Here is a 225,113-nt window from a genome sequence, read left to right on the forward strand (position 1 = left end):
GGCGCTCGCCGCGTCCCAGGCGTTCGGCAGGATCAGGGGACGGTGTTCGTCGTGCAGGGCGCGCAGCAGCGCCTTCTTGGCAGACAGGTCCATGCCGCCGACCGTACGGCCTCGGCGGGGCCGCCGGAATGGCCACTCGGTGGCGGTGGCGAGGAACCACTGCCCGCCCGCACGCCGGTCAGCACTCCCAGGTGACGTAGCCGACCGCGCCCGGGCTGATCCGCACCGAGCCGCCGGTCTTGTCCTCCCAGCATGCCTCCCGGGAGCGGCTGACGTTCAGGAGCACCGGGTGGCCCGGCCAGGCGGTGCCGGAGCCGCCCGTGCTGACGTCGTCGGTGGTGCCTGTGACGGCCCACTGCACCGGCCCGTCCACGGCGAACAGCGCCAGCTGGCACTCGTAGTCAAAGCGCTCCATGTGGCACGCCTTGGTCACGAGCCTGCCCGGCCCCTCGTGGGAGGGTGCCGACGAGTGCGGCTGATGTTGGCCGGGCCGCGTGGGGTGCGTGGGCGGCGCCGTCGGGCTCGTCGTGGACGGCGTCGGGGTCAGGGACGGCGTCGGCGTGATGGTCGGCGTCGGCGTCGGAGAGCTGCTCTTGGCGGTCGGCGAGACGTCGGCGGAACGGGAGGACGTGTCGCCGTCGTCGGACGGAGAGTCGCCGGGGGCGGGCGCGGCGGCGTGGCCGTCGGCGGGCCGCTTGTCGCCCGACCCGCCCGACCCGGGTGACACGAGGAGGAATCCGCACAGGACGACGACCGCGCAGGCTGCCGCTCCGGCGACGAGCCACACAGGCGACGCCTTCCGCGACCGCTCCCCGGGCTCCGAGAGCGCGGGCGGCGGGGGCGGTGGGGGATCGAGGCGCATCGCGATCGTCGCCCTGGCCGGGGCCTGCTCCGGCGAGAACGCCGTGGCCAGGATGCGGCCGCGAAGGTTCTCCGGGACGGCGGCGGCCGGCATGGCGCGCAGGAGTCGCGCCGTGGGGACGTCGCGGTTGACCCGCAGGGCGCAGATGGGGCAGCCGCTGATGTGCCGCGCCAGCGTCACGCAGCGCACCGCGTCCAGTGGCTGTCCGGGCGGGCCCGCCAGGGCCGGGACGCTGGGGCAGTCGTCGCGCCCGGTCGCCGCGACGACCACGGCCGCGAACGCGTCGTCCAGGTCGTTGCGGGCCTGCTCGACCAGCACCGACGCCTCGTGCGGCGTCTTCGAGAGGACCAGGCCGAGCTCCTCGGCGTCCAGGTCGTGCCGTACGGCCAGGTCGAGCGCCTCGCGCTGCTGTCCGCTGAGCGCCAGCAGGGCGGCGTGCACGAGCGCGCGGGTCGCCTCGTCGATGCCGTCGTCGGCGCCCTCTGGCGCCCGCCGGCGCTCGGCCGGGAGCTCCGCCCGCCGGCGCATGCACTCGGCGCGGGTCGTGGCGTACAGCCATCCCCGGAACAGCCGGTGGTCGGGGAGCGCGGAGATGCGCTCCCGCACCATGATCAGCGAGTCGTGTACGGCCTGCGCCGCCGTCTCCTGGTCGCGCAGCAGGACGTGGCAGTAGTCGAACAACGGCGCGACGTACGCGGCGCACAGCTGAGCGAGGGCGTTGGTGTCGCCGGCGTCGAGTGCCCGTGCCAGCCGCTGGTCATCGGCCCTGTCGATACCCGGCCAACCGGCCACGTTGATCCTCCCCGCTGATCGGTTCGTGTCCCCCAGTGCACGGTGGCCCCAAGCGCACCGTACGGTTCACGAATCCTGCCACCAACGGACCGGATATTCGCCGTCTTCCGCGATGAATGTGTTCATGGTGACAGCGCGGCACGGCGCGTTCCGGCCTTGGAGGTGTCCCGGACAAGCGGGACCGAAATCTCGCGCGGCCAGGTCGCCCGTGCCCGATCAGCGGGATCGGCTCTATTCCGTCAGTGGTCTCCCAACCGGCGAGGCCCGGTCGGCCCGGGACCCCTCAGCAGTTCCACTTCACGCCGGCCGACGCGCCGGAGGTGAAGGACACCGAGCCGCTGCCGCCGCCGATGCAGATGCCCTGGTACGTGCGGGAAACGGTGACGTGGGCCGACTCGCCGGCGCTGAGGCTGCCGCTGCCACCGGCTTTGACGGGCCCGCTGGTCCCGCTGACGGCCCAGCTCACGGACCCGCCCTGCGCGGTCACCGTCACGCTGCAGTGGCTCGACCATCCCATGTCGCATCCGGAGACGGACAGCGTGCCCGTGGTCGTCGGCGGCTGCGCGGGCGTCGTCTCGGGCGGAGTGGTGGTCCCGGGCGAGTGGGTGCTGTGCTTCGGCTTCGGGGTCTTGCTCTTCGACGGCGTCGGCGTCGGCGTGGGGGTCTTCGACTTCTTGGTCTTGGACGGCGACGCGCTCCCCGGCGAATCGGACGGGTCACCACTCGGCGAGTCGCTGGGCGGAGCGGCGACGGCCTGGTTGCCGGAGTTCTCCTTGCCACCCGAGCCGGGCAGTACGAGGAAGATCCCCGCGAGGACCAGGATGCCGAAGGCGGCCGCGCCGACGGCGACCCACACGCCCGCCCTGCGGCGTGGTTCGTCCTCGGGCTCGTAGTCGGGCTCGGGCCGCGGCGCGTCGGACCGCATCGCGACCGTCGCCCGCATGTCGGCGTACTGGGGCGTCGCCATGCCGAGCACGCGTGGCCGCAGGTCCTCCGGCACGGCGGCGATCGGCATCGCGTGGAGCAGCCGGGCGGTCGCCACCTTCCGGTTCGCGCGCAGCCCGCAGATCGGGCAGTTCCCGATGTGGCGCGCGAGCCTGCCGCAGGTGTCGGCGTCCAGTGGCCGGCCCTCCGGGCCGGCCAGCGCCGGGACGCTGGGGCAGTCGTCGCGCCCGGTCGCCGCGACGACCACGGCCGCGAACGCGTCGTCCAGGTCGTTGCGGGCCTGTTCGAGCAGCACCGACGCGTTCTGCGGCGTCATGTTGAGGATCTCGGCGAGCTCGTGCGGGTCGAGCTCGTGCCGCAGCGCGAGGTCGAGGATCTCGCGCTGCTGGCCGCCGAGCACCATCAGGGCGGCGTGGACGAGCCGCCGCGTCGACTCGTCCGTCTCCACGAGACCTTCGGCCTCGCGTGCCTTCTGCCGGTTGTCCGGGATCCCGGACTCGGCGCGGCGGCGCAGGCACTCGGCCCGCGTCACGGCGTACAGCCATCCCCGGAACAGCCGGGCGTCCGGCAGACTCCCGATCCGCTCCTGGATGATGATCAGAGAGTCCTGCAGACCCTGCGCGGCCAGCTCCTGATCGCGGAGCAGCACGTGGCAGTAGTCGTACAGCCGCGCCGCGTAGGCGTCGTAGAGCTCCGTCATGGCGGTGGTGTGACCCGCTCGCAGAGCCTGTGCCAGCCGCTGGTCATCGGCCCTGTCGATCGTCGGCCACCCGGCCACTGGTCCTCCCGTTGTGCTCGCCAAAACGGACGCAGACGCCTCATAGGCATCACTGGTTTACGCATCCTGCCACCAATCGCGGGCCGATAGGCCAGTTTTGGTAGCAAATGTGGCATAGTCGACAACGGGCAGTGATCGATTTCTGCGTCGTGCGAGTAACCCTGACGCTGAGTGACCGAAATCCATCAAGTCGTCAGGTCGGGGAAGTCCTCCTCGCGGTACTCGCCGGCCCGGCGTTCCTCCCCCTCCAGGCCCCGCAGCTCGACCCGCCGGATCTTCCCGGAGATGGTCTTCGGCAACTCGCCGAACTCCAGGCGGCGCACCCGCTTGTACGGGGCCAGCCGTTCCCGGCAGTGGGCGAGGATCGAGCGCGCGGTCTCGGCCGTCGCCTCGTGCCCGGCCGCGAGGGAGACGTACGCCTTCGGCACGGCCAGGCGCACCGGATCGGCGGCCGGCACGACGGCGGCCTCGGCCACCGCGTCATGCTCGAGCAGCACGCTCTCCAGCTCGAACGGTGAGATCTTGTAGTCCGATGCTTTGAAGACGTCGTCGGTGCGGCCCACGAACGTGACGTAGCCGTCGGCGTCCTTCGAGGCGACGTCACCCGTGTGGTAGTAGCCGCCGGACATCGCCTCGTCGGTGCGCCCGGCGTCGTCGCGGTAGCCGGCCATCAGCGCGAGCGGGCGCTCCGCCAGCTCGATGCACACCTCCCCCTCGTCGGCGGGCTCCCCGGTGACCGGATCGACGAGCGCGATCCGGTAGCCCGGCAGCGGACGGCCCATCGACCCCGGCTTCAGCGGCTGCCCCGGAGGGTTGCCGATCTGCGCCGTCGTCTCGGTCTGGCCGTAACCGTCGCGCACCGTCAGGCCCCACTGCTCGCGGACCTGCTCGATGATCTCCGGGTTCAGGGGCTCGCCCGCCGCGACCGCCGTACGCAGGCTCAGCCGCCACGCCGTCAGGTCCTCCTGGATCAGCATGCGCCACACCGTCGGCGGCGCGCAGAACGTCGTCACCTCGCACCGCCGCATGACCTCCAGCAGCGCGGGCGCGCCGAACCGCGCGTAGTTCAGGACCAGCACGCAGGCCCCGGCGTTCCACGGCGCGAAGACGTTGCTCCACGCGTGCTTGGCCCAGCCCGGCGAGGAGACGTTGAGGTGGACGTCGCCGGGGCGCAGGCCGATCCAGTACATCGTCGACAGGTGCCCCACCGGGTACGAGGCGTAGGTGTGCTCGACCAGCTTCGGGCGGGCGGTCGTCCCGGAGGTGAAGTAGAGCAGCAGCGTGTCGCCGGCGTGCGTCGTCTCGCCGACCGCGTCGTACGGCTCGTGCCCGTACGCGTCGGCGAACGTCAGCCAGCCCTCCGCCGGACCCACGGAGATCCGCGTCCAGTCCCCCTCGAGACCGGCGAACTTCGCGGTGTCGGCGGCGCCGGTCACGACGTGGGAGACGCCGCCGCGCTCGATCCGGTCGCGCAGGTCGTCCGTGGTCAGCAGGGTGGTCGCCGGGACCACGACGGCGCCGAGCTTCATCGCCGCGAGCATCGTCTCCCACAGCTCGACCTGGTTGCCGAGCATGAGCAGGATCCGGTCGCCGCGGCGTACGCCCCACTCGTGCAGCGCCGGCGACCCGGCTCGACCGGTCGGCCAGTTCGGCGAAGGTCAGTTTCAGCTCGGAGCCGTCCTCCTCGACGATCCAGAGGGCAGGCCGGTCGGGGGTCTCGGCGGCCAGCACGCCGTCGAACCAGTCCAGCGCCCAGTTGAACCCGATGACGTCCGGCCAGCGGAAGCCCCGGTAGGCGGTCTCGTAGTCTTCGGCGTTCGCCAGCAGGAAGTCGCGGGCGGCTCGGAATGTCGCGACGTCAGGAGTCATGTCGCGAATCTTGGCACCCCACCCGCGCGTTCCGTAAGGACCCCGTCACCAACGACGGGGATTCTTCGCCGTCGGGACGGTCCGGGGCCGAGCCGGTAGCCCGGTCGCCGCGCGCCTGCCCGAGCCGTTGGCGAGCCGCGTCAGCAGGTCCAGGACAGCGTGACCGCTCCGTTCGGGGAGAAGGAGACGCCGGACTTCTCCACGGGCGGGGACGCGGCGCACGCGGAGGCCGTGTCGGCCGTGACCGACAGGACGGCCGACTGCCCGGCCGCGAGTCTGCCGCCCGTCGGGCCGGCGACGGTGACGTACTGTCCCCGGCTCGCCGACCAGCGCACGGTGCCGCCGCGCGCGGTGAGCGTCACCGTACGGGAGTCGCCGACTCCGGTGGACGCGACGACGAGCGTGCCCGGGGTGGGTGTCGTGGTCGGCGGCCGGCTCCGGGTGGGCCGCGGCGTCGCCCTCGGCCTGGTCCTCGACGGCGCCGGCGTCGGCGTCCTGGACGTACGCGTAGGGGTCGGCGTGGGCGTCGTCGACGTCGAGGTCGGGTCGGGGGAGTCCGGGCTGCCATCGGCCGACGGGCTGTCGGACGGGCCGGCGGTCCCGGCCGCGGCGGGGCGCCGAGGGTCGCCGGACGAGTGCCGGGAGGACGATCCGCCGGTGACCAGGAAGATCGCGCCGGCCACCAGGAGGACGCACGCCGCGGCACCTACGGCCGGCCACAGCGGGGGCACGCCCCTCCGCTCGTCCTCGTGGGCCGGCCGGACGCGTTCCGCGTTCGCCGGCCAGCCCCAGGCGTCGAACGGCTCGGCGCGCTGCGCGAGGTGCGTCCGGGTCTCGTGCCGGTCCGGGGCGGCGGCCAGGGACAGGACGGCGTCGCGCAGGCCGGAGGGGAGCGCCGCGACCGGCAGCACTTGCAGGAACCGGTTCGTCGACACCTTGCGCGTGCGGCGCTCCCGGCAGGTTGGGCAGGAGGCGGTGTGCCGGACGAGCTTCCGGGAGACCTCCGGCGGCAGCGGCCACTCGTGCTCGTCGGCCAGCGCGGCGACGCTCGGGCAGTCGCCCCGGCCGGTGCGCGCGATGACGGCGGCGGCGAGGGCGTCCTCGAGCTCGTCGCGGGACTCGGCGACCAGCTCGATCGCCTGCTGCGCCGAGACGCCGAGAACGCCGGTCAGCTCCTCGGCGGACAGCTCGTGGCGGACGGCCAGGTCCACCGCCTCGCGGTGCCGGCCCGGCAGCCCGGCAAGAGCGCTCTGCACGAGCCGGCGGGTCTCCAGGCGTCGCCGGCGCTCATCGGCGTCGAGGAACGTGTCGTCGGCCTCCTCGGCTGCCGCGTGCCGCTCCGGCGGCGTTTCCGGGTCGCGGAGGAGCCGCAGGCATTCATTGCGTACGAGCGCGTAGAGCCAGCTGCGGAAGCGCTCCGGCTCGCGCAGCTTGTCGATGTGCACCAGTGCGGCGATCAGGGAATCGTGGAGCGCGTACGCCGCCAGGTTCTCGTCGCGCAGCAGCGCGTGGCAGTAGTCGAACAGGCGTGGCGCGTAGACGTCGTATATTTGCGCGAGCGCGGTGGCGTCGCCGGCGCGCAGCTCCTGCGCCAACCGGCGGTCATCGACGCGACCGAGACTGGGCCAACCGGCCACAGCGACCTCCCGGAGGTGTGGTGTCGGACGCGCCCCCGGAAAAGAGAAGGAGGCCCGACGCCCCGCTCCCGTCGGGCCTCCACAAGAAAGACGCCCCTTCGGAGACCTTGGTTGACACGATCTCCAGATTTTTTTCAGCCGGCTCGGCGGGCGGGTCGCCGAGCCGGGTTTCCACAGGTCAGTGCGCGATCCGCCGGGCGATCGTGTTCAGGAAGATCCGCTGGATCTCCTGGGGTTTCATCGCCTGGTACGCCGCGCCGTCGGTCTCCGCGGCGATCCGCTGCATGGCCGCCATGTCGACGTCCGGGCCGAACCCGATGAACAGGACCATGACCGGCTCGGTCGGGTCCTGCTCCTTCCGCAACGTCCGGAGCAGACTGCTCAGCGAGATGCCGCTGGTTTTGTCGTTCTTGCCGTCGGTCAGCACGAGGACGGAGTTGTAGTAGCCCGTCTTGTACGTCTTCTTCATCGACCGGAACGCCGCCAGCACCGAGTCGTACAGCCCGGTGTTGCCGTCGGGCTTCGGCCGTACGCGGCCGAGTGCGGACAGGATCGCCTGGCGGCGCGTCCCCGACCCCAGGCGGGTGGACAGCGGGCCGATCGGCACCTCGGTGCGGTAGTCCTGGGCGCCCTGCAGGTTCGTGGAGAACGTCCACAGCCCCAGGTCGGTGTCGTCGGGCAGCATCGCCAGACCGCCCTGGGCCACCTGGGCGGTCGCCTCCATCCGCGTGACGCCCTTGCCGACCGGCTGCGCCATGGACCCGGACACGTCGAGGAGCGTCAGCATCCGGGTGCGCAGCGACAGCTTCGTCCAGGCCTGCATGACGTCGGTGACGTCGTTCGACGCCGGTGTCGGGAGGGCCCGCGGGATCCGCGGGCTCAGGCCGCTCGCGCTGCCGAACCCGGTGCCCGCCCGGCCGTCGGGCGTACGGAAGCCGAGGGCGCGCACCGCGGCATGAGCCTGGTCGGTGCTCATCGCCTTCTCGAGCAGCGCCGCCGCGCGGACCTTCGTGTCGTCGTCGGTGGTCAGCGCGAAGGGGTGGTCGAGGCTGAGCATGCCCTCGTTGGGATAGATCGCGCTGGCCGGCGCGGAAGGCTTGCCCTGGTTGTACTTCCACACCGCCTGCTCGGGCGCGATCACGACGGGCGCCCGGCCGTGCAGGTTCCGGCGGAAGCTGGCGAACAGCGCCTGGGTGTTCGGCGAGATGCTGTTCTGCACCTTGCGGGCGATCTGGGTGAAGATCGCGTCGGCGTTCGGGTCGCCCTGCAGGAGCATCCGCGTCATGACGACCGCGCCCAGCCCGCCCGCGTTGCGCCCCGGGTCGAGGATCTGCAGGTGCACGGAGTCGGCGGGCAGCATGTCGTTCTTGCTGACCGCGCCCGCGGCGAGGGCGTCGGTGGCCTTGAGCAGCATGTCCCAGGTCGGCCGGATGCCCTGGCCGTGGATCTTGTTGGCGAAGGCCCGGGTGGTCGCGACGACGAGCGGGGTCTCGGCCACGCTCGTCGGCGTGCTGCGGACGGCGGCGGCGCCCTTGGGGGAGCTGCGCATCAGCGTGATCCACAGTGACGAGTCCGGGATCCACACGTCCGGGGACACGTCGCCCGGCACCGCGCCCTGGCCGGACAGGATCGTGGAGGTGCTCGCGGGGTCGGCGGCCTTCACCGTCGCCTTGACGCACTTGCCGTCGACGGAGTGCCTCTCCTTGGTGAACGACGTGGCGATGTCGCTGACCGCCGGGGCGATGTCGGGCGCCGCGGCGACCTTGAGGTCGATCGGCGTGCCGCCGCACTTGGTGCTGTCGGCGAGCGCGTACACGCCCGCGCCGAGCAGGATGGCCAGCCCGACCGCACCCGCCAGCGGGCCGACCAGGGCGCTGATGGAACGCCGCCGCTGAATCCGGCGCCGGCCCCCGCCGGGAGGCCCCGACCGGCCCTCGTCGGAGCCGCCCTCTCCAGGCCCGCCGGAACCCGGACGGCCGGGACCGCCGTCTCCCGGGCCGCGACCCTGTCCGCCCGGACCGGAACCCGGGCCTCCGCCCGGCTGCCCCGGCCCGCCGCCGTAACCGGGACCGCCGCCGTAGCCGGAGCCGCCGCCGGGCCCGGCCAGGCCGCCGCCCTGCCGGCCGAAGAACCCGCCGTTCGGCACGTACGAGGAGGAGTCATGGGAGCCGTCGCGTTCGCCCGGCTGATTGCCACCGGCTCCGTAGGAACCGTTGCCGTAGGGGTCACGCTCACCCGGGCGACCGCCGCCGGGCCCGTAGGAGCCGTAGCCGTCACGCTCGCCCGGCTGATTGCCGCCCGCTCCGTTGCCATAGGGGTCGCGTCCGCCCGGCCCGTACGCGCCGCCGCCGTAGGGGTCGCGCTCGTTCGGCCCGCCGCTGGACCCGTAGGAGCCGTAGCCGTCGCGCTCGCTCGGGCCGGGGTTGCCGGTGCCGTAGGGAACGTTGCCGTAGCCGTTCCCCTCGTTCGGGGCCGGGCCGCCGGCGGCGCCGTAGGCGCCCCGCGCGTCATGGCCGGGACCGCTCCGCTCGGACGGGCGCGGCGCGAAGGGATCGGCGCCGGCGCCGTATGCCTGGGGTCCGGTCGTGCGACCGTCTCCCGACGGCGGATGGCCGTCGCCGGGCGTCTCACCCGGGGGCATGTCGTTGCGGCGACGTCGGCTCACGGCTGTCCCATCTCGCGGCGGTCAGGGCTGAGTGTAGAGCGGAACTGTAGCGGTCTTCGCAATTCGTAACAAAGATGATCAAATACGATGATGCCGCAGGTCAGTCCAGTAAAGATCCACTGCAAACCCCGCGGTGTCCCGTCCCGGAAGCTCTTTTCCGGTATCAGAAGCGCGCCATCACCACTCGAGACCCCACCGGACCGGGGCGTCGACGCGCTCACCGTGCGTTCACCGGCCGACCCCGAGAATGTGGTCACTCTGTCACCCGGAGTCGCACCGGCCTTTTCGCACTGACGACGCGGACCGGCTTGTCAAGCCTGCGTCAATCTGAAGGTGACTCGCGTTCTCGCTCCGGTCCGCGGCCGTTCCGGCCACCGCCGAGAGTCGCTATCGGCCCGGCGAGCGTCGGATGGCCGCCCACCGGTGCGGCGCCAGACAGGCCAGGTGCGGTCGCCGCCACGGCTGCGGCCTCGGTCCCGTCTCTGGCGGCGATCTGGGCTGGCATCTCTTCGCCGGCCGTGGTCACGATCGTGCTCACTCAGGTCTGGCGCGATACTGAAGGTCATGGCCCGCCTGATCCCCGTGACCGACCCCGCCGACCTGCGGCTCGCCGACTACGTGCGCCTTCGCGACGTCAACCTGCGCAAGAGCCTGGAGGCCGAGCACGGATTGTTCATGGCCGAGGGGGAGAAGGTCATCCGGCGGGCGGTCGCGACCGGATATCCGGTGCGGTCGGTGCTGACCGCGCGGCGGTGGGTCGAGCCGTTGTCCGACGTGTTCGGCGACGCTCCCGTGTACGTCGCGGACGACGACGTGGTCGAAGCGGTGACCGGGTTCGCCGTGCACCGTGGGGCGCTGGCCTCGATGGAGCGTCTGCCCTTGCCCTCGGTCGCCGCCGTACTGGCCGGTGACCTGCCCGCTCGCGGCGACGCCCCACGCCGGATCCTCGTGCTCGAGGACCTGGTGGACCACGGCAACGTCGGGGCCATCTTCCGGTGCGCGGCGGCACTGGGGATCGACGCCGTGATCCTCTCGCCCCGGTGCGCCGACCCGCTCTACCGGCGGTCGGTGAAGGTGTCGATGGGCGCGGTGTTCGCCATTCCGTACGCACGGATGGCCGACTGGCGCGACGGCCTGGCCGAGGTGCGCGCCGCCGGGTTCACGCTGCTCGCCCTGACACCGGACCAGTCGGCGGTGCCCCTGCACAAGGTGCCGCGGGGCGAGCGGGCCGCCCTCCTGCTCGGTACGGAGGGCGACGGGCTGTCCTCGCGCTGGCTGCGGGAGGCCGACCACCCGGTCTGCATCCCCATGAGCGCGGGCGCGATGGAACTGGGCGTCGACTCCCTCAACGTGGTCGCGGCCACGGCCATCGCCTGCCACGAACTGATGCGCGACTGAGCCCGCGCTCCCGTCGGATGTCATCCGGATGGGGACTCGCTCCAGTACGGGTCGGTGACGCCGCCCGGTGAGGCGAGCCCGGCGATGTCCCAGCCGGCGAGGCGGGCGCCGGCCTGATAGGCACTCTCGTAGAACGCCAGCACGGCGGCGCGGGGATCCGGCTCGGCCCGCGCGTCGTCGTACCGCAGGACGGCCAGGTGGCCGCCCCGCAGCGGCGTCCACTGCGCGGCCGCGGGAGCCAGGGGCTCTTCGGCCAGCCCGCCGGGCTCAGGTGCCGTGTAGGAGTAGAAGGCCGGCTCGGGGAACGCCTCGTCACCGAACCAGAAGCCGAAGCTGATCACCTCGCGGGAGTACGCCTCGCGGGTCACCGGATCGGTCTCGGGCGACTGGTCGACGACGCGGTCGGAGAACCGCGTGCACGCGATGTCGAACGTGTGCCAGAAGTGGTGGACCGGGCTGATCTTCCCCGAGTAGCCCGCGGCGAACTCCTCCAGCAGGAGGTTCACCTGGCTCAGCACCTGCCAGTACCGCGTGGCCAGGAAGGGGTCGTACGCCGCGTGCTCGGTGTCCTCGGCGAACGGCCGGCCGCCGTCAGGCAGGTCGAACGGACGCGGGATGGCCAGGTCGACCTCGACCCCCAGGTCGGCCAGCACGCGCAGGGTGTCCCGGTAGAACGCCGCGACCGACCGGCCGTACAGCGGGAACGACGCCGTCTCGCCGTCCAGCGTGGTGACGATCAGCCGATGGGCGACGAAGTCGAAGTCGACGGTGAAGATCGGGCCGCCGTCGGCCCGGCCCGTCGGCCGCGTCGTCAGCCCGCGTCCCGTCAGGTGGAAGGGCACGCCCCACCAGTGGTCGCGCCGGATCCCGGCGGCGAGCCTGACCTTCCCGATCACCTGGGCGAAGCGGTGAAGGGTCTCCTTGGTGTCCCGCCACTCGGCCAGCGGCATCGCGGGGAAAAGCTCCATGCGACCTCCCTTCCCTGGACGGCCCGAGCCCAGACCTGCGGTGGGTCCGGCGACCCAATCCGAAATGGGGCTCCAGGCCCTGTCTGTGGGGTCATGACTCCGAGGCGTTCTGAGACTTCCGGATCCGGTCGAGCTCCTGCTCGGCCCATTCGGCCCAGTCGCGCTGGGTGGCCGTGAACCGCAGGCCCCATTCGAGGGCGATCCGGCCGTACACCGACAGCGAGTCCTCGCCCTCGGAGACGACCGGGGCCAGCTTCCCGAGGTTCCGGTGGTTCTCGTCCGCCGCCTCGGCCCGGCGGCGGAGGTACGTGCGGGCCTCCTCGGGTTCGAGCAGGCCGAGGAAGAACACGCGCAGGAGCATGTCGCTGCGGCGGGCCACCGGGGTGGGCTCGACCTCGGTCAGCCAGTGGCGCAGCTCGGCCCGGCCGGCGTCGGTGATCGCGTACTCCTTGCGGCCGCGCGGCCCTTCGGCCACCACGGTGACGAACCCGGCGTCGGCGAGTTTGCCGAGCTCGCCGTACAGCTGGCTCTGGGTGGCGGGCCAGACGTTGGCGAGCGAGATCTCGAAGATCTTCAGCAGGTCATAGCCGCTGGCGGGCCCTTCGGACAGCAGGCCGAGCACGGCGTGTCGGAGGCTCATGAACCGAGCCTACCTTCCAATGTTGACATGTCGCTAGTGGAGGTTCTACTTTCGACCTGTCACAACTGGAACGTCATCAGGAGCGCCCCGTGCTCAGCTACCTCCGCACCTTTCTCCCCTGGATCGCCTTCGCGGTGATCAGCACCCCGCGCGACTCCCGGTACGGCGCGCTCGTCGGCGCCGTCCTGGCCCTCGTGCTCCTCGCGTCCGAACGCCGGAAGGGCCGCCCCTGGGACGCCCTGATCATCGAGGTGACCTCAATGGCGTTCTTCGGCGCGCTCGCCATCGCGGCGTTCGCCGTGGCCAAGGCGCCCCTCGGCGCGTACGGCTCCGCCGTCTCCGATGCCTGGCTCGCCCTGGTCGCCTGGGGATCCCTGGCCATCCGCCGGCCCTTCACCCTCGGCATCGCCCGGACGATGACCCCGCCGGAGATCCACGGCAGCCCGATCTTCTACCGGGTCAACGCCGTCATCACCGCCGTGTGGGCGCTCTCCTTCACCGCGATGGCGATCGTGCTGGCCGTGCTGGTCGACGTCGCCCCCCACTCCACCGGCCTGAGCATCGCCGTCAAGGTCGCCGGCTTCGTCCTCCCCGCGCTGTTCACCGCCCGCTACCCCGAGACCGTCCGGGCCCGCCAGAACGCCGCCGCCTGATGAACCTCCCCGGCTACCTCACCGGCCTGAAGGCCCCGGTCCCCGACGAGATCGACGCCGTCGACCTGCCCGTCACCGGCACCCTGCCCCCCGAGCTGACCGGCCGCTACTTCCGCAACGGCCCCAACCCCCTCCCCGGCCAGGACCCCGGCCACTGGTTCGGCGGAGCCGGCATGCTCCACGGCGTCCGGCTCCGCGACGGCCGCGCCGAGTGGTACCGCAACCGCTGGGTCCGGACCCGCGAGCTGGAAGGCGCGCCGTTCGCCGGCCCGGACGGAATCGACCTGACCGCGACACCGGCGAACACGAGCGTCATCCGGCACGCGGGCCGCGTCTTCGCCCTCGTCGAGACCGGCCTGCCGTACGAGGTGACGCCCGAGCTGGACACCGTCGGGCCGTACGACTTCGGCGGCCGGCTGACGACGGCCATGACCGCGCACCCGAAGGCCGACCCGGTCACCGGCGAGCTGCACTTCTTCGGCTATGGCTTCGTCCCCCCGTACCTCACCTACCACCGTCTCTCGGTGGCGGGCGAGCTGGTGGAGAGCCGGGTCGTGGACGTCCCGGGACCGACGATGATCCACGACTTCACGATCACCGAGCACCACGTGATCTGGCTGGACCTGCCGGTGGTGTTCGACAGGGCCCTCCTCGGATCCGGCATGCCGTACCGCTGGGACGACGCGTACGGCGCGCGGCTCGGGGTGATGCCGCGAGACGGCGGCGAGACCCGCTGGTACCCCATCGACCCCTGCTACGTCTTCCACGTCGGCAACGCCTTCGAGGACGCCCAGGGCCGCATCACGCTCGACGCCGTCCGCTACACCCGCGCCGGTTTCACCGGCTCCTGGGGGCGCATCGGCGGCGCACCCGACCCGGCCGCCGCCGCGGCCGCGAGCGGAGGCGCGTCCCTGTACCGGTGGACGCTGGACCCGGCGACCGGCGCGGTCAAGGAAGAGCCGCTCGACGACCGCGACGTCGAGTTCCCCACCCTCAACGACGACCGGCTCGGCAGGGCCGGCCGCTTCCTCTACACCGTCACCGACGACGCGATCGTCAAGTACGACACCCGCACGGGCGGCGCCCGCGTACGGGACCTGGGCGGGTCTCCCGGCGAGGCGGTGTTCGTCCCCGCGGTCGACTCCCGCGCCGAGGACGCCGGATGGCTGCTGTCGATCGTCACCGACCGCGCCGGCGACGGCTCGGAACTGCTCGTCCTCGACGCCGCCGAGCTGGAGTTCGTCGCCGCCGTACGCCTCCCGCGCCGCGTACCGGCGGGCTTCCACGGCAACTGGCTCGACGACTGAGCGGGGGCGCTTCCCCAGGTCACGGCCGAGTCCGTACGGTGGCCTCAGTGAATCCGCGAACGATGTGTCCGGGTCGCGCTCCCGGCTCCGACGTCCCGGGTGAGAGGCACCGGAACGGGTGCCGGCGGAGAGGAGAGATCGTGAAGTACATGATCTTGATCTACGGATCACAGCGGGACTACGACGCCATCGGCGGGACGTCGGGCGACCGGCCGGCCTGGTCGCCGGAGGACGCCGCGGCGCTGCACGCGTTCATGGGGAAGTGGAACAACGACCTCGTCGAGTCCGGAGAGTTCGTCGACGCCCAGGGCCTGACCGCCCCGGTGCACGCCCGGAGGGTCAGCCTCCGGGACGGCGTCCCCGTGGTCACCGACGGGCCGTACGCCGAGACCCAGGAGGTCCTCGCCGGGTACACGATCGTCGACTGCGCGAGCTTCGACCGGGCGACCGAGATCGCCGCCCGCCTGGCGGACACCCCCCATCCGAAGGACGCCGTCCTCGACAACGAGTGGCACGTGGACATCCGGCCGATCGCCGGCTCGGCGGCGGAGCTGGACCTGTGAGCCCATGACCGAGGGCACCGAGGACCTGATGCGCGGGCTGGCGCCGCAGGTCCTCGGCGCGGTCGTCCGCCGCTACGGCCATTTCGACGCGGCCGAGGACGCCGTGCAGGAGGCGCTCCTCGCCGCCTCCGCCCAGTGGGCGAAGGACGGTCTCCCCGACGACCCGCGGGCGTGGCTGATCACCGTCGCCTCGCGCCGGCTGACCGACCTCCTGCGCGGCGAACAGGCGCGACGCCGCCGCGAGGACCTCGTCGCCCGCTCCATCCCGCCCGATCGGTGGCTCGCGCCCGCCGCGGACCGGCCCGCCGACGCGGACGACACGCTCATCCTGCTGTTCCTGTGCTGCCACCCCGCGCTGTCGCCCGCCTCGCAGATCGCGCTCACGCTGCGGGCGGTCGGCGGCCTGAGCACCGTGGAGATCGCCCGCGCGTTCCTCGTACCGGAGGCGACCATGACCCGGCGCATCACCCGGGCCAAGCAGCGCATCAGGGACAGCGGCCTCCCGTTCGCGCCGCCGAGCGCCGCCGACCGCGCCGACCGGCTGGGCGCCGTCCTGCACGTCCTCTATCTCGTCTTCACCGAGGGCTACGCCGTCACCGCGGGCCCGGACCTGCAGCGGGCCGACCTGGCGGCCGAGGCGATCCGGCTCACCCGCCTCGTCCACCGGCTGCTGCCCGGCGACGGCGAGGTGACGGGCCTGCTCGCGCTCATGCTGCTCACCGACGCGCGCCGCGCCGCGCGTACCGGACCGGACGGCGCGTTGATCCCCATGGCCGAACAGGACCGCACGCTCTGGAACGCCGGCCTCATCGCCGAAGGCGTCGCGCTCATCACCCGGGCGCTCTCCGACGGACCGCCCGGCCCGTACCAGCTCCAGGCGGCGATCGCCGCGCTGCACGACGAGGCACCGGACGCCGAGACGACCGACTGGCCGCAGATCCTCGCGCTATACGAACTGCTGCTGCGGATCCGCGACAACCCGGTCGTGCGGCTGAACCACGTCGTCGCCGTCGCCATGGCCCGCGGCCCACGAGAGGCCCTCGACCTGCTCGCCCGGCTGGAACAGGAGGACCGGCTCCCGGCGGACCATCGCCCGACCGCGGTCCGCGCGCACCTGCTGGAGATGGCCGGACGGCCCGCGGAGGCCCGTACGGCCTACGCGGCGGCGGCCCGGCGCGCGACCAGCCTTCCCCAGCGGCGTTACCTGAACGCCCGCGCCGCCCGTCTCACCGACGACCGGTGACGCGTCCCCGGCCGTACGGTCGGCCGCGGCCGCGTCAGCGCGGTCGGCGGCGGGTCTTGCGGTGGATCGTCCCGCCAGGGGCGTACCAGCCCGCCTTCTTCCGTACGGCCGGAGACGCGTCTCCGTCGCGCGAACGCACCAGCGCCGCCTCCGCGTCGGCACTGCCATGCGCGAACCGAGGCTCGCGGAGCCGAGTCTCACCGGTTCACAGGGCCTCGCCAACCGATTTTCCCGGCCGCGCGGCGGCGCCCGGTGCCGGAGCGCCGCCGAGGTGCTCGGAGATGGACTTGGTCGTGGTCACGAGGAGCCCGCCGATCTCGGCGACGCGGTCGAGCGTGACGCGTGAGGCCGGGCCGGAGACACTGATCGCCGTAGTGACGGCGCCACGGTGGTCGAAGATCGGTGCGGCGACGCACCGGATCCCTTCTTCGTTCTCCACATCGTCGATGGCATAGCCGTGTCGCCGTACCGTCTCGAGTTCGGCGCGCAGCCGCTCGGGGCCGGTGATGGTGTTCGGGGTGCGCGCCGGCATGCCCTCCGCGACGACCTTGGCGAAGACCTCGTCGGTGGAGTGCGCGAGGAAGACCTTGCCGGTGGCGGTGCAGTAGGCGGGTTGCCGGCTGCCGATGCGCGAATGCATCCGTACGGGCTTCGGGCTCTCGACCTTGTCGATGTAGACGATCTCCGGCGGGTCGAAGGTGAGCAGGTGGACCGTCTCGCCGATCCGCTCGGCGAGCTCGTGAAGGAAAGGGGCGGCCGCCCTTCGGATGTCGAGCCGTTCCAGATAGAGCTGGCCGAGCAGGGCGTTCTGCGGCCCGAGATGGTAGCGGCCGCTCTCGGGGTCCTGATCCACCATGCGTACGTCCCGCAACGGCGCGATCAGCCGGAGGACGGTGCTCTTGCTCAGCCGGAGACCGGTCGCGAGCTCGGCCAGCGTGGTGCCAGGCGGATGCCCGTGGTCCTCCGCCAGGAACAGCAGGATGGCCAACGCCCGCCGGAGCGACGACGAGGAGTTGCGCCGAGAGCCGGTCGTGTCGCCACCGTCGGCCGGGGTGCCGGGATCGGGCACGCGCTACGTCCCTTCGTCGGGGGATGGGCCTTCGGAGGCTATCGCGCAGCAGCCTGCCATACGGCAATGCCGTATAGCAAGATCATGTTTTGCATAGCAAATCGTTACAACGGGTTAACGAGACCTCATTGACGTGGGAGCTGAGGGCTCGTTAGCTTGTCGGCACCAAAATACGAAATAGCGTTTTGCATTGCAGAACATACTCATCCTCGGTCATCGGCGCCGTGGCCTCTGCCGATCACGCCGCCTCCCTCCGCACCACACATCCGCATCACCCCCCGAAGGGATCCCGTCATGGGATGTCACTCCCGTATTCGCCGACTGGCCGCTCTGTCCGCGGGCAGCATCGCCATCGGCTCGCTGGCCGCCTGCTCCTCTGGCTCAGGAGCGGCCTCCGCTCAGCGTGACTCCACGCTGCAGAAGGTCATCCGCGCGGGCACGCTCAACGTCGCCAGCTGCCTGACCTTCCCCCCGTTCGGATCGAAGGACCAGTCCGGCCGGCCGCAGGGGTTCGACGTCGACGTGGCCGGTGCCATGGCCAAGGCGCTCGGCGTCAAGCTGAAGGTCATCGACACGACCTCCGCCAACCGCATCCCGAACCTGCAGACCAACAAGGTGGACGCGGTCGTCTGCAACTTCACCATCACCCCGGAGCGGGCCAAGCAGATCGCGTTCACCGACCCCTACGTCGTCGCCGGCGAGGTGCTGCTCGTCAAGAAGTCGAGCAACATCTCCGGGCTGAAGGACCTGTCCGGAAAGACCGTCGCCGTCACGAAGGGATCCACCGACGGCGACGCGGTGAAGAAGGGCAACCCTCAGGCGAAGATCCAGGAGTACGACACGTCGTCCGCCGGGGTGCTCGCAGTCAAGCAGGGGCAGGCGGACGCGATGGTCGAGGACTCGAACTTCCTCAACTACCAGGCGAAGCTCGACCCTTCGCTGAAAGTGACGCGTACGTCCGTCGTTCCGCTGGAGTACAACGGCATCGGCGTACGGGCCGGCGACCCCACGTGGCTGCAGTGGGTCAACACCTGGCTGCGCGACTTCAACACCTCCGGCGAGGGCGACGCCCTGTACAAGAAGTGGTTCGGCGTCGATCGCGTCTTCAAGCTCAACCCGTCCTACTGAGCCCTGGCGGCGGCGTCGGCCGCCGCCACTGGAGGAGATCGATGTTCGCCGACTGGACTTATGCCCTCCGGGACTGGCCCACGTATCTCACGGCGGCCTGGCTGTCGTTGAAGATCTCGCTGGCCGCCTTCGTCCTCGCCTTCCTCCTCGGCATGCTCGGTGCTTTCGCACGCAGGTCGCGGTACGCGCTGCCGCGCGTGATCGCAGCCGCGTACGTCGAGGTCATTCGTAACACGCCGGTTCTGCTGCAGATGTTCGTCGCGTACTTCGCGCTGCCGTCCGCGGGGCTGAAGATCAGCCCGGTGCAGGCGGGCATCGCCGCCCTCGGCATCAACGTCGGCGCCTACCTGACCGAGATCTTCCGCGCGGGCATCCAGGCCGTCCCGAGCGGCCAGCGCGAAGCGGCCCGGGTGCTGGCGCTGAGTCCGTTCCAGACCTTCACGCGTGTCGTCTTCCCCCAGGCGCTGCGCAACGTCTACCCGGCGGTCGTCAACCAGCTGATCCAGATCATCCTGGGGTCGTCGCTGCTTTCGGCGATCTCGGTTCCCGAGCTCACCGGAACGGCCACCGTCATCAACTCCCGCAATCTCCTCACCGTCCAGGTGTTCGCCATCGCGGCGGCCCTCTACCTGATCCTGACCAACCTGGTCTCCCTGCTGGCCGCGGTCGTCGGCCGAGTCGCGTTCAAACCGCCGCTGCGGTCGGTGACCACCGGCCGGGCGGCCCGACAGGGCCTCCTGCGCGCGATCCGCCGGGGCTCGCTCGCACGCAGGGAGGCGTGATGGGCTTGACGGTCATCTGGTCCAACCACACCCCCTTGGTCGAAGGGCTGTGGGCGACGGTCGTGCTGTCCGTGGCGGCCATCGTCACCGGCACAATCCTCGGCCTGCTCATCGCCGTCGTACGGACCGGTCGCATCCCGGTCCTGGCCCAGCTGGGCCGCTGCTACCTCGAGATCTTCCGCGGGACACCGCTGCTGGTCCAGATGCTGTTCATCTACTTCGGCGCGGCGTACCTCAACATCGCGGGCATCTCGATCTTCGGCGCGGCGTTGCTCGCCCTCACCCTCTTCGAGGGGGCGTACATCGCGGAGATATTCAGGGCCGGCATCGAGGCGATTCCCCGGGGCCAGTGGGAGGCGTCGCGGATCCTGGGGCTCTCACGCGCCCAGACGTTCCGTTCGGTGATCCTTCCGCAGACGAGGGCGATCGTGTTGCCCCCGCTGGTCGGCCAGTACCTCTCGTTGGTGAAGGACACGTCGATCGCCGTCGTCATCGGCTACGCGGAACTGCTCCGGGAGGGACAGTCGGTCATCGACCGAGTCGGTCACCCCGGCGAGGTGTACCTCACCCTCGCCGCCCTCTACTTCGTCATCTGTTATCCGCTGTCACTGGCCGTCCGGCGGATGGAAAGAAAGGCAGTGACCACCTGATGACCGATTCGGATCGTGGCCGGACCACCACCGCGCAGATCACCCTGACCGGCGTTCACAAGCGCTTCGGCTCGCTGGAGGTGCTCAAGGGCGTCGACATCGAGGTCGGCGCGGGAGAAGTGGTCGTCCTCATCGGCGCGAGCGGCTCCGGCAAGAGCACCCTGCTGCGGATCATGTGCGACCTTGAGCGTGCCGACGACGGCGAGGTCTGGGTCAACGGCGTGCCCCTCCATGTCCGGAAGCGCGCGCCCGAGATCCTCGGGCACGTCGGCATGGTGTTCCAGCAGTTCAACCTCTTTCCGCACCGGACCGCGCTCGGCAATGTGACCCTCGCTCTCACGAAGGTTCGCAAGATGCCCCGGGCCAAGGCCGAGGATCGCGCACGGGAGGTCCTGGCCCGGGTCGGGCTCGCCGACAAGACCGACGCCTATCCGATCCAGCTCTCCGGCGGCCAGCAGCAGCGCGTCGCCATCGCCAGGGCGCTCGCCATGGACCCGGCGATCATGTTCTTCGACGAGCCGACCTCCGCCCTCGATCCCGAACTCGTCGGCGAGGTCACCGGCGTCATGCGGTCACTCGCCGAAGACGGCATGACGATGGTGGTCGTCACCCACGAGATGCGGTTCGCCCGCGACACCGCCGACCGGGTGGTCTTCATGGACGGCGGCGTGGTCCTCGAACAGGGGACGCCCGACCGTGTCTTCGCCAATCCCGTCGAAGCCCGCACCCAGCAGTTCCTGAAACGTGTCTTGGACACGTAACGCCGCGCCATCGGCGAGGGCGACCGCCCCGGTCCCGCCTGCACACGAACGGCCCTCGGCTCCATCGGCGACCAGGACGGATGCGTGATCCGGCGGCGGTTCGTTACGCGAGTCCAGCGACGGCACTACAAGACCGCGCCGCAGGGCTGCACCTGCGCTGCCGGCGTCAAGGGCCGCTGGCGGGGCGTCTGTTGTGCCTGCTTATCTACACAACGCAAAGCCCTGCACCGTAGCCTGTCGTTTGCGGACTTCAGGAGGTGCAGGGCTTGTGTCTGACGCTAACACGACACCAGACCCCGACGAGGGCATCGGCCGTCGAATTGCCCGGAAACGTAGCTCCCGCGGTCTGACACAGCAGGGTCTCGCCGACCGCGCGTTCGTCAGCCGGAGTTTGATCCAACAGGTCGAGACCGGCCGGAAGCCGGCGACCCCCTCACTCGTCGCGGCGGTAGCCTCGGCGCTTCACATCGATCCGGTCACGCTGTACGGACAGCCGTACCGAGGGTCCACGATGCGGAAGGATCGCGTCCACGCGGCGATCCCCGACATCCGCAAGGCGCTGACGTACGTCGATCTGGCCCCGACCCTCGACACACCACCTCGACCGCTCGCTGAGCTGGCTAAGGCAGTCACCGAGGCCAAGCGGCTGCAGCAGCAGGCCCGTCACGTACAGCTCGGCGCGCGGCTGCCCGCGCTGATCGACGAGCTGACCGTGCACGCCCACGACACCGACTCGCTTCGTGCCTGGCGGCTGCTCAACCAGACACACAGCCTCGCCAACTCGCTCTCGCGCCGCCTCGGATACACCGACCTCGCGCAACTGGCGATGGAGCGTGCGGCGCGGTCCGCCGATCGGTCCGACGATCCGAACCTCCCGCAGCTCGTCACCCTGTCACGCGCTTTGCTGCTCCTGACGATCGGCGCGTGGGACCCTGCGCTCACACTGCTCGACCGCGCTGCCGGTCACGTCGAGCAGGATCGCCCGGAGTCGGTCACGGTGTTCGGCGCCCTGCATCTGCGCGCCGCGATCGTCGCCGCACGCGCCGGCCGGGAAACGGAGGCGTGGGAGCACCACGGCATTGCCGACGACGCGGCCCGGCGCATCGGCTCGCGCGTACGTGACGAATACGGGGTCCAGCTCACGGCCCCGAACGTGGACATTCACGGGGTGGCCGTCGCAGTCGAGCTCACGGACTTCGACGAGGCGATCCGGCGGGACTCCCGCCTATCGCTGCCATCCTCTCTGCCGGCGGAGCGGCGCGCTCACCATGAGATCGACGTGAGCCGTGCTCTCGTCTCGACCGGCCAGTACGACCGCGCACTCCGTCGTATCCAGTCCGCCGAGAAGACGGCGCCCCAGATGACCTGGTACCACCCCATGGCCCGCGAAACGGTCGGCCGCCTAGTCGACCACTATCGGGCGCTACCCGAACCACTACGCGCGATTCAGGAGCATATGTCGCTGTCCTGAGCAGCCCGTCAAGGACTCCGATGCGCACAACCCGTGCGCATTGTTGACCTCCCGCCTACCTAGCGTGACCTGTCGTTACCGGACCACGCGGACGCTAGGAGGCATCAGGTGCACGCACAGGACACGAATCCCTCACCACCGGTCGACACCGTCAGGGGCCTGGTGCTCAAGCTCGCGCCGCTGCTGCTGCGCGACGGCTTAAACGTCGCCGTCCGCCGAGACGGCGTCGTCGAGGTACGGAACCCCGGCGACACACGAATGACGCAACCGATCGTCGTACGCGAACACCAGGGCGTGCTCTGGTGGTGGTGGGTCTGGTCTGGGCCGACCCGTGACGCGCCGCCCGAGTACGAGCCGATGGTGGCCGTCGAGGACGTCGAGGACGTCGAGGAGGCGGCCCGGCGTCTGGCGAACGTCCTGCACGTCGCCGAGCCTGCCGGGGCCGAGCAGTGATCGCGGGCATCCGGCGTCTCGTCGGCATTGAACCGGCCGATCCGGTGCATCCTCCCTTTCGGCGCGTGGTCGTCGCCGACCCGAGCCCCCAGGATCTGGCCGCGGTTCAGGCGGCCTGCGGCGGCTGGGCGGTGATGTGGTCGCGCTGGCGGCGCGCGTACACCGCGTTCGCCACATTCACCACGGGCCCGCTCATCATCGACGAGCCGGACCCCGCGCGCCTGCTGCAACGGTGCCGGGAAGTCCGGAACGCCGTGGCACACGGTCAGGCGGTGATCGCATGAGCCTCGGTGATCAGATCGGCGACTTCCGGCGCCTGCTCGATGAGGTGTCCGTCGTTGGGCGGCCGAACCGTCAGGCGCAGCTCGCCGCCCTCGAGCGCCTCATCCACCTCTTCCCCGACGAGGCCCGGCCGATCCTCGCCCGACTCGACGCCGGGGCGTAAACGTGGGCGCGCTCTCGACGAAGCGGATCCGGCCCGACAACCGGATAGCTGAGCGCGCCCACCACACCCCGTACGGCCGTCGCAGCCCCCTGACGACGGCCGTACGGGCCAGACGGGCCGCCGGGTCGAGCGCGAGTCGACGACCGGGGAAGCTTGCGCTCACCGGCGGCCCACCCTGAGACGTCCAGGCACACCATCGCGACCGCTGGGCGTGCCGGGGCAGGAGACCGCCGGGCGCGGGGCCTGGGAATCCCGCCCGGCGGTCCCCAAGATCGCGGCATGGCGCACAACTGTGTCCAGGCCGCTGCTGTTCCGCGGAGCACCGCGGCAACGACGATGACGAGGCCGACCGGACGGTCCCGTCATCAGCAGAGCACGGCCGGGCGCCGTGCGAATCCGTCCGAAGGAGGGATCAGATGACCGTCACCGCACCCGAGATGAGCGCGACGTCTCTGTTGGAGGTGTTCCAGGCACCTGCCGACCCGACGCCGCAGACCGATCACCTGTTCACCGGCACGAGGCACCACATCGTCCAGACTCCACCGGTGCGCAACGACTACAAGAAGACTGCGGGCAGCTCCGACGGGGCCAAGACCTACGACACGACGGCCAAGTGACCTGCCGAATCCACCCATCGGACGGGACCCGGCCGCCGGCCGGGTCCCGTTCCGCCTACAGGGACGAAAGGGAACAAGCTGTGCTGACCTTGCAGATCAATCCCGAACGACTCGGGACGGGTCCTTCACCGGCATGGAGGTGGAACGGGGCCTCGTACGTCACCAGCGACGGCAGCCGGGTGACGCCGTTCGCGCACCAGATGGTCGAGCAGACCGCCGCCACCGACGGCACCCGCACCGTGATCATCGTCCGGGAACGCGTCCCCCGGCGGCCGGGCGCGGCCCCGGTGCCCGTGTCGGTCACGCCGGGGGAGCTGGACGTGATCATCGCCCAGGCCCGGCGCTGGCCGGTCGACCATCTGCTGATCGAGACCGCCGCGCATTGGCCGGTTCGGATCACCGCCGGGGGTGTGCGGTCCGCCCCGTTGTTCCTGGCTCACTCCGACGGGGTCCTGTACGGGTCCTGGGACCTCGCCGATCTCAAACGGTTCGCCGGCGACATCAACCCCAAAGAGGCAACCCGCCTGCTGATCTACCGGCCGCGCTACAGCACCGACACCGCCTTCGCCGGCATCCGGCGGTTGACCGAGCGTGCCACCGCGGTCTTCGGCGGAGACCTCGTCATCCGCTATCCCGACCCGGTTCTGCACGCCCAGCCCCGCGACCTGGTCGAGGGCGCCGATGTGTTAGCGGCCTTCACCGCCGGGATAGACACCGCGCTGGACGCCCGGCCGATCGACCCCGGCGCCACGCTCTGTCACCTGACCGGGGGCCTGGACTCCGGTTCGATCGCCACCCGTGCGGCTCGCCGGTGGCCTGGGCGGATCAACACCGCGACGCTGATCGTCATCGGTCCGGGCCGCCGGCAGCAGATCCGCCGCCGGGCCGAAATCCGCGACCGGCTTCCCTTCGGACCATACGACCTGCAACTGGACACCCGCGATCGGCTGATGTTCGGACCAGCCTGCCCACGGGTCCGCGGCGAGCTGGTCAGCCCCTACGACGAACCGCTGTATGAGCATTTCACCGAGCTCAACACCCTGATCGCCGCAGTGGACGCGCACACGGTGATCACCGGCCTGGGCGGGGATGAGATGGTCGCCGTCGGATCGGCGGAATCGGCCGAGGCCGCCGCCGACAAGGCCGACAACTTCGACCTGCCATGGCTCGGGCCGCGGGCACGCGCCGCGATCGAGTACGGAGACGACGGCATCGCGCCGCCCGCGATGGCCGGCGGGATCACGCTCCTCGCGGCCGAGTGCGTCGCGCCGCCACTGCTGCGCGCCGGGCTGTGGCCGGTGCATCCGTTCACTCACCGGGCGCTGATCGAACTCGGCGACCAGCTCCCGTTCTTCTGGCGCGACCTCAAGAAGCTCCAGCGCGATCACCTGGCAACCTTCGGGCTCAGCCACGACGCCTGCAACCCCAAGGAACGCGAGAGTTTCGCCGAACTCGTCGAAAAATCGCTCCGGGTGAACGGGCTGCCTCTGCTGCGGCGCATCCTGACGGAAGGGTCACCGCTGATTGAGGCCGGGCTCCTCGACCCCGACGGCCTTAAGGGCCTCGTCAGCGAGCTGGAAGACGATGGGATCTACCGCGAGGAGTACCACTCCAAGCTGGTCGAGGTCATCACCCTCGATCAGGCCATCAGAGCGTTCCTGACCTGACGCCGGTCTCGGCCCCGAACCAGGGCGACAGATCAAGCCGCTCGGCTCGTCGCGCCATCATGTACAGCCGGGCGTGTGTCCGCTGCTCGGTACGCACCAGCTCGAATCCCTGCGTCTCGTTGTAGCGGGCCACGCCCAGGAAGTGGCAGTGCCTTCGTACCCACGGCAGCCCGAGCCGGGCGGCGCGATCGACCGCCCACCAGGCCATCGCTGTGCCCGGCTTCCGGCCCCGGAACGCCGGGTCGGTGATCGAACCCGACAGGTACAGGGCCGTCTCGGCTCGCTCGGCAGCCGTCCACCCCCACGGCGGGCCCTGGTCCTGTATCACCATCTGACCGACGACGCCGTGTTCGTCGTCGACCAGCACCCACACGTCTCCGTCCGGGTTGTCGCACTGGGCGACCAGGTCATCCACCGCGTCCCACCAGCTCGGCAGGCCCTTCCGTTCCATCCAGGCACATCGGGCCTGCGCCATATCGAGGACCTGGGCCTTGTCGGCAGTGGTGGCAAGACGCATCTGCATCATCAGCCCATTGTGTTCCATCACCTCCGCCGTACGCGGCCTAATGGACTAGACCCTGGCGGCGGTTGATGGCCCGGCCCGACTCATACTTGCGGCACGTCATCGACGACGGCACCAGGCGCTGACCGGACACGACGAAGCGCGCTCTTTCAGGGAGGAAGCGCAGCTCAGGATCATTTTCGGGACATGCCGAAGATGGTCACCATCGGCTCGGCCGCTTGACCAAACGTCACTTCAGGACTCACCGAAGTGACGGAGGGGGAACCGCATCACGTAGGCGAGACGGCCCCCGGTCCCGACGTTGTCGTCGGGAGCGGGGGCCGTTCGTTACGTGAGGACCGTCAGCGCGCGCGGCGGGGGCCGCGAATCTTACGGTGGGCGCCCTTCGGCTTCTCGGCGGCCTTGACGCCCTTGATGATGTTCGCCTTGCCGAGCCGCAACTGCGTCAGCAGCAGCCCCAGCGCCACCAGCAGCGCGGCGAGCCAGGCCGCCTGCGTGCTGGCCAGCTTGTCGAACGTCAGCTCGTCCGGCCCGTCGGCGGCGTTCTGCAGCGACTGCGAGTTGCCGGCGTTCTGCGCCAGCGGCGCCGTCGCCGGATCCTGCGCCTGAGTGTTGTTCTGGCCCGGGATGTTCGGCAGCGTCGGGTTGTTCCCCGCGGCGACCGACGGCGAGGCGTTCGCGCCGTTCGTCGTCCCAGTGCCGGAGTTGAGGTTCCCAGTCGGCGTCGACGTCCCCGACCCGGTCCCGCTCCCAGACCCCGACCCGGACCCACTGCCCGACCCTGATCCGGACCCACTGGAGTGCGAGGGCTTCGGCGTCGACGACTTGGACGGCTTGGGCGTCGGCGTCGATGTCGGCGCCGTCACCGTCATGCGGGCACCATCAGACCCGTCGGTAGCGCCGTTGGCTGTGGCGGATGCGGTGATGTAGACCTTGCCGCTCTTGAGCTTCGGGGGAATGGTGATGTGGATTCCGGTCAGCTTGCCGGTACTCCCGATAGGTCCCGGAACGGTGCAGGAACTCCGTCCAGACCGATCGCACGTGACGCTGGCACCTAGCGTCGCACTGAGATCGAGCTCCGCGTTCGCTACCGTGCTCGCTGAGGTGGAGACCGAGACCTCCATGGCGTACTTGTTCCCAGGACGCCCCTCATCGGGAACGTCGACGAGCGAGACGTGCAGCACGATTGGGTCGGCTGACGGACTGTCCGACGGCGTTGACGACGTCTTTGTGCCGGATGGCGTCGCGGTGGGGGACTTACTGGGGTCGCCGGACGCGAGGGCTGGGGGAGAGTTGCCGACGATCAGGACGATCCCTGCGCCGAGAAATATGACCAGCGGGTTTCGTGCCGATCGTGCGAGCACTGCTCACAACCTCCCCATCGCACCGTAAAGACACCACCCCGGCTTACCCGGGGAGTCAGGTATGACTCATGCGACCACGTCAAAGCCGATCAATCAACCGTGCTAACGGAGTTATATCGCAGCAACCTTTAGATGAGCTCCTGGTGAAGCCCGCTGATCTCGTTCCGGGACACCCAGGCCTGATAGACGCCGATGTCCACGCGTTCGAGCTCGAGACCTGCGGCAACGGGCGCGCGACCGCCGCTGTACTCGACGCGTACCCAGCCGTCATGCTCGCCGATGACGACGAACGGCTCGCCGCGCCACGTACAACGGGTCCGGACGTAACGCAGGCCGTCGACCTCGTCCTCACGGACGACTAGCAGGAACCGGTCGGGCCGTATCTCGGTGAAGCCGTCCACCGGCACGGTGGAGTACAGCCGGACCTCACCGTCGACGCCGGGCACCGCGTCGTAGTCGGTGCCCTGCCAACGAGCGACGTAGCCGTCTCTGATCACTGGTCCTTCTCCCACACGAGCCGATCCGCGTCGTACCTGGCGACGAACCGTTCGGACCCGTCGCTGCTGATGACGTACATCTCCGAGCTGTGCGGAAGCCTGAAACTTTCAGCCTTGTACTCCGGGATGCTGCCCGCACTGCCGGGGGCAAAGCCGTCGCCCGTGAACGGAGGAGGCTCCACCACCCAGCCGTCCTCGCCCCACTCCTTGAGGGCGTCCTCGTTCGCGCCGCCGAACGGCGTGCGGTAGAGCCCGGCGCGGTACGCCGCCCAGCGGATGACGTACACCTTCGGGTCGTCGGCCGTGAAGGGTGACCCGTCGCGGATCAGGCCGAGGCATTCGTAGAGCCGCTGCGGCGTGTTGAGGTCAATGACGTCCTGGACCCGGTGCACGAAGCCGGCGACCCGGTCGTACGCCTTGTCGAGGTACCAGGGGACCTGGTCGTGGACCAGCACCTTCTGCATGATCGTGAACGCCCCGTCGGCGGGGGTGCGCGACTCAGCCTGATCGACGGCCTGGGGTTCAAGCTGGGCGGCGATCGGCGGCATCGTCTCGACCGGGACATGGACTCCGGTCGGCGCCTGTGCCGGCTCCGGCTCGGTGATCGACGGTGCGGTCGCCGTCGGGAGCGAGATGCTCGCCGGGATCTGTGCCGGTCCGGGTTGGGCGGTCGATGGTGCGGTGGTCGGCGGGACCGGGATGCTCGCCGGGATCTGTGCCGGTCCGGGTTGGGCGGTCGATGGTGCGGTGGTCGGCGGGACCGGGATGCTCGCCGGGATCTGTGCCGGTCCGGGTTGGGCGGTCGATGGTGCGGTGGTCGGCGGGACCGGGATGCTCGCCGGGATCTGTGCCGGTCCAGGTTGGGCGGTCAACGAGGCCGCCTCCGCCGGGACCGGGATACCGGCCGGGCCCTGCGTCGGCTCCGGCAGCGGCGTCCGAGGGGGGGCCGCGGGTGCCGCGAGCGACTCTGGGGCCGCCGCGACCGGCTCCGGAGGCGCCTGCCCAGGCACGGCGGAGCCGTCCTGGGTGAGGTCGCCGAGGGGCGCCACCGGCGCGGAGGGCGGTGCGGTCGGCGTGGCGGCGCGGTTCGCGAGCGAGGCGGCGATCGAATGGATCTGCTCGCCGGACAACGTGGTCTCGATCGGGGTGCCGGGATTCACCGAGACATCCCAGCTCGGCTCCTGCCAGGCGGAGAGGAGGTCGGCGAAGGTCGGCATGACGAACCCGGTGGTGCCGACCGCTTCCTTCATCCAGTCGAAGGAGGTGAACACGAGCATCGACGCCCGGCCCCGGACGGACACCGCCGCCCAGGGGAACGCCGGGTCGCTCGGCGGCGTCTGCACCGTCGGCGGCGTACGGCTCCAGACCGGCAGGAAGACCGACGCCTCGAGCAGCACCTGCAGGTGTGCGTCCGGATCGTCCCGGACCTCGAACAGGCGCCGTTCGGCGTCGTTCTGCGCGGGGAAGTCGCTCGCCAGGCGTTCGGCGGCCTCGTCGTCGACGCGGCGCGACAGCGCGGTGATGCGGTCCCCGGGGATCGTGACGCCGATCGCGGAACCGTCGTTCATGACGAGGTCCCACGCCGGGTCCGGCCAGAACCGCAGGATCTTCGTCAGGTCGGACAGGATGAACGGGTGGCCGCCCATCGCCTCGCGCATCCGGCTCGGCCCGGTGAACAGCGGGACGACGGTCCGTCCGCCGGACTCCTGGGTGTACCACTGGAAACCGGGACGGCCGGGGCCCAGCATGAGGTCGCCGCCCTCGACCATGGGCACCCAGATCTGGCTCGCGCCCAGGAGCGTCCGCAGGAGTCCCTCGCGGTCGTCGCGCGCGGCGGCGTCGTAGAGCAGGCGTTCTTCTTCGTCGAGGGGGATGAAGTCGGCGTCCGCCGTGAAGTGCGGCGCGAGGGGCGCGTCGGAGGAGACCGGCCGCGGCCCGCCCTGCGTGGGTGTGTCGGTGGGGGAGGACGTGGGGCCGGCGTCCGCCTGGCCGGGTCCCGGGGGCATCGGTTCGTCGGCGGAGACGATCGGCATGGGCGCGGTCTCGGCCACCGGCGGGGTGTCCTCCGCCGGGGCGGGCGGCACCGCGCCGGCGGTGGAGAACGAGGGGTACGGCGGTGCCTCCCCGGCCGGTGTCCGCCCGTCGGGCACACCCCCGGCCGACTCGGCAGGCGGCGCATTCCCGGTGCGTCTCTCGCGGCCGGCTCCGCGGCCGGCGTGCCCCACGTCGGCCTGTCGCCGGCGCTCCGCGGGCGGCGTGCCATCGGTCGGCTCCCCGGTCGGCCTCTCGCCGGCCGACTGCACCCTGGCCAACGCCTCTCGGGCGAACGCCTCCAGGGCCGGCGCGTCCGCGATCGTCGTCTCCCCGGACGACTCATCCCAGGCCGGCGGGGCCGGGTTCGAGCCGGGCGCGGGCGGGGGACCCGCCGGCGGCGGCGTGGGGAACGAGAGACCCGGGAAGGGCGCGGTGTCGGTGACGGGTGCCGGGGCCGGTTCGCCCGGGGCCGGAGGGCGCGCGTCTTCGAGCGGCGTCGGGGCCGGTTCGCCCGGGACCGTAGAGTGCGCGTCCCCGAAAGGAGCGGGGCCCGGTTCGCCCGGGACAGCAGGGTGTGCGTCCCCGAAAGGAGCGGGAGCCGGTCCGCCCGGGATCGGAGGCTGCGTGTCCCCGAGCGGCGTCGGGCCCGGTTCGCCCGGTGCCGCAGGGTGTGCGTCCCCGAAAGAAGTGGGAGCCGGTCCGCCCGGGACCGGAGGGCGCGTGTCCTCGAGCGGCGTCGGGGCGGGTTCGCCCGGGACCGGAGCGTATGCGTCGCCGAAAGGAGCGGGAGTGTGTTCGCCCGGAACCGGAGGCTGCGGGTCGCCGATAGGGGGCAGAGCCGGTTCGCCCGGGACCGGAGGGTGTGCGTCCCCGAAAGGCGCGGGGGCCGGTCCACTCACCGGCGGATGCGCGTGCGCGGGAGGCGCCGAGGCGTCTCCGGTCGGCGGTGGAACGGTGCCCGGCTCCAGAGTGGACGGCTCGGCCGGAGGTACGGACGGCAGCGAGGTCTCCGCCACCGGTGGAAACGACAGCGAACCGAGGTCCGCTGCCGCTTCGCCGGTGTACTGCCCGGTGGGCGTGGCCTGCCCGTGAGCCGTCTCCTGCTCGGCCCCCGCACCGTACGTCATCTCCTGGCCGGCCTGCGAGCCATAAGGCGTCTGCTCGGCTTGCGCGCCGTAGGGCGTTTCCTGCTCGGCCTGCGCGCCGTAAGGCGTTTGCTCGGCTTGCGCGCCGTAAGGCGCCTCCTGGTCGGCCTGCGAGCCGTGAGGAAGCTCCTGCCCGGCCGGCGCGGCGGACGAGTCGTGAAGGACCGCCTCATGCCCGGCGTGCGTCCCGGGGGTCGCCTCCTGCTCCGCCGGCGACTGACCGGCGGGGCCGGTCTCGGGAGCGGGCGGCGTCTCCTGGGCGGGCGGGAGGTTCGCGGTGAGCTGTCCGACGAACCAGGCGGGCAGGTAGCCCTCGATCGGCAGCCCGGAGTTGACCGCGAGCCACCAGTCGCTGTCCGGCCAGGTGTTCGCCATCTCCGCGAGCGGCATCCGGACGAAGTGCTCGTAGCCGGGGCCGAGGCAGGCACGCGCCGCCTCGACCGACGTGTAGGCGAGTATGTGGGTGCGACCCTCGTGCGTGCTGGTCGGCCACGTGAACGCCGGCTGTCCGGGGTCGGGCTCGACCTGTGGCAGCGGAAGGACGAGCTCCGCCACGCTCAGCAGCTTGAAGTAGGCGTTCTGGTCGCCGTCGCCTAGGGCGTCGCTCAGCTGCTGCTCGAGTTGGTTCGCGGGCTCCCATGTGCCGGTCATTCGCCACCCCCCGGAAGCTCTTTGCACAAGAGGACCACCGTACCGGGAGCAAACCGGCGGCGCGCACGAGTACCGGCAGCCGATTGGACTTACCCGGACGAACTGTCACTTTCGATAGCGCTGACCAGCAGCGGAGCGGATCGTCAGGCGGTGAGCCGTCGCAGCGCGGCCAGCAGACGGTCGATGTGCTCGTCCGTGGTGCCGATGCCGAAGCTGGCCCGCAGCGCGGTGCCGTCGCCGTCATCGCAGCCGCCCTGCCCGTCGCCGACCAGTCGCCGGACGAACGGGTGCGCGCAGAACTTCCCGTCCCGCACACCGATGCCGTACTGGTCGGACAGCGCGGTGGCGACGGCGCGGGACCCGCGCCCCTCGACGACGAACGACACGATGCCCACGCGCGGGTGCCCGTCGCCCCACAGCGACAGCTCCCGTACGCCGGGGATGGCCGCCAGGCCGGTCCGCAGCCGCCGCAGGAGACGCTCCTCCTCCGCGACGAGGGTCTCCCAGTCGGTCAGGGCCTCGCACGCGGCTGCGAGCGCGACGACGCCGAGGACGTTCGGCGTGCCCGGCCTCGTGCCGCTGCTGCGGGTCCGCCGACCACGTCACGTGCTCGCCGACGCTCGCGGTGGCGCCGCCGCCCAGGAGGTACGGCTCGGCGGCGCGCAGCCAGTCGGCGCGGCCGACGAGGCAGCCCGCTCCGAACGGCGCGTACAGCTTGTGGCCGGAGAACGCGACGTAGTCGACGTCGAGCGCGCCCATGTCGAACGGCCGGTGCGGGACGAGCTGCGCTGCGTCGACCGCGATGCGGGCGCCGTGCGCGCGGGCGACGGCGGCGAGTTCGGCGACGGGCCACAGCTCGCCGGTGACGTTGGAGGCGGCGGTGACGACGAGCAGGCGCGGCCCGGCCGGCGCCGCGGCGAGGGCCTCGCCGGCCGCCGCGAGGGCCGCCGCCGGGGATTCGGGGGCCGCGAGCCGTACGACGTGGTTGCCGCGCTGCCAGGGCAGGAGGCTCGCGTGGTGCTCGGACTCGAACACGACGACCGTGGTGCCGCGCGGCAGGGCGTGCGCGAGGAGGTTCATCGCGTCGGTGGTGTTGCGGGTGAACACCACGGCGTCGCGCCGCCACGCGCCGACGAACTCCCGGACGACCTCGCGGGCGCGCTCGTACCGGTCGGTCGTCACCTGCGAGGCGTATCCCGCGCCGCGGTGCACGCTGCTGTAGTAGGGGAGGGCGGCGTCGAGCGCGTCGCGCACCGCCTCCAGACAGGGCGCGCTCGCCGCGTAGTCGAGGTTCGCGTACGGAACGGTCCGGCCACCGGCGACGGGCACGGGGACGCCTTCACCCACGACGCGCAGGGTGGGACGGGTGATGGGGGGCAGATCGAGTACAGCGGACAACACACACCTCCAGCGGGGCCTTGGACCCCGCGAGGGGTCCGCGCTTGTCCGGCACGGTCGTGTCGGACCCGGTCATCACCCGGGGCACCCCGCCACGGACGGAGGGTTGCCGGCCAGCAAGCCGGGGCTTCGCGCTGGCACTCGTGACCTGACGGTGAGTATAGAGCACTCGCCCGAAGAACGCCGTTTCGGCGTCGTGTGACCGCTTCTCCGCGATTGAATACGGGGCACGGGAGTTCGACGAAGGGAGAACAGGGCGATGCGGGGTGGATGGCGGCGGCCGGCGGGGGTCGTCCTGGTCGCGGTGTGCGCGGCCGGATGCGGCGTCGGCACGAACAAGGGCAGGGTCTGCAAGGACGCGGTGAAGGCGGTCGGGTCCTACAACGCGACCCTGAACCGCATCTCGCCTGACGACATCACCCAGTGGAAGCAGGCGGCGGGGACACTCGCCACGCGCTTCGACGCGCTCGCCCGTGAGTCGGACGACAAGAAGCTGAGCCGGACGCTGAGCGGCATGGCGACCGAGTGGCGGGGCGTCAGCACCGGCATCACGCCGCGCGACATCTCCGGCCTGCAGAGCGCCGTCCAGCGCCAGCCCGCCGCCCTCGCCACGGCCTGCAAATGAACGCCTGAGCGCCCGCCGCCGTAGGGTCGCGGGCGCTCAGCCGCTCAGAACATCGAGTTGGGATCGCCGCCGTCGTACACGCGGCCCGTGGGCTGGCCGGTCGGGCCGCCGGTGGGCAGGTGGGTCGGCGGGCCTCCGGTCGGCGGGTGGTGAGTCGGCGAGGACGGGTGGGACGGCCTGGTCGTCCGGGGCCTGGAGAAGCTCGGGTGCGGCTGCGGCTGCGCGGGCGACGTCGGCGACGGGTACTGGCGCCCGCCGACGTACACCGACGGGTCCCCGAACGACTTCACCGGCATGTCCGCGTCGGCCTTGACGAGGAAGTTGTGCCAGATCGTGGCCGGCAGGTCACCGCCGTACGAGGAGTAGCCGGGGATGCTCAGCGCCTTGTTGTCGCTCCGGAAGATGCCGATCGAGGCCGCCAGCTGCGGGATGAACCCGTTGAACCAGATCTGCTTGCCACTCGAGGTCGTTCCGGTCTTGCCTGCGGCGTTCCGGTCCGGCAGCGCGGCATTGGTGCCGGTGCCCGCGTCGACGACCTTCTGCATCGCGTACGTCGCGTCCCGGGCGATCTGCGTGCTGAAGACCCGCTTGCCGGTGGTCGGGACGACGCGCTTCTTGCCGTCCCGGTTGGTCACCGCCCGGATCACGTGCGGCGCGTGGTAAACGCCCTCGGACGCGAACGCGGCGTACGCGGCGGCCTGCTGCTCCACGCTGACGTCGATGACGCCGAGCGGGAACGTGACGGCGGTGTTCGCGCCGTTCGCGGTCAGCTGCGACTCGGGGATGCCGAGCTTCTCCGCCATCTCCATCACCTTGTCGTTCCCGATCTTCTGGGCGATGTTGACGTACGCGGTGTTGATCGACTGTTGCGTCGCGGTGACGAGGTTGACCGGGCCGAAGTCCTCGTGGTTGTCGTTCTGGATCGGTTTGCTGCCGTCGAACGTCTGGTCGTCGCTGCCGTCGACCTCGTCGTCCAGGGACATCCCGTCGTTCAGCGCCGCGGCGAGGACGTACGGCTTGAAACCGGAGCCCGGCTGCACCTTGGCGTCGAACGCGCTGTTGAAGTTGTTGTCGAGGTACTGCTTGCCGCCGTAGAACGCGTTGACCTCACCGGTCGACGGGTCGACGGACACCAGGCCGGCCATGACCTTGCTGGAGACGCTCGAGGGCATGGCGTCCTCCACGGCCGCCTTCGCGTCGTCCATCAGGTCCTTGTCGAACGTCGTACGGATCTTCAACCCGCCGTTGTCGATCTGGTCCTGGGTGTAGCCCATGCGCAGCAACTCGGCCTTCGCCAGGTCGTACATGTAGCCCTTCTCACCCGCGTAGATATTCTTGATCTTCTCCTTCTTGGGCAAGGGGAACTGCATGGCCGCGGCCTGCTGCGAAGTGATGCTCCTCATCTGGACCATGCCGTCGACGACGTACTTCCAGCGGCTCTGCATGTACGCGCGGGCCTTCGGGTTGGACGTGTCCATTGCGGTCGTGGGCACCTGGATGGCCGCGGCGATGTAGGCGCCCTCGGCGGGGGTCAGGTCCTGGACGTCCTTGTTGTAGTACGCCTGGGCGGCCGCCTGGATGCCATAGGCGTCCCGGCCGAAGTAGATCGTGTTGAGGTAGGTCTGGAGGATCCAGCTCTTGTCCTTCTCGCGCCCGACCTTGAGCGCGACCATGATCTCCTTCAGCTTGCGGGACGCCGTGCGCTGCTGGCTGAGGCCGCTGTAGTAGTTGCGGACCATCTGCTGGGTGATCGTCGACCCGCCCTGCATGGATCCGCCGGTCGCCGTCGCCCAGACCGCACGGGCCGTGCCCTTGAACGACACCCCGGGGTCGCTGTAGAAGCTGCGGTTCTCCGCGGAGATCACGGCGTCCCGCACCGGCTTCGGCACCTGGGACAGGGGGACCGGCTGCCGGTTGGTGCCCTTCTTCAGGATGACGCTCTTGCCGTCGCTGAAGTAGAACGTCGAAGGCTGAGCGTTGGCCATGGGCTGCGAGGAGGTCGGTACCGGCGTCATCAGGTACGCGACGATGAAGCCGGCGACGGGCAGCAGGATGAGCAGGCCCAGCACGTACGCCGAGCGGCGCAGCCACTTGGCCCGCCGGCTCCGCTTCTTCTTCGGCTTCTTGGACTTCTCGTCCTTGGACTTCTTGCCCTCGGGAAGGGCGTGTACGGCGGTCATGGCCGACGGGCCTTCGTCGGCCAGGACCAGACTGCCCGCCGTGGGTTCCACGGGCGGGGCCATGTCGGGTCGAGTGGCGTCATCGAGATCAGTGGCTCCGGACTTCACGGCAGATGCCGATGCGGCGACGCCGCGCGGATCAGCCGCGTCCCCCGGTCCGTCCGCGGCCTCGAGCCCGACGGCGTCATCGTTATTGGACGCGCCGTACGACCCCGAAGTTGGCGAAGATCCGGTGCCGTTCGTCCCGCCCTGCGAAGATCCGATCTCGTTCGCGACGGCCGACGAGGTTCCGGGGCTCTTGAAGAGGTCCACCGATGTCTCGGCGCCGCTCGCCCCGGCCGACGGAGAGCCGGTGCCCTCCGTCGCGGTCGGCGAGGCGCCGGCGCCGTGTGCCGCGCCTTGCGCGGATCCGGCGCCGTTCGCGGTGGCCGGCGAGGAGCCGGAGCTCTTCGTGAGGTCCGGCGAGGTCTCGGTGCCGTCCGTCGCTCCCTGCGGGGACCCGGCGCCGTCCGCGACGGCCGGTGAGGTTCCGGCGCTCTTGGCCAGGTCCACCGATGTCTCGGCGCCGCTCGCCCCGGCCGACGGAGAGCCGGAGCCCTCCGTCGTGGACGGTGAGGCACCGGTGCCGTCCGTCGCGCCTCGCGCGGATCCGCTGCCGTTCGCGACGGACGACGAGGAGCCGGCGCTCCCCGCCAGGTCCGGCGATGTCTCGGCCCCGTCCGCCGCGGTCGGCGAAGAGCCGGTGCCGTCCGTCCCGGCCGGCGAGGCGCCGGTGCTGTCCGCCACCGCCGACGGAGAGCCGGTGCCGTCCGTCGCGGTCGGCTCAGGGCCGGAGTCGTCCGCCGCGCTTCCGGTCACCGTGCCGTCGGTGCCGTCCACGGGCGTCGTGGGATCGCCGTCGTTGGCAGAGGTGTCGGGCATTTGCGATTCACCGGCTCCGACGCCGGTGTCCTTGTCACTCACTCGTCCCCCGTGACCTGCGTGAACCCCCGAAGGTACCTGAGGGGCGCGGCTGCACCGATCGGCGTGCCGGGCGTCCGGGGGCTTGACGATCCTAAGCCACGAAGGATAAAAGGCACGTCAGCCCCTGGTGAGCACCGTACCGATCAACCGCGCCACCTCGCGCGCCACGGCGTCCCGCCCCGGTGCCAGATATTTTCGGGTGTCCACCACCGTCGGATGGTCGGCGAGGTATCCCCGGACCGCGTCGGTGAAAACCTTGTTCAGATGGGTGGCGATGTTGACCTTGACGATGCCGGCCTCGACGGCGCGCGTCAGGTCGGCGTCCGGCACCCCGGACGACCCGTGCAGGACGAGCGGCACCGGCACGGCCGCCCTCAGCCGTGCGATCAGGTCGAGGTCGACGGCCGCGGTCCGGTCCGTCATCGCGTGCGAGGTGCCCACCGCGACCGCGAGCGCGTCCACGCCCGTCGCGGCGACGAAGCGGGCGGCCTCCTCCGGCTCGGTGCGCGCGCCCGGGGCGTGTACGCCGTCCTTGCCCCCGACCTCGCCGAGCTCGGCCTCGACCCACACGTCCCGCTCGTGGCAGTACGCGGTCATCTCGGCGGTCGTGGCGACGTTGGCGTCGTAGTCCAGGGCGGACGCGTCGTACATCACCGAGCCCAGCCCCAGCTCCACCGCCTCCCGTACGAGCTCGGGGGAGGTGGCGTGGTCCAGGTGGACGGCGACCGGGACCTTCGACTGGCGGGCGGCCGCGAGGGTCGCCAGCGCGATGGGCTCCAGCGCGCCGTGGTAGCGCACGCAGTTCTCGCTGATCTGCAGGATGACCGGGCGACCCGCCGCCTCGGCCCCGTCGATCAGCGCTTCGGCGTGTTCGAGCTGGATGACGTTGAAGGCGCCGACACCGTGCCCGGCGACGACGATCTCTCCTGCGGAGACGAGAGGCATCTGCGGAATCCTTCGTAGGCGGCGGGATCGTACGCTCCCGCGACGGGTGCGAGCACGGCCGCGGCCGACAGCGCGGCGGCGTCCTTGAGCAGGTCCGGCCAGGGCGAGCCGATCCCGGCGGCGAGCGCGGCGACGACCGAGTCGCCCGCGCCGGTCGGGTTGCCGGTCACCACCTGGGGTGGGGCCACGCGGTACACGTCGTCGCCGACGACGGCCAGCAGGCCCTCGGCGCCGAGCGAGACGACGACCGCGGGCGCGCCGAGCGACCGGCCACCCGTGACGGGACGGTCCGTGCGGGTGAGCTCGGCGAGCAGTGACGGGTCGCCGGTGCCGGGACGGTCCGTACCGGTGAGCTCAGCGAGCAGCGACGGGTCGCCGGTGCCGGCGACCAGCGACCGGGCGCCCGCGACCGGGTCGGCCGTGCCGGTGAGCTCGGCGAGTTCGACGGCGTTCGGCTTGACGGCCCAGGCGTACGGCGCGGCGTGCCGCAGCGGCTCGCCGGACGTGTCGACGATGACCCGCGCGTCGCGCCGGGCGAGCCGGGCGACGGCGTCCGCGGGCACGCCCGGCGGCAGGCTGCCGGAGATGACGACGACGTCGGCGTCGGGGATCCGCGCCTCCAGCGCCGCCCACTCCTCCGGCGTGATCGTGGGGCCGGGCTCGTTGAGCAGGGTGGCGTCACCGCCGGCCACGACGGTGACGGTACGGCGGGTCTCCCCGGCGATGGGGACGAGGTCGTGCGCCAGCCCGGCGGCGTCCAGGTCGGCGCGCAGCGCCGCGCCCGTCGGCCCGCCGGCCGGGCCGACGACGAGGACGTCGTGGCCGAGCGCGTGCAGGACCCGGGCGACGTTCACGCCTTTGCCGCCCGCGCGGGCGTGGACGTTCTCGACGCGGTGGGTCTCTCCGGGCCGCAGCTCCGGCAGCTCGTACGTGACGTCGAGCGCGAGGTTGGGCGTGACCGTGACGATCACGCCGTCACCACCGACTCGACCCGAAGATCCGCGTCGAGGAGCACGAGGTCCGCGCGGAGCCCGGGTACGACGGCGCCCCGGTCGGTGAGGCCGAGCAGCGCGGCGGGCGTCGTCGCGGCGAGCCGTACGGCGTCCTCCAGCGCGACGCCGGACGTCAGCACCGTCTGGCGGAAGATCGCCGCGGCCGTCGCGGTGCTCCCGGCGATCGAGCCGCCCTCGGCCAGACGCGCCACGCCGTCGCGTACCTCCACGTCGAGGCCGCCGAGCCGGTAGTCGCCGTCGGACATGCCCGCCGCCGCGATGGAGTCGGTCACCAGCGCCGTCCGCGCGCTGCCCGCGGTCCGGGCGATGTGCGCCACGATCGACGGGTGCAGGTGCACGCCGTCGCCGACCAGCTCGACCGTCACGTCCGGCGCCTCCAGCAGCGCGAGGATCGGCCCCGGCTCGCGGTGGTTGAGCGGGCGCATCCCGTTGAACAGGTGCGTGGCGACCCGCGCGCCGCTCCGGACGGCCTCGAGCGCCACGTCGTACGTCGCGTCGGTGTGCCCCACGGCGGGGATCACGCCGGCGTCGCGGACGCGGCGCAGCGCGTCCAGGCCGCCGTCGAGCTCGGGCGCGAGCGTCATCATCCGTACGTTCGGGACCTTCAGCAGCCGCTCGACGATCTCCGGGTCCGGCGCGCGCAGCAGGGCGGGGTCGTGTGCGCCCTTGCGGGCGACCGACAGGAACGGGCCCTCGTAGTGGACGCCCGCCACGACGCCGTCGTCGGCGAGCTCCGCGAGGACGGACGCCCGGCGTTCGAGCTCGTCCGGTGTCGCCGTCACCAGGCTCGCGACCAGCGTCGTCGTGCCGTGCTCCAGGTGGAACGCCGCCGCCCGTACGCACTCCTCCGGGTCGGCGGAGTCGAACGACGCGCCGCCGCCCCCGTGGCAGTGAATGTCGACGAAGCCGGGGACGATCACGTGGACATGCCGGTCGGTCCGCTCCGGCAGGCCCCGCTCGACGCGCGCGATCCGGCCGCCCTCGACGCTCACCCATCCGGGTTCGAGGACGCCGCCGGGGGTGACGACCTTGTCCGCGCTGAGAATCGTCATCGTCGCTCCAATAGGTCGCGTGCCCAGAGTCCGGCGCCGACACACCCGGCCTCGTCCCCGAACCGCGCGATGGTCAGGCGCGGCCGGCGATGGAAGGTGAGCCGCCCGGCGAGGTCGTCGTCGAGCGGGTCCAGCAGGAGGTCGCCCGCCCGGGACAGGCCTCCGCCGATCACGATCACTTCGGGGGCGATCAACGCGGTCGCGGCGGCCAGGGCGGTGCCGAGGAAGCCGACCGTCTCCGCCCAGATCGCCGCGGCGTCGGCGTCGCCCTCGGTCACCAGCGCGGCGACCGCGTCGGCGGCAGCCTCCCGGCCCGTACGGCGGGCGTATCGGCGGCCGACCGCGGCGGCGGAGGCGACCGCCTCCAGGCAGCCGGTGCCGCCGCACACGCACGGCTCGTCGACCCCGACGGACATGTGCCCGATCTCGCCGGCGTAGCCGCCGGCGACGCACAGGTGCCCGTCGATCACCATCGCCGCCGCGATGCCGGTGCCGATGGCCACGACGAGCGAGTTGCGGGCGCCCTGCGCCGCACCCAGGCGGATCTCGGCGGTCCCGCCGGCGCGTACGTCGTGGCCGACCGCGACCGGCAGGCCAGTGCGCTCGGTGATCAGATCGCGGAAGGGGACATCCCGCCAGCCGATGTTCTCCGACCAGACCGCGACGCCGCGCTCGTCGTCGACGATGCCGGGCACGGCGAGGCCGATCGCCTGGGCGTCGCCCGCCTGCCCGACCAGCTCCGAGACGGTCTCCAGCACGGCGTCGACCGCGGCGTCGCCGTGCGGCGTGGGCCGGCGCAGGGAGGCGACGCGGTCGAGTTCGGGAGAGAGGACCGCGCCCTTCATCGATGTGCCGCCGACGTCGAGAGCGACGATCACTTGAGCACGACCGAGCGGGTCAGCGACCGCGGGCGGTCGGGGTCGAGGCCCTTCGCCTCACCATGTGCGACCGCCAGCCGCTGCGCGACGATGAGGTGCGCGAGCGGGTCGAGGCCGCTGGTCGCGAACGTCGCGCCGGTCGCGGCGACGTCGTCGGCGAGCCCGTCCGGGGGAGCGCCGAACATCCAGGTCAGCCGGCCCGGCTGGGCGATGCTGATCGGGCCGTGGCGATACTCCATGGCCGGGTAGGACTCCGTCCACAGCTGCGCCGCCTCGCGCGCCTTGAGCGCGGCCTCCTCGGCCAGGCCGACGGTCCAGCCCCGGCCGAGGAAGGTGATCTGCTCGGCGGCGAGCCACGCGGGGTCCAGGGGCTCGGTCAGGGCCCGCTCGGCGTCGTCGGCGGGTACCGCGTCGCCGAGAGATGCGCGCAACAGCGCGAGCGCGGTCGTGGCGAACCGGGTCTGCACCACCGACCGCTCGTCGGCGAAGTCCAGGACGATCGTGCGCGTCCCCGCCGCGAAGGGCGCGTCGGGGATCGCGGTGATCGCGGTGACCTCCGGAAGCCGTTCGACCGCCTCGAGCACCTCGGTCGTGGTGCCGGACCGGCTGATCGCGACGTAGCGGTCGTAGTCACGGCCGAAGGGCAGCTCCGAGGCGGGGAAGGCGTCGGTGAGGCCGAGGCCCCTGCTCTCGCGCAGCGCGGCGTACGCCCTGGCCATGTACAGCGAGGTGCCGCAGCCGAACACGGCGACGCGCTCACCGTCACGAGGCAGCGCCCCCCGCGCCTCGCCCAGCCGGTCGGCGGCCCGCCGCCAGCAGGAAGGCTGACTCTCGATCTCGGCCACGACGTGTCGTTGCGCCAACACCGCCTCCATATCTGCTCGTTCTTGAGCGATTCGTGCTCGTATCATGCACTAATGAGCACGGCCTCGCCAAGAGTCTGAGCGGACGCGGAATCGCTCAGGACGTACACCGTATGCAGATGACGAGTGATCGCCGGTGCTCCGGCGATCCGGTCGGACGACAGCGGCCTGTCGCCCGTCGCCGCGTGGATCTCGCTGATCCCGCACACGCCGTCGACCAGGATCGCGTCGGCGTCCGCGGTGGCCGGCGCCTCGGCGCGCCCTCCGCGGGTGGTGCCCGGTCTCATCTCGGCGCGCCGATCGTACGGAGCAGTCCGGATGCGATTCCACGTGTCTCCCTGATCGATCACCCGAGCTCAGGGCCCGGTGCACCGCCTTGACGATGATGTTCGGCACTCTGTCGTCGCTTGTCACTTTTGTGATGACCGTAGGCGGCGAGGTGTTGGATTGTTGCGTAGCTCACATTGATACTCGCCAGTAACGTTCCGCTGACCCAGGCGTCATGAGGAGGGTCAGATGGCGGAACAGGCCGTTGCCGTCGACGCGAACGCTCCCTGGGGAGAGCGGATGGGGACCGGCGACCGGGTGATCGTCGGAATCTTCGTGGGCATTCCCTTCGTCGCGGTGATCGTGTCCGTCGTCGTGTTCTGGGGCTGGGGCGTGACATGGCACGACCTGGTCATCGGCGCGGTGATGTACGTCATCGCCGGGCACGGGATCACGATCGGCTACCACCGGCTGTTCACCCACAAGGCGTTCAAGGCCGCGCGACCGCTGAAGATCGCGCTCGCGGTCGCCGGGACGATGGCGGTCGAGGGCGACGTGATCACCTGGGCCGCCGACCACCGACGCCATCACCAGTTCGCCGACAAGCCGGGCGACCCGCACTCGCCGTGGCGCTTCGGCAACTCCATCCCCGCGCTCGTCAAAGGCATGATCTGGGCGCACGTCGGATGGACCTTCAGCAACGAGAAGACCAACCAGCGCCGCTACGTCCCCGACCTGCTGGCCGACCGCGACCTTCGCAGGGTCGCGCTCTGGCAGCCGCTGATCGTGCTGTTCTCCTTCGCCGGCCCCGCGGTCGCGGGCGGCCTGTGGGGAAGCGGCGCCTGGGACGGGGGAGCCGCCTGGTCGGCGTTCTTCTGGGCCGGGCTTGTCCGTATCGGCCTGCTCCACCACGTCACCTGGTCGATCAACTCGATCTGTCACGTCGGCGGGGAGCGGCCGTTCCGGTCCCACGACCGCTCCGGCAACGTGTGGTGGCTCGCCCCCCTCTCCGGCGGAGAGTCCTGGCACAACCTCCACCACGCCGACCCGACCTCGGCGCGGCACGGCGTGCTGCGCGGCCAACTGGACTCCAGCGCCCGCCTCATCTGGCTCTTCGAACGACTCGGCTGGGCCCGCGACGTCCGCTGGCCGGACGAACACCGGCTCGCCGTACGGGCCCGCGACGAGTGATCCGTCGGGTCCATCGGATCCGGGGCTGGGCCCTCGGCCGGCCGCTGCCGTCGACGGCTCGTGGTCGCGGAGGAAGGACGCTTTCCGTTCTGCACGATCCGCCGGTGAAGGGGTGTGACCGTGGTGAGGAGACAAGACGCCGAGTCCCGGCCGTGGCTGGCCGTCCCGCGGGGTACCGCCGTCTGGCTGCGTCCGCTCATCGGGCCGCTGGTCGACGAGGTCGTCGTGGAGATCGGCAGCCACGTCCCCGAGTTCGACCGCCCGGAGGACGAGGTCTTCGGGCGGCAGCAGCGGCTCGCGGTCGAGGCCGCGCTCCAGCAGTTCGTCGACCTGCTGGAGAACCCGCGCGCCCCGTGGGAGAGCATCGCCTCGGTGTATCGGGCGATCGGCGCCTGGGAGGCCGACCAGGGCCGCGGCCTCGACGCCCTGCAGCGATCCCTGCGGGTGGGCGCCCGGCTGGCCTGGCGGCGCATCGCCGAGCAGTGCGACTCGCCGGACGTCCTCGGCCCGCTCGCCGAGGCCATCTTCGTCTTCCTCGACGAGATCGCCGCGGCCGCCTCGGAGGGGTACCTCAAGGCGATCGGCCGGGCCGCCGGCGAGATCGAACGCCGCAGGCGAAGACTTCTGGGCCTGCTGCTGTCCGATTCACCGGCGTCCTCGGAGGAGATCGCCGAGGTCGCCCGGATGGCCGGGTGGGCCCTGCCCCGTACGGTCGCCGGCGTCGCGCTCCTCGAACGGAAACCGGACGAGTTCACGCCCTTGACGCTCCCGCCGGACGTGCTGGTCGACACCGAATGCCCGCAGCCGTACCTGCTCCTCCCGGATCCGGACGGCCCGGGCCGCTCCCGCATCCTCGAGGCCATCGACGTCGACTGGATCACCGCCGTAGGACCGACCGTCCCCCTGCGGGGCGCGGCGAACTCGCTGCGGTGGGCCCGGGAGGCCCTCGCCCTGGCCCGTCGCGGGATCATCCCCCGCGACGGCCTGATCCGCTGCAACGACCATGAGTCGACGCTCGTCGTCTTCCGCGACGAGGGCTTCATCCAGAACGTCGCCGCCACCCGGCTCGCCCCCCTGGAGACCCTGCGGCCCGGACAGCGCGAACGCCTGGCGGAGACGCTCCTCGCCTGCCTGCAGCGCGGGTTCAACGCCAACGAGGCCGCCGAGCGCCTGCACATCCACCCGCAGACGGTGCGGTACCGGCTCCGGCAGCTCGAGGAACTGTTCGGAGAACGGCTCTACGACACCGACCAGCAACTCGCGCTGGAGATGGCACTGCACGCGTGGCTGGCACTGGCCCGCATTCGCGAGACCTGAGATTTCGTTTTCTTTACAAGAATGTCAACTCGATTGTCAGAAAATAGTATTACCTTCGTGTTTCCCACCCGTTAACGTCCTCCTCGATCGGCCCGCTCCACAGCGATGAGGCCGATGTCCTACTGGAAAGGGGTAGCGCGCGTCTCCCGCTCATTCGCGCGCTACCCCCACTGACGTCACGCGTCAGTGCGAGGAGGTGGCATTTCCGTGTTCTCCCCCCGCTCTCGGATGACCCACCGCACCGCGGCACACGCCGCCGTCGCAGTCGTCGCCCTCGCCGCGGGCGGCGTCGCCGCGACCGCCACCGCGACCACCGCACGCGCGGCCACCTGCGCCGACGTTGACGTGGTCGTCGCCCGCGGAACCTTCGAACCCGGCACCCTCGGTCTCATCGTGGGCGACCCGGTCTACTCCGCCGTCCAGCAGAAGGTGACCAGCAAGACCACCAGCAGCTATCCGGTCAACTATCCGGCCAACCTCGACGTCTACTCGAACCCGAATTCGGCGCAGAAGGGAAATGCCGACCTCGTCGACCACGTGACGAAACAGGCCGCCGCCTGCCCGAACCAGCGCTTCATCCTCGTCGGTTATTCGCAGGGCGCCAATGTCGTCGACAACTCGATCGGCATCAGCAGTGACGGCGCCGTCGTCGGCGGCGCCATCGTCGCGACGATCCCGGCGTCGATCGAGCCCCGCGTCGCCGCCGTCCTCCTGTTCGGCAACCCGATCCGAGCGATCGGCAAGAGCGTCACCGGCACGTACGCCTCGCGCACCGACGACTTCTGCGCGAACGGCGACCCCGTCTGCGGCGCCGGCACGGACGTCTCCGCCCACCTCAGCTACGGCAACGACGCGGGCACCGCCGCGACCTTCGCGGCGGCCCGGCTCTCCTGAGCCTGACGAGAACCTTTTCGGGGGCGTCGGTCCGCTGACCGGCGCCCTCCGCCGTTCCCGTCCGTGCGGGGTCCGACCGCTCGGATGTCCCGATACGGCCGGCGGATCCGCTGCGACGTGCTCCCTCGGTGCGAGTTCGCGCAGGCGCTACAAAATGAATACGTAGTGTGATAGTCATGTGACGGTACGCAGCAGGTCCGCGTATGCGCGTCTCATCAACGGCAAGCCATGGAGACGGTCATGCTCGTGTTCACCCTCGCTGTAGTCGCGGCCGTCGGGGCCGTGTTCGCAGCCGCGTTCCTCTTCCGCAAGTCACGCCACGGCGCCGACGACCGGGGCCCGGGCAGCACGACCGCAGGACACGCGGGCTCGATGCTGTCCTCCCTGTTCCTGCTCGCCTTCGCGATCGCCATCGTCCTCCCATGGACCGCGGCCGACTCCGCCCGGCAGAACACCCAGGCGGAGAGTCAGGCGATCATGGACGCCTACTGGGCGGCCGCCGCCCTCCCCGCACCCGCCGGCACCCAGGTCCAGGCATCGCTGCGCGACTACGTCCGCTTCATCGTCGACGACGAGTGGAAGGTCATGGCCAAGGGCGGTCAGCCAGGAGGGATGGGCGCGCCTGGACACCCTGCGGGCCCAGGTCACCGGCCTCCAGGTCTCGGGCAGCGCGGCGGAGACCGCCCGGAGCACCGTCCTCGACCGGATCCGGGACATGTCGGCCGCACGCGGTCAGCGGGCGGTGGACGCCAAGTCCCAGCCGCCTGCGGGCCTCATGATCCTTACGATCATCACCGCGATCCTCGTGTGCGCGTTCCCGTTCCTGGCCGGCGCCCGGCCCCGGGGCATGGCCCTCATCCCGGCGGCGGCGATGACGGCCATGCTCACCGTCGGCGTCTACCTCTCGTTCGACATCTCCCACGTGTTCCGCGGCGCCCTGCGCGTCAAGCCGGACGCCTTCACGTCGGCCCAGCAGGAGTTCCCCCGCATCCCCGAGAGCCGGTGACCCATGCGCACGCGCAGCATCAGCCTCCTCGCGACGGGTGCTCTCATCGGGCTGACGTCCGCCCCCGCACTGGCCGACGACGGCGCCAAGTCCACCCGCTCCCGCACCCCGACCCGATCCACCCCCGCAACCCGCCGCTCCGACCCGTCGAGCCGGGCGGCCTCCTCGGCCCGGTCCGATTCCTCAGCCCGGTCGGCCTCCTCGGCCCGGTCCACCTCGTCCGCCCGATCGGGCGGGACTTCCTCGTCGCGCCGATCGGCCTCATCTGACGGGCCAGCCGAGGCGGCCCCATCGGCCGGCTCTGGTGAATCGGCAGGGGCGAGTCTGTCGGCGGGGTCGGGTAAATCCGCTGGGTCGACCGAGCCGACCAGGTCGGGTTCATCCACGGAGTCGGCGTCGTCGACCGGATCGCACTCGGCCAGATCGGATTCATCCACGGGGGCGGCGGCGCCGGCGGGGTCGCGCCCGGCCGGGGGGCGCTCGACCGGGTCGGCGAAGTCGGGCTCATCGGCAAGGTCGGGTTCTTCGGCCGGGGCACGCACGTCGACGGAGTCGGGCGGATCGGCTCGCTCTGACAAGGCCGGCCCGAGCACTCGAGGGTGCCTCGCACGCTGGATGGCGCGTGGCCGTCCGGGTCCGATGCTTCGCGCCCGATGGCCGACGTACCCGATCCAACGTGGCCCATCTCCGCACTGCTGCCCTTCGAAGCCCCATCCGCCGGCGGTCTCGTACGGCCACCGGCCTCGTCGAACATGCCCGCCGCTCAGCAGGCGCCCGCAGATCCGGCCCGCTCACGTCATCCGGGCCAGGGCGGTCAGACGGGCTCGGCTCGCGCGGGCGGCGCGCGTCTCGGCGACCGCGCCCCAGACGACGATGCCGATGAGCCGAGCGATCGGCGTTCCGGGAGGCGTGACGACTCGGGAGTGCCGAGCGATCGGCGTTCTGGAGGGCCTGGCGACTCGAACGGGCTCAACGGTCGGGGCTCCGGGGGGTTTGGTGACTCCGACGGGCCGACGGGTCGGCGTTCCGGGGGAGGTACCGAGTCCGGCGGGCCGAGCGATCGGCCTCTCGCCGCTCCTGGTGAGGTCGGCCGTCGGCGTCTTTCCAGCGCGGAGTACGAGGGCCCGGCGCCGATCCTCTCCCTGGGCCTGTCGATCTGTGTCGACCTCGACCTGCTCCATGCCCTCGACGTCCGCCTCGCCGTCGGCGAGTGTGAGGCTCCCGCCAATCCGGCGCCGCCGACACCCCCGCCCACATCTCCTCCCACGTCTCCTCCGACCTCGCCGCCCGCCTCTCCGCCGACGACGCCTCCGCCCGTACGGCCACCGCACACCGCACCGTCTCCTGCCGTGCCCACCGCACCGGTCGCGCCGGTACGCCCGGTCGCCCTGCGGCCGGCGCCCGCACGTCCGGCGGCCACGCCGCCGCGCACCGCGCCGAGCCGACACCCGGCTCCGTCGTCGTTCGCGCCGGCGCCAACGCAGAAGCCTGAGGCCGTGCACCTGCCGCGGCGGAAGAAGCCGCTCGCCACGCTCACGGTCCTGGTCGTCCTCACGGTGATGATCGCTGTCGCCGCGGGGGTCGCCTTCGCAGCCATCTGACGCAGCGCCATGTGACGGAGAGCCGTACGGGCGCGCCCGTACGGCGATCGTCCGCCCACGGCGGCGTGCGTGATACCGGCCGAGTTGGCTCGACCGAGCCCTGCACGCGTGTCCGCCTCATCGGCCTCACGGAGTTCCCGGCCGTCCTCGCCTGCGCGGAGGTGTCCGACGGCGAGGTTCGGAGGAGCGCGATCAGTGAGGCTGTGGGCGTTACTCAGGGTTCGGAGAGCCGGCTGCGCATTCGTGCCGTCCCCGCCCTAGGGGACGCCCAACGTCCGGGCCGGCATGTCCTTCGGCGGTCACCGCTGCCGACCGCGGCGATGACGGCGCATGCCGTCCACCTTCGCCGCGAACTCGCGCGGCCGGAGGATCGGAGTACCGCGCCAGGGTGACATGCTCGTCAGGTCGGCGTCGTCGGAGACGATCAACAGGGCACCCGTCTCGGCCGCGAGATCCAGGATGGCGTTGTCTTCGAAATCGGCGCAGTCGGACACCGTTCGCGGCGGGTCGACTATTCCGCCGCTGCTATGCGAAGCAGCGCGGGCGAGGAGACCGAGGTAGGCATCGGCGTCGTTGGGCTCCCACTTGAGACCTTCCTGGAGGACTCGCGTCGTGTTCTCCAGGATGTGTGGTGAGAGCCAAAGCGAGAACTCCGCTGCATCGACAATGATGCCGATGCAGTCCGCATAGGCGTTGCCTGACGTCGGAGGCGGTGACGGCCATGATCGAAACGGGCTGTTACCTCCCGCGACCGCACCGACAAGGACATTGACGTCGAAGACGACGGGCACTGCGGTCACGGCGAATCCTTGCTCTTCAGGATCCTCTTGGTGAGTGCGGGGATGTCCTCCAGCGCGAGCCCCTGCTCGGCGAGCTTGCGCTGGCCGTACGCCTGGGCCTCACGAAGCTCTTCGGCGAGTTTCACCGATGCCATGACGCGGAGGGTCGCACGGAGGTATGCCGAACGATTGCCGTCGCCGAAGTAGTCGACGAGTTCGTTGAGGAGAGCGCGGTCCTCGTCGGCGACGGCAAAGCCAATGGTCTTGGTACTCATATCGACCTCCAAGGCCTCAGCGTAGCATTCAGATTGCATCTCAGATGCGGCCGATTGCATCTGTCCCTTCCGTGCCGCCGATGCCGTCGATGACGTGCGGGTCGACGGTGAACGCCGACAGGCGATCGTTCTCAACGGTCATCGAGCGGCAGCCTCGTGTTCGACGAGGTGGCGGAAGAGTTCGGTGCGCGGCTTGGGGAAGGCTTCGACGCCGTGGGTGGGCTCGCCGAGGACGAGCAGGCGGGTGGCTCGGGTGATGATGGATCTTCAAAACGTGGTCGCGGGGGTGCACATGGCCCACGAGGGGCCCGGCCTCGTCACGACCCGCGTAGCCGTCTCCACCCGACTGGCGGTCACGTCCCCGGACGTGCGGGATTTCGAGATCCACTGCGACCCGGCCGACCCCGCGAGCGCCGCCGTGGCCCGACGGCTCTCGTTGGCCACGGTCGCGGGGGTTACTCCGGCGAACGCCATGATGTCCCGATGCAGGTGGGACTGGTCGGTGTAGCCGCCGTCGGCCGCGACGCGGGCCGCGTCCTGCCCCGCGGCCAGGCAGTGTGCGGCGTGGTCGAAGCGGACCAGCTTCGCGGCGCGCTTGGGCGGCAGGCCGATCTGCGAGTGGAACCGGGACCACAGGCGCTTACGGCTCCATCCGAGTTCGGCCGCCAGCCGGTCGACTCGGACCTGGCCGCGGCCGGTGGCGATCCGGTCCCAGGCCCAGGCCACCTCTGGGTCTACTGACGATCGTGCCTCATGTCGCCGGGCGAGAAACGCGTCCGTCAACGCGAAGCGCTCCTCCCAGGAGGAGGCAGTGCTCAGTTGTTCACGGATCCGCGACGCCTCCCGGCCCCACAGATCGTCCAGGGCCACTACGGCGCCCTCCAGCTCGGCGGGGAGACACCCAGAACCGCGCGTACGACGGTTGGAGACATGCGCACGTGAACGCACTCGATGTTCGCGCCTCGTACCCGAACCGCGCCTCCGACCCCTAGCCCGGCGACGAGACTTCCCCGGTGCTGCCGCCCGCCGGCGTCGTCCACGATGGGCGGGCCGGCGCTGAAGTCCAGAGCCAGCATCACGAGCCCGTGTGGAACCAGCCGATGGTCGACCGGGGTCATGCCCCGACGGAACCCGCCCACGGTGACGCCGTCCACCCGGCTGGGCCGCGCTGGGCGTACGACGTCCCACACGGCCGCATCGCCGCGTTCGTGTGTTGTGGGCCGCATCGACCCATGCTAGGACGAGCCGGCCGCCGGGAACATTTGTCCAATAAACCGACGCGCACTGATGGCGACAGTGGGCTCATGAGTATTCCTGACCTGAACGGCGACGCCGCGGCCACCGAGATCCTGCCCCTGGACGACGGCGACATCTGCGTGTGCCAGGACGGCCCCCGCGACGCCCCCGCACTCCTTCTCATTCACGGGACCGCCTCCTCGACCCGCTCGTGGGACGCGCTGGTTCCGCTGCTGACCAAGTCCTATCGCGTCATCCGGATCGACCTGCTCGGGCACGGCCGGTCGGCCAAACCGGCCGGCGGGGGGTACGAGGTCCCCGAGCATGGACGGCGGGTCGGCGTGGTGCTGGACCGGCTCGGCGTCGAGCACGCCATCGTGGTCGGTCATTCCAGCGGCGGTATGGTCGCCACCGCCCTCGCCGAGCAGCGACCCGACCTGGTGACCGCGCTCGCGCTCATCAACACCGGACCCGGCATGGACGCCTTCATCGCCCAGGAGTCCGCCGCCATCGGACCCTCGCAGTGGCCGCCGACCGACGAGCAGATCCGCCGGCTTGCGAGCACCGGGTTCAGCCGCGAGGGCTATCAGATCCCACAAGAGTTCATCGACGACGTGCGCGGTATGACCCACCACACATTCACCACGATAATGCAGGCGGCCCGCGACTACCTGGTGCAGCAGACGCTCCCGGATCGGCTGACGGTCCTCGGCAAGCCATTGCAGGTGATCTTCGGTGCGGAAGACCGGAGATGGCGATCCTCGTCCGCCGCCGACTACCGCGCCGTTCCGGGCGCGAGAGTCGAGTGGCTGCCCGGTGTCGGACACTCGCCCATCGTGGAGGATCCGCCGCGAACCGCCGCACTTCTCCTGGCCTTCACGGCGATCCACGCCGCGCCCGCGGACTGAACCGGAGTATCTCCGAGTCCACCCGCCCGGCGGAGGAGAGGGTATGTCCGCACGTCAGGAGCCTGATCGTCCTGGTGGGGTGGCGCGCCCAGAGGGATTCGAACCCCCGACCGTCGGATTAGAAGTCCGATGCTCTGTCCAGCTGAGCTATGGGCGCTCGCTCGACCGGCTCCGAGTGTACGGAATCCACGGCATTCATGTGTCACCAGTAAGGCTCGTCCGGATCAAAAGCCTGGTCGTCGCGGGTGGCCTGATCCGGCCGCCCCCTCTGGAGCGTCGGATCGGAGTGGGTACCGTCGCGTACCGGCCGGGCGGGTCTTACGCCGGTACGGGGCTGGCTTCGGCGGCCACCGCAGCCGGGCTCGACTCGGCCGCGTGGCGGCCGAGGTGGGCCTCGAGCCGCCACAGCGTGTCGACGTACTGGCCGGCCCACAGCAGCGCCAGGGCGGCCGGGATCGCGCTCTCGTCGCCGCTCGCGACCACGGCGTGTACGCCCTCGAGCAGTCGCCGGCGGCCGTCGGTGTCGCGTACGTGCGGGGGCGGTACGGCCGTCTCGTGCAGGATGCAGTCGCCGAGTGCGATGTACCAGGTGCGCAGGGCGTGGACCTCCGCGTCGAGGTTCTCGGCGCAGCGTTCCAGCTCTTCGTGGCCGTCGGTGAACCGGCCCAGCCCGGCGAGGGAGCTCGCCACGCGCCGTACGCGTGCCGCCCCGGTCACCAGTGCGGCGATGCTGCCGGCGGCCATGGGCTGCGCGGAGCGTTCGGAGAGGAACTGCCGGTAGGAGTCGTCGAGGCGGTGCACCGCGGCGTCCGCGTCCTGTTCGGCCTGCTGTGACCAGGCCGGGTCGCCGTGGCCGACGAGCCGGCGGGTCGCGGCCAGGACGTAGTCCGCGCTGCGGGCGTAGGCGGAGGCGAGGTTCTCCCGGAGCAGGGTGGCCGCGCCGCGCGGCCAGAACAGCAGCCCGACGCCCAGGCTGATCGCGAAGCCGATGGCGACGTCCTCGATGCGGACGAGGCCGACCTGCCAGCCGCTCGGCTGGATCAGATTGAACAGGATGAACAGCACGACGTTGAAGGCAGCCTGACCGGCGGCGAAGGAGATCGCGCGCGGAGCGTACGCCGCGATGAGGATGACGACCGGCAGCACGCTCCACAGGACGGTCTCGTGGGTGCCGATCACGAGGATGAGGGGCGCGCCGACGAGGATGCCGATGGCGGTCCCGGCCAGCGCGCTCAGGACGGACCAGCCGGTGCCCAGCGCGTTGGACCGCAGGACCGAGAGGGTGCCGAGCACCACCCAGAACGAGTGCTGCAGGCCGGTGCGCTGGGCGATGTAGACGGCGATGGCCAGGCCCACGGCGCCCCGTACGCTGTTGCGGAACCACACCGACCGGGCGTGTGCGTCCTCGATGGCGAGCTCGGTCGCCCGGATCACCGAGTGCGCCTGGCGATCGACGGCGCCGCGCAGCGAGCCGGCGCTCGGACCGTCGGGCACGGTCTCGCCGACGGCCATGAGGGCGTAGCGGGCGGAGTGCTCCGCGGCGTACGACACGGCGCGGGTGCGGAACGTCGGTTCCAGCGCGGCCACCAGCGCATCATGGTCGGGAATGGCGGGCAGTTCGGGGAGTTGCCGCGCGAGGGCGCGGGTCATGTCGGCGCGGGCCTTCTGGAGCGGGCCGAGGTCCGGTCGCCCGGACCCGTCACCGTCGAGGCGGTCCGCGGAGTCCCGGAGCGCGGTCGCCGACGCCCGCATGGCCTCGGCGTTCTCCGCGCGGCACAGCGAGATCTGCGGTGATCCGGCGGGCGACCCGAGGAAGGACAGGAGGAAGTCGAGTTCGTCGACGAGCGAGGTGAGCGCGGCGGTGGGACCGGTGAGGCCGGTGGGCCGGTGCGGCGTGCCGACGAACCGGCGGCGCAGCTCATCGACCGCCTCGTTGGCGGTGCGCGTCCGGTCGACGACGGCCTCGGCGTCCCCGGCGACCTGGGCGTCCGCGAGATCGGCGAGCGCCCGGCAGGCGAGGGCCGCCTTGGTACGGAGAATCGCCCGGCTGCGGGCCGGCCACAGGAGCAGCTGGGCGGCGATGCCCGCCCCGGCGGCGAGCGCCCATCCCTCGAGCCGTGAGGGCACGGCCGACAGCGGCGCCGGGATCGTCACCGGAAGCACGAAGGCGAGGATCGCCGCCGTCGCGCCGGCGGCGGCGTAACCGTTGACCACCCCGGCGAACAGGATGATGAAGCCGACCACCGCCATCGCGGCCGCGGCCAGCGTGGGATTGCGGGAGCACAGCGTGCCCACGAAGATCAGGACGGCGCCGGCGGCCGCGAGGGTGGAGTAGGCGGCGAACCGGCGTGCCGGCGAGCCGGAGAAGTCGGCGAAGACCAGCATCGCGAACGAGCCGAACGAGGCGAAGAGCGCTGCCTGCGGGTCGCCGATCACCCGGGAGGCGACGGCGAAGACGATCGGCAGCACGATCGCCGCCCGCAGGGCGGTCCGCAACGCGACGAGCCCCGGATCGGAGAACCGCAGCCGCCGCCGCAGCCCGGCCATCAGCGGGGCTGCTCCGCGGTTCGGCTGCGCGGTCGGGCTTTTGGGCGGGACTTCGCCCGCCTTATCGGACATGTGCCCACGATACGGGCGAGGCCTCGATCGTCTCCAGGTCCGGCCGGTATCCGCGGATCGGCTCCGTCTCCGGACCTGGCCGGCCTGCAGTTCATCTGGCAGGTCCGGCCGGTCTCGTGGATTGGCCGGACCCGCGGATCGTCTCCTGGTGGGCCCGGTCCGCGGGTCAGCGCTCTTCGCGGAAGGCGACGTGCCGCCGGACGATCGGGTCGTACTTGCTGAGCGTCAGCCGGTCAGGGTCGTTGCGACGGTTCTTCCGGGTCACGTAGGTGTAGCCGGTGCCGGCGGTGGACCGGAGCTTCAGCACCGGTCGGAGCGTGTTCCTCGCCACGATGGGTTCTCCTCTCATCGGGTACGGTCCGTCCGCACCGTACGCGACAACGAAAACCGTTCTCGATTATTCCCTGGTCGGGGCACGGTCCGCCGACCACGGTCACGCAGGGGCGGCTTTGGGGGTGGTGGTGCCGCGCCGGTTCAGGCGGCTCTGGAGCTCGGCGGCGTCGCGGTGTCCTCTGCGCTCGTACGCGGCCGGGATTCGGCCAGGCGCAGCGCCAGCCGTGGGCACAGGGAGACCGCCCGGCGGGCGTTCGGCTGCCGGCCGGACCCGACCCGGGCGTTCTCGATGATCGGATACCCCCACTCGTCGAGAGTGACCAGCTCGGGGAGGATCTCCGCGCACAAGCCGGCGCCGTCACAGGCGATGCGGTCGATTCGCAGTTCCATGGTGCTCAACTCGCCCTCCGGTACGTCAGAGTCTCCACGCAGTGGCCGTGCAGGTGGGCCTCCACCTCGTCGGCGAAGACGCACAGCGCGCTGGCGGCCAGCCGGGCGACGCCGTCGGGATGGGCGCATCCGCCCCGCGCGGGCAGCAGCCCCGTCCGCGCGCGCAGCCGGTCCACGTCGGCGCGCGTCGCCCTGCCGTCCGCGAGGAGCGTCAGGTCCCCGGCGACCGCCGGCAGCCCGAACAGGCACGGCCCGCACTGCCGGGCGCCCTGCCCTGCCATCCAGCCCGCAACCGCCGCGGTGCGGCGCAGGCCACAGGCCCCGTACGGGAGCGCCGACACGATTCCCGCGCCGAGGGCAGCGCCCGCGGCTCGAAGCGGCTCGGGTGCCAGCGGGAGTTCCCGGGCACGGTCGCCCGGCAGCCATGCGCCGCCGTACCCGCCGAGCAGGACGGCCGCCGCCGTCCCGGTGACCGCGCCCACCGGCGTGCCGACCGGCACCTCGAGCACTCGGATTTCCGGGTCCGAGACGCTGACCAGCATGGTTCCGGGAGCATCGGCGGTACCCACGGACCGGAACCAGGCCGCCCCATGGCGGGCGATCAGCGCGAGGTGCGCGAACGTCTCGGCGTTGCTCACGAGGGTGGCCCGGCCTCCGACCCCCTGCTCGTAGGGCCGTTTCGTAGTGGGGATCGCCGGGCCGCCGCCGATCCAGCGCACCAGCGCGCTCTCCTGACCGGACAGGAAGCGGTCCGGCCCCTCGACCACCTCGATCGGCACCGGATCGATGCGCCGGCGGGCGCGTTCGGCCACGATGCCCCGTAGCGCCGACCCCAGGCCGCCCACCGCCACGGCGTCGGTGCCCTGGCGGGCATCTTCGGTCATGACGCCCCGCATCGCCGGTCCCGCGCCGCCTACCGGCATGCGGTCGATGCTGCGGTGGGCGTGTCCGGCCGTGCCGTTCCGCAGCGTCGGTCCCGGGCGTCCTACCGGGACGGTGCCGGTGCTCTGGCGGGCGTGTTCGGCCGTGCCGTTCCGCAGTACCGGGCCTCCGCCGCCCACTGGCACCGCCAGGACGATGCGGTCCGCGCCGATCGTCTCGGCGGCCAGGGTCGCCCCGTCCAGGACCAGGTGAGGCGCGACCGCCAGCAACCGTGCGTCCTTGGCGCTCAGCGGCTCGCCCTCCATGGCGTTCACCACCACCACGGGCGGCCGGGAACGGGCCGCTCCGGCCACCGCCGCCAGCTTCCGCGCGGTGGGGAACCAGCCGCCGCCACGCCCCCGGAGGCCGGCGGCGGCGATCTCTTCGGCGAGCGTTCCCAGAGAGCCCGGCCGTGCCCGGCCGCGCAGCGGCAGGTCGCCGTGCCGGGTGAGGTGCCGGCCCAGGTCCGGGCCGGTCACGGTCAGCAGTCGCTCCGTCATCGTGGTCCTCCGTAGGCGGGAGCGGTGGCCGACACGGGCCGCTGGGCAGGCGGCCGCTTGGCGGCGACGTCCGGCTCGATCCCGGCGGCGTGTTCGGCCACGGTGGTGTGTTCGGGCGCGGTGGTGTGTCCGGACGTGGTGGTGTGGTCGGCCATGGTGGTGTGTTCCGCGATGAACGCTGGTCCGGTCATGGCGGCGCGCTTGACGGTGGCGGCCTGCCGGGCCGCGGCGGCGCGGGTCAGCGCGGCCGCCGCGACGGCAGCGGCGCAGGTGACGGCGAGCGCGAGCACGAGCGTGTCGTCCGTGCCGATTCCCAGTCCGTGGACCAGCGCAACCGGCCAGGACGCGTACGCCAGCCAGTGCACGGTCCGCCAGGTGCGCAACCCGAGCCGGACCCGCAGCAGGCTCGTGATCACCAAGGCGATCAGCATGTCGAGTGCGACCGACCCGAGCCCGACCCAGAAGGGCCGGTACGCGGAGACGAAGGGGACGACCGCGTCGACCCAACGGATCGCGACGTACGAGTCGATCACGCTCGTCGCCACGTGCAGCGCGATGAGTACCACCGACAGCAGCGACAGCGAACGGTGCAGTGCGGTCACCATGTACGACGCGCGGCGTGCTCCCGCAGAACGCCGCCCGAAGCCCCCCGTCCGTGCGTTTCCCGCGCGTGAGGACTGCGCCCCCGGGTCTCCTGCCCGCGAGCCGGCCGTCGGTGGATTCCCCAGCCGCGGGCCGCGTGAGGTGCGGGCCGCGACGAGGAGGCCGAGCACCGTCACGGCCGTGAGCAGCACCATCGACACCAGGCCGAACGCCCGGGTGGCGTACCAGAGGGCCATCACCCGGCCACCTTCACGCCGGGGCGCTCGCTGTGGTCGTCCGGCCAGCCGACGATCGTGTGCACCCAGCCGTCGGCGTGGACGAGCCGCGACGGCAGCCCGTGCCGGGCCAGCCAGCCGCCCGCCCCGTGGCCGCGTACGAGGGCGGCGGTGCTGGCGGTGTTGGCGTCGACGCAGGTCCCCGCAGACACCGAGACGGTACGCCACGGGCCTCGGACCGGCATGCCGGTTCGGGGGTCGACGATGTGCGTGACCGTACGGCCGTCGGCCATGCGGCGGGTCCGGACCGTGAGGCTGGACGTGGCCAGTCCGCCTGGCGCGCGGAGTGTGATGTCCTGACCGGGCGGCAGTTTCCCGTCCGGCCTCAGCCGGTGGTCGTCCGCCACGCGGACCGGCCAGCCGTTCACCGGCACGGGCCCGGCGACCGCGATGTCGCCGGCCAGCGCGACGAGCACGCCGCAGCCCGCCGCCGCGCTCGCCTCGGCGGCCGCCCGGTCGGCGGCGAACGCCTTGCCGACGGCTCCGAAGTCCAAGGTGAGCCCGCGCGGCACCGACACGGTCGTGGACGCCGGGATGATCTCGATCGACCGCCAGTCCTTGCCGGTCGGCACGGCGAACCCCGGTCCCAGCCGGGATCGCCCGGCCTCCGCGCCGCCCCGGAAGACCGTGGCGTCGTTCGGTCGGGTGACCTCGGTCCGCACCGACCGTCCGGCCGCTGCGTCGATACGGAAGGCGCCGACATCCTTCGGCCGGGTGTCTTCGGTTTCCGCTGACCGTCCGGCCTCTGTACCGGCGCGGGAGGCTGTGACGTCGTTCGGCCGGGTACCGCCGGTCCCTGTCGACGGGCCGGTCTCCGTGCCGGTGCGGGCGGCGGTGACGTCGTTGGGACGGCTGTCCTCCGTCCCCACCGACCGTCTGGCTCCCGCGCCGCTGCGGAAGGCGGCGACATCGTTCGGCCGGGTGGCCTCGGCTCCCGCCGACCGTCCGGTCTCTGCCCTGGTGCGGAAGGTGGCGACGTCGTTCGGGCGGGTGGCCTCGGTCCTCGTCGATCGTCCGGTCTCCGTGCCGGCGCGGGAGGCGGTGACGTCGTTGGGTCGGGTGACTTCGGTTCCCGGCGACCGTCCGACGGCGGTCGGGTCGACCAGTCCGCCGGTGAGCTCGGCGGCTCGCAGTGCCGCGTGCAGTACGTCCAAGAATGTCGTGCTGACCCGTACGGCGTATCCGGAGGCGGCGTTCACTCGTGCCAGGTCCGAATCGTCGCGGTAGGCGCTGCAGGCGGCGTCGACGTCCCGGATCACCCGGTCGACGGCCGCGCGGGCGACGGCCAGGCGGTCCGGCTCGGTGACCGCGACGGTCGCCGAGCCGCCCCACAGCGGGAAGGTCTCCTGAGCGGTGCTCATCACGATCCTCCTGAGGTGACGGAGCCGGATCCGTTCGACGAACCTGATCCAGGTGCCTGCGTGGGCTGGGTGAGCCCGCCGCTGGATCCGGAGTCCGTCGTGCTGCTCGAGCCGGTCGAGCCCGAGTCCGATCCGGTGCTCGTCGTGGTCCCGGCCTTCGTCTGCGAGTCGGCCTGCGTGACGCCGAAGACGGCCGCCAGCCCGGCGGCCACGGCCAGCGAGCCGGCCGAGGCCCAGACGGTGATGCGGCGGACCAGGGACACGCGCCGGTCCCGGCGTCCGCCGTCCTCCCACCTTTCCATTTCTTCTCCTCCGATCTCTCGCGGTACTTCCGATGCTCGGCGGTGAACGTGAGAGCGGGATGAGCCGCCGGATCAACGTGTCTGAGAAAGGTCGTAGACCGTGACGCCGCCGACGGTCTTGGCGGTGTAGTGCTGCTGCACCCAGGTCGCGATCTGCTGGGCGTCTTCGCTGCCGCTGGAGTTTCCGCCGCGCATCATGCCCATGCCCGACCCGCCGATGAAGTAGTGGATCCTTCCGGCGGTGACGTACTGCTGGAATCGCTGCAGGCTCGGTGCCGGATCGGTGCCGTTGAACCCGCCGAGCGTCATGACGGGCTCGCCGGTGGCCAGCTGGTATCCGGAGGCGTTGTTGGACCCGACCGTCGCCGCGGCCCAGGTGTACGAGCGCGCGTTCTGCTTGAGCAGGGCGGTCAGTGCGGTGCTCGGAGTGGTGGCGTTCAGCAGCCCACCGGGGCCGCCCATGCCCCCGCCGGGCCTCCCGGTCGAACCCGGTCCGCCCATGCCGCCTCCGGCACCGCCGGGTGCCTGCGGCATGCCGCCGGTGCCGCCCTGCCCGCCCCCGGCGAAGCCGCCTCCGGGGAAGCCGCCCCTCGCCTGTCCGTTCCCAGCCTGTCCGCCCCCGGGGAACCGGTTCTGCCGTCCGCCGCCGAAACCGCCGCGTGCGCCGAAGCCGCCCCGGCGGCCGCCGAATCCGGGCATCCCGCCGGGCCCTCCGGACGACGGTCCCGCCGTAGGGATCGCTCCGGTGTGCGGTGTGCCCGTCGTCTCGACGGCGTACGCGGCCGGGCCGGCGATCGACGTCAAGGCCGCGACGGCCACGGCCGCTCCGATGATCCGGCGCGGGGCGCGGCCGGAGGAGGCGAGCAGCGCGGCGGCGAGCAGACCGGCGATCAGCACGACGATCCGCAGCCACGGCAGGAAGTCCGGGGTGCGGCCGAGCAGGACGTACGACCACCACGCGGTCAGTGCGACGGCGCCGGCGAGGGGCACGGCGGCGGCCGGCCGGTGCCGCTCGCGCCACAGGACCGCCGCGCCCAAGCCGGTGAGCGCCGCGACCGCCGGGGCCAGCGCGATCGTGTAGTAGCCGTGGAAGATCCCCTGCATGAAGCTGAACACCAGGCCGGTGACCAGCAGCCAGCCGCCCCACAGGGCGAACCCGGCGAACTCCCTCCGCCGGTCCCGTCCCCACGTCAGCGCGAGGCCGGCGACCAGCAGGACCAGGGCGGCGGGCAGCAGCCAGGCGATCTGCCCGCCGAGTTCGGCGTCGAACATCCGCGTCCATCCGGCGTCCTGGTTCAGGTTGCCGAGGCCGCCGGTCTCGTTGCCGTTCAGCCGGCCGAGGCCGTTGTAGCCGAGCGCCAGTTCCAGCACGCTGTCGTGCTGCGAGCCGCCGATGTACGGGCGGGAGCCCGCCGGGACGAGGGCGACGATCGCGACCCACCAGCCGGCCGCCACGACCAGCGCGACACCGGCGAACAACAGCTGCCGGACCCGTCGCCAAACCGGCGCGGGCGCCAGCAGCAGGTACACCAGCGCGAACGCGGGCACGACCAGGAACGCCTGCATCATCTTGGCCAGGAAACCGAGCCCCACGCAGGAGGCGGCGATCACCAGCCAGCGCGTGCTCGCGTTCTCCAGCGCCCGTACCAGCCCGTACGCGCCGAGGGTGAGCAGCAGCACGAGCAGCGCGTCCGGGTTGTTGAAGCGGAACATCAGCGCGGCCACCGGGGTGGTCGCGAGGACCGCGCCGGCCAGCAGCGCCCCGCCGATCGCGACCCGGTCGCCGCGCCCGCCGGCGGACATTCGCTCGTCGAGCCCGCTGAGGGAACGCCGGACCGCCGCGTACAGCACCCCGACGGTCGCGACCCCCATCAGGGCCTGCGGCACCAGGATGCTCCAGGCGTTCACGCCGAATATGCGGGCGGACAGCTCCATCGGCCACAGCGCCATCGGCGTCTTGTCGACGGTGATGAAGTTCGCCGCGTCGGAGGAGCCGAAGAAGAAGGCCTTCCAGCTGCGCGTTCCGGCCTGGACGGCCGCCGAATAGAAGGAGTTGGCCCAGCCCGAGGCGCCGAGCCCCCATACGTACAGCACCGCCGTCGCGGCGAGCAGTCCGAGCAGTGCCGGGCGCGCCCAGGCCGGGTCGGCGGCGTCGCCGCGGAGCAACCGGCGTGCCGGGTTGGTGCTCCGGGAGGCCGGTGCGTCCGGCTCGGGTTCGGCCTGCCGGGGTGGTCCGGTCATCGATGTCATGACTCGACGGTCGGCGGCGGACGTTGGGGGTCCCTGAGCCGATGATGAAAGCCGGGTGAGAATCCTCCGTGCGTTCGCGAACGGGCGTGAAAGCCGTCTTGTCAGCGTCATTCCGATCATCAACAATCGAGGAACCGCGCCGGTGGTCCGGGTAGGCGTACTTCTCGCAGGAGCCACGCTTTCCACCGTCGTGAGCACCTGTCACGCCTACCCACCTTGGGGGTTCAGTGAGACGCTCACGCCCTGCCGACGTGCCGTCCGAGGCCCGGCTTCCGATCAACCGGAGAACGCTCCTGCGTGCGGGCGCCGCCGCCGTCGGCGGGTCGATGCTCGGCGCGGTGGGGCTGCCCCGAGCAGCCCGAGCCGCGCTGCCCCGAGCAGCTCTGGCCGCGCGAACCGACGCCGGAGTCTCCGTCTACGCGTTCCCGCTCTCCGCGGTGACCCTGCTGAGCGGTCCGTTCCAGCAGAACATGACCCGTACGCAGGCGTACCTGAACTTCGTCGACGCGGACCGGCTCCTCCACACCTTCCGCCTCAACTACGGCCTGTCCTCGAGCGCGCAGCCCTGCGGCGGCTGGGAGGCGCCGGACGTGGAGCTGCGCGGGCACTCGACCGGGCATCTGCTCAGCGCCCTCGCCCAGTCGTACGCCAACACCGGCACGTCCTCGTTCAAGACCAAGGGCGACTACATCGTGGGCGCGCTGGCCACCTGCCAGGCGCGCGCCACGGCGGCCGGGTACAACACCGGCTTCCTGGCCGCCTACCCGGAGAGCTTCATCGACCGGGTCGAGACCCGCCAGAACGTCTGGGCGCCGTACTACACGCTGCACAAGATCATGGCGGGTCTGCTCGACCAGTATCTGCTCGCGGGCAACGCGCAGGCGCTGACCGTCCTGAAGGCCATGGCCGCGTGGGTCAAGTTCCGGATGGACCGGCTCAGTTACAGCCAGCGGCAGAGCATGCTGGACACGGAGTTCGGCGGCATGAACGAGGTCCTGGCCAACCTGTACCAGGTGACCGGCGACCCGAACCATCTGACGACCGCCGAGTACTTCGACCACGCGCGGATGTTCGACCCGCTCGCCGCCGACAGCGACCAGCTGGCGGGCTTCCACGCCAACACCCAGATCCCCAAAATGCTCGGGGCGATCCGCGAGTACCACGCGACGGGCACGACGCGGTACCACGACATCGCGACCAACTTCTGGGACATCGTCGTCGGGCACCACACGTACGTCATCGGCGGGAACTCCAACGGCGAGTACTTCCAGCAGCCGGACGCCATCGCCGGCCAGCTCTCCGACACCACCTGCGAGGTCTGCAACAGCTACAACATGCTCAAGCTGACCCGGCAGCTGTTCTTCACCGACCCGTCGCGCACCGACTACATCGACTACTACGAGCGCACTCTCTGGAACCAGATGCTCGGCGAGCAGGACCCGAACTCCGCGCACGGGTTCGTCACGTACTACACGCCGCTGCGCGCCGGCGGGATCAAGACCTACAGCAACGACTACGACGACTTCACGTGCGATCACGGCACCGGGATGGAGACGCACACGAAGTTCGCCGACAGCATCTACTTCTACAGCGGCAGCACGCTGTACGTGAACCTCTTCGTCGCCTCGACGCTGAACTGGGCGGCCCAGAGTGTCACGGTCCGGCAGGACACCACCTTCCCGGAGACCGCGTCGACGAAGCTGACCGTCACCGGCTCCGGCACGTTCACCATGAAGATCCGGGTCCCCGGCTGGGCCGCGGGCGCGGTGCTGACGGTCAACGGCGCCACGGTCGCCGCAAGCCCCGGCGGGTACGCGACGATCACCCGGACCTGGTCGTCCGGGGACGTGGTGAACCTGACGCTCCCGATGGCGCTCAGCTTCCCCGCGGCTCCCGACAGCGCCGCCACCCAGGCCGTGAGGATCGGGCCGATCGTCCTGGCGGGCGCGTACGGCTCGACCGACCTGTCGGCGCTGCCGACGCTCACCCCGTCCAGCGTGAAGGCGACGAGCACACCGCTGCAGTACACGGCGACGGCGAGCACCGGCACCGTCACCCTGCTGCCGTTCTACAAGATGCACCACCAGCGCTACACGGTCTACTGGAACGTCTCCAAGCCGCTGCCGGAGCTGATCGCCTGGTACAAGTTCGACGAGACCGCCGGGACGTCGGCGCAGGACTCCAGCGGCAACGGCAAGACCGCCACGCTGGCCGGCGGCACGACCTGGACGGCAGGACACAGCGGGAACGCGGTCGCTCTCGACGGCTCCTCCGGGTACGTCACGCTGCCCGCCGGCATCCTGGCCGGCGCGGCCGCCTGCACCGTCGCCGCCTGGGTGCGCCTGGACACGAACAGCGCGTGGGCCCGGGTGTTCGACTTCGGCAGCGACACCACGACCAACATGTTCCTCACGCCGCAGAGCGGCTCCGGCACCGCGAGGTTCGCCATCACGACCTCGGGTGCGGGCGGCGAGCAGCAGATCAACGCCCCGTCGGCGCTGCCGACCGGCGCCTGGACGCACGTCGCGGTCACCCTCGGCGGCGGCGTCGGGGTGCTCTACGTCAACGGCGCCGAAGTGGCCCGCAACGCGGCGATGTCCCTCACTCCGGGCGGCCTCGGCGGCACGGCCCAGAACCGTCTCGGCCGGTCCCAGTACTCGGACCCGTACCTGGACGGTGCGGTCGACGACCTGCGCATCTACAGCCGCGCTCTCTCAGCGTCCGAGATCGCCGGTCTAGCGAGGTGAGCTGAAGGACACGAGCCGGCCGCCGCTCGGCGGAGGTGCGCTGACGAACGGCGCATCTCCCGCCGACCGGCGGTCGGCTCACTCGACAGGGCTCCGGTCGAGCCCGTCCGACGGCTCCGTCCAGAGGGGCTGTGACGGGCGGCCGCCGCCGTACGGAGTTGGACCTGTGACGGAATCCAGCCGGTGCCCGGCCCGCGAGCGGCCGGGTACTCGCTCACGAGCCGGGCACACGTTTTCCTCTCCGCCTCCTCCGGAGACACCGAAAACACCTAAAACGTTTTCGGTAACGTAAACACGCTGTACGAGCCGTGTCAACGCCGAGATTTCCGGGCGCTACCGAAATGGGTTCACGGATCTTGCTGTGTCCGTGAAAGACCCTTGCCAGCCTCTGGACGATCATCAACAATTGGGGCACCTCCGCCGGTGGCCGGGTAGGCGCACTTTTCACGGACGGCGCTTCCACTGTCGTGAGTCCTCTGCCAACGCCTACCCGCAATGGGGGTGCCGTGCGGCGCTCACGAGTCCTGTTCCTACTGTCCGCGGCCCTGCTCCTCACGACCGTGCTGTCCAACCCCGGTACGGCCGAGGCCGCGGCGTCGTTCTCCACGACCGTCGTGAATCAGAACGGCGGCAACTGCATGGACGTGCCGTGGGGTACGTCCGACGACATCCAGCTCATCCAGTGGTCCTGCAACCAGGGCACCAACCAGAGCTTCACCTTCACCCCGGTCTCCAGCACCTCCGACCAGTACACGATCAATACCGTGGCGGGTAAGTGCGCCGGCGTCTCCGGTGCCTCCACCGCCGACAATGCCACCGTCATGCAGTCGGCCTGCAACGGGCAGAACAGCCAGAAGTTCCAGCTCGTGCCGATTTCGGCGAGCGACAAGACGTTCAACCTCAAGGCCGTCCACTCCGGCAAGTGCATCGTGCCCTCGGGTGACTCCTCGGCCTCCAACACGGGCCTGGTCCAGTTGCCCTGCAGTTCGGCGACCTCCCGCGTCTGGCAGCTGCCGGACTACAGCGCGGGCGGCACCACGGGCGGGACCTTCACCAACCCACTCGACCTGCACGGCCCGGACCCGTGGATGACCTACTACAACGGCTACTACTACCTGGCCACGACCACCTGGAACTCCACGATCACTATGCGGAAGGCCACGACGCTGCGCGGCCTGGCCTCCGCCCCCGACACGGTGATCTTCAACCTGACCCGGTCCAACGGCTGCTGCAACATGTGGGCGCCGGAGTTCCACCTGCTCAACGGCCCTAACGGCCCGCGCTGGTACCTGTACTACGTCGCGGGGGCGAACGTCTCCGACTACCTCGGCACCCAGCGCATCCACGTGCTGGAGAGCGCCGGCACCGATCCGATGGGTCCGTACAGCTTCAAGGCCGACCTGCTCGACCCGACCGCGGACAACACGTGGGAGCTCGACCCGTCGATCCTTCAGCTGAACGGCAACCTCTACCTGCTCGGGACCTACTACAACGGCTCCCAGCCGATGTTCATCCGGCCACTGAGCAACCCGTGGACGGCGAGCGGCACCCGTCATCTGCTCGCCGCGCCGACGTACGGCTGGGAGACGGTCGGGGGTGCGGTCAACGAGGCGCCCGAAGCGCTCCAGCATGGCGGCAAGACCTTCATCGTCTTCTCCGCCAGCCACTGCTCCACGCCGGACTACAAGCTCGGCCTGCTCACCTACAACGGCGGCGACCCGCTGAACTCGTCGTCCTGGGTGAAGTCGTCGACGCCGGTGTTCCAGCGCTCGGACGCCAACGGCGTCTACGGCCCGGGCCACAACGGCTTCTTCACCTCGCCCGACGGCACCGAGAGCTGGATGGTCTACCACGCCAACGACTCGGCGGGCGGCGGCTGCGACATGAACCGCACCACGCGGGCGCAGAAGTTCACCTGGAACGCCGACGGCACGCCGAACTTCGGCACGCCGGTGCGCCTCGGGACGACGCTGCCCGCGCCCGCCGGCGAGCCCGCCTCCTGACGCCCGAGCCCGCCTCCTGACACCCGATCGCATCATCCGCCAACGCCCCAGTCCCGCCAGAAAGGATGTGATCACGTGAGACGTTCCCGCCTGCTCTCGCTCTGCGCAGCCGGAGCCCTCGCCGTGGCCACCGCACTCTCGCAGACGAGTCCGGCCGAGGCCGCGGTGTCGTTCTCCACGACCGTCGTGAATCAGAACGGCGGCAACTGCATGGACGTGCCGTGGGGTACGTCCGACGACATCCAGCTCATCGAGTGGTCCTGTAACCAGGGGACGAATCAGAGCTTCACCTTCGCCCCGGTCTCGGGGACCTCCGACCAGTACACGATCAATACCGTGGCGGGTAAGTGCGCCGGGGTATCGGGTGCTTCCACTGCGGATAACGCCACCGTGGGGCAGTCGGCCTGCAGTGGGGACAACAGCCAGAAGTTCCAGCTCGTGCCGGTCTCGGCGAGCGACAAGACGTTCAACCTCAAGGCCGTCCACTCCGGCAAGTGCATCGTGCCGTCGGGTGACTCCTCGGCCTCCAACACGGGCCTGGTCCAGTTGCCCTGCAGTTCGGCGACCTCCCGCGTCTGGCAGCTTCCGGACTACACGACCTCAGGCGGAGGAGGAGGCGGTGGGGGGACCGGGACGTACGAGGGCTTCCCGTCGCTGCCCGCCTACAACGTGTGCGGGAACTCCAGCCTCGGCCGGTCGTACGGGACGAACTTCCCCACCCCCAACGACCCGTACTCCCAGGGCTACTACAACACCAGCGCGCTCGGCTGGGACGGCAACTACTGGCCGGTGACGACCTTCCTGTCCGGGTCGTACTTCGCACGCGGCGTCAACAGCACCTACAACTCGCAGTACTGCGGCGGGATGTACTCCTTCAGCGCCTACAACTACGGCGGCAGCCACCCGGCGCAGTCGGTCCAGTGGACCATGGACAACGGCTACCTGCCCGCCCTGAAGACGCAGTTCACCAGCGGCTCGGTCACCATCGCCATCAAGAACTTCGCGAACAAGGTGACGCTGAACGGCAGCGCCTTCATGCTGATCTACACCCGGGTCTCGGTGACCAACAAGGGCTCGAGCTCGGTGACCGTGTCACCCGGCGGGTCCGGGCCCAACCTCGTACGGCTGACCAGCTCCTCGCTAGACACGGTCGCGGCGGGCGCGACCAACAACCACGACTTCGTGGCCGCGGTCGACAACTTCGGCAGCGGGGCGGCCTTCCCCAGCACCAGCACGCTGTCCTCCAGCGCGCCGAACTACGACACCGCCTACAGCCAGATGTCCTCGTACTGGAACGGCCGGCTCGGCGAGCTGAACACCTTCTCGCTGCCCAACGTCAGCCTGCCCAACACCGGCAACCTGTCCAACCCCGGTACGGCGATGACCAACGCGTACAAGGCGGCCACGGCCTACAACCTGATCATGCAGGTGGGCAAGGCGCAGTTCTCGGCCGCCAACAACTACGCCTACATCCTCAACCACGACGTGCCGGGCGAGCTGATCGCCAAGCTGTCGACCGGTGACTTCCACGACGCCCAGAACCTCCTGCTCACCGCCCGGATCTCCGAGACGTCGGGCTGGGACGAGAAGGGCGCGAACTGGTACTGGGACGGGGTCTGGAAGACGCCGGAGATCTGGGCGATCTACCTGGCGAAGACGGGCGACACCTCGTTCGTCAACAGCTACTTCCACGACGACTCCGGTGGCTCCTCGAAGTGGGGCCCCAGCCTCTACACGATGATGCACAACTACTACCAGGGGCAGCTCGACTCCGACGGCACGCTGCAGACCAACTTCGACAACGACTCGACCGGCAAGTGGCTGTTCAGCAACTACTCGGCGCTGATCGGCCTCGCGTCCTACAAGTACATCGCGACCAGGCTCGGCCTGACCTCGGAGGCGACGTACGCGGACACCGCCTACACCAACCTGCTGAACGCCCTGAACAGGGTGGTGGGCAACAACGAGTCGGCCAACGGCTTCAACTACCTGCCGTGCGAGGTCGACAAGCCCAACAGCGCCAACCGCTGCAACACCTTCAACGACGCCAACTGGGCGTCGCCGGCCTGGGCGGGGCAGAACCAGTTCGACACCATGCTGATGGGCGGCACGCTGAACGGCGTCATCGGCGACCCCGGCCAGATCGACCGGATGTACCAGTGGGGCTTCGCCCGGCTGTCCGCGCAGGGCTACCCCTATCCGACCTTCGGCGCCTTCAACGGCTACTCCACCGGCTACAACACCTTCTACGCGTCCGACGGCCTGTACGGCGACAAGTACCGCGACATGCCGATCACCAGCTACGCCTGGCAGCTGGCGACCACCACCGGCGGCCCGAACGCCTGGTGGGAGGCCAACGGCAGCGGCCCGAGCTCGTCGAACCCGTGGGCCGGCAACCACGCGGGCCCGGAGTTCGGCGCCTGCCCGTACGCCTGGCCGCTCGCGGGCCAGCAGCTGGGACTGCTGAACTCGATCGTCGCCGAAGGACTCGCGTCGTCGGGTTCGGGCCCGTACACCTACACCCGGCCGCTCTACATCGGCCGCGGCATCCCCAACTCCTGGCTGGCGGCCGGGCAGACCGTCTCGGTGAGCAACCTGACCTCGGCGTACAACGTGAGCTCCGGCTCGCGCAGCACCTACGGGGTCTCCATCGCGGTCACGAACCCGGGCGCCCGGGCGATCACCGTGAACATCACCGGAACCCCGCCCGGCGGTACCGCCTACATCTCGCTGCCCGTCTTCTACAGCTCCTCGGTGACCTCGGTGACCGGCGGAAGCTACAACTCGAGCACCCACACGGTGACGGCCACCGGAAACACGATCACCATCAACCTCAACAACTGACCGACTGACGACCGACGACCGTGCCGGGCAGCGCTGCTGCCCGGCACGGTCGCTTTGGTGCCTTCCACTCCGGGCGTAGGCTGACGAATCCGCTCAAAGAGGAGGAAGGGCGCATCATGGCTCTGCTGGACGAGAAGACCTGGACGGGCTCGGTGTTCGGCGACGGCTGGTACCAGCCGTCCGGCGGAGAGGCGCCCGTCGTGGAGCCCGCCACCGGCGCCGAGCTCGGACGCACCGGCATCGCCGCGGGCGCGGACATCACCCGGGCCGCGTCCGAGGCGGCCAAGGCCCAGCGCGGCTGGGCCGCCACCTCGTTCGAGGAGCGCGCGGCCGTGCTCCGCCGCGCCGGCCTGCTGTTCGAGCAGCACGCCGCCGAGATCGAGGACTGGATCGTCCGCGAGACCGGCGCGATCCCGCCCAAGGCGGCCCTGGAGACCCACATCGCCGCGCAGGAGTGCTACGAGGCGTCCGCGCTGGCCTCGCACCCCCTCGGCGACGTCCTGCCGACCGCCAAGAAGCGCCTCAGCCTCGCCCGCCGGGTGCCCGCCGGCGTCGTCGGGGTGATCGCGCCCTTCAACTTCCCCCTCATCCTCGGCATCCGATCGGTCGCCCCGGCCCTCGCCCTCGGCAACTCCGTCGTGTTCAAGCCCGACCCCCGTACGGCGGTCTCGGGAGGCGTCGTCATCGCCCGCGTCCTCGAGGAGGCCGGGCTGCCCGCCGGGGTCCTGCACATGCTGCCCGGCGGGGCCGAGGCCGGTGAGGCGCTCGTCGCCGACCCGTACGTCCGGGTCATCTCCTTCACCGGCTCCACCGCCGCCGGCCGCGCGGTCGGGGCGGCGGCGGGACGCCACCTCAAGCGCGCCCACCTGGAGCTCGGCGGCAACTCCGCCCTCATCGTCCTCGACGACGCCGACCTCGACCTGGCGGTGTCGGCCGCGGCGTTCGGCTCGTTCATGCATCAGGGCCAGATCTGCATGACCACCGGACGGCACCTCGTCCACGAGCGGATCGCCGGCGAGTACGTCGAACGGCTCGCCGCCAAGGCCGACGGCCTGCCCGTCGGGAACCCCGCCACCGACCAGGTCGCCCTCGGCCCCATCATCGACGCGGGTCAGCGCAACCGGGTGCACGCGCTGGTCACGGCGAGCGTCGAGGCGGGCGCGCGCCTGGCCGCCGGCGGCACGTACGAGGGGCTGTTCTACCGCCCGACCGTCCTCGCCGACGTCACCCCGCAGACCCCGGCGTACGCGGACGAGGTCTTCGGGCCGGTCGCCCCCGTCAGTGTTTTTCGCTCGGCGGAGGAAGCGGTGGAACTGGCCGTCGGCACCGAGTACGGCCTGTCGCTCGGCATCCTCACCCGCGACGTCATGAAGGCCCTCGACCTCGCCGAGCGCATCCCCAGCGGCATCGTGCACATCAACGACCAGACGGTCGACGACGAGGCCGTCGCGCCGTTCGGCGGCGTCGGCGCGTCGGGCACGGGCTCGCGCTTCGGCGGCGCGGCGGCCAACATCGAGGCGTTCACCGAGACGCAGTGGGTCACCATGCAGGGCGACATCGCCCGCTACCCCTTCTGAGGATTCTCTGATTCCCCGCTGGTGGGATGGCACGCGTCCACGCCACCGCATGGGAATCGAGAGTCCATGACCCGCAACTGGAAGCGCCTGCTGCTCATCGGAGCGGCCGTCGCCGTCGTCCTCGTCGTCGGAGGGCCGTTCGTCTACATCCACTTCTTCCAGGACAAGGCGCCCGCACCGCTGTCCGTCTCGGCCTCACCCCAGGCCGCCACCGGCGCGGCGGTGCCCGCCGACGGAACGTGGAAGGCCGCGTCGGGGTCGCAGGCCGGATACCGGGTGAAGGAGGTGCTGTTCGGCCAGAACACCGAGGCGGTCGGGCGCACGAACGGCGTCACCGGCGACCTGACCATCGCCGGGACCAAGGCGACCAAGGGTTCCTTCACCGTGGACCTGACCACGGTGAAGAGCGACAAGGACCGGCGCGACCAGCAGTTCCAGGGGCGCATCATGGAGACCGCGAAGTACCCGAAGGCCACCTTCACCCTCACCCAGCCCATCGACCTCGGCAGCGTGCCCGCGGTCGGCGCGAAGATCAATACGAAGGCGACAGGGAACCTCACGCTCAAGGCGGAGACCAGGAAGGTCACCTTCGACGTCACCGCGTCCCGTACCGCGCCGGGAGCCTTCGACGTGAGCGGGTCGATCCCGGTGAAGTTCGCCGACTGGAAGATCGCCAACCCGAGCTTCGGCCCCATCCAGACGCAGGACAACGGTCAGGTGGAGTTCCTGCTGAAGTTCACGAAGTGACCCTGGTCATTTCTCGTCGACGAGCAGGTTGACGGCGAACCCGAGGAACGCGATCCCGCTGAGCTGCTCCATCCGGCGCCGGAAGGACGGCCGCCGGATCCGCTCGCTCAGCGCGTGCGCGGCGCCGGAGACCACCCAGTACCAGACCGCCAGCTCTGCCATGTCCACGGCGCTGAACAGCAGTGTGGTGCCGAACGTCGGTGCGCCGTGCGGGATGAACTGCGGGATCAGGCTCATGTAGAAGACGCCGGCCTTGGGATTGAGCAGGTTGGTGCCCATGCCGGAACGGAAGGCGGTGAGCCATCCGGAGGGCACCACCTCAGAGGCGACCTGATCGGACGCCTCGCCAGGCGAGGGTGCGCTCCGCCTCCGGGACCGGACCAGCGCCGAGATGCCCAGCCAGGTCAGATAGCCGGCTCCGGCGACGCGCAAGACGTCGTAGGCGAGGTGTGAGGCGGTGAGCAGCGCGGTGAGTCCCGCGGCCGTCGCGACGCTCCACACCAGGCAGCCGGAGAGGATCCCGAGCGCGGCGGCCAGGCCGAAGCGCCGCCCTTGACCGGCGGAGGTGCGCACCACCAGCAGGGTGTCCAGACCAGGCGTGACGTTGATCAGCGCGGCGACCCCGGCGAACGCCAACACGGCTGTGATCATGCCGGGGATGTTAGATCAGATCGGCGCTCCGCGGCGCGACGAGGTCCCGGCGGATGTACCACTCGGTGCCGAGCAGGCGCTCGCGCTCCTCGTCGGGCAGGCCCGCGAACATCGCGGGCCCCGCCCCGCGCTCGGCCTCCGACTCGTGCGCCTGGAACGCCTCCCACTTACGGTCCGCCCAGGACCGTACGTCGACCGTCGTGGTGACCTGCTCGTCGGGCGTTCCCGGCAGGACCTGACCGGGGTCGGGCGGGGCGCCGAAGATCTTCTCCCACTCGGCGCGCACCACCGAGCGGGGGATGGTCACGAGGTACAGCGTCCGCGCCTGCCAGGGCTCGCCGGCGTCCGGGTACAGTTGCTCGTACGCCGCCGCCTCGACGGCGGCCAGGGTCACGCGGTGCGCCCGTACGTGGTCCGGGTGCCCGTAGCCGCCGAAGGCGTCATAGGTGACGACGACGTCCGGCCGGAACTCGCGGATGTGCCCGACCAGCCGCCCCACCGCCTCATCGACGTCGGCCTCGACGAACCGTTCGTCGCCTCCGGACTCGTTCGCGCCCGCGTCGGAATAGCCGAGTAGCCGGGGCTCTCCGGCGCCCAGGATCGCCAGGGAGCGCCGCAGCTCCTCGACGCGTCGCGTCCCCTCCACCCACGTGCAGGTCACGACCCCCGTACGGACGCCGGCGTCGGCGTAGCGCGCCAGCACCCCGCCGGTCCACAGCGCCTCGTCATCGGGATGCGCGTGCACGCACAGCAGACTTGTATCCGACACGATGTCCTCCCGCGATCGAGTGGATCATGATCGTAGGGGAGAGCCGGTCTGGTCCGCGGTCGCACCGGCCTTACGCCCTCCGGCGAACCCGCGTCGACCGAAGAACCGGGGCCCTAGACCATCGCCGCTATCGGCGCCGATCCCCACCTGGCGAGGATCGTCGCCATGACGGACAAGCCGTACGACCAGCCGATGGTGCCTGCTGCCGGAGCACGGACATGAGCGGACGAGCGAACACCGAGCACTCTCTGAGGCGGCGTGTCGCTCCGGCCGTCGCGCTGTTCTTCCTCGCCCCGGCCATCGGGGAGCTGCTCCTGGGCAATCAACGGCTCGGAGAGGCGGTCGCCGCCTTCCCCCTCCTCGGCCTCATGTACGGCAGCGGCGCCCTGCTCATCCGCGAGACCGCCCGGCGGGCCGGGCGCGGACCGACGACCATGCTCATCCTCGGCGTCGCGTACGGGCTCGTCGAGGAGGGCCTGGCGGACCAGATGCTGTTCCACCGGTTCTACGCCGGCAACGACACGATGGGCGACACCTACATACCGGCGCTCGGGATGGGCGGCTGGCTGACGATCGGCGTCCTCACCATGCACGCCGTGTGGAGCACCAACGTCGGCATAACGCTGATCGAGGCCCTTGTGCCCGAACGTGCCGAGAAGCCCTGGCTCGGCCGGACCGGCCTGGGCGTCACCGCAGCCCTCTTCGTCGCCGGCGTCGCGCTGGTCACCTGGGGCAGCTACCACGATGAGCACTTCTTCGCCGCGCCCGCGCAATTGCTCGGCACCGTGGCCGCCATCGTCATACTGGTCGTGGTGGCCTTCCGCAGCCGACCCGCGAGCGCGCTCCCCGGCACCGCGCCGCCGCCGCCGGCCGTCGGGGTCGTCGCCTTCGTCGCTTCCGGCGCGTTCATGATGACCGAGGGCCTGCCGGGCTGGTGGAGCGTCGCCGCAGTGGCAGCGCTGCTCGTCGTCGCGATCGCCGTGATCGGCGCCCGATGGTCCCGGCAGCGGGGCTGGGGCCGGGCGCACCGGCTCGCCCTCGCCTCGGGCGCCCTCCTCACCTACGCGTGGGTGGGCATCGGCATGCGCCCTGAGTCGGGCCCGAAGAGAACCGCCGACTACGTCATGAACGCCGTCCTCGCCCTCGCCGCCGTCATCCTCGTCATCGTCGCCGCCCGACGATCCCGCACTGTCCGGTTATCGTGATCGGATAATCACAGTTGGTGTTTGAGTGCAGTGCGAAAGGCGCGCCCTTGTCGTTCCCAGCGATTGCGCAGTACGGCCATTACACCGTCGCGGACTGGCTGAACCTTCCCGAGATCGCCGGGCCGCGAGTCGAGCTCATCGACGGGGCTTTCGTGGTGAGCCCGCCGCCGGTGTCCAAGCATCAGGTCTGCGCCGCGCGACTGGTACAGATCCTGGATGACGCGGCACCGGACGACATGGAGGCCGTTCAGACGCTCGCCGTACGCACGGCGACCGAGGTCGCGATCCCGGACGTCGTGGTCAGTGACTTTGAAACGCTCCGTTCCGAGACGGCCGCGCTGCTCCCCGAGCAGACGTACCTCGCGGCCGAGATCGTGAGTCCGGGCAACCGCCGCCGGGACTACCAGGACAAGCCGCGCATCTATGCGGCCGCCGGTATTCCGATCTTCCTCCGGATCGAGCTGATCGGGGCGAACCCGCCGTACGTCGAGGTGCTCAGCCTGCGGGACGGGGCCTACGTCAGTGTCGCGCACGTGGACGCCGGGCAGAGCGTGAAGCTGACCGAGCCGTTCCCGGTCGAGTTCGACCCGGCGCGGCTGATCGGCCGTCGCCTCTGATCGGGTCACCGGGACGGGATCTGCCGGGACGCCAGGTCGCGGTAGGCGGTGTCGAGGGCGTTGATGAGATGGTCGAACGTGGCGTCCAGGGACTCGGGGAGGCCGAAGCCGCCGGCCGCCTCGAGGGAGACGAGGCCGTGGCAGACCGTACGCCACATGCGGATCGCGTGGATCAGCTCTGAGCCTTCCAGCCCGTACCCGCTCAGGGCTGCCGCGGCGACGGCGACGGCCTGGTCGCTCACGTGGGTGTACTCCTGATCTCCGGGTGTCGGGGCCTGCACGCTCGCGGCGTAGCGGCCCGGGTGGGCGAGTGCGTAGCTCCGGTAGGCCTTGGAGACGGCGCGGAGGCACTCCTGGCCCGTCAGCCCGACGGCGGCCCTGGTCAGGGCGTCGGTGAGCTCACGAATGCCCAGGAGGGCGACGTCTCGCTTGACGGCTTCGAGTCCGCTGACGTGCTTGTACAGGCCGGGGAGCGAGACGTGGCACCGCTGGGCGACCGCGGCGAGGGTGAGCCGGTCCAGGCCCACCTCGTCGGCGACGGCCGCCGCTTCGGCGACGATGCGGTCGGGGGTGAGTCCAACGCGGGGCATGGTCATCGACCGTATCGTCCGAGCGCGATGCCGGTGCCGGTGATGAAGACCAGCAGCAGGATCAGGGCGGGGGCGGCCAGCAGGGACAGGCTCTGCAGGAGGAACAGGTAGACGACGCCGCTGGCCGCGATAGAGACGGCGAGGGCGGCTCCCGTCCAGCGCAGCCAGCGGGGGAGCGCGCCCGACGCGGCGGTGGCGGCGCCGACGACGGCCAGGGCGAGCATCTTGACCCCGTCCAGCCGGTCGCCGGCCTGGAACAGCAGGTGCGCGGTGCCGGGCGCGGTCGCCCGCGACAGCGCGAGGCCGAGCACGAACTGCACCAGCGAGATGGTCGCGGCGACCACCCCGGCGACTCCGATGACCCTGGCGGCGGTGGCCGCGCCCGAACGGGAGACGGCCTTGGCCAGCAGCACCGAGACGATCGCCAGGCCCGCGGCGGGCAGGCCCTCGGTGAGGGTGAACTGGGTCGCCACGACGCCCCCGTGCCCCGCGATGGCGGAGACGATCTCGCTTCCCGACGCGTCGAGCTTCGGGCTCGGCGCCCCGACGGACAGCCCGGCGACCCAGGACAGCGCGTAGGCGACGCCGGTGACGGCGGGAACGGTGAGCAGGCGGCGGGGCCGGGCGGGGGCGGTGGCCGAGACGTTCATTGCGTACTCCCTGGGCGATGCACGGGGTAATCCGTGCAGTGGTTAATCCGACTAACTTCAAGTTAGTTGGATTAACTTTGCTCCGCAAGAGGCCGCTTTCGCCGACCGGTTCCGCCGCCTACCGCAAGGGGATGTCGTGGTCCCGTTCGTCGTCGCCGCGCGGGCCGAAGATCCGCCGCTCGTCCGCCGTGATCGGCACGTCGTTGATGCTGGCCTCGCGGCGGCGCATGTAGCCCTCCGCGTCGAACTCCCATTGCTCGTTGCCGTAGCTGCGCCACCACTGACCGGAGGCGTCCCGGCACTCGTACTGGAAGCGGACCGCGATGCGGTCGTCGGTGAACGTCCAGAGGCTCTTGCGCAGGGCGTACTCCTGCTCGTGCTCCCACTTGCGGGTCAGGAACGCCACGATCTCGTCGTGGCCGGTGACGAACTCGGACCTGTTGCGCCAGACCGAGTCCGGCGTGTACGCGGCGGCGACCCGTTCGGGGTCCCGGGTGTTCCAGGCGTCCTCGGCGGCCTGGACCTTCTGCCGCGCGGTCTCCTCGGTGAAGGGAGGTACGGGCGGACGGCTCATGATGTCTCCTCCTCTGGTCAGGCCGTGACGACCGGGAAGTCGATGTCGACCTCGAGCGTATTTCTAATGGTTGAATTGCCGTGCTTACGTTAGAAGTGAAGCATGGCGATCTAACGGATGCAAGTCGTTTGACGCGTTAGAGTTGTCGGGATGGTGGCCGTCGTCACGGTCGACCGTTGGTAGGAGGAGGTGTCGTGAGCGAGGAATTCGCGCTGATGCTGCCGGACGAGCCGGCGCCCGTGCGTCTCATGAACACGATCTGGGCCGACCGCGCCGGCGTGCACGACGCGCTCCGTACCGCGGACGACCTGCGAGCGTGGCTGCGGGCGATCGGCGACGACGCCGACGGCGACGCGTCGATCGACCGGCGGGACGTCGAGGCGCTCCGCTCGCTCCGGGACGCTCTGCGCCGCCTCGCCGCACTCCTCACCGAGGACTCCCGGGAGGCGGCGGCCTCTCCGACCGAAGATGTCGAGCAGGCCGTCGCCGACCTCAACCAGGCGGTCACCCGGGCCACCACGTGGCCGCAGTTGAGTGTGAAGGACGGTCGCCTGCGACGCTGGTCGACCGGTACCGAGTCCGCGGCGGAACGATCACTGTCGGCCGTCGCCGCGGAGGCCGTCGACCTGTTCACCGGCCCGGACCAGGAGCGCCTGCGCGCCTGCTACGCCCCCGGATGCGTCTTGTACTTCGTCAAGGACCACCCGCGCCGCGAATGGTGCTCCACCGCCTGCGGCAACCGGGTGCGCGCGGCGCGACACTACCGACGCCACCGCTCCTGAGACGCCGCCGTCAGCCTCTCGCGCAGCTCGAAGGCGGTCCCCGCTACTTCTGTACGGCCGCGCCCTCGTACGGCGATCCATACGTGTGCGAAGGGATCGTGGATGAAGCCCCAGTGCGGGAACTCCCAGCGCAGGCGGGCCAGCCATGGCCCCGCGTCGGTCCCGTACGGGTCCGCTCGCGGGACGAAGCCCAGCTGATCGACGCGGGTCTCGGCCGCCGACGGGTCGGTTCGTCGCTCTGGGGGCCGATCCTGAACGCCGCCGCCCGTCGGGCCCTGGAAGCCGGTGGGCTCCACGTCAGTCGTCTTCGACGCGGAGCACCTTCGCCATGAGATCAGCCGCGTACTCGATCTCCTCGGCGGCGCACATGTGCTCCGTCTCCAGTGGCGCGTCCCGCGTCGGACCCGTCCAGCACCAGTACCACTGGAGCGACCCGTCCTCGTGCCCGCACAGCGCTACGTACTGTGACAGGCCGGGGTTCATGGACCTGCCCGTCGGGTCGTCAGTTTGTGACGCCGCGGGGTTCCACGCCACCAGTGCCCCGGCGCCGATCCGTACGGTCAGGCCGCGTTCGGTCAGGGCCGCGCCCAACTCGTCCAGCCGGGCCTTGACCAGTTGGGCCCGGTCCATGGACGTCGCGGCGTCCGGATCTTCTCCGTGCACCGATACCGCCTTTCGATCACCCACTCCGACCGGCGAGATCGACATTTTCCATTTCGATCACTCCCGGTCGTGTCTGCTGTTGACTCATCGTTTCGGCCACTATCAGTAATCGGGTAGTGCGCCATCGCGATCGGCTATAGCCTGCGGCCGTGGAAGCGCGGAGCCTGGGTCAAGCCCTTAAATTGATCATGAAAAACCGCGAGTGGACTCAGACGGAACTCGCCCGCGAGCTGGGCGTCTCCCAGGTCTGGGTCTCGCAGGTCTCGCGCGAACAGCGCGATACAGGGATCATTAAGGCAAGTCGGCTTCTAGCGCGCGTAGGCTGGGAGCTGCGCATAACGCCCATAGGGGAGGAAGACGATCCGGTGAAGCGGAGATCATTCATCGCCGCAGCGGCGTCCGTCACGCTCGTGCCGTCGGCGAAAGCCAGTCCCTACAAGGATTCGGAATATGTGCGCGCTCTTGCGGCGCGGCTTAATCGCACGCGCTACGAGATAGGCGGTGTGCCGCTCGTTGCGACTGCTTCTCGGCATCTGAATAAGATCGCGCAAGCGATCAATGTGCGCGATCGGAATCTCCAAGTGGCGTCCTCCGGCCTGGCACGCACCGCTTCCTTCGTGCTCTATGACGCTCGGTTCCTTGAAAGGGCCGATAACGCCGGGCGTCTGGCGCTGGTCCTGGCGCAGAGGTCGGATGACATCGATGCCATTGCCCATTCATATGAGAGCCTGAGTCAGATCAGCACCTCTCGCGGCGATTACCGGCGAGCGGCCATGTATGCGCAGCGTGGTCTGGCTCTTCCGGAACTGACCAATGAGCGCAAGGCGCGGCTCAACATCAGGCTCGGGCTGAGCCTCGCAATGGCACACGCGCACGGAAAGGAACGACGGTCGCGGCAACTACTCGATGTCGCACGGGGTCTCGACGGCTTCTCTTGGGAGACGATGTTGGCGATCGTGGGCAACTCCGGTGTCGCCCTCAGTCGCCTCGGGCGTCACGAAGAAGCAGCGCGTTCTATGGACGAGGTGATGAATCTAGTCGAGGGCAGGCAGCTTTCTCGCGGCTTGTGGCTCGGTGAAAGCGCGCAGGCAGCGCTGCGTGCTTCCGATCCGCTCAAGGCGGCCGATCGGATGAGTGCCCTGGCACACGTCGGCCCGCTGATCACGTCTTCTCACTTCGATCAGAAGGTGAATGAAATCATCGCGGGCACCGCTCGCTGGGCGAACGTTCCGGAGATGCGGGACGCGCGTGAGCAACTGCGGGCCGTCCAGCCTTCAGCGAAGGCCTGACGGCTCGGAAACAGTACGATGCGGCGGCATGTCGGTCGTTGAGGATTCGTTCAGCAGGTCGCGTGTCGCCGCTAATGCGGGAGACCCTGATGCCGCCCGCGAGTTCGGGCGGCTGCTCGGCCTGCTCGATCTCGAGGGCGACGCCGACGGAACGTTGCCGTGCGAACGATGGCTTCGCTCCGCGGTCGCCGCGCGCCCCGATGACGCCGAAGCAGCCGTCCTGCTGGCCGGCTCGCTCAGCAGGTCGACGGCAGCTCATTCGAAGACGGCGACGACGAGTCCGATGACGAAGACGAGGAGTTTCCCGAGGACGAGGAAGTCACGGGCGACATCGGCCGCAAGCGCGAAGAGGCGCGGGAACTCTACGAGCGGGTGCTGCGCGCCGACCCGGAACATCCCGCCGCCCGTGCGGGGCTTGCCGCGATTCAGGGCCGACTCGATGCGGCAGAAGTAGACGGATACAGCTACTACCTCGTGCAAGGCGAATACTGGAGTGGGACCGATGGGCGGCGGGAGCGACTGGTCGTCGCCGATCCGCACGAGCTGCGATGGGCGTGCGACGCGTGGCTGGCCGACTGCGCCCCCTCGAGTTTTCACATCTACGAACTGTCCGTCTGCACGGCCGGCGAGAGGCTGAGCACCACCAGCCTGGGCGCCGTGGTGCCATCCGCCGACGGCTCGTTGGACTGGGATGCCGTCGCGATCCCGCCCTTGCCGACCGAACCTCTTCCGGTCGGCCATCCCGTTCGGATCGACGGCGTCACGATCCACTACGGATGGGGAGTCATCGAACTCTGATCTCGGGGTGTCATGAGATGGACCGGAGCCGGCCGTGGGGCGAGCGGTGGAGTCGGTCGATGGCCTGGGCCGTTTGTTCGTCCGCGGGAAGGAAGACGACGAGTTGTTGGGCGTCCGCGGAGAGTTCGAGCGTCTCGCGAAGCAGTTGAAGCTCGTGCCCGGCCGGGTGGTTGAGCCGGAGAGTTCCACGTCGCGGCACCACGTGGCGGTTCAGGCGGCGGGTGAGGTCGGGGCCGGCGACGGGGGTGAGCTCGGCGGTGAGCCACTCGAGGTTCTCGACGGATGGTGCGAGCCACAGGTCGAAGGCCTGCTCGTCCGCGATGTCGTTCCAGTCGGTGAAGAACGTCCGGGCGCGGCGGTCGGTGAAGACGTAGCGGGTGAGGTTCGGCGGGGTGGCGTCGAGTAGTCCGGTTCCGCTGGTGACCGACTCATAGCCGCTGGTGTGGGCGAGGACGTCGCCCAGCCGGTTCGTCACGATGGCGATGCCCGGTTCGAGGAGGCGGAGTGTCTTCAGGACGGACGGTCGCACCTGTCGGGGCGGTGGTACGGGCCGGATGTGGGCGGAACATCCGTCGCCGGTGATCTTCGCGAGGTAGCGCAGGTGGTTGCGTTCGGAGGGGGCGAGGCTGAGCGCGTCGGCGAGCGCGTTGATGACCGCCGTCGACGGGTTGCGGTCGCGGCCCTGCTCGATGCGGGTCAGGTATTCGACGCTGATGCCGGCCCGCGTGGCGAGGTCCAGGCGGCGTAGACCCGGTGACCGGCGGTGGCCGCGGTCCGGAAGTCCCAGGGACTCCGGCTGGATGCTGTCGCGTTTGGCTCGGACGAACTTCCCCAACGGCGAACCCATGCCGTGAGCGTACGGCGCTGCCCGCTGGTCGCGTAGTGCCGAGGCTGGCCCCCTGGGGGCCAGCCTGAGCACGGCCTGGTTGTCGCGACGGCGCGGCTCGATCGTGATGGGCATGGAGAACAGGTCGAGGCGACGTTCCGGTCAGGCATTGCTGGTGTGGGGGTTGCTGGTGGTGGCGGCGAACCTACGGGCGAGCCTGACCGGCGTAGGGCCGTTGCTGGATCGCGTGCAGGCCGATCTGAGGTTGGCCCCGGCCGTCGCGGGCCTGCTGAACACGCTGCCCTTGCTGGCGTTCGCGGCGCTGTCTCCGATGGTTCCGCGACTGGCCGGGCGATGGGGACCCGAGCGGCTCCTCGGCGGTGCGCTCGTGGTGCTGACGCTGGGGATCGCGGTCCGGTGGGTACCGACGGCAACCGCTCTGTTCGTGGGAACCGTGCTGATCGGAGCGGGGATCGCCGTGGGAAACGTGCTGCTGCCCAGCCTGATCAAGCGCGATTTCCCGACCAGAGTGGGACTGCTGACCAGCGCGTACGCCACGGTGATGGGGGGTGTCGCCGCGGTGGCCTCCGGGGTGGCGGTGCCGATCGGCCAGGTCGCCCCGGGCGGTTGGCGCACCGCGTTGGGTTGCTGGATCGTGCTCGCGCTGGTGGCCGTCGTGCTGTGGCTCCCACAGATGCGGACTCCGCGGCCGGTCGCGGAGGCGATTCGCGGACATCGGTTGCCGTGGGGATCGGGGCTGGCGTGGGCGGTCACGGCGTTCATGGGATTGCAGTCGCTGGGTTTCTACGTCGTCGTGACGTGGTTGCCTCAGGTGCTCCAGGACAGTGGAGTGAGCGCGGCCGCGGCGGGATGGCTGCTGTTCCTGTTCCAGGCGGTCGCGGTGTTGACCAGCCTGGCGGTGCCCGCCGCGCTGCGGTGGGCGCGTGACCAACGCGCGCTGGCGGCGGTGAGCTCGGCGGTCGTACTCGCCGGCTACCTCGGACTCTTGGTGGCGCCGGGATGGGCGTTGCTGTGGAGTGTCGTCCTCGGGTTGGGCGGCGGAGCCTGCCTGGTGCTCGCGTTGGCCTTCTTCAGTCTGCGCGCCCAGGACGCGACCGTGGCGGGCGCGTTGTCGGCGATGGCGCAGTTGATCGGTTACCTGCTGGCCGCCGCAGGACCGGTGATCTTCGGGCTGCTGCACACCGTCAGTACCGGCTGGCACGCACCGATCATCCTGATGTGCGGCGCTGCGGCCGGCCAGGCGGTCGTCGCGATGGTGGCCGGTCGGGGCACGGTGCGAACTCTGAGCTTGAAATGAACCGTACGGTCATCGCTCGGGCCGGTCCTTGGACTTGGGATGGGCACGGAGGTGGGCGCGTTCGCCCTGGGTGCCGAACAGGCTGAGGAACTCCACCGGTTCGGCGCCGACCGCGCCGAACCAGTGCGGTACGCGGGTGTCGAACTCGGCGGCCTCACCGGGTGAGAGGACCAGGTCCTGGTCGCCGAGGACGAGCCGTAGGCGTCCGTTGAGGACGTAGAGCCAGTCGTAGCCCTCGTGGGTCCGCAGTTCGGGTTCCCGGCGGGAGCTGTCGGCGGGGATGATCAGCTTGTACGCCTGGATGCCCCCGGCGCGGCGGGTCAGCGGCAGCATGGTCATGCCGTGGCCGGTGACCGGGCGCAGGTGGACGCGCGGGTCTCCGGTCGGCGGGGCGTCGACGAGCTCGTCGAGCGTGACGCCGTACGCCTTGGCCAGGGGGAGCAGCAGCTCCAGGGTGGGCCGGCGCGCGCCGGACTCCAGCCGGGACAGCGTGCTCACCGAGATGCCGGTCGCCGCCGACAGGTCCGTCAGGGTGGTCTCGCGCTGCCGGCGCAGCGTACGCAGCCGGGGTCCGACCGCGGTGAGCGTCTGGTCGAGGTCGTCGTCCATGTGGCCAGTTTGCCATATCGGCAACGGAGTTTGCGGAAATCGTCGACGGGGCCGCATTGTCATTCCTGGAGGTGGTCATGGTGATCGATCAGCTGAGGGACGGCTATGACGTGGTGGTCATCGGCGGTGGTGCGGCCGGACTGAGCGGGGCGTTGATGCTGGCTCGCTCACGGCGGTCGGTGGTGGTGATCGACGCGGGCTCCCCGCGCAACGCCCCGGCGGCGGGCGTGCACGGGTTCCTGTCGCGGGACGGGATGCCACCGGCGGAGCTGCTGGAACGCGGTCGGGCGGAGGTGCGCGGCTACGGCGGCCAGGTGGTGCCCGGCGAGGTCGAGAGCGTGGTCCGCGAGGACGACGGGTTCGCGGTGACGCTGACCGACGGCCGGACGGTCCGTGCGCGGCGGCTGCTGGTCGCCACCGGGTTGGTCGACGAGCTGCCGGACATACCGGGACTGCGCGCTCGCTGGGGGCGGGAGGTCGTGCACTGCCCGTACTGCCACGGCTGGGAGGTCCGGGACCAGGCCATCGGCGTGCTGGCCACCGGGCCGATGTCGGTGCACCAGGCGATGATGTTCCGGCAGCTGAGCGACGACGTCATGTTCTTCTCCCACACCACGCCACCGACCGCAGAGGAGACGGAGCAGCTGGCCGCGCGCGGCATCGGCGTGGTGGACGGCGAGGTGGCCTCCCTGGAGATCGTCGAGGACCGTTTCGCGGGAGTACGGCTGAGCGACGGCACGGTGGTCGCCCGCGAGGCGCTGGCGATCGCGTCGCGGATGACGGCGCGCGCCGGCTTCCTGGCCGCGCTCGGACTGCGGCCGGTGGAACACCCGATGGGAATCGGCGCGAACATCCCCGCCGACGCGACCGGCCGTACGGACGTGCCCGGTGTGTGGGTCGCGGGCAACGTCACCGACCCGGTCGCCCAGGTCGTCTCCTCCGCGGCGGAGGGTGCCGCCGCGGGAGCCCAGATCAACGCCGACCTGATCGCCGAGGAGACCCGCCGGGCGGTCGCCGCCTACCGGGACCCGTTCTCGGCGGAGAACGAAGCAGAGCTCTGCGAAGAGGTGGCGGGCGACCGCCGCCACGGACTGTGAACCACGGAAGGGAACCCGTCGTGTCCGAGGAATTCGACCAGGGGTACTGGGAAGATCGTTACCGCGGCCGTACGGCGGTCTGGAGCGGGCGGCCCAACGCGCAGCTGGTGGCGGAGGCCGGGGATCTGACGCCCGGCACGGCACTGGACGCGGGCTGCGGCGAGGGGGCCGACGCCGTCTGGCTCGCCTCGCGCGGCTGGCGGGTGACGGCGGTTGACTTCGCCACCACCGCGCTCAGCCGCGCCCGAGAACACGCCGAAGCCCTCGGCGACGGCATCGCGGACCGGATCGACTGGGTACCGGCCGACCTGACCGGCTGGACGCCCGCCGCGGACCGGTTCGACCTGGTCTCCGCCCACTACGTGCATCTGGCGGCGTCGCGCGCGGCGCTGTTCCGTCGGCTGGCGGCGGCGGTCGCGCCGGGCGGCACGCTGCTCATCGTCGGCCACCACCCGTCGGACCTGCAGACGATCCAGCGCCCGCTCGGACCAGAGCTGTTCTTCACGGCTGAGGAGATCGCGGCCGACCTCGACCCCGACCGGTGGGACATCGTCGTCGCCGACGCGCGGCCCCGACCGGCCGGCGGCCATGAGGGTCACGAGGTCACCCTTCACGACGCCGTCCTTCGAGCCCGCAGGCGCTGAGCGCATCGTGTGGTAGTGAAATCTTGCCGGCAGGTAACCCCTCGAGGGGAACGTGGCCGGCCTGAGCCGAGTCTATGAGATGGCCCAGGTCGAGCGTTAAACAGTGGGGTGAGCGTGTCCCTTTTCATCAGCGTGGCCGGCCTCATTCTGTCCGTTGCGGCATTAGCTACATCAACGGTTCTGCTTTTTCGTCAGATGACCTTCATGCGGCACGCCAATCAGATCCCGGTCTCCCTCAACGTCATGCAGGAATACCGCTCCGCGGACTTCCAGGACGCTCGGGACTATGTTCTGACCGTGCTTCCGGACGAGCACGATCCGTCGCTGGGCTTCACTCACCTACCTCAGGAGGCGCGACGCCCCGCGATCCAGGTGACCTCGCTCTTCGGCAGCCTCGGAAGCCTCGTCTTCTTCGACATGATCGATGAGAAGTTCGTGGTCTCGACCCTCGGCTATCGCGTGAACGAGGCCTGGGAAGTACTCGAGCCCTACATCCTCAACGAACGAAAGATCCGTAACGACAAGGACTTCCAGACGTTCTTCGAGGACCTCGTCTGCCGGATCAGGGAGAACTGGCCGCCGGAAGACGCTTACGGTCTCAAGCTGAAGTCGGCACGACGGACCGCCCCGTCCTCCGGAATCCGGCGAGCGGGACGGTCCTCGAACGCCGACTGAGGTCCCGGTGTCAGTCCCACCTGGTGCCGGCGGGCACCCGGAAGGTGGTGTTGATGCGGTTGAAGAAATTGGTGATCGCCACCATGAGCACCAGGGATCCGAGCTGCCGCTCGTCGTAGTGCTTCGCGGCCTCGGCCCAGATCTCGTCGGTGACCGCGCCGGGCCGGTCGGAGAGGCGGGTCGCGGCCTCGGTGAGCGCCAGCGCGGCCCGCTCGGCGTCGTCGAAGAGCGGGTTCTCGTACCAGGCGGCCAGACCGATCAGCTTCTCGCTACTGATACCGGCTTTCGCCGCGCCCATGGCCCCGGCGTCGACACAGGCGCTGCAGCCGTTGATCTGGCTCGCGCGCAGATGTACCAGTTCAAGCGTCTGAGGCGGTACGCCGCCGGCGTACACCTCCTTGAAGATGTGCTGGACACCCTGCGTGATGTCGGGTTGGCTTGCCGCGTTCTGGATGCGTGTTGTCATCTCTTCTCCAGGAGTTCGGACCGGTGAACGGCACTACGACGTACGGCCGCGGCGGAAGGTAACGCCGGCCCGGGCGTTACCTCATCGGCGCGCGACGCGTCCTGGTAGTGGCACCGCCGTACGCCGAGGAGAACCATGACCGAAGAGGAAGAGCTCGCCGCGGAGTTCGAGACCCAGCGCTCCTATCTGCACGCGATCGCGTTCCGCGTGCTCGGCTCGCACGCCGACGCGGACGACGCCGTTCAGGAGGCGTGGCTGCGGCTCGCGCGGACCGGTCGCGGTGGCATCGAGGACCTGCGCGGCTGGCTTACCACGGTGACCGGCCGGATCTGCCTGGACGCGCTCCGCAGGCGCGGGGTGCGGGGCGAGCAGCCCCTCGAGCTCGACCTCGGCACGCTCCCGCGGGAGGCGGTCGGCGACTCCCGGATCGATCCCGAGGCGGAGGTCGTGCTCGCCGAGTCCGTCGGCCTCGCGCTGTACGTCGTCATGGACGCCCTCACCCCGGCGGAACGGGTGTCGTTCGTGCTCCACGACGTCTTCGAGGTCCCGTTCGACGCGATCGCGGCCATCCTCGGCCGGAGCACCGCGGCCACCAAGATGCTGGCCAGCCGGGCCCGGGGGAGGCTGCGATCAGGCACGCCCACGGCCGACGCCCATGCCGCGGCCCGCGACGTCGTCGACGCGTTCTTGGCGGCGGCCGGCAGGGGCGACGTCGCGACGCTGCTGACCGTGCTCGCACCCGACGTCGAGCTGCGGTCACAGAGTCCCAAGGGGACCGTCGTCGTCCGCGGCGCGGGCGAGGTCGTGGCCCAGTCGAGGATAGGCGCGCGTCAGGACGCGCTGGCGCATCCGGTGCTCGTGGACGGTGTTCCGGGCGTTCTCATCACCATCGGCGGACGGCCGGTCACGGTCATGGCCTTCACGGTCGCGGGCGGTGTCATCACCGCGATCCGTGGATTGACCGACCCGGCCCGGCTGGGCCAGATCGTCCCCTCGTGGGTCGCATGATGTTCAGGCCCAGAGGGTGCAGATCGGTGCGGCGGTTATGCGGTCAGTACCTATCTCATGCGCCGCACAGTACCGATTTCATGCACCTCGCAGTACCACTTTCATGCGCAGGGGTGCTGCCCTTACACAGGCCGACCGCCACGGCGAATGCGTCAGGCGCTGCCGTCGGCAGCGTCGGGTCCGGAGCCGATCACGGTGGGGAGCAGCCGCTGTTGGGCACGGCGAAGGTGGGTGCGCATGGTGGCCGCGGCGGCGTCGGCGTCCGCTTCGCGCAGGGCGTCGAGGATGCGCTCGTGCTCGCGGCACGTCGCGTCGGTGATGCCCTCGCGGAAGTAGAGCCGATACAGGTGCGTGTGGGCGCGGAAGCGCCGCAGGGTGTCGGCCATCAGGGTGTTCCCGCCGGAGTTCGCGATGAGGTCGTGGAAGAGCGCGTCCTGGTGGACGAACAGCCGCAGGGTCTCCCGGCCGCCGGTGCCGTCTTGGACCTTGCGCATCTCGGTGAGGGTGCCGGTGAGTGCCCGCAGGTCGTCCTCGCCGACCCTGGCGGCGGCGTGGCCCGCGGCGGCGGGCTCCAGCAGCAGCCGCATCTCGAACAGCTCGTCGAAGTCCTTGCTGCCCATGAGCGGTGCGGCGGCGTAGCCGGCGTGGGGCCGTTTGACGACCAGCCCGTCGGCCTCCAGGCGCGCCAGGGCTTCCCGTACCGGCGTCGGCGAGACGTCCAGGTCCTGGGCCAGCGTGCTGATGTTGAGCTTGGCGCCCGGTTCGAGGTCGTGGTTGACGAGCCGCTGCTCGATCGCCTCATAGACCGTGTCGGCGAGCACCTGCCGAGGCTGTATCAGCGTCATCGCCTCACCCTTCCATCTACCTCACGGCTCCCGTCGAGACGGTAGATCCGCCGGCGACGCGACGGCGACGTTCACGTGCGTCACCAGATCAACTTACTCCACGATCCTATACGATCTGTCACGCCACCGACGTATATGCCCCTTGACGCGCGCACATCTCGCACCCATACTCCTCGGAAAATATACGATCCTTGGAAAGGGTGATGGCAGATGAAGCGTCCACTCACCGGACGGGTGCTGCTCGTCGCCGGTCTGTCGGCCGTGGCCCTCGCGGGCTGCAGCACCAGGGGGGCGTCGAACGCCACGGGCGCGAAGGGCGCGGAGGCCAAGGTCCCGCTGTCGAACGTGAAGGTCGCCCTCGTACCCGGTGGCGCGCATCCGTACTTCCAGCCGTGGAAGACGGCCGGGCAGAAGGCCAAGACCGACTTCGGGCTCGGCCAGGTGACCTTCAACGAGACCGCCGAGTGGAACCAGGCCAAGCAGAACAGCCTGCTCGACACACTGGCGGCTCAGGGGTACAACGCGTTCGGCATCTTCGGCGTCTCGCCGACCGACATCAACAGCACCTTCGCCGAGCTGAAGTCCAAGGGCTCCACGGTGGCCTCGCTGGGATCCTGCCCGGCCGGGGACGTCGACAAGGCCGACTTCTGCCTGGCCACCGACGTGGAGCAGGCCGCGTACAAGGCCGCGCAGGCCGACATCAAGGCGATGGGCGGCCACGGGAACCTGGTCCACCTCACCGGCAACAACGTCGACTCCAACACCCAGCGCCGGATCGCCGGCGTGAAGAAAGCCGTGGCGGAGACGAACGGGCAGGTCAAACTCCTCACGACGATCACCGACGTCGACACGGACCTGCAGACCGCGCAGCGGGCCGTCTCCGATCTGCTCACCGCGCACGGCACGCAGATCGCCGGAATCGTGACCACCGCCTACAACCCGGCCGTCGCCGCCGCGGCGGGCGTGAAGCGCAACAAGCTGCCCATCAAGGTCGTCGCCATCGACGACGACCCCAAGATCCTCTCGGGCATCTCCGACGGCTCCGTGGCCGCGACCGTCACCCAGAATCCGGTCGGCCAGGCGTACGTCGGGTCGTGGGCGCTCGGTCAACTGCGGAGCAGGGCATGCACGGTGCGCAACCCCGGCACGGTGATCGACTCGGGCTCCTTCGTGGTCACCCGCGACAACGTGAGCACGTACGACCAGGAGCGGCAGGCCAAGACGCAGCAACTCCTCAAGGCTTTCAAGGACACCGTCCTGTCCTGCTCGTGAGATGTGCCCACAGAGGGAGACCAGCGTGACCAAGATCGTCGAAGCGACCGCCTTCCTGGTCGACGTGGAGGTCGAGACCGAGCGCACCGACGCGGTGCAGGCGTTCCTCAAGCAGGAGACCGTCTTCGTCGAACTGACCACCGATGACGGGAACACCGGGCTCGGCTACTCGTACACGATCGGCACCGGCGGCAGTGCCGTGCTGGCGATGCTGCGGGATCATCTCCTGCCTCGCCTGCCGGGGCAGGACGCCCGGGAGATCGAGTACCTCTGGCACGACCTGTTCGCCTCCACCCGGGCCACCACGGTGGGGGCGATCACCTCGCTGGCCCTCGCGGCGGTGGACACCGCGTTGTGGGATCTGCGGTGCAGACGGGCGGGTGAGCCGCTGTGGCGGGTGGCCGGCGGGTTCCGCGCGCAGGTGCCGCTGTACGACACCGAGGGCGGATGGCTGCACCTGTCCACCGACGACCTCGTCACCGGCGCACTCGCCTCCCAGGCCGCCGGCTGGTCCGGCATCAAGGTGAAGGTGGGCAAGCCCCGGATCGAGCAGGACGTCGAACGGCTGCGGGCGGTGCGCGACGCCGTCGGTCCCGGGCTGGACATCATGGTCGACGCCAACCAGTCGATGACCCGCGCCGAGGCGCGCCGCCGTGCCGCCGCGTTCGAGCCGATCGGCCTGGCCTGGCTCGAGGAGCCGCTTCCCGCCGACGACATCGAGGGCCACGTGGCGCTCGCCCGGTCGACCTCCATCCCGGTCGCCGTCGGCGAGTCCCTCTACTCGCCGGCGCATTTCCGCGACTACCTCGCTCGCGGCGCGGCCTCCATCGTCCAGGTCGACGTGGCTCGCATCGGCGGGATCACCCCCTGGCTGAAGGTCGCCCACCTCGCGGAGACGTTCAACGTCGACGTCTGCCCGCACTTCCTGATGGAACTGCACGTCAGCCTCGTCGCCGCGGTGCCCAACGGGCGCTACGTCGAGCACATCCCGCAACTGCGCGCCATCACCCACGGCGAACTGCGCATCCAGGACGGCCACGCCATCGCCCCTGACACGCCGGGACTGGGTATCGCCTGGAACCGCGACGCGATGGCCGACAGGAGAACGGCATGACTACCTCGTCGACCCACGAGACCGAGCACGACCGGCCGGACGGCCCGGCCGCGGAGCAGGCGAAGCCCGCTCGCCGGCTGACGGCAGGGGCGTCCCAGCGGATCGGGCTCCTGGTGGCGATCGCGGCTCTCGTGGTCTTCTTCGGTTCCGCTCGGAGCTCGTTCTACAACCAGCAGTTCAGCATCTTCCCGCTGCTGCAGGACATCGCCATCTTCACCGTGGTCGGACTGTCCCAGATGGCCGCGTTGTCGATCGGCCACATGAACCTGGCGGTCGGGCGCATGGCCGCCTTCTCCGCGATGTTCATGGGGCTGGCGTACCAGGAGTGGCATCTGCCGTTGTACGCCGGACTGGCGGTCGGGCTGCTCGCCGCGCCGGCATCGGGGCCCTGACCGGCTGGGTGATCAGCACGACCGGGGTGAACTCGTTCGTGGTCACCCTGGCGATGGACTTCGCCCTGCTGGGCCTGGTCTCGTTGGTCTACTCCCAGTTCACCACCGCCGCGGCGTTCACGGCGAAGCCCGCCGGCATGGAGGGGCTGCGCACGTACTCGATGGCGGACCTCTGCGCGGGCCCCGTCTGCGGATCGCCGGCGGTGCCGCAGATCCTGCTGTTCACCGTCGTCGCGATGCTCCTGGCCGGCTACCTGTACGCCAGGAGCCGGACGGGCCGCGAACTGCTCCTCGTCGGTTCGAACATCACCGCGGCCCGGCTGTCGGGCATCCCGGCCGGGCGGCGGGTCGTCTTCGCGCACGCGCTGTCCGGGACGCTCGCCGCCCTCGCGGGCTTCATGCTCGCCGCCACGAGCGGCTCCTTCACCGCGGGTATCGGCGCGGAGTTCATGATCCCCTCCTTCATCGGCCCGGTCCTCGGCGGCACTCTGCTCACCGGCGGCGGCGTCTCCGTGATCGGGACTCTCCTGGGCACGTCTCTCGTCCAGGTGATCCATCAAGGGCTCACCACCATGGGCATCGGCCTGGAGAGCCTGAACATCTACCTCGGCGTGATCCTGCTGCTCGCGCTGTCCACCGACCGCATCAGGTCGGTGGTCGTCACGCGAAGGGCGGCGACGGCCCGATGAGCGCCTCCGTACGCGGCCGGGCCACCCGGTTCGCCCACTCCACCGAGATGACGTTGCTCGTCGTCGGCGTGCTGGGGTCCGCGGCCCTCGTGGCCGGTTCCCACGGCAGCCTGCTGCACGGCAACGCCATCCGCGGCGTTCTGACCTATCTCACCGTCCCCGTCCTCATCGGGCTCGCCCAGCTCGTGGTGCTGGCCGTCGGCCAGATGAACCTCTCGGTCGGCGCGCTCGGCGGCTTCCTGGCGGTGGCCATCGCCGTGCTCATGGCCGACCACGGCGTGCCCGCCCCGATCGCGATCCTGCTCGCGCTGGCCGCCGGCACCCTGATCGGCGCGGCCAACGGACTGCTGGTGGTGGCCACGCGGATCAACGGGTTCATCGTCACCCTGGCGACGATGACGATCCTGGGCGGTCTGCAGTACCGGCTCGCCGGCACGCGCACGATCGACCTCGGCTCGTCCGGCCTGACCCGGTTCGGCGACATGTCGGTGCTGAACATCCCGGTGATCTTCTTGCTCGCGCTGGCCATCGCCGGGCTGCTGGCCTTCTTCCTGCGCCGGGTGGCGACCGGACGCCGCATGCTGGCCAGCGGCGGCAACCCCCTGGCCGCCCGGCTGTCCGGCATCTCCAACGACCGCAGCCTCATCGTGGCCCACGCCCTGTCCGGGCTGATCACCGGCATCGCCGCCGTCCTCACCGTCGCCTCGGCTCCCGGAGTCAACAAGAGCATCGGAGGGGACTGGCTGCTGCCCAGCTTCGCCGCCCCCATCATCGGCGGCGCGGCGCTGGCCGGCGGCTCGGTCTCCGTGCTCGGTGCCGTGCTCGCCGCGTACATCGTCCGCCTCGTGGACGTCGCGCGTGCGCAGTACTCACTCGACCCGAGCTGGGTCAACTTCACCGTGGGGGCCATCGTCCTCGGCACCGTCGTCATCGGCCGGATCCGGCAGGCGCGGCAGGCCCGGAGCGCGCCACGACGACCAAGCGGGGCCACCGGGGACAAGTACGTGCCAACGGCCAGGAGCACATCGTGACCGACAACGCCACCCCGCCTCCGCTCCTCGCGGACCGGCTCGTCAAGACCTTCCCTGGCGTACGGGCGCTGGACGGCGCCACCCTGCGCATGGAGTCCGGATCGGTGCACGCGCTGCTCGGCGAGAACGGCGCCGGGAAGTCGACCCTCATCAAGGTCGTGACCGGGCTCTACCGGCCGGACGGCGGCAGCCTCGCGGTGCAGGGGAAGCCGGCCGTCTTCTCCTCGCCGCACGACGCTGTACGGGCCGGGATCTCCGTGGTCCACCAGGAGCGCAACGTGATCCCCGAGTTCTCCGTCGCCGAGAACATCTCGCTGCGGGAGATCCCGGTACGAGGCCGCCTGGTCGACCGCGACGAGATGCGCCGGCAGGCCCGCCGATGCCTGGGCCTCCTCGACGTGGACCTGGACGTCGACGCCCCGGTGAAGACGCTGTCACCGGCGCAGATCCAGCTGGTCGAGATCGCCAAAGCGCTCTCGACCGACAGCAGGGTGCTGTTGCTGGACGAGCCGACCTCGGCGCTCACCCTCCAGGAGACCGAACGGCTCCTGGAGGTCATCGGGCGCCTGCGGGACCAGGGCACCGCGATCCTGCTCGTCAGCCACAAGCTGGAGGAGGTCTTCGCCGTCTGCGACACCGTCACGGTGCTGCGCGACGGCGCCTCCGTACTCGAGGCGGCGCCGGTCGCCGAATACAGCAGGGACGAGATCGTCGGCCTCATGGTGGGCCGCAGCCACACCAGCGAGGCTTTCACCCCGCGTACGGTCGACCCCGACGGCCCCCCGGCACTGGAACTGGACGCGGTATCCACCGCCGCCGGCCACCGGAACATCTCCCTCGACGTACGCCGCGGCGAGATCGTGGGCCTCTACGGGCTCGTCGGCGCGGGGCGTACCGAACTGGCCAAGGCACTGCTGGGCCTGGATCGGGTGGTCTCCGGAACGATCCGCGTGCACGGCGAGCCGGCCCGCATCCACGACGTGGGCCAGGCACTGGGCCGCTACCGCATCGGCTATGTGCCGGAGAACCGCAAAGAGGAAGGGCTCTTCCTCGACCAGCCGCTGACGAGGAACATCGCCGTCACCGTGTGGGCCCGGATCCGGCGAGCCTTCGGGTACATCCCGCCGCACCGCGAGCAGGACCTCGTACGGGAGTACACCGAACGGCTCGGCATCCGGTCGGCCGGCCCCCGGCAGCTCGCCGGGCAACTCTCCGGCGGCAACCAGCAGAAGGTCAGCCTCGCCAAGTGGCTCGCCGCGAAGACCGAGATCCTCATCATCGACGAGCCCACCGTCGGCATCGACATCCGGACCAAGGCCGCCTTCCACCAGCTCATCTGGCGACTGGCCGCGGACGGGCTCGCCATCCTGCTGATCACCAGCGACCTCTCGGAGATGGTCACTCTCGCCGACCGCATCACGGTGATGCGCGACTTCGAGATCGCCGGCGGCGTGCCCAACAACCATGAGTACGAGCCGATGAGCCAGGCCGTCATCCGACTCATCCACGGCGCCGCGGTGGGGACGAGGTGAATCCCGCGCCGCTGTGCCGCCGCGCTCCGCGGCCCTTAGCGCCGTTCCGGTGAGACGGGACGCGGAGCGCATCGTGCAGGTTCAGACGGAGCGAGGGCGGCGGTCGGCGCCGCCGTCCTGTCCGTGGGCTGTCACGTCAGACGGGGAAAACCTCCGTCTCAGGCGCGGTTCATATGGTTTTCCCGGCCTGTCAGGGCAGAGTGTTGAAAGCATCGGCGTGTGTGGCGACGGCACCCTGAAAAAGGGCGCCTTGGGCGACGGCGTTGGCCAGTCCTGCCCTAGCGGCCGTGGTGCCTCTGTCTTCATTCGGTACTCTGCCGAACCGGTCGGGCGTTTCAGTGAAGAAATCCGCGATTGCCAGCCGGGCAATCTCGGCGCGCGACACGTTCGGCTGCGGACGCACGCGGGTCTGTGTCGCCGCGTATGCCGGGGCTGCCGCCCCGGTGATCACGGTAGCCAGTGCGGCACCTGCCAGGATCGTCCGTGTCATTCCCATTTTGTCCCCCAGGTATTTGGCGGAGCAGGGCTCTGGTCTGCTCCTGGCATCGCCACCTTTCGGTGATTACCCAGATATGCCGCCCGTGTCGACGCGGCCGGCTGACTGGAGAAAGATTTACTCGACATTCTTTCCGTAAGTCGTTGCATCTTCATTTGGTGGATTAATAGGGATTAGTCGCCTTCATGCGCGCGTGAGCCGCCCCGCTGCGAGATCCTCTGCGACGGGACGGCTCTTCGGGGCGCTGGGTCGACCGCTCAGGCTGGGCGAGGGCGGTGGTCGGTGCCGCCGCAGTCGAACCGGCCGGCGATGGCGGCGCGGCCGCCGACGGTTCCCGGCCGATCACGGAATGCATGCGTCCCGGGTCCCATCTCTGGACGGCCGAGAACGGGACCGCAAGCTCTGTCAGCCGCTGGGCACCTGAAGGGCATGACCTACAACAATACCGGCGCCGGCCTCAATAGCGGCAAGGTGAAGGCGGAGGCCACCAGCCCGAACATCTGGTTCTCCTGATCGGAAACGGGCGATCCTGAGCGGTGGGGGCGTGCCCGGCCTGCTGCCCGCGTAGCCCCCACTGGAAGATGCCGAGCCGTCCCACCCGGTGACCCGGACGTGGGACGGCTCGTCCTCACCTGCCTACCGAGCGCTCCGTCCGCGCATCATTCATAACATCCGAAGGCCAATGGCCCGGTGTAGGATCCTGAATTCTTCTTCGCGCTGTACCCGCCGAAATACATGCCCTTGCAGCCCGAGAACGTTCCCGTAGTCGTCTTGCCTGCTTTAAGGCTCGACATCGCCTTGTAACGGCGGCGGTGGTAGTCCTCGCCGCGGTAGTCGTCCTCGAGGTAGAAATACCCCTTGATGGTCTTGCGGGTGTGGTTGGTCACATAGACCTTCACGCCGCCCTTGACTCGCTGTGTGCAGGCGGTGATCTTGTGCGCGCTGCCGCAGTGCTTCGCGTACTGGATCGTGACCTGTCCGGCCTGTGTCGCCGGCCTGGCGGTCGGCGCGCTCCGCACGGCGGCGTTCGCACCGGTCGGCACGCCGACACCGATGGCGAGTGCGACCGCACACGTTCCGATGATCGATCGAGCAGTAGATTTGATTTCTCTGCCCTCCCTTTTGCAAGCAGCTTTCCCGCCACTCCGGCGGCCTTCATGGCCGAAGGTAGCGATACGACGCGGCTTCGGGAAGGCGTGACTTTGGGTTAGTGCCAGGGGCCCTATTCGGGTGACTTCGAATGGGCCCGAGGGCCTATTGTTCCATCGACTGCCGGTCATTAACAGGCACCCGCGCTCCGTGCCCACTTTGGAAGGGAGCACGGAGCGCGGGCGCCCCGGCAGACCAGGCGGTCAGGCGGGCCGGGGGCAGCGGTCGGTGCCGCCGCAGTCGAACTGGCCGGCGATGGCGGCGCCGCCGACGGCGGACAGGGCCTCCACCCGGACGTATCGGGCGGTCGTCGGCTTGAACCGCGTGCGCTTCAAGGTGTGGTCGGCGGCCCAGGTGCCCTTCGCGACCGGCCTGAAGGTCGTGCCGTCGACGCTGACCGAGACGCGGTAGGCGGTGATGTTGCCGGTGGTGACGAACTCGTCGAACGAGTACGCCGTCACCGTGTCCTGCCGGGGCAGATAGGTGAACGTGTCGATGCCGGAGTAGCGCCGTCCCAGGTCGAGGGTGACCGCCTGCGGGAGCGGGTCCGTGGTCGTCCACAGCGTCTGGTCGGCCTGGCCGTTCCAGCCGTAGTCGCTGTGGCCGTCGACCGCCTTGGCGGCGTCGCCGCTGGTCGCGGTGGCCGAGACCGGCGTGAGCGGGTGGCGGAGGACGTCCGGCTGGGCGGGCAGCGGTGGGCGGGAGAGGTCCGGCCGCCAGCGCTTCCCGACGTCCTTCAACACGGTGACCACGCCGTCGTCGAGCAGGCCGTCGGTGTTGGGCGGGCAGTTGAGGATGAACGTCGCGTACCGGGGCTCCAACACCTTCAGATGACCGTCGACGATCTGGTCGGCCGTCAGCAGGTTCGACGGGGTCGACGGGTGCCAGAACCAGCCGGACGGGGAGATGGTCTGGCCCTGGGAGGCGGCGTAGGTGTTGCCGGGCGGGCAGAAGACGCCGCCCTTCGGCTCTTCGAAGAACAGCAGCTCCGAGTGCCAGGGCACGGTGAGCCCGTTGAGGTCCAGGACGAGGCAGTCGGGCTGGATCGAGGCGACGTGCTCGCGGATCTCGGAGAACGGCAGTGACTGCTGGTCGAACGCCCAGTGCCACGCCCAGCCGTCGAAGATGAGCACCGGGATCCGCCCGTACCGGGTGAGCAGCTCGGTGAGCTGGTTCTTGACGAACTCGATGTTCGCGCGGGTGATCGGCGGGTGGTCGTCGAACCCGGTCGGCCCGACGCCGTTGGTCCGGTCCCAGATCGAGAAGTACAGGCAGGGCGTGATGCCGCGGGAGCGGAAGGCGTCCATGTACTCGCGCACGATGTCGCGCCGTACGGGGCTGCTCGCGACCGAATACTTCGTGTACTTCGACGGCCACAGGCAGAAGCCGTCGTGGTGTTTGGCGGTGAGCACGGCGAACCGCATCCCGGCGGCCTTGGCGGCGTCGGCCCACTGGTCGCAGTCCAGCTTCGCCGGGTTGAACGACATCGGGTCCTGCTTCGGGTCCACCCACTCGGCGTCGTGGAAGGTGCCCATGTTGAAGTGCAGGAACATACCGAAGCGCCAGTCGACGAAGCGGCGCTGCAGCGCATAGCGGTTGCCTTGGCCGAGAGGGGCGGCCGAGGCGGCGGTCAGGGGGAGGGCAGCCGCTCCGGCCGCCGTGGCGGTGGCGGCCAGGAAGGCGCGCCGGCTCGGGATCTGCGAGGTCATCGGTCGATTCCCTTTCCGGGTCCGTGGCCGGGCATCGGCCCGGCCACGGACCCGCGGAGATCAGCTAGGGGAGGGGACGTCGGACACCGGCACGCCGCCGCGCTCGTTGTCGAGCGCGACCAGGCTCACCGGTGCGGGCGTCGCGTCGGTGCGGGCGACGACCGCGAGGGCGAGGGTGTTGCGGCCGTGCTGCCGGAGCAGACCGGCGGGCAGCGTGAAGTCGGTCTGCGGGCCGATGTCGCCGCCGTACTGGCCGAGGTTCCAGCCGTTGAGGAAGATCTGCACGCGGTAGCCCTTGCCGACCGGGCCGCCGAATCGCAGGACGATCGGCACGTCCTGGCCCTTCGGCAGGTCGAGGTGGAAGGAGGTGCGCTGCCAGGTCACGCCGGGCGCGACCTGCGTGGCGGCGTTCGCCGTCCAGGACCGGTCGTCGTACGCGGGCAGGGGCCAGCCTTCGCGCTCGCCGTACAGGCCGCCGTTGTTCAGCGGGCCGCGCGTCCGGTCGACGAGGTTCTCACCGCCCCTGGCACCCTGGATCTTCCAGGAGATCGGGGCGGTCGAGCCCTCGACGGACACGCCGTACAGGCCGCGCGGCTGCTTGAACCGGTTGTCGTCGGCGATCCAGTCGTCGTTGTGGCCCTGGTTCTCCACCAGCACGGACAGCACGGCCGGCTGTCCCGCCTTCACCAGGCCCGCCGGGATCGTGAAGTCACCACGGCCCGGGTCCGGGTTGACCGGCGAGTCGGAGTCGGCCTGGACGCCGCCCATGGCCGAGCCGAGGTACCGGCCGTTCAGCCAGACGAGGTACGAGCCGCGCTTGCCGGTGAAGGCGTTCAACGACACCTTCGTCTCCCCGCCGGTACCGGTGAACCGGCCGCGGTACCAGACGTCGCCGTAGTGGTAGCCGTAGTCGTCGGCGTACAGCACGGTCGGCGTCTTCGGCTTCAGCGGGCTCTCGGTCGTCGTCTTCGACGCACTCACCCAGCCGGAGTCGTCGAAGCCGGGCTGCGCCTCGGGTGACTCCGTCTTCGACCGCCAGCCGGTCAGCGCGGGCAGATGGACCGCCTTCGGGCCGGGCAGCGTGCCCAGCAAGGACCCACTCGGGGTCACCCGCGTCCGTACCGGCGAGCCGTTCACCACGAGGCGGCTGGCGTCGGCGAACACCTCGACGTCCTCGGCCTTGGCGGTGTCGGCGCGCAGGTACGCGGTCCGCCCGGCCACGGTGGCGGAGCGGACGAGCGACGTGCCGCGCACGAGCGCCGGACCGGACTGCCAGAACTTCGCCGCCTCGGCGTCGGTGCCGAGCAGGAGCAGCAGCGGCCGGCGTCCGCCGCCGCTGATCAGCACGCGGGCGAGCCCGGAGTGGGTGTAGTCGAGCCGCAGGTCACCATTCGCATACGACGACTTCACCGAACCGGCGAGGACCTTCACGGTCGGCTGGGAGGAGTAGCGCAGCACCGTGGAGCCCTGCGTGCCGTCGGTGCCGTACAGCACCGCGATGTCCCGTCCGCCCACCGTCGTATTGGTCATGAGCTCCGAGTTCGACCAGACGAGCCGCTGGCCGCCCAGGTCGTACCCGGCGATCAGCACCTTGGCGTCCCGGCCCTTGACCCGTACCGGCACGGAGTAGTGGCCGTCCGGCGTGGTCCAGTCGAGCGTGGCCGAGTCGTCGGTGGTCGCCGCGTGGTCGCTGTGCCGGACGAGCACGAACTGTGTGTGCGTGTCCGGGTTGGCGCGCGCGACCGTCTCGATCGCCTTGTCCGAGGACGCCGGAGCGGTGACCGGGTCGGTCTTCGTCAGCGGCGCGACCGAGCTCAGGAAGAAGTTCTGCCGTTTGAACTCGTCGTACTTGTCGCTCAGCAGCCGGTTCTCGGTGATCGCCGCACCATAGTCGTAGGAGGTGTAGACGTCGTTCGGCTGGGCCAGCCAGCCCCAGTTGGTGCCGCCGAAGCCCATGTAGTAGTTGAACGCCGTCGCGCCGGACGAGATGAGGTTCGACTTGTAGAAGAACTTCATGAACTTCGGGCCGGTCAGCTCCCGGCACTTGTCCATGCCGGCGTTGTCCGGGTCGATCGAGCCGCCCTGGTACTCCGCGGCGAACACCGGGGTGTCGTCGCGCAGCCGCTCTGTCTGACCGACGCCCCACGGTCCCCAGCTCGTGTCGGCGTTGGCGCAGTCGAAGCCCTGCGGATAATCGTCCATGCCGGGGATGTCCACGGCGCCCTGCCCGGAAGCCCACGTCGAGGTCCAGGAAGCGGCGTCGCAGCAGCCGTTGTGCATGGTGGGCACGTCGATGCCGTCGGCGCGCGCCTTCTTCTGGATGTCCTCCATGTACGCCGCGTCGGTGTTCGCCGCGTACTCGTTCTCGGCCTGGTAGAGGATCACCGAGCCGCCGCGCGTGATCTGGTGCGGCGCGATGATCTTGTCGATGTGGCCGAGCCAGTCCTGGTAGGCGGCGGTGTAGCCGGGCGCGCTGCTGCGGGCCCGTCCCGGCACGTTCTTCAGCCAGGCCGGGAAGCCGCCGCCGGTGGTCTCGGCGTTGATGTACGGCCCCGGGCGCGCGATGACGTACAGGCCGGCCTGCTGCGCGATGGTCAGCAGGCGGTTCACGTCACGGACGCCGGTGAAGTCGTACACCCCGGCCTTGGGCGAGTGGTACGCCCAGTCGAAGTACAGCGAGACGGTGTTGAACCCGGCCGCCTTGTACTTCTCCAGCACGTCGCGCCACAGGTCAGGGCTCGGCAGCCGGAAGTAGTGGAACTCCGCCGACCGCAGCAGCACCCGCTGCCCGTCGATCGAGACGGAGTAGTGGTCGTACGTCACCCGGTGCCGGGGCGCGGCGGCGGCGCTCGGCGGGGAGACGGGCGACACCGCGAGCGCGAGCGACGCGATGACGGCGGTCAAAAGGGCGAGGAGTCTGACTTTCACGAGCCGGGCCTCCGGTGGCGGTGGTGAAGCCGGAACGGTCGGTCCCCCGATTGGACGGGGCGCCCCGCCCCGCGTTCCTGGGGCCAGGACGGGGCGCCCCCGCTGGTGGCGGCCGCCGCCCCGGACGGGACGGCGGCCGGGCTCGCTTACTTCAGCGAGAAGGTGCTGACCCGCAGGTCACCGTGGAACACCAGGTAGACGTCGTGGCGGCCGGTCGCGCCGTGCAGTGCGGCGGTCGTGGTCGCGTACTTGTAGACGTCACCGGTGCTGGACACCGTCGCGGTGCCGGCGAGCGGGCCCGTCGGCGAGTCGAGACGGACCTCGATCGAGCCGTCTCCGGTGCTCGCCTTGGCGGCCGAGGCGGTGAAGGTCGACGCGCCCGAGCCGAGCGACGCGCCGGCGAACTCGACCCAGGTGCCGTCGGCCGCGCCGACCGCGTCCCCGCGCACCTTCGTCTCGTCGACGAGGCGCACGCCCTTGTAGTCGTCGAAGTCGACGGCGCGGGTCTGCGCGGCGAGGTTCCGCGCGGGGATGGTCTCGCCCTGGACGCGCACGGCGGACCGCTGCCGGATGTCGGCCGAGGACGAGCCGACGAGCACGTCGTAGTCGCTCGTCTCCACGACGTTCTTGTCCCGGGTGACGTCCCAGTGCGCCAGGTCGGACACCTTGAACGTCAGCCGCGCCGTCGTGGTCTGCCCGGGGGCCAGGTGCACTCGCTGGAACGCGCGCAGTTCCTTGACCGGCTGCTTGTCGCGTGACGTCCGCTGGTGGGTGTAGAGCTGGACGACCTCGTCACCCGCGCGCTTGCCGGTGTTGGTGACCTGGACGTTCGCGGTGATCCGCCCGCCCGCCTTGCTCACGTGCAGCCCGCCGTAGCGGAAGCTCGTGTACGACAGGCCGTAGCCGAACGGGTAGAGCGTCTGGCCCTTGTAGTACAGGTACGTGCGGTCCGACTTGATGATGTCGTAGTCGAGGATGTCGGGCAGGTCGCCCTCCGAGCGGTACCACGTCTGGGTGAGCCGCCCGGCCGGGTTGCTGTCGCCGAAGAGGTTGTCGGCGAGGGCGTGCCCGGTCTCCGCGCCGGCGTGCGTCGTCCACAGGATCGCCGGGACGTTCTGCTGCTCCCAGTTGAGCGTGGTCGGGTAGCTGTTCTCCACGACCAGGATCGTGTTGGGGTTGGCCGCCCGCACCGCCTTGATCAGGTTCTCCTGGCTCTCGGCGAGGGCCATCGTCGTACGGTCGTGCGCCTCCCGGCCGTTGATGAAGGGCATGCTGCCGACGACCACGACCGCCGCGTCCGCGCCCTTGGCGGCCTTGACCGCCTCGTCCGCGCCGCTGCTGATCGTGTCCTTGCTGAAGTGCGACGCGTCGGCCTTCGTGGCCAGGACGAGCGTGCCGTCGTCGGACGCCTTGAGGTACTTCTTGTCGCCGAACCAGGACTCGTCGGCCTCGTAGCCGGAGTAGCGGAGCAGGAAGCTGCCGTCGTCCTGCTTCTCAAGCGAGAACATCTGCTGGACGAACCAGCCGTTCGGCTGGTCCTGGTCGTTGACCATGGTGTCGCCCCAGTTGTACCGGCCGGCGTACTTGCCGTTGGCGACGCTCCGCAGGGTCAGCTTGCCCTGGCCCCAGTCGAACGCGTCGAACTGGGTCGTGGTGTCGGCGCTGGTGGCGCTCTCCTTCAGCGCGGCTCCGGACGCCCCGGTCCCGGCGGTGATGTACTTGCCGGTCTTGGTGTCCTTGAGGGCGATCCGGTCGGCCCCCTCGCTGTCGGTGACGGTGCCGCCCGCGCCGAGCCGTTGCTTGATCCCGTCCAGCGGGGTGACCTTGTACGGCAGGGAGCCGGAGTACCAGTCGGTGTAGAGGGTCTTCTCCAGCGGGCCGACCACCGCGACCTTCTTGGTCTTCGCGGCGTCCAGCGGCAGGGCGTTCCCGGAGTTCTTCAGCAGCACGGCGGCCTGGTCGGCGGTCTGCCGGGCCAGCGCCTGGTTGGCCGGGCTGTTGATGACGCTCTTGCCGATCTTGGCGTACGGGCCGCCGTCCGGGTCGAAGTCGCCGAGCCGGACGCGCAGGCTCAGGATGTGCGACACGGCGGTGTCCAGGTCGGACTGCTTGAGCAGGCCCTGCGACAGCGCGGACTTGACCGCGGCGGTGGTCGGGCCGGCGTTGGTGTCGTCCACCGTGAAGCTGTCGAGGCCGGCCTTGATCAGCGCGGCGTCCGCCTCCGGCTGGGTGGCGTAGTACTTCTCGCTGCCGGTCAGGTTGTTCGGGGCGCCGGCGTCGGTGACGTTGAGCAGGTCACGCTTGGTCCACGAGCGCACGGCGTCGTTCAGGTCGGGGTTGACGGTGTTGGGTCGCCCGTTGACCAGGTTGTACGACGCCATCACGCCCGTCGCCGCGTCCGCGGAGATGGCGGGGGAGAAGGCCTTCTCGTCGTACTCGTTCTTCACCCGGGGGCGCAGGTCCGACGAGGTGATGTCGCGGTTCACCTCGTTGTTGTTGGCGAGGTAGTGCTTGAGGACGGGCGCGGCCTTGAGGTGGTCCTTGTCGGGTCCCTCGATGCCGGAGCCGTACGCCGTGGAGATCGCACCGGTGAGGTACGGGTCCTCGGAGTAGCCCTCCTCGTTGCGGCCCCAGCGCGGGTCGCGCAGCAGGTTGACGACCGGCGCCCAGAGCTGGAGGCCCCACACGTCCGGGTTGGTGGAGTTGAAGCCCCGCGCCTCGTCGCCGACGGCGGAGCCGACCTTCTTGATGAGCGCCGGGTTCCACGTCGAGGCCAGGCCGATGGCCTGCGGGAACACCGTGCCGTTCGCGGTGACGACGGCGCCGTTGTTGTGGATGTCGGTGGACCACGCGACGCCGTGCAGACCTTCGGTGCCGGTCTTGAACGGCTTGATCCCGAGCCGGGGGATGGCCGGCTCGTACTGGTGCAGCAGAGAGATCTTCTCGTCGACGGTCAGCCGCTTGAGCAGGTCGTCGACGCGGGTCTTGAGCGGTAGGCGGGGATTCTGGAAGGGATAGGTCTCTTTGGCATGGGCCGGACCGGTCAGCCCGAGCGAGGCCACCATGGCCACGCCGAGCATCACGGAAACCCGGGGTCGGAATCTCACTAGCTACGACCTCCTGTTAGTCGAAGCGCTTCGACAACGGTGCCCCCGAAGAACAGTGATGGCCTTACGGCCGTGGACCCTCAGGCGAGTCCGCGATGACGTCGCGGTACCAGTGCGCGCTGTCCTTCCAGGTGCGCTTCTGGGTCGCGTAGTCGACGTGCACGATGCCGAACCGCTTCGAATAGCCGTACGCCCACTCGAAGTTGTCCAGCAGCGACCAGACGAAGTAGCCGCGCACGTCCGCTCCGGCCGCGCGCGCCCGCCCGACCGCCGCGAAGTGGTCGCGCAGGTAGTCGATCCGGCGCTGGTCGCGTACCCGGCCGTCCGCGTCGACGCGGTCGTCGAACGCCGCGCCGTTCTCGGTGATCATCAGCGGGACGCCGGGGTGGTCGCGGTGCACTCGAAGCAGCAGCTCGGTCAGGCCGGTCGCGTCGATCGGCCAGCCCATCTCGGTGTACGGGCCGGGCTGCCGCACGAAGTCGATGTCGTCGCAGCCCACCCACGGCGACGCCGTGCCGTCGCCGTGCCCGTCGGCGGTGTCCCGGGAGGACGCGCCGTCCCAGCGCCGGACGAGCGTGGGGGAGTAGTAGTTCACCCCGAGCACCTCGATCGGTGCGTTGCAGGTCGCCTCGTCGCCGTCCTGGACGAACGACCAGTCGGTGATCTGCCGGGTGTCGTCGAGGAGGTCGGCGGGGTAGGCGCCGTCCAGCATCGGGCCGAGGAAGACGCGGTTGGCGACCGCGTCGACCTGGCGGACTGCGTCGGTGTCCTCGCCGCGGACGTGGTGCAGGTTGAGGGTTACCGACACGCGGCCGGGCAGGGCCCGCGCGGCGAGGCCGTGCGCGAGGTTGAGGTGGTGCGCGGCGGTCAGCGCGGCGAGGGGGTCGGTCCGGCCGGGCGCGTGCACGCCCGAGCCGTAGCCGAGGAACGCCGAGCACCAGGGCTCGTTCAGCGTGGTCCACAGGTGGACGCGGTCGCCGAGCGCCGCGCCGATCCGCTCGGCGTACTCGGCGAACCGGAAGGCGGTGTCCCGGGCGGTCCACCCGCCGGCGTCCTCCAGCTCCTGGGGGAGGTCCCAGTGGTAGAGGGTGGCGACCGGCTTGATCCCGCGCTCGAGCAGCGCGTCGACGAGCCGGGAGTAGAAGTCGATCCCGCGCTTGTCGTGGACGCGCGGCCAGGCGATGGAGAAGCGGTACGCCCCCAGGCCGAGCTCACGCATGATCTCGACGTCCTCCGGCCACCGGTGGTAATGGTCGGCGGCCACGTCGCCGGTGTCGCCGTTCAGCACCCGGCCCGGCGTGTGGCTGTAGGTGTCCCAGATCGACGGCACCCGGCCGTCCTCGCGCGCCGCGCCCTCGATCTGGTACGCCGCCGTCGCCGCGCCCCACAGGAACTCGGTCATGAAATCCCCCCGATCGTGACGGTGTCGCCGGTGGCCTCGACGAGGAGGCCCTGGTCGTGCCGGCCGACCGTACCGCCCTGGACGTCGCCGGATCGGACGCCGACGAGCAGCACCCGCCAGTTCGTCGCGCCCTGGGCGGTGACCGTGACCGCGTCGCCGTCCCGCGCCGTCGTGAAGGTCGCCGCGACCTCGCCGGCGGTGTCCGGGACCTCGGTGGTGACCCGCGCACCGTCCGGCAGCGCGTAGGCGTGCAGGGTGACGCCGTCGGCGTAGTCGTAGTCGGGGCGGTCCTCGACCGCGCCCACCGGCACGACCGAACCGGGCCGGGCCAGCAGCGGGACGCTGAGGAAGTCGTGCCGCTCCCGCACCCAGCGCCCGCCGGTCACCGGCTCGCCGGTCAGGACGTGCGTCCAGGTGCCCTCGGGCACGTAGTAGGCGGTCTCGCCGTCGGCCGAGAACACCGGCGCGACCAGCAGGTCCCCGCCGAGCATGTACTGCCGGTCGAGGTGGCTCACGGCCGGGTCGCCGGGGAACTCCACGACCATCGGGCGCATCATCGGGACGCCCTCGCCGTACGTCTCCCGCGCCGCGCCCAGGACGTACGGCATGAGCCGCGCCTTCAGCTTCGTGAAGACGCGCAGGACGTCGACGGCCTCCTCGTCGAACAGCCACGGCACCCGGTAGGAGCCGCTGCCGTGCAGCCGGCTGTGCGAGGACAGCAGCCCGAACGCGATCCACCGCTTGAACAGCGCGGGGTCGGGCGTGCCCTCAAAGCCGCCGATGTCATGGCTCCAGTAGCCGAAGCCCGACATGCTCAGCGACAGCCCGCCGCGCAGGTCCTCGGCCATCGCCTCGAACGTCGACTCGCAGTCGCCGCCCCAGTGCACCGGGAACGCCTGCGACCCGGCCGTCGCCGACCGGGCGAACACCACGGCCTCGCCCTCGCCCCGCCGCTTGCGCAGCAGCTCGAAGACGGTCTCGTTGTACAGGTACGTGTAGTAGTTGTGCATCCGCTCCGGGTCGGAGCCGTCGAAGTAGACGACGTCCGTGGGGATGCGCTCGCCGAAGTCGGTCTTGAAGCAGTCGACGCCCATGTCGAGCAGCGCGCCGAGCTTCGCGGCGTACCACTCGCGGGCCTCGGGGTTGGTGAAGTCCACCAGGCCCATGCCGGGCTGCCACTTGTCCCACTGCCACACGTCGCCGTTCGGCTTCTTGACGAGGAAGCCGCGCGCCCTGCCCTCCTCGAACAGCCTGGAACGCTGCGCGATGTACGGGTTGATCCAGAGGCAGATCTTCAGGCCGCGCGCCTTCAGCCGCCGCAGCATGCCCTCCGGGTCGGGGAACGTCCGCGGGTCCCACTCGAAGTCGCACCAGTGGAACTCGCGCATCCAGAAGCAGTCGAAGTGGAACACCGACAGCGGCAGGTCGCGCTCGGCCATGCCGTCGATGAAGCTCGACACCGTCTCCTCGTCGTACGACGTGGTGAACGACGTCGACAGCCACAGCCCGTACGACCAGGCCGGGACCCGGGCCGGGCGGCCGGTCAGCGCGGTGTACTTGCGCAGGATGTCCTTCGGCGTCGGCCCGTAGATGACGAAGTAGCGCAGCGACTGGCCCGCGACGCTGAACTGCGTGCGCGTCACGGCCTCCGACGCCACCTCGTACGACACGTGGCCGGGGTGGTCGACGAAGACGCCGTAGCCGGCGTCGGTCAGGAAGAACGGCACGTTCTTGTAGGCCTGCTCGCTGGCGGTGCCGCCGTCGGCGTTCCAGACGTCGACGGTCTGGCCGTTCTTCACCAGCGGGCCGAAGCGCTCACCCAGCCCGTACACGTGGTGGCCGACACCCAGGTCGAGCTGCTCGCGGATGTAGTGACGGCCGTCGCCGGTCTCCACCATGGCGGTGGTCTTCTCGCCGCCGCCGGTGAGGACCCGGCCGCCGGCGGAGAAGTCGACGCGCCAGGACCCGGTGCGGGCGACCCGTACGGACAGCGCGCCGGAGGTCAGGACGGCGGCCTCGTCATCGACTGCGACGTCGACGCCGCCCGGCTCCTCGGTCAGCCGGAACCTCGGCTCGCGCGGCACCTCGCCGTCGAAGTGGGTGACCGTCACCCCGATGACGTCCGGCATGGGGGAGGAGTAGGTCAGCGTGAGCTGCGGTCCCTTGAGCAGGTCGCCCCGGTGCCGGATGTGCTGGGTCGGCGCGTAGACGCTGAGCGAGTCGGGCGCGGCCTGCACGTCGAGGACTTCGATCGGGTACGAGGCCTGCACGCCGTCCTGCAGCATCCAGTAGCCATCGGTGAACTTCAAAGAGGGGTCCTTCTCTTACTTGACGGCACCGACGGTGATGCCGCGGGTGAGAGTGCGCTGGAAGATCAGGAAGAAGACGACCGCCGGGATGATGCCGAGGAGGGCCGACGAGCTGGTCATCGTGGCGTCCATCATCTTCTGGCCGAAGAGCGTTCCGAGCGCTACCGGAACGGTCTGGTTCTCATTGGAGATCAGGAAGATCATCGGCAGGAAGAACTCGTTCCACGTCCAGATGAAGAAGAAGACGAACAGCACACCGAGCGTCGGGCGGCTGATCGGCACGACGACGCGCCACAGGATGCGGAACCGGCCCGCGCCGTCCATCCGCGCCGCCTCGAGGATCTCCCGGGGGAACGTCGACAGCACCGACGACAGCAGGTAGGTGCCGAAGGCCGTCTGGATCGCGGTGAAGATGATGATGACGCTCAGCCGCGTGTCGTACAGGCCGACCTTCTTCGACAGGAAGTACAGCGGGTAGACCAGCACCTCCTGCGGCATCGTGTTGGCCAGCAGGAACAGCACGAGGATCCACACTCGGCCCTTGATCCGGCCGATGCCGAGGGCGTAGGAGTTCAGCACCGAGAGGATCACCGCGAGCACGGCGACCGAGCCGCTGATGACCAGGCTGTTGACGAGCTTCGCGCCGAAGTCGACGCGCTCCCAGAAGTCCTTGATGCCCTGCAGGTAGAAGCCCTTCGGCACGCTGAGCGGGCCGTGGCTCGAGTACTCGGCCGGGCTCTTGAACGCGTTGAACGTGATGATGACGAACGGCAGCAGCATCACGACCGCGAGCACGGCCAGCGACACGAGCACCGCCCAGGCCCCTGGCGTCCTGCGGTGCGCGGCCGGTCGCAACCGCCGCGCCGCGGTGATGGAGGTCATCGATCCGCCTCCTCGGCCTTGTTCTGGCGGCTGATCAGCACCGCCATGACCACGACGATGATGAGCGTCAGCACGGTCGCGATCGCGGCGCCGTAGCCGACCTGGGTCTTCTCGAAGAAGTTCTGGTACGAGTAGTAGGCGGGCACGTTCGTCGCCCCGCCGGGGCCGCCCTTCGTCAGGATGAAGACCTTGTCGAAGCTCTTGATGGCGGCGACCGTGCAGGTCAGCAGCACCACGTAGATCTCCGGGCGGATCTGCGGGATCGTGATGTACCAGAACTTCCGCCACCACGACGCGCCGTCGATGTCGGCGGCCTCGTACAGCGAGGGGTCGACCCGCTGCAGGCCCGCCATGAAGACGACGAGCGGGAAGCCGATCTGCACCCAGACCAGCACGCCCATCACCGTGTAGAGCGCGAGCTTCGGGTCGCCCAGCCAGTCCTCCTGGAGCGACTTCAGGCCGACCGCCTTGAGGACCGCGTTGAGCGCGCCGTTGTCGGGGGCGAGGATCCAGGCCCACACGATGCCGGCCACCGCGAACGGCAGCACCTGCGGCAGGTAGACGCAGGCCCGCAGGACCGCGGTCGTGCGCGGGCCGAACCGCTTGGCGATGACGTCGAACAGCACCGACGCCAGGACCAGCCCGATCATCAACGGGATGATCGCCATGGCGATGACGAGCGCGACGTTGTGCGCGAACGACGACCAGAAGGCGCCGTCGGACATCAGCTTGGTGTAGTTGTCCAGCCCGACCCACTGCGGCGAGCCGATGCCGTCCCACTTGGTCAGGCTGAAGCCGATGTTCATCACGAACGGCACGAGGATGACGCCGATGAACAGGACCGTGCTGGGGATCAGGTAGACGGAGTAGGGCAGGCCGTTGCGCGGCCGCCGGGCGGGCTTGTGCACGGCCGTCGCGGGCGGCGCGCTCAGGGTTTGAGTCATCGTGGTTCTCCGGTACGGGAGGCGGGCGGCCGTCGGGCCACCCGCCTTCCGCGGTCGGCGGTGTCGCTCAGTGGCCGATGTTCGAGAGGTTCTCGTTGTACGGCTTGGCGAAGCCGTCCAGGACCGAGCTCGGCGACGCGGTGCCGGTGATCAGCTTCTGGGTCCCGGCCACGAGCACGTCGTAGTAGCCCGGCGCCGGCCAGTCGGGGTAGAAGCCCAGGCCGTCGCTGTTGGCGAGGGTCTGGTAGTTCTGGATGAGCTTCTTGTTCTTCGGGTCCGTGACGCCGGAGGGGTCGCCCGCGACCGGCACGCCGCCGTTGTTGGCCAGCGTGTTCTGGATCTCCTTCTTCATCGTGATGTTGATGAAGTCATAGGCGAGGTCCTTGTTCTTCGACCCCTTCGGGACGACCCAGAGGTTGCCGCTCGACCCGAGCGTCATCTTGCTGCCCGGCCAGAGGAACGTGTCCCACTGGAAGTTCTTGATCTCCTTCTCGAAGCGGCCGTACCACCAGCTGCCGGAGAAGAACATCGGGAACTTGCCGGCCATGAACGCGGTGCCCGCGTCCTCGGCCTTGGTGCCCGAGGAGTTCTTGGCGATGTAGCCCTTCTTCACCCAGTCGGCGAAGGTGTTGGCGGCGTAGGTCCACGCCGGGTCGTGGAAGTCGGTCTTGCCGGTGTAGCGCTCGAACCGGTCGACCCACGGCCGGTCCGCCTTGCTGAGCGCGAGCTGGTAGAGGTACTGCTGCGCCGGGTACTCCGCGCCCGCGTTGGACAGCGGGGTGACGCCCTTGCTCGTGAAGGTGTCCATCGCCTTGGTGAACTCGTCGAACGTCGTCGGCACCTTCACGCCGTACTTATCGAACAGCGCCTTGTTGTAGTACACCTGCAGGTACTCGGCGTAGTTCGGGACGCCGTACCACTTGTCGCCGCCCATGACGCCCTTGGCGTCGTACTTCGCGGTCTCGGCGACGTTCGCGGGCAGCATCTTGTCCCAGCCGCGCTTGGTCACCTCGGAGCTGATGTCGGTGAGCAGCCCCTGCTTGGACAGCAGGCCGGCGGTCGCGTTGCCCTTGTTGTACTCCAGGATGTCCGGGGCGTCCTTGGAGTTCAGCACCATCGGGGCGGTCTTCTGGATCTGCTCGAAGCCCTTCTCCTCGAACTTCACCTTGACGCCCGGGTGAGTCTGCTCGAACTCCTTGATCGCCTGGTTCCACGCCACCCCCATGGCGCTGTCCTGGGTCTCGTAGTGCCACAGCTTCAGCTCTTTCGAGGAAGAGCCACCGCCGCCCCCACCGCCGCACGCGGACAGGGCCAGCAGACCCGCGGTCAGGGCCGCGAGCGCCTTTGTCGCCTTGAACATCGGGATTCCTCCAGGGGGTGTGCGAAACGTCGAAGCGCTTCAATGACGCAGAGGCGTACGGGATTCGGTATCGGTCACGTTTCAGGCCGCCGGGGTACTGGACCGGGCGACGAGGCGGGAAGGGAGCAGGGTGGCGCCAGGTGCCTGGTCGCCGTTCAGCTTGTCCATGAGCACGGCGACCGCCTGCCGGCCGAGCTCCTCGGCGGGGATGGAGATCGAGGTGAGGTCGAGCCGCTCCGCGAGGTCGTCGGGAGCGATGGCGATCACGGACAGGTCGTCGGGGATGCGGCGCCCGCTCGCGCGGAACGCCGTGAGCAGCGGTTCGACGGCCGGTTCGTTGTGGACCGCGATGCCGGTCAGGCCCGGATGGTCACGGAGGAGGTCGGCGGCGGTCTCTCCGGCGTGCTCCGGGTCGCAGGGCCGGACGACCGCGTGGACGCCGCGTTCGGCGGCGGCCCGCTGAAAGCCCGCCTTCGTCCGTTCGGCGAAGCCGGTGCCGCGTTCGTACACCGCGGGCGGCGCGCCGATCAGCGCGATCTCGCGGTGCCCGAGGTCGGCGAGGTGCTCGGCGCAGGCCGCACCCGCCGCCTCGAAGTCCCAGTCGATGCAGGTCAGCCCCGACGGGTCCGCGGGGAAGCCGATGAGCACCGACGGCCGGTCCAGCGAGCGCAGCACCGGCAGCCGTACGTCGTGCATCTCGACGTCCATCACGAGGATCGCGTCGACCAGGGACGAACCGGCCACCCGCTCGAGACCGCCGATGCCTTCGTCCTGGGTCAGCAGGAGGACGTCGTGGTCGTAGGTGCGGGCGGTGGTCACGGCCGCGATCACCATCTGCATGACGATCGGCACGTGGATGCCCGAGCGCAGCGGGACGACGAGGGCGATGACGTTGGAGCGGTTGCTCGCCAGCGCGCGGGCACCGGCGTGCGGGCGGTAGCCCAGGGCCCGGATGCTGTCCATGACCCGGCGGCGGGTCTGGTCGGAGATCGACCGCTTGCCGCTGAGAACATAGGACACCGTGCTGGGGGAGACGCCGGCGTGGCGGGCCACGTCAGAGATCTTTACCAAGGTCCGCTCCTGTCGAAGCGCTTCGATTGCCGAGATGTTAAGCCCGTCACCAATGTGGCGCAATGGGGTGTTATAGGAAAGAAACCGGAATCTGGGAGCGCTCCCACGGGCGCAAGGGTTCGACGATCTTGTCGAACCCCGAGCGGCACGGCGTTCCCGCGCCATAGGCGGCAGCCGCCCGGGACGCGACGCGTCCCGGGCGGCTACGCGGGTCAGCGCCAGCTGTCGTTGATCGTGGCGGTGCCACCGGACCCGGTCGTGTACGACCGGTTGGGATCGGACTCCCAGGTGACCGAACCGTCCGGATTCTTCTTGATGTACTTGTACTGGAAGGCGGTGTTCGCCGGCAGGGACACGGCGGCGGACCAGGTCGGGTAGCCCGCGGACGACAGCGCGACGGCGCTGCCCGGAGCCCAGTTGCCCAGTGCGGGGATCGAGCCGACGACGAAGACGTTCTGCCCGTAGTAGGTCGTCGCGTACTCGTTGAACGTCACCTGGACGACGCCGGTGGTGCCGCCGGTGCCGGTGACCGCGACGTCGATCGCGACGGCACCGCCCGGGTTCACGGAGAAGGTCGCGTTGCCGGAGCCGTCGACCGTGACGGCCGTGCCGGTGCACTTGCCGGAGGACACCCCGCCGCCGATGACGTCGCAGTACGTCCCGGCGGGCAGGCCGGTCGCGAACGTACGGCTCAGCGTGCCACCGGAGTTGTTGATCGCGACGTAGCCCTTCGCGCCGCGCCCGAAGGCGATCTGGTTGGAACCGTCGGACCACCAGTTCGTGACGGACGTGCCCTTCACCGCGTTGTGCCAGCCGACCATGCCGCCGAGCACGCGGTCGAGGCAGCCCTGCCAGCCGCTCGCGCAGTTCGTGCCGGTGACGTACCCATTGGAGTCGGCGGGCGGAGAGTCGTCGGTGCCGCTGAAGTCGAAGCCGGAGTAGACCTGCGGGGTGCCGAAGTTCCAGGCCAGCGAGAAGATCGTGGCCAGCCGGTACTTGGTGCCGTCCTTGTAGGACAGCGTGCTGCCGTTCCGCTCGGTGTCGTGGTTGGCGACGAAGACGACCGACTTGTCGCTCGGCTCCATGCCCCACGACTGCCCGAAGCTCTGCAGGTTGGCGATGGTGCCGTTGAACTGCTCCTTGAGCTTCTGGCCGTAGACGAACTCCAGCAGGTCACCGGTGCCCTCGAAGGCGCTGGGCGCGAGGCTGCCGCCGCTGCCGGGCATGACCTCCTGGTAGATGTACGCCGACTTGGTGAGCTTGCCCTCGATGGCCGCCAGGTCGGTCGCGCCGATGTGCTTGGCGGCGTCCACCCGGAAACCGTCCACGCCGAGGGACAGCAGGTCATTGAGGTAGCCGGCGATCTTCCCGCGCACGTAGTCGGACTCGGTGCGTAGGTCCGAAAGGCTGCTCAGTTCGCACTTGGTGACCTCGGTGTAGTCGTTCCAGTTGTGGATCTGGTCGTCGGACTCCGGGCAGTCCGATGGGTAGTTGTGGAAGTCGGCCGAGGAGTAGATGCCCGGGTAGTCGTACTTCGAGAAGCTCTTGCCGCCGTAGCTCGTGCTGCCCTGACCGGTCATGTGGTTGATGACCGCGTCCGCGTACACCTTGACGCCCGCGGTGTGGCAGGCCGACACCATGGCGGCGAACTGCGACCGGGTGCCCATGCGGCTGTTCACGTCGTAGTCGGCGGGCTGGTAGACCTCCCACCACGGGTGGCCGCTACGGGTGAGGGAGTCCTCCGGCGGGGCGACCTGGACCGCGCCGTAGCCCTGGGGGCCCAGCACGTTCGTGCACTCGGCGGCGACGGAGTTCCAGTTCCACTCGAAGAGGTTGGCGATGACGTCGTGGTCGCCCGTGGGCGAGGCCGCCGCGGGTGCGGCGCGGGCGACGGGCGCGATCGTGGCCGCCAGCGCGACGGCCAGCGCGGGCAGCAGGCGTTTCAGCATTGCGGGGCCTCCTGGGGTGAGGAGAGTGGGCGGGGTCCCCCCGAGGGTCTGGCGACCGCTGTGTTGCCGCGACGTTAACCCCTCCGCCGGTTGACAGCAAGACCTTGCAGCAACCTTGCGAAAGAGTGCTGCAACGGAGCCAGGCCGGTCCATTCCGTCCGGCGGTACATTCGTGCATGTGAGCATGCGCCTGGCGGACATCGCCGCCCAAGCCGGAGTGAGCGAGGCGACCGTGAGCCGGGTGCTCAACGGCAGGCAGGGCGTCGCGCCGGCCACACGGCAGGCGGTCCTCGACGCGCTCGACGTCCTCGGGTACGAACGCCCCGTCCGCCTACGGCCGCGCAGCGGGCTGATCGGCCTGATCGTCGCCGAGCTGGACAACCCGATCTTCCCGGCCTTCGCGCAGGTCATCGAGAACACCCTGGCCGTGCACGGCTACACCGCGGTGCTCGGCGCGCTGGCGCCCGGAGGCATCAACGAGGACGACTACACCGACCTCCTGCTCGAACGCGGAGTCTCCGGGATCGTCTTCGTCTCCGGGCTGCACGCCGACTCGCAGGCCGACCACGGCCGCTACAAGCGCCTCACCGATCGCGGGCTCCCGATCGTGCTGATCAACGGCTACGCCGAAGGGGTCGACGCCACGTTCGTCTCCAGCGACGAGGCCGGCTCCATGGAGCTGGCCGTGGCGCACCTGGCGCACCTTGGCCACCGGCGCATCGGGCTCGCCGTAGGCCAGGAGCGTTTCGTGCCCGTCATCCGGAAGACCGAGGGCTACCGCAGGGGGATGACCGAGCGCCTCGGGATCGCCGACGCGGACGACTGGATCGTCAACACCATCTTCACGGTCGAAGGCGGGGAGGCGGCGGCGAAGCGACTGCTCGACCAGGGGTGCACCGCGATCTGCTGTGGCAGCGACATGATGGCGATCGGGGCGATCAGGGCGGCCCGGCAGCGGGGCCTGCGGGTTCCCGCGGACGTGTCCGTCATCGGCTTCGACGACTCGCCGCTGATGGCGTACGTCGATCCGCCGCTGACCACGGTCCGCCAGCCGGTCCGCGACATGGCCTTGGTCGCCGTACGCAGCCTTCTGGACGAGATCCAGGGCGTCGGGGCCCCGCACACCGAGCTGGTCTTCCGGCCCGAGCTGGTGGTCCGCAGCTCCACGGGCCCGCTCCACCAGTGATTGCAGCAATCCTCTGCAAAGCACTCAGTCCAGACCCTGCTCCAGCGCGTAGCGCACCAGCTGGGCCTTGTTGTGCAGTTGCAGCTTGGTCAGGGTGTTCTGCACGTGGTTCTGCACCGTCCGGTGCGACAGCACGAGCCGCTCGGCGATCTCGCGGTAGGTCAGGCCCTTGGCGACCAGCCGCAGCACCTCGGTCTCCCGGTTCGTCAGCCGGGGAGTCTCCCGCTCCGGCGCGCCGACCAGGCGGCGGTACTCGCCCAGCACCAGGCCCGCCAGCCCGGGCGTGAACACCGCTTCCTCGGCCGCGGCCGAGCGCACCGCCGCGATCACCTCGTCGAGGGATGCCGACTTGGTCAGGTAGCCGGTCGCGCCCGCCGTCACGGCGTCGAGGACGTCCTGGCGTTCCCCGCTCGCCGAGAGTACGAGCACGCGGATCGCCCCGTCGGCCGCCAGGAGCCGGCGGGTCACCTCCGCCCCGGGCAGGTCCGGCAGGTGCAGGTCGAGCAGCGCGACCCGCGGCCGCGTCGCCTTCGCCACCCGCAGCGCCTGGGCACCGTCACCGGCCGTGCCCACCACGGTGAGGCCGGCCGCCCCCAACTTCTCCGCGATGCCGTCCCGCCAGATCGGATGGTCGTCGACGACCAGAACGTGCAGCGGGGCATCGGCGTCCATGGGTTCCCCTTCGTTGCTCGGGCCGTCGACGCCCGTGGGTTTCCCGGGGGCGGCGTCCATGGGTTCGCCCTTGTCTCTCGGGGTGTCAGCGTCCATGGTGTTCCACCTCGTCCCGCAGCCCTCGGGGGATCCGGAGTTCGACCTCGGTCCCGCGGCCGGGGACCGAGGTCACGGTCGCCTCTCCGGCGAGTTCCCGGATCCGCCCGACGATCGACTGCGCGACGCCGAGACGCCCCGCCTCGGCCGCCCGGGCCAGGCGGCCGTCCTCGAATCCCGCGCCGTCGTCCCGGACGCTCACCGCGACCGCCTCGCCTTCGTCGTCGAGCAGTACCCAGGCTCGCGCGTCCGGGCCGGCGTGGCGGCGGACGTTGTCGAGCGCCTCGCCGGTCGCCGCGGCCAGGGCCCGCGCCGGCGCGTCGGGGAGAAGGACCGCGTGCGCCGGGCAGGACACCGTGACCCGGTCGCCGGCCAGGGGCTCCAGCAGCGTCCGTACGTCGACCCGGCCGTCCGGCGGCGGCGTCGGTGAGGCGGCGACCAGCGACCGCAGCGCCACCTCCTGTTCCCCGGCCAGCCGGCCGAGCTCGGCCGCCTCTCCGCCGAGTTCCCGCCCGCGCACGCTGACCAGCGCGAGCACCTGCAGGACCGAGTCGTGGATGTCCCGCGCGATGCGCTGCCGCTCGGCCGTGGCCGCCTCCTGCCGGGCCGCGCGGTCGAGGGCGGCCTCGGCGTGCAGCACGAGCCGTACGACATGACCGCCGACCGTGCCGGCGATGAGCAGCAGCACGATGCCGTTGAACGTGTTGTGCGGCAACGCCTGCCGCTCGAGCAGGTCGGCCGCCGAGACGACGGCGGCTCCGGCGCACCCCGCCCACGGGCCGCCCGCGACCGCGCAGGCCAGCACGGACGCCGCCGCCCACGACACCGGCAGCGTCGCGGCCCCGTGGTCGATGCGGGCGGCCGTGTCGACCAGACGCGTGGCGAGGATCAACGCGGCCGCGACGGTCACGTCCGCGCCGACCAGCCAGGGACGCCGCAACGACGGGCGCGTGTACGCGACCGTGACGAGCACGGACCACGCCGCCATCACGGCGAGCGCGAGGAGCCCGCCCAGGGGATGGGCGTACCGCCCGTGGTCCCGCAGGATGAGGACCGCGGCGTAGCCGAGGGTGACGAGCCGGAAGACGCCCACCGCCCGCCACATCTGCTCGACCACGACTGCGACATTACGGGCTTTAGGGGCATGCGTAGCGGCCGTTCCGGGGCGTGGGACTTCAGAGGCGGCTCAGCGCCTGCATGGCCTCGCGCTCTGTGCGGGAAAGGTCGCAGAGGATGTTGCCTGCCTGTACGAGGCACTGCGCATCGCCTGATTCACCGGCTTTTGCGATCAGTGCTGCGACTTCCGTCCACAGGGTGGCCGCCTCGGTGTACAGCTCGTGGCCGGTGCGCAGGTGGCTGCTGTCCAGCAGCTGGGCGCATTCGGCGAGGAAGTCGCGGTAGAGGTTACGGAACAGGGCGCCGCCGGTGCCGGCCTTCTCCATCAGGAGGGCGGCCTGCGGCAGGTCCCGCTGCGGGGTGTCGGTGCGCTGTAGCCAGGTGCGGACCAGCTTGCCGGCCTTCTCGATGCCCCGGTGGCCGAGGTTGGCGATGGGCGGGTTGAGGAACGCGTCGGCGCAGGCGGTGATGGCGGGAACGATCCGACCCTGTGGGGAGGGCGGGTTCCCCGGAGCGGTGAGGGTGAAGGACCGGTGTTTGGCGGTCATCGGGCCGCGCGCGGCTCTGGCCTGGGCGAGGCCGGTCAGGCTGGTGGACACCGTTCCGCCTTGCTGGTCGGTGTCCACCAGGTAGGCGTCGTGGTCGTCGTAGCCGTACATGGTGACGACATGACCGCCGAAGTGCACCTTGGACCGGAAGTAGTCCAGGTAGTAGCTGTCGAGCTGCAGTCCGACGGGGTGGCCCGCGTCGATGGGGGCAGTCACGTTCTCCCACGCTCTGCGGGGGGAGGCGGTCTCCTGGACCACGAGCTCCAGCCCGAGTCTGGTGGCCAGGTTCCTGGTGAGTTCGAAAGGCTTGACCCGTCCTCCGAGGAAGGGAAAGCCCATGTTCTTGCTGTCCCAGTAGATGAAGGACAGGCCGGAGCCGAGGCCGAAGAGCATGGGCTCGGACAGATCGAGTCCTTGGTGCCGCAGGAGCACCCCCAGAGCCGTCGTCTCGCAGTGCTGCGTACCGCGGGCATCGATGTCCTTCACCGTGGTCATGCCGTGCTCTCTTCGACGGGGATGATCAGCCGGGTCATCAGTTCTTCTCGCGGTGCCTCTGCCGGCCCGACGAGATAGGCCTCACGTACGGGCGCTCGCGGGCGCAGCCCGCGCTCGTGGATGGCGGCGAAGAGAGCGTTGTAGGCCAAGGGCAGCTGGGCATAGGGACCGACGTGCACGGTCTCGGCGACGGGTCCGCCGGGCAGCGCCTCGAACCGCAGGCCGGGCGTTCCTTCCCCTTGCGGCGTCTGCACTCCGACGGCGATCTCCATCCGCTCAGCCAGATCCAGCGGGTACAGCGCCCACAGCGGCGGCTCCCATGCGATTCCAGCCTTACCGAGCACGGGCAGCAGCAGGCCCACGCACTCCTCGACCTTCTTCCCGATCTCCGCAGGTGCGCAGGTCGCCCGCACCACGGCCAGGCGTCGCTCCGGCTCTCGGCCCATCGTGACCTCATAGCCGGGCAGGCCGCCCTCCGCCAGCCGTTCCAGCATCTCCAGACGTGCCTGGTCCCTGCTGATCCGCTCGGCCAGCCGGTCCCGCTCGGCGCGCAGAATCCGGGCCCTGGACTCAGGCTCGGCGGCCAGCGCCTGGGCGATCACCGCCAGGGGAAGGTCCATCTCGCGGAGCAGGGCGATGGTCAGGGCATCACGGGCCTGCTCAGGCGCGTAATAGCGGTAGCCGGAGCCGGCGTCCACACGGACCGGGGCCAACAGCCCCATCTCGTCGTAGTGCCGAAGCTGCTTCACGCTGAGCCGGCACAGGCGGGCGAAGGGCCCGATGGTGAGAAGTTCGTCTTGCACGCCACCATCGTGGACTCTCCCATGGTGGGAGAGTCCAACCTGCGCGCGGCCCGCGACTGGACTCTCCCATTGAGGGAGAGACCATGCTGGTGCCCGTGAACGAGGGATACCTGCCGATCGGGCGGTTCGCCCGGCTGTGCCGGCTCAGCGTCAAGCAGTTGCGCAACTACGACGACCTCGGGCTGCTGACCCCGGCCCACGTCGACCCGGACACCGGGTACCGCTACTACCGGCCGGACCAGTCCCGTGCCGCCCTCGTCATCGGCCTGCTGCGCTCTCTCGACGTGTCCCTCCCGGTGATCGGTCAGGTGCTGGCCGAGGGGACCGGCGCCCTGGGCGGCGTACGGGACACGATGGAGGCGGACCTGGCGCGCCGGCGGCGCAACCTCGCGGCGTTGGAGCGCATCCTCACCGACGGGCTGCCCGGCCCTCCCGTGAGCCTGGTCCGCGAACCGGCCCGGCGGGTGGCGATCGTACGGGACGTCGCAACGTGGGATCGGATCGGCGCGGTGACGTCGGCGTGCGCGGCCCGCCTGATCGGCGCGCTCACGGCGGCGTCGGCCGAGACCGGTCCGGGCGGGGCACTGACGGCCTCCGGCGGGGCCGGCCCGATGCTGATCGGCCTGTTCCCGCTCGACCTCACGCCGGAGATCGTCGTGTCCGTCGCAGCCGGGACGGACGCGACGGTCCCCGGTACGTCGGCGGACGTACTCCCCGGTGGGCTGTTCGCGTCGGCGACCCATGTCGGGCCGTACGACCAGATCGACCTCACCGCGCACGCCCTCCTGGCCTGGGCGGGAGACCGCGGTCACACGCCGGTCGGGCCGCTGCGGGAGGTCTACGTCTCCGACCCCACGAGCACGCCACCGGAGCGGCTCGTGACCCATCTGTTGATCCAACTGGAGGAATGCGAATGAACCGGTATAAGGCCGCCGAAGAACCCGAGCTCGTGGAGTTCGGGCCGGTGCGGGGACTGTCCGTCTCGGGAGTGGGAGAGCCCGGCGGGCCGGAGCACCTGACGAGCATCGGGGCGCTGTACGCCGTCGCCGGCAGCCTGGCCGCCCGGAACGACCGGGGTTTCGACCTGCCTCCGCTCGAGGGCCGGTGGTGGGTCGAGGACGAACGGCCGCCGCTCGAGGTTCCCCGCGAGGAGTGGCGGTGGCACCTGTTCCTTCCGCTGCCGGAGACGGTGGAGGACGCCTGGTACGACGAGGCGAGGCAGGCCGCGCCGCATCCGGCCGCCGCGCGGGTCCAGCTCGTCACCTACACCGAAGGGCGCTGCGTCCAGATCCTGCACCGGGGGCCGTACGCCGACGAGCCGCGGAGCCTCGCGAAGATGGACGCTCTGACGAAGGAGGCCGGCCTGGTGCCGAACGGTCTGCACCACGAGATCTACCTGTCCGATTTCCGGGAGACCGACCCGGAGAAGATACGCACGATCCTTCGCCATCCGGTGCGAGCGGCCTAGGCTCGGCTGCATGACTCGTCCTCCGGCGGAGCCGATGCGATACCGGCTCGACGCGATGCTCTCCGGGATCCGGGCGTCGACGGACCACTCGTTCCGGTCGCCGACCCGCGTGGACATTCCGGCGCTCGGCACCCTGATGTGGGACGCCTACCGGGGGACGCCGGACGAGCGGGACGTCGGGGACGGCGTCCCGTCGGCCACCGAGGAGGTCCGGCTCACCTTCGACGGGGAGTACGGGCCGTTCCTGCCGGAGGCGTCGCTCGTCGCGGAGGAGGGCGGCCGTCTCGTCGCGGCCGCCCTGGTGACGGTCTGGCGCCGGGTCCCCCTGCTGGCGTTCGTCTTCACGGCGTCGTCGCACACCGGGCGGGGGCTGGGCCGGCGGCTGATCCAGGCGGTGATGGGGGTGCTGGCGGAGCAGGGCTACGACCGGCTCTCCCTCGCCGTGACCGGCCAGAACACCCGTGCTCGTGCGCTGTACGAGTCGATGGGGTTCGTGGAGGTCCCCGTCGGAAGCAGGTGAGACCTCCTCGCCGACGCGTGACAGGATCACGGGTGGGAGGTGCATCTCAATGAAGGTCGGACTACAGATTCCTGACTTCACCTGGCCCGGCGGACCGTCGAGTCTCGGTGCTGACCTGGCCCGCGTCGCGCGCACCGCCGATGACGCGGGGTTCAACCGGATCGCGGTGATGGACCACTTCTTCCAGATCAGCATGGTCGGGCCGCCCGAGAACGACATGCTCGAGGCATACACCACGCTCGGCTTCCTGGCCGCGCACACGTCCCGCGCGCGGCTGCTCACCCTCGTCACCGGGGCGGTCTACCGGCCGCCGGGGCTGCTCGCCAAGACCGTGACGACGCTCGACGCGCTGTCCGGCGGGCGGGCCGAGCTGGGCATCGGCGCGGCCTGGAACGAGGAGGAGGCGCGCGGCCTGGGCCTGCCCTTCCCGCCGGTGGCCGAGCGCTTCGAGCGGCTGGAGGAGACGCTGCAGATCTGCCTGCGGATGTGGGGCGACGGCGACGAGGCGTACGAGGGGCGGCACTACCGTCTCGAACGCACGCTCAACTCGCCGCAGGCACTGTCGCGACCGCACCCGCCGATCATGATCGGCGGGTCGGGCGAGCGGAAGACGCTGCGGTTCGTGGCCCGGTACGCGCAGGCGTGCAACCTGTTCCCCGGCCCGGAGCTGGCCCACAAGCTCGACGTGCTCCGGGAGCACTGCGCGGCGGAGGGCCGCGACTACGACGAGATCGAGAAGACTGTCATCTTCCGCTTCGATCCCGGCGAGAAGGGCGAGAAGACGGGCGAGATCGTCGACACGCTCGGGAAGCTGGCGGAGCTCGGCATCGACGCGGTCATCGGCGGTGTCACCGACGTCTGGCGCGTCACACCGCTCGAGGCGATCGGCGCCGACGTCATCCCGGCCGTGGCGAACCTGTAGCGAGCATCGAGATGGCTCCGGTGCGCCGCCGGCCGACGGCGGCGCACCGTGCGCCGCGGTCGGTGGTCAGCCTTGTGCCTGGTAGACCGCGTGGGTGAACGGTGGCCGGCCTTGTGCCTGGTAGACCGCGTGGTCAGGCTCGTGCCCGGTACGCCGCGCCGGTGAACGGCAGCGCGCCGCCCGTCTCACGCTCGTCGGGCGGCGCGAGCCCGGCGGCCGCGGCCCACGCGTCGACCAGGCTCGCCGGCCAGGACGGCCGCTCACCGGGGAGTACCACGACCAGGCCGTCCGGGGCGAGAGCCCGGCCGAGTTCGCGGACGGTGTGACGGGGGAACGGGAAGGATCTCGGATCGAGGCGGCAGACGAGCGCGTGCAGGGCCCCGTCGGGGAATGGCAGGTCGACGTCGATCCCGCCGACGGACGGCGTGGGGAGGTCGCCGCCGATCCGGTGCGCCGCCCGCCGCAGTGCGCGGGCGTCACGCCGGTGGGGGACGCACACCTCGACCGGCACCCCGTCGGCGATCAGCCGGGCGGCCAGGTCGTGGAGCCCGGAGCCGACGAGCCGCACCGGTGTGGTGCGCCCCGTGACCGCCTTGGTGAGAAACGTGCTGAGAGTCGCGTCATCGAGCCCGGAACAGCCGTACGCGGCGGCTGCGGGCGTGCTCATCGTCGTGCCGTTCGGCCGGTGCCCGCGACGCGTGTCGCGGTGAGGCGGAGGTGGGTCACCGGAGTCCTCCCACGTTTTATCTGTATTCTGCAAGTATCGTAGCGCAGGCGTCTATACAGGCATGATGCGGGGCATGGACGACATCGATGTGGCGATCGTGGGGCTCGGACTGGCAGGATCCGCCGCGGCCTGGGCGGTGAGCCGGCGCGGACGGAGCGTCGCGGCCTTCGAGGCATACGGGCCGGGCCACCGGCGCGGCAGCTCGCACGGCCGCGCCCGGATCTTCCGCCACGCCTACCTCGACCCGCTGTACGTCGAGCTCACCGGCCGGGCGGGGCGGCTGTGGGACGAGCTCGGGGAGCAGGCCGGCGAGCGGCTCCTGACCCGGACCGGCGGCGTCGACCACGGCCCCGGCCGCGAGCCCGAGCGCATGGCGGCCCTGCTCCGGGAGCACGGCGTCCCCGCCGAACTGCTCGACCCGGCCGAGGCGGCCCGCCGCTGGCCCGGCATCCGGTTCGAGGGACCCGTGGTCTTCGACCCGGAGGGCGGCGTCCTCGACCCGGAGGCGGCGATGGGCGCCATGGTCCGCCTGGCCGTCGACGCCGGGGCGCACGTCGCGTACGACACTCCGGTCCGCGCCCTACGGCCGGATTCGGACGGCGTCACCCTCACCACCGACACCGGCACCTGGCGCGCCCGTACGGTCGTGGTCGCGGCGGGAGGCTGGACCGGCCCGCTCCTCGACGGCCTGGTCCCGCTCCCGCCGCTGACCGTGACCCAGCAGCAGGTCTTCTTCTTCGACCGTACGGACCCCGGCCCCTGGCCCACGGTCGTGCACGGTGAGACGTCCCTCGACCTCTACGCGCTGCCGGAAGGGCCGTACCTCAAGGTCGGCGAGCACGTGCACGGCGCGGTGACGACGGCGGACGACCGGGACTTCGCCGTCGACCCGGCCGCCCGGGAGCGAGCGGTCGCGTACGCGCGCGAGTGGCTCCCCGGCCTCGACCCGGTCCCGCGCTCGGAGCTGACCTGCCTCTACACCTCGACACCGAACGAGGACTTCGTCCTCGACCGCCGCGGCCCGTTCGTGGTCTGCTCCGCCTGTTCCGGACACGGCGCGAAGTTCACGCCGCTGCTCGGCGAACTCGTCGCCGAGCTGGTGGACGGCCACCCGCCGATCGACAGGTTCGCCCTACGGTGAGGGCGCCCTGCCGCTGATCATCGGCGTTTCGCCGTAGCGGCCGGCCCGCCCACCCGTACGCGGAGGGTCGCCGTGCGGCGGTCGAGCGGGCCGCCGCCCGGACTGCGCGCGCCGGCGGACGGTGCGTCCCGTCAGCGACCGGCGTCGGCGCGGGCCAGTGCCTCCGCGACGGTGAGGCTGTCCTCGTACACGTGGTACCGGGTGATCAGGCCGTCCTCCACGGTGAGGCGGACCGCGCACAGCGCCGCGTAGGGCTCGCCGGTCGCCTTGACCGTCTGCCGGATCTCACCCAGGATCACCGCGTCCGGTCCGTCGACGACGATCTCCGCCGCCGACGACCCCTGCTCCTGCGGGACGTGGAAGTCCTGGATGGTCCGGAAGTGGTCGGCGACCTCGGCGCGGGTGGAGCGGGGACGGATCCAGGGCACGGCCGGATGACCCTCGACGGGCCAGTCCAGGCGCCAGTCGACCTTCTCGGCGAAGATCTCCGCGACGTGCTCCGGATCGCCCGCGACGAGCCGGCGAAGGTACTCCCGCGCGACCGCCCGCGTGCCCGGATCGAGGTCTCCGGCGAACTGGTGGTCGGACCGGATCAGGCCGTCCTCACCGAGGACGACGAAGATCGACCCGTTCCACACGGCGTCGCCGCCCGTGCCTGGCGCCATCTCGACCGTGAACCGGACGGCGTCGTGATGCCCGACCGCCTCGCCCGCCGCCCGGAAGACGAACCCACCATCCCGGACGAACTCCTCGTACGCCCCGGTGACCCGCCTCTCGATCTCCTCTTGCCCGCGGTACTCGCCCGACTCGGTGAACTCGACGCCGTCCTCGGCCCACAGGTCCGCGATCATCTCGCGGCGCACGGAGGCGTCCGGTTCGTTCCAGACGGCGGCGTAACGCTCTACGAACTGGTTGAAATCGTCCATGGCCGGACCGTACGGCCGGTCCACTGACACGTTCTGTCAGTGGAGCGCGGCATTGTTGAGGATCGTGCGCGCGAGCCGGCTGGTGTCCCTGCTTCTGCTCCTCCAGACCCGGGGACGGATGACCGCCCAGGAGCTCGCCGACGCCCTGGAGGTCTCGGTGCGCACCGTCTACCGCGACGTGGAGGCACTCGGCGCGGCGGGCGTCCCGGTGTACGGCGAGGCGGGGCACGACGGCGGTTATCGCCTGCTGGACGGCTACCGCACCCGGCTGACCGGGCTCACCGCCGCGGAGGCCGAGTCGCTGTTCCTGGCCGGGATGCCGTCGGTCGCGGCGGACCTGGGCCTCGGCGCCGCCGTGAGCGCCGCGCAGCTGAAGCTCCTGGCCGCCCTGCCTGTGGAGTCGCGGGCGCACGCCGCGCGGATCTCCGAGTGCTTCCACCTCGACGCCCCGCCCTGGTACGGCGACACCGACCGCACCGACCGGCTCGACGCGGTCGCGGACGCGGTGTGGACCCGTCACCGCGTGCGCATCCGCTACCTACGCTGGGCGGAGCCGCACGAGATCGACCGGACCGTCGATCCGTACGGCCTCGTGCTGAAGGCGGGACACTGGTACCTCGTCGCCGGGCACGAGGACGGCATCCGCACCTACCGCGTGTCCCGGATCACCGACCTCACCGTCATCGCCGAGTCGTTCACCCGGCCGGCTTCGACCTGTCCGCGTACTGGCGGAGCCATGTCGAGCGGTTCCACGCGGGCCGGCACCGGGACGAGGCGACGCTCCGGGTCTCCCCGGGAGCCCTGGAGCGCATCCCGCACGTCCTGGAGCCGGCCGTGGCACGAGCCGCCCACGGCACCGCCGGCGAGCCGGACGCCGACGGCCGGGTACGGATCATCGTCCCGATCGAGTCGGTCGAGCAGGCGCTCGCCGACTTCCTCCGCCTCGGCGCGGACATCGAGGTCCTCGGTCCGCCGGCCCTGCGAGAGCGGATGACCGAGACCGTGAACGCCCTGGCCGCCCTCTACCGGCGATGACGCACAGGTCTGAAACCGCCGGACACTCCCTAACGGCCGGCCGTGAAGGGCGTGGCGACCGGGCCGGAGACGCCGGGGTCGACGCGGAAGATCCGGCCGGCGTCCGGCTCGGCCGCCCGCTGCTCGGGCGACAGGCCCTGCTGGGACGTCGTGATGAACAGCGTCGAGCGGTCGGTGCCGCCGAAGCAGCAGCTCGACACGTTCGTCACCGGCAGGCGGACCGTCGTCACCAGGCGTCCGGACGGGTCGTACCGGTGCACGGCGCCGCCGCCCCACAGCGCCACCCACAGGTGGCCCTCGTCGTCGACGCTCATGCCGTCCGGGTGGCCGCCCTCGACGTCGAACAGCCGCCTGCGGTTCGTGGCCGCGCCGGTCTCCAGGTCGTAGTCGAACGCGTCGACCTGACCGGTCGGCGTGTCGATGTAGTACATGGTGCGACGGTCGGGGCTCCAGTCGAGGCCGTTCGAGATCGTGACCCCGTCCAGCACCGTACGGATCGAGCCATCGAAGACGAACAGCGACCCGGCCCCGGGCGTCTCGTCGAACGCCATCGTGCCGGCCCAGAACCGCCCCGCCGGGTCGCACTTGCCGTCGTTCATCCGGATCGTGGACGTGTCGGCCAGGTCGCCGGTCAGGGCCGTCGCCCGGCCGTCCTCGTCCAGCTCCATGAAGCACGTCCCCGCGGCGATGATCCACCCGCCCAGGACGCGGGGGACGGCGGCGCCGATCGGGCGGTCGACCTCCAGCGAGCGCGGGTCGGTGAGCGTCTTGCCGTCGAAGCCGGCCAGCCACAGCCGCCCCGCCATGATGTCGACCCAGCCGAGCCGGTCTCCGTGCCAGAACGGCCCCTCGGCGTGCTCCACCCGAACCGGCGAACAGGGTTCCGCGGTGAGTTCCATGCTTCGGCTCCCAAGCGTGATGCGGCGATCATCGTCAATCTTCCACTACCCGCTCATCCACCGGGCAGCCCGGCTGTCCGAGTCGGTCCGCTGCCGCGGGACCGGCGCGGCTCATCGACCGGTGCGGGTCTCATCGACCGACGTACGACCTGGCCGGGGTGGCGGCGGTGAGTCGCCGGCCGGCAGACGTCCTGGACCGCCGGGCGGACACGGCAAGGATCATGACCGCACAGGCCGACACCCATCCGGCGAGAGCCGCGAGCGCACCGAGCGTCGAGCCGTCGGGGTGGATGAGGGCCTGTCCACGCTCCGCCTGCCACAGTGTCAGTCCGGTGAGCCCCGCGTAACCCGACGCCGCGGTGATCACGAGCGTCGCGCGGGTGGCGGTGCCCGCGAGCACCGAGAAACGGCGAGACAACATGCGCAGGCCGATCGCGATCAGCGGAAGCACCTGCAGGGCGTGCAGGCCGATGAAGTGCGCCACCCGCAGGTCACCCGAACCGGTCGCCCAGCCGGTCACCGGCATGCCGGAGCCCCCGTCCGGCGCGCCGACGCTGTGCGCGCCGATCGTGGACAGGTGCAGTCCTTCGGCAAGCCCGTGCGCCTGGTCCGGAGTGGGAGCCGTCATCAGGTAGCCGACGGACATGCCGGCGAGTGAGATGCCCAGTCCGAGGGCTATCGCCCATGTCATGGCCCGGTCCATCCGGCGCTGTACCACCAGGAGGATCCCCATTCCGAAGGTCAGCAGCCAGCCCAGGTAGGCCGCGCCGCCCATGATCATGAATACCGTCGCGTCGAAGGGGGTCGAGAAGTTGAAGTGGCTGCGGACACCGCGCGCCGCCTGGAAGGTGATAGCCGTGACCTCCGGCGTGACGAACCCGACCACGGCCAGGGTGCCCAGCCACCACAGCGTCCGCCGCCATCGCGGAGCCCGGCCGATCATCCAGGCCAATGTGATCGCGTACAACCCGAACGAGACCGCGAACTTGAACGGCTTGAGCCACACTCCCTGGCCGAGCAGCGTCCGCCCGTCGACCACGAGGCCGATCGCGCTGGCAACGGCCAGCACCGCCATCGCCGCCGCGCAGTAACCGAGCGGTCCGTGCCACGAAGACGCGGCCTTCCAAAGCCTCCGAGGCTGGGGCAGGGCACTCATGATGACTCCTTCGAATCGACTGAGTGCGATCCTGCTGGCCAGCGAAAACGTCGACCAGAGACGCGATCACGACCTCACCATGACCTCGTCACAAACCGGACGTCTCGCCTGTCGCCGCCGCGTGTGCGGGAGCCGTACGGTGCGGTCAGGACTCTCGCTCGACCACGCGGAAGCGCTCGGCGACCACGAGCGTGTCATCGCCGATGACGGGCGTTCGGCCGAGGAACTCGCTCACCCCATCGCTCCGGAAGAACTCCTCGTGGGCCGCGCGCCACTCCGCGACGTCGGCGTAACCGCGCCCCTCGGCCCGCGCGAAGTCGTCGTCGATCTCCTTGATGGGGACGACACGCACCTCGACGAGCTCGATCGTGACCGCCGGTCGCCCGTCCGAGTCGAGCACGGAGTACCGCTGACCGGTCCGCGGCACCGCCTCTCCGGCATGTTCATAGAGCTCGTGGAGACCGGTGAGCGCCGTCTTGTGACCGCTCAGGATCGCGGCCACACCCCGGTCGCGCTCCGGACCGGGGAAGGCGAGCTCCAGGGCCGGAAGATCGTCGTTTCCCATTGCGAGAGGCTAACGCCCTTGCCTGACCCCCTCGTTGGCCATCTGGCCAGTAAGATATTGTCCACTCTGCCAATAGGAGAATGATGACGCGACGACGGCGCACGCCCGAGCAGGCGCGGGAGGAGATCCTGGATGCCGCCACCGACCTCATCGCGCGACACGGCCCCGACGGCGTCGGGCTACGCCGGATCGCGGATGCGGTCGGCGTGACGCATGGTCTTGTAACCCACTACTTCGGCACCTACCGAGCACTGGTGCAGGCTGTCCTGCAGCGCGAGAACGAGCGGCAACGCGAACGCGTCCGAGAACGGATGCGGGCCGACAACGGAGTGCCTTACGCGGAGGGCATGACGAAGGTGCTCTTCGACACGCTTGCGGACGAGCGGTACGTCCGACTGTGGACTTGGTCCCAACTCCATGCCGATGACCTCGACTCCGCGTCGGCGAACCTGTCCGAGTTGGTCGACGCCATCGAAGACGGCGTCCGTAGCGTGCTACCCGAACCCCACGGGCCGGACCGGGCACGGATCGAGGCAGTCGTCCTCCTGGCCCTGTCCGGTGCGTACGGCTACGCACTCGGCCGGCGGTCCTGGCTCGCCGGCCTCGGACACGACCCGGACGATCCGCGCCACAACGAGGCGTTCCGCGCCGTCTTGTCGTCAGTACTCGCCACTCATCTCGCTGGAAAGTGACGCGATGACGCTCGCTGCGACACCGTGCGCCCGGCGTCTCCAGTCGGCTGACGTCGCTCACCGGTCCCAGGAGGCGGTCGCGGTGGCGGCGGTGTCCGGGTCGTCGGTGACCAGGATGAGCCGGTGGTCGTGGTCGGAGTAGAGCACCTCGATGTTCACCCCGGCCGTGGCGAGCGCCCGGGTGATCGCACCCAACTGGCCCGGCTTGTCCTGGTCGAGGCGCCGCGCGACCACCTTCCGGCAGGCAACGACCTTGATGCCGGCCTGCTCCAGCGCGGTGGTCGCCGCCTCGCCGTCGTGGAACAGGAAGTGCGCCACCCCGCGGCCGTCGACGCTCCAGGCGCCGCCGCCCTCCACACTGGCCCCCGCCGCGCCCAGCGCCTCGCCCATCTCCGCCAACGCGCCCGGCCGGTCGTCCAGTTCGATGGTCAGGTCGTACATCATCGTCTCCCTCAGCCGTGCACGCGGCGGCTGTCCGCCGGTGCCTGGTCACGGTCGTCCGGGCCGTAGTCCCGGACCACTTCCGCCATCCGCAGCCGGTACGTCGTGAAGAATCGGTGCCGGCCCAGCGCCTGCGCGCGCCGGTGCGCCCCCGTGTTCCGCCAGGCGGCGACGGCCTCCTCGTCCCGGAAGAACCCGAGGGCGAGATACTTGCCCGGCTCCGTCTCACTGGCGTACCGCTCGATCCCGTAGAACCCGTCGAGCTCGGGCAGCAACTCCCGAAGCCGGGCCGACTCGGCCAGATAGTCCTGGAAAGCGGCGTCGTCGTCCGGATCGAACCGGTACTCGAAGATCATTGCGATCACACGTCGACCGTAGAGCCGCGATACTTCCGCCCCGGTCGAATCATGCCCGCGGTGCCGCGCGATAGCGCTCGATGGTGGAAGTCTCCTCGATCACGCCTGTCTCTCCACCATCGCCCAGACGATCTTTCCGCCGACCACTTCGAACGCGCCGTATCGGCGGGCGCACTGCTTGACGATGGGAATCCCGCGCCCGGATTCATCGTGAGAGCCCGCCTGCTTCTGCCGGGGCAGGCCGTCTCCAGGGTCGTAGACGCACATGACGACGTACTTCCGTAGGGGGAATATCGAGATCTTGATCTCTTGGCCTGGCGCGGCCTTGATGGCGTTGGTGACCAGCTCGGAGATGATCAGCTCTCCGTCGTCGATCGCGTTCGGGCTACAGCCCGATCGGCCGAGGCTCGCGCGAGCGAACGCGCGGGCGGTCCTGGCCATTTCCGGTCGGCCCTTGATCGTTAGCCTCTCGGCGTTCTCCATCTCGATATTGATCTGGCTCATAATGATGGCTCCTGGTATTGCTTTGCGGATTCGTAGAGCCAGCGTGGACCTGGCGCGCTAACATCGCACTGTTTCGAGGAAACATCAGAAACATCCGGAAACGCAGGGGATCAAGAGATGGCCATGCGGTCGCAACCCGATCCAATGTCCTCGTTGTGGGCGGTAATCGCTCTTCAGGTGCGCTTTTACCGTGAGCGGGCGGGCTTCACGGGCACGCAGCTCGGCGAGCGGATCGGCTGTGTTCGATCGACTGTTTCGCGGATCGAGTCGAACGCTCTCAAACTCGATCCGAAACAAGCGGTTCTTGCGGACGAAGCCCTGCAAACCGGGGGTTTGTTCGCTGCCCTGGTCGTTCATGCCCTGCGGGAGCCGGACGGACACTGGAGCGCGGAACATCGCGACATCGAGGCGACGGCCTCGACGATCCGAATCTTCGAGGCCGTGGTCATTCCCGGTCTGCTCCAGACGCCGGAGTACGCGCGCGCACTCGTGCTCGCAGGCGGTGCCAGCGAGGAGGTGGCCCAAGCTGTCGTCGAGGAGCGCATGAACCGACAGGCCATCCTGTCGCGGAAGGATCCTCCCCTGTTGTGGGTGATCATCGCTGAGACGGTTCTCGAGTGGCCGGTCGGTGGCCCCGAGGTCATGCGTGGGCAGCTAGCGCGTCTGCTTCAGCTCGCGGACATGCCGAACGTCGGGATTCGGGTGATTCCGAAGTCGGCAGGGGCTTATATGGGGCTAGATGGTAGTTTCAAAGTGCTGTCCAACGCCACGGGTGACGTCGCCTATACGGAGTCACCAGAGGAAGGAAGGCTGGTCTATTCCCTTGGAGCGCGCCGGTATCTCGACCGTTACGACCGGATAGGGCTAAAGGCCCTCAATGATGCTCAGTCGAAAGAACTGATTCGTACGAAGATGGAGTTGTACCAGTGATCGAGCCGTACCGGAAGAGTAGCTACAGCGGCACTCAGCAGGGCAGCGACTGCGTCGAGGTCGGCGTCATCGGCCGGGACGAGGCGGGGACGGGCTGACGAACAGCCTCCGCCGAAGCGGACGCGACCACCCGGCCTCATGGATGCCGGACGGTCGGGCGGGCCTATCGTCTTCGTCTGTGACGACGGAGAAGGGGCTGTGGGCGGGCTTGCTGCTGGACGCGGTGGTCGGCGACCCGCGGCGGGGGCATCCGGTGGCGGCGTTCGGCCGGGCGGCGTCGGCGCTGGAGCGGCGGCTCTACGCCGACTCCCGGGCGCGTGGAGCCGTGTTCACAGGGATTTGTGTGCTCGGAGCCGCCGGCCTGGGCATCGCCGCCGACGCGGTCGTACGGAGCAGCGCCGCGCGCACCGGCCGTACGGGACGCCGACCGCGACGGGTCGACCCGGAACGGGCCGGCGGCCGGGCTCGGGTCGTGGTCACGGCGGTCTCTACCTGGGCGGTTCTCGGTGGGACGTCGCTGGGGCGGGAGGGGCTGGCGATGGCGGCCGCTCTGGAGGCGGGTGATGTCGAGGCGGCTCGGCGGCGGCTGCCGCACCTGTGCGGGCGGGACCCGAGCGCCCTGGACGCCAAGGAGTTGGCGCGGGCGACGGTCGAGTCGATCGCCGAGAACACCTCTGACGCCGCCGTCGCGCCGCTGTTCTGGGGATCGGTCTTCGGCGTGCCGGGGCTGCTCGCGTACCGGGCGGTCAACACACTGGACGCGATGGTCGGGCACCGCAGCCCTCGCTACCTGCGCTTCGGCTGGGCCGCTGCCCGTCTCGACGACGTGGCGAACTGGGCGCCCGCCCGGCTGACCGGGCTGCTCACGGTCGTCTGCGCGCCGCTCGTCGGCGGATCGCCGCGCGCGGCGTACGCGATCCTCCGCCGCGACGGTGCCGCCCATCCCAGCCCGAACGCCGGCCGCTGCGAGGCGGCGTTCGCCGGGGCGCTCGGCGTACGGCTCGGCGGCGTCAACGTGTACGGGAACCGCGTCGAGCACCGGCCCGAGCTTGGTGACGGCCGCGCGGCCGAACCGCATGACATCCGGCGTGCCGTCCGGCTGTCCCAGGTGGTCACGGTCGCCTCGGCCGTCGTCACGGTCGGCGCCCGTGCGGCGGTCAGGGCCGGGTGGCGGAGCCTGCGCCGCTGATGGCGGAGAGCCGTGCGGTGTGCCCGGGCAGGTGCTCCTCGGCCCGCATCCGGATGAGCCGGTCCCACGTCACCTCGGTGTCGGTGACCTGGCGGCCGGTGCGGTCGACGAGGCGGATCCGTACGGTTCGAGCGGCCGTCGCGTCCGGGATCCGGCCGACCAGGTTCGTGAGGGCCGCGCCGTTGCGGTGGACCAGCGCGACGCGTTCGGCGTGCGAGGTGGTCGCGATCAGTTCCGCGATCGCGGTCTCGTCCATCGCGGCGCGGTTGTCCACCACGACGTCCTCGCCGGAGAGGAGCCGTTCGGCCGCTCCGGCGAGCATCTCGTCGCTGATGGCGATGTGGGCCAGCGTCCAGTCGACGTCGGCTCGCGGCGTATCGACCGCCGAGGCCGCGGCGACCAGGTCGCGGTAGGCCAGAGTGAGGCGGGTCGTGTCCATTGTCGGTACTCCCTTTCAGCGGCCGGGCCGGCGCGCCAGGTACGGGGCGGCCAGGACGGTCAGGCACAGGGCGGCGGTGACGTAGGCGAAGTCCTGGACGGCGGTCAGCAGGCCGGTCGCCGTGGCGAGGAGGCCGACGCCGATCACCGGCACGCCGACGCCGAGGTAGATGACCACGAAGAAACCCGCCATGACCTCGGCGCGGCGCTCGGCGGGCGCCCCGTTGTTGACCAGGGTGAGGGAGCCGAGGAACACCAGTCCCTGCCCGGCTCCGGCCACGACGGTGGCGGTGAGGAGCAGGGGCAGGGACGCCACCGCTCCGGCGACGGCGAGCAGGACGAGCCCGGCGGCGAGCAGGGGCAGCCCGGCCGCCCGGACGGTGACCGGCCTCCGACCGTACGCGACGACCTGGGCGACGGCCGACGAACCGAGCATGAGGGCCACCGCGCCACCGCTGAGGGCGAGGTTCGCGCTTCGCGCCAGGGTGGCCACGTACGGCGGGACGAGTGTGAGGAACAGACCGATGACGGCGAAGGCCAGGAAGCCGGCGACACCGCTGGCGGCGAAGACCCGTCGCATGGCGGCCGGGATCCGGGGTCGTTGCGGTCGCCATCGGGCCGCCGCGCGTCCCGGGGGCAGTGCCGCCATCGCCACGGCCGCCGGAACCAGCAGGGCGATCTCCACGACGTACGGGAGCACCCGAGGGGCCGGAGCGTACTGCGCGAGCAGGCCCGACAGCAGTGGCCCCGCGCCGAGCCCGCCGACGGACGCGACGGTGGTGACGAGGGCGGCGCGGCGGCGGTCGCCGTTCGGTTCGAGCTCGGTCAGAACGGCGCTGAGCGCTCCGGACGCCGCGCCGAGGGCCACCCCCTGGGCGATGCGGGCGGCGAACAGCCAGGCCGTCCCGGTGGCGAGGGCGAAGACCAGGGCGCCGACGGCCGCCAGGCCCACGGCGGGGAGCAGGACCCGGCGGCGGCCGACGGCGTCCGACAGTGGTCCGGCGACCAGGAGCGACGGGATGAGAGCCGCGACATAGGCGGCGAAGATCAGGGTGACGACGAGCGGCGAGAACCCGAAGGCCCTTTGGTAGCCGCGGTAGAGCGGCGTGGGCAGGTTGGTGCCGGCCAGCAGGACCAGCAGTGTGTACGCGGCGCCCCGGAACCTCCATCCGGTCGCCCGCGCGGGTCGGTCCACGTGTAGCGCGCCACCGACGGTGTCGGCTGACATCGGATGCCTCCTCGAGACGATGACTGACCGACGGTCAGTCAATCCCAATGACCGACGTTCAGTCAACCGACTGAACGCTGGTCATTCAGATATGCTCAAGGCCGGCGGAGAAGGGGACGGACGCGATGGCGACGGGCGTACGGCGCAAGCGGGTGACGAAGAGCCACGACGACCGCCGGGAGGACATCCTCCGGGCGGGCCAGGAGGTGTTCGGCTCGATCGGCTTCAACGTCGCCACGATCGGCCACATCACCGACGCCGCCGAGATCGGCAAGGGCACCTTTTATCTGTACTTCGATTCCAAGGACCACCTGCTCGGCGCGCTCTGGGAGCGGTACGTCGACGCGATCGTCACCAAGACCCAGGACATCCTCGGTGAGGACCGCGGCTGGTGGCCGACGATCGACGGCCTCCTCGCCACGCTCATCGAGCACGCCGTCCGGAACGCCGAGCTGCACCGCGTCGTCTACGGCTCGGCGAACGCCACCGCCCTGGAGATCTGCAAGCGCGCCAACCAGCGCGTCATCGACCTGATCTGCGGCTACGTCGCCGAGGGCGCCGAGGCGGGAGCGTTCGAGGCCCGCGATCCGGCCATGGCGTTCCGCATGGTCTACCACGCGGCCGACGGCCTGCTCGACGACCTGATCGCCCCAGGCACACCGATCGACGTCCGGGAGGTCACCGCCGCGGTGCAGGAGCTCACGCACCGGGCCCTCGGCGCCTCCTAAGATCCCGTCGCCGTCACCCGGCCGTGTGCGCGAGGACGGCGGCGGCCAACTCCTCGTGCACCTCAAGCGGCAGCGTGTGCCCCATGCCCGCCACGATCAGCAGCCGCGCCCCTGAAATCTGCTCGGCGATGATCGCGCCGTGGCCCGGCTTGGCCGGCTCGTGGCTGCCCTCGATGACCAGCGTGGGCGCCTTCACCTGGTGCAGCACGCCCACCGGCTCGAAGTCGGGCTTGGCCATCGCGGCCAGCCGGTGGTTGGCCACCGCCGGCAGGTCGCGGGCCCGATCGTAGATCCGCTCCTGCAGCCGGCGCGCCGCGTCCTCGTCGAACGGCAGCCCGGTGCCGTGCAGCACACGCTGCTCGGCGATCATGCCGTCGATCCGCGCGCGCCGGTCCTCCGGTGGCGGGGCGGCCATCAGCGCGCGGTAGAAGGCCACGAACTCCGGCGCCGGCTCGGGCAGGCTCCCCTCGGACTGCGGCTGCCCCATCAGGGCCCGCACGAGCACCTGACCCTCGCCGCCGCCGAGCGGTGAGGAGGCGATGACGGTCAGCGAGCGCACCCGCTCCGGCCGCTCCACGGCGACGAACTGGCCGAGCAGCCCGCCCGCCGAGTGGCAGACCAGGTGCGCGCTCTCCAGGCCGTGGGCGTCCAGCACGCGGTACACGTCGTTCTTGATGTCGTCCCAGGTGTACGGCTCCGCCGCGAAGTCGACGGTGCCCGACATCCCGGTGTCACGGTGGTCGTACCGGATCACCCGGCGGCCTCCGGCGGTCAGGCGGCCGACGAACTCGTCCGGCCACAGGATGCCCTGCGACATCGAACCCATGATCAACAGGATCGGCGCGTCCGTCTCGGCGCCGAACTCTTCGCTCCAGATGTTCACGTTCTGCATGTCTCAGAGCATGTCGTCTTCGGCTACGGGCGCCTTCTGTAGAACTACTAGCCGCGCCAGTTCCGTACGGGAGCCGATGCCCAGCTTCGGATAGATCTTGTACAGGTGGTATTCGACCGTGCGCGGGCTCAGGAAGAGCCGGGCGGCGATCTGCTTGCTCGACAACCCGTCGGCGACCAGGCCCGCGATGCGCAGCTCCTGCGGGGTCAGCGCGTCGAGCACGGCCGCGGGCGGAGCCTGCCCGCTCTCGCCCGCCGCCCGCAGCTCGTCCTGCGCGCGCCGCGCCCACGGCCGGGCACCGGCCCGTTCGAACGTCTCCCACGCCATCCGCAGATGCGCCCGCGCCTCGCCCGGCCGCTGCCCGCGGCGCAGGCGCTCACCCAGCAGCAGGGCGGTCCTGGCCGCCTCGAACGGGTTGGTGTGGAGCCGCAGCGCCTCGCCGAAGGCGTCCTCGGACGAGTGGGCCAGGCCCCGGCAACGGGCCAGCAGCGCGCGCGACTCGGCCGTCGCCGCGTGCGCCGACCATCGCTCATACGCGGCCAGCGTCGTACGCGCGCCCTCCTCGTCGCCCGCGCCCACGGCGGCCTCGACGCGGTCCGGCGCGCTCCGCCACACCACGGTCGGATGCCCGGCGCCCGGCCCCGCCGCCGCGATGGCCGTGAAACGGTCGTGCGCCGCCGCGTAGCGGCCCAGGCACAGGTCGAGCAGCGCCAGCGCGTACGCGGCCACTCCCGCTTGCAAACCCACCCGATGCGGTACGGCGATGGCCAGCGCCTCGCGGGCCTGGCGCTCGCAGGCCTCCTCCTCGCCCCGCAGCGCCGCCAGCGCCGCCAGGTTGGCCAGGTGCGCGGCCACCGTGTTCTCATACCCGGCCTCCCGGGCCAGCGCCAGACCCTCCTCGGAGATGGCCTGGCTGCGTGCCAGCCGCCCGGCGATGCGCTCGGCGGTCGCCACGAACTCCAGCACGACGGGCAGTTGCCCGGTCATACCCGACACCCTGGCCACCCGGCCGGCCCGTCCGGCCATCTCGGTGGCCAGGTCCGACTCGCCCAGAGTGCTGGCCGCGGCCGTCGCCCACAGGTACCCCGCCGCGTCCTCCAGCTCGCCGGCCCGCGCCAGCGCCCGCCGCAGCAGGCCCGGCCCGGCGGCGTCGCCGTCCAACGTCAGGCCGATCCCGGCCACCACGTCCCGCAAGAAACTCTCGGGGTGCGCCGCCGCCCTCCGGCCGAGCTCGACGATGGCCGCCGTGTCACCGACGAATGAGGCCGCCTCCACGGCGTCGGCCAGCATGTCGAGGCTGTCGCCCGCCGCCAGGATCCGTACGGCCTCGGCGGCGTTGCCCGAGTTCAGCTCGAACCGGCCCCGGAGCTGGGCGATCTCCATGGCGAGGGTGGCGTCCGCGTCGGCCCGTTCGCGCGCCTCGGCCAGCAGCGACTCCGCCTGTCCCGGGCGGCCGCCGAGCCAGGCCGCGACGGCGGCGTCCTTCAGGCGGACGGCACGGGCGCGCGGCTCGGGGGTCAGCTCGGCGGCCCTGGTCAGGGCCGTGGCGGCGGCGCCGTACCCGCCGCGGTCGCGCGCCCGCTCCGCGGCGGCCACCAGCGCGGCGGCGACCTGCTCGTCCTGGCCCAGGGCGGCTCCGGCCAGGTGCCAGGCGCGGCGATCATCCGCGGTCAGCTCCGCCAGGACGGCGTGCACGCGGCGGACGTCGGCGGGAGCGGCCGCCTCGTGCACCGCGGACCGGATGAGCGGATGACGGAAGCGCACGCTCGTGCCCGACACCCCGGCCAGCCCGGCCCCTTCCAGCTCGGCCAACGCCACCCGCCCAGCGGTGTTCTCGGCGGGCCGTATCGCCTCCTCGGCGAACAACCGGTCGGTGGCGCGCAGGACCTGGCCGAGGTCGGCCTCCACGGCGGCGACCAGGGCGACCAGCCGGGCAGGGGCGGACAACGCGGCCACCCGATCGCCGAAGAGCCGGGCGCCACCGGGCAACGGTTCAGGCAGGGGTTCGCGCCCGGCGAGCTGCGCGGGCGTCAGGCGGGCGGCGATCTCGCCCAGGGCGAGCGGATTCGCGCGGGTCAGCGTGACGAGCTCCCGCGCCACATGAGCGGGCAGCACACCGTGGCGGGACTCCAGCAGCTCGGCCGCCGCGGACTCGGGCAGGCCACGCACGTCCACTGTCAGCGGCACGCCCTTGACCGGAACGTCCCCGCGCACGGCGAACAACATCGCGATCCGTTCCGTCCCCAGCCGCCTGGCGGCGAACAGCAGCGCGTCGGCCGAGGCCCGGTCCACCCACTGGAAGTCGTCGACCACGCAGATCAGCCCGTCCGGCGCGGCTGCCTCGGCCAGCAGCGAGAGCACGCCGGCGCCCAGCAGGAACCGATCCCCGGCACTGCCCGCGGCAAGCCCCAGGGCCGTACTCACAGCGTCGCGCTGCGGTTCGGGCAGCGCGTCGAGCGAGGCGGTCACCGGCCACAGCACCTGGTGCAGCGCCGCGAACGCGAGGTCGGACTCGGACTCGACGCCGGTAGTCCGGAGCACACGCATCGCGCCGCCTCGCGCGGCCGCCGCGTCGAGCAGGGCGGTCTTGCCCGCGCCCGCCTCGCCCCGCAACACCACCGCGCCGCCGGAGCCGTCGCGGGCCCGCCCGATCACCTCGTCGAGTGCACTGATCTCCGCAGATCTGCCGTAAAGCACGAGCATCCACTGTAGGAGGCCGTCACGCACCGGCTCCGGCCGCCCGCCGCCCGGCTGCTACCGTCGGCGTCCGTGGGCAATGGGATGCTGCTGGTCGCGGGGACGACGTCGGATGCGGGCAAGAGCATCCTCACGGCGGGGATCTGCCGGTGGCTCGCCCGGCAGGGCGTCAAGGTCGCCCCGTTCAAGGCGCAGAACATGTCGCTCAACTCGATGGTCACCGCCGACGGCGCGGAGATCGGGCGGGCACAGGCCATGCAGGCCGCCGCCGCCCGGGTCGAGCCCACCGCCCACATGAACCCGGTGCTCCTCAAGCCCGGCAGCGACCGGCGCAGCCAGGTGGTCGTGCTCGGCCACCCGATCGCCGAGGTCGACGCCATGGGGTACGCCGAGCACAAGCGGCGCCTCCGCGAGGTGGTCCTCGCCAGCCTCGCCGAGCTGCGCGCGCGGTACGACGTGGTGATCTGCGAGGGCGCGGGCAGCCCCGCCGAGATCAACCTGCGCGCCGGCGACCTCGCGAACATGGGCCTCGCGCGCGCCGCCGGGTCCCCGGACGGCCCCGGCATGCCGGTGATCGTCGTCGGGGACATCGACCGGGGCGGGGTGTTCGCCGCGCTGTACGGGACGGTCGGCCTGCTGGAACCGGAGGACCAGCGGCTGATCGCCGGATTCGTCATCAACAAGTTCCGGGGCGCGCCGGAGCTGCTGGCCCCCGGCCTCGCACAGATCACCGCCCTGACCGGCCGGCCGGTGTACGGCGTGCTGCCCTGGCTCGGCGGGCTCTGGCTCGACGTGGAGGACTCCCTCGCCCTGGACGCGCGTCCCCCGACCCGTCCGGCGGTCGCGGGGGAGACGCTGCGGGTCGCGGTCGCCCGGCTGCCGCGCATCTCGAACTTCACCGACCTGGACGCCCTGTCCGCCGAGCCCGGCGTGAGCGTACGGTTCGCGACCACGCCCGGCGAACTGGCCGACGCCGACCTCGTCGTACTGCCCGGATCCCGGGCCACGGTCGCCGACCTGGCCTGGCTGCACGAACACGGACTGGCCGCCGAGGTCGTACGACGGGCGCGGGCCGGCCGCCCGGTGCTCGGGATCTGCGGCGGCTACCAGATGCTGGCCCGCGAGATCCTCGACGACATCGAGTCGATGGCAGGACCGGTGGCGGGCCTGGGGCTGCTGCCTGTGCGCGTGGAGTTCGCCCCCGACAAGACCCTGCGCAGGCCCAGCGGCACCGCCTACGGCGAGCCGGTCCACGCGTACGAGATCCACCACGGCGTGGCCGCCGTCGAGGGCGGGGAACCGTTCCTCGACGGCTGCCGTGTCGGGGCGGTCTGGGGCACGACCTGGCACGGCGCGCTGGAGAACGACGGCTTCCGCCGCGCCTTCCTCGCCGACGTCGCCCGGGTCGCGGGCCGCGAGTTCACCCCGGCCCCGGACACCGACTTCGCCGCGCTGCGGGAGGCGCAGCTCGACGCGCTCGGCGACCTGGTGGAGCAGCACCTCGACACCGACGCCCTGTGGCGTCTCATCGAGACCGGCGCCCCGAGGGACCTGCCGATCGTGCCACCGGGCGGCGCCGGGTCGTGAGCGGGTACGGGCGGGGAGGAGTCGGCTCATGAGTGAGCGGAGCGAGCGAATCGTAAGCATGGCGCGCCGGGTCACTCCTCCGACGAAGGAGGGCGCATGAGCGGGTTCGCGGCGGGCGAGGAGCGCTGGCGGGCGGGACTGGGGTCGCTCCGGCAGACGGTTCGCCAGGAGCTGGTGGCGCGGCAGCTCGCCGAGCACCTTCCGGACGCGCCGCCCCGGCGCGTCCTCGACCTCGGCTGCGGCCAGGGAACGCAGATCCTCCGGCTCGCCCGCCGCGGCCACGCTGTGACCGGGCTTGATGCTTCGTCCGCGTTGCTCGGCGACCTCACGACCGCGCTGGACGCCGAACCGGCCGCCGTACGGGAGCGCGTCCGCGTCGTCCAGGGAGACGTGACGCGGGCCGCCGAGTTGTGCGGGACGGCGGTCTTCGACGTCGTCCTCTGCCACGGCGTTCTCATGTACTTCGCCGACCCGGGCCCGCTCCTCGAGGCCGTCGCGGCCGTCGCCGCTCCGGGCGCGCTGGTGTCCCTCCTGGCCCGCAACGGTGACGCCTTGGCCATGCGGCCCGGCCTGTTCGGCGACTGGCCGGCCGCCGCGGCGGCCTTCGACGGCACGTCCTACCGCAACCGGATCGGCGTCGAGGCCCGCGCGGACCGGCTCGCCGACCTGACGGCCGCGCTCGCCGAGCGCGGCCTGTCCGTGCCCGCCTGGTACGGCGTCCGCGTCTTCACCGACACCGCGGCCGACGACGCCCCCGTACCCGAGGACCTCGACGCGTTGCTCGCCGCCGAGGAACGCGCCGGCCGCACCGACCCGTACCGCAGAGTCGCCGCACTCCTCCACGTCATCGCCCGGCGGCCACCGCGCGACTGAGGGCCGGCCACGGCCTGGCGGGCGTCAGGTCTCCTGGCGTGAGGTGGCGGCCAGGGAGCCGAGGAGGGCGAGGGCCTGGCTGCTCGCCGATGCCGGTTCCGCGTGGTAGACGACGAGTTCCTGCCCGGGGCTGGAGCGGACGTCGAACGTCTGCATGGTCAACGTCAGTTCTCCGACGTCGCGGTGGTCGAAGCGTTTGCGGTCGAGCGCCTTGCCACGGGCGTCGTGGTGGGCCCACAGTTCGGCGAACTCCGGGCTCTGGTCGAGCAGCTCGGTGAGCACCCGCCGGATTCGCGGGTCGTGCGGAGCCTTGCCGTAGTTGAGGCGAAAGCCGGCCACCGAGTTTCGCGCGACGTCGTGCCAGTCCCGGTAGAAGGCTCGCGCGGCCGGGTCGGTGAACACCACGTGCATGAGGTTGCGTGAGTGCGCCCAGTCGTGGAAGAGGGCGTCGGCGATCGCGTTCGAGGCGAGCACGTCGTAGGCGCGGTTGTAGACGATGGCGGGGTTGTCCGGCCAGGCGGTCATGAGCTGCAGCAGGCTCGGGTCGACGCGTTCGTGGACGGCGGTGGCTCGGGCGCGGGGGCTGAGCCCGGCCAGGCGGAACAGGTGTTCGCGGCCGTCCTCGTCGAGGCGCAGGGCGGCGGCCAAGGCGTCGATCACCTGCGCCGAAGGCGTGCGTTCGCGGCCTTGCTCGAGACGGATGTAGTAGTCGACGCTGACGCCGGCCAGCAACGCCACCTCTTCGCGCCGCAGACCGGGGACCCGCCGGTGGCCGACGCTCGGCAGATCGGCCTCGCCCGGCGTGACCTGGGCCCGCCGGGCGCGCAGATAGGCGCCGAGATCGGAGCGTGTCATACCGGCCATCGTATGAGCGTCCGCCGGTCACTTGGTGGGTGCGGTACTCCCAGGAAGACGGCGCCCTTCTTCAGCCGTACGGCACCGGCCATCGTCGAAGTCATGCCGACGAACCAGGATGAAACACCGCTCGACCACAAGGTCGTCCTCGTCACGGGTGCCAGCAGCGGTATCGGTGAGGCCGTCGCCGCCCGCCTCGCACGTCAGGGACACCACGTGTTCGCGGGCGCACGGCGGACCGACCGCCTGCGGGCGCTCGCCGAACGCACCGCGGAGGCGACCTCGCGCTCCGGGGGAACCCTGCATCCCGTCCCGCTCGACGTGACCAAGCGCGCCGACGTCGAGGACTTCGTCGAGTTCGCGCGGGACCGCGCCGGGCAGATCGACGTCTTCGTCAACAACGCGGGGGTCATGCCGCTGTCGCGGCTCGACTCCCTGCTGGTCGAGGAGTGGGACCGGATGATCGACGTGAACGTCCGGGGCCTGCTGTACGGGATCGCCGCGGCCCTGCCTCATTTCACCGCGCAGCGATCGGGTCACTTCGTCACGATCGCGAGCATCGGTGCGCACCAGGTGGTGCCCACCAGCGCCGTCTACTCCGGTACCAAGTACGCCGCCTGGGCGATTACCGAGGGCCTGCGGCAGGAGAGCGATCCCTCGATCCGGGTCACGACCATCTCTCCCGGGGTGGTCACCTCCGAGCTCGCGGACTCCATCACCGAACGCGGAGCCGCCGAGGCCATGCGCACCTACCGGGCGCACGCGATCGAGCCGGACGCCATCGCCGAGGCCGTGTCGTACGCCCTCGCGCAGCCGGTCGGCGTCGACGTCAACGAGATCGTCGTACGGCCGGGCTCGCCAACGCTGAAGGAAGAAAGCCATGACCATCACTCCGACCACCTGGGATCTCACCGGACGGGTCGCCGTCGTCACCGGCGCCGCACGGGGCATCGGCCGTGCGACGGCCACCCTGCTGCGCGCCCGCGGCGCCCGGCTCGTCGTCACCGACCGCTCCGACGCGGTCCAGGAGCTCGCCGCGGAGGACCCCGGCAACGTGGCCGCGCTGGTCGGTGACGTCGCCGACGAGGACCTCGCGCGCTCGACCATGCGGCTGGCCGTCGACCGGTTCGGCCGCCTCGACATCCTCGTCAACAACGCGGGCCGTACCCTGAACAAGCCGATCACCGAGACCACCGTCGAGGACTTCGAGGGCATCCTGCGCGTCAACGCCGGCGGCAACTTCGTCCAGGCACGTGAGGCCTTCCGCGTCATGGAGGCCGGTGGCGGCGGCGCGATCGTGTCGATCGCCTCGATCTCATCGGTCGTCGCCTTCGAGACGCAGACGGCCTACGCCGCGTCGAAGGGCGCAATCGCCCAGATCACCCGCGTGCTCGCCGTCGAGGGCGGCCCGAAGGGCATCCGCTCCAACGCGGTCCTCCCCGGGGTGATCGACACCGACATCATGGAAGGCGTCGTCGAGAACGGCCGCGAGATGCTCGCCTCGTTCGGCGAGGCTCACCCGATCGGCCGGATCGGGCGTCCGGAAGAGGTCGCCGAGGCCGTCGCGTTCCTCGCGTCCGACGCGGCGAGCTTCATCACCGGCGCGCTCGTCGCCGTCGACGGCGGATGGACCGCCCAGTGAGCGGGCCCGTCTTCGTCGTCGGCGCGGGCCCGGGCATCGGGGCCTCCGTCGCCCGCCGTTTCGCCCGGGAGGGCCACCCGACCGGACTCATCGCCCGCGGTCGGGCGCGCCTCGACGCCATCGTCGACGACCTGCGCGGCAGCGGCCACCAGGCCATCGCCACCACCGGTGACATCACCGACCCCGACGACATCACCCGAGCGCTCGACGAACTGACGTCCGCCCTCGGGGTTCCCGAGGTCGTCTGCTTCAGCCCGCTCGCCGACATAGCCCTCATCCGGCCCGTCCTCGACACCACGGCCGGAGACGTGAAGGACGCCCTGGCCCTCACGGTCGTGGGCGCCGTCGCCGTCGCCCAGGCCGTCCTGCCGGGGATGCTGGAACGCGGCTCCGGCACGCTGCTGTTCACCACCGGCGGCGCCGCCGTACGACCCAGCCCGGAGCGCACCGTGAGCGCCGTCGTCTACGCCGGGCTGAACGGCTACCTCGACCTGCTCGCACAGACGCTGCCGCAACGAGGGATCCACGTCGGCCGCATCACCATCGTCGGCGCCGTGGGGCCGGGACTCACCCACGAACCCGACGACATCGCCGAACATCTCTGGCGCCACCACGACTCACCGGCGGAAACGGTGACAGTCGTGACCTGACCTCTACGAGACGTCGACGGCGCGGCTCTGGCAGCGCCTGTACGAACGGCCCGGGTTCCCCACGCTGGAGGACTCCCTCACCGGCGTGTTGGGGCCCACACCACGGGATGGCGGTGCCGCGGGGGTGCTCAGCCGCCCGCGGCCCGGCGTACGGCGGTCTCGATGACATCGAGGCCGGCAGCGGCGTCCTCGAGGGTGACCGGGGGCGGCCCGTCGCCGCGGACCGCCGCCGCGACGGCCGGATAGAAGTCCTGGTAGCGGCCCGGGTCGGTCGGTTCGGGTCGGGTGTCGCCGGGGGTTCCGACCGTTCCGTACGCCTCCGGGGGCGTCACTCCGTACTCCGGTTCCGCAGGTGTGAGCCCGGCGCGGAGCTGGTCCTCCTGGACGTCCAGGCCGTAGGTGACGTACGCGGCGCGGTCGCCCAGCACCCGGAACCGGGGGCCGAGGTCCGCGCTGATCGCGCTCATCCACAGGTGGGACCGGACCCCGTTCTCATGCGTGAGGGCCACGAACGCGTCGTCGACCGCCTCCGCGCCGGGCCGCCGTACGTCCAGCTCGGCGTGGGCGTCGACGGGCGGGCCGAACAGCGTGACGGCCTGGTCGATCAGGTGGGCGCCGAGGTCGTACAGGACACCGCCGCCGGCGGCCGGGTCGGCGGTCTCCTTCCAGCCCGGCTTGATCTGCGGGCGCCAGCGCGTGAACCGCGACTCGAACCGCAGCACCCGGCCGAGCGTCCCGTCACCGATCAGCCGGGCGGCGGTCCGGAAATCGCCGTCCCAGCGGCGGTTGTGAAACGGCACGACCAGGGGGCCGCCGGCCAGCGACCGGGCCTCGGCGGCCGTGGCCGCGATCGGCTTGTCGACCACGACGGGGAGGCCCGCGTCTAGCGCCGCGCGGGCCAGGGGGACGTGCGTGCGGTTCGGCGTCGTCACCACGACCAGGTCGTATCCGCCGGACCATATGTCGTCGGGTGCGTCGAGGAGCTCGGTGCCGGCGTACCGGTCACTTACGGCGGTCCGGCGCTCCGGGTCACGGGTCACGACGGCCGCCAGCTCCAGGCCGGGGGCGGCGGCGATCAGCGGAGCGTGAAAGACCGCACCTCCGGTTCCATACCCGATCAGAGCGACACGCAGATTGTCCACAGATGGCCTCCTTAGAGACCATTTGATCACGCTGCGGGTCTGTCCCGGCACGATGGATCGGCTTAGTCTCCGATTGTGCGTACGCCCGACCCGTCCGCGGCCGCGAATCTCGCCGAGTCGCTGAGCCAATGGACACTCGCTTTCGGCTGGTGGGACCGGGTCGCGTTCCTGTGCGGTGACGACGACTTCACCCACGGGGAGGTGCATCTCGGGGCGGGTCGCGCGGCGGGCGTGTTCCAGGAGCGCGGGGTACGGCCGGGCGACCGGGTGGTGATCGCGCTGCCCGGGTCGATGGAGTTCGTGTGGGCGTTCCTTGGAGCGGTGCGCATCGGGGCGATCGCGCTGCTCACCGACCCGGAGGCATCGGCCCTCCCGCCGGGAGAGGTCGCGGTCTGCGCACTCGGCAGGCACGAGCACGTCATCACGCCCGCCGAACTGGTCGCCGCGATGTCCCGCACGCGGACGCCGCCGGCGCACCCGGTGCACCCGGGCACACCGGCCTTCGCCCAGTACGGCGCGCTGTACGCGCACGGCGACCCGGAGGCGTCGTTCCTGGCGATGGAGCCGTTCGGCCTGCGGGAGAACGACGTGCTGTTCTCCGTGCCGAAGACGTACGACCCGGTGGGGCTGCGCAACACCGTCTTCCTGCCCCTGTACTCCGGGGCGAGCGCGGTGCTCGACTCCGGCCGTCGTTCGGTCACCGGGGTGGCCGAGCGGGTGCGCCGCCACCGCGCGAGCGTCCTGCTCTCGACGTCGGCGTTCCTGGCGAGGCTCGCCGCGGAGGGGTCCCGCGAGCCGTTCTGGCCGCTGCGCATGGCGGTGTCCCAGGGCGCACCCCCGCCGGTGCACGCCGAGGAGTGGCTCGGCTGCCCCGTCCTGACCCCGTGACCTGCGGTCAGGACGCCGAGCCCGCGTAGGTGCCGAAGCTCCAGAAGACGCCTTCGGGGTCCCGGACGGTGAACCCGCGCGACCCGTAGTCCTCGTCGCGCAGGCCCTGAACGACGGTCGCCCCCGCCGCCACCGCCCGTTCGTACAGCGCGTCGGGCTCGTCGATCACGACGTACACCGATCCCGTGCCGGGCGGCAGGTCGGCGATCGCGCTGTCGGTGCGGGTGGCGCTGCCGAGCATGATGCCGCCGCCTCCCGGCGCGCGGAGCTCGGCGTGCTCGACCCGGCCTTCGTTCTCGTAGACGGCGACCTCCTCGAACCCGAAGGCGTCGACGAGGAACCGGATCGCGGCGTGGGCGTCCTTATAGCGGAGTGCGGGCCAGATTCGTGTTTCGCTCATGCCCTCATCGTTCCCGTGGAGCGTCCTCGTCGCCTTGGACGAATGGGAGCTCCTCGTCGGCCAGCCACAGCGACGGGGGACACCCGGCCAGGTCGTTCCAATCGCGGGCCAGGTGAGCCTGGTCGTAGTAGCCGCAGGCGGCCGCGACGTCCGCGAGCGGCGGGCGGCCGGGCCGCTGGAGCAGCTGTTTGGACCGCTCGAACCGCATCACGCGGGCGGCCTCCTTGGGCCGCAGGCCGTACTCCGCGGCGAACCGCTCGCCCAGGTGCCGCCGGCTCCAGCCCACCTCGCGCGCCAGGTCGGCGATCCGTACGGTCCCGTCGGTCTCGGCGAGCCGCTGCCAGGCGTACGCGATTTCGGGCGCCGGTCCCGGCAGCCGGCCGATGCCGCGCGACAGCACGTCCTCGACTACGGCGAATCGTCCCCGCCAGGTCGTGGCCTCGGTGAGGCGTTCGACCAGTTCCCCGGCCCGCGGGCCGATCAGGTCGTCGAGGGACAGGACGGCCCCGCCGATCGCGCCGGCGGGCAGCCCGAACAGGGAACGCGCCCCCTCCGGCGTGAGGTCGAGCTGGATCCCGGCCAGGTCACCGTCGTGCGCGATGGTCACCGGCCAGGTGTGCATGCCTCCCACGAGGGCCATGAAGGCGGTCGGCGTCCGGTCCGCGCCGACGAGCGTACGGGTCGGTGCGTCCAGGCCGAGGACCACGGTCAGGTGCCGGGACGGGAGCCCCCGATGCGTCCCCGGGGCGAAGCCCTCGTACCGGTAACCGACGCAGCGTGCCACCGACGGCGCGAGCCGCACCGACGGCCGTACGCGGGCCGTCTGACTGACGGTAGCGGCACTCCCCATGGCCTCCACGGTACGCGGCGGCCCTCGCCGACCGGCGGGCCGCGGAGGGTGCGGAGGGTGCGGAGGGTCTGCGTGTATCAAAGTATTACCAGCTCGCGTCGACCTGGTAATACTTTGATACATGGCCGATGCCTCTCCTGTAGGTACGTGACTATGCCGACGTATGGCGACTCGCGGGAAGCAACGCCTTCTCCGGTGCCGGGCTGCATGACGCGGTGACCAAAGCGGCACATCACCGAGGAGTGAAACCACGACCGCTCTCCGAAAGCATCAGGTCACTCATCGATCTTCGAGGACGTATCTACCGTGAATGGCGGAGGAGGCTGGGTCCGGACGGTGACGCGTATCCGGACGACTTCGCCGAGGTCGTCGCGGAGGTGACCGCGTTCGCCGATCCGCTGCTGGCCGGGCAGATCGTGGGGGCGGACTGGGATCCCGTCGCCAGGTCCTGGCGGAGATGAGGAGAGAGCCGCGGGGCGCGGCAGCCGTGCGGGTGCGCCGGGTGTTCCGGTGACCTGGGGCGGTGCGGGGTCGGGGGCGTCCTCGTAGACTGGGCGCGCGACGGCGAAGGGAAGGAACCCGGTGGGAATCCGGGGCTGTCCCGCAACTGTGACCAGGTAGCGAACCCGCGCGTACGGCCACGGCGACCAGCTGGAAGGCCGCGGGGGAGCGGTGACCTGGGAGTCAGGAGACTTCCCGCTGTCGGTGACCTTTTACCCGAGCCGGGGCGAGGACCCCCGAGGGAAGGAACGACGCGTGCGTGTCCTGCTGCTCTCAACGGCCGATACCGAACTCCTGTCGGCCCGCTCCGCGAACGCCGGATATGTGACCGGCAACCCGTCCCGGCTGGACGTCGCCGATCTCGACGGGCTCTGTGAGGGCGCCGATGTCGTGGTGGTCCGGCTGCTCGGCGGGCTGAAGACCTGGCAGGAGGGCGTGGCGGATCTGCGTCGCCGGGGCCTGCCGCTGATCGCGTTGGGCGGGGAGGCCGCTCCGGACGCCGAGCTGATGGCGCTGTCGACGGTGCCCGCCGGCGTCGCCGCCGAGGCGCTGGACTATCTGCGCGAGGGCGGTGTGGACAACCTGCGGGAGCTGGCCCGCTTCCTGTCCGACACCGTGCTGCTCACGGGTGAGGGCTTCGAGCCGCCGCAGCGGATGCCGGCGTACGGCGTGCATCAGACCGGTGTCGAGCCGAAGGACGGCCGGCCGACCGTCGGTGTCGTCTTCTACCGGGCGCACGAGCTGTCCGGCAACACCGCGTTCGTGGACACGCTGTGCGAGCGGATCGTGGAGCTGGGCGCGAACGCGCTGCCCGTCTTCTGCGGCTCCCTGCGTTCCGCCGACGAAGAGCTCCTAGAACTGCTGGGCCGGGCGGACGCCCTCGTCGTCACCGTGCTCGCCGCGGGCGGGGCCGTGGCCGCGGACGCGTCGGCGGGCGGCGACGAGGACGCGTGGGACGCCGGGGCGCTGGCCGCCCTGGACGTTCCCGTCATCCAGGGGCTGTGCCTGACGACGTCCCGTGCCACCTGGGAGGCGTCGGACGCCGCGCTGTCCCCGATGGACGCCGCGATGCAGGTCGCGATCCCCGAGTTCGACGGCAGGCTGATCTCGGTGCCGTTCTCCTTCAAGGAGGAGGGGCCGGACGGCATCCCCGTGTACGCCGCCGACCCGGAGCGGGCCGCGCGCGTCGCCGGGATCGCCGTCCGCCAGGCACGCCTCGGGCACACGCCGGTCGCCGAGCGCAGGCTCGCGATCGTGCTGTCGTCGTACCCGACCAAGCACGCCCGCGTCGGCAACGCCGTCGGCCTGGACACGCCCGTCTCGGCGGTCCGCCTGCTCGCGGCGCTGCGCGAGGCCGGCTGACGACGTCGGCGAACACCCCACCGACGGGGACACACTGATCCACTCGCTGATCGCGGCGGGCGGCCACGACGTCGAGTGGCTGACCGAGGAGCAGCTGCGTGCCGCGCCAGCCCGGGTGCCCCTGAAGGACTACGAGCGCTGGTTCACCGCGCTGCCGGAGTCGCTGCGCGAGGGCATGCGGGAGCACTGGGGCGAGCCGCCGGGCGAGCTGTACACCGACAACGACGAGATCGTGCTGGCGTCGCTGCAGTTCGGGAACGTCGTGCTCATGATCCAGCCGCCGCGCGGGTTCGGGGAGAACCCGGTGGCGATCTACCACGACCCCGATCTGCCGCCCTCGCACCACTACCTTGCGGCGTACCGCTGGCTGGACGAGGTGTTCGGCGCCGACGCGGTGATCCACCTCGGTAAGCACGGCACGCTCGAGTGGCTGCCCGGCAAGGGACTCGGGCTGTCGGACGAATGCGCTCCGGACGCGGTCCTCGGCGACCTGCCGCTCGTCTACCCGTTCATCGTCAACGACCCGGGCGAGGGCACCCAGGCGAAACGGCGCGGCCACGCTGTGGTCGTCGACCATCTGGTGCCGCCGATGGCGCGCGCCGACACGTACGGGGACCTGGCCAAGCTCGAACAGCTCCTCGACGAGTACGCCACCGTCCAGGCGATGGACCCGGCGAAGCTGCCCACCGTGCGCGCCCAGATCTGGACGCTGGTGAAGGCCGCCGAGCTCCACCACGACCTGCACGTCAGCGACGAGCCGGGCGAGGGCGACTTCGACGACTTCGTCCTGCACATCGACGGCTACCTCTGCGAGATCAAGGACGTCCAGATCCGCGACGGCCTGCACATCCTCGGCCAGGCTCCGGAGGCGGAGCAGCGCGTCAACCTGGTGCTGGCCGTGCTCCGCGCCGCGCAGGTGTGGGCGGGCCGGGCGGGCGCGCTGCCGGGCCTGCGCGCCGCGATCGCGCAGGCCTACGGGCTGGACGAGCGCGAGCTGCTCGCCGAACCGGGCGCGCGGGTGGAGGCCACGGCGCTCGCCGAGCTCGTGGACGGTCCCGCGCGGACCGCCTCCGACGTGGTCGACCTCCTCGAGGCGGTGGCGCGCCGGCTCGTCGTCGGCATGGAGACGCTCGGCTGGGATGCCTCCCGGGCCACCGCCGTCTGCGCCGAGGTGCTCGGCCATGAGGTTCCCGACGTCGTACGCCTGCTGGAGTTCGGCGCGCGCGAGGTCGTGCCGCGCCTGGACGCCACGTCGCGGGAGATCGACGCGGTCCTGCACGCGCTCGACGGCGGCTACGTGCCCGCCGGTCCGTCCGGCTCGCCCACGCGCGGGCTGGTCAACGTGCTGCCGACCGGCCGTAACTTCTACTCCGTCGACCCGAAGGCGATCCCGTCCCGTACGGCGTGGGACGTCGGGGTGTCCCTCGCCGATTCGCTGATCCAGCGCCACCTGGACGACACCGGCGAGTATCCGCGCAGTGTCGGCCTCACAGTGTGGGGGACCGCCGCGATGCGCACGCAGGGCGACGACATCGCCGAGGTACTCGCGCTGATCGGCGTCCGCCCGGTGTGGGACGAGGCGTCGCGCCGCGTCACGGGCTTCGAGATCGTCCCGAGCGAGGAGCTGGGCCGGCCGCGTGTGGACGTCACCCTACGGATCTCCGGGTTCTTCCGGGACGCCTTCCCGCACGTCATCGCGCTCATGGACGACGCGATCGGCGCGGTCGCGGACCTCGACGAGCCGGACAACCACGTCCGCGCCCACGCGCTGGAGGATATGGCGGGACACGGCGACTGGCGGCGCGCGACCAGCCGGATCTTCGGGTCGAAGCCGGGCGCGTACGGCGCGGGCCTGCTGCCGCTGATCGACGCCCGCAACTGGCGGGACGACCGGGACCTCGCCGAGGTGTACGCCGTGTGGGGCGGCTACGCGTACGGGCGCGGTCTGGACGGGCGGGAGGCGCGCCCGGACATGGAGGCGGCGTTCCGCCGCATCTCGGTCGCGGCCAAGAACCAGGACACCCGCGAGCACGACATCGTCGACTCCGACGACTACTTCCAGTACCACGGCGGCATGGTCGCCATGGTCCGGTCGCTCACCGGGAAGAACCCCGCCGCCTACGTCGGCGACTCCGCGCTGCCCGACCAGGTGAAGACGCGCACGCTCGGGGAGGAGACCCACCGGGTGTTCCGCGCCCGGGTCGTCAACCCGCGGTGGATCGCCGCGATGCGCCGGCACGGTTACAAGGGCGCCTTCGAGCTCGCCGCGACCGTCGACTACCTCTTCGGCTACGACGCCACGGCCGGGGTGGTCGACGACTGGATGTACGAGAAGCTGGCGCAGGAGTACGTCTTCGACGCCGAGAACCGCGCGTTCATGGAGCGCTCGAACCCGTGGGCGCTGCGCGGCATCACCGAGCGGCTGCTCGAGGCCGCCGACCGCGACCTGTGGGCCGAACCCGCCGCCGAGACCCTGGAGCGTCTCCGCCAGACCTACCTCGATCTGGAGGGTGACCTGGAGGCGGGCGAGTAGGCGATATCTGCCGACATCTGCCGACATCAAGGCTGAACCGCGCTGATTCGATCACCCAGACTGGTTGAATCTGCGCAATGAGCGCTGATTCGCTGGCCGACCTGAGACTCCGCGACTACACCCCTCGTTCCCAGGTACGGGCCGAGGCCACGTCGGTTCCGGCCGCCGCCGTCCCGTGCGTCGACGTGCACAACCACCTGGGGCGGTGGCTGTCGCCCGACGGCGGCTGGCTGGTCCGGGACGTGGCGGCGCTCGTCGCGGCGATGGACGAATGCCAGGTCGCGACGGTCGTCAACCTCGACGGACGCTGGGGAGAGGAACTCGGCGAGAACCTCGACCGGTACGACGCCGCCTACCCGGGCCGCTTCGTCACGTTCTGCCAGCTCGACTGGCGCCTGGCGGCCGAGCCGGATGGGGTGGACCGGCTGGTCCGTGACCTCCGCGCCTCGGTCGCGCGCGGCGCCCGCGGCCTCAAAGTGTGGAAGGACCTCGGCCTGCGCGTCCGCGACGCCGACGGCGGGCTGCTGCTGCCGGGTGATCCGCGCCTGGCGCCGATCTGGCGGGCCTGCGCCGAACTGCGGGTGCCGGTGCTGATCCACAGCGCCGATCCGGTCGCCTTCTTCGAGCCCCTGGACCGGCACAACGAGCGGCTCGAAGAGCTGATCGAGAACCCGGACTGGTGGTTCGGCGACCGGGACCGCTTCCCGTCGTTCGGTGAGCTGATGCGCTCCCTGGAGGTCCTGGTCAAGGCCCATCCGGACACGGTCTTCATCGGCGCGCACGTCGGCTGCAACGCCGAGGACCTGCGGTGGGTCGACCGCATGCTCACCGCCTACCCGAACTTCCACATCGACCTGGCCGGGCGGATGGCCGAGCTCGGCCGACAGCCGCGGGCGGCGCGGGCGCTCTTCCTCCGCCACCCCGAGCGGGTGCTGTTCGGGACCGACGCGTTCTCTCCTCGCGGCGACGACTACCGGCTGTGGTTCCGTTTCCTCGAGTCGGCCGACGAGGCGTTCTCCTACGCCCCCGACGAGGCGGTACCGCCCCAGGGGCGCTGGGACGTACACGCACTCGACCTGCCGGCCACGGCGCTGCCCTTGCTGTACGCGGCCAACGCCCGCCGCCTGCTCCGGCTCTGACCGCCGCTCCGGTCCTGACCGCCCGTCAATGTGACGCATTCTTCACGTATGCCTTGTTTCCGTGATCGATCCTGATCTAAAGTCCCTCACAACAATCGCTAACGAGCATGAAGCCTTCGTAAAGCGCACTCGTTGGGCGGCCCTACGCAAGGGGAGTATGAAGATGCGCGCACCATCGCGACCGCTCGGCCGAGGGCTCGGCGCCCGGCTCACCGCCGTCGCCGCCACGCTGGCCCTCGGCGCCGTGGCGGGTTGCTCCGGAGGTTCGGGGACGTCGCACGACGCCGTGGTCGTCTGGCATGGCTACACGGACAAAGAGCTGACGGCGATCAACACCCTGGGCCAGGAGTGGAACAAGGCCCACCCCGACCAGAAGGTGAACGTCACGTTCGCCGGCACCAACGACGACGCCCTGAAGAAGACGCTGGGCGCCTTCGTCTCGGGCAAGGCGCCGGGAGTCGCCTATGAGTTCGGCTCCTCGATCACGACGCTGGCCAAACGGCCGCAGACCCAGGACCTCACGCCGCTGGTGAAGGGCACCCCCGCCTTCCAGTGGAACGACTTCTTCCCGGCCGCGCGGCAGGCGGCCACCACTCCCGACGGCAAGATCTACGGGATCCCCGCGCTGGTCGACAACCTGGCGCTGGTCTACAACAAGAAGCTCTTCGACGCGGCGGGGGTCTCCTATCCCACGCCGTCCTGGACGTGGACCGACTTCCAGAACGCCGCGCGCCGCCTCACCGACCCTTCCAAGCACCAGTACGGCTGGTCGTACTTCAACGACGGTTCGGAGGACACCGTCTGGCGGTTCATCGCGATGCTGTGGCAGGCGGGCGGCGACCTGCTCACCCCGGACGGCAAGAAGTCGGCGTTCGACTCCCCGGCCGGGCTGTCGGCGATGCAGCTGTTGCACGACATGGCGGTGACCGACCACTCCGTCTACCTCGAGACCGGCGACGGCCAGTACCAGAACCTCTTCAACTCGGGGAAGATCGCGATGCTCTGGACGGGTCCGTGGGACCTGTCCGGCATCCCCAAGGACATCCAGTACGGCAGCCAGATCCTGCCCGGCAAGGTCACTCACGCCACCATCGCCGGCCCGGACAACTACATGCTGTTCAGCAAGGGCGACCGCAAGACCGCGTGGGCGTTCCTGCAGTGGCTGGACTCGGCAGAGGTCCACCTGCGGTTCTCCATCGCCACCGGGGACCTTCCGCTGCGCGAGTCGGAGACGAAGCTCCCCGGCTACCAGGAGTTCCTCAAGAAGTACCCGGCCAACAAGGTCTTCGTGGACAACCTGTCGAAGTACGTCACCAAGTCCCGGCCCAACATCCCGGCCTACCCGAAGATCTCCCAGGTCCTCGGCACCGCCGTGCAGTCGGTCCTGCTGGGCAAGGCGCAGCCGAAGGCGGCCCTCGACCAGGCGCGTGACCAGGCCGACTCCATCCTGGCGGGCTCGTAGTGGCCGTCATGGCGGCGGGCCGCACCGCACGCGACGGGAAGTCGGCCCGGCGCGACGGCGGGCGGCGCCGTCCGAACCGGGCGCGCCGGGCCGACCATCTCGCCGGCTGGGCGTTCGTGTCGCCGGCCGTCCTCCTGATCGGCCTGTTCGGGCTGGTGCCGGTGGTCTGGTCCCTCCTGCTGTCCTTCCAGCAGACGGACCTGACGTCGCCCGGCACCTGGTCCGGCGCCGCCAACTACAAGCGGATGGTGCACGACCCCGTCTTCTGGCAGGCGGCGCGGCAGACGCTGGTCTACTGCGTGCTGTTCGTACCGGTCACGATGGCGCTGGCGATCCCCATCGCGGTCCTGCTGAACCAGAAGGTACGCGGCATGACCTTCTACCGGATGGCGGTCTTCGTCCCGCTGGTCACCTCGACCGTCGCCACCGGCGTCATCTTCAGCTGGATCCTCAATCCGCAGCTGGGCCCCGTCAACGCGGGCCTGGCCAAGCTCGGCCTGCCCCAGCAGGGGTTCTTCCAGAGTTCCGGTGAGGCGTTGCCCTCGGTGGTGGCGATGACCGTGTGGGGCTGGCTCGGCTTCGCGGTGATCATCTATCTGTCCGCGCTGCAGAACGTGCCCCGCGAGCTCATGGAGGCCGCAGCCCTGGACGGCTGCGGGCGGGTCAAGGCGTTCTGGAAGGTCGAGCTGCCGCTGCTCGCCCCGGCCTCGTCGTTCCTGCTGGTCTGGCTGACGATCAACGCGTTGCAGCTGTTCGACGAGGTCTACGTGACCACCAAGGGCGGACCGCTGCACGCCAGCACGGTGCTCGTCTACTACCTCTACCAGCAGGCGTTCACCGACTTCGACGGCGGCTACGCGGCGGCCATCGGCAGCGCGCTGTTCGTCGTGATCCTGGCCGTCACGGTGGTCCAGCTCTGGCTGAGCCGCCGTGCCTCCCCGTACGAGGTGAACTGAGATGGCCGACACGGCACTGACGCGACCGGCGCGCCTGGCGGGTGTCCACGAGGGAGGACGCCCGCCCCGAGCACGGTCCCGGCGGCCCAGCCCGCTGCACCTGGTGCTCATTCCGCTGTCGGTCGTGATGCTCGCCCCGCTGGGGTGGATGGTGCTGCTGTCCATCTCCACGGAGCGGGAGTCCCGGCGGTTCCCGCCAGGCCTGCCTGGCGGGATCCACTGGCAGAACTACACCGCCGCCTGGCACCAGGGGCCTTTCGGCCACTGGCTGCTCAACAGCACGATCGTGTCGGTCAGCTGTGTGGTCGGCAACCTGGTGCTGTGCTCGCTCGCCGGCTACGCCTTCGCCCGGATCCGCTTCTTCGGCAGCCGGCTGTTGTTCATCGGTGTGCTCGCGACGTTGATGGTGCCGTTCCAGATCGTCATGCTGCCCACGCTCATCGTGATGCACCACCTCCATCTGACCGACACCCTCGGCGCGCTCATCGCGCCGAACCTCGCCACCCCGTTCGGGGTCTTCCTGATGCGGCAGTTCTTCACCACCGTGCCGAAGGAACTGGAAGAGGCGGCCCGCATCGACGGCGCCGGGCGGCTGCGGACGCTCGGGAGGATCCTGCTCCCCCTGATGGGGCCGACCCTCGCCACCCTGTCCGTGCTGACGTTCCTCAACGTGTGGAACGACTTCCTGTGGCCCCTGATCGCCGTGCAGAGCCCCGGGAACATGACCATTCAGCTCGGGCTGCAGAACTTCCAGGGCGCCCACCAGACGAACTGGCCCGTGCTCATGGCCGGCACCGTGACCAGCCAGATCCCGGTGCTCGTGCTCTTCGTGCTCGCGCAGCGCTTCTTCGTCCGGTCGATCGCCTCGTCCGGCCTCAAGTGACCCGTCGCCCGTGAGCGGATGACCGACCAGGTCATCCGCTCACACGGTGGTGACCTCGACGCCGGCGGCGCGGAGCCGGTCGAGCTCGGCCGTGTCCGCGCCGACATCGGTGATCAGCACCGAGATCTCCTCGATCCCCGTGATCCGGGAGAAGGCGCGCTTGCCGACCTTGGACCCGTCCGTCAGCACGATCACCCGGTCGGCGGTGCGCAGCAGACAGCGGTCGGTCTGCGCCTCCACGTCGTCGTGCGTGCTGATGCCCCGGCCCGCCTCGATGCCGTCGACGCCGATGAAGACCAGGTCGAGGTTGATGTCGGAGAGCGCCTGATTGGCGATCGGGCCGACCAGTTCGTACGACGCCGAGCGCACGCTGCCGCCGGTCACCACAAGGTCGATGGACGGACGTACGGACAGCTCACCGGCGATGTTGAGCGCGTTCGTGATCACCTTGAGCGGACGGGCCGCCGCGCCGAGCAGCCGGGCCAGCTCCGTCGTGGTCGTGCCGCCGCCCAGGCCGACCGAATGCACCGACTCGGTCACCAGCTCCGCCGCGGCCTGGGCGATCCGCAGCTTCTCCTGGTGATGGCGGCCCGTGCGATAGCGCATCGGCAGCTCGTACATCACCTCGGCCGAGACCGCGCCGCCGTGCGTGCGTTTGAGCAGTTGCTGCTCTTCCAGCACGTGCAGGTCACGGCGGATGGAGGCGGGTGAGGCCTTCAACTCGGCGGTCAGGTCGGCCACGGAGACGGAGCCGTCCCGGGCGAGCCGGTCGAGGATCAGACCTAGGCGCTCCTCTTGACGCATCCGATCACTATAGGGCGTTCTCTGGCGATTGATAATCGGCGGCACGGGATGCAACCGCTCACCCCCACTGCTCACTTGTGCCGCCTCCGTGCGCGGGTCACACGGATCCGAGCAGGTCGGCGCCCACCTGGACCCGCTCGGCGAAGGCCGCGGCCTCCTCGGGACCGGCCTGTGCCGCGGTACCGCCCGCGGCCCGCGTGGACAGCGCGCCGCAGGCACACCCCCAGGCCAGCGCGTGAGCGAGGTCTCCCTTGGTCAGCCAGCCGGCCAGGAAGCCCGCGTCGAATCCGTCACCCGCACCCACCGTGTCGACCGGTGCGACCTCCGGGCCACGGGCGCCGATGAGCTTCGTCCCGGAACGCGCGACGGCCCCCCGGCGGCCGCGCTTCACCACCGGCAGCGGACCGGCGGCGGCCAGCACGCCCAGCGCGCCCGCAAGGGGATCGCCGTCGGCGTCCGCGGCCCCAGAGCTCTCGGCCCCCGAGCCGAGAGCTCCGCCGGCCACCGAGCCGTCCGAGCTCTCCGCACTCGCGCCGGGAGCACCGCAGGCGTCGCCGGAGCTCTCCGCACTCGCGCCGAGAGCGCCGTGGCCGTCGTCAGACCTCTCGGCGGGCGCGCCGGGACGCCGTGACGGGTGGAGCGCAGCGGCCAGCGCGATCGCCTCATCCTCGTTGGGCAGCAGCAGGTCGCAGGCTGCCAGCAGCCCCGGCGCGAGCCGCCACGCGCCCGCCGGGTCGTCGTTGGTGTCCAGCGACGTGGACGCGCCGGCGGCCCTGGCCGCGGCCAGGAGCCCCGGCAACCCTGCGGCCAGGCGAGGCTGCAGGAAGTAGGAGGCGGCGTGCACGTGGCGTGCGGCCACGTCGGGCACGTGCTCGGGGCCGAAGGCGGGCAGGCAACCGGGCGCGGTGAGGATGGCCCGGTCGCCGTCCGGCCGGTTCAGGCAGACCGTCAGCGCCGTCGGCAGGCTCTCGTGCCGGGTGCAGCCACTGATGTCGACGCCCGCGGCCGACAGGACGTCGAGGACGAAGTCCCCTGCCGGATCGCGGCCGACCATCCCGACGAAGGCCGTGGCCAGGCCGAGGCGGGCGGCGCCGTGGGCGACGATCGCCGCCGACCCGCCGAGGGCGAGGACGCCGGCGTCCACCAGCGTCTCGGCCTGTCCCGCGGGCGGGGTCTCCGGAGCGCCCGACACCAGGACGTCCGGGTTGGCGTCCCCGACGACCAGCAGGTCCACAGGGCCCGCGGTCATCGGCGCGCCCCGGGCGAGAGCGGCGTGCGCAGCGCCGGCGGCAGGGCGTCGCCGTGCGCGGCCACCATCGCGTCGCAGAGCGCCCAGATCTCGTCGACGGTCAGCGCCGCGGCGGTGGCCGGGTCGGACATGGCCGCGTGCCGTACATGCCGGGGATCGCCTTCGACGGCGGCGGCGACGACCAGCTCCACGACGTTGAGGAAGCTCCGGTTGAGCGCGGCGAGCTGGGGCGGCAGCGCGCCCACCGCGTGCGGGTGGACGCCCAGTCGGTCGACGGTCGCCGGGACCTCCACCGCGGCGCCCGCGGGCAGATTGGCGACCAGCCCGCTGTTGGCGGTGGTGACCTGGATCGTCCGCAGGGTCCCGGTGGCGAGGCTGTGGATGACCTGCGGGGCGTACTCGGCGGCGTCCTCCTCCGCGTCCGGCCCCGGGTCGAGGCCCGCCGCGAGACGGTCCCGGATGGAGACGTACTCGGTGACGTTGTCCGCGCTGATCCCGACGTAGTCGCCGATCGGGATGCGCAGCCGCTCGACCTCGGCCGGGTGCCGGAGATAGAAGGGGACGTACTCGGAGGAGTGCTCGCTGGTCTCCGTCGGATAGAAGCCGAGCCGCCGGTACATGTCCACCCGCACCCGCCGGCGCAGCTCCGGATCGCGCTCGATCGCCTCGTCCAGCGCCGGGTAGAGGCTCCGCCCCTCGTGCTGCCAGCGCAGGATCCACGCCTGGTGGTTGACGCCGGCCGACAGGTGGTCGACCTCCTCGTACGGGACGCCCACGATCTCGCACAGCCCGCGTACGGTCCAGTAGACCGAGTGGCAGAGGCCGGCGGCCTTCAACCTGGGGGCCACCGAGGCGAGGTACTGCAGGTTCATCGCCATCGGGTTGGTGTAGTTGAGCAGCCACGCGTCCGGGCAGACCGCGGCCATGTCGGCGGCCAGCGACTCCAGGAACGGGAAGGTGCGCAGCGCGCGGAAGATGCCGCCGATCCCGAGCGTGTCGCCGATCGTCTGCCGCAGCCCGAACCGCTCGGGCACCTCGAAGTCGGTCACCGTGGCGTGATGGCCGCCGATCGCGACCATGTTCACCACCACGTCGCTGCCCTCCAGCGCGGCCCTGCGGTCGGACTCCGCGACGATCACGGGCTTCGCGCCGTACTGGTCCGCCGTACGGCGGGCGAGGGCCTCGGCGACCGACAGCCGCTCGGAGTCGATGTCGTGCAGCGCGATCCGTACGTCCGCGAGCTCGGGGAAGGAGAAGATGTCGCGCAGCAGCTGCCGGGTGAAGGTGATCGAACCGGCGCCGACGAACGCGATACGGATCGGTGAGGGCATGTCAGAGAACCTCTCTTGAAAAACGCTCGCGTCACACGGAGGCGGGACGCAGGATCACCGAACGGGTGAGGTGACGGGGAGCGTCGGGGTCCAGCCCGCGGGACGTCCCCAGCGCGACGGCGAGCCGCTGGACGGCGATCAGCGAGGCGGCCGGGTCGAGGTCCTGCTGGATCCAGAGCCCGCCGGTGGCCGCGACCTGCTCCGCCAGGCCCTCCGGCGCCGGCCCGAACATCCAGACCGCGGACCGCTCGTCGGTGATGGCGATCGGCCCGTGCCGGTACTCCCGGGCCGGGTACGACTCGGTCCAGCTCAGCGACGCCTCGCGCATCTTGAGCGCCGCCTCGTCGGCCAGCCCGACGGTCCAGCCCTCGCCGAGGAAGGTGAACTGGGTACGCTCGGCGACCCCCGCGGGGAGCGGCTCGTGAACGGCCCGTTCGGCGTCGGCGATGGCGAGGGAGAGGTCTTCGCCCAGGTGGGCGCGGAACAGGCTGAGGGCCGTGGTCGCGAACCGGGTCTGCACCACCGAGCTCTCGTCCGCGAAGTCCAGGACGACCACCTCGTCGGCGGCGGTCATGACCGGGGTGGCCGGATCGGCGGTGACGGCCGCCGTCGTCATCGTGCCGCGCACCCGCTCGAGCAGGTCCAGGACCTCGGTCGTCGTGCCGGACCGGGAGAGCGCCAGCAGGCGGTCGTACGGGCGGCCGACGGGCATCTGCGAGGCCGCGAACGCGTCGGTCTCGCCGTGCCCGGCGCTCTCCCGCAGCGACGCGTACGCCTGGGCGATGAAGAAGGAGGTGCCGCACCCGACGACGGCGACGCGCTCGCCCCGCTCCGGCAGCCCGGGCACGGGCCCGGCGGCGAGCTCGGCGGCCCGCCGCCAGCAGGCCGGCTGGTCGGCGATCTCGACTTCGACGTGGGTCGTCACGGCGGGCTCCGTTCTGAGCTGCGACAAGGTATGTGATTGATTCTGATCAGTTAATAGCATGAGCGCTCACAATCGGGCAATACAGTTTTGCGGTCGCTCATGCGTACGCTCCCGGCACCTCCGCCGCGAGGCGAAGAGCGCCGGGAGCGCACAGGTCCCGGGGAAACGACCGGCGGCGGTCCGGGAGCCACGGACCACCGCCGGTAAGAGGGTCAGGCGCCGCGGCAGGGCACCCGGTAGGCGTCGAGGTCGAGGTTCTTCTTCAGGGAGTTGAAGTTCTGCGCGTTGGCATTCGAGCAGAACTTCGAGGTGTCCAGGCTGTACTCGACGTTGAAGACGGCCTTGCCGGCGGCGACGTACTTGTCATAGCCGTAGCCCGTCTGCGCGGTCGTGCACTCCTTGTTCGCCCAGCACTCCTCGTTCAGCGCCCAGTCGAAGTACGGCTGGAGGGTCTTGAGCTGGTCGATGTCGTTCTTGAGCCCGGCGGACAGCCCGCGGCTGTGCGCCTCGTTCGCCAGCCAGGTGTTGAACTTCAGCTGGTCGTCCGCGCTGACCGGGAACCCGGGGTCGTTGCTGTAGCCGTCGACGTTGTCGAACTCGATGGCGTCGAAGCCCTTGGACTTGCACATGTCCATGCGCTTCCGAAGGATCGTGCCGAGCTTTCCGCCGTACTGCCGGACGTCCAGCCAGCGCTCGCCCGGCCAGTTGTCGACGTTGCTGCCGAGGACGCCGCTCGGGAAGTCGCCGGCGTCCGGACGCCAGTTCTCGTACGTTCCGGCGCTGATGTAGCAGACGACCCTGCGGCCGGACTTGGTGGAGTGCAGCTTCGAAACGGCGGCGGCCGTGGCGTCGAACCCGTCGATGTCGTACATCGTGACGTCCAGGTACGGCGAAGACGGGACCGTTTTCAGCTGCCACTGCCAGCTCGTGTTCAGTGCCGGCTTCCAGCAGCCGGAACACGAGACGGGAGCCGGGAGGGTGACGGCCTCGGACGGCGTGCTCAGTCCCAGGCAGGAGATGAGGGCCGCGCTGAAGGCGGCGATGGCGAGACGTGCTCTAACGCGCATGGGCGCTCCTCGTGAGTCGGAGAAACACGGGGCGGCACGCGTGCTGTTCCGCACTCCCCGTACTCGCCTGCCCCGGAGTCACCGCGGCGGCCGGGGTGGCGTCGCCCAGACGAATCCGGAGGACTGACGCCAGCACGCGAAGGAGCTCTCCTTCCGTCGACCAGCTTCGGGTCGGCCAGCTTCGGGTCGGCCAGCAGAGAGAATTGCCGATTCGTGCTTGGTTCGCAAGCGTTTCAGGCAGAAATACGCATCGATCACCGATGTCGGGTGCTCCGGAGCCGTCGCCCATGGCGCGGTTCCACGACGGCGCTTTACGCTGATCCGCCATGGAACAGGATGTGCTTGGGACGGAGTACGAGGCGATCCGGCTGACGCTGGAGGACGACGCCGAGGGCGAGGTGGTGGCGACCCTCGTCCGGCGCCCCTGTCCCGGCAGCCGGAAGGCCGTGCTGTACATCCACGGGTTCGTCGACTACTTCTTCCAGACGCACCTCGCCGACTTCTACGTCGAGCGCGGCTTCAGCTTCTACGCCCTGGACCTGCGCAAGTACGGGCGCTCGCTGCTCGACCATCAGACGCCCAACTTCGCCCGCAGTATGTCCGACTACTTCCCGGAGATCGACGAGGCCGTGCGCCGGGTCCGGGAGGACAACGACCTGCTGCTGCTGAACGGTCACTCGACGGGCGGCCTGGTCTCGGCGCTGTGGGCCGACCGCGTGCGCGGTCAGGGGCTGGTCGACGGACTGTTCCTCAACAGCCCGTTCCTGGAGCTGAACGTCCCCGCCGGCGTCCGGCGGACCCTGGCGCCCGTCGTCCGCGCCCTGGCGAAGGGACGCCCGACCATGGTGCTGCCGACCGGGGTGAGCGGGTCGTACGTCCACAGCATCCACCGCGACCACGACGGAGAGTGGGACTTCGACCTGACGTTGAAACCCGCGGAGGGCTTCGGCGTACGGATGGGGTGGCTCGCGGCGATCATCAAGGCGCAGCGGCAGGTCCGCGCCGGACTCGGCATCGACGTGCCGATCCTCGCGATGTCCTCCACGACGACGGTCCGCGGCAAGAACGCCGACTTCTCCACCGGCGACGGCGTGCTGAACGCCGACGACATCGCCTATCTGTCGACACGGCTCGGCCGGCACGTCACGTGCGTGCGCGTCGAGAGCGGCCTGCACGACCTCGTACTGTCCGCCGAGCCCGTACGGAAGAAGGTGTTCGACGAGCTCGAGCGGTGGATGACGGCCTACCTGTGACCGCCCACGGGATCAGAACACCTCGCACCCGCCGGCCTGGTTGATGGTGAACACGTGACGGGTGGCGGCGCAGACGGTCTCGAGCACGTGGACCGGCGTGTCGTCGGTGGAGTAGGAGGCCCGGAGCACCTGAACGACCCAGTCGCCGGGATCCAGGCGGAGCAGGTCGGTCTCCCACCGCGCGGCCGGCCGTGCCACCAGCGTCTCCTCCGCGTGCCCGAAGGCATGCCCCTGCGCGGCGATCGCCTCGTGCATGGTCGGCTTGAGCAGCTCGGGATCCAGGACGGGGGTGCCGGCGAACAGGTCGGCGCGGAAGTAGGAGATGGCGATCCGCACCGGCACACCGTCGGCGAGCATCACCCGGCGGCGGGCGATGACGTCCTCGCCGGGCCGCGTGCGCAGGCAGGTGGCGACGTGCTCCGGCCCGGGCTCCAGACCGACGCCGAGGACGCGCAACTCGGCGCGGACGCCCTGCCGCTCCGCCACGCTCAGGAACGTGGCTCCGGCGCCGTACATGGCGGGCTCGCTGGGCAGCGACCGGTGCACGATCACCGGGGGCGTCGGCTCGGGCGGCGGCTCCGGCGTCCGAGCGGTCAGGCCCTTGCGCATCTGCGAGATGCGGCCGGGCGACACTCCGAGCACGTTGGCGATGTCCTCGAGCCGGTGGCCGCTCTCCCTGGCCTCGGCGATCGCCTGGCGGCGCATGCGGGCCGCCTCTTCGACCAGTGCCTGCTGCTCCGCCATCACCATTCCCAGGGCGCGGGCGCGCTCGATCGGGTCGGAGACCGTGGCGATCTCCCGGAGGGTGCTGTGGTTCACGGCGACGGGGCTCCGCTCTTCGAGATGAGTTCTGTTACCCCTGTTGCGCGGTTACGCATCGTGGCCGTATGCTCACACTCTATCTCGTTTAGGCCCCCTAAAGGCCGCCGCTGAGAGGGCTTCGATCCATGCGTGTTCGTTTCGATCACCCTGCCCATCTTGCTACAGCCGAAGCCCGCTGTGCTGGAGTTACCGCCAAGTTCGCCACACTCCGTCACTCCCCGGTGACGTCGTGATGGGTCGATCGGTGCTGGGGGCGATCACCATTCCCGGCCACCCGGGGGAGGTCGCGACGGCCCGGCGGTTCGTCGCCAAGACGCTCGCGGGCCACCCGCAGGCGGACACCGTGGTGCTGCTGACGAGCGAGGCGGTCACCAACTCGGTCGTGCACACCGCCAGCACCATGGTGGGGGTGGTGGTGCTCGAGACTCCGACCGGCGTGCGGGTCGAGGTCACCGACGAGGGCGGCGATACGCTGCCCACGGTCTACGGCGGCTCCGAGCTGCGCGAGGGCCAGCGGGGCGTGTTCCTCATCGAGGAGCTGTCGGCGGCCTGCGGCCTCCAGACCCACGCCGACGGCCTCACCTTCTGGTTCGAGCTTTAGACCCGTCCGGCTTACCCTCCCGCTCCGACCAGGCGGTCGAGCAGCTCCTCCACCGCCGCCACGCCCGTGCTCGTGGCCGCCTCGACGTCCTCGGCGCGCGCGATGAGGAGTGCGATCTCGTCCAGCGCGGCCAGCAGCATATGGGCGAAGGGGTCCACGAACTCGGCCGGGAGCCGGCCGACCTCGGCGACGCGCCGTAGCGCCTCCTTCGTCATGCCGAGCGCGTACCTCTCCTCGAGTTCGCGCCAGCGCTGCCAGCCGATGACCGATGGCGCGTCGATGAGGAGGACGCGCTGGACGATCGGGTCCGCCGTCAGCCGAACCCATGCCAGGCAGCCGGTGCGGAGCGTCGCGACCGGGTCGCCGATCCCTGCGACGAGGCCGGCCAGCCGCGCGGTGATGTCGCGTTCGATTGCTTCGAGCACGGCGGCGAACAGGGCCTCCTTGCCGCCGAAGTGGTGGTAGAGGGCGCCCCGGCTGACCTCGGTCTCCTGGAGGACCGCCTCGATCGAGGTCTCCTCGTAGCCGCGCTGCGCGAACAGGCCCGTCGCGACCTCGACCAGGTGCTCACGGGTGGCCTGGCCCCGCTCCGCCTTCTTGTTCATGAGGACATTGATACCGGAGCGTTGACATACCGACTATCGGTCTGGAATTGTCTAGACCGACAGTCGGTATGGAATCGGAGGGTTTCCCATGGACACGCGTACCGCTCAGACCCGGTCCGGCGAGATCGCATACGTCGACGAAGGGGAGGGCCGGACCGCTCTCTTCGTGCACGGCGTCGCGACCAGCAGCCGCCTGTGGCGCCCGCTCGTCGAGGAGTTCCGCGGGGAGCGGCGCTGCGTGGCGCTCGACCTCCCCCTCCACGGCGCGACCCCGCCGCGCGCCGACTACACGCTGCCCGCCCTCGCCCAGGCGATCGAGGACCTCTGCGCCGCGCTCGACCTGCGCGGCATCGACCTGGTCGCCAACGACACCGGGGGAGCGGTCGCGCAGGTCTTCGCCGCCCGCCACCCGGAGCGGCTGCGCACCTTCACGCTCACGAACTGCGACACGCACGACAACCTGCCGCCGGAGGTGTTCCGGCCCACCGTCGAGCTGGCCGAGCGCGGCGAGCTCGCGCCGACGGCGGTGGCGCTGGTGTCGGACGTCGAGGCCGCCCGCGCGGTCATCGGAGCGGGCTACGAACACCCGGAGAGGCTGGACGCGGAGACGCTGCGGGCCTTCCTCGAACCGGTCTTCGGCACCCCCGACCGGGCACGGGACTTCGAGCGCTTCCTCACCTCGGTCGTGGCCGCGGACCTGATGGCGGTCGAGCCTGAGCTGCGCAAGCTCGACGTTCCCACCCTCGTGGCCTGGGGCACCGGCGACGACTTCTTCGACCTGCGCTGGGCGCACTGGCTGCGGGACACGATCCCCGGAGTCACCGAGGTCGTCGAGATCGAGGGCGGAAAGCTGTTCTTTCCCGACGAGCGCGCGGCCGACCTGATCCCCCACCTGCGCCGCCACTGGGCCGCGCACTAGCGAGCTGCGGCATCGCTGTCCGCGGGGGCTACTCGATCGCGGAGATGGCGACGTTGTCGAAGAGCACGCGGATGTCGCCGGCGCTGCCGCCGTTCTCCTGCACGGCGACCAGGCCGGTCTGCCCGTTGGCCAGCGGGCCGTCGGCGTCGGTGGTGTCGGCGGCGAGCGTGCCGTTGAGCCACAGCCGTAGCCGTACGCTCTTGCCGTCCTGTTCGCAGGCCGCCTGGAGGCGGTTCTTCGCGTTCTTCTTGAACCCGGCGGCCGACGACTTCCGGACCAGCTCCCGGGAGCCGGCCTTCCCGGCGGTCTTCCGGATCAGCGTGCCCTTGCCGTCGGCGCGGACCAGGAACTCGTAGTAGGCGGCGTCGTCGCTCTGGCCGGTCGACCGGCAGAACACCCCCGCCATCCCGTACGGCGGTCCGCCCAGCACCGAGACGTCCACGCCGACGAGCTCCCGGGCCGGCAGCTCCTGCTTGAAGGGGGAGGGCTCCGCCCGCCGCTGGTAGATGCTGGTGCCCGCGTCGATGCGGTAACCGCCCTGCCAGTAGCCGCTCCCGGAGATCCATGTGGAGCCGTCCCACCCCGAGTTGCTGTCGGAGAAGTCGTCGCCGTAGGTGAACACGGTCTTCGACGGCGGCCCGTCGGAGCCGCTGAAGTACAGGAGCGCTCCGGCGCCGAGGACCACCACGGCGGCCGCTCCGGCCGCCGCCGGTATCCACGGCCGGCGGCGCGCCGTCGTCAGGGCGGCGGTGCGGCCCCTCGCCGGGGGCGGCGGGTCCGCCAGCGTCGGACGGGCCCCGGTCCAAGGCCCGGCCGTCGGCCCGCCGGCCGGCATCGCCCAGGTGCGGCCGACGGCCTCGGCGGCGCGCGCGGTGTCGGCGTGCGGCCGTCCGGTCAGGCGGTCCAGGAGCTCCTGCGCGGACGGGCGCTGCCGGGGGTCCTTGGCGAGGGCCTGCGCGACGAGATCGCGCAAACCCTCGTCGACGCCGTCGAGGGACGGCTCGCCGTGGGCGATCTGGTAGAGCACGGCGGGCACGCTGGAGGCGTCGAACGGGGCCCGTCCCGTGCCCGCGTACGCGACGACGCATCCCCACGCGAACACGTCCGACGCGGGAGAGGCGGTCTCCCCGGCGATGAGCTCGGGTGCCATGAACGCCGGCGTGCCGATGAACTGCCCGGTCCGGGTCGCGCCGGAGACGGTGTCGAGCGCCCGGGCGATCCCGAAGTCGATGACGCGCGGCCCCACCGAGGACAGCAGGACGTTCGCGGGCTTGAGGTCGCGGTGCACCACGCCCGCGGAGTGGATCGCGGTGAGCGCGGTGGCGACCCCCACGGCCAGGTGCTCGAGGCTCGATCCGCGCATCGGCCCGCTGTCGCGGACGAAGGCGTCGAGGTCGGGGCCGTCGACGAACTCGGTCACGACGAACAGCGGCTCGCCGTCGAGCCGGGCGTCCAGCACGGGCGCGGTGCAGAAGCGCCGTACGCGGCGGGCGGACTCGACCTCCCGGCGGAAGCGGTCCCGGAACATCTCGTCGTCGGCGAGGTCCGGGTTGATGACCTTCACCGCGACGCGTTCGTCGTGCGCGCTCTCCGCGAGGAAGACCGTGCCCATCCCGCCCCGGCCGATCCGGCCGACGAGCCGGTAGTCCCCGAGCCGGGACGGGTCACCGGGCCGTAGCTGATCGATCGCGTTGACTCCCGTCACGACGGCCCGCCCCTCCTCTTCTCGACGAGCGATAAGACTAACGGGACAGGAGGGGGGTTCCGGGATTTAGGGGATCAGCAGCAGTTTGCCCGTCGTACGGCGTGCCTCCAGGTCCTCATGGGCCCGGCGGGCGTCCGCGAGGGGGTACCGTCCGCCGACGTGCACCGAGAGCTCCCCGGAGGCGATCCAGCCGAAGAGGTCCTCCGCGCGCCCCATCAGCTCCTCGCGGGTCGCGATGTAGTGCACGAGCGACGGGCGCGTCAGGTACAGCGAGCCGCCCTTGTTGAGGCGCTGCGGGTCCATCGGCGGCACCGGGCCGCTCGCGGCCCCGTACAGCGCGAGCAGGCCGCGCGGGCGCAGCGAGGCGAGGCTGCCCTCGAAGGTCGTCTTGCCGACGCCGTCGTACACGACCGGCACGCCCCCGTCGGCGAGGCGCCGTACCTCCCCGGCGAAGTCGTCGTAGCGGAGGACCTCGTCGGCGCCCGCGTCGCGCGCGAGCTTCTCCTTCTCGTCGGAGGAGACCGTGCCGATGACCCGGCCGCCCCGCAGCTTGATCATCTGGGTGAGCAGGAGCCCCATCCCGCCGGCGGCGGCGTGGACGAGCGCGGTGTCGCCCGGCTTGATCTCATACGTCGAGTGCGTCAGGTAGTGGGCGGTGAGGCCCTGCAGGAGTACGGCGGCGGCCAGGTCGGGGGCCACTCCGTCCGGCACCGGCACGGCCTTGTCGGCGGCCACGACGGCGCGTTCGGCGTACGAGCCCGCGAAGTCGGCGGAGGCCACCACGTCGCCCACGCGCAGGTCGGTCACTCCGTCGCCGACCTCGACGACCCGGCCCGCGCCCTCGGATCCGGGAACGCCCGGGAGCCCCATGGGGTAGTTGCCCTTGCGCTCGTAGACGTCCTTGAAGTTGACCCCGGCGGCGGCGAGCTCGACGACGACCTCTCCGGGCCCAGGCCGCGGATCGTCCCTGTCGGCGAGGTTCAGCACATCCGGCCCGCCGTGTTCGGTCACCACGATCGCACGCATTTCCGACCTCCTTGTGTTCGACTCACATCGAACATTAGCGCACGCGTCCAGGCGCGGAAAAACGGGCTGAGAAGGACGCGACCGCGTACTAAGTTGGGAACTTCGCGCTCCCAACGACCCGAAAGGCTTTCGGCATGCCCACAAAAGAGGCGGAGGACACCGACCCCGAGATATCGGCCGAACGCGAGCATCTGACCCGATCCCGCGAGGCGCTCCACCGGATGCGGGAGAACGTCCTGTCCCTGGACGCCTCGGTGGCCGGCGACTGGGTCTCGGCCCAAGTGCTCGGCGCGGACCTCGCCAAGCGGGCGGAGGCCCTGCGTGACGACCCGACGACCGCGCTGTTCTTCGGCCGACTCGACCACCCGGAGGAGCGCCTGTACGTCGGCCGGCGCCACGTCCACGACGACGGCGGCCGGGCCCTCGTCATCGACTGGCGGGCGCCCATGGCCCGCCCCTTCTACAAGGCGAGCCCCGCGGACCCGATGGGCCTCCTGCTGCGCCGCCGGTTCGGCTACTCCGACGGCGAGCTGACCGCGTTCGAGGATGAGGACTTCTCCGCGCCGGTCGAGTCGCGGCTGCTCATCCAGGAGATCGAACGCCCCCGCGTCGGCCCCATGCGCGACATCGTCGCCACCATCCAGCCCGAACAGGACGACATCGTCCGTGCCGAAGCCGACCACACGCTGTGCGTCCAGGGCGCGCCGGGCACCGGAAAGACCGCCGTCGGCCTGCACCGGGTCGCCTACCTCCTCTACGCGCACCGGGAGCGGATGCGCCGGGGCGGCGTCCTCGTCATCGGCCCGAGCGCGTCGTTCCTCGACTACATCCGCGGGGTGCTCCCGGCGCTCGGCGAGGTGAACGTCGAGCAGCACACCCTCGACCAGGTGCTCGAGACCGTGCCGGTGAAGGCGCTCGACGAGCCGGCGGCCGGGCGGATCAAGGGCGACGCCCGGATGGCCGAGGTGCTGCGCCGTGCGGTCTGGAGCCACCTGCGCGAGCCGTCCGAGGCGCTCGTGCTGCCGCGCGGCACCCGCCGCTGGCGCATCCCCGCGTACGAGATCACCGAACTGGCCGAGGCCCTGCGCGACCGCGGCGTCCGGTACGGCGCGGGCCGCGACCTCCTCGGGCACCGCATCGCGCACGCCATCCTGCTGCGCATGGAGAACGCCGGCGAGGCCTGCGACGACCGGACCCACGACGCCGTCCGCCGGACCCGGCCGGTGAAGGCGACGGTCGACCAGGTCTGGCCGGCCCTCGACCCGGCGCGCGTGGTGATGCGGCTGCTGTCCGACGCGGACTTCCTCGCCGAGTCCGCCGACGGCCTCCTCGACCCCGGCGAACAGGCCGCCCTGCTGTGGGCCAAGCCGCCGAAGGGCCCCAAGTCGGCACGCTGGACGGCCGCCGACGCGGTCCTCGTCGACGAGGCCACGGACCTGATCAGCCGCACCTCCAGCCTGAGCCACGTCGTCCTCGACGAGGCGCAGGACCTGTCGGCCATGCAGTGCCGGGCCGTCGGGCGGCGCTGCGAGACCGGCTCGGTCACGGTGCTCGGGGACATCGCCCAGGGCACCACGCCCTGGGCGGTCGGCGACTGGCCGACGCTCCTGCGGCACCTGGGCAAACCCGACGCGGACCTGACCGTGCTCGACCGCGGGTACCGCGTGCCCCGCCAGATCATCGACTTCGCGAGCCGCCTGCTGCCCCGGATCGCGCCGGAGCTGACGCCGCCCACGTCCGTACGGTCCGCCCCCGGCTCACTGCGGGTCCGCCCGGTCGCCGACCTGCTCGCCGCCGTGGAGGACGCCTGCCGGGAGGCCCTGGACGGCGAGGGGTCGATCGGCCTGATCGCGGCCGAGGCCGACGCGGCGGATCTCGCCGCGCACCTGACCGCGCGCGGGATCGAGCACGTACGGCTCGCGGACGGGATGGCGTCGGCGAGGCTCGTCGTCACCCCGGCCACGCAGGCCAAAGGCCTGGAGTTCGACCAGGTCATCGTCGTGGAGCCCGCGGCCATCGTCGAGGCCGAGCCGGACGGCGAGCGCTCGCCCGGCCTGCGGCGGCTCTACGTCGTGCTGACCCGTGCCGTCTCGGGCCTGACCGTCCTGCACGCCCGCGACCTGCCCGAGCCCCTGCGCTGAGGCGTGAGCCTCGGGGCGCTCCTCCGCCAAGGGACGCCCGCGCCGCGAGGGGACTCGCGGCGCGGGCCACCGCGTTGTCAACGCCGCTCGCGACGCCCGCGTGCCGGTCAGTCGCCGGACCAGGCGCGGGGGAGCGTCTCGGAGGCCAGGGCGAAGACCTCCCCGATGCGCGCGGTGACCTCGTCCGTCTGAAAGCGGCCCTCGTGCGCGCAGCTCTCGAACGCGACCCGCATCACGGCGAGGAAGGTCGCACCGATCAGCGTCGGCCGCAGATCGGTCGCGAGATCCACGTTCATCCGCCGGGCGAGGATCGAGGTCAGCTCCTGCTCCAGCTCGTTGAAGTACCGCAGCTGCGCGACCGCGAGGGCCGGGTTGTTCTCGATCACGTCCCGGACCTTGGCGAACCGGCTCGCGTGATCGTCATCGGAGCGGCGGACCTCGTCGAAGACGCCGCGGATCGCGGCCGCCAGGGCGGCGATCGGGGGCTCCTCGGCGGGCCGGGCCGCCAGCACGCTGAGGAAGCGCTGGTCGTACTCCCGCATCATCGAGAGGGCGACTTCCTCTTTGCCAGCGAAGTACCTGAAAAATGTGCGTTGCGACACATCGACCGCTGCCACGATCTCGTCGATCGTCGTGGCCTCGTACCCCTTGGCGAGGAACAGGTCCAGTGCCGTGTCGATCAACGCCGAGCGTGTGCGCTGTTTCTTCCGCTCCCGCAGGCCGGGGGCGGGCACCGCCGACGTTTCATTCATGTCACCTACACCTCACATTCTGTGCATAGTGTGCCATAAGGCAGCAAGTGACTCTTAGGATGATTTGTCATCTGTCAGCAGCTGACATAAATTTTGAACCGACACGGCACGCGTTCTAAGGGGGAGCGAGATGTCGCAACCGGTCGTCCAGGAGCGATTGCCCGCAGGGGCCGGACCGAAGCGTCACGGGATGGGGAACCCGTGGCTCACACTGATCGCGGTGGCGCTCGGCGTCATCATGGTGACCCTCGACGGCACGGTCGTGGCGATCGCCAACCCCGCGATCTCCAAGGACCTGGGCGCCTCGCTGGCGGACCTGCAGTGGGTCACCAACGGCTACCTCCTCGCCCTCGCGGTCTCGCTGATCACCGCCGGAAAGCTCGGCGACCGGTTCGGCCACAAGCCGGTCTTCCTGATCGGCGTCGCCGGCTTCGCGCTGTCGTCGGCGGGCATCGGCTTCTCCAAGGAGATCGGGATGGTGATCGCGCTGCGGGTCCTCCAGGGCCTGTTCGGCGCGATGCTCCAGCCGACCGCGCTCGGGCTGCTGCGCGCGGCGTTCCCGGCCGAACGCCTCAACATGGCCATCGGCATCTGGGGCGCCTGCATCGCGGCCTCGACCGCCGCCGGCCCCATCGTCGGCGGCCTGCTCGTCCAGCACGTCGACTGGGAGTCGGTCTTCTTCATCAACGTGCCCGTCGGCCTCGTCGCGCTCACCGTCGGCGCCCTCTTCCTGCTGAACGCCCGCGGCGAGTCCCGGTCCGGGGGCTTCGACATCACCGGGATCGTCCTGCTGTCCGGAATGCTCTTCACCCTGGTCTGGGCCGTCATCAAGGCTCCGACGTACGGCTGGGGCGACCCGAAGACGCTGGCGTTCTTCGGCGGCTCGATCGCGTTGCTGATCCTCTTCCTGGTGCGGGAGCGGATGGCCCGTCAGCCGCTCCTGCCGCTCGGGCTCTTCCGCTCCGTGTCGCTGTCCGTGGGCGTCGTCCTCATGATGCTGATGGCGTTCGCCATGTTCGGCGCGATGTTCTTCCTCACCTTCTACCTGCAGAGCGTGCACGGGCTGACGCCCGTGTCCACCGGCGTGCGGCTCCTGCCGATGATGCTGGCCATGATGGTGGCCTCCCCGGTCGCCGGCGGAGTGATCTCCAAGGTCGGGCCGCGCGTTCCCCTGGTCGTCGGCATGGGGCTCGCCGGCGTCGCCTTCCTCGGGATGTCGGGCCTCGGCGTGGACGCGAGCTTCGCGGCCATGGCTCCGTGGTTCGCGCTCATCGGCGTCGGCCTGAGCCCCGTCATGGTGGCCGCCACCGACATCATCGTGGGCAACGCCCCCGTCGCGCTGTCCGGCGTCGCGGGCGGCCTCCAGCAGGTGGCGATGCAGGTCGGCGGCGCGCTCGGCACCTCGATCCTCGGCGCCGTGCTCACCGCCAAGGTCGCCGGGGTCCTGCCCGGCCACATGACGGACGCGGGACTGCCGAAGCCGACTTCCGCGCAGGTCGACCTGATGAAGGGCGCGATCTCCCAGGGCGTCGCGCCGGTGCCGAAGAACGCCCCGCCGCAGGTCGCCCAGCTGATCGTCAAGGCCAGCCACCTGTCGTTCATCGACGGCATGCACCTGGCGTTCATCGTGAGCGCGGCCATGGCGTTCGCCGCCGCCCTGCTCAGCCTCCTCGTCCGCGCCGGCCGCCAGGTCGAGGGCGCCGCCATGCACGTCTGACGGCACCTCCAGGGATCGCCGCGACGGCCCTCCGGGGCTGTCGCGGCGATCAGTGCTTTTCGTCACATAAAGCTCGTTCCGTCTGACCGGAAACCGGGTAATCGTCCTGCGTTGCTCAAAAAAGATCGGGGGCGACAGGAGGATCCGATGGTCCTGGACCCGGAAGACGCGCGCGACGCACGATCCGTCACCGAGGCGGAGCGTGGATCGCAGGTACGCAAGGCGGCGCTCGCCGCCATCGTCGGCACCTCGATCGAGTGGTACGACTTCTTCCTCTACAACACCGCCGCCGCAGTCGTCTTTAAGGACGTGTTCTTCCCCAAGTCCACCGACTACGTCGGGACGCTCTCGTCGTTCGCCACGTACGCCGTCGGCTTCGCCGCCCGCCCGATCGGCGCCGCGATCTTCGGGCACTGGGGCGACCGGCTCGGCCGCAAGGCGACCCTGATCGTCACCCTCCTCCTCATGGGCCTGTCCAGCGCCCTCATCGGCGTCCTGCCGGGCACCGGCACGATCGGCGTCGCCGCGCCGATCCTCCTCGTCGCACTGCGGGTGCTGCAGGGCCTCGCGGTCGGCGGCGAGTGGAGCGGCTCCGTACTGCTCTCCATGGAATGGGGGAATCCCCGGCGGCGCGGGCTGATGGCCAGCTGGCCGCAGATCGGCGTGCCGATCGGCCTCATCCTCGGCACGGTCGCGATGTCGTCGCTGGCGACCGCGAGCGGCGACGCGTTCAAGAACTGGGGCTGGCGCATCCCGTTCCTGTTCAGCCTGGTGCTCGTCGCGATCGGCCTGTGGGTGCGGCTCCGCGTCATGGAGACGCCGATGTTCGCCAAGGTCGTCGAACGCCGTGAGGTGGCGAAGGTCCCGGTGCTCGACGTGATCCGCCGGCACCCGAAGGAGATCGTCCTCAGCGCGCTGCTGCGCTGCTCGGAGCAGATGCCCTTCTACATCTTCACGTCCTTCGCGCTGACCTACATCGTCGAGCACGCCAAGCTGTCCAAGACCTTCGCGCTGAACGCGGTCGCCGTGGGCGCCGTCCTCGAACTCATCCTCATCCCGACGTTCGGCCACCTCAGCGACACGGCGGGCCGCAAACGCGTCTACGCGATGGGAGCCCTGCTGCTCGGCGTCATCTCCTTCCCGTACTTCGCGCTGCTCAACACCGCCATCCCGGCCGTCGTCTTCCTCACCGTCGTCCTGGCCCAGGTGCCGCACTCCATGCAGTACGGGCCGCAGGCGTCGCTGATCGCCGAGGTCTTCCCCACGAAGCTCCGGTACGGCGGCGCGGGCATCGGCTACCAGCTCGCCTCGGTCATCGCGGGCGGCCCTGCGCCCCTGCTGGCGACCTGGCTCCTGCACGACTACGGCTGGTGGGCCATCTCCTTCGTCATGGTCATCGCGGCCCTCCTGACCCTGACGGCCACGGCCCTGCTGCCGGATCGCTCCCGCGTGGACCTGACCGAGGACGCCGCCTACGCCTGACCCGACCTTGCTGAGGGGTCGGGAACGGCCGTACCGATGTCCAGTGTCGGCTGATTTTCGCCGGCCCGGTGACGCTCACTTATCAAGCATGTATGGGGAGGTCTCCGCTCAGACCTCCCCATACACATTTTCTCGGGTCTGCCTGTCGAATAAGTCGCAGACCTACGGAGGAAACGCCTTTACGCCCAGATGTACAGCATCCAGCCGGGGCTGTCCCACTGGCACCACCAGGTCGTGTTCAGGTACAGGTTTCCGGCCTTCGTGCACTGCTCGTGCGTCTTATATGCCCTGACGGCCACCGGGCCTGCGGCGTGGGCGGGAGTCGCCAGGGCGGCGGTGCCGGCGAATCCTCCCGCCGCGATGGTCAACGCCACGACGCTCTTTCCGAGTTTTTGCCGCATGAGATCGCGCCCTTTCGGTTTGCTTGTTCTTCGTCAGCGCGTCAATGGGAAGCACGGAGTGATCCCGTAAATGATCTTGCTCCGTGGAGCGTAACAACGGGAAGTTGATCATGGCAAGATCGATGACAGTTAACACAAATTTGTCACATGTGAAGGTTGCGCCAACGAGGGCGCGGTACACCGTGAGTCGGGCACTTATCCCGTACGGCCCCGTTGGTTAAAGTTGATGCCGCCCCCCACCGAGCGAAAGGTGAGGTGGGCGAGGTGGAGGACGCTTCGACGGGCAGGAACGCCGGCGAGAGCTCGGTCGAGCTCGGGGGCTACCCGCAGGAGCTGAAACGGACGCTCGGCTCGTTCCAGGTGTTCGCGATCTCGTTCGCGTTCATCTCGGTGGCGGTCGGCATCTTCTCGACCTACGACGACGTGCTCCAGAACGCCGGACCGGTCGGGATCTGGCTCTGGGTCATCTCGGCGGTGGGACAGCTCCTGGTGGCGCTGGTGGTCGCGCAGTTCGCGGCCCGTATTCCGCTCAGCGGCTCCTCCTATCAATGGGCCTCGCGGCTGACCAACCCGAAGATCGGCTGGGGGTTCGGCTGGCTGACCTTCTGTTACCTGGCGATCGCCGTGGTGGCGGTCGACAACGCGCTCGCGAGCCAGGCGTTCATGCCGCTCGCCGGCATGAAGCCGGACGAGGACACCGCCCGCCTGATCACGCTCGTGGTACTGCTCATCCAGGCCGTGCTCGCGGTGGCCTCGACGCGCATCGTCAGCATGATCAATGGGAGCGCGGTGGGGCTCGAGCTGGTGCTCGTCGTCGTGGTGACGGTCGCGCTCGTCATCGCCGTGGCGATCAAGGGCGACGGCGCGGTCGGGAACCTCGCCTCGCGCGGTATCACCGAGAACGCCCCCGGCTATTTCGCCGTCGGCGGCGGGCTGATGGTCGCGATGATCATGGGCCTCGCCACGCTCGTCGGCTTCGACTCCGCGGCGAACCTGGCCGAGGAGGCCAAGGCTCCCTTCCGCACCGTCCCGCGTGCGATCGTGGGGTCGGTCGCGGCGGCCGGGCTGCTGGGCCTGCTGTTCCTCATCGCGCTCACCGTCGCGATCGACGATGTCCCCCGGATCAGCAGGAGCGGCTCGCCGGTCGCGGCGATCATGCGCGTTCAGCTCGGCCCGGTGATGGAGAGGGCGCTGCTGGTCGCGATCACGTTCGCGTTCTTCGGCGCCGGGATGGTGGTCATGGCGGCGTGCTCGCGGATCGTCTTCGCGATGGCGCGCGACGCACGCTTTCCCGCCCACCGGCTGATGCGGCGGGTCGACCCGCGCACGCATACGCCGGTCCCGGCGACGATCCTGATCTTCGTCCTGGGGGTCGTCCTGATGGTCGCACTGCCGGGTGCCGCACTGCTGAAACTGATCACGGCGTCGACGATCCTCCCGGCGATCATCTACGGCTCCACGATCGTCCTCTACCTGGCGGTGCGCAGACGGCTGGGCCGCAAGAAGGGCGCGTTCGACCTCGGACGCTTCGAACTGCCGGTCGCGATCGGCGCGCTGGTGTGGTCGGTCGCCGCGCTGTTCGTGCTGGTGGTGCCCGCGGCGGCGTTCGTCCCCGTCGTGATCGTGGTCGGCCTGCTCCTCGCGGGCGGGCTGTTCCTGCTCCTCCTGGTGATATTCGACCGCGAGGCGCTCGAGGGCGAGCCCGGAGACGTGAGCGTCTTCACACACTGACCGGGAAACGGCGCCAGGCACCCCTTGTAAGTTTCACGACGATTCTGGGTCAAGGGAACCTGTCAGGTTACGCTCTGAGAGGCGCTCTCACATCCACCCGAAACCCCCGCTAAGGATGGAGATGCGATGCCTCGTCCCCTCCGGGCCGCCCGCGGAGCGCGCCGCGCACTGACCCTGCTCTCGGCCGCCGTGCTGTTCATCGTCCCGTGGGCCGGCGCCGCCTACGCTCACGGCACGGTGACCGCTCCCGTATCCCGCAACTACGGTTGCTACCAGCGCTGGAGCAGTGATTGGCAGGACCCGGCGATGCAGCAGCAGGACCCGATGTGCTGGCAGGCGTGGCAGGACAACCCGAACGCCATGTGGAACTGGATGAGCATCTACCAGAACGGCCTCGGCGGCCAGTTCCAGCAGAAGATCCCCGACGGGCAGCTGTGCAGCGGAGGTCTCTCGGGGGACGGCCTGTACCGCTCGCTGGACAAACCGGGCCCCTGGAAGATGACGGATCTGTCCGCGAGCAATTTCTCGGTCACCCTCTACGACCAGGGACACGGCGCCGACTACCTGCTGGTCTACGTCACCAAGCAGGGCTATGACGCCACGACCCAGCCGCTGCGCTGGAGCGACCTCGAGCTGATCAAGAAGACCGGAAAGTACGCCTCCACGGGCGGTCCGGGCAGCTACACCGTCACGGGCCTGAGCGCCCCTGGACGGACCGGCCGCCACGTCGTCTACACGGTCTGGCAGCGGACGGGCCTGGACCAGGCGTTCTTCTTCTGCAGCGACGTGAACTTCAGCTGACCCGCGAAGCGACGCACCACTCCAGCACCACACGGCCGGTGCCGGGCACGCCGCCTGATTCCTTCGGATCGAAGGAATCAGGCGGCCGAGACCGCGGTATCCGGATTCCGGGATCGGGTCGCCACGCCGATGATCCTTACGACCGTTCCGGCCGAGTGGAGGCGATGGCATGGAGTACGTACGGGTGGGATCGTCCGGGTTGAAGGTGTCCCGGATCGCTCTGGGGATGATGGGCTTCGGCGACCGGTCGCGGCGCCGATGGCACCTGGACGAGGACGGCGCCGAGCCGATCGTGCGGCGGGCGGTCGAGGCGGGCGTGACGTTCTTCGACACCGCGGACATGTACGACGGCGGCATGAGCGAGGTGGTCACCGGCCGGCTGCTCGCCCGGCTGTTCCCGCGCCGGGACGACTACGTGCTCGCCACCAAGGTGTACTTCCCGATGGGGGAGGGGCCTAATGACGGTGGGCTGTCGCGCAAGCACATCATGGACGCCATCGACGCCTCACTGGCCCGGCTGGGCACCGACCACGTCGACCTTTACCAGATCCACCGTTGGGACGACGAGACGCCGATCGAGGAGACGATGGAGGCCCTGCACGACGTCGTCCGCTCCGGCAAGGCGCGGTACATCGGGGCGTCGAGCATGTACGCGTGGCAGTTCGCCAAGGCGCAGCAGGCCGCGGCGACCCGGTTCGTATCGATGCAGAACCACTACAACCTCGTCTACCGGGAGGAAGAGCGGGAGATGATCCCGCTCTGCCGCGACCTGGGCGTCGGCGTGCTGCCGTACAGCCCGCTGGCGCGCGGACTGCTCGCCGGCACGCGAGACCGGCAGGGCGGCCGCCACACGGCGCGGGCCGGCAACGATCCGCTCGCCGACACGTCGTACGAGGACGGGGACTTCGACGTCGTCGAAGCGGTGCGGGCGGTCGCCGGCGAGCGCGCCCTGCCCCCGGCGCGGGTCGCGCTGGCGTGGCTGCTCGGCAGGCCCGGGGTGTGCGCGCCGATCGTCGGCGCGACGAAGCCGGAGCACGTGGACGACGCGGTGGCCGCCGTCGGCGTCGCGCTGACCGACGAGGAGGTGGCCGGACTGGAGGCGCCGTACCGTCCGCACCGGGTCATCGGGCACACCTGAGGCGCGCGCCCCGGTTCGTCGATCGGGGCGGCCGGGGGTGGCGCGACTCCCGTCAGGGGGGCGAAGTCGGCGATCGGGGGCGGCGCGACTCCGGTCACGGGGCGGTGCCGTCCAACGGGAGCGGTCGGCGGGGTACGGTCGCCGCGTGGATCAGTGACGTGGTGGTGCGGCCGTACGGTGCGAACCGGTCGAGGATCGGTTCGAGGCGGTCGACGGATCGTAGGTGCGCGATGAAGAAGAAGCAGTCGTCGCCGGTGATCCGGTAGCACTCCACGATCTCCGGGATCTCCTCGGCGATCTTGGCGATGCGGGGGAGCTCGCGGACCGCCGGGTTGATGCGGACCAGCACGGTCACCGGGAAGCCGAGGGCCTGTGGATCGACCTCGGTCCGGTAGCCGGTGATCACACCGGTGTCCTCGAGCCGCCGTATCCGGTCGGCGACCGCGGGCGCGGACAGGCCGACCCGGCGGCTCAGCTCGGCGACGCTCAGCCGTGCGTCGGCCTGGAGCTCGGACAGGATCCGAAGGTCGATGTCGTCGAGATCCTTGGCTTCGTAGGCCCGCCCGGGCCGTGGCCTGCGGTTCGCCATGCCGCCAGCGTACGAGTCGATCGACGATACGGCCATGCGCACGGATCCACGGCCTGAGGCCGTCACCCGCCGCCGGGCCGCCGTCCCGGCGTGGTCGTACTTCGCCGGGAGCGCGGTCTTCCATTATCTCGGCCCGTCGTTCGCCGTCCTGCTGTTCGCGCGGGTGGGGCCGCTCGGCGTCGCGGGGCTGCGGATCTGGAGTGCGGCGATCCTCTTCGCCGCGTGGCGCCGCCCCTGGCGACTGCTCGCCGGGCCGGGCGCCGCCGGACGTCACCTGCTCGTGGGGTGGGGGCTCGTGCTGGCGCTCATGAACGGCTGCTTCTACCTGGCGATCTCCCGGCTGCCGCTCGGGACCGTCGCGGCGATCGAGTATCTCCCGGTCATCGCGCTGGCCGCGCTCGGCGCCCGTACGCCGCGGAACCTCGCCGCCCTCGCCGCGGCGGTCGGCGGCGTGTACGTGCTCACCGACGTGCGCCTGACCGGGCAGCCGCTGGGGTTCGTCTTCGCGTTCGCCAACGCCGGGCTGTTCGCGGCGTACATCGTGATCGCCCATCGGGCGGCGCGGCGGTCCGCCAGTGGCGTCGACGGGCTCGCGGCGGCCATGCTCGTCGCGGGCCTCCTCGTCGTGCCGATCGGGGCGTGGCAGGCCGCCCCGGCGTTCGCCGATCCCGTCGCGCTGGTCGCGGGGATCGGCGTCGGGATCAGTTCCTCGGTCATCCCGTACGTCTGCGATCAGCTGGCCATGGCGCGGATGGCCCGCTCGACGTACGCGCTGCTGGTCGCGCTGCTGCCCGCGACCGCCACCGTCGTCGGCGTCCTCGTCCTCCGCCAGATCCCGTCCCCGGCCGAGATCGCCGGTGTCGCGCTGGTGATCGCGGGCGTCGCCCTCCACCGCGAACTCCGCTGACTCCGGGGCAGGGAGAAAAACCGAGAAGCACCTTCGCCGAGCGCCGTCTCCAACCACTCTTCCGTGTCTCCGGCGCTATTGGCGGCCGGTCGGCGCGTGGTTAGGGTGGCGGTGATCATTTCGCCAGTAGCGCCGAGCCCGTACGAGTTCCCGACGCATCGCCTGGAGATCTCCGGTGGAAATCACCCCGCAAGACGGCTCCTTCGTCATGGATCCGGCCGGCCGCGACATCCACGGCGAGGCCGCCCGGCTCCGCGCGCGTGGGCCCGCGGCGAAAGTCGAGCTCCCGGGCGGTGTGGAGGCGTGGGCGGTGAACGACTCCGCCCTGCTCAGGCTGCTCCTCACCGACTCCCGCGTCTCCAAGGACCCTCGCCGGCACTGGCCCACGTGGATCAACGGCGAGATCTCCCCGGAATCGCCGCTGTTCGTCTGGCTGGCCGTGAGCAACATGCTCACCTCCTACGGCCAGGACCATCGGCGGCTGCGCCGGCTCATCTCCAGTGCCTTCACCGCGCGCCGGACCGCCGCGATGCGCCCCCGCATCGAGAAGCTCGTGGCCGGGCTCCTCGACGGCTTCGAGGCCGAGCCCGGCCTTCCGGTGGACCTGCGCGAGGAGTACGCCTATCCGTTGCCCATCGCGGTGATCTGCGAGCTGTTCGGCATCGACGACGAGGCCGCGCGCGATGAGATGCGCCGCTGCACCGCCACCTTCTTCAACACCGACGCGGATCCCGACGAGGCCGCCACCGCATATCCGCGCATGCTGGAACTGCTGGGCGCGCTCATCGCCGAGAAGCGGAAGAACCCCGGAGACGACCTGTCCTCCGACCTGATCGCCGCTCGCGACGACGACTCCCGGCTCTCCGAGGAGGAGCTCGCCGGCACGCTGATGCTGTTCATCGGCGCGGGCCACGAGACGACGGTCAACCTCCTCGACAACGCCATCTACGCCCTGCTCACCCGCCCCGACCAGCTCGCGCTGGTTCGCGCCGGCCGCGTCGGCTGGGACGACGTGGTCGAGGAGACGCTGCGCGCCGAATCCCCCATCGCCAACCTCCCCCTGCGCTTCGCCGTCGAGGACATCACGCTCGACGACGGCGTCACCCTCCGCAAGGGCGACGCGATCCTCGCCTGCTACGCCGCCGCCGGCCGCGACCCGCGCGTGCACGGCGACGACGCGGACCGCTTCGACGTCACCCGTGCCGACAAGGAGCACATCGCCTTCGGCTACGGCGTCCACCACTGCCTCGGCGCACCCCTGGCCCGCCTGGAGGCCACCATCGCGCTGCCCGCGCTCTTCGACCGCTACCCCGACCTGACCCTCGCCGCCGAACCCGGCGAACTCCGGCCGCTCGCCTCATTCATCTCCAACGGCCACCGCTCCCTCCCCGTACACCTCACGGCCGGGTGAACGGCCCTCACTGGCGGTGGAAGTGCACCGGGTGCTCGGGGTCGGCGGAACAGGCGAAGAGCCCCCCGGGACCGACGTCGATCATCATTCCGGTCGGCGTGTAGGCGTGCTCGTACTCCGGCGTGCCATAGACCAGGTCACGGTCCTCGATCGCACACCACCGGCCATCGCCCTCACCGTTGTCGAGTTGCAGGAGTAGCGTGGCCGGCGCACCGCAGGCGACGCATGTCAGGCCGCTCGGCGCCGACCCGTGGATCACGGTTCCGCCGATCTTGAAGCCGGGAGCGGTCGACAGCTCTTCGTACGCGTCCTCGTCCTGGTTCCAGGCCAGTACGCGGGCTCTGAGGTCGTCGGGGAGTTCCCAGAGCCAGGGATACTCGATCAGCCGCTCCGGATAAAGGACGCACGGGTGCGGGATGTAGGTCTCGTAGAACCCCGGAAGCTCGTCCTCCAGGTCCGGTACGGGCGGCTCTTCGAGTATCTCGGTCACCTCGGAGGCTCGCCGCCAGACCACCCGGCAGGGAGCATGCTCGGGGCAGCAGTGGTAGCCGACGCACCACAGGATCTGGAGCAGATCCGTCCCCTCGGGGAAGGTGATCTCGGGGAAGTCCGCGGCGGTCAGCTGGGCCAGGGCGACCATCGGAGATCCCGGATCCTCGCCCGGATACTGATCGCAGTCGGGGGCCTCGCAGTGCGGCCACGGCTCCGAGGCCGGCCACGCCAGAGGGCCTCCGATGTGACTGTCGCGAGGGCCGGGACTGCCGGGCCGGGGGTGCAGCCGTACGGTGGCGGACGCGTAGGCGGCCAGGCCCGGGATGAGCTGAGCGATGTCCACTGAGGGGGCTTCGGTGGTGCGGGTCACGGGGATCATTGTCATCCACGCTCCCCGCTCCGGGAGCCGGCTCCGGCGAGGTCACCGAGGGTGCTCCCCAGGATCGCCGATGCGGTCGGCGGGATGAAGCCGATCAGATCGGTCGTACCCCGATCGGCTTCATCGCCGAGGCTTCTCGTGCTCAGCGTGGAGACGCGGCCGGTACGGGGGAGGACGTGAAGCCGCCCGCACGGAGCGCGTCGGCGATCAGGTCGAGCGGCGGGCGAGGCGCGGTCGGCAGCAGTGCCGCCAGATCACCGTCCCGCTGCTCGAGGAAGCCGGCGTTGATGTTCGAGAAGATCGAGATCGTATGGCCGACCTGGTAGGGCTCCAGGCCGATGGCGGTGAGCGCGGCGCGTACGTCGGACAGCGCCGCCGGTTCGTACCGGATCCGACGGCCGAGCGCCGTGGACAGGGCCGCCGCGAGGTCCGCGCCGCCGACCGCGGCCACCCCCTCGAGCTCATAGGTGCGACCCGCGTGTCGGCTTGGGCGGCCGGCGCGGACGTCGGCGTACGTTTCCGCGGCGACCCGCGCGGCGACGTCGGCCAGGTCCTCCCGCGCAACGACGGCGACCCTGCCGTCGCCCAGCGGCGCGCTGAACACTCCGGTGGCGGCGGCGCTCTCCGCGGCCATCAGCGCCAACCCGACGGGCATCTCCGCGTACAGTCCGTTGCGCAGCACGGTGACGTCGAACGGGGCGCCGGCGAGCCGGTCCTCGGTCCACCGGTGCGGCAGGGCGATGCTCAGCCGATCACCTGAGCCGGCCAGGCTCGTGTAGATCACATGCCGGACACCGGCCTCGATGGCCGCGCCGACGACCGCCCCGTGCCGGGCGAGGACCACGTCGTCCTCGGCGTACCCGGCCGAGACGAACACCAGCACGGTCACGCCCGCGAACCCGTCCGCCAATGAGTCCGGGTCGTCGAAGTCGATGCGCCGGGCGCCGCCACTCGCGGTACGCGTGCCCGCCACCACGTCGACGCCGGGAAGTGCGGCGAGCCGGCCGTGGACCAGGCCGCCGAGTGCGCCTGACGTTCCGGTCACGAGAATCATGGGACCCCCAAGGTGGTTTTTGCCGAATGATCGGCCCCAGCATCGTGACCACCGGCCGGGAGCGTAAGGAGGCATTCTCATGTCCGTAGGGCACACGGCGGTAACCCCCCAGGCCGCAGGTCCCTGTGGTGACGACGACTGCGGCATCCGAGAGGTGCTCGACCGGATAGGCGACAAATGGACCGTGCTCGTCATCGTGGAGCTGTCGAAGGGGACCCGGCGCTTCCGGGAGCTCCAGCGGGCGATCCCCGGCATCTCCCAGCGGATGCTGACCCTGACGACGCGCAGACTCTGCCGGGACGGCCTCGTCGAGCGGACCGTGTACGCCACCATCCCGCCGCAGGTCGACTACCGGCTGACCGCCATGGGCCAGAGCCTCGCCACGATGGTCTCCGGCCTGGCGGACTGGTCCCGCGAGCACAAGGCCGCGATCGGCGAAGCGCGGCGGCGCTGGGACGCCGCACACACCGAGTAGGCCACCGGACGGCGGGCCGCTGGATGATCTTCGGGCTACCGGTGCTGTGCGGCGGAGAGGCGGGTCAGGCGGTGCTCCTTCGGCCAGCGGACGTCGTACACCCAGCCGAATTTCTCGAACACCCAGATGAGCCGTGCCGACACGTCGATCTGGCCGCGCCGTACACCGTGCCGGGCACAGGTCGGATCGGCGTGGTGCAGGTTGTGCCAGGACTCGCCCATGCTGAGGAGCGCCAGCGGCCAGACGTTGGCGGACCGGTCGCGCGAGGCGAAGGGCCGATCGCCGATCATGTGACAGATCGAGTTGATCGACCATGTCACGTGATGCAGGAGGGCCATCCGGACCAGGCCCGCCCAGAAGAACGCGGTGAGCGCTCCCCACCAGGACCAGGTGATGAGGCCGCCGAGCACCGCGGGCAGGCCGAGCGTGATCGCCGTACACGCCCCGAACAGGCGGTGCACCACGCGTATGTCACGATCGGCGAGCAGGTCGGGCACGAACCGGCGCTGGTTGCTGAGGTCGCGCTTGAAGAGCCAGCCGAGGTGAGCGTGCCAGAAGCCCCGTGCGATCGCCACCGGTGAGTTGCCGAACAGCCAGGGCGAGTGAGGATCACCGTCCCGGTCGGAGAACGCGTGGTGGCGCCGGTGATCGGCGACCCAGTGCAGGACCGGGCCCTGTACGGCGAGGCTGCCGGCGAGCGCCAGCGTGATCCGCATGACGCGCTTGGCCTTGAACGAGCCGTGCGTCAGGTAACGGTGGTAGCCGACCGTCACGCCGAGACACGTGATCACGTACCAGATCGTCATGAGCAGGATGTCCACCCAGCTCAGGCCCCAGCCCCACACCACGACGGCCGCGAGGGCCAGCGCGAGAAGCGGGACGATCACGAAGACGTACACCGACAGGTGCGCGGCGAGCGCACGCCGACCGGTGATCATGGGCGCGGGCCCGTGGCCCGGCCCGGGCCCGCGGTCCGGCCCGGGCAGGGATCGGCCGGTGATGCTGGTCGACACGGTACGTCACCTCGGTTCTGACGTGGATGCGAGTACCGATCTCTCCGGCACCCCGACCAGCTGACAGGCCGAAACGAGGTGCCATGACGCAAGGTTGCTCTTACCCGGCTACGCGCAAACCACCAACCGTCGAACCATTGGACGAGATGCCATGAACACTGTCGACCCTGAGTCGCCGGCCGATCATGCTTTTCGTCAGAGGCGTGCGCCGTTCGCCGTGAGAACGACGTCGATGTTGCCGCGTGTGGCGCTGGAGTAGGGGCACACCTGGTGGGCGGCGTGTACGAGATCGGCGGCTCGCCGGGCGTCGTCGATCGAGGGCAGCGTGACGTTCAGTTCGGCGCCGAGCCGGAACGTGCCGTTCTCGTTCGGGATGAGCGCGACCGTCGCGTCGATCACCGCGTCGTCGGCCTGAAGCTTCTCGCGCTTGCCGAGCATGCTCAGTACGGCGCCGAAACAGGCCGCGTATCCCACGGCGAACAGCTGCTCCGGGTTGGTTCCGGCGCCGTCGCCGCCCAGCTCCTTGGGAAGCCTCAGGTCCACGTCCAGGCGGCCGTCCGTCGTCCGCCCGTGCCCCTGGCGGCCGCCGGTGACGCGCGCCTCGGCCGTGTAACTCGCCTTGCTCATGTTCTCCTCCTAAGCGTTTCCGGAAGCAGAAGCTACTGCTTCAAAATTAGGAAGTAAAGAGCCAGGCGGTTCGGAAACCGGAAGTCCGGACATTACAATGGTGAAGTGGACCAGCGATCGTACAACCAGTACTGCGCGACCGCGCGCACCCTCGACATCGTCGGCGAGCGCTGGACGCTGCTGCTGATCCGCGAGCTGCTGACCGGCCCCAAGCGGTTCGGCGACCTGCAGAACAGCCTGCGCGGTCTCGGCACCGGCCTGCTCTCGGCCCGGCTGAAGCACCTCGAACGCGAGGGCCTCGCCCAGAAGGTCACCCTGCCGCCCCCGGCCCGCACCCCCGCCTACGCGCTCACCGAGGCGGGCGAGGAACTCGAGCTGGCCGTGCTCGCCCTCGCCCAGTGGGGCCTGAAGTGGGCGATGGGGGAGCGCCGCGAGGGTGAGACCTACCATCCGGGCTGGACCGTGCTCGGCCTCCGCTCCATCTTCGTCCCCGAGTCCGCCGTCGGACTACGCGCCACGTACGAGTTCCGGATCGGGGACGAGGTCTTCCACGCCGACGTCGACGACGGCACGATCGCGACCCTGCACGGGCCCGCTCAGCGGCCCGACGTCGTCATCGAGGCCGGCGAAGACCTCTTCGCCGACATCGCGGCGGGCCGTACGGACCTGGCCGCCGGGCTCGAGGACGGCAGCGCCGTCGCCTCCGGTGACCCTGATCTCCTGCGAAGGCTGGCAGACCTGTTCGTACGGCCCCCGGCCCAGGATCGTCCCGGCTCACCGGCGGCGCACTCGAAGGCCGCGCCCCGGCCCTGAGCCACGCGGGCTCGTCCTCAGATGGATCTCCTGGCGTGGTGTGCTGTGAAAAGGGCCGCGGCCATGACGATCAGGCCGGCCACGTCGACGGCGCCGGCGTGAAACAGCCCCCGTGGTCCGTATCCTCTCGTCAGGACCCAGCCGCACGCCATGGTGAGGAAGACGGCCATGCCGAAGACGGCGATGTTCCCGATCCCGGTCTCGTAGCGCAGGACACGCGGCGACAGTTCCAGGCGGCGCACCGTCTTTGCCGCGCCGACCACGATGCAGACCATGGCGATGGGGCTGACGGCCATCCAGGCGATCTCGGCCGTGGAGAACGCCTGCAGGGCCCTCGGGTGGGCCCAGTACGCGGTGATTCCTCGCGTCGACGCCCAGGTGAAGGACGCGACATCGCTCGGTACCAGATCGTGGTACGCCCACGGACGGCCACCGGTGCCCGGCCAGCTGCGTCCGAAGTGGCGGCCGCCGACGATGAGCGCCAGGGTGCCGGATGCGAACAGCAGTGCCGGCGAGAGCAGCGCGCGTGCCCGCAGCCGGGCCACCCGCAGGAGCAGGGCCCATGCGATGGGGACCGCGGCGAGCACGGCCAGCGCCAGGAAGAGGAGCATCGCGCCCGACATCACCACGATCGCTGTGGTGGTGATGTCGGTGTCCGGCCGCGACCATCGCCATCCGATGATCAGCTGTGCCCACATGGTGAGACCGCACGCCAGGAAGGTGGCCGACGCGCACCCAAGGGCCACGAGGCGGACGCGGACCCGGTCGGGCAGTTCGATGCCGTGTTCGGCGAGGCCCGCGCACGCGAGCCGGGCCAGCAGGCCGTTGCGGATCACGTCCGCCGTACGCCGCCAGGATCGCGGCCGCTCGGAGATCTCGGCGATGAGCAACTCGGCGAACTCCTCGCCGTAACGGTCGCGCCAGACCCTCGGGTACCAGTGGACCAGCCGCTCGGCGCGGCGCGTGACCGCCTCGGGCGAGGCGGTCACGCCGTCTCCCAGTTACCGGCGAGCCGCCGCAGCCCCAGGTCGGCGACGCGGCGTTGAGCGTCGAGGTGGGCCCGCAGAGCCGTGGCCCCGGCCGCCGTCAGCCGGTAGGGCCGACGCCGGTCCTGGCTCTCCACAGTCTCGATGAACCCCTGCTTCTCCAGCCGGCTGAGGGCCTCGTACAGCGTGCCGGGCGCCAAGCGCACATCGGCGAAGGCTTCGATGTCCTTGGTCAGGGCGTAGCCGTGCTTGGCGCCTTCGGCCAGGCTGGAGAGGATCAGCGTCGCCGGACCGGAGTAGCGCCCCAGCGTGCCGAGAGGAGCGGCGCTTTCGTCTTGTGACCGGGCCATGAGAGTCACCCTATGTCGGTTGACGATCCATCGGTGGACGGAGACCGCTCCCGCCGCTGCGCGGTGCCACCAGGTAGGGCACGTGCGAGGCCAGGAATTCCCGGGCGAACGGGTCGCGCAGCCGCCACACGCCGGCGTCGACCACGAAGTGCGCCATCAGCACGCCGAGGTACGCGCCGAAGAGCAGGCGGCCTGCGGGAGCGGCGTCGAGCAGCCGCGACGCGGCACTGAGCGCGACGCCGCCCACGAGGGCGATGTCGCACAGGATCGCGAGCATGCGCAGCCGCCGCGTCCCCTGCCCGCCTCCGGCCGCTATGAGTCCGATGAGTAGTAGGTACTGCAACCCATGGGCCACGGTCATCCCTCCGACCACCGCGTACGGCGAGTCGAGGACGAAGACGGGAAGCGAGAAGAGCAGCGAGGTCAGGTAGACGAAGCAGAATCCCCCCGGGCGTTCGGCGCGTGGCCGCCGTGCGAGCGCCACCAGACCCATCCCGACCGCACCGGCGAACAGTACGGCCACCACCGGAAACACCGCCCCGATCCCCGGATCGACGCGCAGGCGAAGGAGCCCGAGGTGCGCCATCAGCCCGGCGACTCCGGCCCATCCGGCCAGTGCCAGCGCCCGGCGCTCGTACGGCCGTAGCCCCGTCACCCGGTTCGACGATGCGGCCAGCGCGGCCATGCCGAGGTTCTGCTTCTGGAAGTGGAAGAACTGCCACGCGAAGTAGGGCAGCAGCAGCCATACCAGCGTCGACGGCGAGACCGCGGCGGCGATCACCGCCGACGCCGCGATCAGGCCGATCGGCGTCCAGACGTACCGCGTGCGGTGCCGTCGGGCGTGGGCGCGGATCTGTGGGAGCGTGTACAGCCACCCTGTCGCGGCGACGTGCACCGACGACCCCACGAACAGCAGCCAGGTGATCCCCCGCGCCGGCGCGGTCGACGCCGACGGCGCCATGAGGACGGCTGTGGCAAAGGCCCCGGCCGTCAGGCCCACGGTCGCCCACAGCCACACCCGCGGATACCCCGTACGTGGTCGCGGCCCGGCCGCGACGATCCGCCGAGCGTCGTCATCCCATCCCATGGCCATCCAAGGCCCCCGCCGGGGCCACGCTCAGCAGGAACAGCACGGCCACCGCGATCCCGGCCACCGTGAAGGCGCAGCACAGGGCCACGATCACCCAGCGCCGGCGACCACCACGTGGCTCTGCGTACGGCCACCCGCTCATGGGGCCTTCGTTCGGCGCGCTCGTGAATCTTTCGTGTAGTGCGTCCATGATCCGCACCGTAGTCCGTGAGACGATATACCGCAATACGTTATAACGGCAGTCGATATAGTGGCTGGAGCGAATGGACATACCGCGGACTCGGCTGATGCGGCAGTCGCCCGAGTGCCTGCATGGCGGACCGCGCCGGCGTACGGAGCGCCGCTGCGAAGGTCCGGCTCCCGAGTGGGATGGGACCTGTGCGTTGCGGTGTGGTCAGCGGGGGGTGGGGAGGGCGCCCCAGGAGGCGAGGGTCTCGATGAGGCCGGTGGTCGTCGGGAGGGCGGCGAGCTCGTCGGCGTCGACCCAGCGGGCGGCGCGGGCGTCGTCGCCGGCGCGCAGGACGCCGCCGGTCACCGTCGCGGCGTAGTCGCGGATGTCGTAGGTCGCCCCGCCCGGGCCCGCACGGTCGACCGAGCCGATCAGCGGTCCGGGCTCGACCTGTAGGCCGGTCTCCTCGGCGACCTCGCGGACGACCGCGGCGTCGTCGGTCTCGCCGGGCTCGACCCGGCCGCCCGGCAGTGACCACCTTCCCTCGTCCGGCGGGTGGCCGCGCTGGATCACCAGCAGCCGCCCGTCGGCGTCATGGACGATCGCTCCGACGCACCGCACACGCATGCACCCCAGGGTGCCACGATGCGCGCCGGAAGAGATCCGAAAGGACGGTCCGCGCTCGACCGGATGCCATCGGCGATTGAAAGCTAATCCGCGGCAGAAATGATGTCAACGGCCTTTGGCGATACAGTCCCAGGGAACTACAAAACCGGTTTATTCAATCGGGGGGCTGCGGGATGAAGCGTCCGACGATCGCCGACATCGCGCGCCGGGCGGGCGTCACCAAGAGCACCGTCTCGTTCGCGCTGAACGACCGGCCGGGGGTGTCCGCCGCGACCCGCGAGCGCATCCTCGACATCGCGCAAGAGATGGGGTGGCAGCCGAGCCGCGTGGCCCGCGCGCTGTCCGGCGGCCGGGCGGGCGTGCTGGGGCTGGTCGTGGACCGCCCGGCGCGGACTCTGGGGATCGAGCCGTTCTTCATGCAGCTGATCTCCGGGATCGAGGGCGAGCTCGCCGCGCGCGACGTCGCGCTCCTGCTCCAGATGGCCGAAGACGGCCAGACGCAGGTGGCGGCCTACCGTCGCTGGTGGGCCGAGCGCCGGGTGGACGGGGTGTTCCTGGTCGACCTGCGGGTGGACGATGAGCGGGTCGCGCTGCTGGCCGAGCTCGGGCTGCCCGCGATCGTGATCGGCGGCCCGGACGGGCTCGGCGGGCTGCCCGGGGTGTGGAACGACGAGGCCGAGGCCGTGGGCTCCGTCGTGGAGTACCTCGCGGCCCTCGGCCACCGGCGGATCGCCCGGGTGGCCGGGCCGCCGGAGCTGCGGCACACGACCGCGCGGGGTGCGGCGTTCGAGGCGGCGGCCGGCGCGCTGGGCCTGACGACGGCCTCGGTGTCCACGGACTACACGGGCGAGGAGGGGGCTCGCGCGACCCGGCGGCTGCTCGCGGCGCCGGAGCCGCCGACCGCCATCGTCTACGACAACGACGTGATGGCCCTGGCCGGACTGGGGGTCGCCGGCGAGATGGGCGTGCCGGTTCCGGGGCGGCTGTCCATCGTCGCGTGGGACGACTCGGTGCTCTGCCGGCTGGTCCACCCGCCGCTGACCGCCGTCGGCGTCGACATCGCCTCCTACGGCGCGGAGGTGGCGCGCCGCCTGCTCGACCTGGTCGCCGGGCAGCCCGTCGAGAGCGGCCGCCACGCCGCGCCCGTGCTGACGCCGCGGGGCAGCACGGGTCCGGCCTTCGTGAGAAACGCCAGGGGCGGTTGACGCTAAACCGGTTTAGTGATCCTATCGAGGCGACGGATTTCCAGCGGTTGCCCGGAGAAACGCCCATGGCCGGTCCGCGCTCGACCGGGGTGCCTCCATGACGGCTGATGGGAGTTCACCAAGTGAAGGCACGCCGAATCACGGCGCTCGTCACGGGCGCCATCATGGTCATGGCCACAGGCGGCTGCGGAGGCGGCGGCGGGGACAAGTCGTCCCCGAAGACGCTGACCTACTGGGCCAGCAACCAGGGACGCTCCATCCAGCAGGACCAGCAGGTGCTCGGTCCCGAGTTGAAGAAGTTCGAACAGCAAACCGGCATCAAGGTCAAGCTCGAGGTGATCGGCTGGCCCGACCTCCTCAACCGCATCCTCGCCGCGACCTCCAGCGGCAAGGGCCCCGACGTGCTCAACATCGGCAACACCTGGTCCGCCTCACTCCAGGCGACCGGGGCGTTCCAGTCCTTCGACGACGCGACCATCGTCAAGGTCGGCGGGCGGGGACGCTTCATCCCCTCCACGCTCACCTCGACGGGCGCGGCCGGGAAGCCTCCGGGGTTCGTGCCGCTGTACGGACTGGCGTACGGGCTGTTCTACAACAAGAAGCTGTTCGCGCAGGCGGGCCTGAAGAACCCGCCCGCGACCTGGCAGGAGCTCGTCGCCGACGCCAAGAAGCTCACCGACCCGGGGAAGAAGCGGTACGGCGTCGGCATGCTCGGCGCGAGTTACACCGAGGGCGCGCACTTCGCGTTCATGTTCGGCGCGCAGAACGGCGCGCGCCTCTTCCAGGGCGGGCAGCCCGGCTTCGACTCCCCGGCGATGGTGGCGGGCGTCCGCCAGTACCTCGACCTGCTCGGCACCGACAAGGTCGTCGATCCCGCCGACGCGGAGTACGTCAACGACGACCAGATCCTCAAGGACTTCGCGGCCGGGAAGTTCGGCATGATGATGATCCAGAGTTACGCGACCGCCGGCGTCCGCGAGAACGGCATGAAGGACGACGCGTACGGCGTCGAGCAGATCCCGCTGCCCGACCCGCTGCCGGCCGCGGCCGCCGGGTCGCCAGCCACGTCGCCGGCATCAACATTGGCGTGTTCAAGAACTCCGGCAACAAGGACGGCGCCCTCAAGCTCGTCGACTTCCTCACGAGCCCCGACGAGCAGAAGATCCTCAACGCGGCCTGGGGCAGCCTGCCGGTCGTCTCGCAGGCGTACGACGACCCGAAGTTCCAGACGCCCGCGATCCAGACGTTCCGCAAGGTCCTCGCCGAGGCCGCCGAGACCCTGCCGATGATCCCGCAGGAGGCGCAGTTCGAGACCCTGGTCGGCAACACCGTCAAGGGGCTGATCGCCGACGCCGCCGCGGGCCGCCCGGTCGACGACGCCACCATCAAGAGCCGCCTCGCCGACGCGAACAAGAAGATGCAGGCCGGAGGGTGACCGCGCCCGCGCGCGCTCCCGGACGTCGGCGTCCCAGGCTCGCGAAGGCGCTGCCGTACCTCCTGCTGCTGCCCGCCCTCGTCGCCGAACTGGCCGTGCACATCCTCCCGATGCTGGTCGGGGCGTGGATGAGCCTGCTGCACCTGACCCAGTTCTTCATCCGTAACTGGACGCAGGCGCCGTACGGCGGGCTGGCCAACTACCGGATCGCGGTGAACGCGCACGGGCCCGTCGGCAAGGACCTGCTGCACTCCTTCCTGATCACCCTCGCGATCACCGCGGTCGTCGTCTCCTGCTGCTGGCTGTTCGGCCTGACCGCGGCCGTGCTGCTGCAGCGGCCGTTCGCGGGCCGCGCGGCGCTGCGGACGCTGTTCCTCGTGCCGTACGCGCTGCCGGTGTTCACCGCGGTCATCACCTGGCGGTTCATGTTCCAGCGGGACACCGGCATGGTGAACGCCCTGCTGTCCGACGAGCTGCGGCTGGCGCACGGCCATCCGTTCTGGCTGCTCGGCGACCGGAGCTTCGCCGCCGTGGTGGTCATCCTGGTCTGGCGGCTGTGGCCGTTCGCGTTCCTCACGATCACCGCCGGGCTGCAGAGCATCCCCGCGGACCTGTACGAGGCGGCGGCGATCGACGGCGCCGGGTCGCTGCGCCTCCTCACGCGGGTGACGCTCCCGCTGCTGCGGCCGGTCGACCGGGTGCTGCTGCTGGTGCTGTTCCTGTGGACGTTCAACGACTTCACCACCGCCTACACCCTGTTCGACCAGCCGCCCGCGGCCGCCGACATGATCTCCATCCACATCTACAACGCGTCCTTCATCACCTGGAACTTCGGACTGGGCTCGGCGATGTCCGTACTGCTCCTGGTGTTCCTGATGGTCGTCACGCTCGGGTACCTCGGAATCGGACGGCTGAGGGGGCGTCATGCGTGAGTCTCGTACGCTGCGGTGGGCGCGGCCGGTCGTCCTCGGCCTGCTCGCGCTGTTCACCGTGCTGCCGCTGTACGTCATGGCGGTCTCGTCGATCAAACCGCTGAAGGACGTGCAGGGGCGGTTCACCTGGCTGCCGACGCACGTGACGTTCCGGCCGTTCGTCGACATGTGGCGCACGGTGCCGCTCGGCCGCTACTTCGTGAACAGCCTGATCGTCTCCGTCTCCGCCACCCTGTGCTCGATGGTGATCGCGATCCTGGCCGGCTACGCCGTCAGCCGGTACCGGTTCGCCGGGCGCGGCACGTTCATGACGGCGGTCCTGTCGACGCAGATGTTCCCCGGCATCCTGTTCCTGCTGCCGCTGTTCCTGATCTTCGTCAACGTCGAGCGGTACACCGGAATCCGGCTGTACGGGAGCCGGACCGGCCTGACCATCACCTACCTCACATTCGCCCTGCCGTTCTCCATCTGGCTCATCGCGGGGTACTTCGACACGATCCCGCGCGAGCTGGACGAGGCGGCACGCGTGGACGGCGCCGGCCCGATGCGCACGCTCTTCCGCGTCGTGCTGCCGGTAGCCGCGCCGGGCGTCGTCGCCGTCGCGATCTACGCGTTCATGACGGCGTGGGGCGAGGTGCTGTTCGCCTCCGTGCTCACCGACGACGGCACCCGGACGCTCGCCGTCGGCCTGCGCGGGTACGCCACCCAGGCGAACGTCTACTGGAACCAGGTGATGGCCGCCTCCCTGGTCATCAGCCTGCCGGTGGTGGTCGGCTTCCTGGCCCTGCAGCGCTTCCTCGTCCACGGGCTGACCGCGGGCGCGGTCAAGTCCTAGCGAAAGGCTCCTCAATGCGACGCGACTCTCGCAAGCTGCCCGGACCGGCGTGGCTGGGCGCGAACTTCTGGTCCCGGACCGGCGGCCCGCTGATGTGGCGCTCGTACGACCCCCGGGTCGTCCGCCACGAGCTCCACGTGCTGGCCGAGCACGGGCTGAACGTCACCCGGTCGTTCTTCTACTGGCCCGACTTCATGCCCGAGCCGGACCGGATCGACGAGACCCTCGCGGAGCGGTACGCCGACTTCCTGGAGGCGCACGCCGAGCGGGGGATGCGGACGATCCCGACGTTCATCGTCGGCCACATGTCGGGGGAGAACTGGGACCCGGCGTGGCGGCAGGGCCGCGACCTGTACGCGGACGTGTGGCTGGTGGCCCGGCAGACGTGGTTCGCCGAGGAGATGACCCGGCGGTTCACCGGCCACCCGGCGATCGCCGGGTGGCTGATCACCAACGAGATGCCGATCTACGGCGGGACCGCCCCGGAAGAACGGGTGACGAGCTGGGCGCAGCTCATGGTGCAGGCGGTCCACGCGGCCGGGGCGAAGGAGCCGGTGTCCATCGGCGACGGGGCCTGGGGCGTCGAGGTCAGCGGCGTCGACAACGGCTTCTCCGTCCGCGCACTCGCCGCGCTCACCGACTTCGTCGGCCCGCACGTCTACCGGATGGAGGACGACCTGGTCCGCCAGCACTACGGCGCGGCGTTCGTGTGCGAGCTGGCGGGGACGTTCGGGCGGCCGGTGGTGCTGGAGGAGTTCGGCTGCTCGTCCGACTTCGTCGCCGACGACAACGCCGCGCACTACTACCGGCAGGTGCTGTACAACAGCCTGCTGGCGGGGGCGACCGGCTGGGTCGCGTGGAACAACACCGACTTCGACCTGGTCGACCAGCCTCCGTACAGCCACCATCCGTTCGAGCTGCACTTCGGCCTGACGACGGTCGACGGCACACCGAAACCGGTCCTGCGGGAGATGCGCGACTTCGCCCGTACGCTGGCCGAGATCGACCTGGCGGACTGCGAGCGGGCCGAGACCGACACCGCGCTGGTGGTGCCGCAGGTGCTCGAGGGCGGGTTCCCGTTCACCGAGCCGGAGGACCGCTCGTACGTCTTCGCGACGCTCCGGCAGGCGTACGTCTCCGCCCGCGCGGCCGACCTGGCGCCCGGCGTGACGCGGGAGTCCGACGGCATCGCGGGCGACGCCCGCCTGTACCTCGTCCCCTCGGCCAAGCAGCTGACCGCCCCCGGCTGGCACCGGCTGGAGGACCTCGCCCGCGGCGGCGCGGTCGTGTACGTGTCGTACAGCGCGGGCCCGCACGGCGGGCAGCGCGGGCCGTGGTACTCCCACATGAACGCGATGTTCGGCGTCGAGCACCGGCTGACGTACGGGCTCGTCGACCCGATCGAGGACGACGTCGTCGAGCTCACCCTCACCGCCGACCTGGGCACGCTGGAGAAGGGGACCACGCTGGCGTTCCGCGTCGGCGGCACCGCGCACAGCCGCGCGTACCTGCCGGTGCGGCCCACGACGGCCGAGGTCGTCGCCGTCGACGGCCATGGCCGGCCCGCCCTCCTGCGGCAACGTTGCGGCGAAGGGTGGACCGTCCTGTGCACCTATCCGCTGGAGCACATGGCGGCCGTCACCCCCCGCGTGAACCCCGAGCCGACCTACCGGATCTACGACGCGCTCGCGGCGCTGGCCGGGGCGCGCCGGCCGGTGCGGGTGGCGGATCCGCGCGTGTCCGCCGACGTCCTGGTACGCGCCGACGGGGCCCGGTTCGCCGTTCTCGTCAGCCAGGCGGATACCGAACTCGCCGTTCGGCCGCTCGTCGCCGAAAACGGACACGCCGGGGATGAAGAGATCGTGCTCGGGCCTTATGGTGTGCAAGTGCTGGAGCTTCGAACGTGACCGGCGTGGTACCCGAGACGGCCCCGGCGACGGGCCGGTCGCCCGGGCGCGCCGTCCTCGCCATTGACATCGGCGGCACCAAGCTCGCCGCGGCCCTCGTCGACCAAGACGGCCGGCTGCGCGGGCGCACCACCCGGCCCACCCCGCCCGGCGACGCCGAGGCGATCTGGACGGCGCTGGCCGCCGCCGTCACCGAGGCGATGGGGGAAGAGACCGTCATCGGAGCGGGGATGGGCTGCGCCGGGCCGCTCGACACCGTCGCCGGCACCGCCAGCCCGGTGAACATCCCCTCCTGGCGAGGCTTTCCCGTACGGGGCCGGCTCGCCGCCCTGCTCGGCGGCCCGCCCGTGACGCTGGTCAACGACGCCGTGGCGAGCGCCGTCGCGGAGTACCGCCACGGCGCCGGACGCGGCAGCCGCGCCATGCTCGGGATGGTCGTCTCGACCGGCGTCGGCGGCGGGCTGATCCTCGACGGGAAGGTGTACGCCGGGCCGACCGGCAACGCCGGGCACATCGGGCACACCACGGTCGACCTGAACGGTGAGCCGTGCCCGTGCGGCTCGCGGGGCTGCGTCGAGACGTTCACCTCCGGCACCTCCATGGTCCGCTGGGCACGCGCCAACGGCTGGACGCCCCCGGCACCCGACGGGGCCGCGCTCGCGCCTGACGGGGCCGCGCCCGCGTCCGGCGGGGCCGCTTCCGGGCCCGGCGGGGCCGCTTCCGGGCCCGGCGGCGCAGCTTCCGGGATCGATGGCGCAGCCGCCGCCCCCGACGGCGCAGCCCCCGCCCCCGACGGTGCCGCGCTCGCGGCCGACGCGCGCGCCGGCCACCCGGTGGCCCTGGCGGCGTTCGACCGCGCGGGCCGGGGCCTGGCCGCCGGGATCGCCTCGGCCGCCGCCCTCTGCGACCTCGACCGCGTCGTCGTCGGCGGGGGCGTGTCCCGGTCCTGGGACGTCCTCGAGCCACCCTTGGTCCGTGCCATGCGGGACTACGCGGGCCTCGCCTTCGTCCGGCGTGTCACAGTGGTCCCATCGGAACTGGGCGCGGAGGCCGGTCTGCTCGGCGCCGCCGCCCTCGCCCACGACCCGGAGCTCGTCTGACCCATGGAACGCCTGCAGAACCCCGTCCAGGAGTACGCCTGGGGATCGCACACCGTGCTCGCCGACCTCCTCGGCCTGCCGTCGCCCACCGAGCGGCCGCAGGCGGAGCTGTGGATCGGGGCGCACCCCGCCGCCCCGTCGCGGCTGCCCGGCGGTTCGTCCCTGGACGAGCACATCGCCGCCGACCCGGAGACGACCCTCGGACCCGCCGCCGTCGCGCGGTTCGGACCGCGGCTGCCGTTCCTGCTGAAGGTCCTCGCGATCGCCGCGCCCCTGTCCCTGCAGGTCCACCCGGACCGGGAGCAGGCCGAGCGCGGATTCGCCGCGGAACGGACCCCGCTCGGCGACCCGGCGCGCAACTACAAGGACGACTGGCCCAAGCCCGAACTCCTCTGCGCGCTGACCGACGTGCACGCCCTGTGCGGCCTGCGCGACCCGGGCGAGAGCGCCGAGTTCCTGGCGAAAGTCCCGGCGCTGCGCCCGGTCGTGGACCTCCTGGCCGCCGGCGACCTGCGCGCGGCGGTGAAGGCGCTGCTCACCTGGCCGTCACCGGACGACGTCGTGCCGGAGGCCGCCGCCGTCGCCGGGGAGCCGTACGCCTCGCTGGCCGAGCGCTACCCCGGCGACATGGGCGTCATCCTGGCGATGCTGATGAACGAGGTGCGGCTCGCCCCCGGCCAGGCCATGTACGTCCCGCCGCGTGTGCCGCACGCCTACCTCGACGGCACGGCCGTGGAGCTGATGGCCGGCTCCGACAACGTCCTGCGGGCCGGGCTGACGCCCAAGCACGTCGACGTGCCCGAACTGCTGAACCTCGCCTCCTTCGAACCCGGCCGCCCGGACGTGCTCGACGCCGTCCGTCACGGCGAAGAGGAGGTCTACCTCACCCCGGCGCCGGAGTTCCGGCTGTCCCGCGTGGACGTCGCGGACGACGCGGTGCTGCCCGCCGGCGGCCCGCAGCTGCTGCTGTGCACGGACGGCCGGGTGCAGCTGCGCCGCGACGGCCGGACGACCGCGCTGAGCCGCGGCGAGGCCGCGTTCGCCGAGCACCGCGGCGGCCCGATCGAGGCGGTCGGCGCGGGCGTCCTGTTCCGCGCGACCCTCCCGGAGAGCTGAGGAAGCGGCCACGGCTTCTCTGCCGTCACCATCCACCAGTGATCAGGCCACGGTCCCCACCGTGGGCCCGTTCGCGCCCACAGTCCAACGTGCACCCTGGCGCGGGGACGGCCAGGGCCATGACATCGCCTGGATGATCGCTCGCGTTAACTCTTCCGGGTCGGCGGCCTCGACGAGCCGCCAGCCGCCGGGCAGCAAGACGAGAGCCCACCACGTTCTGGTCCGGCTGCCGAACCAGAACGTCAGTCCCGGGAACCGCCGGCGCAGCGCCGTGATCTGATCACATGCCACGGCGCTTCACCTGTGGATCCCGCTTCTTCAGATATTCGGTGATCCGCGTCGCCGCACCCGCCGGGTCATCCGTCCGGTGGTGATCGTGGTCGTCGCGACGCCACACGAACGACTCGCCCGAGGCATCGACTTCGATCCACAGTCTCCGGTCGGCCACGTCGACCTGCGCCGACAAAGCCGGACGCGCGTCGCTGATTTCGACGCGTATTCCTCGCGCGGCCAGTTCCCGGCACAGTTCGACCAGTGCGCTGAGACTGTGATCCCTATTGGATCCGGTCATTTCTCACCCCAAACGAGTTCGCCTGCGTCGTGAGCCACACATGCTTGGCGTGTCGATCCGATTACGGTCAGTCAACAGGCTGCGCTTCCCGTGCTGGGAGACGACAATGCGGGGCAGAGCAAGGCACGAAAGCCGTGCCCCTGGCTGCTCGCGAGGTGTACGCGAACGATGGTCGGCATTCGAAGCGTTTGGGCATCCCGTATTCGCACGGAACGCAAGGCGCGCGATTGGGATAAACCGGAAATGGCGCGGCGGCTCGCTCACGCCGCTGGTGACGCCCGGGGCAGTCTCCCGGACCATGAAACGTTGCTCGGGTACGTCAAACGGTGGGAGCGCGCCGCCGTCGGCATCTCCGAGCGATACCGCATGCTGTACGCCCGTGCCTTTGGGATCGCTGAGGAGGATCTCTTCAACGTTGACGAGGCGACTCCGCGGTCTCCGTGGAGCGATCTGAACGCTGAGGTGAACGGCAGCGTCACACCTGACGACGAGGAGCGGTTGAGGCTCGCGATGGTTCGTCCGTCGCGTCTTGACGCAGGGGTGCTCGATGCGCTGTCGATGATCCTCATAGGCGAGCGGCGTCTGGAGGATGCGATAGGTCCAGAGCTATTGTTGGAGCCCGTCACAGCGCAGATGGCCAACGTCACAGCCATGCTCCGGGAAGCGTCTGGGCCGCACCGTGACGAACTGGCGGTCATCGCGGCCGACTGGATCACCTTCACCGGATGGCTGCGTGCCGCGATGCGGCAGGATGCCCGCGCATTGGCATTGTTCGATCGTGGCGAGGAACTCGCCGATGAGGTCGACTACGGCACTGGCGCCGCACTGGCCACGTCATTCCGTGGATACGTGGCTCGACAGCAGGGTCGCCCACGCGCGGTGGTGCGTGCGGCCTCGGCCGCGCTGGCCACCCCGCGGGTGCACCCGTCCCAGAGGACGTTCGACACACTGCAGGCCGCGCAGGGGTATGCGGCGCTTGGAGACCGCGAGCAGGTACGGCGCATGCTCGAGGCAGCAGCAGATCTGGCCGAAGACGCGGGCGAGCCGCCACCGCCGGTGTACTGGTACACCGAAGCCTTCTTCCACCTGAACATAGGAACGGCGCTCGCCGGCATCGGCGAATACCGAGACGCGGTGGCGATGCTCACAGAGGGCCTGGAGGGCATACCGGCTGAGCAGCGCAACGCCACATGGATGCGGGAGTACGAGGACACGCTCGCCGAAGCGGAAGATCGGGCATAAGCCGACCGGCCTGAACTCCGCGCTAGACCAGCCAGGCCGCCGCTGATCTGGGGCGACTTGCACTCATCAGGTGCCCTGCCAGTGCGGAGTATGGAGGCACCCCCATGCCCGGGAGGGCCGGGTGGGTGTCGGCATCGGACCCGGCTGCGCCAGCGGGTGCGGGATGGTTTGTCGCCTCGACCCCGAAGGCTTAGGGCGGAAGAGACCTCCTCCCACATCTGGTCCTCAAACGGAGAGGTGTGGGGTGTGATGCCGATCTTGCTGGTATCGCCGGGCCGGCACGCGGCTCGGGTCGTTGAGGTGCTGGGGCGGGGCATGGCGGTCGTGCTCGGCATGCTCGTGCTGGTGGCCTTCTTCGCTCCGCTGGTTCCCGCGCTGTTGCTGTGGCCTGTGCTTCCCTGGACTCGGGTCCGCTGGGTCTTGAGCGCGTTCCTGCACACGGCGGGAGATATCGCGGAACTGGGGCGTCCAGACGCCGGCGGAGTCGCGGACGTCAGACGCTCACCGAGGTCGGCCCGGGTGCTGGGAACCGAAGATCACGGCGGAGGCCGCCGAGCTGCTCGGGGCCAAGGAACCCGGCCGGCTGCGGCACCGAATACTCCCCCCAGTTCTTCGCCGGGTACCTGACCGAGTACAGCCTCAGCGTCGACAACCTGTTCATCTTGTACGTCGTCACGACGCGGTTCGCCGTCCCGCGCGCCAACCAACTCAGGTGCTCCCGATCGGCATCATGATCGCGCTGGTGATGCGAGAGATCTTCATCCGACCGGAGCCTCGGCGCCAGCCTGGTTCGAGTGGCTGTTCTCCATCTTCGGCGGCTTCCTCATCCGCCGTTCGTTCAGAAGGGGAAGGGGTCCAGCCCGGCCTCGGCGCGCCGTTCGTTCAGGCGGTCGGGGTCCGCGCAGGGCCACGGGACCGGGGCGCCGTCCTCGACGCCCGCGATCTGCGTGCCATAGATCTGCTCGCGTCCCTCGTTCACCAGCACCCGGTCGCGCAGCGTGGCGAGCATGCCCGCGTCCGCCTCGCCGACCGCGACCGCGTCGGCCATCAGGCGCAGTGCGCGCCGCTGCACGTCGAGCCGCCGGTCCGCGTGCTGGGCGATCAGCCACGCGCGGCGTGCCCCCTCCGCGCCGACCAGCGTGATCGTCGGCCAGCAGTACTCGTCCAGGATCCGGTCAAGGCGGTCGGCGTTCCGCGTGGTCACCCGGCGATACGCCAGCTGCGCGCCGACGTCCTGCGCCCAGCTCTGGTACGCCTCGCCGCCGGCGCTCGCGCCCTGCTGCAGGCGCCGGTCCTCGTCGGTCATGGCGACGAGTTCTGCGGCGAGCGCCGCGTCCACCGGTGCGCCGGCCGTCTCATCGGCGGTCGGGCCGTCCTGCCCCATGCTCACCGTCCTTGAATGGTCTCCGGGCTTTCACGCTAGGGCCGGCCGGAGGCCGTGAAGATCATCCTCGGGGACGGTGACAGGCGGTATCGCCGACGGCGATAATAGATCTTGCGGCGCGGCGATGAGTTCTCTCGCCGGTGGCGGTCTACATGGGTGACGTGCTCGAAACCCCCCGAAGGATCCCCATGTACGACACCGTCGAATCGACCGAACCCGAGCTGGCCGCGCCGGCGGTGAGCGACCGTGCCCGATGGCTCGCGCTCGTCGTGCTGTGCGGCGGCATGCTGCTGATCGTCATTGACGCCACGGTGGTGAACGTCGCGCTGCCCGCCATCCAACGTGACCTGGGCTTCTCCTCTTCAGGCCTGGCCTGGGTGGTCAACGCCTACCTGATCGCCTTCGGCGGGCTGCTGCTGCTCGCCGGGCGGCTCGGCGATCTGGTGTCCCGCCGCGGTGTCTTCATCACCGGCCTCGTGGTCTTCACGGCCGCCTCGCTCGCCTGCGGGCTCGCGCAGGGACCGGCGACGCTGATCGCGGCGCGGTTCGTCCAGGGCGTCGGTGGCGCGATGACCTCGTCCGTGATCCTGGGGATGATCGTCACGCTGTTCCCCGAGCCGCGGGAGCAGGCGAAGGCCATCGGCGTCTACAGCTTCGTCGCCTCCGCCGGCGGCTCGGCCGGGCTGCTCGCCGGCGGACTGCTGACGCAGGCGCTGAACTGGCACTGGATCTTCTTCATCAACCTGCCGGTCGGCGTGGCGACGCTCGTGATGTCCCTGCGGGTCCTCGACCGGGACAAGGGTCTCGGGTTCGGGGCGGGCACGGACGTCCTCGGTGCCGTCCTCATCACCGCCGCGCTGATGCTCGGCGTCTACACCATCGTCGATCCGGCGGCGGCCCAGGGCTGGACCGCGCCCCGCACCCTCGAACTCGCCGCCGTCACGCTCGTGCTGCTGACCGCCTTCGTCGTACGGGAGGCGACGGCGCGCAGCCCGCTCGTGCCGCTGCGGATCTTCCGCTCGCGGAACGTCACCGGGGCCAACGCGGTCCAGGCGCTGGCCGTCTCCGGGATGTTCGGCATGTTCTTCCTCGGCGTGCTCTACCTCCAGCGCGTGCTCGGCTACGACGCGCTGCGGACCGGCCTCGCCTTCCTGCCCACGACCGTCGTGATGGCCACCGTCTCGCTGCGCTTCGCCGAACGCCTCATCACGGCGTTCAGCGTCCGGGCGACGCTGCTCAGCGGGCTGACGCTGGCCGCCGTGGGTCTCCTGCTGTTCGCACGCGCGCCCGTGCACGGCGCCTTCCTGATCGACGTCCTGCCCGCGGTGGTCCTCATCGGCACGGGCGTCGGCGTCGCGTTCCCCGCGCTGGCGGCACTGGCCATGTCGGACGCCACCCCGAGCGACGCGGGCCTCGCCTCCGGCCTCATCAACACGACGACGCAGGTGGGAGCGGCCGTCGGGCTGGCGGTCCTGGCGACCCTCTCGGCCGCGCACGGCCGTACGCTCGCGGGCCACGGCGCGTCCGCCGTCGCCGCCGCGGCCGGTGGCTACCGCCTCGGCTTCCTGGTCGCGGCGGGACTCGTCGCCGTCGCCGTCCTGATCGCCGTCACGGTCCCGCACCGTACGGAACGCCGGTCCTCGGACTGAGGCAGGGAGCCTCCGTACATGAGACGTAACGTATGTTGCGTCTCATGTACGTTGACCGCCGCTGTACGCGCAGTGACCGGGTCCGGCGTACCCTACGGCGTCCGAGCCGCGTGAGCCGCCGGATCAGGTCCGGGTCACCGGACGGCGCACAGGATGCGGTTGTCGCCGCGCTGCCACAGGGGGCCGACCTCGCCGAAGCCGGCCTCCCGGAGGGCGCGGACGTGCGTGGACAGCAGGCCGGACTCGGAGCCGTGATGGCCGGCCGCGGAGGCGTCGCGGGCCTCCTTGAGACCGCCGAGCACCGGGTCCGCGGCGGCCGCGTCCCACCACTGCCGCCAGCCCTCCGGCCGGTCCCCGGCGAATCGCCGCTCGGTCTCCAGCTCCTGCAGGGCGCGGTCGAGCCGGGCGATGATGGGAGTGGCGTCCTCGGCCGAGAAATTGTCGCCGTTGAGGAACAGCCCGCCGGGGCGCATCACGGTGGCCAGCTCGCCGTACGTCACCCGCAGCTCCGCCTCGGTGATCCAGTGGAGGGCGGTGGTGCTCACCGCGGCGTCCACCTCCCGGTCCAGGCGCAGCCGGGCCGCCCACCCGGGCACGCGCAGATCGAGGTCGGCGAAGGTGAGATCGTCCCGGTCGGCGTGCAGGGCGCGCCCCAGGGACAGCAGCAGCGGGTCGGTGTCGATGGCGACGATCCGGGCCTGGGGGAGGCGGTCGAGCAGCCGGGCCGACAGGGAGCCCGGTCCGCAGCCCAGGTCCAGGACGAGAGGGTCGGGCCGGCGCCGGCGGCGACCGCGTCGATGAGGGCGGTGAACCGCTCCTCGCGGTCCGGGAGGAAGCCCTCCTGCTGGCGGTCCCAGCGGGTGATCCAGCGGTCGGCGACGTCGCGGGTGAGTGCGGCCATGGAGCTCCTCCGTAACTGACGTATACCCTTTTGCCAGTGACAACCTAGAACGAGAGACGTAACTGGTCAAGTGAATTTCAACAGTCACATGGACGTGGTGGTGGCGAGCGCCGTCGGTCTGGTCAACGCCCTCACGGAGGGCGAACGGCGCGGGCGGCCGTACCGGCTTCCGGACGCCGCGGCCCGGGCGGAGGCCGCCACCGAGGTGCTGCGTGCCGTCAGTCGGCGCGCCGAGATCACCGAGTCACAGGTCGGCGAGCTGACCGCCATCGCGCGGGAACTGCGCGCCGTCTTCGAAGCGGTGGCGGCCGGAGACCTTGACGCCGCCGCGGAGCAGGTCAACCGGCTGCTCGAGGAGACCCAGGCGAAGCCGAGGCTCACCCGCCATGACGGGGAGCCCTGGCACATTCACTTCCACGGCGCGGGGGATGGGCTCGCCGCCGAATGGGCGGCTCCGTGCGCCACCGGCCTGGCCGTGGTCCTCGGCGGCGAGCTGCACGACCGGCTCGGCGTGTGCACGGCACCGCACTGCGACCGGGTCTACGTCGACACCTCGCGCAACGGCATGCGCCGCTTCTGCTCCACCGCGTGCCAGAACCGGGTCAAGACCGCGGCGTTCCGCGCCCGGGCCCAGTCCCGCCCGTAGGGCCTGTCTCGAAGTCCCGCTGTCCTACTGCGCGGCGCCCAGGCGGCGCCTCGCCGCGTTGTCGCCCCCACCCCACGAAAACGCGCAGAGACGGCTTCGCCGACCTCCGCGTTTCCGCGGGGACCCCGGGAGGAGTCGCCAGCCAACACCGGGCTGACTCCCTCCTCCGCCTTGCGAGGCACCACCTGGACACCGCTCGCTACGGACGGGGACTTCGAGACAGGCCCTGGCTCAGGGGCTCACGCGATGCGTTCGGCCAGCCAGGCGAGCGAGAGAGGGTAGCGGTATTCGATGGCGCCGTGGCCCGCGTCGAACAGCTCGAAGTGGACCGCGTCGTCCGTCACGCCCGCCGCCGCGACCGCGCGGCGGAAGGCGACGGCGCCGAAGTCGAGGTGGTACTCGTCCTTGGTGCCCGCGTCGATCCAGACGGCCCGCAGCGAGCGCAGCGCCTCGGCGTACTCCGGGCGCCCGGCCATCAGCACCGGGTCGTTGGCCAGCCAGCGCTCCCAGACCTCGGGGATGACGGTGCCGGTGTCGTCGAACGGCAGACGGACGGTGCCGTCGTCGTCGGCGGAGTACGCCGCGGAGTACCCGTAGATCTCGATGAGCGGGAAGTCGCTCTCCTTGGTGCCGGCGAGCCGGCCCCGGAAGTCGGCGAGGAACTTCTCGATCGAGCCGTCGTACGCGTCGCGCAGGACGCGAGCCGTCTTGGGGAACTCCGAGCGGTAGCAGACGTCGAACAGGGCGTCGCCGGCGTGCGTGGCGAGCGCGCCGAACACGTCCGGCCTCAGCATCGGCGTGATCATCGCGCCGTAGCCGCCGCTGGACTTGCCGCTGATCGCGCGGTGGTCCCGGTCGGCGAGCGTCCGGTAGTGCGCGTCGACCCATGGCACGATCTCTTCGCACAGGTACGAGTGGTAGCGCCCGGTGCCGGGGGAGTCGAGGAACTGGCTGCCGCCGACCGCCGTCCAGGCGTCGACGTAGACCACGATCACCGGCGGCGTCTCGCCGCGCGCGAAGACCTGGTCGGCCAGCTCCGGGAAGGGCTGCCGCCACGGCGGGCGGTTGCGCCACATCGGCAGCGAGCCGGTGTAACCCTGGATCACATAGACCGCGGGGTAGCGGCGGTCCGGCTCGTCGTCGTATCCCGGCGGGACGTACACCCACAGCGGCCGCCGATGCGGGTCGCCGAGAGGGTTGTCGCGCAGCAGATCGCTGGAGAACTCGTGTTCGTCGATACGTCCGGCGAGCTCGGCCGACCAGGGCAGCATGTGGCGATCTTAACCCGGCGCAAACCCGAGAGGGACCGCGGGAGCGAACTCCCGCGGTCGGCTGGGCATGAGATATGTGTCAGTCGTCGGAGCCGTCGATCACGGCGACCTCGACGCAGTCGGCGTTGTTGGAACTGCGGCTGCTCTTGCGCCAGCCGACGTCGGTGAGATCGGGGTGGCCACTCATCCCCTGCTCTCCTCTCTGATAAATCACCCCCGCGGGTACGGGGACGCACTCTTGAACTCGTCCGCCGCTGCCGCGATGAACTCGGCTGACTCGTCGGGTGGCAGCGCGGCGGCCCGCAGATGGTCGAACCAGGTCGTGTGACGGCGGACGTCCTTTTCCTTCTCAAGGAAGATGTTCCCGGCGGGACAGTCGATGTAGACGACGTCCAGGTCGGTGGGGTCGGGGAAGCCGATGATCGTGAAGGCCCCGTCGACGCCCGGGTGGGCGCCCCGCGCGAACGGCAGTACCTGGATGGTGACGCCGGGCAGCTCGGCGGCCTCGAGCAGCCGCATCAGCTGGGCCCGCATCACCGTGATGCCGCCGATCGGCCGGCGCAGGACCGCCTCGTCGATCACGGTCCACAGCTCCAGGCGGCCGGGCTCCTGCAGCATGGCCTGGCGGCGGGTGCGCAGCGCGATGCGCCGGTCGACGTTCTCGGGGGTCTCGCCGGGCCGGCCTTGATCAGCGCGCGGGCGTACTCCTCGGTCTGCAGGAGACCCGGCACCAGATGGGTCTGGAACGTTCGAATGGAGGCGGCGGAGGCCTCCAGGCCGATGTAGGTGTCCAGGCCCGCGGACGTGGACAGCACCGCTTCGTACTCGGTCCACCAGCCGCGCTGCTGGGCGTCCTTGGCGAGCCCGAGGAGCTGGTCGCGCTGGGAGCCCTCGGGCAGCCCGTAGAGGTCGAGCATGTCCCGTACGTCGCGGATGCGCGCCACCGACTTGCCGGTCTCGATGCGACTGACGCGTGACATCGAGCACTCGAGGTGCTTCGCGACGTCTTCGATCATGAGACCCGCGGCTTCGCGGAGCCTCCGCAGTTCCATCCCGAGCCGGCGACGGCGAACGGTGGGGCTACGACCATCGGACATGGGGCACCTCCATGGCGAGCGTCCTGCGGGAATGGCGACAAGAGGGGGGACCGGTGGTGGGCTGCGGTGGGTGAGGCCGAAACCCTCGGCCGGACCGCGTAGGGGCCGTTGAACTGTGCACGGGTGATGCCGAATCCGTCTGATCTATTTGTCCGAAAATACTTGCACGTCAAAGTGGGGGAGGACATCCTGACAGGGAAGGTCACTCACCGTTGCCATCTGGGCACCTTTTGCCACCGGATGGCACCTTACCTGTTGAACGCCCTAGGGCGTACCCCTTCCTGCCGTATCGTCCAAGCGCGAGAGGGGTGGCAACCCATGGCCGCCACTGCGGATTCCCCGTCCGGGCCGCGGCGTCGCCACCTGGAGGCACTCGCCCGCGAGGTCGAGGTCCGCGGTCTGCGTGGCGTGCTGGTCGGGGCCGAGGAGTCCATGCTGCGCGTGGTCGACCCGACCGGCGGGCGGAGCGTGATGGTGGTCGCCATGCCGACGTCCCGGATCGCCTGGTCGTACCTGTGGGGCCGGGGCGGCCAGGCGGACGCCGCCGACCCCGTGCGCGCCGCCGAAGCGATCGCGCACTCCCTCGGTCGCTGAGCCGCGAGATCGCCCGGCGGTAGGCACTTTACAAAAGCTACTTCCGAACGTATGTTCGAACTTGTCGCCTGCCTTCCCCCAGGCTCACTCCCTGTCATCGATCCGGAAGGTGGGCGGCCCGCGTGGGCGGAGCGAGCGATGGGTTCGCGGGGCGTGAAGACGCGCCGGGTGGCGGCCGATGAGCCGGGTGTACGGCGACCCGGTCGAGGTCTGGCTCAGCGACGGCAGGCCCTCGCGCTTCGTCTGGCGCGGCCGGCTCTACACGGTGCTGCGCGTCCTGGACCGCTGGGTCACCACCCGCGACTGGTGGCACGAGCGGCACCCCGAGGCCCCGGAAGGCGTCGAGCGGGAGTTCTGGCGCGTCGAGGCCACTCCGGACCGGGCGATCGGCGTGTACGAGCTGCGTCACGACCAGGAGACCGGCACCTGGATGCTCTCCCGCGCCTGGAACTGACGACGCGCCCTCGAGGGAGTTCAGGACTCGACGAGGTCGCGGATGGCCTTCAGGGTCGGCTCGTCCTTCACCCCGGCGATGAGGAGCGTGGTCACGGGTGAGTCCTGCCACAGGCGGAGGCGTTCCTTGATGCGGCCGATCGGACCGAGCAGGGAGATGGAGTCGGCCAGCTCGTCCGGCACCGCCTTGATCGCCTCGTCGCGCCGGCCGGACAGGAACAGCTCCTGCACGCGTACGGCCTCCTCGGCGTAGCCCAGCCGCCCGATCAGGTCGAGGTGGAAGTTGCGGTCCTTGGCGCCCATCCCGCCGATGTAGAACGCCAGCGGGATCTTGGCGAACTCCAGCGCGGTCGCCAGGTCGTCCGTCACGATCGTCGTCACGGTCGCGGCGACGTCGAACCCCTCCCGGCGGCCCGCCAGCGACGCCCCGAACACCGCCTCGATCCGGGTCGGATCGACGAAGAGGGGCAGCCAGCCGTCCGCGATCTCGGTGGCGAGGGCGATGTTCTTCGGGCCCTCCGCGCCGAGGTAGACCGGGATCCGCGGGCGTACGGGATGGACGATCGACTTGAGCGGCTTGCCGAGACCGGTGACGCGGCCGGGACCGTACGCCGACGGCGGCAGCGGCAGCGGGTAGTGGGGGCCGGTGGAGGTCACCGGCTCCTCGCGCCGCCAGACGTCCCGCAGGATCCGGACGTACTCGCGCGTGCGCTCCAGCGGCCGGGCGAACGGCACGCCGTACCAGCCCTCGACGACCTGGGGGCCGGACGCGCCGATGCCGAGGGTGAGCCGGCCGCCGGACAGCGCGTCGAGCGTCAGCGCGTGCATGGCGGTCGCGGCGGGGGTGCGGGCGGACATCTGGACCACCGCCGTGCCCAGCTTGATGCGCGACGTCCGGGCGCCATACCAGGCGAGCGTGGTGAAGGCGTCGGAGCCGTACGCCTCCGCGGTGAAGACGTACTCATAGCCGAGCCGTTCGGCCGCCAGCACCGTCTCGGTGGCGTCCTCCGGATCCCGCTGCCAGTAGCCGACGTTGATGCCGAGCCTCATCCGCGCGCCTCCTCAAAACTAGAACGCGTTCTATTCAAGCAGATCGACGTCGATCCGGCACGGGCCCGACCGCACGGCCGCGGCGGCCGTACAGGCGTGGCGGCCGTACGGGGGGCGGTGCGGGTGTGCGGCGCCGGCCTGTGCGCCGAGGCCCTGCTCCGGACCTGCGGTGTCGCGGGCCAGACCGGATATGTCATGCTGTCTCCCGGCGATACGCGGAGGAACCCGGTGCGAATCCGGGGCTGTCGCGCAACTGTGACCGGGGAGTTCTTCCTTACGAAAGGCCACGGCGTGAGCCGGAAGGCCGAGGGTGGGCGACGAGCCGGGAGCCAGGAGACTCCGGTCGCCGATGCCAGACCACCTACGGGCGCGTTAACCCGAGGAAAGGACGACCACCGGGTGAACACCTATCCGTTCTCCGCCATCACGGGGCTGGACGACCTCAAACTCGCCCTCCTGATCAACGCGATCTCCCCGGCCGTCGGCGGCGTGCTGGTCCGTGGCGAGAAGGGCACCGCCAAGTCCACCATCGTGCGCGGCCTCGCCGCGCTGCTGCCGGACGTCACGGTCGTGGAGGACTGCCGGTTCTCCTGCGACCCGCAGGCGCCGGACCCGCAGTGCCCCGACGGGCCGCACGGCGAGGACGGCGGCACGCTGGTCCGGTCGGCGCGACTCGTGGAGCTGCCGATCGGCGCCGCCGAGGACCGCCTCACCGGCTCGCTCGACCTCGAACGCGCCCTGACCGAGGGCGTCCAGGCGTACCAGCCCGGCCTGCTGGCCGAGGCCCACCGCGGCGTCCTGTACGTCGACGAGGTGAACCTGCTCCACGACCACCTCGTCGACCTCCTCCTCGACGCCGCCGCGATGGGGCAGTCGTACGTCGAGCGCGAGGGCGTCTCCATCCGGCACGCCTCCCGGTTCCTGCTGGTCGGCACGATGAACCCCGAAGAGGGCGAGCTGCGGCCGCAGCTGCTCGACAGGTTCGGCCTGACGGTGGAGGTGACGGCCACCCGGGACCCGGAGGAGCGGGCGGAGGTCGTCCGGCGGCGCCTGGCCTTCGAGGCCGATCCCGCGACGTTCACGCTCGGCTGGGCGCGGGCCGAGGCCGAGCTGGCCTGGCGGATCGGCCAGGCACGCGCCAGGCTCTCCGAGGTCGTGCTTCCGGACGGCGCGCTGCGCCAGATCACGGCGGTGTGCGCCGCGTTCGAGGTGGACGGGCTGCGCGCCGACATCGTGATGGCCCGCGCCGCGATGGCCCTCGCCGCCTGGCACGCCCGGACCGTCGTCACCGCCGCCGACGTCCGCGTCGCCGCCCGGCTCGCCCTCCCACACCGGCGCCGCCGCGACCCCTTCGACGCGCCGGGCCTGGACGAGGACAAGCTCGACGACGTCCTCGACAGCACCGCCGACTACGACTCCGACGACGACCCCGGCTCCTCCCTTCCGGACGTGCCCCAGCCGCGCACGGGGAGCGAGCCGGACCCCGCACCCGGTCCGGACACCGGCCCCGACCCGGACACCACCGTCGAGTGGGGCTCCCGGCGCGACTCCGGCGACGAGGACCCCGACGACGACCCCGACGGCGGTCCCGACGGTCCCGGCCCGGACGGCTCCGGCCCGGACGGGTCCGGCGACTCCGACGGGCGGCACGCCCCCGAGGGGGCGCTGGTCGACATCGAGCAGGCGCTGTCGGGCGGGGACGCGGGCGAGGACGACGGCGAGCGCACCCGGGTGGACTCCCCGGAACCGGCACCCGCCGACGCCGTCTTCCGGACGCGGGTGTTCACCGTGCCGGGTCTCGGCGACGGCGCGCCGGGCCGCCGCTCGCGCGCCCGCACGCCGTACGGCCGGACGACCGGCGCGCGCCGGGGCACGCGTTCGCTGCACCTGACCGCGACGCTCCTCGCCGCCGCCCCGCACCAGCGCGCCCGCGGCCGCACCGGCGCCGGGCTGGTGATCCGCTCCGGTGACCTGCGCGAACGCGTCCGGGAGGGCCGGGAGGGCAACCTGGTGCTGTTCGTCGTCGACGCGAGCGGCTCGATGGCCGCCCGGCAGCGGATGCGCGCCGTGAAGGGCGCCGTGCTCAGCCTCCTCCTCGACGCCTACCAGCGCCGCGACAAGGTCGGCCTGATCACCTTCCGGGGCAGGTCCGCCGAGCTCGCGCTGCCCCCCACCTCCTCGGTCGAGGCCGGGGCCCGCCGCCTCGAGACGCTGCCCACCGGCGGGCGTACCCCGCTCGCCGCGGGCCTGCTGCGCGCCGCCGACGTGCTGCGCGCCGAACGCCTGCGCGACCCCGCCCGCCGCCCGCTGCTCGTCCTCGTGACCGACGGCCGGGCGACCCACGGCTCACCCGCCGACGCGCTGCGCGCCGCCGAACTGCTGCGCGGCGTCACCGCCGTCGTGGTCGACTGCGAGAGCGGTCCCGTACGCCTCGGCCTCGCCGGCGGGATCGCCGCCCGCCTCGGCGCCGAGGTCGTCAAGCTGGAGGAACTGGCCGCCGACGCCCTCACCGGCGTCGTCAACGACAGCAGGGCGGCGGCGTGACGCCGGAACGAGCCCGCAAGGTGATCAACCTCGACGATGAGTTCGTGACCGTCGTCGTACGGAAGGACTGACATGCCGCAGGGAAAGCCGTCGCAGGTGCCCGACGACGGGCTCACGACCCGCCAGCGCCGCAACCGGCCCCTCGTGGTCGTCCACACCGGGCCCGGCAAGGGCAAGTCCACCGCGGCCTTCGGGCTGGCCCTGCGCGGCTGGAACCAGGGCTGGCCGATCGGGGTGTTCCAGTTCGTCAAGTCCGCCAAGTGGCGCATCGGCGAGGAGCGGGCCCTGCGCGTTCTCGGCGAGTCCGGCGAGGGCGGCCCGGTCACCTGGCACAAGATGGGCGAGGGCTGGTCGTGGATCCAGCGGCCCGGCACCGAAGAGGACCACGCGGCGGACGCGCGCGAGGGCTGGGAACAGATCAAGCGCGACCTCGCCGCCGAGACCTACACGCTGTACGTGCTGGACGAGTTCACCTACCCGATGAAGTGGGGATGGGTGGACGTCGAGGACGTGATCGCGACGCTGCGGGACCGGCCGGGGTACCAGCACGTCGTCATCACCGGCCGCGACGCCGACCCGCGCCTGGTGGAGCTCGCCGACCTCGTCACCGAGATGGGGAAGGTCAAGCACCCCATGGACGCCGGCCAGAAGGGCCAGAAGGGCATCGAATGGTGACCGTGTCCCCGATCGCGCGGGCGGTCCGGTGAGGATCCCGCGCCTCGTCATCGCCGCTCCCGCCTCCGGGAGCGGCAAGACGACGGTCGCGACGGGGCTGATGGCCGCGCTGACCTCGCGCGGGCTCGACGTCTCGCCGCACAAGGTCGGACCGGACTACATCGACCCCGGCTACCACGCGCTCGCGGCCGGACGGCCCGGCCGCAACCTCGACCCGTGGCTGACCTCGGAGGACCTCGTCGCGCCGCTGTTCCTGCACGGGGCGCGCGGCGCGGACGTCGCCGTGATCGAGGGCGTGATGGGGCTGTTCGACGGGGCCGAGGCAGCCGGTGGGGGCGGGTTCGCCTCCACGGCGCACGTGGCCCGGCTCCTGGACGCGCCGGTCGTCCTCGTCGTGGACGCCTCGTCGGCGGGCCGCTCGATCGCCGCGCTGGTCCACGGCTTCGTGACGTACGACTCCACGGTGCGGATCGGCGGCGTGATCCTCAACCGGGTCGGATCCGACCGGCACGAGCGGATCTGCCGCGCGGCGATCGATGAGACCGGGCTGCCCGTGCTCGGCGTGCTGCGGCGCCACGCGGACGCCGGCACCCCGTCGCGTCACCTGGGCCTCATCCCGGCGGCCGAGCGCAGCGCCGACGCCGTACGGACCGTCGAGCGGCTCGGCGCCCTCGTGGCCGAGTCCTGCGACCTGCAGGGCCTGCTCGCCCTCGCCCACGGCGCGCCACCGGTCGCGGCCACCCCCTGGGACCCGGCGGAGCACACGTCGTACGACCCAGGGCGCGGGGCCGACCTCGTGGCGGGTGTGCGTCCTGTCGTCGCGGTCGCGGGCGGGCCGGCGTTCACGTTCGGCTACGCGGAGAACGACGAGCTGCTGACCGCCGCCGGGGCGGAGGTCGTCCCGTTCGACCCGCTGCGGGACGAGGCGCTGCCGGAGGGCACGCGCGGCGTCGTGATCGGCGGCGGCTTCCCCGAGATGTACGCCCCCGAACTCGCGGCCAACGAACCGCTGCGCCGCCAGGTCGCCGCGTTCGACGGGCCGATCTACGCCGAGTGCGCCGGCCTCCTCTACCTCGCCCGTACGCTCGACGGCGCGCCGATGTGCGGGGTCGTCGACGCGGAGGCGCGGATGACCTCCCGGCTCACCCTGGGCTACCGCGAGGCGGTCGCGGTGGCCGACTCGCCGGTGACGCGGACGGGCGAGCGTTTCCGGGGACATGAGTTCCATCGCACGGCGGTGGTCTCCGGGCCGGGTGCCGAACCCGCCTGGCGATGGCCGGGGTCCGGGCCCGAGGGGTTCGCCGGCCGGAACCGCCTTGCGTCCTATCTTCATCTCCATTGGGCTGGTAGTCCGGAGATGGCGAGCCGTTTCGCGGGAGCGTGCCGATGACGTTCGACGAGGGTGTGCTGCTGGAGACCCGGCGGCTGCTGCTGCGCCCGTTCGAGGAGGACGACGCCGACGACGTCCTGGCCGCGAGCCGCGACCCGGCGCTCCTCCGCTGGATGGCCTGGGCACCCGCCCAGACCGCCGAGACCGCGCTCGCCTGGTGCGTCACGTACGCCCACATCGATCCGGCCCGCGGTGTCAACTTCGCCATCGTGGGCGGCGACCGGTTCGTCGGCGCTCTCGGCCTCGATCGCGCGGAGTGGACTGACGGCCGCGTCGAGGTCGGCTACTGGATCGCGCCGTGGGCGCGGCGCAAGGGGTACGCCGTCGAGGCGACGCGCGGCGCCGCCGCGTACGCGTTCGAGAAGGGGCTGCACCGGGTCGAGCTGCTGGCCGCCGTCGGCAACCACGCCTCGCAGGGCGTCGCGGAGAAGGCCGGCTTCACCCGGGAGGGCGTGCTGCGCCAGGCCGTGCTCACCCCGGCCGGGCGGGTCGACGCCGTGCTGTTCAGCCTGCTGGACGGCGAACTGAAATGAACCAGAACAAACCGAGGCTGGTCGGCGTCGGCGTCGGGCCGGGCGATCCGGAGCTCGTCACCGTCCGCGGCGTGCGGGTCCTGCGCGAGGCGGACGTCGTGCTCGTTCCCGTCATGGCGCTGGACGAGCCCGGCCGCGCCGAATCGGTCGTGCGCGCCTACACCGACAAGGCCGAGCGCGTGGTGTTCGCGCTGAACGACACCGGCGGGTTGAGCGAGCGCAGGGTCACCGCCTGGGACGCCGCCGCGCGCCGGGTCGTCGAGGCGTTCGCCGACGGGGCGCGGACGGTGGCGTTCGCGACGATCGGCGACCCGAACGTCTACTCGACCTTCACCTACCTGGCCCGGACCGTACGCGAGCGGGAGCCGGGCGTCGAGGTCGAGACCGTGCCGGGCGTCACCGCCATGCAGGACCTCGCCGCGCGGTCGGGGACCGTCCTGACCGAGGGCGACGAGTCGCTGTGCCTGCTGCCCCTGACGGGCGGCACCGATGGACTGCGCGCGGCGCTGGAGACGTGCGACACCGTCGTGGCGTACAAGTTCGGCCGCGTCGCCGAGGAGACCCTCGCCGTCGTACGGGATGCCGGGCGGCTCGACGACGCGGTGTACGGCGCGCGGCTGGGCCTGCCGGACGAGGACGTCCGCGCGGCGAAGGGCCTCGACGGCCCGGTGCCGTACCTGTCGACGCTGATCGTGCCCGGCCGCCGGACGACCACCGGCGGGAAGCTGAGAGGGAGAACATGAGTGGACGCGTGGTGTTCGTCGGGGCGGGACCGGGCGCGGCGGACCTGCTGACGTTCCGGGCCGCGAAGGCGATCGCCGAGGCGGACGTGGTGATCTGGGCGGCGAGCCTGGTCCACGAGGACGTGCTCCAGCACGCCCGCCCGGACGCGGAGATCGTCGACTCGGCGCAACTGCCCATGGAGGGCGTGCTGCCGTACTACGAGCGCGCCGTCGCCGAGGGGCTGACCGTGGCGCGCATCCACTCCGGCGACCCCGCGCTGTGGGGGGCGCTGCAGGAGCAGCTCGACCGCTGCCGGGACCTCGGCCTGGACACCGAGGTCGTGCCGGGCGTGTCCAGCTTCTCCGCCGTCGCCGCGGTGGTCGGCCGGGAGCTGACCATCCCCGAGGTCGCCCAGTCGGTGGTCCTGACCCGGCTCGGCGGCGGCAAGACGCCGATGCCGCCGGGGGAGGAGGTCCGGGAGTTCGCCCGGCACGGCACGACGATGGCGCTGTTCCTGTCGGCGGCGCGCTCGAAGCAGCTGCAGGAGGAGCTCCTGGAGGGCGGGTACCCGCCCGAGACGCCCTGCGTGGTCGCCTACCAGTGCACCTGGCCCGACGAGCTGATCGTGCGCTGCCGCCTGGACACGCTGGCCGAGACCGTCAAACAGCACAAACTGTGGAAGCACACGCTCGTGCTGGTCGGCGCCGCGCTCGAGGCCGGCGGCACCCGCTCGCACCTGTACCACCCGGGCCACTTCCACGGCCATCGCCGCGCGGACCGCACGGCGCGCAAGGCGCTGCGGGGCGGCTGAGCGGGTGATGAGCACCCCCTACGAACCCGACATGCCGCGGACCATGAAGGTCCGCGGCAAGGCGCTGCGCACCGGCTGGACGACCGGCACCTGCGCCTCGGCAGCGGCCAAGGCCGCGACGGAGGCGCTGGTCACGGGCGTCGCCCCGGAGGTCGTCGAGGTGGCGCTGCCGTCCGGCAACCGGGTGACGTTCGCGGTCGACTCCTGCCGGATCGGCGACGGGCGGGCCGAAGCAGTGGTGATCAAGGACGCGGGGGACGACCCTGACGTCACGCACGGTGCCCATCTGACGGCCGCGGTCTCGTGGCGGGACGAGCCGGGCATCGAGCTGGACGGCGGCGTCGGCGTGGGGGTCGTCACCAAGCCCGGGCTCGGCCTGGAGCTCGGCGGCCCGGCGATCAACCCGGTGCCACGACGGATGATCCAACAGGCGGTGGGGGAGTCGGTGGACCTGAACACCCGGGGCGTACGCGTCGTCATCTCGGTGCCCGACGGGGAGAAGATGGCGCGCAAGACCACGAACAAGCGGCTCGGCATCCTGGGCGGCATCTCGATCCTGGGCACGACCGGGATCGTCCGCCCGTTCTCGACGGCGTCGTGGCGGGCGAGCGTCGAGCAGGCGGTGTCGGTGATGGCCGCCCAAGGGGAGAAGACGCTGGTCCTGTGCACCGGCGGCCGTACCGAGCAGGGCGCGATGGCGATGCTGCCGAAGCTGCCCGACGTGTGCTTCGTCGAGGTCGGCGACTTCACCGGCGCGGCGCTGCGCCGAGCCGTGGAGCACGGCATCACCCAGGTGGTGTTCGTCGGGATGGCCGGCAAGCTCACCAAGCTCGCGTCCGGCGTGCTCATGACGCACTACACGCGCTCGAAGGTCGACACGGCGCTGCTCGGCGAGATCACCACCGCGATCGGCGGGCCGGACGACGTCGCGGCGGAGGTCGCCGAGGCCAACACCGCCCGGCACGCGTACGAGCTGTGGGAGTCCGCCGGACTGCTCGGCCGCGCGGGCCGCGAACTGTGCCGCCGCGTCGCCGGGGTCCTGGAGCGGTTCGCCGAGGACGAGGCCGCCAAGGCGCCCGGCGCGAAGGGCGTGGCGGCACAGGTCGTCCTCGTCGACTTCACCGGCAAGCGGATGATCGCCATGTACGGGCGGCTCGCCCGATGATCACGGTCGTGGGCTACGACGGCTCGCCGCTGCCCCGGACGGCGATGGACCGGCTCCAGAAGGCCTCCCTGGTGGTCGGCGGGCGGCGGCACCTGGAAGCGGTACGCCCGCCGGAGCGCGCCCGCCGGATCGTGCTGGGCGACGTCCCGGCGGCGCTGGCCGAGATCGACGCGGCGGCCGGCGACGACGTCGTGGTGCTCGCCAGCGGCGACCCGGGGTTCTTCGGCATCCTGCGGTCGCTGCGTGAACACGGGCACGCCCCGGAAGTCCTGCCCGCAGTTTCCTCGGTGGCCGCCGCGTTCGCGCGGATCGGGCTGCCGTGGGACGACGCCGTCGTGGTCAGCGCGCACGGCCGCGACCCGCGTACGGCCGTCAACGCCTGCCGGGCGATGCCCAAGGTCGCCGTCCTCACCTCGCCCGCCTGCGGCCCCGGCGAGATCGGCGCCGAACTCGCCGGATGGGACCGCGTCCTGTGGGTGGCCGAGCGCCTAGGCGCCCCCGGCGAGCGCGTCGTCCGCTGTACCCCGGCCGAGGCCGCCGCCCGCGACTGGGCCGACCCGAACGTCGTCATCGCTCTCGACGAACACCGGTCGGCGGAGAGACTACGCGTGCATGACCAGCCCGCCGCGCCGCCGGACGGCTGGGCGTACGCCGACGACGCCTACGAGCACCGCGCCGGGATGATCACCAAGTGGGAGGTGCGCGCCGTCGTCCTGTCCCGGCTGCGGCCGACGCTCGGCGCGCTGATCTGGGACGTCGGGGCGGGCAGCGGCTCGGTCGGCGTCGAGTGCGCCGAGCACCACGCGGCCGTGATCGCGATCGAACGCGACCCGGCCGCCTGCGACCTCATCCGGCGCAACGCCAGATCGACCGGCGTACGGGTCGTCGAGGGCGCCGCGCCCGAGGCGTACGACGGGCTGCCCGACCCGGACGCGGTCTTCGTCGGCGGCGGCGGCCTCGACGCACTCAGCGGCGCCCTCGCCCGCCGTCCGGAGACGGCGGTGGCGACGTTCGCGGCGGTCGACCGGGCGGCGACCGCCCACCGGCTGCTCGCCGACGCCGGCTACGCGGTCGAAGGCGTGCAGTTGGCCGCGTCGCGGTTCGCCGACCTGCCCGGCGGGTCGTTCCGACTGGACGCCCAGAATCCGGTGTTCGTACTGGCGGGAAGGCTGCGATGACAGAGAAGGCGGACACCGGGCGGCGGATCGGGGTCGTCGCGGCGACGGCGAGTGGCCGGGCGGCGGCGGAGACGCTGCGGGCGGCCTGGCCGGACGAGGTCCGTGTCATGACGGCCGAGAAGGCCGGGGACGCGCTGCGCGAGGCGTGGCGGACCTGCGACGCCGTCGTGAGCTTCCTGGCCGTCGGCGCGACCGTACGCGTCCTCGCGCCGCTGCTCGGCCACAAGACCACCGACCCCGCCGTCGTCTGCGTGGACGAGTCGATGGCGTTCGCCGTCGCGGTCCTCGGCGGCCACCACGGGGCCAACCTCCTCGCGCACCGGCTCACCGGCGTGCTCGGCTGCACGCCGGTCGTGACCACCGCCAGCGACCGGAGCAACGTCACGCCGCTGGACTCCTACGGTGCCGACCTCGGGTTCACCGTGCACAACCCCGACCTGCTCGCCCACGTCGGCGCGGCCGTGCTGTCCGGTGAGCCGGTGCGGATCGAGGGCGCCGAAGGCCGGCCGCTGCCCCCGCTGCCGCCGAACGTCACCCCGGACGCCGAGGACGCCGCCCACCGCATCCTCGTCACCGACCACGCCGAGATGGACTGCATGTGCCACGACGGCTGGTTCGGCGGCGCGCTCGTCTACCGGCCGAAGTCCCTCGTCGTCGGCGTCGGCTCGGCGCGCGGCGTGTCCGCCGAGGAGGTCGGCGCGCTGGTCGACGAGGCCCTGGCCGCAGCCGCGCTCGACCCGGCGTCGGTGCGGTGCCTGGCGACCGTCGACCTGAAGGCCGACGAGGAGGGCATCCTCCAGGCGGCGGCCGCGCGCGGCTGGGAGGTCGTCACCTACCCGGCCGAGGCCCTCGCCTCCGTCGCCGTCCCGAACCCCTCCGAGGTGGTCCGCGCCGAGGTCGGCACGCCCAGCGTCGCCGAGGCCGCCGCCCTGCGCGGCGCGCGCGAGCACGGCCGGGACGCCGAACTCGTCGTGGAGAAGCGAAAGTCGGCCAATGCCACCGCGGCGATCGCGCGGCTGAGGCCGCGCGGGCGACTGTCGATCGTCGGCCTCGGCCCCGGCGCGCGCGACCTGCTCACCCCGAAGGCGATCAGTGTGCTGCAGCGGGCGTCCGTCGTCGTCGGCCTCGACCAGTACCTCGACCAGGTCCGCGACCTTCTCCGCCCCGGCACCCGCGTCATCGCGTCCGGCCTGGGCCAGGAGGAGGAACGCGCCCGTACCGCCGTCTCCGAGGCGTCGGCCGGGAACGCCGTCGCGCTCGTCGGCTCCGGCGACGCCGGGGTGTACGCCATGGCCAGCCCGGCCCTGGAGTTCGCCGATGCCGACATCGACGTGGAGGGCGTGCCCGGCATCACGGCCGCGGTGGCGGCGTCGAACCTGCTCGGCGCGCCGCTCGGCCACGACCACGCGTACATCTCCCTGTCCGACCTGCACACGCCGTGGGAGGTCATCGAACGGAGGGTCACCGCGGCAGCCGAGGGTGACTTCACGGTGTGCTTCTACAACCCGCGCAGCCGGGCCCGCGACTGGCAGCTGCCGAAGGCCCTGGCGATCCTCGCCGCCCACCGCCCGCCGGAGACGCCGGTCGGGTACGTCCGCAACGCCACCCGCCCCGACCAGACGGTGACGCTCACGACCCTCGCCGAGCTCGACCCGGCGCGGATCGACATGTTCACGGTCGTCATCGTCGGATCCAGCCGCAGCCGCGCCGTCGCCGGGCGCTTCGTCACCCCGCGGGGGTACCGATGGGCCTGACCGTGCGTGTCACCGGACGCTGCCAGGGCTGCGGAGCCTGCCTGCTCACCTGCCCCGAACACGCCATCCGCCCGGACGCCGGATGGGCCGCGCACGGCGGCGACCCGCTGCGCGTCCTGGCCGACCGCTGCACCGGATGCGGCGAATGCACCGAGATCTGCCCCGTCGACGCCATCGAAGAACTCCCGTCAGCCGGCACGTCGGCCGGATCGCCGGGCCGGCGAAGGAGGCCCTATGACATCCCCGGTGCCCGACGGCTACGGAATCGTCGCCGTCCTCGTCATCTCCTGGCTCGTCGCGGCCGTCCTGTGGAGGGCAGACCGAGTCGAGCAGCGATCTGGGAGCAGTACATGATCAAAACCAGGGCCGTCCACCCGATCGAGGAACGGTCGTACGAGATCCTGCGGTCGCGGGTCGACCTCAGCCCGATGCCGCCGCTGTGGCGGGCCGTCGCCGAGCGGGTCATCCACGCCAGCGCCGACGTCGAGTACGCCGTCGACCTCGTCACCGACGAGGCCCATCTCGAACGCGGACTGCGGGCGCTGCGCGCCGGCGCGCCGATCGTCACCGACGTCGCCATGGTCGCCGCCGGGATCACCGCGCGCGAGACGATCTGCTCCGTCGCGGACCCGGCCGCCGCGCGGATGGCCCGGGCGGCGGGCATCACGCGCTCGGCGGCGGCGATCCGCCTGTCGTACGCCGAGGTCGGCAAGGGAGCGATCTGGGTGGTCGGCTGCGCGCCGACCGCCCTGGAGGAGATCATCGCGCGCGACGTCGACCCGGCCCTGGTGATCGGGCTGCCGGTCGGGTTCGTCGGGGCCGCCGAGTCCAAGGAGGCGCTGCGGAAGAGCGGGCTGCCCGCCGTCAGCAACGTCTCCGAGAAGGGCGGCTCCGCGGTCGCCGCCGCCGCGCTCAACGCCCTCCTCTACCACGAGGGCACCGTCGAGGGAGAAGGGAACGCATGACGCCGCTGCTGCTGGTCGGGCACGGAACCCGGGACGAGAGCGGGGCCGAGGAGTTCGGCCGGTTCGTCGAGCGGGTGCGGGGCCGGGCTGCCGGCCGACGTGTCCGGGGGCTTCATCGAGCTGTCGCCGCCGCCGCTCACCGACGCCGTCGCCGCGCTGTACGAGGCCGGGCACCGGCGCCTCGCCGCCGTGCCGCTGGTCCTCGTGGCCGCCGGGCACGGCAAGGGCGACATCCCCGGCGCGCTGGCCCGCGAGCGGGCGCGCCGGCCCGGACTGTCGTACGCGTACGGCCGCCCGCTCGGCCCGCACCCGGGGCTGCTGGACCTCCTGGACGAGCGGCTGTCCGCCGTCCTGGACCCGGCCGAGCGCGCCGACACCGCCGTGCTGCTCGTCGGCCGCGGCTCGACCGACCCGGACGCCAACGCCGAGATCCACAAGGTCGCTCGGCTGCTGTGGGAGGGCCGGGGACTGGGCATGGTCGAGCCGGCGTTCGTGTCGCTGGCCCGGCCCGACGTCCCCGAGGGCCTCGAACGCTGCCGCCGGCTCGGCGCGAGTCGGGTCGTCGTACTGCCGTACTTCCTGTTCCCCGGCGTCCTGCCGGACCGCGTGGCGGAGCAGGCGGGGGCGTACGAGGGCCTGGAGGTGCGGTGCGCCGACGTGATCGGTGACTGCGACGGCCTCGCCGACGTCGTCCTCGAACGCTACGAGGAGGCCCTGGCCGGCGACATCCGCATGAACTGCGACACCTGCGTCTACCGCATCGCCATGCCCGGCTTCGAGGGCCGCGTCGGCGCGCCGCAGCTCCCGCACCACCACCCGGACGACCCCGCGCACGGCCACCACCATCACGGCCCGCACGCGCACGCCCACCCGGACGACCCGTCGCACGCCCATGCCAACTGACGTGGACCTGCGCCACCACGGCGACCAGGAGGTCGGTCCCGGACTGGTGGACCTCGCGGTCAACGTACGGCCGGACACCCCGCCCGCCTGGCTCGCCGCGCTGCTGCAGGACAGCGTCGCCCGGCTCGCGGCCTACCCCGACGCCGCCCGCGCGCGGGCGGCGGTCGCCCGCCGCCACGGCCGTACCCCCGGCGAGGTCCTGCTGACCGCCGGCGCCGCGGAGGCGTTCGTCCTCCTCGCCCGGGTCCTCGCACCCCGGCGAGCGGTGGTCGTGCACCCGCAGTTCACCGAGCCGGAGGCCGCCCTGCGCGCGGCGGGCCACGAACCCGACCGGGTGATCCTGGACGGCGACTTCACGCTCGGTGGCGTGCCGGAGGACGCCGACCTCGTCATGATCGGCAATCCGACCAATCCCACGTCGGTGCTGCACCCGGCGGCTGCGATCGCCGCGCTCGCCCGGCCGGGCCGGACGGTCGTGGTGGACGAGGCGTTCATGGACTGCGTCCCCGGCGAGACCGAGAGCCTCGCGTCCGAGACGCGGATCCCGGGCCTCGTCGTCATCCGCAGCCTCACCAAGACGTGGGGGCTGGCGGGCCTGCGTGTCGGCTACGTCCTCGCTGAGCCGACTCTGATCGCCCGCCTGGCCGAGGCGCAGCCGCTGTGGTCGGTGTCCACCCCCGCCCTGGTGGCGGCCGAGGCATGCACGAGTCCGCGAGCCCTCGCCGAGGCCGACGCGTGGGCCCGCGACCTGCAGATCGAACGCGACCGGCTGGCGGCCGCGATCCGCGCGCTCGGCCTGCACGTCGTGCCCGAGGCGCGGGCCTCGTTCCTGTGCGTGCGCGTCCCCGGCGCGCCGGGCGGCCTGGCCGTACGCGCGGCGCTGCGCGAACGCGGCTACGCGGTGCGGCGCGGCGACACCTTCCCTGGCCTAGGGCCCGACTGGCTGCGCGTCGCCGTCCGGGACGCCGCCACCGACGACGCGTTCACGGCCGCCCTCAAAGCGGTGCTCGGCGACACTCCACCGCCGCCCCCTGTTAAATGATCATGGTACGGCCACCGAATCCCTGCAACGAGGAGAACCGATGGACCTCATCGCCGAGACGATCGCCGCGATCCGGCCGCTGGACGAGACGGCCATGCGGGCGGCGCGCGAACGGCATGACCGGCTGACGAAACCGCGCGGCTCGCTCGGCGCCCTGGAAGAGCTGGGCGTCCGCCTGGCCGGCGTCGCGGGGACGTGCCCGCCGCCCCTGCCGGCGCCCGCCGCCGTCGCGGTGTTCGCCGGCGACCACGGCGTGCACGCCCAGGGCGTCACTCCCTGGCCGCAGGAGGTGACCGCCCAGATGGTGCAGAACTTCCTCGCCGGCGGGGCGGTCGTCAACGCGTTCGCGCGGCAGGCCGGCGCCGACGTCACCGTCGTCGACGTGGGCGTCAAGACCGACCTGCCGCCCGCGCCCGGGCTGCTGGTCCGGAAAGTCGCGAACGGCACCGCCGACATGACCCAGGGACCGGCGATGACCGCCGACGAGGCCCGCCGGGCCGTCGAGGTCGGCATCGAGATCGCCCGGGACCTCGTCGAGGCGGGCAACCGGTGCCTGATCACCGGCGACATGGGCATCGCCAACACCACGCCGTCCGCCGCCCTCATCGCCGCCTTCACCGGCCGCAGCGTCGAGGGCGTCACCGGGTACGGCACCGGCATCGACGACCTCACCCACGCCCGGAAGATCAAGGTCGTGCACACCGCCCTGGCCCGGGCCCGCACCGAACTCCCCGGCCACGACGGCAGCGACGGCGCCGATCCCCGTGTCGCCTCCGCCGATCCCCTCGCGGTCCTCGCCCAGGTCGGCGGGCTCGAGCACGCGGCGATCGCCGGCTTCATCCTCGGCGCCGCCGCCCAGCGCGTCCCCGTCCTGCTCGACGGCGTGATCGCCGGCGCCGCCGCACTCGTGGCCGCCGCGATCGCCCGCGGCGCGCGCGACTACTGCGTGGCCGGCCACCGGTCCGCCGAACCGGGCCACGCCGCCGCGCTGTGGTACCTGGAGCTGCGCCCGCTCATCGACCTCGAGATGCGGCTGGGCGAGGGGACCGGCGCCGTCCTCGCCCTGCCGGTCGTGAGCAGCGCCGTGCGCGTGCTGCACGAGGTCGCCACCTTCGACTCGGCAGGCGTCGCCGACAAGGACGCCGCCTCGCCGGATGGCCCCTGACCCGCACCGGTGACCACCGGACGCCGGCCGACCCGCCCGGGTGCCTGCCGGGGCAGCCGACCAGGCCGGTGATCACCGGACGGCAGCCGGCTGTCCGGGCGCCTGCCGGATGGTGCCTGACCCGCGCCGGTGACCATCGGATGGCCGCTGACCGGTGCCGGTGGCCACCGGATGGCGGCCGACCCGTCCAGGTGTCTGCCGGGACACCTGACCAGGCCGGTGACCACCGGACGCCGGCCGACTCGGCCGGGTGCCTGCCGGGTGGCACCTGACCGGCGCGGGTACCTTTGGTGCCGGACCGGACCGCTCACGCTTCGACCAGGAGATCCTTCCTTGCCGCCCTACCTTCTCGGTCTCCGTTTCGACGGTCGCCGTGTCGTCGTCATCGGTGGCGGACGCGTCGCCCAGCGGCGCGTGCCCACGCTGCTCGCCGCCGGCGCCGATGTGCTGCTGATCGCCCCTGATGTGACGCCGATGCTCGAGGATCTCGCCGCCCGCGGTGAGATCACCTGGGAGCGCCGGGCGTACCGTCCGGGCGACTGCGACGGCGCCTGGCTCGTGCAGGCCTGCGCCGACGACGGCGACGTCAACGCGGCGGCCGCCGCAGAGGCCGAGAGCCGGCAAATCTGGTGCGTGCGCGCGGACGACGCGGAGCTGTCCCCGGCCTGGACCCCGGCGAGCGGCAGGGTCGGTGAGACCACCGTCGGCGTCCTCGCCGGGGGAGACCCGCGGCACGCCGCCGGTCTGCGCGACGTCATCGTCGACGGGCTGCGCGACGGCACCATCGGGGCGCGGCACTCGCGGCAGCGGCCCGTGGGCGTCGCGCTCGTCGGCGGCGGCCCCGGCGATCCGGGGCTGATCACCGTACGCGGGCGGCAGCTGCTGGCCGAGGCGGACGTCGTCGTCACCGACCGCCTTGCCCCGCGCGAGCTCCTCGACGAGCTGCCCACCGACGTGGAGATCATCGACGCGGCCAAGATCCCGTACGGCCGCTCGGTCACGCAGGACCACATCAACGCCGCGCTCGTGGAGCACGCCAAGGCCGGCCGTTTCGTCGTACGGCTGAAGGGCGGCGACCCGTTCGTGTTCGGCCGGGGCGCCGAGGAGGTGCTGCACTGCGTGCGGGAGGGCGTCCCGGTCACCGTCGTCCCCGGCATCACCAGCGCCATCGCCGTTCCCGCCTCGGTCGGCGTGCCCGTCACCCACCGCGGCGTGTCCCAGGAGTTCCACGTGGTGTCGGCACACGTCGCCCCTGGAGACCCCGCCTCGACGGTCGACTGGGAGGGCCTGGGCCGGGCCCAGGGCACGCTCATCCTGCTGATGGCGGTGGAGCGCATGAGGGTCATCGCCGACACGCTGATGCGCTATGGTCGGTCGCCTGACACTCCCGTCGCAGTCATCCAGAACGGTACGCTGCAGACCCAGCGCGCCCTCACGACGACGCTTGCGGCGGTGGCGGATGACATGGCGGCCACCGGCGTGCGGCCACCGGCGATCGTCGTCGTCGGCGAGGTCGTGCAGGTCGCACGAGAGATCGACATGCTGAACGCGGATATGGGGCGGACTCCGTGACACCCCCGGCTGACCAGAGCGCGATCAAACGCGCTGCTGTACCCCTTCCACTCGATGAGGCCCTGGCCGATCTACGGGACCAGATCGCCTCCTTCCGGTTCGTCCTTGACGCCCCCGGCGTCGAGGAGGCCCGTACGACCCAGCAGGACCTGATCAACCAGCTCGACGACTACCTCCTGCCGCGGGTGCGTCAAAAGGACGCTCCACTGCTGGTGGTGCTCAGCGGGTCGACCGGCGCGGGCAAGTCCACGCTGGTCAACACGCTCGTCGGTGAGCGCGTCAGCGCGACCGGCGTGCTCCGGCCCACCACGAGCAGCCCGATCCTGGTCTGTCACCCCGACGACGCCGACTGGTGGCTCGACGAGCGTTACGTCCTGCCCGGCTTCGGGCGGGTGCCCGGCCCGGCGCCCGACGCGGTCGTCGGCGACCAGCTGGTGATCATGAAGAGCGACGTGCTGCCCAAGGGCCTGGCGCTGCTCGACAGTCCGGACGTCGACTCGGTGTTCGAGGACCACCACGAGTTCGCCTCCCAGTTCCTGTCGGCGGCCGACGTGTGGGTCTGCGTGACCACGGCGGCCCGCTACGCCGACGCGCTGGTCTGGCGCCTGCTGCACCGTGCCCGCGACCACGGCGCCACTCTCGGAGTCGTCCTGTCCCGCGTCCCGGAGGGCGGCGAGGAGGTCGTCGGGCACTTCACCGAGATGCTCAAGGACAACGGCCTGGAGCAGGCGGCGCAGTTCGTCATCCCCGAGACCACGGTCTCCGGCGGGATGCTGCCCTCCGAGGCGGCCGACGAGGTCCAGATGTGGCTGAGCGGCATCAGTGAGGACGAGGATGGCCGAGCGGAGGTCATCAGGTCTACTCTGGGTGGCGTGCTCGACACCTTCCGTACCCGCGTCCCCGAGCTGGCCGCGAAGGTCGAGGAACAGGTCGCCCTCCGGACGATGCTCCGCGATGAGGTCGAGGCCGCCTACGCCACCGGCCTGGCCGAGCTGGACGAGGCCACCCGCAACGGCTCCCTGCTGCGCGGTGAGGTGCTCGCCCGCTGGCAGGACTTCGCCGGCACCGGCGACCTCGAGCGCGCCCTGCACGCCGGGCGCGGCCAGACCGGCCACCGCGGCAGCAGCAGCCGCCGCAAGCGCAGCCCCGCGCGGGTCCGCTCGCTCAAGGCCGCCCTGCGCAGCGCGCTCGAGTCCCTCATCATGGCCGGCGCCGAGCGCGCCGCCGAAGAGGTCGTGAGCCGCTGGCAGGGCCGTACGGCCGGCGCCATGCTGCTGGCCGGGCGTGAGGAGGCGCTCGACCGGGCCTCCGCCGAGCTGCCCCGCCGCGTCACCCGCGCCGTCAGCGCCTGGCAGGACCACATCGCCGAGCTGATCCGGACCGAGGGTGTCACCAAGCGGTCGGTGGCCAAGTTCGTCTCCTACGACGACGAGGCCCTGGCCCTCGTGCTGATGGTCGGCCTCTTCGGCTTCGGCACCAGTGAGATCGCGGTCGAGGGCGGCACCAGCGCCGTGCCGCAGCGGCTGCTCAAGGCGCTGTTCGGCGCCGAGTCGCTGCGCAGCATGAGCGCCAAGGCGCGGGCCGACCTGCGCGGCCGCATCGGCATGCTGTTCGACGAGGAGGGCATCCGGTTCGGGCAGGTGCTCGACAGCGCCGGGGTGCCCGACGAGACCACCCCGGTCCAGCTCTACCAGGCCACATACAACCTCGAGGTCGCCCGGTGACCGAGGAGGATCGCGACCGATGACGACGACCACCCCCGGCGTCTCCGGCACGTCCCAGGAGACCGAGCCAGAGCAGACGGAGCAGGCGACCCCGGCTCCCGAGCCGGCCGCACCGCCGTCCGACGCGTCCGGGCTCACCCACCGCCTGGCCACGCTCGACCGGCTCGTCGAACTCGGCGACGGC

General features: G+C 71.1%; 209 protein-coding genes, 1 tRNA gene, 8 pseudogenes and 3 riboswitches (2 of these 221 cut by a window edge). Of the genes and pseudogenes, 111 read left to right on the forward strand and 107 right to left on the reverse strand.

Annotated elements, in window-relative coordinates; genetic code table 11:
• From ACYVF7_RS13170 to ACYVF7_RS13195, 6 genes and pseudogenes are all read right to left on the reverse strand, one after another.
• Positions 1 to 93, reverse strand: partial view of an isocitrate lyase/PEP mutase family protein gene (locus tag ACYVF7_RS13170; RefSeq protein ID WP_460339298.1) — the 5' portion only. The gene continues 696 nt to the left of window position 1, outside the view; 93 of the gene's 789 nt are visible here — the first part of the coding sequence; its start codon is at positions 91 to 93; the stop codon falls past the left edge of the window.
• A gap of 85 nt (positions 94 to 178) precedes the next feature.
• Positions 179 to 1,654: a hypothetical protein gene (locus ACYVF7_RS13175; protein WP_460339300.1), complete on the reverse strand. Its 1,476-nt coding sequence runs from the start codon at positions 1,652 to 1,654 to the stop codon at positions 179 to 181.
• A gap of 283 nt (positions 1,655 to 1,937) precedes the next feature.
• Entirely contained in the window at positions 1,938 to 3,299 is a 1,362-nt protein-coding gene (locus tag ACYVF7_RS13180) for an RNA polymerase sigma factor (RefSeq protein WP_460339302.1), read from the reverse strand.
• A gap of 263 nt (positions 3,300 to 3,562) precedes the next feature.
• Positions 3,563 to 5,246, reverse strand: a pseudogene (locus tag ACYVF7_RS13185) (AMP-binding protein).
• 140 nt (positions 5,247 to 5,386) lie between these two features.
• Positions 5,387 to 6,841 carry an RNA polymerase sigma factor gene (locus tag ACYVF7_RS13190; RefSeq protein ID WP_460339304.1) on the reverse strand — a complete coding sequence of 485 codons (1,455 nt, stop codon included), beginning with the start codon at positions 6,839 to 6,841 and terminating at the stop codon, positions 5,387 to 5,389.
• Between the two features lie 220 nt (positions 6,842 to 7,061).
• A complete protein-coding gene (locus ACYVF7_RS13195; protein ID WP_460339306.1) occupies positions 7,062 to 9,548 on the reverse strand; it encodes a substrate-binding and VWA domain-containing protein in 2,487 nt (828 codons plus the stop codon).
• Between the two features lie 564 nt (positions 9,549 to 10,112).
• Here ACYVF7_RS13195 and ACYVF7_RS13200 point away from each other — a divergent pair.
• Positions 10,113 to 10,946 carry a TrmH family RNA methyltransferase gene (locus ACYVF7_RS13200; protein ID WP_460339308.1) on the forward strand — a complete coding sequence of 278 codons (834 nt, stop codon included), beginning with the start codon at positions 10,113 to 10,115 and terminating at the stop codon, positions 10,944 to 10,946.
• 20 nt (positions 10,947 to 10,966) lie between these two features.
• Here ACYVF7_RS13200 and ACYVF7_RS13205 read toward each other — a convergent pair whose 3' ends face one another.
• Positions 10,967 to 11,914, reverse strand: coding sequence for a DUF5996 family protein (locus ACYVF7_RS13205; protein ID WP_460339310.1), 948 nt, complete (start codon positions 11,912 to 11,914; stop codon positions 10,967 to 10,969).
• Positions 11,915 to 12,005: 91 nt separating this feature from the next.
• A complete protein-coding gene (locus tag ACYVF7_RS13210) occupies positions 12,006 to 12,554 on the reverse strand; it encodes a PadR family transcriptional regulator (protein WP_460339312.1) in 549 nt (182 codons plus the stop codon).
• An 89-nt stretch (positions 12,555 to 12,643) separates the two neighbouring features.
• Here ACYVF7_RS13210 and ACYVF7_RS13215 point away from each other — a divergent pair, with 89 nt between their 5' ends.
• The 4 genes from ACYVF7_RS13215 (at position 12,644) to ACYVF7_RS13230 (ending at position 16,320) form a co-directional block, all read left to right on the forward strand.
• Complete coding sequence (locus ACYVF7_RS13215) at positions 12,644 to 13,207, forward strand: hypothetical protein (RefSeq protein ID WP_460339314.1); 564 nt, start codon at positions 12,644 to 12,646, stop codon at positions 13,205 to 13,207.
• Positions 13,207 to 14,514, forward strand: a complete 1,308-nt coding sequence (locus ACYVF7_RS13220) for a carotenoid oxygenase family protein (RefSeq protein ID WP_460339316.1) — start codon at positions 13,207 to 13,209, stop codon at positions 14,512 to 14,514. Before ACYVF7_RS13215 ends, ACYVF7_RS13220 begins: the two co-directional genes overlap by 1 nt.
• 149 nt (positions 14,515 to 14,663) lie before the next feature.
• The gene (locus tag ACYVF7_RS13225; RefSeq protein WP_460357887.1) at positions 14,664 to 15,077 is read left to right on the forward strand and encodes a YciI family protein; all 414 of its coding nucleotides are present in this window, start codon (positions 14,664 to 14,666) and stop codon (positions 15,075 to 15,077) included.
• Between the two features lie 4 nt (positions 15,078 to 15,081).
• Positions 15,082 to 16,320 carry an RNA polymerase sigma factor gene (locus ACYVF7_RS13230; RefSeq protein ID WP_460339318.1) on the forward strand — a complete coding sequence of 413 codons (1,239 nt, stop codon included), beginning with the start codon at positions 15,082 to 15,084 and terminating at the stop codon, positions 16,318 to 16,320.
• A 205-nt stretch (positions 16,321 to 16,525) separates the two neighbouring features.
• On the opposite strand, the gene ACYVF7_RS13235 is transcribed toward ACYVF7_RS13230, so the two are convergent.
• Positions 16,526 to 17,389 carry an IclR family transcriptional regulator gene (locus ACYVF7_RS13235; RefSeq protein ID WP_460339320.1) on the reverse strand — a complete coding sequence of 288 codons (864 nt, stop codon included), beginning with the start codon at positions 17,387 to 17,389 and terminating at the stop codon, positions 16,526 to 16,528.
• A gap of 294 nt (positions 17,390 to 17,683) precedes the next feature.
• On the opposite strand from ACYVF7_RS13235, the gene ACYVF7_RS13240 reads away from it, so the two are divergent.
• From ACYVF7_RS13240 to ACYVF7_RS13285, 10 genes are all read left to right on the forward strand, one after another.
• Entirely contained in the window at positions 17,684 to 18,517 is an 834-nt protein-coding gene (locus ACYVF7_RS13240) for an ABC transporter substrate-binding protein (protein ID WP_460339321.1), read from the forward strand.
• 41 nt (positions 18,518 to 18,558) lie between these two features.
• Positions 18,559 to 19,299, forward strand: a complete 741-nt coding sequence (locus ACYVF7_RS13245; RefSeq protein WP_460339322.1) for an amino acid ABC transporter permease — start codon at positions 18,559 to 18,561, stop codon at positions 19,297 to 19,299.
• Positions 19,299 to 19,949 (forward strand): amino acid ABC transporter permease, encoded by a 651-nt coding sequence (locus ACYVF7_RS13250; protein ID WP_460339324.1) that lies wholly within the window; start codon positions 19,299 to 19,301, stop codon positions 19,947 to 19,949. Before ACYVF7_RS13245 ends, ACYVF7_RS13250 begins: the two co-directional genes overlap by 1 nt.
• Entirely contained in the window at positions 19,949 to 20,710 is a 762-nt protein-coding gene (locus ACYVF7_RS13255) for an amino acid ABC transporter ATP-binding protein (protein WP_460339326.1), read from the forward strand. Before ACYVF7_RS13250 ends, ACYVF7_RS13255 begins: the two co-directional genes overlap by 1 nt.
• 268 nt (positions 20,711 to 20,978) lie before the next feature.
• Positions 20,979 to 22,181 (forward strand): helix-turn-helix domain-containing protein, encoded by a 1,203-nt coding sequence (locus ACYVF7_RS13260; protein ID WP_460339328.1) that lies wholly within the window; start codon positions 20,979 to 20,981, stop codon positions 22,179 to 22,181.
• A gap of 108 nt (positions 22,182 to 22,289) precedes the next feature.
• Positions 22,290 to 22,634 (forward strand): hypothetical protein, encoded by a 345-nt coding sequence (locus ACYVF7_RS13265; RefSeq protein WP_460339330.1) that lies wholly within the window; start codon positions 22,290 to 22,292, stop codon positions 22,632 to 22,634.
• A complete protein-coding gene (locus tag ACYVF7_RS13270; protein ID WP_460339331.1) occupies positions 22,631 to 22,918 on the forward strand; it encodes a hypothetical protein in 288 nt (95 codons plus the stop codon). Before ACYVF7_RS13265 ends, ACYVF7_RS13270 begins: the two co-directional genes overlap by 4 nt.
• Positions 22,915 to 23,079 carry a hypothetical protein gene (locus ACYVF7_RS13275; RefSeq protein ID WP_460339333.1) on the forward strand — a complete coding sequence of 55 codons (165 nt, stop codon included), beginning with the start codon at positions 22,915 to 22,917 and terminating at the stop codon, positions 23,077 to 23,079. Before ACYVF7_RS13270 ends, ACYVF7_RS13275 begins: the two co-directional genes overlap by 4 nt.
• Before the next feature lie 416 nt (positions 23,080 to 23,495).
• A complete protein-coding gene (locus ACYVF7_RS13280; RefSeq protein WP_460339335.1) occupies positions 23,496 to 23,696 on the forward strand; it encodes a hypothetical protein in 201 nt (66 codons plus the stop codon).
• A gap of 80 nt (positions 23,697 to 23,776) precedes the next feature.
• Complete coding sequence (locus ACYVF7_RS13285) at positions 23,777 to 25,363, forward strand: asparagine synthase (RefSeq protein WP_460339337.1); 1,587 nt, start codon at positions 23,777 to 23,779, stop codon at positions 25,361 to 25,363.
• On the opposite strand, the gene ACYVF7_RS13290 is transcribed toward ACYVF7_RS13285, so the two are convergent.
• From ACYVF7_RS13290 to ACYVF7_RS13310, 5 genes and pseudogenes are all read right to left on the reverse strand, one after another.
• Positions 25,344 to 25,889, reverse strand: a complete 546-nt coding sequence (locus tag ACYVF7_RS13290) for a GNAT family N-acetyltransferase (protein ID WP_460339338.1) — start codon at positions 25,887 to 25,889, stop codon at positions 25,344 to 25,346. The two genes, ACYVF7_RS13285 and ACYVF7_RS13290, sit on opposite strands and share 20 nt — an antisense overlap.
• A gap of 338 nt (positions 25,890 to 26,227) precedes the next feature.
• Positions 26,228 to 26,758: a hypothetical protein gene (locus tag ACYVF7_RS13295; protein WP_460339340.1), complete on the reverse strand. Its 531-nt coding sequence runs from the start codon at positions 26,756 to 26,758 to the stop codon at positions 26,228 to 26,230.
• A 620-nt stretch (positions 26,759 to 27,378) separates the two neighbouring features.
• Positions 27,379 to 27,747 (reverse strand): hypothetical protein, encoded by a 369-nt coding sequence (locus ACYVF7_RS13300; RefSeq protein ID WP_460339342.1) that lies wholly within the window; start codon positions 27,745 to 27,747, stop codon positions 27,379 to 27,381.
• Positions 27,744 to 31,577, reverse strand: a complete 3,834-nt coding sequence (locus tag ACYVF7_RS13305) for an SseB family protein (RefSeq protein ID WP_460339344.1) — start codon at positions 31,575 to 31,577, stop codon at positions 27,744 to 27,746. The genes ACYVF7_RS13300 and ACYVF7_RS13305 overlap by 4 nt, the downstream gene beginning before the upstream one ends.
• Positions 31,578 to 31,720: 143 nt before the next feature.
• Positions 31,721 to 32,978: pseudogene (locus ACYVF7_RS13310) on the reverse strand (aminotransferase class V-fold PLP-dependent enzyme).
• A gap of 32 nt (positions 32,979 to 33,010) precedes the next feature.
• Positions 33,011 to 33,124, reverse strand: a riboswitch (SAM riboswitch).
• 110 nt (positions 33,125 to 33,234) lie between these two features.
• Between ACYVF7_RS13310 and ACYVF7_RS13315 the strand changes: the two are divergent.
• Entirely contained in the window at positions 33,235 to 33,600 is a 366-nt protein-coding gene (locus ACYVF7_RS13315) for a hypothetical protein (RefSeq protein ID WP_460339346.1), read from the forward strand.
• A 44-nt stretch (positions 33,601 to 33,644) separates the two neighbouring features.
• On the opposite strand, the gene ACYVF7_RS13320 is transcribed toward ACYVF7_RS13315, so the two are convergent.
• From ACYVF7_RS13320 to ACYVF7_RS13350, 7 genes are all read right to left on the reverse strand, one after another.
• Positions 33,645 to 36,701 (reverse strand): transglycosylase domain-containing protein, encoded by a 3,057-nt coding sequence (locus tag ACYVF7_RS13320; RefSeq protein WP_460339347.1) that lies wholly within the window; start codon positions 36,699 to 36,701, stop codon positions 33,645 to 33,647.
• A 159-nt stretch (positions 36,702 to 36,860) separates the two neighbouring features.
• A complete protein-coding gene (locus ACYVF7_RS13325; protein ID WP_460339349.1) occupies positions 36,861 to 37,688 on the reverse strand; it encodes a class II fructose-bisphosphate aldolase in 828 nt (275 codons plus the stop codon).
• Positions 37,598 to 38,659, reverse strand: a complete 1,062-nt coding sequence (locus ACYVF7_RS13330) for a 1-phosphofructokinase family hexose kinase (RefSeq protein WP_460339351.1) — start codon at positions 38,657 to 38,659, stop codon at positions 37,598 to 37,600. The genes ACYVF7_RS13325 and ACYVF7_RS13330 overlap by 91 nt, the downstream gene beginning before the upstream one ends.
• On the reverse strand, positions 38,656 to 39,753 hold the full coding sequence (gene nagA, locus ACYVF7_RS13335; protein ID WP_460339353.1) for an N-acetylglucosamine-6-phosphate deacetylase: 1,098 nt from the start codon (positions 39,751 to 39,753) through the stop codon (positions 38,656 to 38,658). The genes ACYVF7_RS13330 and nagA overlap by 4 nt, the downstream gene beginning before the upstream one ends.
• The gene (locus ACYVF7_RS13340; RefSeq protein ID WP_460339355.1) at positions 39,750 to 40,631 is read right to left on the reverse strand and encodes an ROK family protein; all 882 of its coding nucleotides are present in this window, start codon (positions 40,629 to 40,631) and stop codon (positions 39,750 to 39,752) included. The genes nagA and ACYVF7_RS13340 overlap by 4 nt, the downstream gene beginning before the upstream one ends.
• Positions 40,628 to 41,494: an SIS domain-containing protein gene (locus tag ACYVF7_RS13345; protein WP_460339357.1), complete on the reverse strand. Its 867-nt coding sequence runs from the start codon at positions 41,492 to 41,494 to the stop codon at positions 40,628 to 40,630. Before ACYVF7_RS13345 ends, ACYVF7_RS13340 begins: the two co-directional genes overlap by 4 nt.
• A 44-nt stretch (positions 41,495 to 41,538) precedes the next feature.
• Positions 41,539 to 41,781 (reverse strand): hypothetical protein, encoded by a 243-nt coding sequence (locus ACYVF7_RS13350; RefSeq protein ID WP_460339359.1) that lies wholly within the window; start codon positions 41,779 to 41,781, stop codon positions 41,539 to 41,541.
• Between the two features lie 229 nt (positions 41,782 to 42,010).
• Here ACYVF7_RS13350 and ACYVF7_RS13355 point away from each other — a divergent pair, with 229 nt between their 5' ends.
• The 5 genes and pseudogenes from ACYVF7_RS13355 (at position 42,011) to ACYVF7_RS13375 (ending at position 47,770) form a co-directional block, all read left to right on the forward strand.
• Complete coding sequence (locus ACYVF7_RS13355; RefSeq protein ID WP_460339361.1) at positions 42,011 to 42,952, forward strand: acyl-CoA desaturase; 942 nt, start codon at positions 42,011 to 42,013, stop codon at positions 42,950 to 42,952.
• Positions 42,953 to 43,072: 120 nt separating this feature from the next.
• Positions 43,073 to 44,269 carry a PucR family transcriptional regulator gene (locus ACYVF7_RS13360; protein WP_460339363.1) on the forward strand — a complete coding sequence of 399 codons (1,197 nt, stop codon included), beginning with the start codon at positions 43,073 to 43,075 and terminating at the stop codon, positions 44,267 to 44,269.
• A gap of 228 nt (positions 44,270 to 44,497) precedes the next feature.
• Complete coding sequence (locus ACYVF7_RS13365) at positions 44,498 to 45,163, forward strand: cutinase family protein (RefSeq protein ID WP_460339365.1); 666 nt, start codon at positions 44,498 to 44,500, stop codon at positions 45,161 to 45,163.
• A gap of 240 nt (positions 45,164 to 45,403) precedes the next feature.
• Positions 45,404 to 46,169: pseudogene (locus tag ACYVF7_RS13370) on the forward strand (bestrophin-like domain).
• A 1,349-nt stretch (positions 46,170 to 47,518) separates the two neighbouring features.
• Positions 47,519 to 47,770: a hypothetical protein gene (locus tag ACYVF7_RS13375; protein ID WP_460339367.1), complete on the forward strand. Its 252-nt coding sequence runs from the start codon at positions 47,519 to 47,521 to the stop codon at positions 47,768 to 47,770.
• Between the two features lie 299 nt (positions 47,771 to 48,069).
• On the opposite strand, the gene ACYVF7_RS13380 is transcribed toward ACYVF7_RS13375, so the two are convergent.
• From ACYVF7_RS13380 to ACYVF7_RS13395, 4 genes are all read right to left on the reverse strand, one after another.
• Positions 48,070 to 48,570 carry a PIN domain-containing protein gene (locus tag ACYVF7_RS13380; RefSeq protein WP_460339369.1) on the reverse strand — a complete coding sequence of 167 codons (501 nt, stop codon included), beginning with the start codon at positions 48,568 to 48,570 and terminating at the stop codon, positions 48,070 to 48,072.
• Positions 48,567 to 48,824, reverse strand: coding sequence for a hypothetical protein (locus tag ACYVF7_RS13385; protein WP_460339371.1), 258 nt, complete (start codon positions 48,822 to 48,824; stop codon positions 48,567 to 48,569). The genes ACYVF7_RS13380 and ACYVF7_RS13385 overlap by 4 nt, the downstream gene beginning before the upstream one ends.
• 267 nt (positions 48,825 to 49,091) lie before the next feature.
• A complete protein-coding gene (locus ACYVF7_RS13390) occupies positions 49,092 to 49,694 on the reverse strand; it encodes a helix-turn-helix domain-containing protein (RefSeq protein ID WP_460339373.1) in 603 nt (200 codons plus the stop codon).
• Positions 49,694 to 50,050 carry a hypothetical protein gene (locus ACYVF7_RS13395; protein ID WP_460339375.1) on the reverse strand — a complete coding sequence of 119 codons (357 nt, stop codon included), beginning with the start codon at positions 50,048 to 50,050 and terminating at the stop codon, positions 49,694 to 49,696. The genes ACYVF7_RS13390 and ACYVF7_RS13395 overlap by 1 nt, the downstream gene beginning before the upstream one ends.
• A gap of 78 nt (positions 50,051 to 50,128) precedes the next feature.
• Here ACYVF7_RS13395 and ACYVF7_RS13400 point away from each other — a divergent pair, with 78 nt between their 5' ends.
• On the forward strand, positions 50,129 to 50,968 hold the full coding sequence (locus ACYVF7_RS13400; RefSeq protein ID WP_460339377.1) for an alpha/beta fold hydrolase: 840 nt from the start codon (positions 50,129 to 50,131) through the stop codon (positions 50,966 to 50,968).
• 80 nt (positions 50,969 to 51,048) lie between these two features.
• On the opposite strand, the gene ACYVF7_RS13405 is transcribed toward ACYVF7_RS13400, so the two are convergent.
• From ACYVF7_RS13405 to ACYVF7_RS13445, 9 genes are all read right to left on the reverse strand, one after another.
• Positions 51,049 to 51,125 (reverse strand) — tRNA-Arg (locus ACYVF7_RS13405).
• 161 nt (positions 51,126 to 51,286) lie between these two features.
• A complete protein-coding gene (locus tag ACYVF7_RS13410) occupies positions 51,287 to 53,587 on the reverse strand; it encodes an FUSC family protein (protein ID WP_460339378.1) in 2,301 nt (766 codons plus the stop codon).
• 166 nt (positions 53,588 to 53,753) lie between these two features.
• Positions 53,754 to 53,918 (reverse strand): 50S ribosomal protein L33, encoded by a 165-nt coding sequence (gene rpmG / locus ACYVF7_RS13415; RefSeq protein ID WP_252843362.1) that lies wholly within the window; start codon positions 53,916 to 53,918, stop codon positions 53,754 to 53,756.
• A gap of 143 nt (positions 53,919 to 54,061) precedes the next feature.
• Positions 54,062 to 54,310 (reverse strand): ferredoxin, encoded by a 249-nt coding sequence (locus ACYVF7_RS13420; RefSeq protein WP_460357890.1) that lies wholly within the window; start codon positions 54,308 to 54,310, stop codon positions 54,062 to 54,064.
• Positions 54,311 to 54,315: 5 nt separating this feature from the next.
• A complete protein-coding gene (locus ACYVF7_RS13425; RefSeq protein ID WP_460339380.1) occupies positions 54,316 to 55,731 on the reverse strand; it encodes an NADH-ubiquinone oxidoreductase-F iron-sulfur binding region domain-containing protein in 1,416 nt (471 codons plus the stop codon).
• On the reverse strand, positions 55,728 to 56,570 hold the full coding sequence (locus ACYVF7_RS13430) for a ferric reductase-like transmembrane domain-containing protein (RefSeq protein ID WP_460339382.1): 843 nt from the start codon (positions 56,568 to 56,570) through the stop codon (positions 55,728 to 55,730). The genes ACYVF7_RS13425 and ACYVF7_RS13430 overlap by 4 nt, the downstream gene beginning before the upstream one ends.
• Positions 56,570 to 57,970 carry an FAD:protein FMN transferase gene (locus tag ACYVF7_RS13435; protein WP_460339384.1) on the reverse strand — a complete coding sequence of 467 codons (1,401 nt, stop codon included), beginning with the start codon at positions 57,968 to 57,970 and terminating at the stop codon, positions 56,570 to 56,572. Before ACYVF7_RS13435 ends, ACYVF7_RS13430 begins: the two co-directional genes overlap by 1 nt.
• On the reverse strand, positions 57,970 to 58,272 hold the full coding sequence (locus ACYVF7_RS13440) for a hypothetical protein (protein WP_460339386.1): 303 nt from the start codon (positions 58,270 to 58,272) through the stop codon (positions 57,970 to 57,972). The genes ACYVF7_RS13435 and ACYVF7_RS13440 overlap by 1 nt, the downstream gene beginning before the upstream one ends.
• Positions 58,273 to 58,344: 72 nt before the next feature.
• A complete protein-coding gene (locus ACYVF7_RS13445) occupies positions 58,345 to 60,522 on the reverse strand; it encodes a mannosyltransferase YkcB-related protein (RefSeq protein WP_460339388.1) in 2,178 nt (725 codons plus the stop codon).
• Positions 60,523 to 60,749: 227 nt separating this feature from the next.
• On the opposite strand from ACYVF7_RS13445, the gene ACYVF7_RS13450 reads away from it, so the two are divergent.
• The 5 genes from ACYVF7_RS13450 to ACYVF7_RS13470 all read left to right on the forward strand — a co-directional run bounded on the left by ACYVF7_RS13450 (position 60,750) and on the right by ACYVF7_RS13470 (position 70,440).
• Positions 60,750 to 63,269, forward strand: a complete 2,520-nt coding sequence (locus ACYVF7_RS13450) for a glycoside hydrolase family 127 protein (protein ID WP_460339390.1) — start codon at positions 60,750 to 60,752, stop codon at positions 63,267 to 63,269.
• A gap of 506 nt (positions 63,270 to 63,775) precedes the next feature.
• Complete coding sequence (locus ACYVF7_RS13455; RefSeq protein WP_460339393.1) at positions 63,776 to 65,272, forward strand: family 43 glycosylhydrolase; 1,497 nt, start codon at positions 63,776 to 63,778, stop codon at positions 65,270 to 65,272.
• Positions 65,273 to 65,347: 75 nt separating this feature from the next.
• Positions 65,348 to 68,116, forward strand: a complete 2,769-nt coding sequence (locus ACYVF7_RS13460; RefSeq protein ID WP_460339395.1) for an RICIN domain-containing protein — start codon at positions 65,348 to 65,350, stop codon at positions 68,114 to 68,116.
• 116 nt (positions 68,117 to 68,232) lie between these two features.
• A complete protein-coding gene (locus ACYVF7_RS13465; RefSeq protein WP_460339397.1) occupies positions 68,233 to 69,693 on the forward strand; it encodes a benzaldehyde dehydrogenase in 1,461 nt (486 codons plus the stop codon).
• Between the two features lie 66 nt (positions 69,694 to 69,759).
• Positions 69,760 to 70,440: a YceI family protein gene (locus tag ACYVF7_RS13470; protein ID WP_460339399.1), complete on the forward strand. Its 681-nt coding sequence runs from the start codon at positions 69,760 to 69,762 to the stop codon at positions 70,438 to 70,440.
• 6 nt (positions 70,441 to 70,446) lie between these two features.
• Here ACYVF7_RS13470 and ACYVF7_RS13475 read toward each other — a convergent pair whose 3' ends face one another.
• Together ACYVF7_RS13475 and ACYVF7_RS13480 are read right to left on the reverse strand one after the other, a co-directional pair.
• On the reverse strand, positions 70,447 to 71,091 hold the full coding sequence (locus ACYVF7_RS13475; protein ID WP_460339401.1) for a LysE family translocator: 645 nt from the start codon (positions 71,089 to 71,091) through the stop codon (positions 70,447 to 70,449).
• A gap of 10 nt (positions 71,092 to 71,101) precedes the next feature.
• A complete protein-coding gene (locus tag ACYVF7_RS13480; protein ID WP_460339403.1) occupies positions 71,102 to 71,860 on the reverse strand; it encodes a PIG-L family deacetylase in 759 nt (252 codons plus the stop codon).
• 218 nt (positions 71,861 to 72,078) lie between these two features.
• On the opposite strand from ACYVF7_RS13480, the gene ACYVF7_RS13485 reads away from it, so the two are divergent.
• Together ACYVF7_RS13485 and ACYVF7_RS13490 are read left to right on the forward strand one after the other, a co-directional pair.
• On the forward strand, positions 72,079 to 73,065 hold the full coding sequence (locus ACYVF7_RS13485; RefSeq protein ID WP_460339406.1) for a hypothetical protein: 987 nt from the start codon (positions 72,079 to 72,081) through the stop codon (positions 73,063 to 73,065).
• 47 nt (positions 73,066 to 73,112) lie between these two features.
• Entirely contained in the window at positions 73,113 to 73,682 is a 570-nt protein-coding gene (locus tag ACYVF7_RS13490; protein ID WP_460339408.1) for a Uma2 family endonuclease, read from the forward strand.
• 5 nt (positions 73,683 to 73,687) lie between these two features.
• On the opposite strand, the gene ACYVF7_RS13495 is transcribed toward ACYVF7_RS13490, so the two are convergent.
• From ACYVF7_RS13495 to ACYVF7_RS13505, 3 genes are all read right to left on the reverse strand, one after another.
• Positions 73,688 to 74,272, reverse strand: a complete 585-nt coding sequence (locus ACYVF7_RS13495; protein WP_460339410.1) for a TetR/AcrR family transcriptional regulator — start codon at positions 74,270 to 74,272, stop codon at positions 73,688 to 73,690.
• A gap of 2 nt (positions 74,273 to 74,274) precedes the next feature.
• A complete protein-coding gene (locus ACYVF7_RS13500; protein WP_460339412.1) occupies positions 74,275 to 74,922 on the reverse strand; it encodes a hypothetical protein in 648 nt (215 codons plus the stop codon).
• Positions 74,923 to 75,040: 118 nt separating this feature from the next.
• Complete coding sequence (locus ACYVF7_RS13505) at positions 75,041 to 75,496, reverse strand: nuclear transport factor 2 family protein (protein ID WP_460339414.1); 456 nt, start codon at positions 75,494 to 75,496, stop codon at positions 75,041 to 75,043.
• 194 nt (positions 75,497 to 75,690) lie between these two features.
• On the opposite strand from ACYVF7_RS13505, the gene ACYVF7_RS13510 reads away from it, so the two are divergent.
• Positions 75,691 to 76,278, forward strand: a complete 588-nt coding sequence (locus ACYVF7_RS13510; protein ID WP_460339416.1) for a CGNR zinc finger domain-containing protein — start codon at positions 75,691 to 75,693, stop codon at positions 76,276 to 76,278.
• Here the strand turns inward: ACYVF7_RS13510 and ACYVF7_RS13515 are convergent.
• Both ACYVF7_RS13515 and ACYVF7_RS13520 read right to left on the reverse strand, forming a co-directional pair.
• Entirely contained in the window at positions 76,257 to 76,574 is a 318-nt protein-coding gene (locus ACYVF7_RS13515) for a hypothetical protein (RefSeq protein WP_460339418.1), read from the reverse strand. The genes ACYVF7_RS13510 and ACYVF7_RS13515 overlap by 22 nt on opposite strands.
• A 1-nt stretch (position 76,575) precedes the next feature.
• Positions 76,576 to 76,941: a hypothetical protein gene (locus tag ACYVF7_RS13520; RefSeq protein ID WP_460339420.1), complete on the reverse strand. Its 366-nt coding sequence runs from the start codon at positions 76,939 to 76,941 to the stop codon at positions 76,576 to 76,578.
• 149 nt (positions 76,942 to 77,090) lie between these two features.
• Here ACYVF7_RS13520 and ACYVF7_RS13525 point away from each other — a divergent pair, with 149 nt between their 5' ends.
• Positions 77,091 to 78,230 carry a helix-turn-helix domain-containing protein gene (locus ACYVF7_RS13525; RefSeq protein ID WP_460339422.1) on the forward strand — a complete coding sequence of 380 codons (1,140 nt, stop codon included), beginning with the start codon at positions 77,091 to 77,093 and terminating at the stop codon, positions 78,228 to 78,230.
• A gap of 255 nt (positions 78,231 to 78,485) precedes the next feature.
• Here ACYVF7_RS13525 and ACYVF7_RS13530 read toward each other — a convergent pair whose 3' ends face one another.
• The gene (locus tag ACYVF7_RS13530) at positions 78,486 to 78,626 is read right to left on the reverse strand and encodes a hypothetical protein (protein WP_460339424.1); all 141 of its coding nucleotides are present in this window, start codon (positions 78,624 to 78,626) and stop codon (positions 78,486 to 78,488) included.
• On the opposite strand from ACYVF7_RS13530, the gene ACYVF7_RS13535 reads away from it, so the two are divergent.
• Positions 78,603 to 79,028 (forward strand): hypothetical protein, encoded by a 426-nt coding sequence (locus ACYVF7_RS13535; RefSeq protein WP_460339426.1) that lies wholly within the window; start codon positions 78,603 to 78,605, stop codon positions 79,026 to 79,028. The two genes, ACYVF7_RS13530 and ACYVF7_RS13535, sit on opposite strands and share 24 nt — an antisense overlap.
• A gap of 10 nt (positions 79,029 to 79,038) precedes the next feature.
• Here ACYVF7_RS13535 and ACYVF7_RS13540 read toward each other — a convergent pair whose 3' ends face one another.
• Entirely contained in the window at positions 79,039 to 79,875 is an 837-nt protein-coding gene (locus ACYVF7_RS13540) for a helix-turn-helix domain-containing protein (protein ID WP_460339428.1), read from the reverse strand.
• Between the two features lie 112 nt (positions 79,876 to 79,987).
• Between ACYVF7_RS13540 and ACYVF7_RS13545 the strand changes: the two genes are divergently transcribed.
• Positions 79,988 to 81,172, forward strand: a complete 1,185-nt coding sequence (locus ACYVF7_RS13545; protein ID WP_460339432.1) for an MFS transporter — start codon at positions 79,988 to 79,990, stop codon at positions 81,170 to 81,172.
• A gap of 9 nt (positions 81,173 to 81,181) precedes the next feature.
• Here the strand turns inward: ACYVF7_RS13545 and ACYVF7_RS13550 are convergent, their stop codons facing one another.
• Complete coding sequence (locus ACYVF7_RS13550) at positions 81,182 to 81,781, reverse strand: helix-turn-helix domain-containing protein (RefSeq protein WP_460339434.1); 600 nt, start codon at positions 81,779 to 81,781, stop codon at positions 81,182 to 81,184.
• Positions 81,782 to 81,858: 77 nt separating this feature from the next.
• On the opposite strand from ACYVF7_RS13550, the gene ACYVF7_RS13555 reads away from it, so the two are divergent.
• The 3 genes from ACYVF7_RS13555 (at position 81,859) to ACYVF7_RS13565 (ending at position 84,197) form a co-directional block, all read left to right on the forward strand.
• A complete protein-coding gene (locus tag ACYVF7_RS13555; protein WP_460339436.1) occupies positions 81,859 to 82,878 on the forward strand; it encodes an NAD(P)/FAD-dependent oxidoreductase in 1,020 nt (339 codons plus the stop codon).
• A gap of 20 nt (positions 82,879 to 82,898) precedes the next feature.
• Entirely contained in the window at positions 82,899 to 83,522 is a 624-nt protein-coding gene (locus ACYVF7_RS13560) for a class I SAM-dependent methyltransferase (protein ID WP_460339437.1), read from the forward strand.
• 114 nt (positions 83,523 to 83,636) lie between these two features.
• The gene (locus tag ACYVF7_RS13565; protein WP_460339439.1) at positions 83,637 to 84,197 is read left to right on the forward strand and encodes a DUF4760 domain-containing protein; all 561 of its coding nucleotides are present in this window, start codon (positions 83,637 to 83,639) and stop codon (positions 84,195 to 84,197) included.
• Positions 84,198 to 84,207: 10 nt separating this feature from the next.
• On the opposite strand, the gene ACYVF7_RS13570 is transcribed toward ACYVF7_RS13565, so the two are convergent.
• Positions 84,208 to 84,663 (reverse strand): carboxymuconolactone decarboxylase family protein, encoded by a 456-nt coding sequence (locus ACYVF7_RS13570; RefSeq protein ID WP_460339441.1) that lies wholly within the window; start codon positions 84,661 to 84,663, stop codon positions 84,208 to 84,210.
• Between the two features lie 135 nt (positions 84,664 to 84,798).
• On the opposite strand from ACYVF7_RS13570, the gene ACYVF7_RS13575 reads away from it, so the two are divergent.
• On the forward strand, positions 84,799 to 85,671 hold the full coding sequence (locus ACYVF7_RS13575; protein ID WP_460339443.1) for a sigma-70 family RNA polymerase sigma factor: 873 nt from the start codon (positions 84,799 to 84,801) through the stop codon (positions 85,669 to 85,671).
• Between the two features lie 152 nt (positions 85,672 to 85,823).
• Here ACYVF7_RS13575 and ACYVF7_RS13580 read toward each other — a convergent pair whose 3' ends face one another.
• Positions 85,824 to 86,516 (reverse strand): GntR family transcriptional regulator, encoded by a 693-nt coding sequence (locus ACYVF7_RS13580; protein WP_460339445.1) that lies wholly within the window; start codon positions 86,514 to 86,516, stop codon positions 85,824 to 85,826.
• Positions 86,517 to 86,726: 210 nt separating this feature from the next.
• On the opposite strand from ACYVF7_RS13580, the gene ACYVF7_RS13585 reads away from it, so the two are divergent.
• The 6 genes from ACYVF7_RS13585 to ACYVF7_RS13610 are packed head-to-tail and all read left to right on the forward strand — an operon-like array spanning position 86,727 to position 92,546.
• Positions 86,727 to 87,788, forward strand: coding sequence for a sugar ABC transporter substrate-binding protein (locus tag ACYVF7_RS13585; protein ID WP_460339446.1), 1,062 nt, complete (start codon positions 86,727 to 86,729; stop codon positions 87,786 to 87,788).
• A gap of 25 nt (positions 87,789 to 87,813) precedes the next feature.
• Complete coding sequence (locus ACYVF7_RS13590) at positions 87,814 to 88,902, forward strand: mandelate racemase/muconate lactonizing enzyme family protein (protein WP_460339448.1); 1,089 nt, start codon at positions 87,814 to 87,816, stop codon at positions 88,900 to 88,902.
• Positions 88,899 to 89,294, forward strand: coding sequence for a hypothetical protein (locus ACYVF7_RS13595; protein WP_460339450.1), 396 nt, complete (start codon positions 88,899 to 88,901; stop codon positions 89,292 to 89,294). The genes ACYVF7_RS13590 and ACYVF7_RS13595 overlap by 4 nt, the downstream gene beginning before the upstream one ends.
• Positions 89,295 to 89,302: 8 nt before the next feature.
• Entirely contained in the window at positions 89,303 to 89,983 is a 681-nt protein-coding gene (locus ACYVF7_RS13600) for an ABC transporter permease (protein ID WP_460339452.1), read from the forward strand.
• The gene (locus ACYVF7_RS13605; RefSeq protein ID WP_460339454.1) at positions 89,980 to 91,014 is read left to right on the forward strand and encodes an ABC transporter permease; all 1,035 of its coding nucleotides are present in this window, start codon (positions 89,980 to 89,982) and stop codon (positions 91,012 to 91,014) included. The genes ACYVF7_RS13600 and ACYVF7_RS13605 overlap by 4 nt, the downstream gene beginning before the upstream one ends.
• Positions 91,011 to 92,546: a sugar ABC transporter ATP-binding protein gene (locus tag ACYVF7_RS13610; RefSeq protein ID WP_460339456.1), complete on the forward strand. Its 1,536-nt coding sequence runs from the start codon at positions 91,011 to 91,013 to the stop codon at positions 92,544 to 92,546. Before ACYVF7_RS13605 ends, ACYVF7_RS13610 begins: the two co-directional genes overlap by 4 nt.
• A gap of 190 nt (positions 92,547 to 92,736) precedes the next feature.
• On the opposite strand, the gene ACYVF7_RS13615 is transcribed toward ACYVF7_RS13610, so the two are convergent.
• The 12 genes from ACYVF7_RS13615 to ACYVF7_RS13670 all read right to left on the reverse strand — a co-directional run bounded on the left by ACYVF7_RS13615 (position 92,737) and on the right by ACYVF7_RS13670 (position 111,852).
• Entirely contained in the window at positions 92,737 to 93,036 is a 300-nt protein-coding gene (locus tag ACYVF7_RS13615; RefSeq protein WP_460339458.1) for a hypothetical protein, read from the reverse strand.
• A 665-nt stretch (positions 93,037 to 93,701) separates the two neighbouring features.
• On the reverse strand, positions 93,702 to 94,085 hold the full coding sequence (locus tag ACYVF7_RS13620) for a hypothetical protein (RefSeq protein WP_460339460.1): 384 nt from the start codon (positions 94,083 to 94,085) through the stop codon (positions 93,702 to 93,704).
• Between the two features lie 309 nt (positions 94,086 to 94,394).
• Positions 94,395 to 95,900, reverse strand: a complete 1,506-nt coding sequence (locus ACYVF7_RS13625; protein WP_460339462.1) for an alpha-L-fucosidase — start codon at positions 95,898 to 95,900, stop codon at positions 94,395 to 94,397.
• Positions 95,901 to 95,960: 60 nt separating this feature from the next.
• Complete coding sequence (locus ACYVF7_RS13630) at positions 95,961 to 98,828, reverse strand: beta-galactosidase (RefSeq protein ID WP_460339463.1); 2,868 nt, start codon at positions 98,826 to 98,828, stop codon at positions 95,961 to 95,963.
• A 146-nt stretch (positions 98,829 to 98,974) separates the two neighbouring features.
• The gene (locus ACYVF7_RS13635) at positions 98,975 to 101,935 is read right to left on the reverse strand and encodes a glycoside hydrolase family 3 protein (RefSeq protein ID WP_460339465.1); all 2,961 of its coding nucleotides are present in this window, start codon (positions 101,933 to 101,935) and stop codon (positions 98,975 to 98,977) included.
• A gap of 64 nt (positions 101,936 to 101,999) precedes the next feature.
• Positions 102,000 to 103,337, reverse strand: a complete 1,338-nt coding sequence (locus ACYVF7_RS13640; RefSeq protein ID WP_460339467.1) for a GH1 family beta-glucosidase — start codon at positions 103,335 to 103,337, stop codon at positions 102,000 to 102,002.
• On the reverse strand, positions 103,334 to 105,646 hold the full coding sequence (yicI, locus tag ACYVF7_RS13645) for an alpha-xylosidase (RefSeq protein ID WP_460339468.1): 2,313 nt from the start codon (positions 105,644 to 105,646) through the stop codon (positions 103,334 to 103,336). The genes ACYVF7_RS13640 and yicI overlap by 4 nt, the downstream gene beginning before the upstream one ends.
• Before the next feature lie 15 nt (positions 105,647 to 105,661).
• Positions 105,662 to 106,528 (reverse strand): carbohydrate ABC transporter permease, encoded by an 867-nt coding sequence (locus ACYVF7_RS13650; protein WP_460339470.1) that lies wholly within the window; start codon positions 106,526 to 106,528, stop codon positions 105,662 to 105,664.
• The gene (locus ACYVF7_RS13655) at positions 106,525 to 107,472 is read right to left on the reverse strand and encodes a carbohydrate ABC transporter permease (protein ID WP_460339472.1); all 948 of its coding nucleotides are present in this window, start codon (positions 107,470 to 107,472) and stop codon (positions 106,525 to 106,527) included. Before ACYVF7_RS13655 ends, ACYVF7_RS13650 begins: the two co-directional genes overlap by 4 nt.
• 67 nt (positions 107,473 to 107,539) lie before the next feature.
• A complete protein-coding gene (locus tag ACYVF7_RS13660; RefSeq protein ID WP_460339474.1) occupies positions 107,540 to 108,832 on the reverse strand; it encodes an ABC transporter substrate-binding protein in 1,293 nt (430 codons plus the stop codon).
• A gap of 81 nt (positions 108,833 to 108,913) precedes the next feature.
• Positions 108,914 to 109,903 carry a LacI family DNA-binding transcriptional regulator gene (locus tag ACYVF7_RS13665; protein ID WP_460339476.1) on the reverse strand — a complete coding sequence of 330 codons (990 nt, stop codon included), beginning with the start codon at positions 109,901 to 109,903 and terminating at the stop codon, positions 108,914 to 108,916.
• A 212-nt stretch (positions 109,904 to 110,115) separates the two neighbouring features.
• On the reverse strand, positions 110,116 to 111,852 hold the full coding sequence (locus tag ACYVF7_RS13670) for a carbohydrate-binding module family 20 domain-containing protein (RefSeq protein ID WP_460339478.1): 1,737 nt from the start codon (positions 111,850 to 111,852) through the stop codon (positions 110,116 to 110,118).
• A 184-nt stretch (positions 111,853 to 112,036) separates the two neighbouring features.
• Between ACYVF7_RS13670 and ACYVF7_RS13675 the strand changes: the two genes are divergently transcribed.
• Positions 112,037 to 113,038, forward strand: a complete 1,002-nt coding sequence (locus ACYVF7_RS13675; protein WP_460357893.1) for a LacI family DNA-binding transcriptional regulator — start codon at positions 112,037 to 112,039, stop codon at positions 113,036 to 113,038.
• Between the two features lie 24 nt (positions 113,039 to 113,062).
• Here ACYVF7_RS13675 and ACYVF7_RS13680 read toward each other — a convergent pair whose 3' ends face one another.
• The 4 genes from ACYVF7_RS13680 to ACYVF7_RS13695 all read right to left on the reverse strand — a co-directional run bounded on the left by ACYVF7_RS13680 (position 113,063) and on the right by ACYVF7_RS13695 (position 116,768).
• On the reverse strand, positions 113,063 to 113,710 hold the full coding sequence (locus ACYVF7_RS13680) for a response regulator (RefSeq protein WP_460357896.1): 648 nt from the start codon (positions 113,708 to 113,710) through the stop codon (positions 113,063 to 113,065).
• Positions 113,711 to 113,795: 85 nt separating this feature from the next.
• Positions 113,796 to 114,923 carry a MacS family sensor histidine kinase gene (macS, locus tag ACYVF7_RS13685; RefSeq protein WP_460339480.1) on the reverse strand — a complete coding sequence of 376 codons (1,128 nt, stop codon included), beginning with the start codon at positions 114,921 to 114,923 and terminating at the stop codon, positions 113,796 to 113,798.
• 58 nt (positions 114,924 to 114,981) lie between these two features.
• Entirely contained in the window at positions 114,982 to 115,965 is a 984-nt protein-coding gene (locus ACYVF7_RS13690) for a BtrH N-terminal domain-containing protein (protein WP_460339482.1), read from the reverse strand.
• Positions 115,962 to 116,768, reverse strand: a complete 807-nt coding sequence (locus tag ACYVF7_RS13695) for a MerR family transcriptional regulator (protein ID WP_460339484.1) — start codon at positions 116,766 to 116,768, stop codon at positions 115,962 to 115,964. Before ACYVF7_RS13695 ends, ACYVF7_RS13690 begins: the two co-directional genes overlap by 4 nt.
• 83 nt (positions 116,769 to 116,851) lie before the next feature.
• Here ACYVF7_RS13695 and ACYVF7_RS13700 point away from each other — a divergent pair, with 83 nt between their 5' ends.
• From ACYVF7_RS13700 to ACYVF7_RS13715, 4 genes are read left to right on the forward strand one after another with little or no spacing between them, the layout of a single operon-like run.
• The gene (locus ACYVF7_RS13700; RefSeq protein WP_460339486.1) at positions 116,852 to 117,685 is read left to right on the forward strand and encodes a MerR family transcriptional regulator; all 834 of its coding nucleotides are present in this window, start codon (positions 116,852 to 116,854) and stop codon (positions 117,683 to 117,685) included.
• Positions 117,682 to 118,236 carry a GyrI-like domain-containing protein gene (locus ACYVF7_RS13705; protein ID WP_460339488.1) on the forward strand — a complete coding sequence of 185 codons (555 nt, stop codon included), beginning with the start codon at positions 117,682 to 117,684 and terminating at the stop codon, positions 118,234 to 118,236. Before ACYVF7_RS13700 ends, ACYVF7_RS13705 begins: the two co-directional genes overlap by 4 nt.
• Before the next feature lie 10 nt (positions 118,237 to 118,246).
• Entirely contained in the window at positions 118,247 to 118,756 is a 510-nt protein-coding gene (locus ACYVF7_RS13710) for a GNAT family N-acetyltransferase (RefSeq protein ID WP_460339489.1), read from the forward strand.
• A 49-nt stretch (positions 118,757 to 118,805) separates the two neighbouring features.
• Positions 118,806 to 119,678, forward strand: a complete 873-nt coding sequence (locus tag ACYVF7_RS13715) for an LLM class F420-dependent oxidoreductase (protein WP_460339491.1) — start codon at positions 118,806 to 118,808, stop codon at positions 119,676 to 119,678.
• Positions 119,679 to 119,811: 133 nt separating this feature from the next.
• On the opposite strand, the gene ACYVF7_RS13720 is transcribed toward ACYVF7_RS13715, so the two are convergent.
• On the reverse strand, positions 119,812 to 120,345 hold the full coding sequence (locus tag ACYVF7_RS13720) for a class I SAM-dependent methyltransferase (protein WP_460339493.1): 534 nt from the start codon (positions 120,343 to 120,345) through the stop codon (positions 119,812 to 119,814).
• Between the two features lie 133 nt (positions 120,346 to 120,478).
• Between ACYVF7_RS13720 and solA the strand changes: the two genes are divergently transcribed.
• Positions 120,479 to 121,546: an N-methyl-L-tryptophan oxidase gene (gene solA, locus ACYVF7_RS13725; protein WP_460339495.1), complete on the forward strand. Its 1,068-nt coding sequence runs from the start codon at positions 120,479 to 120,481 to the stop codon at positions 121,544 to 121,546.
• Between the two features lie 131 nt (positions 121,547 to 121,677).
• Here solA and ACYVF7_RS13730 read toward each other — a convergent pair whose 3' ends face one another.
• A complete protein-coding gene (locus ACYVF7_RS13730; RefSeq protein WP_460339497.1) occupies positions 121,678 to 122,472 on the reverse strand; it encodes a nuclear transport factor 2 family protein in 795 nt (264 codons plus the stop codon).
• A gap of 118 nt (positions 122,473 to 122,590) precedes the next feature.
• Between ACYVF7_RS13730 and ACYVF7_RS13735 the strand changes: the two are divergent.
• Positions 122,591 to 123,094, forward strand: a pseudogene (locus ACYVF7_RS13735) (helix-turn-helix transcriptional regulator); the annotation flags it as partial.
• Entirely contained in the window at positions 122,980 to 123,507 is a 528-nt protein-coding gene (locus ACYVF7_RS13740) for a helix-turn-helix transcriptional regulator (RefSeq protein WP_460357899.1), read from the forward strand. The pseudogene ACYVF7_RS13735 and the gene ACYVF7_RS13740, both read left to right, overlap by 115 nt.
• Positions 123,508 to 123,536: 29 nt before the next feature.
• Here the strand turns inward: ACYVF7_RS13740 and ACYVF7_RS13745 are convergent, their stop codons facing one another.
• The 3 genes from ACYVF7_RS13745 to ACYVF7_RS13755 form a co-directional block, all read right to left on the reverse strand.
• Positions 123,537 to 124,406, reverse strand: coding sequence for an SMP-30/gluconolactonase/LRE family protein (locus ACYVF7_RS13745; RefSeq protein WP_460339499.1), 870 nt, complete (start codon positions 124,404 to 124,406; stop codon positions 123,537 to 123,539).
• 130 nt (positions 124,407 to 124,536) lie between these two features.
• On the reverse strand, positions 124,537 to 125,562 hold the full coding sequence (locus ACYVF7_RS13750; protein WP_460339501.1) for a hypothetical protein: 1,026 nt from the start codon (positions 125,560 to 125,562) through the stop codon (positions 124,537 to 124,539).
• A gap of 145 nt (positions 125,563 to 125,707) precedes the next feature.
• Complete coding sequence (locus ACYVF7_RS13755) at positions 125,708 to 126,127, reverse strand: ASCH domain-containing protein (protein WP_460339503.1); 420 nt, start codon at positions 126,125 to 126,127, stop codon at positions 125,708 to 125,710.
• An 80-nt stretch (positions 126,128 to 126,207) separates the two neighbouring features.
• Here ACYVF7_RS13755 and ACYVF7_RS13760 point away from each other — a divergent pair, with 80 nt between their 5' ends.
• Positions 126,208 to 126,819, forward strand: coding sequence for a TetR/AcrR family transcriptional regulator (locus tag ACYVF7_RS13760; RefSeq protein ID WP_460339505.1), 612 nt, complete (start codon positions 126,208 to 126,210; stop codon positions 126,817 to 126,819).
• Between the two features lie 57 nt (positions 126,820 to 126,876).
• Here the strand turns inward: ACYVF7_RS13760 and ACYVF7_RS13765 are convergent, their stop codons facing one another.
• The 3 genes from ACYVF7_RS13765 to ACYVF7_RS13775 all read right to left on the reverse strand — a co-directional run bounded on the left by ACYVF7_RS13765 (position 126,877) and on the right by ACYVF7_RS13775 (position 128,120).
• Positions 126,877 to 127,263: a hypothetical protein gene (locus ACYVF7_RS13765; protein ID WP_460339507.1), complete on the reverse strand. Its 387-nt coding sequence runs from the start codon at positions 127,261 to 127,263 to the stop codon at positions 126,877 to 126,879.
• 8 nt (positions 127,264 to 127,271) lie between these two features.
• A complete protein-coding gene (locus ACYVF7_RS13770; RefSeq protein ID WP_460357902.1) occupies positions 127,272 to 127,616 on the reverse strand; it encodes an antibiotic biosynthesis monooxygenase family protein in 345 nt (114 codons plus the stop codon).
• A gap of 99 nt (positions 127,617 to 127,715) precedes the next feature.
• Positions 127,716 to 128,120: an ATP-binding protein gene (locus tag ACYVF7_RS13775; RefSeq protein WP_460339509.1), complete on the reverse strand. Its 405-nt coding sequence runs from the start codon at positions 128,118 to 128,120 to the stop codon at positions 127,716 to 127,718.
• A gap of 117 nt (positions 128,121 to 128,237) precedes the next feature.
• Here ACYVF7_RS13775 and ACYVF7_RS13780 point away from each other — a divergent pair, with 117 nt between their 5' ends.
• The 3 genes from ACYVF7_RS13780 to ACYVF7_RS13790 are packed head-to-tail and all read left to right on the forward strand — an operon-like array spanning position 128,238 to position 130,239.
• Positions 128,238 to 129,050, forward strand: a complete 813-nt coding sequence (locus tag ACYVF7_RS13780) for a helix-turn-helix domain-containing protein (RefSeq protein ID WP_460339511.1) — start codon at positions 128,238 to 128,240, stop codon at positions 129,048 to 129,050.
• Complete coding sequence (locus tag ACYVF7_RS13785; protein WP_460339513.1) at positions 129,047 to 129,148, forward strand: DUF397 domain-containing protein; 102 nt, start codon at positions 129,047 to 129,049, stop codon at positions 129,146 to 129,148. The genes ACYVF7_RS13780 and ACYVF7_RS13785 overlap by 4 nt, the downstream gene beginning before the upstream one ends.
• 44 nt (positions 129,149 to 129,192) lie before the next feature.
• Complete coding sequence (locus tag ACYVF7_RS13790) at positions 129,193 to 130,239, forward strand: cobalamin biosynthesis protein (RefSeq protein WP_460339515.1); 1,047 nt, start codon at positions 129,193 to 129,195, stop codon at positions 130,237 to 130,239.
• Here ACYVF7_RS13790 and ACYVF7_RS13795 read toward each other — a convergent pair.
• Positions 130,208 to 130,678 (reverse strand): hypothetical protein, encoded by a 471-nt coding sequence (locus tag ACYVF7_RS13795; protein ID WP_460339517.1) that lies wholly within the window; start codon positions 130,676 to 130,678, stop codon positions 130,208 to 130,210. The two genes, ACYVF7_RS13790 and ACYVF7_RS13795, sit on opposite strands and share 32 nt — an antisense overlap.
• A 15-nt stretch (positions 130,679 to 130,693) precedes the next feature.
• Entirely contained in the window at positions 130,694 to 131,905 is a 1,212-nt protein-coding gene (locus ACYVF7_RS13800; protein WP_460339519.1) for an MFS transporter, read from the reverse strand.
• Positions 131,906 to 132,030: 125 nt separating this feature from the next.
• Here ACYVF7_RS13800 and ACYVF7_RS13805 point away from each other — a divergent pair, with 125 nt between their 5' ends.
• On the forward strand, positions 132,031 to 132,633 hold the full coding sequence (locus ACYVF7_RS13805; RefSeq protein WP_460339521.1) for a TetR/AcrR family transcriptional regulator: 603 nt from the start codon (positions 132,031 to 132,033) through the stop codon (positions 132,631 to 132,633).
• 13 nt (positions 132,634 to 132,646) lie between these two features.
• Here the strand turns inward: ACYVF7_RS13805 and ACYVF7_RS13810 are convergent, their stop codons facing one another.
• Positions 132,647 to 133,525, reverse strand: coding sequence for an alpha/beta fold hydrolase (locus ACYVF7_RS13810; RefSeq protein WP_460339523.1), 879 nt, complete (start codon positions 133,523 to 133,525; stop codon positions 132,647 to 132,649).
• Positions 133,526 to 133,528: 3 nt separating this feature from the next.
• Complete coding sequence (locus ACYVF7_RS13815; protein WP_460339524.1) at positions 133,529 to 136,228, reverse strand: AAA family ATPase; 2,700 nt, start codon at positions 136,226 to 136,228, stop codon at positions 133,529 to 133,531.
• A gap of 78 nt (positions 136,229 to 136,306) precedes the next feature.
• On the opposite strand from ACYVF7_RS13815, the gene ACYVF7_RS13820 reads away from it, so the two are divergent.
• A complete protein-coding gene (locus ACYVF7_RS13820; protein WP_460357904.1) occupies positions 136,307 to 137,809 on the forward strand; it encodes a cobyric acid synthase in 1,503 nt (500 codons plus the stop codon).
• A 96-nt stretch (positions 137,810 to 137,905) separates the two neighbouring features.
• Positions 137,906 to 138,682: a methyltransferase domain-containing protein gene (locus tag ACYVF7_RS13825; protein WP_460339526.1), complete on the forward strand. Its 777-nt coding sequence runs from the start codon at positions 137,906 to 137,908 to the stop codon at positions 138,680 to 138,682.
• 24 nt (positions 138,683 to 138,706) lie between these two features.
• On the opposite strand, the gene ACYVF7_RS13830 is transcribed toward ACYVF7_RS13825, so the two are convergent.
• Positions 138,707 to 139,537, reverse strand: a complete 831-nt coding sequence (locus ACYVF7_RS13830; RefSeq protein WP_460339528.1) for a helix-turn-helix transcriptional regulator — start codon at positions 139,535 to 139,537, stop codon at positions 138,707 to 138,709.
• Between the two features lie 102 nt (positions 139,538 to 139,639).
• Here ACYVF7_RS13830 and ACYVF7_RS13835 point away from each other — a divergent pair.
• The 3 genes and pseudogenes from ACYVF7_RS13835 to ACYVF7_RS13845 form a co-directional block, all read left to right on the forward strand.
• A pseudogene (locus ACYVF7_RS13835) lies at positions 139,640 to 140,326 on the forward strand (SDR family oxidoreductase); the annotation flags it as partial.
• Positions 140,327 to 140,417: 91 nt separating this feature from the next.
• Positions 140,418 to 141,179 (forward strand): SDR family NAD(P)-dependent oxidoreductase, encoded by a 762-nt coding sequence (locus tag ACYVF7_RS13840; protein ID WP_460339530.1) that lies wholly within the window; start codon positions 140,418 to 140,420, stop codon positions 141,177 to 141,179.
• Positions 141,176 to 141,829, forward strand: a complete 654-nt coding sequence (locus ACYVF7_RS13845) for an SDR family NAD(P)-dependent oxidoreductase (RefSeq protein ID WP_460339532.1) — start codon at positions 141,176 to 141,178, stop codon at positions 141,827 to 141,829. The genes ACYVF7_RS13840 and ACYVF7_RS13845 overlap by 4 nt, the downstream gene beginning before the upstream one ends.
• A gap of 128 nt (positions 141,830 to 141,957) precedes the next feature.
• Here ACYVF7_RS13845 and ACYVF7_RS13850 read toward each other — a convergent pair whose 3' ends face one another.
• Complete coding sequence (locus ACYVF7_RS13850) at positions 141,958 to 142,971, reverse strand: Gfo/Idh/MocA family oxidoreductase (protein ID WP_460339535.1); 1,014 nt, start codon at positions 142,969 to 142,971, stop codon at positions 141,958 to 141,960.
• Between the two features lie 75 nt (positions 142,972 to 143,046).
• Between ACYVF7_RS13850 and ACYVF7_RS13855 the strand changes: the two genes are divergently transcribed.
• Complete coding sequence (locus tag ACYVF7_RS13855; RefSeq protein WP_460339537.1) at positions 143,047 to 143,859, forward strand: AMP-binding protein; 813 nt, start codon at positions 143,047 to 143,049, stop codon at positions 143,857 to 143,859.
• A 7-nt stretch (positions 143,860 to 143,866) separates the two neighbouring features.
• Here ACYVF7_RS13855 and ACYVF7_RS13860 read toward each other — a convergent pair whose 3' ends face one another.
• Complete coding sequence (locus ACYVF7_RS13860) at positions 143,867 to 144,259, reverse strand: VOC family protein (RefSeq protein WP_460339539.1); 393 nt, start codon at positions 144,257 to 144,259, stop codon at positions 143,867 to 143,869.
• Between the two features lie 4 nt (positions 144,260 to 144,263).
• A complete protein-coding gene (locus tag ACYVF7_RS13865; RefSeq protein WP_460339542.1) occupies positions 144,264 to 145,109 on the reverse strand; it encodes a helix-turn-helix domain-containing protein in 846 nt (281 codons plus the stop codon).
• 242 nt (positions 145,110 to 145,351) lie between these two features.
• Here ACYVF7_RS13865 and ACYVF7_RS13870 point away from each other — a divergent pair, with 242 nt between their 5' ends.
• The 6 genes and pseudogenes from ACYVF7_RS13870 (at position 145,352) to ACYVF7_RS13895 (ending at position 153,945) form a co-directional block, all read left to right on the forward strand.
• The gene (locus tag ACYVF7_RS13870; RefSeq protein ID WP_460339544.1) at positions 145,352 to 145,570 is read left to right on the forward strand and encodes a hypothetical protein; all 219 of its coding nucleotides are present in this window, start codon (positions 145,352 to 145,354) and stop codon (positions 145,568 to 145,570) included.
• 111 nt (positions 145,571 to 145,681) lie between these two features.
• A riboswitch (cobalamin riboswitch) is annotated at positions 145,682 to 145,804 on the forward strand.
• Positions 145,805 to 145,865: 61 nt separating this feature from the next.
• Positions 145,866 to 149,505 (forward strand): annotated as a pseudogene (gene cobN / locus ACYVF7_RS13875) (cobaltochelatase subunit CobN).
• 77 nt (positions 149,506 to 149,582) lie between these two features.
• Entirely contained in the window at positions 149,583 to 150,644 is a 1,062-nt protein-coding gene (locus ACYVF7_RS13880) for an amidohydrolase family protein (protein WP_460339546.1), read from the forward strand.
• 163 nt (positions 150,645 to 150,807) lie between these two features.
• On the forward strand, positions 150,808 to 152,106 hold the full coding sequence (locus ACYVF7_RS13885) for an ABC transporter substrate-binding protein (protein WP_460339548.1): 1,299 nt from the start codon (positions 150,808 to 150,810) through the stop codon (positions 152,104 to 152,106).
• Between the two features lie 8 nt (positions 152,107 to 152,114).
• Positions 152,115 to 153,062 (forward strand): carbohydrate ABC transporter permease, encoded by a 948-nt coding sequence (locus ACYVF7_RS13890; RefSeq protein WP_460339550.1) that lies wholly within the window; start codon positions 152,115 to 152,117, stop codon positions 153,060 to 153,062.
• 1 nt (position 153,063) lies between these two features.
• Positions 153,064 to 153,945, forward strand: a complete 882-nt coding sequence (locus ACYVF7_RS13895) for a carbohydrate ABC transporter permease (protein WP_460339552.1) — start codon at positions 153,064 to 153,066, stop codon at positions 153,943 to 153,945.
• Positions 153,946 to 153,984: 39 nt separating this feature from the next.
• Here the strand turns inward: ACYVF7_RS13895 and ACYVF7_RS13900 are convergent, their stop codons facing one another.
• The 5 genes from ACYVF7_RS13900 to ACYVF7_RS13920 form a co-directional block, all read right to left on the reverse strand.
• Entirely contained in the window at positions 153,985 to 154,749 is a 765-nt protein-coding gene (locus tag ACYVF7_RS13900; RefSeq protein WP_460339554.1) for a DeoR/GlpR family DNA-binding transcription regulator, read from the reverse strand.
• A gap of 97 nt (positions 154,750 to 154,846) precedes the next feature.
• On the reverse strand, positions 154,847 to 155,998 hold the full coding sequence (locus tag ACYVF7_RS13905; protein ID WP_460339556.1) for a carbohydrate kinase family protein: 1,152 nt from the start codon (positions 155,996 to 155,998) through the stop codon (positions 154,847 to 154,849).
• On the reverse strand, positions 155,995 to 157,329 hold the full coding sequence (gene melA / locus ACYVF7_RS13910) for an alpha-galactosidase (protein WP_460339558.1): 1,335 nt from the start codon (positions 157,327 to 157,329) through the stop codon (positions 155,995 to 155,997). The genes ACYVF7_RS13905 and melA overlap by 4 nt, the downstream gene beginning before the upstream one ends.
• A 31-nt stretch (positions 157,330 to 157,360) precedes the next feature.
• On the reverse strand, positions 157,361 to 158,254 hold the full coding sequence (locus ACYVF7_RS13915) for an SIS domain-containing protein (protein ID WP_460339560.1): 894 nt from the start codon (positions 158,252 to 158,254) through the stop codon (positions 157,361 to 157,363).
• A gap of 212 nt (positions 158,255 to 158,466) precedes the next feature.
• Entirely contained in the window at positions 158,467 to 159,321 is an 855-nt protein-coding gene (locus ACYVF7_RS13920; RefSeq protein WP_460339562.1) for an endo alpha-1,4 polygalactosaminidase, read from the reverse strand.
• 326 nt (positions 159,322 to 159,647) lie between these two features.
• On the opposite strand from ACYVF7_RS13920, the gene ACYVF7_RS13925 reads away from it, so the two are divergent.
• The gene (locus ACYVF7_RS13925) at positions 159,648 to 160,574 is read left to right on the forward strand and encodes an alpha/beta hydrolase (RefSeq protein WP_460339564.1); all 927 of its coding nucleotides are present in this window, start codon (positions 159,648 to 159,650) and stop codon (positions 160,572 to 160,574) included.
• Positions 160,575 to 160,586: 12 nt separating this feature from the next.
• Here the strand turns inward: ACYVF7_RS13925 and ACYVF7_RS13930 are convergent, their stop codons facing one another.
• Positions 160,587 to 161,393 (reverse strand): GntR family transcriptional regulator, encoded by an 807-nt coding sequence (locus ACYVF7_RS13930; RefSeq protein WP_460339567.1) that lies wholly within the window; start codon positions 161,391 to 161,393, stop codon positions 160,587 to 160,589.
• Between the two features lie 235 nt (positions 161,394 to 161,628).
• On the opposite strand from ACYVF7_RS13930, the gene ACYVF7_RS13935 reads away from it, so the two are divergent.
• Positions 161,629 to 161,997 carry an ATP-binding protein gene (locus ACYVF7_RS13935; protein WP_460357908.1) on the forward strand — a complete coding sequence of 123 codons (369 nt, stop codon included), beginning with the start codon at positions 161,629 to 161,631 and terminating at the stop codon, positions 161,995 to 161,997.
• An 11-nt stretch (positions 161,998 to 162,008) separates the two neighbouring features.
• Here ACYVF7_RS13935 and ACYVF7_RS13940 read toward each other — a convergent pair whose 3' ends face one another.
• Positions 162,009 to 162,602 (reverse strand): TetR/AcrR family transcriptional regulator, encoded by a 594-nt coding sequence (locus tag ACYVF7_RS13940; protein WP_460339569.1) that lies wholly within the window; start codon positions 162,600 to 162,602, stop codon positions 162,009 to 162,011.
• 88 nt (positions 162,603 to 162,690) lie between these two features.
• On the opposite strand from ACYVF7_RS13940, the gene ACYVF7_RS13945 reads away from it, so the two are divergent.
• Positions 162,691 to 163,521 (forward strand): alpha/beta fold hydrolase, encoded by an 831-nt coding sequence (locus ACYVF7_RS13945; RefSeq protein ID WP_460339571.1) that lies wholly within the window; start codon positions 162,691 to 162,693, stop codon positions 163,519 to 163,521.
• Positions 163,522 to 163,549: 28 nt separating this feature from the next.
• Here the strand turns inward: ACYVF7_RS13945 and ACYVF7_RS13950 are convergent, their stop codons facing one another.
• Together ACYVF7_RS13950 and ACYVF7_RS13955 are read right to left on the reverse strand one after the other, a co-directional pair.
• The gene (locus ACYVF7_RS13950; RefSeq protein ID WP_460339572.1) at positions 163,550 to 165,226 is read right to left on the reverse strand and encodes a protein kinase domain-containing protein; all 1,677 of its coding nucleotides are present in this window, start codon (positions 165,224 to 165,226) and stop codon (positions 163,550 to 163,552) included.
• A 66-nt stretch (positions 165,227 to 165,292) separates the two neighbouring features.
• Positions 165,293 to 166,252, reverse strand: a complete 960-nt coding sequence (locus ACYVF7_RS13955) for a quinone oxidoreductase family protein (protein ID WP_460339574.1) — start codon at positions 166,250 to 166,252, stop codon at positions 165,293 to 165,295.
• Positions 166,253 to 166,386: 134 nt separating this feature from the next.
• Between ACYVF7_RS13955 and ACYVF7_RS13960 the strand changes: the two genes are divergently transcribed.
• Entirely contained in the window at positions 166,387 to 168,393 is a 2,007-nt protein-coding gene (locus tag ACYVF7_RS13960; protein ID WP_460339575.1) for a HelD family protein, read from the forward strand.
• Between the two features lie 107 nt (positions 168,394 to 168,500).
• Here ACYVF7_RS13960 and ACYVF7_RS13965 read toward each other — a convergent pair whose 3' ends face one another.
• A complete protein-coding gene (locus ACYVF7_RS13965) occupies positions 168,501 to 169,145 on the reverse strand; it encodes a TetR/AcrR family transcriptional regulator (protein WP_460339577.1) in 645 nt (214 codons plus the stop codon).
• A gap of 130 nt (positions 169,146 to 169,275) precedes the next feature.
• Between ACYVF7_RS13965 and ACYVF7_RS13970 the strand changes: the two genes are divergently transcribed.
• Positions 169,276 to 170,862 (forward strand): MFS transporter, encoded by a 1,587-nt coding sequence (locus tag ACYVF7_RS13970; RefSeq protein WP_460339579.1) that lies wholly within the window; start codon positions 169,276 to 169,278, stop codon positions 170,860 to 170,862.
• Positions 170,863 to 171,009: 147 nt separating this feature from the next.
• Positions 171,010 to 172,344 (forward strand): MFS transporter, encoded by a 1,335-nt coding sequence (locus ACYVF7_RS13975; RefSeq protein ID WP_460339581.1) that lies wholly within the window; start codon positions 171,010 to 171,012, stop codon positions 172,342 to 172,344.
• 179 nt (positions 172,345 to 172,523) lie between these two features.
• Here ACYVF7_RS13975 and ACYVF7_RS13980 read toward each other — a convergent pair whose 3' ends face one another.
• Entirely contained in the window at positions 172,524 to 172,718 is a 195-nt protein-coding gene (locus ACYVF7_RS13980) for a hypothetical protein (RefSeq protein ID WP_460339583.1), read from the reverse strand.
• Between the two features lie 291 nt (positions 172,719 to 173,009).
• On the opposite strand from ACYVF7_RS13980, the gene ACYVF7_RS13985 reads away from it, so the two are divergent.
• The 3 genes from ACYVF7_RS13985 (at position 173,010) to ACYVF7_RS13995 (ending at position 176,415) form a co-directional block, all read left to right on the forward strand.
• A complete protein-coding gene (locus tag ACYVF7_RS13985) occupies positions 173,010 to 174,476 on the forward strand; it encodes an APC family permease (RefSeq protein WP_460339584.1) in 1,467 nt (488 codons plus the stop codon).
• Positions 174,477 to 174,602: 126 nt separating this feature from the next.
• Positions 174,603 to 175,277, forward strand: a complete 675-nt coding sequence (locus ACYVF7_RS13990) for a lytic polysaccharide monooxygenase auxiliary activity family 9 protein (RefSeq protein ID WP_460339586.1) — start codon at positions 174,603 to 174,605, stop codon at positions 175,275 to 175,277.
• 169 nt (positions 175,278 to 175,446) lie between these two features.
• Entirely contained in the window at positions 175,447 to 176,415 is a 969-nt protein-coding gene (locus tag ACYVF7_RS13995; protein ID WP_460339588.1) for an aldo/keto reductase, read from the forward strand.
• Between the two features lie 94 nt (positions 176,416 to 176,509).
• Here ACYVF7_RS13995 and ACYVF7_RS14000 read toward each other — a convergent pair whose 3' ends face one another.
• Positions 176,510 to 177,004 carry an Lrp/AsnC family transcriptional regulator gene (locus tag ACYVF7_RS14000; RefSeq protein ID WP_460339590.1) on the reverse strand — a complete coding sequence of 165 codons (495 nt, stop codon included), beginning with the start codon at positions 177,002 to 177,004 and terminating at the stop codon, positions 176,510 to 176,512.
• A gap of 34 nt (positions 177,005 to 177,038) precedes the next feature.
• On the opposite strand from ACYVF7_RS14000, the gene ACYVF7_RS14005 reads away from it, so the two are divergent.
• A complete protein-coding gene (locus tag ACYVF7_RS14005; RefSeq protein WP_460339592.1) occupies positions 177,039 to 177,911 on the forward strand; it encodes an EamA family transporter in 873 nt (290 codons plus the stop codon).
• A 175-nt stretch (positions 177,912 to 178,086) separates the two neighbouring features.
• Positions 178,087 to 179,322, forward strand: coding sequence for a cytochrome P450 family protein (locus tag ACYVF7_RS14010; protein ID WP_460339594.1), 1,236 nt, complete (start codon positions 178,087 to 178,089; stop codon positions 179,320 to 179,322).
• Positions 179,323 to 179,329: 7 nt separating this feature from the next.
• Here ACYVF7_RS14010 and ACYVF7_RS14015 read toward each other — a convergent pair whose 3' ends face one another.
• Both ACYVF7_RS14015 and ACYVF7_RS14020 read right to left on the reverse strand, forming a co-directional pair.
• A complete protein-coding gene (locus tag ACYVF7_RS14015) occupies positions 179,330 to 180,199 on the reverse strand; it encodes a hypothetical protein (protein WP_460339595.1) in 870 nt (289 codons plus the stop codon).
• Positions 180,200 to 180,335: 136 nt separating this feature from the next.
• On the reverse strand, positions 180,336 to 181,247 hold the full coding sequence (locus ACYVF7_RS14020) for an NmrA family NAD(P)-binding protein (protein WP_460339597.1): 912 nt from the start codon (positions 181,245 to 181,247) through the stop codon (positions 180,336 to 180,338).
• A 79-nt stretch (positions 181,248 to 181,326) separates the two neighbouring features.
• On the opposite strand from ACYVF7_RS14020, the gene ACYVF7_RS14025 reads away from it, so the two are divergent.
• Positions 181,327 to 181,722, forward strand: a complete 396-nt coding sequence (locus ACYVF7_RS14025; RefSeq protein WP_460339599.1) for a winged helix-turn-helix transcriptional regulator — start codon at positions 181,327 to 181,329, stop codon at positions 181,720 to 181,722.
• Positions 181,723 to 181,757: 35 nt separating this feature from the next.
• On the opposite strand, the gene ACYVF7_RS14030 is transcribed toward ACYVF7_RS14025, so the two are convergent.
• Positions 181,758 to 182,660 (reverse strand): acyl-CoA desaturase, encoded by a 903-nt coding sequence (locus ACYVF7_RS14030; RefSeq protein ID WP_460357911.1) that lies wholly within the window; start codon positions 182,658 to 182,660, stop codon positions 181,758 to 181,760.
• A 270-nt stretch (positions 182,661 to 182,930) separates the two neighbouring features.
• Positions 182,931 to 183,362: an organic hydroperoxide resistance protein gene (locus ACYVF7_RS14035; RefSeq protein WP_460339601.1), complete on the reverse strand. Its 432-nt coding sequence runs from the start codon at positions 183,360 to 183,362 to the stop codon at positions 182,931 to 182,933.
• Positions 183,363 to 183,467: 105 nt separating this feature from the next.
• Here ACYVF7_RS14035 and ACYVF7_RS14040 point away from each other — a divergent pair, with 105 nt between their 5' ends.
• A complete protein-coding gene (locus ACYVF7_RS14040) occupies positions 183,468 to 184,175 on the forward strand; it encodes a winged helix-turn-helix transcriptional regulator (RefSeq protein WP_460339603.1) in 708 nt (235 codons plus the stop codon).
• Between the two features lie 17 nt (positions 184,176 to 184,192).
• Here ACYVF7_RS14040 and ACYVF7_RS14045 read toward each other — a convergent pair whose 3' ends face one another.
• The 5 genes from ACYVF7_RS14045 to ACYVF7_RS14065 form a co-directional block, all read right to left on the reverse strand.
• Entirely contained in the window at positions 184,193 to 185,164 is a 972-nt protein-coding gene (locus ACYVF7_RS14045) for a hypothetical protein (protein ID WP_460339605.1), read from the reverse strand.
• Positions 185,161 to 185,511 carry a PadR family transcriptional regulator gene (locus ACYVF7_RS14050; RefSeq protein WP_460339607.1) on the reverse strand — a complete coding sequence of 117 codons (351 nt, stop codon included), beginning with the start codon at positions 185,509 to 185,511 and terminating at the stop codon, positions 185,161 to 185,163. The genes ACYVF7_RS14045 and ACYVF7_RS14050 overlap by 4 nt, the downstream gene beginning before the upstream one ends.
• Positions 185,512 to 185,521: 10 nt before the next feature.
• On the reverse strand, positions 185,522 to 186,598 hold the full coding sequence (locus ACYVF7_RS14055) for a hypothetical protein (protein ID WP_460339609.1): 1,077 nt from the start codon (positions 186,596 to 186,598) through the stop codon (positions 185,522 to 185,524).
• Complete coding sequence (locus ACYVF7_RS14060) at positions 186,585 to 186,791, reverse strand: hypothetical protein (RefSeq protein ID WP_460339611.1); 207 nt, start codon at positions 186,789 to 186,791, stop codon at positions 186,585 to 186,587. The genes ACYVF7_RS14055 and ACYVF7_RS14060 overlap by 14 nt, the downstream gene beginning before the upstream one ends.
• Before the next feature lie 204 nt (positions 186,792 to 186,995).
• Positions 186,996 to 187,397 (reverse strand): NUDIX hydrolase, encoded by a 402-nt coding sequence (locus ACYVF7_RS14065; RefSeq protein WP_460339613.1) that lies wholly within the window; start codon positions 187,395 to 187,397, stop codon positions 186,996 to 186,998.
• 173 nt (positions 187,398 to 187,570) lie between these two features.
• Between ACYVF7_RS14065 and ACYVF7_RS14070 the strand changes: the two genes are divergently transcribed.
• The 8 genes from ACYVF7_RS14070 (at position 187,571) to manA (ending at position 195,927) form a co-directional block, all read left to right on the forward strand.
• A complete protein-coding gene (locus ACYVF7_RS14070; RefSeq protein ID WP_460339615.1) occupies positions 187,571 to 188,602 on the forward strand; it encodes a LacI family DNA-binding transcriptional regulator in 1,032 nt (343 codons plus the stop codon).
• A gap of 122 nt (positions 188,603 to 188,724) precedes the next feature.
• Positions 188,725 to 189,891: an ABC transporter substrate-binding protein gene (locus tag ACYVF7_RS14075; RefSeq protein WP_460339617.1), complete on the forward strand. Its 1,167-nt coding sequence runs from the start codon at positions 188,725 to 188,727 to the stop codon at positions 189,889 to 189,891.
• Positions 189,888 to 190,037 carry a hypothetical protein gene (locus ACYVF7_RS14080; RefSeq protein WP_460339619.1) on the forward strand — a complete coding sequence of 50 codons (150 nt, stop codon included), beginning with the start codon at positions 189,888 to 189,890 and terminating at the stop codon, positions 190,035 to 190,037. Before ACYVF7_RS14075 ends, ACYVF7_RS14080 begins: the two co-directional genes overlap by 4 nt.
• Positions 190,034 to 190,969 carry a carbohydrate ABC transporter permease gene (locus ACYVF7_RS14085; RefSeq protein WP_460339621.1) on the forward strand — a complete coding sequence of 312 codons (936 nt, stop codon included), beginning with the start codon at positions 190,034 to 190,036 and terminating at the stop codon, positions 190,967 to 190,969. The genes ACYVF7_RS14080 and ACYVF7_RS14085 overlap by 4 nt, the downstream gene beginning before the upstream one ends.
• Positions 190,962 to 191,804, forward strand: coding sequence for a carbohydrate ABC transporter permease (locus tag ACYVF7_RS14090; RefSeq protein WP_460339623.1), 843 nt, complete (start codon positions 190,962 to 190,964; stop codon positions 191,802 to 191,804). The genes ACYVF7_RS14085 and ACYVF7_RS14090 overlap by 8 nt, the downstream gene beginning before the upstream one ends.
• Positions 191,805 to 191,818: 14 nt before the next feature.
• On the forward strand, positions 191,819 to 193,711 hold the full coding sequence (locus tag ACYVF7_RS14095) for a cellulase family glycosylhydrolase (RefSeq protein ID WP_460339625.1): 1,893 nt from the start codon (positions 191,819 to 191,821) through the stop codon (positions 193,709 to 193,711).
• Positions 193,708 to 194,811 (forward strand): ROK family protein, encoded by a 1,104-nt coding sequence (locus tag ACYVF7_RS14100; protein ID WP_460339627.1) that lies wholly within the window; start codon positions 193,708 to 193,710, stop codon positions 194,809 to 194,811. The genes ACYVF7_RS14095 and ACYVF7_RS14100 overlap by 4 nt, the downstream gene beginning before the upstream one ends.
• 3 nt (positions 194,812 to 194,814) lie before the next feature.
• Entirely contained in the window at positions 194,815 to 195,927 is a 1,113-nt protein-coding gene (gene manA / locus ACYVF7_RS14105) for a mannose-6-phosphate isomerase, class I (RefSeq protein WP_460339629.1), read from the forward strand.
• 42 nt (positions 195,928 to 195,969) lie between these two features.
• On the opposite strand, the gene ACYVF7_RS14110 is transcribed toward manA, so the two are convergent.
• Both ACYVF7_RS14110 and ACYVF7_RS14115 read right to left on the reverse strand, forming a co-directional pair.
• Positions 195,970 to 196,218 (reverse strand): hypothetical protein, encoded by a 249-nt coding sequence (locus ACYVF7_RS14110; protein ID WP_460339631.1) that lies wholly within the window; start codon positions 196,216 to 196,218, stop codon positions 195,970 to 195,972.
• Positions 196,208 to 196,498 (reverse strand): hypothetical protein, encoded by a 291-nt coding sequence (locus tag ACYVF7_RS14115; RefSeq protein ID WP_460339633.1) that lies wholly within the window; start codon positions 196,496 to 196,498, stop codon positions 196,208 to 196,210. The genes ACYVF7_RS14110 and ACYVF7_RS14115 overlap by 11 nt, the downstream gene beginning before the upstream one ends.
• A 168-nt stretch (positions 196,499 to 196,666) precedes the next feature.
• Here ACYVF7_RS14115 and ACYVF7_RS14120 point away from each other — a divergent pair, with 168 nt between their 5' ends.
• Entirely contained in the window at positions 196,667 to 197,740 is a 1,074-nt protein-coding gene (locus ACYVF7_RS14120) for a transcriptional regulator (RefSeq protein ID WP_460339635.1), read from the forward strand.
• Between the two features lie 838 nt (positions 197,741 to 198,578).
• On the opposite strand, the gene ACYVF7_RS14125 is transcribed toward ACYVF7_RS14120, so the two are convergent.
• On the reverse strand, positions 198,579 to 199,124 hold the full coding sequence (locus ACYVF7_RS14125) for a DUF6624 domain-containing protein (RefSeq protein ID WP_460339637.1): 546 nt from the start codon (positions 199,122 to 199,124) through the stop codon (positions 198,579 to 198,581).
• A 188-nt stretch (positions 199,125 to 199,312) separates the two neighbouring features.
• On the opposite strand from ACYVF7_RS14125, the gene ACYVF7_RS14130 reads away from it, so the two are divergent.
• Complete coding sequence (locus ACYVF7_RS14130; RefSeq protein WP_460339638.1) at positions 199,313 to 200,773, forward strand: DHA2 family efflux MFS transporter permease subunit; 1,461 nt, start codon at positions 199,313 to 199,315, stop codon at positions 200,771 to 200,773.
• 134 nt (positions 200,774 to 200,907) lie between these two features.
• Here ACYVF7_RS14130 and ACYVF7_RS14135 read toward each other — a convergent pair whose 3' ends face one another.
• Entirely contained in the window at positions 200,908 to 201,717 is an 810-nt protein-coding gene (locus ACYVF7_RS14135; RefSeq protein WP_460339640.1) for a class I SAM-dependent methyltransferase, read from the reverse strand.
• A gap of 45 nt (positions 201,718 to 201,762) precedes the next feature.
• On the opposite strand from ACYVF7_RS14135, the gene ACYVF7_RS14140 reads away from it, so the two are divergent.
• On the forward strand, positions 201,763 to 202,320 hold the full coding sequence (locus ACYVF7_RS14140) for a CGNR zinc finger domain-containing protein (RefSeq protein ID WP_460339642.1): 558 nt from the start codon (positions 201,763 to 201,765) through the stop codon (positions 202,318 to 202,320).
• Between the two features lie 239 nt (positions 202,321 to 202,559).
• Here the strand turns inward: ACYVF7_RS14140 and ACYVF7_RS14145 are convergent, their stop codons facing one another.
• The 3 genes and pseudogenes from ACYVF7_RS14145 to ACYVF7_RS14155 form a co-directional block, all read right to left on the reverse strand.
• The gene (locus tag ACYVF7_RS14145) at positions 202,560 to 203,591 is read right to left on the reverse strand and encodes an alpha/beta hydrolase (RefSeq protein ID WP_460339645.1); all 1,032 of its coding nucleotides are present in this window, start codon (positions 203,589 to 203,591) and stop codon (positions 202,560 to 202,562) included.
• 79 nt (positions 203,592 to 203,670) lie between these two features.
• Positions 203,671 to 203,778: a DUF397 domain-containing protein gene (locus ACYVF7_RS14150; RefSeq protein ID WP_433174632.1), complete on the reverse strand. Its 108-nt coding sequence runs from the start codon at positions 203,776 to 203,778 to the stop codon at positions 203,671 to 203,673.
• 23 nt (positions 203,779 to 203,801) lie between these two features.
• Positions 203,802 to 204,688: pseudogene (locus ACYVF7_RS14155) on the reverse strand (helix-turn-helix domain-containing protein).
• A gap of 318 nt (positions 204,689 to 205,006) precedes the next feature.
• Between ACYVF7_RS14155 and ACYVF7_RS14160 the strand changes: the two are divergent.
• Together ACYVF7_RS14160 and ACYVF7_RS14165 are read left to right on the forward strand one after the other, a co-directional pair.
• A complete protein-coding gene (locus ACYVF7_RS14160; RefSeq protein WP_460339647.1) occupies positions 205,007 to 205,282 on the forward strand; it encodes a hypothetical protein in 276 nt (91 codons plus the stop codon).
• Positions 205,283 to 205,460: 178 nt separating this feature from the next.
• The gene (locus ACYVF7_RS14165) at positions 205,461 to 205,736 is read left to right on the forward strand and encodes a DUF6504 family protein (protein ID WP_460339648.1); all 276 of its coding nucleotides are present in this window, start codon (positions 205,461 to 205,463) and stop codon (positions 205,734 to 205,736) included.
• Between the two features lie 20 nt (positions 205,737 to 205,756).
• On the opposite strand, the gene ACYVF7_RS14170 is transcribed toward ACYVF7_RS14165, so the two are convergent.
• Entirely contained in the window at positions 205,757 to 206,785 is a 1,029-nt protein-coding gene (locus tag ACYVF7_RS14170; RefSeq protein WP_460339650.1) for an LLM class F420-dependent oxidoreductase, read from the reverse strand.
• A gap of 218 nt (positions 206,786 to 207,003) precedes the next feature.
• Positions 207,004 to 207,125: riboswitch (cobalamin riboswitch) on the forward strand.
• 59 nt (positions 207,126 to 207,184) lie between these two features.
• Between ACYVF7_RS14170 and ACYVF7_RS14175 the strand changes: the two genes are divergently transcribed.
• The 17 genes and pseudogenes from ACYVF7_RS14175 to ACYVF7_RS14255 form a co-directional block, all read left to right on the forward strand.
• Positions 207,185 to 209,329: a magnesium chelatase subunit D family protein gene (locus ACYVF7_RS14175; RefSeq protein ID WP_460339652.1), complete on the forward strand. Its 2,145-nt coding sequence runs from the start codon at positions 207,185 to 207,187 to the stop codon at positions 209,327 to 209,329.
• A 72-nt stretch (positions 209,330 to 209,401) separates the two neighbouring features.
• Complete coding sequence (gene cobO / locus ACYVF7_RS14180) at positions 209,402 to 210,004, forward strand: cob(I)yrinic acid a,c-diamide adenosyltransferase (RefSeq protein ID WP_460339654.1); 603 nt, start codon at positions 209,402 to 209,404, stop codon at positions 210,002 to 210,004.
• 28 nt (positions 210,005 to 210,032) lie between these two features.
• Positions 210,033 to 211,394 carry a cobyrinate a,c-diamide synthase gene (locus ACYVF7_RS14185; RefSeq protein ID WP_460339656.1) on the forward strand — a complete coding sequence of 454 codons (1,362 nt, stop codon included), beginning with the start codon at positions 210,033 to 210,035 and terminating at the stop codon, positions 211,392 to 211,394.
• A complete protein-coding gene (locus ACYVF7_RS14190; RefSeq protein ID WP_460339658.1) occupies positions 211,391 to 211,927 on the forward strand; it encodes a GNAT family N-acetyltransferase in 537 nt (178 codons plus the stop codon). The genes ACYVF7_RS14185 and ACYVF7_RS14190 overlap by 4 nt, the downstream gene beginning before the upstream one ends.
• Positions 211,924 to 212,670, forward strand: a complete 747-nt coding sequence (cobI, locus tag ACYVF7_RS14195) for a precorrin-2 C(20)-methyltransferase (protein ID WP_460339660.1) — start codon at positions 211,924 to 211,926, stop codon at positions 212,668 to 212,670. Before ACYVF7_RS14190 ends, cobI begins: the two co-directional genes overlap by 4 nt.
• A complete protein-coding gene (gene cobM / locus ACYVF7_RS14200; RefSeq protein WP_460339662.1) occupies positions 212,667 to 213,461 on the forward strand; it encodes a precorrin-4 C(11)-methyltransferase in 795 nt (264 codons plus the stop codon). Before cobI ends, cobM begins: the two co-directional genes overlap by 4 nt.
• A 7-nt stretch (positions 213,462 to 213,468) precedes the next feature.
• Entirely contained in the window at positions 213,469 to 214,626 is a 1,158-nt protein-coding gene (locus tag ACYVF7_RS14205; RefSeq protein WP_460339664.1) for a cobalt-precorrin-5B (C(1))-methyltransferase, read from the forward strand.
• Positions 214,623 to 215,804 carry a precorrin-6y C5,15-methyltransferase (decarboxylating) subunit CbiE gene (gene cbiE / locus ACYVF7_RS14210; RefSeq protein WP_460339666.1) on the forward strand — a complete coding sequence of 394 codons (1,182 nt, stop codon included), beginning with the start codon at positions 214,623 to 214,625 and terminating at the stop codon, positions 215,802 to 215,804. The genes ACYVF7_RS14205 and cbiE overlap by 4 nt, the downstream gene beginning before the upstream one ends.
• Complete coding sequence (cobJ, locus tag ACYVF7_RS14215; protein ID WP_460339668.1) at positions 215,801 to 217,558, forward strand: precorrin-3B C(17)-methyltransferase; 1,758 nt, start codon at positions 215,801 to 215,803, stop codon at positions 217,556 to 217,558. The genes cbiE and cobJ overlap by 4 nt, the downstream gene beginning before the upstream one ends.
• A pseudogene (locus ACYVF7_RS14220) lies at positions 217,549 to 217,734 on the forward strand (4Fe-4S binding protein); the annotation flags it as partial. The gene cobJ and the pseudogene ACYVF7_RS14220, both read left to right, overlap by 10 nt.
• Positions 217,735 to 217,908: 174 nt before the next feature.
• Positions 217,909 to 218,523 carry a precorrin-8X methylmutase gene (locus tag ACYVF7_RS14225; protein WP_460357914.1) on the forward strand — a complete coding sequence of 205 codons (615 nt, stop codon included), beginning with the start codon at positions 217,909 to 217,911 and terminating at the stop codon, positions 218,521 to 218,523.
• A 99-nt stretch (positions 218,524 to 218,622) separates the two neighbouring features.
• Positions 218,623 to 219,426 (forward strand): sirohydrochlorin chelatase, encoded by an 804-nt coding sequence (locus tag ACYVF7_RS14230; RefSeq protein ID WP_460339670.1) that lies wholly within the window; start codon positions 218,623 to 218,625, stop codon positions 219,424 to 219,426.
• Entirely contained in the window at positions 219,416 to 220,468 is a 1,053-nt protein-coding gene (cobC, locus tag ACYVF7_RS14235) for an Rv2231c family pyridoxal phosphate-dependent protein CobC (protein WP_460339672.1), read from the forward strand. Before ACYVF7_RS14230 ends, cobC begins: the two co-directional genes overlap by 11 nt.
• 40 nt (positions 220,469 to 220,508) lie before the next feature.
• Positions 220,509 to 221,633, forward strand: a complete 1,125-nt coding sequence (gene cobT / locus ACYVF7_RS14240; RefSeq protein WP_460339673.1) for a nicotinate-nucleotide--dimethylbenzimidazole phosphoribosyltransferase — start codon at positions 220,509 to 220,511, stop codon at positions 221,631 to 221,633.
• A 333-nt stretch (positions 221,634 to 221,966) separates the two neighbouring features.
• Complete coding sequence (gene cobA, locus ACYVF7_RS14245; protein ID WP_460339675.1) at positions 221,967 to 223,205, forward strand: uroporphyrinogen-III C-methyltransferase; 1,239 nt, start codon at positions 221,967 to 221,969, stop codon at positions 223,203 to 223,205.
• Positions 223,202 to 224,929, forward strand: coding sequence for a GTPase family protein (locus ACYVF7_RS14250; protein WP_460339677.1), 1,728 nt, complete (start codon positions 223,202 to 223,204; stop codon positions 224,927 to 224,929). Before cobA ends, ACYVF7_RS14250 begins: the two co-directional genes overlap by 4 nt.
• 19 nt (positions 224,930 to 224,948) lie before the next feature.
• Positions 224,949 to 225,113: the beginning of a P-loop NTPase family protein gene (locus ACYVF7_RS14255; RefSeq protein WP_460339679.1), read on the forward strand. Its footprint extends 1,566 nt past the window's final position; the window shows 165 of its 1,731 coding nt (coding positions 1–165); its start codon is at positions 224,949 to 224,951; the stop codon falls past the right edge of the window.

This window comes from Actinoallomurus acanthiterrae (genome assembly GCF_054775715.1).

Bases quoted from the DNA above. Each gene is read 5' to 3' on its own strand.
- ACYVF7_RS13180 (WP_460339302.1), bottom strand. From the start codon at position 3,299: ATGACGGAGCTCTACGACGCCTACGCGGCGCGGCTGTACGACTACTGC.
- ACYVF7_RS13200 (WP_460339308.1), top strand. From the start codon at position 10,113: ATGGCCCGCCTGATCCCCGTGACCGACCCCGCCGACCTGCGGCTCGCC.
- ACYVF7_RS13205 (WP_460339310.1), bottom strand. From the start codon at position 11,914: ATGGAGCTTTTCCCCGCGATGCCGCTGGCCGAGTGGCGGGACACCAAG.
- ACYVF7_RS13210 (WP_460339312.1), bottom strand. From the start codon at position 12,554: ATGAGCCTCCGACACGCCGTGCTCGGCCTGCTGTCCGAAGGGCCCGCC.
- ACYVF7_RS13220 (WP_460339316.1), top strand. From the start codon at position 13,207: ATGAACCTCCCCGGCTACCTCACCGGCCTGAAGGCCCCGGTCCCCGAC.
- ACYVF7_RS13225 (WP_460357887.1), top strand. From the start codon at position 14,664: ATGATCTTGATCTACGGATCACAGCGGGACTACGACGCCATCGGCGGG.
- ACYVF7_RS13230 (WP_460339318.1), top strand. From the start codon at position 15,082: ATGACCGAGGGCACCGAGGACCTGATGCGCGGGCTGGCGCCGCAGGTC.
- ACYVF7_RS13240 (WP_460339321.1), top strand. From the start codon at position 17,684: ATGGGATGTCACTCCCGTATTCGCCGACTGGCCGCTCTGTCCGCGGGC.
- ACYVF7_RS13245 (WP_460339322.1), top strand. From the start codon at position 18,559: ATGTTCGCCGACTGGACTTATGCCCTCCGGGACTGGCCCACGTATCTC.
- ACYVF7_RS13250 (WP_460339324.1), top strand. From the start codon at position 19,299: ATGGGCTTGACGGTCATCTGGTCCAACCACACCCCCTTGGTCGAAGGG.
- ACYVF7_RS13255 (WP_460339326.1), top strand. From the start codon at position 19,949: ATGACCGATTCGGATCGTGGCCGGACCACCACCGCGCAGATCACCCTG.
- ACYVF7_RS13275 (WP_460339333.1), top strand. From the start codon at position 22,915: ATGAGCCTCGGTGATCAGATCGGCGACTTCCGGCGCCTGCTCGATGAG.
- ACYVF7_RS13280 (WP_460339335.1), top strand. From the start codon at position 23,496: ATGACCGTCACCGCACCCGAGATGAGCGCGACGTCTCTGTTGGAGGTG.
- ACYVF7_RS13290 (WP_460339338.1), bottom strand. From the start codon at position 25,889: ATGATGCAGATGCGTCTTGCCACCACTGCCGACAAGGCCCAGGTCCTC.
- ACYVF7_RS13295 (WP_460339340.1), bottom strand. From the start codon at position 26,758: ATGACGGTGACGGCGCCGACATCGACGCCGACGCCCAAGCCGTCCAAG.
- ACYVF7_RS13305 (WP_460339344.1), bottom strand. From the start codon at position 31,577: ATGACCGGCACATGGGAGCCCGCGAACCAACTCGAGCAGCAGCTGAGC.
- ACYVF7_RS13315 (WP_460339346.1), top strand. From the start codon at position 33,235: ATGCGGGGTGGATGGCGGCGGCCGGCGGGGGTCGTCCTGGTCGCGGTG.
- ACYVF7_RS13320 (WP_460339347.1), bottom strand. From the start codon at position 36,701: ATGCCCGACACCTCTGCCAACGACGGCGATCCCACGACGCCCGTGGAC.
- ACYVF7_RS13325 (WP_460339349.1), bottom strand. From the start codon at position 37,688: ATGCCTCTCGTCTCCGCAGGAGAGATCGTCGTCGCCGGGCACGGTGTC.
- nagA (WP_460339353.1), bottom strand. From the start codon at position 39,753: ATGACGATTCTCAGCGCGGACAAGGTCGTCACCCCCGGCGGCGTCCTC.
- ACYVF7_RS13350 (WP_460339359.1), bottom strand. From the start codon at position 41,781: ATGAGACCGGGCACCACCCGCGGAGGGCGCGCCGAGGCGCCGGCCACC.
- ACYVF7_RS13355 (WP_460339361.1), top strand. From the start codon at position 42,011: ATGGCGGAACAGGCCGTTGCCGTCGACGCGAACGCTCCCTGGGGAGAG.
- ACYVF7_RS13365 (WP_460339365.1), top strand. From the start codon at position 44,498: ATGACCCACCGCACCGCGGCACACGCCGCCGTCGCAGTCGTCGCCCTC.
- ACYVF7_RS13385 (WP_460339371.1), bottom strand. From the start codon at position 48,824: ATGAGTACCAAGACCATTGGCTTTGCCGTCGCCGACGAGGACCGCGCT.
- ACYVF7_RS13395 (WP_460339375.1), bottom strand. From the start codon at position 50,050: ATGCGGCCCACAACACACGAACGCGGCGATGCGGCCGTGTGGGACGTC.
- ACYVF7_RS13400 (WP_460339377.1), top strand. From the start codon at position 50,129: ATGAGTATTCCTGACCTGAACGGCGACGCCGCGGCCACCGAGATCCTG.
- ACYVF7_RS13410 (WP_460339378.1), bottom strand. From the start codon at position 53,587: ATGTCCGATAAGGCGGGCGAAGTCCCGCCCAAAAGCCCGACCGCGCAG.
- ACYVF7_RS13420 (WP_460357890.1), bottom strand. From the start codon at position 54,310: ATGGAACTGCGAATCGACCGCATCGCCTGTGACGGCGCCGGCTTGTGC.
- ACYVF7_RS13425 (WP_460339380.1), bottom strand. From the start codon at position 55,731: ATGACGGAGCGACTGCTGACCGTGACCGGCCCGGACCTGGGCCGGCAC.
- ACYVF7_RS13430 (WP_460339382.1), bottom strand. From the start codon at position 56,570: ATGGCCCTCTGGTACGCCACCCGGGCGTTCGGCCTGGTGTCGATGGTG.
- ACYVF7_RS13435 (WP_460339384.1), bottom strand. From the start codon at position 57,970: ATGAGCACCGCTCAGGAGACCTTCCCGCTGTGGGGCGGCTCGGCGACC.
- ACYVF7_RS13440 (WP_460339386.1), bottom strand. From the start codon at position 58,272: ATGGAAAGGTGGGAGGACGGCGGACGCCGGGACCGGCGCGTGTCCCTG.
- ACYVF7_RS13445 (WP_460339388.1), bottom strand. From the start codon at position 60,522: ATGACATCGATGACCGGACCACCCCGGCAGGCCGAACCCGAGCCGGAC.
- ACYVF7_RS13465 (WP_460339397.1), top strand. From the start codon at position 68,233: ATGGCTCTGCTGGACGAGAAGACCTGGACGGGCTCGGTGTTCGGCGAC.
- ACYVF7_RS13470 (WP_460339399.1), top strand. From the start codon at position 69,760: ATGACCCGCAACTGGAAGCGCCTGCTGCTCATCGGAGCGGCCGTCGCC.
- ACYVF7_RS13475 (WP_460339401.1), bottom strand. From the start codon at position 71,091: ATGATCACAGCCGTGTTGGCGTTCGCCGGGGTCGCCGCGCTGATCAAC.
- ACYVF7_RS13485 (WP_460339406.1), top strand. From the start codon at position 72,079: ATGAGCGGACGAGCGAACACCGAGCACTCTCTGAGGCGGCGTGTCGCT.
- ACYVF7_RS13495 (WP_460339410.1), bottom strand. From the start codon at position 74,272: ATGCCCCGCGTTGGACTCACCCCCGACCGCATCGTCGCCGAAGCGGCG.
- ACYVF7_RS13500 (WP_460339412.1), bottom strand. From the start codon at position 74,922: ATGAACGTCTCGGCCACCGCCCCCGCCCGGCCCCGCCGCCTGCTCACC.
- ACYVF7_RS13505 (WP_460339414.1), bottom strand. From the start codon at position 75,496: ATGAGCCGTCCGCCCGTACCTCCCTTCACCGAGGAGACCGCGCGGCAG.
- ACYVF7_RS13530 (WP_460339424.1), bottom strand. From the start codon at position 78,626: ATGTTCCGGGTCGGCGCGCAGCACCCGCTCGTAGAGTTCCCGCGCCTC.
- ACYVF7_RS13540 (WP_460339428.1), bottom strand. From the start codon at position 79,875: ATGGGTTCGCCGTTGGGGAAGTTCGTCCGAGCCAAACGCGACAGCATC.
- ACYVF7_RS13545 (WP_460339432.1), top strand. From the start codon at position 79,988: ATGGAGAACAGGTCGAGGCGACGTTCCGGTCAGGCATTGCTGGTGTGG.
- ACYVF7_RS13550 (WP_460339434.1), bottom strand. From the start codon at position 81,781: ATGGACGACGACCTCGACCAGACGCTCACCGCGGTCGGACCCCGGCTG.
- ACYVF7_RS13555 (WP_460339436.1), top strand. From the start codon at position 81,859: ATGGTGATCGATCAGCTGAGGGACGGCTATGACGTGGTGGTCATCGGC.
- ACYVF7_RS13570 (WP_460339441.1), bottom strand. From the start codon at position 84,663: ATGACAACACGCATCCAGAACGCGGCAAGCCAACCCGACATCACGCAG.
- ACYVF7_RS13575 (WP_460339443.1), top strand. From the start codon at position 84,799: ATGACCGAAGAGGAAGAGCTCGCCGCGGAGTTCGAGACCCAGCGCTCC.
- ACYVF7_RS13580 (WP_460339445.1), bottom strand. From the start codon at position 86,516: ATGACGCTGATACAGCCTCGGCAGGTGCTCGCCGACACGGTCTATGAG.
- ACYVF7_RS13585 (WP_460339446.1), top strand. From the start codon at position 86,727: ATGAAGCGTCCACTCACCGGACGGGTGCTGCTCGTCGCCGGTCTGTCG.
- ACYVF7_RS13595 (WP_460339450.1), top strand. From the start codon at position 88,899: ATGACTACCTCGTCGACCCACGAGACCGAGCACGACCGGCCGGACGGC.
- ACYVF7_RS13605 (WP_460339454.1), top strand. From the start codon at position 89,980: ATGAGCGCCTCCGTACGCGGCCGGGCCACCCGGTTCGCCCACTCCACC.
- ACYVF7_RS13615 (WP_460339458.1), bottom strand. From the start codon at position 93,036: ATGACACGGACGATCCTGGCAGGTGCCGCACTGGCTACCGTGATCACC.
- ACYVF7_RS13625 (WP_460339462.1), bottom strand. From the start codon at position 95,900: ATGACCTCGCAGATCCCGAGCCGGCGCGCCTTCCTGGCCGCCACCGCC.
- ACYVF7_RS13640 (WP_460339467.1), bottom strand. From the start codon at position 103,337: ATGACCGAGTTCCTGTGGGGCGCGGCGACGGCGGCGTACCAGATCGAG.
- ACYVF7_RS13650 (WP_460339470.1), bottom strand. From the start codon at position 106,528: ATGACCTCCATCACCGCGGCGCGGCGGTTGCGACCGGCCGCGCACCGC.
- ACYVF7_RS13655 (WP_460339472.1), bottom strand. From the start codon at position 107,472: ATGACTCAAACCCTGAGCGCGCCGCCCGCGACGGCCGTGCACAAGCCC.
- ACYVF7_RS13660 (WP_460339474.1), bottom strand. From the start codon at position 108,832: ATGTTCAAGGCGACAAAGGCGCTCGCGGCCCTGACCGCGGGTCTGCTG.
- ACYVF7_RS13670 (WP_460339478.1), bottom strand. From the start codon at position 111,852: ATGCTGAAACGCCTGCTGCCCGCGCTGGCCGTCGCGCTGGCGGCCACG.
- ACYVF7_RS13675 (WP_460357893.1), top strand. From the start codon at position 112,037: ATGCGCCTGGCGGACATCGCCGCCCAAGCCGGAGTGAGCGAGGCGACC.
- ACYVF7_RS13680 (WP_460357896.1), bottom strand. From the start codon at position 113,710: ATGGACGCCGATGCCCCGCTGCACGTTCTGGTCGTCGACGACCATCCG.
- ACYVF7_RS13690 (WP_460339482.1), bottom strand. From the start codon at position 115,965: ATGACCACGGTGAAGGACATCGATGCCCGCGGTACGCAGCACTGCGAG.
- ACYVF7_RS13700 (WP_460339486.1), top strand. From the start codon at position 116,852: ATGCTGGTGCCCGTGAACGAGGGATACCTGCCGATCGGGCGGTTCGCC.
- ACYVF7_RS13705 (WP_460339488.1), top strand. From the start codon at position 117,682: ATGAACCGGTATAAGGCCGCCGAAGAACCCGAGCTCGTGGAGTTCGGG.
- ACYVF7_RS13710 (WP_460339489.1), top strand. From the start codon at position 118,247: ATGACTCGTCCTCCGGCGGAGCCGATGCGATACCGGCTCGACGCGATG.
- ACYVF7_RS13715 (WP_460339491.1), top strand. From the start codon at position 118,806: ATGAAGGTCGGACTACAGATTCCTGACTTCACCTGGCCCGGCGGACCG.
- ACYVF7_RS13720 (WP_460339493.1), bottom strand. From the start codon at position 120,345: ATGAGCACGCCCGCAGCCGCCGCGTACGGCTGTTCCGGGCTCGATGAC.
- solA (WP_460339495.1), top strand. From the start codon at position 120,479: ATGGACGACATCGATGTGGCGATCGTGGGGCTCGGACTGGCAGGATCC.
- ACYVF7_RS13730 (WP_460339497.1), bottom strand. From the start codon at position 122,472: ATGGACGATTTCAACCAGTTCGTAGAGCGTTACGCCGCCGTCTGGAAC.
- ACYVF7_RS13745 (WP_460339499.1), bottom strand. From the start codon at position 124,406: ATGGAACTCACCGCGGAACCCTGTTCGCCGGTTCGGGTGGAGCACGCC.
- ACYVF7_RS13750 (WP_460339501.1), bottom strand. From the start codon at position 125,562: ATGAGTGCCCTGCCCCAGCCTCGGAGGCTTTGGAAGGCCGCGTCTTCG.
- ACYVF7_RS13755 (WP_460339503.1), bottom strand. From the start codon at position 126,127: ATGGGAAACGACGATCTTCCGGCCCTGGAGCTCGCCTTCCCCGGTCCG.
- ACYVF7_RS13760 (WP_460339505.1), top strand. From the start codon at position 126,208: ATGATGACGCGACGACGGCGCACGCCCGAGCAGGCGCGGGAGGAGATC.
- ACYVF7_RS13765 (WP_460339507.1), bottom strand. From the start codon at position 127,263: ATGATGTACGACCTGACCATCGAACTGGACGACCGGCCGGGCGCGTTG.
- ACYVF7_RS13770 (WP_460357902.1), bottom strand. From the start codon at position 127,616: ATGATCTTCGAGTACCGGTTCGATCCGGACGACGACGCCGCTTTCCAG.
- ACYVF7_RS13775 (WP_460339509.1), bottom strand. From the start codon at position 128,120: ATGAGCCAGATCAATATCGAGATGGAGAACGCCGAGAGGCTAACGATC.
- ACYVF7_RS13780 (WP_460339511.1), top strand. From the start codon at position 128,238: ATGGCCATGCGGTCGCAACCCGATCCAATGTCCTCGTTGTGGGCGGTA.
- ACYVF7_RS13790 (WP_460339515.1), top strand. From the start codon at position 129,193: ATGCCGGACGGTCGGGCGGGCCTATCGTCTTCGTCTGTGACGACGGAG.
- ACYVF7_RS13795 (WP_460339517.1), bottom strand. From the start codon at position 130,678: ATGGACACGACCCGCCTCACTCTGGCCTACCGCGACCTGGTCGCCGCG.
- ACYVF7_RS13800 (WP_460339519.1), bottom strand. From the start codon at position 131,905: ATGTCAGCCGACACCGTCGGTGGCGCGCTACACGTGGACCGACCCGCG.
- ACYVF7_RS13805 (WP_460339521.1), top strand. From the start codon at position 132,031: ATGGCGACGGGCGTACGGCGCAAGCGGGTGACGAAGAGCCACGACGAC.
- ACYVF7_RS13810 (WP_460339523.1), bottom strand. From the start codon at position 133,525: ATGCAGAACGTGAACATCTGGAGCGAAGAGTTCGGCGCCGAGACGGAC.
- ACYVF7_RS13815 (WP_460339524.1), bottom strand. From the start codon at position 136,228: ATGCTCGTGCTTTACGGCAGATCTGCGGAGATCAGTGCACTCGACGAG.
- ACYVF7_RS13820 (WP_460357904.1), top strand. From the start codon at position 136,307: ATGCTGCTGGTCGCGGGGACGACGTCGGATGCGGGCAAGAGCATCCTC.
- ACYVF7_RS13825 (WP_460339526.1), top strand. From the start codon at position 137,906: ATGAGCGGGTTCGCGGCGGGCGAGGAGCGCTGGCGGGCGGGACTGGGG.
- ACYVF7_RS13830 (WP_460339528.1), bottom strand. From the start codon at position 139,537: ATGACACGCTCCGATCTCGGCGCCTATCTGCGCGCCCGGCGGGCCCAG.
- ACYVF7_RS13840 (WP_460339530.1), top strand. From the start codon at position 140,418: ATGACCATCACTCCGACCACCTGGGATCTCACCGGACGGGTCGCCGTC.
- ACYVF7_RS13860 (WP_460339539.1), bottom strand. From the start codon at position 144,259: ATGAGCGAAACACGAATCTGGCCCGCACTCCGCTATAAGGACGCCCAC.
- ACYVF7_RS13865 (WP_460339542.1), bottom strand. From the start codon at position 145,109: ATGGGGAGTGCCGCTACCGTCAGTCAGACGGCCCGCGTACGGCCGTCG.
- ACYVF7_RS13880 (WP_460339546.1), top strand. From the start codon at position 149,583: ATGAGCGCTGATTCGCTGGCCGACCTGAGACTCCGCGACTACACCCCT.
- ACYVF7_RS13885 (WP_460339548.1), top strand. From the start codon at position 150,808: ATGCGCGCACCATCGCGACCGCTCGGCCGAGGGCTCGGCGCCCGGCTC.
- ACYVF7_RS13890 (WP_460339550.1), top strand. From the start codon at position 152,115: ATGGCGGCGGGCCGCACCGCACGCGACGGGAAGTCGGCCCGGCGCGAC.
- ACYVF7_RS13895 (WP_460339552.1), top strand. From the start codon at position 153,064: ATGGCCGACACGGCACTGACGCGACCGGCGCGCCTGGCGGGTGTCCAC.
- ACYVF7_RS13900 (WP_460339554.1), bottom strand. From the start codon at position 154,749: ATGCGTCAAGAGGAGCGCCTAGGTCTGATCCTCGACCGGCTCGCCCGG.
- ACYVF7_RS13905 (WP_460339556.1), bottom strand. From the start codon at position 155,998: ATGACCGCGGGCCCTGTGGACCTGCTGGTCGTCGGGGACGCCAACCCG.
- melA (WP_460339558.1), bottom strand. From the start codon at position 157,329: ATGCCCTCACCGATCCGTATCGCGTTCGTCGGCGCCGGTTCGATCACC.
- ACYVF7_RS13920 (WP_460339562.1), bottom strand. From the start codon at position 159,321: ATGCGCGTTAGAGCACGTCTCGCCATCGCCGCCTTCAGCGCGGCCCTC.
- ACYVF7_RS13925 (WP_460339564.1), top strand. From the start codon at position 159,648: ATGGAACAGGATGTGCTTGGGACGGAGTACGAGGCGATCCGGCTGACG.
- ACYVF7_RS13935 (WP_460357908.1), top strand. From the start codon at position 161,629: ATGGGTCGATCGGTGCTGGGGGCGATCACCATTCCCGGCCACCCGGGG.
- ACYVF7_RS13940 (WP_460339569.1), bottom strand. From the start codon at position 162,602: ATGAACAAGAAGGCGGAGCGGGGCCAGGCCACCCGTGAGCACCTGGTC.
- ACYVF7_RS13945 (WP_460339571.1), top strand. From the start codon at position 162,691: ATGGACACGCGTACCGCTCAGACCCGGTCCGGCGAGATCGCATACGTC.
- ACYVF7_RS13955 (WP_460339574.1), bottom strand. From the start codon at position 166,252: ATGCGTGCGATCGTGGTGACCGAACACGGCGGGCCGGATGTGCTGAAC.
- ACYVF7_RS13960 (WP_460339575.1), top strand. From the start codon at position 166,387: ATGCCCACAAAAGAGGCGGAGGACACCGACCCCGAGATATCGGCCGAA.
- ACYVF7_RS13965 (WP_460339577.1), bottom strand. From the start codon at position 169,145: ATGAATGAAACGTCGGCGGTGCCCGCCCCCGGCCTGCGGGAGCGGAAG.
- ACYVF7_RS13970 (WP_460339579.1), top strand. From the start codon at position 169,276: ATGTCGCAACCGGTCGTCCAGGAGCGATTGCCCGCAGGGGCCGGACCG.
- ACYVF7_RS13975 (WP_460339581.1), top strand. From the start codon at position 171,010: ATGGTCCTGGACCCGGAAGACGCGCGCGACGCACGATCCGTCACCGAG.
- ACYVF7_RS13990 (WP_460339586.1), top strand. From the start codon at position 174,603: ATGCCTCGTCCCCTCCGGGCCGCCCGCGGAGCGCGCCGCGCACTGACC.
- ACYVF7_RS13995 (WP_460339588.1), top strand. From the start codon at position 175,447: ATGGAGTACGTACGGGTGGGATCGTCCGGGTTGAAGGTGTCCCGGATC.
- ACYVF7_RS14000 (WP_460339590.1), bottom strand. From the start codon at position 177,004: ATGGCGAACCGCAGGCCACGGCCCGGGCGGGCCTACGAAGCCAAGGAT.
- ACYVF7_RS14005 (WP_460339592.1), top strand. From the start codon at position 177,039: ATGCGCACGGATCCACGGCCTGAGGCCGTCACCCGCCGCCGGGCCGCC.
- ACYVF7_RS14015 (WP_460339595.1), bottom strand. From the start codon at position 180,199: ATGACAATGATCCCCGTGACCCGCACCACCGAAGCCCCCTCAGTGGAC.
- ACYVF7_RS14020 (WP_460339597.1), bottom strand. From the start codon at position 181,247: ATGATTCTCGTGACCGGAACGTCAGGCGCACTCGGCGGCCTGGTCCAC.
- ACYVF7_RS14025 (WP_460339599.1), top strand. From the start codon at position 181,327: ATGTCCGTAGGGCACACGGCGGTAACCCCCCAGGCCGCAGGTCCCTGT.
- ACYVF7_RS14030 (WP_460357911.1), bottom strand. From the start codon at position 182,660: ATGATCACCGGTCGGCGTGCGCTCGCCGCGCACCTGTCGGTGTACGTC.
- ACYVF7_RS14035 (WP_460339601.1), bottom strand. From the start codon at position 183,362: ATGAGCAAGGCGAGTTACACGGCCGAGGCGCGCGTCACCGGCGGCCGC.
- ACYVF7_RS14050 (WP_460339607.1), bottom strand. From the start codon at position 185,511: ATGGCCCGGTCACAAGACGAAAGCGCCGCTCCTCTCGGCACGCTGGGG.
- ACYVF7_RS14055 (WP_460339609.1), bottom strand. From the start codon at position 186,598: ATGGGATGGGATGACGACGCTCGGCGGATCGTCGCGGCCGGGCCGCGA.
- ACYVF7_RS14060 (WP_460339611.1), bottom strand. From the start codon at position 186,791: ATGGACGCACTACACGAAAGATTCACGAGCGCGCCGAACGAAGGCCCC.
- ACYVF7_RS14065 (WP_460339613.1), bottom strand. From the start codon at position 187,397: ATGCGTGTGCGGTGCGTCGGAGCGATCGTCCATGACGCCGACGGGCGG.
- ACYVF7_RS14070 (WP_460339615.1), top strand. From the start codon at position 187,571: ATGAAGCGTCCGACGATCGCCGACATCGCGCGCCGGGCGGGCGTCACC.
- ACYVF7_RS14080 (WP_460339619.1), top strand. From the start codon at position 189,888: ATGATCCCGCAGGAGGCGCAGTTCGAGACCCTGGTCGGCAACACCGTC.
- ACYVF7_RS14090 (WP_460339623.1), top strand. From the start codon at position 190,962: ATGCGTGAGTCTCGTACGCTGCGGTGGGCGCGGCCGGTCGTCCTCGGC.
- ACYVF7_RS14095 (WP_460339625.1), top strand. From the start codon at position 191,819: ATGCGACGCGACTCTCGCAAGCTGCCCGGACCGGCGTGGCTGGGCGCG.
- manA (WP_460339629.1), top strand. From the start codon at position 194,815: ATGGAACGCCTGCAGAACCCCGTCCAGGAGTACGCCTGGGGATCGCAC.
- ACYVF7_RS14115 (WP_460339633.1), bottom strand. From the start codon at position 196,498: ATGACCGGATCCAATAGGGATCACAGTCTCAGCGCACTGGTCGAACTG.
- ACYVF7_RS14120 (WP_460339635.1), top strand. From the start codon at position 196,667: ATGGTCGGCATTCGAAGCGTTTGGGCATCCCGTATTCGCACGGAACGC.
- ACYVF7_RS14125 (WP_460339637.1), bottom strand. From the start codon at position 199,124: ATGGGGCAGGACGGCCCGACCGCCGATGAGACGGCCGGCGCACCGGTG.
- ACYVF7_RS14130 (WP_460339638.1), top strand. From the start codon at position 199,313: ATGTACGACACCGTCGAATCGACCGAACCCGAGCTGGCCGCGCCGGCG.
- ACYVF7_RS14140 (WP_460339642.1), top strand. From the start codon at position 201,763: ATGGACGTGGTGGTGGCGAGCGCCGTCGGTCTGGTCAACGCCCTCACG.
- ACYVF7_RS14145 (WP_460339645.1), bottom strand. From the start codon at position 203,591: ATGCTGCCCTGGTCGGCCGAGCTCGCCGGACGTATCGACGAACACGAG.
- ACYVF7_RS14150 (WP_433174632.1), bottom strand. From the start codon at position 203,778: ATGAGTGGCCACCCCGATCTCACCGACGTCGGCTGGCGCAAGAGCAGC.
- ACYVF7_RS14160 (WP_460339647.1), top strand. From the start codon at position 205,007: ATGGCCGCCACTGCGGATTCCCCGTCCGGGCCGCGGCGTCGCCACCTG.
- ACYVF7_RS14165 (WP_460339648.1), top strand. From the start codon at position 205,461: ATGAGCCGGGTGTACGGCGACCCGGTCGAGGTCTGGCTCAGCGACGGC.
- ACYVF7_RS14170 (WP_460339650.1), bottom strand. From the start codon at position 206,785: ATGAGGCTCGGCATCAACGTCGGCTACTGGCAGCGGGATCCGGAGGAC.
- cobO (WP_460339654.1), top strand. From the start codon at position 209,402: ATGCCGCAGGGAAAGCCGTCGCAGGTGCCCGACGACGGGCTCACGACC.
- ACYVF7_RS14190 (WP_460339658.1), top strand. From the start codon at position 211,391: ATGACGTTCGACGAGGGTGTGCTGCTGGAGACCCGGCGGCTGCTGCTG.
- cobI (WP_460339660.1), top strand. From the start codon at position 211,924: ATGAACCAGAACAAACCGAGGCTGGTCGGCGTCGGCGTCGGGCCGGGC.
- cobM (WP_460339662.1), top strand. From the start codon at position 212,667: ATGAGTGGACGCGTGGTGTTCGTCGGGGCGGGACCGGGCGCGGCGGAC.
- ACYVF7_RS14205 (WP_460339664.1), top strand. From the start codon at position 213,469: ATGAGCACCCCCTACGAACCCGACATGCCGCGGACCATGAAGGTCCGC.
- cbiE (WP_460339666.1), top strand. From the start codon at position 214,623: ATGATCACGGTCGTGGGCTACGACGGCTCGCCGCTGCCCCGGACGGCG.
- cobJ (WP_460339668.1), top strand. From the start codon at position 215,801: ATGACAGAGAAGGCGGACACCGGGCGGCGGATCGGGGTCGTCGCGGCG.
- ACYVF7_RS14225 (WP_460357914.1), top strand. From the start codon at position 217,909: ATGATCAAAACCAGGGCCGTCCACCCGATCGAGGAACGGTCGTACGAG.
- cobC (WP_460339672.1), top strand. From the start codon at position 219,416: ATGCCAACTGACGTGGACCTGCGCCACCACGGCGACCAGGAGGTCGGT.
- cobT (WP_460339673.1), top strand. From the start codon at position 220,509: ATGGACCTCATCGCCGAGACGATCGCCGCGATCCGGCCGCTGGACGAG.